The 217567-nt window shown below is 55.3% G+C and carries 194 protein-coding genes and 9 pseudogenes (1 of these 203 only partly in view); 113 read left to right on the forward strand and 90 right to left on the reverse strand.

Features of this window, described 5'->3' with window-relative positions; genetic code table 11:
• Positions 1–1109 carry the 5' portion of a DUF4158 domain-containing protein gene (locus tag MKZ35_RS20215; protein ID WP_482515036.1) on the reverse strand. It extends 22 nt beyond the left edge of the window, so only the first 1109 of its 1131 coding nucleotides appear in the window; it begins with the start codon at positions 1107–1109; its stop codon lies off the left edge, out of view.
• 150 nt (positions 1110–1259) lie between these two features.
• Between MKZ35_RS20215 and MKZ35_RS20220 the strand changes: the two are divergent.
• A pseudogene (locus MKZ35_RS20220) lies at positions 1260–2183 on the forward strand (IS5 family transposase).
• Here MKZ35_RS20220 and MKZ35_RS20225 read toward each other — a convergent pair.
• The 5 genes from MKZ35_RS20225 to MKZ35_RS20245 form a co-directional block, all read right to left on the reverse strand.
• Entirely contained in the window at positions 2096–2398 is a 303-nt protein-coding gene (locus tag MKZ35_RS20225) for a DUF4158 domain-containing protein (RefSeq protein WP_482515037.1), read from the reverse strand. The pseudogene MKZ35_RS20220 and the gene MKZ35_RS20225 sit on opposite strands and share 88 nt — an antisense overlap.
• 136 nt (positions 2399–2534) lie before the next feature.
• On the reverse strand, positions 2535–3356 hold the full coding sequence (locus MKZ35_RS20230; protein ID WP_482515038.1) for an ABC transporter permease: 822 nt from the start codon (positions 3354–3356) through the stop codon (positions 2535–2537).
• The gene (locus MKZ35_RS20235) at positions 3353–4894 is read right to left on the reverse strand and encodes an ABC transporter permease (RefSeq protein WP_482515039.1); all 1542 of its coding nucleotides are present in this window, start codon (positions 4892–4894) and stop codon (positions 3353–3355) included. Before MKZ35_RS20235 ends, MKZ35_RS20230 begins: the two co-directional genes overlap by 4 nt.
• A 21-nt stretch (positions 4895–4915) precedes the next feature.
• Positions 4916–5599, reverse strand: a complete 684-nt coding sequence (locus tag MKZ35_RS20240; protein ID WP_022821726.1) for an ABC transporter ATP-binding protein — start codon at positions 5597–5599, stop codon at positions 4916–4918.
• Between the two features lie 39 nt (positions 5600–5638).
• The gene (locus tag MKZ35_RS20245) at positions 5639–6898 is read right to left on the reverse strand and encodes an efflux RND transporter periplasmic adaptor subunit (protein WP_482515040.1); all 1260 of its coding nucleotides are present in this window, start codon (positions 6896–6898) and stop codon (positions 5639–5641) included.
• A gap of 517 nt (positions 6899–7415) precedes the next feature.
• On the opposite strand from MKZ35_RS20245, the gene MKZ35_RS20250 reads away from it, so the two are divergent.
• From MKZ35_RS20250 to MKZ35_RS20265, 4 genes and pseudogenes are all read left to right on the forward strand, one after another.
• The gene (locus MKZ35_RS20250; RefSeq protein ID WP_482515041.1) at positions 7416–8339 is read left to right on the forward strand and encodes a S41 family peptidase; all 924 of its coding nucleotides are present in this window, start codon (positions 7416–7418) and stop codon (positions 8337–8339) included.
• 74 nt (positions 8340–8413) lie between these two features.
• Positions 8414–8719: pseudogene (locus MKZ35_RS20255) on the forward strand (response regulator); the annotation flags it as partial.
• A 158-nt stretch (positions 8720–8877) separates the two neighbouring features.
• Positions 8878–9783 carry a sigma-54 interaction domain-containing protein gene (locus MKZ35_RS20260; protein WP_482515042.1) on the forward strand — a complete coding sequence of 302 codons (906 nt, stop codon included), beginning with the start codon at positions 8878–8880 and terminating at the stop codon, positions 9781–9783.
• Positions 9773–11128, forward strand: a complete 1356-nt coding sequence (locus tag MKZ35_RS20265; protein WP_482515043.1) for a sensor histidine kinase — start codon at positions 9773–9775, stop codon at positions 11126–11128. Before MKZ35_RS20260 ends, MKZ35_RS20265 begins: the two co-directional genes overlap by 11 nt.
• Positions 11129–11149: 21 nt before the next feature.
• Here MKZ35_RS20265 and MKZ35_RS20270 read toward each other — a convergent pair whose 3' ends face one another.
• Positions 11150–11764, reverse strand: coding sequence for a recombinase family protein (locus MKZ35_RS20270; RefSeq protein ID WP_482515044.1), 615 nt, complete (start codon positions 11762–11764; stop codon positions 11150–11152).
• Between the two features lie 700 nt (positions 11765–12464).
• Here MKZ35_RS20270 and MKZ35_RS20275 point away from each other — a divergent pair.
• The 10 genes and pseudogenes from MKZ35_RS20275 (at position 12465) to MKZ35_RS20320 (ending at position 22124) form a co-directional block, all read left to right on the forward strand.
• On the forward strand, positions 12465–13220 hold the full coding sequence (locus tag MKZ35_RS20275; protein WP_482515045.1) for a hypothetical protein: 756 nt from the start codon (positions 12465–12467) through the stop codon (positions 13218–13220).
• Entirely contained in the window at positions 13171–14262 is a 1092-nt protein-coding gene (locus tag MKZ35_RS20280) for a penicillin-binding transpeptidase domain-containing protein (protein WP_482515224.1), read from the forward strand. Before MKZ35_RS20275 ends, MKZ35_RS20280 begins: the two co-directional genes overlap by 50 nt.
• A gap of 234 nt (positions 14263–14496) precedes the next feature.
• Positions 14497–14667: a hypothetical protein gene (locus tag MKZ35_RS20285; protein ID WP_482515046.1), complete on the forward strand. Its 171-nt coding sequence runs from the start codon at positions 14497–14499 to the stop codon at positions 14665–14667.
• A 25-nt stretch (positions 14668–14692) separates the two neighbouring features.
• On the forward strand, positions 14693–14905 hold the full coding sequence (locus MKZ35_RS20290) for a hypothetical protein (RefSeq protein ID WP_482515047.1): 213 nt from the start codon (positions 14693–14695) through the stop codon (positions 14903–14905).
• Between the two features lie 817 nt (positions 14906–15722).
• Positions 15723–16715 carry an OmpA family protein gene (locus tag MKZ35_RS20295; RefSeq protein ID WP_482515048.1) on the forward strand — a complete coding sequence of 331 codons (993 nt, stop codon included), beginning with the start codon at positions 15723–15725 and terminating at the stop codon, positions 16713–16715.
• 311 nt (positions 16716–17026) lie between these two features.
• Complete coding sequence (locus MKZ35_RS20300; protein ID WP_457084336.1) at positions 17027–17164, forward strand: hypothetical protein; 138 nt, start codon at positions 17027–17029, stop codon at positions 17162–17164.
• Positions 17165–17443: 279 nt separating this feature from the next.
• The gene (gene bamJ / locus MKZ35_RS20305) at positions 17444–18088 is read left to right on the forward strand and encodes a BamJ family beta-barrel-assembly machinery protein (protein WP_482515049.1); all 645 of its coding nucleotides are present in this window, start codon (positions 17444–17446) and stop codon (positions 18086–18088) included.
• Positions 18089–18389: 301 nt separating this feature from the next.
• Entirely contained in the window at positions 18390–18896 is a 507-nt protein-coding gene (locus tag MKZ35_RS20310) for a hypothetical protein (protein ID WP_482515050.1), read from the forward strand.
• 61 nt (positions 18897–18957) lie between these two features.
• A pseudogene (locus MKZ35_RS20315) lies at positions 18958–20897 on the forward strand (KUP/HAK/KT family potassium transporter).
• Positions 20898–21323: 426 nt separating this feature from the next.
• Entirely contained in the window at positions 21324–22124 is an 801-nt protein-coding gene (locus MKZ35_RS20320; RefSeq protein ID WP_482515051.1) for a hypothetical protein, read from the forward strand.
• Between the two features lie 97 nt (positions 22125–22221).
• Here MKZ35_RS20320 and MKZ35_RS20325 read toward each other — a convergent pair whose 3' ends face one another.
• Both MKZ35_RS20325 and MKZ35_RS20330 read right to left on the reverse strand, forming a co-directional pair.
• Positions 22222–23214 (reverse strand): M61 family metallopeptidase, encoded by a 993-nt coding sequence (locus tag MKZ35_RS20325; RefSeq protein ID WP_482515052.1) that lies wholly within the window; start codon positions 23212–23214, stop codon positions 22222–22224.
• Positions 23157–24029, reverse strand: a complete 873-nt coding sequence (locus MKZ35_RS20330) for a M61 family metallopeptidase (RefSeq protein ID WP_482515053.1) — start codon at positions 24027–24029, stop codon at positions 23157–23159. Before MKZ35_RS20330 ends, MKZ35_RS20325 begins: the two co-directional genes overlap by 58 nt.
• A 200-nt stretch (positions 24030–24229) precedes the next feature.
• Between MKZ35_RS20330 and MKZ35_RS20335 the strand changes: the two genes are divergently transcribed.
• The 3 genes from MKZ35_RS20335 to MKZ35_RS20345 all read left to right on the forward strand — a co-directional run bounded on the left by MKZ35_RS20335 (position 24230) and on the right by MKZ35_RS20345 (position 26559).
• Positions 24230–24811 (forward strand): C40 family peptidase, encoded by a 582-nt coding sequence (locus MKZ35_RS20335; protein ID WP_482515054.1) that lies wholly within the window; start codon positions 24230–24232, stop codon positions 24809–24811.
• A 710-nt stretch (positions 24812–25521) separates the two neighbouring features.
• Entirely contained in the window at positions 25522–25965 is a 444-nt protein-coding gene (locus MKZ35_RS20340; protein ID WP_482515055.1) for a DUF2147 domain-containing protein, read from the forward strand.
• A gap of 126 nt (positions 25966–26091) precedes the next feature.
• Positions 26092–26559: a DUF2147 domain-containing protein gene (locus tag MKZ35_RS20345; RefSeq protein WP_482515056.1), complete on the forward strand. Its 468-nt coding sequence runs from the start codon at positions 26092–26094 to the stop codon at positions 26557–26559.
• A 76-nt stretch (positions 26560–26635) separates the two neighbouring features.
• Here MKZ35_RS20345 and MKZ35_RS20350 read toward each other — a convergent pair whose 3' ends face one another.
• Positions 26636–27103 (reverse strand): hypothetical protein, encoded by a 468-nt coding sequence (locus MKZ35_RS20350; RefSeq protein ID WP_482515057.1) that lies wholly within the window; start codon positions 27101–27103, stop codon positions 26636–26638.
• Between the two features lie 123 nt (positions 27104–27226).
• Between MKZ35_RS20350 and MKZ35_RS20355 the strand changes: the two genes are divergently transcribed.
• A complete protein-coding gene (locus MKZ35_RS20355) occupies positions 27227–27862 on the forward strand; it encodes a hypothetical protein (RefSeq protein WP_482515058.1) in 636 nt (211 codons plus the stop codon).
• 79 nt (positions 27863–27941) lie between these two features.
• On the opposite strand, the gene MKZ35_RS20360 is transcribed toward MKZ35_RS20355, so the two are convergent.
• Positions 27942–29984: a M1 family metallopeptidase gene (locus MKZ35_RS20360; RefSeq protein WP_482515059.1), complete on the reverse strand. Its 2043-nt coding sequence runs from the start codon at positions 29982–29984 to the stop codon at positions 27942–27944.
• Between the two features lie 2207 nt (positions 29985–32191).
• On the opposite strand from MKZ35_RS20360, the gene MKZ35_RS20365 reads away from it, so the two are divergent.
• Positions 32192–32383, forward strand: a complete 192-nt coding sequence (locus MKZ35_RS20365) for a T9SS type B sorting domain-containing protein (RefSeq protein ID WP_482515060.1) — start codon at positions 32192–32194, stop codon at positions 32381–32383.
• Positions 32384–32469: 86 nt separating this feature from the next.
• Positions 32470–32877 (forward strand): energy transducer TonB, encoded by a 408-nt coding sequence (locus MKZ35_RS20370; RefSeq protein WP_482515061.1) that lies wholly within the window; start codon positions 32470–32472, stop codon positions 32875–32877.
• 76 nt (positions 32878–32953) lie between these two features.
• Here the strand turns inward: MKZ35_RS20370 and MKZ35_RS20375 are convergent, their stop codons facing one another.
• The 4 genes from MKZ35_RS20375 to MKZ35_RS20390 form a co-directional block, all read right to left on the reverse strand.
• Positions 32954–33598, reverse strand: coding sequence for a cytochrome c oxidase subunit 3 (locus MKZ35_RS20375; RefSeq protein ID WP_482515062.1), 645 nt, complete (start codon positions 33596–33598; stop codon positions 32954–32956).
• Between the two features lie 231 nt (positions 33599–33829).
• The gene (locus tag MKZ35_RS20380) at positions 33830–34354 is read right to left on the reverse strand and encodes a GNAT family N-acetyltransferase (protein WP_482515063.1); all 525 of its coding nucleotides are present in this window, start codon (positions 34352–34354) and stop codon (positions 33830–33832) included.
• A gap of 69 nt (positions 34355–34423) precedes the next feature.
• The gene (locus MKZ35_RS20385; protein ID WP_482515064.1) at positions 34424–34741 is read right to left on the reverse strand and encodes a hypothetical protein; all 318 of its coding nucleotides are present in this window, start codon (positions 34739–34741) and stop codon (positions 34424–34426) included.
• 4 nt (positions 34742–34745) lie between these two features.
• Complete coding sequence (locus MKZ35_RS20390) at positions 34746–34997, reverse strand: hypothetical protein (protein ID WP_482515065.1); 252 nt, start codon at positions 34995–34997, stop codon at positions 34746–34748.
• 207 nt (positions 34998–35204) lie between these two features.
• On the opposite strand from MKZ35_RS20390, the gene MKZ35_RS20395 reads away from it, so the two are divergent.
• The 5 genes from MKZ35_RS20395 to MKZ35_RS20415 all read left to right on the forward strand — a co-directional run bounded on the left by MKZ35_RS20395 (position 35205) and on the right by MKZ35_RS20415 (position 39480).
• Positions 35205–35990 carry a TapB family protein gene (locus MKZ35_RS20395; RefSeq protein WP_482515066.1) on the forward strand — a complete coding sequence of 262 codons (786 nt, stop codon included), beginning with the start codon at positions 35205–35207 and terminating at the stop codon, positions 35988–35990.
• A gap of 45 nt (positions 35991–36035) precedes the next feature.
• The gene (locus MKZ35_RS20400) at positions 36036–36578 is read left to right on the forward strand and encodes a DUF4920 domain-containing protein (RefSeq protein ID WP_482515067.1); all 543 of its coding nucleotides are present in this window, start codon (positions 36036–36038) and stop codon (positions 36576–36578) included.
• Between the two features lie 150 nt (positions 36579–36728).
• The gene (locus MKZ35_RS20405) at positions 36729–37589 is read left to right on the forward strand and encodes a hypothetical protein (RefSeq protein ID WP_482515068.1); all 861 of its coding nucleotides are present in this window, start codon (positions 36729–36731) and stop codon (positions 37587–37589) included.
• Entirely contained in the window at positions 37481–38893 is a 1413-nt protein-coding gene (ligA, locus tag MKZ35_RS20410) for an NAD-dependent DNA ligase LigA (RefSeq protein WP_482515069.1), read from the forward strand. The genes MKZ35_RS20405 and ligA overlap by 109 nt, the downstream gene beginning before the upstream one ends.
• A 176-nt stretch (positions 38894–39069) precedes the next feature.
• Complete coding sequence (locus tag MKZ35_RS20415) at positions 39070–39480, forward strand: rhodanese-like domain-containing protein (protein WP_482515070.1); 411 nt, start codon at positions 39070–39072, stop codon at positions 39478–39480.
• A gap of 41 nt (positions 39481–39521) precedes the next feature.
• Here the strand turns inward: MKZ35_RS20415 and MKZ35_RS20420 are convergent, their stop codons facing one another.
• Entirely contained in the window at positions 39522–40757 is a 1236-nt protein-coding gene (locus tag MKZ35_RS20420) for a glycoside hydrolase family 2 TIM barrel-domain containing protein (protein WP_482515071.1), read from the reverse strand.
• Between the two features lie 445 nt (positions 40758–41202).
• Here MKZ35_RS20420 and MKZ35_RS20425 point away from each other — a divergent pair, with 445 nt between their 5' ends.
• The 3 genes from MKZ35_RS20425 (at position 41203) to MKZ35_RS20435 (ending at position 43745) form a co-directional block, all read left to right on the forward strand.
• Positions 41203–42411, forward strand: coding sequence for a glycosyltransferase family 2 protein (locus MKZ35_RS20425; protein ID WP_482515072.1), 1209 nt, complete (start codon positions 41203–41205; stop codon positions 42409–42411).
• Positions 42412–42515: 104 nt separating this feature from the next.
• Entirely contained in the window at positions 42516–42863 is a 348-nt protein-coding gene (locus MKZ35_RS20430) for a hypothetical protein (protein ID WP_482515073.1), read from the forward strand.
• Positions 42864–42962: 99 nt separating this feature from the next.
• Positions 42963–43745 carry a glycoside hydrolase family 26 protein gene (locus tag MKZ35_RS20435; RefSeq protein WP_482515074.1) on the forward strand — a complete coding sequence of 261 codons (783 nt, stop codon included), beginning with the start codon at positions 42963–42965 and terminating at the stop codon, positions 43743–43745.
• A gap of 105 nt (positions 43746–43850) precedes the next feature.
• On the opposite strand, the gene MKZ35_RS20440 is transcribed toward MKZ35_RS20435, so the two are convergent.
• Entirely contained in the window at positions 43851–44732 is an 882-nt protein-coding gene (locus MKZ35_RS20440) for a polysaccharide deacetylase family protein (protein ID WP_482515075.1), read from the reverse strand.
• Between the two features lie 153 nt (positions 44733–44885).
• Here MKZ35_RS20440 and dapA point away from each other — a divergent pair, with 153 nt between their 5' ends.
• A complete protein-coding gene (dapA, locus tag MKZ35_RS20445) occupies positions 44886–45776 on the forward strand; it encodes a 4-hydroxy-tetrahydrodipicolinate synthase (protein ID WP_482515076.1) in 891 nt (296 codons plus the stop codon).
• A gap of 80 nt (positions 45777–45856) precedes the next feature.
• Here dapA and MKZ35_RS20450 read toward each other — a convergent pair whose 3' ends face one another.
• The 3 genes from MKZ35_RS20450 to MKZ35_RS20460 form a co-directional block, all read right to left on the reverse strand.
• The gene (locus MKZ35_RS20450) at positions 45857–46576 is read right to left on the reverse strand and encodes a hypothetical protein (protein ID WP_482515077.1); all 720 of its coding nucleotides are present in this window, start codon (positions 46574–46576) and stop codon (positions 45857–45859) included.
• Between the two features lie 42 nt (positions 46577–46618).
• Positions 46619–47353 carry a (Fe-S)-binding protein gene (locus MKZ35_RS20455; RefSeq protein WP_482515078.1) on the reverse strand — a complete coding sequence of 245 codons (735 nt, stop codon included), beginning with the start codon at positions 47351–47353 and terminating at the stop codon, positions 46619–46621.
• Between the two features lie 110 nt (positions 47354–47463).
• A complete protein-coding gene (locus tag MKZ35_RS20460) occupies positions 47464–48321 on the reverse strand; it encodes a hydroxymethylglutaryl-CoA lyase (protein ID WP_482515079.1) in 858 nt (285 codons plus the stop codon).
• A 266-nt stretch (positions 48322–48587) separates the two neighbouring features.
• On the opposite strand from MKZ35_RS20460, the gene MKZ35_RS20465 reads away from it, so the two are divergent.
• Positions 48588–49937, forward strand: a complete 1350-nt coding sequence (locus MKZ35_RS20465) for a peptidoglycan DD-metalloendopeptidase family protein (RefSeq protein ID WP_482515080.1) — start codon at positions 48588–48590, stop codon at positions 49935–49937.
• A 148-nt stretch (positions 49938–50085) separates the two neighbouring features.
• Here the strand turns inward: MKZ35_RS20465 and MKZ35_RS20470 are convergent, their stop codons facing one another.
• The 3 genes from MKZ35_RS20470 to MKZ35_RS20480 form a co-directional block, all read right to left on the reverse strand.
• On the reverse strand, positions 50086–50685 hold the full coding sequence (locus tag MKZ35_RS20470) for a hypothetical protein (protein ID WP_482515081.1): 600 nt from the start codon (positions 50683–50685) through the stop codon (positions 50086–50088).
• A 153-nt stretch (positions 50686–50838) separates the two neighbouring features.
• On the reverse strand, positions 50839–51570 hold the full coding sequence (locus tag MKZ35_RS20475; RefSeq protein ID WP_482515082.1) for a hypothetical protein: 732 nt from the start codon (positions 51568–51570) through the stop codon (positions 50839–50841).
• A gap of 97 nt (positions 51571–51667) precedes the next feature.
• Positions 51668–53362, reverse strand: coding sequence for a S8 family serine peptidase (locus MKZ35_RS20480; RefSeq protein ID WP_482515083.1), 1695 nt, complete (start codon positions 53360–53362; stop codon positions 51668–51670).
• 234 nt (positions 53363–53596) lie between these two features.
• Here MKZ35_RS20480 and MKZ35_RS20485 point away from each other — a divergent pair, with 234 nt between their 5' ends.
• The gene (locus tag MKZ35_RS20485) at positions 53597–54403 is read left to right on the forward strand and encodes an OmpA/MotB family protein (RefSeq protein ID WP_482515084.1); all 807 of its coding nucleotides are present in this window, start codon (positions 53597–53599) and stop codon (positions 54401–54403) included.
• Positions 54404–54660: 257 nt separating this feature from the next.
• Here the strand turns inward: MKZ35_RS20485 and MKZ35_RS20490 are convergent, their stop codons facing one another.
• Together MKZ35_RS20490 and MKZ35_RS20495 are read right to left on the reverse strand one after the other, a co-directional pair.
• Positions 54661–55206 (reverse strand): 2'-5' RNA ligase family protein, encoded by a 546-nt coding sequence (locus MKZ35_RS20490; protein ID WP_482515085.1) that lies wholly within the window; start codon positions 55204–55206, stop codon positions 54661–54663.
• 154 nt (positions 55207–55360) lie between these two features.
• A complete protein-coding gene (locus tag MKZ35_RS20495) occupies positions 55361–56758 on the reverse strand; it encodes a M20/M25/M40 family metallo-hydrolase (protein WP_482515086.1) in 1398 nt (465 codons plus the stop codon).
• A gap of 670 nt (positions 56759–57428) precedes the next feature.
• Here MKZ35_RS20495 and MKZ35_RS20500 point away from each other — a divergent pair.
• On the forward strand, positions 57429–58055 hold the full coding sequence (locus MKZ35_RS20500) for a hypothetical protein (RefSeq protein WP_482515087.1): 627 nt from the start codon (positions 57429–57431) through the stop codon (positions 58053–58055).
• Positions 58056–58408: 353 nt separating this feature from the next.
• On the opposite strand, the gene MKZ35_RS20505 is transcribed toward MKZ35_RS20500, so the two are convergent.
• Together MKZ35_RS20505 and MKZ35_RS20510 are read right to left on the reverse strand one after the other, a co-directional pair.
• Positions 58409–58966 (reverse strand): histidine phosphatase family protein, encoded by a 558-nt coding sequence (locus MKZ35_RS20505; protein WP_482515088.1) that lies wholly within the window; start codon positions 58964–58966, stop codon positions 58409–58411.
• A 52-nt stretch (positions 58967–59018) separates the two neighbouring features.
• A complete protein-coding gene (locus MKZ35_RS20510) occupies positions 59019–60020 on the reverse strand; it encodes a DUF1028 domain-containing protein (RefSeq protein WP_482515089.1) in 1002 nt (333 codons plus the stop codon).
• A gap of 203 nt (positions 60021–60223) precedes the next feature.
• Between MKZ35_RS20510 and MKZ35_RS20515 the strand changes: the two genes are divergently transcribed.
• The 6 genes and pseudogenes from MKZ35_RS20515 (at position 60224) to MKZ35_RS20540 (ending at position 64628) form a co-directional block, all read left to right on the forward strand.
• Complete coding sequence (locus tag MKZ35_RS20515) at positions 60224–61309, forward strand: ABC transporter ATP-binding protein (RefSeq protein WP_482515090.1); 1086 nt, start codon at positions 60224–60226, stop codon at positions 61307–61309.
• Positions 61297–61923 (forward strand): annotated as a pseudogene (locus tag MKZ35_RS20520) (ABC transporter permease); the annotation flags it as partial. The gene MKZ35_RS20515 and the pseudogene MKZ35_RS20520, both read left to right, overlap by 13 nt.
• A 113-nt stretch (positions 61924–62036) precedes the next feature.
• Complete coding sequence (locus tag MKZ35_RS20525) at positions 62037–62312, forward strand: glycine betaine ABC transporter substrate-binding protein (RefSeq protein WP_482515225.1); 276 nt, start codon at positions 62037–62039, stop codon at positions 62310–62312.
• Entirely contained in the window at positions 62252–62752 is a 501-nt protein-coding gene (locus tag MKZ35_RS20530; protein WP_482515091.1) for a glycine betaine ABC transporter substrate-binding protein, read from the forward strand. The genes MKZ35_RS20525 and MKZ35_RS20530 overlap by 61 nt, the downstream gene beginning before the upstream one ends.
• Entirely contained in the window at positions 62710–62859 is a 150-nt protein-coding gene (locus tag MKZ35_RS20535) for a glycine betaine ABC transporter substrate-binding protein (protein ID WP_482515092.1), read from the forward strand. The genes MKZ35_RS20530 and MKZ35_RS20535 overlap by 43 nt, the downstream gene beginning before the upstream one ends.
• Before the next feature lie 188 nt (positions 62860–63047).
• On the forward strand, positions 63048–64628 hold the full coding sequence (locus MKZ35_RS20540) for a DUF4394 domain-containing protein (RefSeq protein ID WP_482515093.1): 1581 nt from the start codon (positions 63048–63050) through the stop codon (positions 64626–64628).
• Between the two features lie 94 nt (positions 64629–64722).
• Here MKZ35_RS20540 and surE read toward each other — a convergent pair whose 3' ends face one another.
• Positions 64723–65586 carry a 5'/3'-nucleotidase SurE gene (gene surE, locus MKZ35_RS20545; protein ID WP_482515094.1) on the reverse strand — a complete coding sequence of 288 codons (864 nt, stop codon included), beginning with the start codon at positions 65584–65586 and terminating at the stop codon, positions 64723–64725.
• A gap of 130 nt (positions 65587–65716) precedes the next feature.
• Between surE and MKZ35_RS20550 the strand changes: the two genes are divergently transcribed.
• From MKZ35_RS20550 to MKZ35_RS20575, 6 genes are all read left to right on the forward strand, one after another.
• Positions 65717–66418 carry a hypothetical protein gene (locus MKZ35_RS20550; protein ID WP_482515095.1) on the forward strand — a complete coding sequence of 234 codons (702 nt, stop codon included), beginning with the start codon at positions 65717–65719 and terminating at the stop codon, positions 66416–66418.
• A gap of 113 nt (positions 66419–66531) precedes the next feature.
• Positions 66532–66969, forward strand: a complete 438-nt coding sequence (locus tag MKZ35_RS20555) for a DoxX family protein (RefSeq protein ID WP_482515096.1) — start codon at positions 66532–66534, stop codon at positions 66967–66969.
• A gap of 373 nt (positions 66970–67342) precedes the next feature.
• The gene (locus MKZ35_RS20560; RefSeq protein ID WP_482515097.1) at positions 67343–68917 is read left to right on the forward strand and encodes a DUF4394 domain-containing protein; all 1575 of its coding nucleotides are present in this window, start codon (positions 67343–67345) and stop codon (positions 68915–68917) included.
• 105 nt (positions 68918–69022) lie between these two features.
• A complete protein-coding gene (locus MKZ35_RS20565) occupies positions 69023–70765 on the forward strand; it encodes a M14 family metallopeptidase (protein ID WP_482515098.1) in 1743 nt (580 codons plus the stop codon).
• Positions 70766–70981: 216 nt separating this feature from the next.
• Positions 70982–71878, forward strand: coding sequence for an ABC transporter ATP-binding protein (locus MKZ35_RS20570; protein WP_482515099.1), 897 nt, complete (start codon positions 70982–70984; stop codon positions 71876–71878).
• Between the two features lie 150 nt (positions 71879–72028).
• Positions 72029–72574, forward strand: coding sequence for an ABC transporter permease (locus MKZ35_RS20575; RefSeq protein WP_482515100.1), 546 nt, complete (start codon positions 72029–72031; stop codon positions 72572–72574).
• A gap of 387 nt (positions 72575–72961) precedes the next feature.
• Here MKZ35_RS20575 and MKZ35_RS20580 read toward each other — a convergent pair whose 3' ends face one another.
• The 8 genes from MKZ35_RS20580 to dnaG all read right to left on the reverse strand — a co-directional run bounded on the left by MKZ35_RS20580 (position 72962) and on the right by dnaG (position 82100).
• Positions 72962–73780: a hypothetical protein gene (locus MKZ35_RS20580; RefSeq protein WP_482515101.1), complete on the reverse strand. Its 819-nt coding sequence runs from the start codon at positions 73778–73780 to the stop codon at positions 72962–72964.
• A 44-nt stretch (positions 73781–73824) separates the two neighbouring features.
• Positions 73825–75069 (reverse strand): bifunctional 3,4-dihydroxy-2-butanone-4-phosphate synthase/GTP cyclohydrolase II, encoded by a 1245-nt coding sequence (locus MKZ35_RS20585; protein ID WP_482515102.1) that lies wholly within the window; start codon positions 75067–75069, stop codon positions 73825–73827.
• Between the two features lie 311 nt (positions 75070–75380).
• A complete protein-coding gene (gene proC / locus MKZ35_RS20590) occupies positions 75381–76196 on the reverse strand; it encodes a pyrroline-5-carboxylate reductase (protein ID WP_482515103.1) in 816 nt (271 codons plus the stop codon).
• A gap of 123 nt (positions 76197–76319) precedes the next feature.
• On the reverse strand, positions 76320–77492 hold the full coding sequence (locus tag MKZ35_RS20595; protein ID WP_482515104.1) for a glycosyltransferase: 1173 nt from the start codon (positions 77490–77492) through the stop codon (positions 76320–76322).
• An 11-nt stretch (positions 77493–77503) separates the two neighbouring features.
• Entirely contained in the window at positions 77504–78715 is a 1212-nt protein-coding gene (locus MKZ35_RS20600; RefSeq protein WP_482515105.1) for a glycosyltransferase family 4 protein, read from the reverse strand.
• Between the two features lie 92 nt (positions 78716–78807).
• Positions 78808–79827: a potassium channel family protein gene (locus tag MKZ35_RS20605; RefSeq protein WP_482515106.1), complete on the reverse strand. Its 1020-nt coding sequence runs from the start codon at positions 79825–79827 to the stop codon at positions 78808–78810.
• 225 nt (positions 79828–80052) lie between these two features.
• Positions 80053–80652, reverse strand: coding sequence for a hypothetical protein (locus MKZ35_RS20610; RefSeq protein ID WP_482515107.1), 600 nt, complete (start codon positions 80650–80652; stop codon positions 80053–80055).
• Complete coding sequence (dnaG, locus tag MKZ35_RS20615) at positions 80544–82100, reverse strand: DNA primase (protein WP_482515108.1); 1557 nt, start codon at positions 82098–82100, stop codon at positions 80544–80546. Before dnaG ends, MKZ35_RS20610 begins: the two co-directional genes overlap by 109 nt.
• Before the next feature lie 195 nt (positions 82101–82295).
• On the opposite strand from dnaG, the gene MKZ35_RS20620 reads away from it, so the two are divergent.
• Complete coding sequence (locus MKZ35_RS20620; RefSeq protein WP_482515109.1) at positions 82296–82919, forward strand: hypothetical protein; 624 nt, start codon at positions 82296–82298, stop codon at positions 82917–82919.
• Positions 82920–83255: 336 nt separating this feature from the next.
• Here MKZ35_RS20620 and MKZ35_RS20625 read toward each other — a convergent pair whose 3' ends face one another.
• Together MKZ35_RS20625 and MKZ35_RS20630 are read right to left on the reverse strand one after the other, a co-directional pair.
• Positions 83256–84437, reverse strand: coding sequence for a DUF5694 domain-containing protein (locus MKZ35_RS20625; RefSeq protein ID WP_482515110.1), 1182 nt, complete (start codon positions 84435–84437; stop codon positions 83256–83258).
• Positions 84438–84751: 314 nt separating this feature from the next.
• Positions 84752–86029, reverse strand: a complete 1278-nt coding sequence (locus MKZ35_RS20630; protein ID WP_482515111.1) for a hypothetical protein — start codon at positions 86027–86029, stop codon at positions 84752–84754.
• 129 nt (positions 86030–86158) lie between these two features.
• Between MKZ35_RS20630 and MKZ35_RS20635 the strand changes: the two genes are divergently transcribed.
• The 5 genes from MKZ35_RS20635 to MKZ35_RS20655 all read left to right on the forward strand — a co-directional run bounded on the left by MKZ35_RS20635 (position 86159) and on the right by MKZ35_RS20655 (position 91238).
• Entirely contained in the window at positions 86159–87247 is a 1089-nt protein-coding gene (locus tag MKZ35_RS20635; RefSeq protein ID WP_482515112.1) for a sensor histidine kinase, read from the forward strand.
• 56 nt (positions 87248–87303) lie between these two features.
• Positions 87304–88449: a sensor histidine kinase gene (locus MKZ35_RS20640; protein WP_482515113.1), complete on the forward strand. Its 1146-nt coding sequence runs from the start codon at positions 87304–87306 to the stop codon at positions 88447–88449.
• A gap of 205 nt (positions 88450–88654) precedes the next feature.
• Positions 88655–89356, forward strand: coding sequence for a LytR/AlgR family response regulator transcription factor (locus MKZ35_RS20645; protein ID WP_482515114.1), 702 nt, complete (start codon positions 88655–88657; stop codon positions 89354–89356).
• 270 nt (positions 89357–89626) lie between these two features.
• The gene (locus tag MKZ35_RS20650; protein WP_482515115.1) at positions 89627–90730 is read left to right on the forward strand and encodes an Mrp/NBP35 family ATP-binding protein; all 1104 of its coding nucleotides are present in this window, start codon (positions 89627–89629) and stop codon (positions 90728–90730) included.
• A 172-nt stretch (positions 90731–90902) separates the two neighbouring features.
• Complete coding sequence (locus tag MKZ35_RS20655; RefSeq protein ID WP_482515116.1) at positions 90903–91238, forward strand: NifU family protein; 336 nt, start codon at positions 90903–90905, stop codon at positions 91236–91238.
• 220 nt (positions 91239–91458) lie between these two features.
• On the opposite strand, the gene MKZ35_RS20660 is transcribed toward MKZ35_RS20655, so the two are convergent.
• Positions 91459–92946, reverse strand: a complete 1488-nt coding sequence (locus tag MKZ35_RS20660; protein ID WP_482515117.1) for a hypothetical protein — start codon at positions 92944–92946, stop codon at positions 91459–91461.
• A 294-nt stretch (positions 92947–93240) separates the two neighbouring features.
• Positions 93241–93825 carry an ATPase gene (locus tag MKZ35_RS20665; RefSeq protein ID WP_482515118.1) on the reverse strand — a complete coding sequence of 195 codons (585 nt, stop codon included), beginning with the start codon at positions 93823–93825 and terminating at the stop codon, positions 93241–93243.
• A gap of 264 nt (positions 93826–94089) precedes the next feature.
• Between MKZ35_RS20665 and fahA the strand changes: the two genes are divergently transcribed.
• From fahA to MKZ35_RS20680, 3 genes are all read left to right on the forward strand, one after another.
• The gene (gene fahA, locus MKZ35_RS20670) at positions 94090–95370 is read left to right on the forward strand and encodes a fumarylacetoacetase (protein ID WP_482515119.1); all 1281 of its coding nucleotides are present in this window, start codon (positions 94090–94092) and stop codon (positions 95368–95370) included.
• Positions 95371–95760: 390 nt separating this feature from the next.
• Complete coding sequence (locus tag MKZ35_RS20675) at positions 95761–96915, forward strand: zinc-dependent alcohol dehydrogenase (protein ID WP_482515226.1); 1155 nt, start codon at positions 95761–95763, stop codon at positions 96913–96915.
• A gap of 13 nt (positions 96916–96928) precedes the next feature.
• Positions 96929–97492: a hypothetical protein gene (locus MKZ35_RS20680; protein ID WP_482515120.1), complete on the forward strand. Its 564-nt coding sequence runs from the start codon at positions 96929–96931 to the stop codon at positions 97490–97492.
• A 241-nt stretch (positions 97493–97733) separates the two neighbouring features.
• Here MKZ35_RS20680 and acs read toward each other — a convergent pair whose 3' ends face one another.
• The 9 genes from acs to MKZ35_RS20725 form a co-directional block, all read right to left on the reverse strand.
• Positions 97734–99644 (reverse strand): acetate--CoA ligase, encoded by a 1911-nt coding sequence (gene acs, locus MKZ35_RS20685; protein WP_482515121.1) that lies wholly within the window; start codon positions 99642–99644, stop codon positions 97734–97736.
• A gap of 194 nt (positions 99645–99838) precedes the next feature.
• Positions 99839–101764, reverse strand: a complete 1926-nt coding sequence (locus tag MKZ35_RS20690) for a propionyl-CoA synthetase (protein ID WP_482515122.1) — start codon at positions 101762–101764, stop codon at positions 99839–99841.
• Between the two features lie 174 nt (positions 101765–101938).
• A complete protein-coding gene (locus MKZ35_RS20695) occupies positions 101939–102322 on the reverse strand; it encodes a response regulator transcription factor (RefSeq protein WP_482515123.1) in 384 nt (127 codons plus the stop codon).
• Positions 102323–102430: 108 nt separating this feature from the next.
• Positions 102431–105196, reverse strand: a complete 2766-nt coding sequence (locus MKZ35_RS20700; protein WP_482515124.1) for an ATP-binding protein — start codon at positions 105194–105196, stop codon at positions 102431–102433.
• Positions 105197–105321: 125 nt separating this feature from the next.
• The gene (locus tag MKZ35_RS20705; RefSeq protein WP_482515125.1) at positions 105322–105543 is read right to left on the reverse strand and encodes a hypothetical protein; all 222 of its coding nucleotides are present in this window, start codon (positions 105541–105543) and stop codon (positions 105322–105324) included.
• A gap of 232 nt (positions 105544–105775) precedes the next feature.
• On the reverse strand, positions 105776–107242 hold the full coding sequence (locus MKZ35_RS20710; RefSeq protein WP_482515126.1) for an MFS transporter: 1467 nt from the start codon (positions 107240–107242) through the stop codon (positions 105776–105778).
• A gap of 89 nt (positions 107243–107331) precedes the next feature.
• Positions 107332–108873 (reverse strand): hypothetical protein, encoded by a 1542-nt coding sequence (locus MKZ35_RS20715; protein ID WP_482515127.1) that lies wholly within the window; start codon positions 108871–108873, stop codon positions 107332–107334.
• Between the two features lie 213 nt (positions 108874–109086).
• The gene (locus tag MKZ35_RS20720) at positions 109087–109431 is read right to left on the reverse strand and encodes an IS1/IS1595 family N-terminal zinc-binding domain-containing protein (RefSeq protein ID WP_482515128.1); all 345 of its coding nucleotides are present in this window, start codon (positions 109429–109431) and stop codon (positions 109087–109089) included.
• 158 nt (positions 109432–109589) lie between these two features.
• Positions 109590–110516 (reverse strand): M28 family peptidase, encoded by a 927-nt coding sequence (locus MKZ35_RS20725; protein WP_482515129.1) that lies wholly within the window; start codon positions 110514–110516, stop codon positions 109590–109592.
• 275 nt (positions 110517–110791) lie between these two features.
• Between MKZ35_RS20725 and MKZ35_RS20730 the strand changes: the two genes are divergently transcribed.
• Positions 110792–111109: a hypothetical protein gene (locus MKZ35_RS20730; RefSeq protein ID WP_482515130.1), complete on the forward strand. Its 318-nt coding sequence runs from the start codon at positions 110792–110794 to the stop codon at positions 111107–111109.
• Between the two features lie 35 nt (positions 111110–111144).
• Here MKZ35_RS20730 and MKZ35_RS20735 read toward each other — a convergent pair whose 3' ends face one another.
• Complete coding sequence (locus MKZ35_RS20735) at positions 111145–111699, reverse strand: RNA 2'-phosphotransferase (protein WP_482515131.1); 555 nt, start codon at positions 111697–111699, stop codon at positions 111145–111147.
• Between the two features lie 56 nt (positions 111700–111755).
• On the opposite strand from MKZ35_RS20735, the gene MKZ35_RS20740 reads away from it, so the two are divergent.
• Entirely contained in the window at positions 111756–112682 is a 927-nt protein-coding gene (locus MKZ35_RS20740) for a flavin reductase family protein (protein ID WP_482515132.1), read from the forward strand.
• Between the two features lie 10 nt (positions 112683–112692).
• Here the strand turns inward: MKZ35_RS20740 and MKZ35_RS20745 are convergent, their stop codons facing one another.
• The 4 genes from MKZ35_RS20745 to MKZ35_RS20760 all read right to left on the reverse strand — a co-directional run bounded on the left by MKZ35_RS20745 (position 112693) and on the right by MKZ35_RS20760 (position 117109).
• Positions 112693–113541, reverse strand: a complete 849-nt coding sequence (locus tag MKZ35_RS20745) for a GNAT family N-acetyltransferase (RefSeq protein ID WP_482515133.1) — start codon at positions 113539–113541, stop codon at positions 112693–112695.
• A 172-nt stretch (positions 113542–113713) separates the two neighbouring features.
• Positions 113714–114940: an alanine dehydrogenase gene (locus MKZ35_RS20750; protein ID WP_482515134.1), complete on the reverse strand. Its 1227-nt coding sequence runs from the start codon at positions 114938–114940 to the stop codon at positions 113714–113716.
• A gap of 101 nt (positions 114941–115041) precedes the next feature.
• Complete coding sequence (tsaE, locus tag MKZ35_RS20755) at positions 115042–115482, reverse strand: tRNA (adenosine(37)-N6)-threonylcarbamoyltransferase complex ATPase subunit type 1 TsaE (protein WP_482515135.1); 441 nt, start codon at positions 115480–115482, stop codon at positions 115042–115044.
• A 19-nt stretch (positions 115483–115501) separates the two neighbouring features.
• Positions 115502–117109 carry an ArnT family glycosyltransferase gene (locus MKZ35_RS20760; RefSeq protein WP_482515136.1) on the reverse strand — a complete coding sequence of 536 codons (1608 nt, stop codon included), beginning with the start codon at positions 117107–117109 and terminating at the stop codon, positions 115502–115504.
• Positions 117110–117298: 189 nt separating this feature from the next.
• Here MKZ35_RS20760 and MKZ35_RS20765 point away from each other — a divergent pair, with 189 nt between their 5' ends.
• The 7 genes from MKZ35_RS20765 to MKZ35_RS20795 all read left to right on the forward strand — a co-directional run bounded on the left by MKZ35_RS20765 (position 117299) and on the right by MKZ35_RS20795 (position 125139).
• The gene (locus tag MKZ35_RS20765; RefSeq protein WP_482515137.1) at positions 117299–118555 is read left to right on the forward strand and encodes a pyridoxal phosphate-dependent aminotransferase; all 1257 of its coding nucleotides are present in this window, start codon (positions 117299–117301) and stop codon (positions 118553–118555) included.
• 330 nt (positions 118556–118885) lie between these two features.
• Positions 118886–119206 carry a peptidase associated/transthyretin-like domain-containing protein gene (locus MKZ35_RS20770; protein WP_482515138.1) on the forward strand — a complete coding sequence of 107 codons (321 nt, stop codon included), beginning with the start codon at positions 118886–118888 and terminating at the stop codon, positions 119204–119206.
• A 17-nt stretch (positions 119207–119223) separates the two neighbouring features.
• A complete protein-coding gene (locus tag MKZ35_RS20775; protein ID WP_482515139.1) occupies positions 119224–119460 on the forward strand; it encodes a hypothetical protein in 237 nt (78 codons plus the stop codon).
• Positions 119450–121348 (forward strand): TonB-dependent receptor domain-containing protein, encoded by a 1899-nt coding sequence (locus MKZ35_RS20780; protein WP_482515140.1) that lies wholly within the window; start codon positions 119450–119452, stop codon positions 121346–121348. Before MKZ35_RS20775 ends, MKZ35_RS20780 begins: the two co-directional genes overlap by 11 nt.
• Before the next feature lie 337 nt (positions 121349–121685).
• Positions 121686–122381, forward strand: coding sequence for an HAD family hydrolase (locus tag MKZ35_RS20785; RefSeq protein WP_482515141.1), 696 nt, complete (start codon positions 121686–121688; stop codon positions 122379–122381).
• Positions 122382–122393: 12 nt separating this feature from the next.
• Positions 122394–123434, forward strand: coding sequence for a UbiA prenyltransferase family protein (locus MKZ35_RS20790; RefSeq protein ID WP_482515142.1), 1041 nt, complete (start codon positions 122394–122396; stop codon positions 123432–123434).
• A 31-nt stretch (positions 123435–123465) separates the two neighbouring features.
• On the forward strand, positions 123466–125139 hold the full coding sequence (locus MKZ35_RS20795) for a glycosyltransferase family 39 protein (protein ID WP_482515143.1): 1674 nt from the start codon (positions 123466–123468) through the stop codon (positions 125137–125139).
• 96 nt (positions 125140–125235) lie between these two features.
• Here MKZ35_RS20795 and porX read toward each other — a convergent pair whose 3' ends face one another.
• On the reverse strand, positions 125236–126804 hold the full coding sequence (gene porX / locus MKZ35_RS20800; protein WP_482515144.1) for a T9SS response regulator signal transducer PorX: 1569 nt from the start codon (positions 126802–126804) through the stop codon (positions 125236–125238).
• Between the two features lie 381 nt (positions 126805–127185).
• On the opposite strand from porX, the gene MKZ35_RS20805 reads away from it, so the two are divergent.
• The 7 genes and pseudogenes from MKZ35_RS20805 (at position 127186) to MKZ35_RS20835 (ending at position 133818) form a co-directional block, all read left to right on the forward strand.
• On the forward strand, positions 127186–128418 hold the full coding sequence (locus MKZ35_RS20805) for an HD domain-containing protein (protein ID WP_482515145.1): 1233 nt from the start codon (positions 127186–127188) through the stop codon (positions 128416–128418).
• A 173-nt stretch (positions 128419–128591) separates the two neighbouring features.
• Positions 128592–129630, forward strand: a pseudogene (gene lpxD / locus MKZ35_RS20810) (UDP-3-O-(3-hydroxymyristoyl)glucosamine N-acyltransferase).
• Positions 129631–129743: 113 nt separating this feature from the next.
• The gene (locus tag MKZ35_RS20815; RefSeq protein WP_482515146.1) at positions 129744–131138 is read left to right on the forward strand and encodes a bifunctional UDP-3-O-[3-hydroxymyristoyl] N-acetylglucosamine deacetylase/3-hydroxyacyl-ACP dehydratase; all 1395 of its coding nucleotides are present in this window, start codon (positions 129744–129746) and stop codon (positions 131136–131138) included.
• A 96-nt stretch (positions 131139–131234) separates the two neighbouring features.
• Positions 131235–132038: an acyl-ACP--UDP-N-acetylglucosamine O-acyltransferase gene (lpxA, locus tag MKZ35_RS20820; RefSeq protein ID WP_482515147.1), complete on the forward strand. Its 804-nt coding sequence runs from the start codon at positions 131235–131237 to the stop codon at positions 132036–132038.
• A 6-nt stretch (positions 132039–132044) separates the two neighbouring features.
• Positions 132045–132677, forward strand: a complete 633-nt coding sequence (locus MKZ35_RS20825) for an ABC transporter ATP-binding protein (RefSeq protein WP_482515148.1) — start codon at positions 132045–132047, stop codon at positions 132675–132677.
• A 59-nt stretch (positions 132678–132736) separates the two neighbouring features.
• The gene (locus tag MKZ35_RS20830; protein ID WP_482515149.1) at positions 132737–133336 is read left to right on the forward strand and encodes a Uma2 family endonuclease; all 600 of its coding nucleotides are present in this window, start codon (positions 132737–132739) and stop codon (positions 133334–133336) included.
• 131 nt (positions 133337–133467) lie between these two features.
• Positions 133468–133818 (forward strand): hypothetical protein, encoded by a 351-nt coding sequence (locus MKZ35_RS20835; protein WP_482515150.1) that lies wholly within the window; start codon positions 133468–133470, stop codon positions 133816–133818.
• Between the two features lie 71 nt (positions 133819–133889).
• Here MKZ35_RS20835 and MKZ35_RS20840 read toward each other — a convergent pair whose 3' ends face one another.
• On the reverse strand, positions 133890–134651 hold the full coding sequence (locus MKZ35_RS20840; protein ID WP_482515151.1) for a DUF4197 domain-containing protein: 762 nt from the start codon (positions 134649–134651) through the stop codon (positions 133890–133892).
• Positions 134652–134752: 101 nt separating this feature from the next.
• On the opposite strand from MKZ35_RS20840, the pseudogene MKZ35_RS20845 reads away from it, so the two are divergent.
• The 3 genes and pseudogenes from MKZ35_RS20845 to MKZ35_RS20855 all read left to right on the forward strand — a co-directional run bounded on the left by MKZ35_RS20845 (position 134753) and on the right by MKZ35_RS20855 (position 137947).
• Positions 134753–136002, forward strand: a pseudogene (locus MKZ35_RS20845) (competence/damage-inducible protein A).
• A 222-nt stretch (positions 136003–136224) separates the two neighbouring features.
• A pseudogene (locus MKZ35_RS20850) lies at positions 136225–137660 on the forward strand (dihydrolipoamide acetyltransferase family protein).
• Positions 137661–137749: 89 nt separating this feature from the next.
• Positions 137750–137947 (forward strand): hypothetical protein, encoded by a 198-nt coding sequence (locus MKZ35_RS20855; RefSeq protein ID WP_482515152.1) that lies wholly within the window; start codon positions 137750–137752, stop codon positions 137945–137947.
• Positions 137948–138111: 164 nt separating this feature from the next.
• Here MKZ35_RS20855 and MKZ35_RS20860 read toward each other — a convergent pair whose 3' ends face one another.
• Positions 138112–140241 carry a S9 family peptidase gene (locus MKZ35_RS20860; protein WP_482515153.1) on the reverse strand — a complete coding sequence of 710 codons (2130 nt, stop codon included), beginning with the start codon at positions 140239–140241 and terminating at the stop codon, positions 138112–138114.
• A gap of 185 nt (positions 140242–140426) precedes the next feature.
• On the opposite strand from MKZ35_RS20860, the gene MKZ35_RS20865 reads away from it, so the two are divergent.
• The 5 genes from MKZ35_RS20865 (at position 140427) to MKZ35_RS20885 (ending at position 145265) form a co-directional block, all read left to right on the forward strand.
• Positions 140427–141086, forward strand: coding sequence for a helix-turn-helix domain-containing protein (locus tag MKZ35_RS20865; RefSeq protein ID WP_482515154.1), 660 nt, complete (start codon positions 140427–140429; stop codon positions 141084–141086).
• Between the two features lie 187 nt (positions 141087–141273).
• Positions 141274–141546 (forward strand): hypothetical protein, encoded by a 273-nt coding sequence (locus MKZ35_RS20870; protein ID WP_482515155.1) that lies wholly within the window; start codon positions 141274–141276, stop codon positions 141544–141546.
• 105 nt (positions 141547–141651) lie between these two features.
• Positions 141652–142482 carry a GLPGLI family protein gene (locus MKZ35_RS20875; protein ID WP_482515156.1) on the forward strand — a complete coding sequence of 277 codons (831 nt, stop codon included), beginning with the start codon at positions 141652–141654 and terminating at the stop codon, positions 142480–142482.
• 40 nt (positions 142483–142522) lie between these two features.
• The gene (locus MKZ35_RS20880; protein ID WP_482515157.1) at positions 142523–144409 is read left to right on the forward strand and encodes a carboxypeptidase-like regulatory domain-containing protein; all 1887 of its coding nucleotides are present in this window, start codon (positions 142523–142525) and stop codon (positions 144407–144409) included.
• Positions 144396–145265 (forward strand): hypothetical protein, encoded by an 870-nt coding sequence (locus tag MKZ35_RS20885; RefSeq protein WP_482515158.1) that lies wholly within the window; start codon positions 144396–144398, stop codon positions 145263–145265. Before MKZ35_RS20880 ends, MKZ35_RS20885 begins: the two co-directional genes overlap by 14 nt.
• A 98-nt stretch (positions 145266–145363) precedes the next feature.
• Here the strand turns inward: MKZ35_RS20885 and MKZ35_RS20890 are convergent, their stop codons facing one another.
• Positions 145364–148108 (reverse strand): valine--tRNA ligase, encoded by a 2745-nt coding sequence (locus MKZ35_RS20890; protein ID WP_482515159.1) that lies wholly within the window; start codon positions 148106–148108, stop codon positions 145364–145366.
• A gap of 232 nt (positions 148109–148340) precedes the next feature.
• Between MKZ35_RS20890 and MKZ35_RS20895 the strand changes: the two genes are divergently transcribed.
• Together MKZ35_RS20895 and MKZ35_RS20900 are read left to right on the forward strand one after the other, a co-directional pair.
• Positions 148341–149258: a carbon-nitrogen hydrolase family protein gene (locus MKZ35_RS20895; RefSeq protein ID WP_482515160.1), complete on the forward strand. Its 918-nt coding sequence runs from the start codon at positions 148341–148343 to the stop codon at positions 149256–149258.
• 195 nt (positions 149259–149453) lie between these two features.
• A complete protein-coding gene (locus tag MKZ35_RS20900; protein WP_482515161.1) occupies positions 149454–150614 on the forward strand; it encodes an adenine nucleotide alpha hydrolase family protein in 1161 nt (386 codons plus the stop codon).
• A gap of 178 nt (positions 150615–150792) precedes the next feature.
• On the opposite strand, the gene MKZ35_RS20905 is transcribed toward MKZ35_RS20900, so the two are convergent.
• Positions 150793–151143, reverse strand: coding sequence for a 4Fe-4S dicluster domain-containing protein (locus MKZ35_RS20905; protein ID WP_482515227.1), 351 nt, complete (start codon positions 151141–151143; stop codon positions 150793–150795).
• A 316-nt stretch (positions 151144–151459) separates the two neighbouring features.
• Between MKZ35_RS20905 and MKZ35_RS20910 the strand changes: the two genes are divergently transcribed.
• The gene (locus tag MKZ35_RS20910; protein ID WP_482515162.1) at positions 151460–152473 is read left to right on the forward strand and encodes an acyl-CoA reductase; all 1014 of its coding nucleotides are present in this window, start codon (positions 151460–151462) and stop codon (positions 152471–152473) included.
• Positions 152474–152986: 513 nt separating this feature from the next.
• On the opposite strand, the gene MKZ35_RS20915 is transcribed toward MKZ35_RS20910, so the two are convergent.
• Positions 152987–153859, reverse strand: a complete 873-nt coding sequence (locus MKZ35_RS20915; protein WP_482515163.1) for a nucleoside phosphorylase — start codon at positions 153857–153859, stop codon at positions 152987–152989.
• 162 nt (positions 153860–154021) lie between these two features.
• On the opposite strand from MKZ35_RS20915, the gene MKZ35_RS20920 reads away from it, so the two are divergent.
• Positions 154022–155446 (forward strand): Glu/Leu/Phe/Val family dehydrogenase, encoded by a 1425-nt coding sequence (locus MKZ35_RS20920; protein ID WP_482515164.1) that lies wholly within the window; start codon positions 154022–154024, stop codon positions 155444–155446.
• Positions 155447–155516: 70 nt separating this feature from the next.
• On the opposite strand, the gene trhO is transcribed toward MKZ35_RS20920, so the two are convergent.
• The 9 genes from trhO to xerD form a co-directional block, all read right to left on the reverse strand.
• Positions 155517–156467, reverse strand: coding sequence for an oxygen-dependent tRNA uridine(34) hydroxylase TrhO (trhO, locus tag MKZ35_RS20925; RefSeq protein WP_482515165.1), 951 nt, complete (start codon positions 156465–156467; stop codon positions 155517–155519).
• Positions 156468–156579: 112 nt separating this feature from the next.
• Positions 156580–157212, reverse strand: coding sequence for a NeuD/PglB/VioB family sugar acetyltransferase (locus tag MKZ35_RS20930; RefSeq protein ID WP_482515166.1), 633 nt, complete (start codon positions 157210–157212; stop codon positions 156580–156582).
• A 96-nt stretch (positions 157213–157308) separates the two neighbouring features.
• Positions 157309–158583 carry a hypothetical protein gene (locus tag MKZ35_RS20935; RefSeq protein WP_482515167.1) on the reverse strand — a complete coding sequence of 425 codons (1275 nt, stop codon included), beginning with the start codon at positions 158581–158583 and terminating at the stop codon, positions 157309–157311.
• Complete coding sequence (locus MKZ35_RS20940) at positions 158580–159884, reverse strand: DUF2851 family protein (protein WP_482515168.1); 1305 nt, start codon at positions 159882–159884, stop codon at positions 158580–158582. The genes MKZ35_RS20935 and MKZ35_RS20940 overlap by 4 nt, the downstream gene beginning before the upstream one ends.
• 19 nt (positions 159885–159903) lie before the next feature.
• The gene (locus MKZ35_RS20945) at positions 159904–160851 is read right to left on the reverse strand and encodes an IS630 family transposase (RefSeq protein WP_482512977.1); all 948 of its coding nucleotides are present in this window, start codon (positions 160849–160851) and stop codon (positions 159904–159906) included.
• A 28-nt stretch (positions 160852–160879) separates the two neighbouring features.
• Entirely contained in the window at positions 160880–161482 is a 603-nt protein-coding gene (locus MKZ35_RS20950; protein ID WP_482515169.1) for a hypothetical protein, read from the reverse strand.
• A gap of 96 nt (positions 161483–161578) precedes the next feature.
• The gene (gene lolA1, locus MKZ35_RS20955; protein WP_482515170.1) at positions 161579–162223 is read right to left on the reverse strand and encodes an outer membrane lipoprotein periplasmic chaperone LolA1; all 645 of its coding nucleotides are present in this window, start codon (positions 162221–162223) and stop codon (positions 161579–161581) included.
• A 96-nt stretch (positions 162224–162319) separates the two neighbouring features.
• The gene (locus MKZ35_RS20960; protein ID WP_482515171.1) at positions 162320–165253 is read right to left on the reverse strand and encodes an FtsK/SpoIIIE family DNA translocase; all 2934 of its coding nucleotides are present in this window, start codon (positions 165251–165253) and stop codon (positions 162320–162322) included.
• A 290-nt stretch (positions 165254–165543) separates the two neighbouring features.
• On the reverse strand, positions 165544–166443 hold the full coding sequence (gene xerD, locus MKZ35_RS20965; RefSeq protein WP_482515172.1) for a site-specific tyrosine recombinase XerD: 900 nt from the start codon (positions 166441–166443) through the stop codon (positions 165544–165546).
• A 199-nt stretch (positions 166444–166642) separates the two neighbouring features.
• On the opposite strand from xerD, the gene aroQ reads away from it, so the two are divergent.
• The 6 genes from aroQ (at position 166643) to MKZ35_RS20995 (ending at position 171418) form a co-directional block, all read left to right on the forward strand.
• Complete coding sequence (gene aroQ / locus MKZ35_RS20970; RefSeq protein WP_482515173.1) at positions 166643–167089, forward strand: type II 3-dehydroquinate dehydratase; 447 nt, start codon at positions 166643–166645, stop codon at positions 167087–167089.
• A 151-nt stretch (positions 167090–167240) separates the two neighbouring features.
• Positions 167241–168302, forward strand: a complete 1062-nt coding sequence (locus MKZ35_RS20975) for an aminotransferase class V-fold PLP-dependent enzyme (protein WP_482515174.1) — start codon at positions 167241–167243, stop codon at positions 168300–168302.
• A gap of 70 nt (positions 168303–168372) precedes the next feature.
• Complete coding sequence (locus MKZ35_RS20980; RefSeq protein ID WP_084447645.1) at positions 168373–168933, forward strand: MarC family protein; 561 nt, start codon at positions 168373–168375, stop codon at positions 168931–168933.
• A 104-nt stretch (positions 168934–169037) separates the two neighbouring features.
• On the forward strand, positions 169038–169502 hold the full coding sequence (rnhA, locus tag MKZ35_RS20985) for a ribonuclease HI (protein ID WP_482515175.1): 465 nt from the start codon (positions 169038–169040) through the stop codon (positions 169500–169502).
• Positions 169503–169811: 309 nt separating this feature from the next.
• Positions 169812–170759 (forward strand): acyltransferase family protein, encoded by a 948-nt coding sequence (locus MKZ35_RS20990; RefSeq protein WP_482515228.1) that lies wholly within the window; start codon positions 169812–169814, stop codon positions 170757–170759.
• Positions 170699–171418 (forward strand): tRNA1(Val) (adenine(37)-N6)-methyltransferase, encoded by a 720-nt coding sequence (locus tag MKZ35_RS20995; RefSeq protein WP_482515176.1) that lies wholly within the window; start codon positions 170699–170701, stop codon positions 171416–171418. The genes MKZ35_RS20990 and MKZ35_RS20995 overlap by 61 nt, the downstream gene beginning before the upstream one ends.
• A gap of 3 nt (positions 171419–171421) precedes the next feature.
• Here the strand turns inward: MKZ35_RS20995 and MKZ35_RS21000 are convergent.
• The 3 genes and pseudogenes from MKZ35_RS21000 to MKZ35_RS21010 all read right to left on the reverse strand — a co-directional run bounded on the left by MKZ35_RS21000 (position 171422) and on the right by MKZ35_RS21010 (position 174415).
• Positions 171422–172116, reverse strand: a pseudogene (locus MKZ35_RS21000) (ATP-binding cassette domain-containing protein).
• Positions 172109–173044: a hypothetical protein gene (locus tag MKZ35_RS21005; RefSeq protein WP_482515177.1), complete on the reverse strand. Its 936-nt coding sequence runs from the start codon at positions 173042–173044 to the stop codon at positions 172109–172111. Before MKZ35_RS21005 ends, MKZ35_RS21000 begins: the two are co-directional and overlap by 8 nt.
• A gap of 15 nt (positions 173045–173059) precedes the next feature.
• Positions 173060–174415: a saccharopine dehydrogenase family protein gene (locus tag MKZ35_RS21010; RefSeq protein WP_482515178.1), complete on the reverse strand. Its 1356-nt coding sequence runs from the start codon at positions 174413–174415 to the stop codon at positions 173060–173062.
• A 275-nt stretch (positions 174416–174690) separates the two neighbouring features.
• Here MKZ35_RS21010 and cdd point away from each other — a divergent pair, with 275 nt between their 5' ends.
• Together cdd and MKZ35_RS21020 are read left to right on the forward strand one after the other, a co-directional pair.
• On the forward strand, positions 174691–175188 hold the full coding sequence (gene cdd, locus MKZ35_RS21015; RefSeq protein ID WP_482515179.1) for a cytidine deaminase: 498 nt from the start codon (positions 174691–174693) through the stop codon (positions 175186–175188).
• 26 nt (positions 175189–175214) lie between these two features.
• Complete coding sequence (locus MKZ35_RS21020) at positions 175215–175865, forward strand: alpha/beta hydrolase (protein WP_482515180.1); 651 nt, start codon at positions 175215–175217, stop codon at positions 175863–175865.
• Between the two features lie 133 nt (positions 175866–175998).
• Here MKZ35_RS21020 and MKZ35_RS21025 read toward each other — a convergent pair whose 3' ends face one another.
• From MKZ35_RS21025 to MKZ35_RS21040, 4 genes are all read right to left on the reverse strand, one after another.
• Positions 175999–176748, reverse strand: a complete 750-nt coding sequence (locus MKZ35_RS21025; RefSeq protein ID WP_482515181.1) for an SDR family NAD(P)-dependent oxidoreductase — start codon at positions 176746–176748, stop codon at positions 175999–176001.
• An 89-nt stretch (positions 176749–176837) separates the two neighbouring features.
• The gene (gene porT / locus MKZ35_RS21030; protein WP_482515182.1) at positions 176838–177620 is read right to left on the reverse strand and encodes a type IX secretion/gliding motility protein PorT/SprT; all 783 of its coding nucleotides are present in this window, start codon (positions 177618–177620) and stop codon (positions 176838–176840) included.
• Positions 177569–178294 (reverse strand): bifunctional demethylmenaquinone methyltransferase/2-methoxy-6-polyprenyl-1,4-benzoquinol methylase UbiE, encoded by a 726-nt coding sequence (gene ubiE / locus MKZ35_RS21035; protein WP_482515183.1) that lies wholly within the window; start codon positions 178292–178294, stop codon positions 177569–177571. Before ubiE ends, porT begins: the two co-directional genes overlap by 52 nt.
• Before the next feature lie 129 nt (positions 178295–178423).
• Positions 178424–180700 (reverse strand): OmpA family protein, encoded by a 2277-nt coding sequence (locus tag MKZ35_RS21040; RefSeq protein WP_482515184.1) that lies wholly within the window; start codon positions 180698–180700, stop codon positions 178424–178426.
• 450 nt (positions 180701–181150) lie between these two features.
• Here MKZ35_RS21040 and yihA point away from each other — a divergent pair, with 450 nt between their 5' ends.
• The 3 genes from yihA to MKZ35_RS21055 all read left to right on the forward strand — a co-directional run bounded on the left by yihA (position 181151) and on the right by MKZ35_RS21055 (position 182917).
• Positions 181151–181768, forward strand: a complete 618-nt coding sequence (gene yihA, locus MKZ35_RS21045; RefSeq protein WP_482515185.1) for a ribosome biogenesis GTP-binding protein YihA/YsxC — start codon at positions 181151–181153, stop codon at positions 181766–181768.
• 61 nt (positions 181769–181829) lie between these two features.
• Positions 181830–182258 (forward strand): TonB family protein, encoded by a 429-nt coding sequence (locus MKZ35_RS21050; RefSeq protein ID WP_482515186.1) that lies wholly within the window; start codon positions 181830–181832, stop codon positions 182256–182258.
• Positions 182259–182287: 29 nt separating this feature from the next.
• Positions 182288–182917, forward strand: a complete 630-nt coding sequence (locus MKZ35_RS21055; protein ID WP_482515187.1) for a DUF5606 family protein — start codon at positions 182288–182290, stop codon at positions 182915–182917.
• Between the two features lie 92 nt (positions 182918–183009).
• On the opposite strand, the pseudogene fbp reads toward MKZ35_RS21055, so the two are convergent.
• Positions 183010–184034, reverse strand: a pseudogene (gene fbp, locus MKZ35_RS21060) (class 1 fructose-bisphosphatase).
• 135 nt (positions 184035–184169) lie between these two features.
• Here fbp and MKZ35_RS21065 point away from each other — a divergent pair.
• From MKZ35_RS21065 to MKZ35_RS21095, 7 genes are all read left to right on the forward strand, one after another.
• Positions 184170–185480, forward strand: coding sequence for an aspartate kinase (locus tag MKZ35_RS21065; RefSeq protein WP_482515188.1), 1311 nt, complete (start codon positions 184170–184172; stop codon positions 185478–185480).
• Positions 185481–185636: 156 nt separating this feature from the next.
• The gene (locus tag MKZ35_RS21070) at positions 185637–186410 is read left to right on the forward strand and encodes an enoyl-CoA hydratase-related protein (protein WP_482515189.1); all 774 of its coding nucleotides are present in this window, start codon (positions 185637–185639) and stop codon (positions 186408–186410) included.
• Positions 186411–186562: 152 nt separating this feature from the next.
• Positions 186563–187042 (forward strand): Fur family transcriptional regulator, encoded by a 480-nt coding sequence (locus MKZ35_RS21075; RefSeq protein WP_482515190.1) that lies wholly within the window; start codon positions 186563–186565, stop codon positions 187040–187042.
• Positions 187043–187171: 129 nt separating this feature from the next.
• Positions 187172–187813 (forward strand): peroxiredoxin, encoded by a 642-nt coding sequence (locus tag MKZ35_RS21080; protein WP_482515191.1) that lies wholly within the window; start codon positions 187172–187174, stop codon positions 187811–187813.
• Positions 187814–188053: 240 nt separating this feature from the next.
• Positions 188054–189316 (forward strand): 3-deoxy-D-manno-octulosonic acid transferase, encoded by a 1263-nt coding sequence (locus MKZ35_RS21085; protein ID WP_482515192.1) that lies wholly within the window; start codon positions 188054–188056, stop codon positions 189314–189316.
• A 21-nt stretch (positions 189317–189337) separates the two neighbouring features.
• On the forward strand, positions 189338–190264 hold the full coding sequence (gene rsgA, locus MKZ35_RS21090; protein WP_482515193.1) for a ribosome small subunit-dependent GTPase A: 927 nt from the start codon (positions 189338–189340) through the stop codon (positions 190262–190264).
• An 81-nt stretch (positions 190265–190345) separates the two neighbouring features.
• Entirely contained in the window at positions 190346–191047 is a 702-nt protein-coding gene (locus MKZ35_RS21095; RefSeq protein WP_482515194.1) for an SDR family oxidoreductase, read from the forward strand.
• Positions 191048–191240: 193 nt separating this feature from the next.
• On the opposite strand, the gene MKZ35_RS21100 is transcribed toward MKZ35_RS21095, so the two are convergent.
• Positions 191241–191849, reverse strand: a complete 609-nt coding sequence (locus tag MKZ35_RS21100) for a fasciclin domain-containing protein (protein ID WP_482515195.1) — start codon at positions 191847–191849, stop codon at positions 191241–191243.
• 196 nt (positions 191850–192045) lie between these two features.
• Here MKZ35_RS21100 and MKZ35_RS21105 point away from each other — a divergent pair, with 196 nt between their 5' ends.
• The 6 genes from MKZ35_RS21105 to MKZ35_RS21130 all read left to right on the forward strand — a co-directional run bounded on the left by MKZ35_RS21105 (position 192046) and on the right by MKZ35_RS21130 (position 197605).
• Entirely contained in the window at positions 192046–192504 is a 459-nt protein-coding gene (locus MKZ35_RS21105) for a peptidylprolyl isomerase (RefSeq protein ID WP_482515196.1), read from the forward strand.
• A gap of 307 nt (positions 192505–192811) precedes the next feature.
• Positions 192812–193516 carry a hypothetical protein gene (locus tag MKZ35_RS21110; RefSeq protein WP_482515197.1) on the forward strand — a complete coding sequence of 235 codons (705 nt, stop codon included), beginning with the start codon at positions 192812–192814 and terminating at the stop codon, positions 193514–193516.
• A gap of 32 nt (positions 193517–193548) precedes the next feature.
• Positions 193549–194466, forward strand: a complete 918-nt coding sequence (locus MKZ35_RS21115) for a hypothetical protein (RefSeq protein ID WP_482515198.1) — start codon at positions 193549–193551, stop codon at positions 194464–194466.
• Positions 194467–194494: 28 nt separating this feature from the next.
• A complete protein-coding gene (locus MKZ35_RS21120) occupies positions 194495–195742 on the forward strand; it encodes a radical SAM protein (protein WP_482515199.1) in 1248 nt (415 codons plus the stop codon).
• A gap of 235 nt (positions 195743–195977) precedes the next feature.
• Entirely contained in the window at positions 195978–197132 is a 1155-nt protein-coding gene (locus MKZ35_RS21125; protein WP_482515200.1) for an esterase-like activity of phytase family protein, read from the forward strand.
• Positions 197133–197413: 281 nt separating this feature from the next.
• Entirely contained in the window at positions 197414–197605 is a 192-nt protein-coding gene (locus MKZ35_RS21130) for a hypothetical protein (protein ID WP_482515201.1), read from the forward strand.
• Positions 197606–197720: 115 nt separating this feature from the next.
• Here the strand turns inward: MKZ35_RS21130 and MKZ35_RS21135 are convergent, their stop codons facing one another.
• The 6 genes from MKZ35_RS21135 to MKZ35_RS21160 form a co-directional block, all read right to left on the reverse strand.
• A complete protein-coding gene (locus tag MKZ35_RS21135) occupies positions 197721–197969 on the reverse strand; it encodes a hypothetical protein (protein WP_482515202.1) in 249 nt (82 codons plus the stop codon).
• Between the two features lie 467 nt (positions 197970–198436).
• Positions 198437–198817: a hypothetical protein gene (locus MKZ35_RS21140; RefSeq protein ID WP_482515203.1), complete on the reverse strand. Its 381-nt coding sequence runs from the start codon at positions 198815–198817 to the stop codon at positions 198437–198439.
• Positions 198818–198832: 15 nt separating this feature from the next.
• Positions 198833–199297 carry an ADP-ribosyltransferase domain-containing protein gene (locus tag MKZ35_RS21145; RefSeq protein WP_482515204.1) on the reverse strand — a complete coding sequence of 155 codons (465 nt, stop codon included), beginning with the start codon at positions 199295–199297 and terminating at the stop codon, positions 198833–198835.
• A gap of 336 nt (positions 199298–199633) precedes the next feature.
• The gene (locus MKZ35_RS21150) at positions 199634–200989 is read right to left on the reverse strand and encodes a hypothetical protein (RefSeq protein ID WP_482515205.1); all 1356 of its coding nucleotides are present in this window, start codon (positions 200987–200989) and stop codon (positions 199634–199636) included.
• Positions 200990–201136: 147 nt separating this feature from the next.
• Entirely contained in the window at positions 201137–201985 is an 849-nt protein-coding gene (locus tag MKZ35_RS21155; RefSeq protein WP_482515206.1) for a hypothetical protein, read from the reverse strand.
• A 20-nt stretch (positions 201986–202005) separates the two neighbouring features.
• Positions 202006–202719, reverse strand: a complete 714-nt coding sequence (locus MKZ35_RS21160) for an Eco57I restriction-modification methylase domain-containing protein (protein WP_482515207.1) — start codon at positions 202717–202719, stop codon at positions 202006–202008.
• A gap of 8 nt (positions 202720–202727) precedes the next feature.
• Between MKZ35_RS21160 and MKZ35_RS21165 the strand changes: the two genes are divergently transcribed.
• Positions 202728–203066 carry a PIN domain-containing protein gene (locus MKZ35_RS21165; protein WP_482515208.1) on the forward strand — a complete coding sequence of 113 codons (339 nt, stop codon included), beginning with the start codon at positions 202728–202730 and terminating at the stop codon, positions 203064–203066.
• Positions 203067–203306: 240 nt separating this feature from the next.
• On the opposite strand, the gene MKZ35_RS21170 is transcribed toward MKZ35_RS21165, so the two are convergent.
• Together MKZ35_RS21170 and MKZ35_RS21175 are read right to left on the reverse strand one after the other, a co-directional pair.
• A complete protein-coding gene (locus MKZ35_RS21170; RefSeq protein WP_482515209.1) occupies positions 203307–204854 on the reverse strand; it encodes a sigma 54-interacting transcriptional regulator in 1548 nt (515 codons plus the stop codon).
• Positions 204855–204950: 96 nt separating this feature from the next.
• Positions 204951–206054, reverse strand: a complete 1104-nt coding sequence (locus tag MKZ35_RS21175) for a vWA domain-containing protein (protein WP_482515210.1) — start codon at positions 206052–206054, stop codon at positions 204951–204953.
• Between the two features lie 183 nt (positions 206055–206237).
• Here MKZ35_RS21175 and MKZ35_RS21180 point away from each other — a divergent pair, with 183 nt between their 5' ends.
• The 4 genes from MKZ35_RS21180 (at position 206238) to MKZ35_RS21195 (ending at position 209283) form a co-directional block, all read left to right on the forward strand.
• Positions 206238–206519, forward strand: a complete 282-nt coding sequence (locus MKZ35_RS21180; protein WP_482515211.1) for a DUF427 domain-containing protein — start codon at positions 206238–206240, stop codon at positions 206517–206519.
• 105 nt (positions 206520–206624) lie between these two features.
• Positions 206625–207260: a hypothetical protein gene (locus MKZ35_RS21185; protein WP_482515212.1), complete on the forward strand. Its 636-nt coding sequence runs from the start codon at positions 206625–206627 to the stop codon at positions 207258–207260.
• A gap of 131 nt (positions 207261–207391) precedes the next feature.
• Positions 207392–208249 carry a methylated-DNA--[protein]-cysteine S-methyltransferase gene (locus tag MKZ35_RS21190; RefSeq protein WP_482515213.1) on the forward strand — a complete coding sequence of 286 codons (858 nt, stop codon included), beginning with the start codon at positions 207392–207394 and terminating at the stop codon, positions 208247–208249.
• A gap of 101 nt (positions 208250–208350) precedes the next feature.
• Complete coding sequence (locus MKZ35_RS21195) at positions 208351–209283, forward strand: hypothetical protein (protein WP_482515214.1); 933 nt, start codon at positions 208351–208353, stop codon at positions 209281–209283.
• A gap of 150 nt (positions 209284–209433) precedes the next feature.
• On the opposite strand, the gene MKZ35_RS21200 is transcribed toward MKZ35_RS21195, so the two are convergent.
• Together MKZ35_RS21200 and MKZ35_RS21205 are read right to left on the reverse strand one after the other, a co-directional pair.
• Entirely contained in the window at positions 209434–210411 is a 978-nt protein-coding gene (locus tag MKZ35_RS21200; protein ID WP_482515215.1) for an acyl-ACP desaturase, read from the reverse strand.
• Between the two features lie 105 nt (positions 210412–210516).
• Positions 210517–212160 carry a hypothetical protein gene (locus MKZ35_RS21205; RefSeq protein ID WP_482515216.1) on the reverse strand — a complete coding sequence of 548 codons (1644 nt, stop codon included), beginning with the start codon at positions 212158–212160 and terminating at the stop codon, positions 210517–210519.
• A 68-nt stretch (positions 212161–212228) separates the two neighbouring features.
• On the opposite strand from MKZ35_RS21205, the gene MKZ35_RS21210 reads away from it, so the two are divergent.
• Positions 212229–213926 (forward strand): ArnT family glycosyltransferase, encoded by a 1698-nt coding sequence (locus MKZ35_RS21210; RefSeq protein ID WP_482515217.1) that lies wholly within the window; start codon positions 212229–212231, stop codon positions 213924–213926.
• Between the two features lie 419 nt (positions 213927–214345).
• Here the strand turns inward: MKZ35_RS21210 and MKZ35_RS21215 are convergent, their stop codons facing one another.
• The gene (locus MKZ35_RS21215; protein ID WP_482515218.1) at positions 214346–215155 is read right to left on the reverse strand and encodes a phytanoyl-CoA dioxygenase family protein; all 810 of its coding nucleotides are present in this window, start codon (positions 215153–215155) and stop codon (positions 214346–214348) included.
• Between the two features lie 156 nt (positions 215156–215311).
• Between MKZ35_RS21215 and MKZ35_RS21220 the strand changes: the two genes are divergently transcribed.
• The gene (locus MKZ35_RS21220; protein ID WP_482515219.1) at positions 215312–216952 is read left to right on the forward strand and encodes an ArnT family glycosyltransferase; all 1641 of its coding nucleotides are present in this window, start codon (positions 215312–215314) and stop codon (positions 216950–216952) included.
• 49 nt (positions 216953–217001) lie between these two features.
• Here MKZ35_RS21220 and MKZ35_RS21225 read toward each other — a convergent pair.
• The coding region (locus MKZ35_RS21225) for a glycosyltransferase family protein (protein WP_482515220.1) at positions 217002–217567 on the reverse strand (566 nt) is incomplete at its 5' end.

A 217567-nucleotide genomic window follows, 5' to 3' on the forward strand; every position in this document is an offset into this window, starting at 1 on the left:
CTCGGCGGCGCAAGGCCTGGTGCAGCCGGTCCAGCACGCAGAGGGTGTACGCCGCCGGGTTCACCTCGCCTTTGCCGGGAAATACCTGCCGCGTCCAGCTCTTGGGCACGAGGGTACGGGGAGCCGCCACCCACTTCGGCCGGCCACGCCCGCCGGTTTGCTGGGCCTGTAAAAAGTGCCAGGCATCTAGCAGGGGTTTGGCCGAGGGGGAACCCTCGAAGGCAATGCCGTTCAGCAAGGCTGGCAGGAACCGACGCACCGTCGCGTAGCTGCCGCTCAGCGCTTGAAAGCTGCGGGTCATCGTCGATGCTGGCCAAGGCCTGCACTGCGTCAGCCGCCGCCCGTAACGGGGCTTCGCCGATGCGACCAAACACCTGCTGCCGAATACTCTCATCGGGTACCGTCTCGTCGAGTAGGATGCGCACGGCCTGTTGCGGAACCAGCGCGGCGTGGTCCAAGTCTTTGAGCGAACGGAGCCGCTCGCGACGGCGCTTCGTCTCGCCCCGCAGGGCCAGCGCAGTCAGTAGCCCGTCGAAGAGGTCTAGGATGTCGTCGGTGGCCGTGCGTTCGAGGGCCTGCACGAAGACAAGCAGCGTGGCCAGGCGGCGTTCCTCTCCCATACGTGCCAACGTCTGGCCCCAGGCTAACTGAGCGTGGCGAGTCAGGCGCGCCAACCGAGCTTCGGGCAGGTCATGGAGCGCAAGGTCTCCGACCCCGAGGGCGCGCACTTTGTCCAGCCGGTCCAGCGCGGCCACCAAGGCGGAGGCGGAAACGCGGGTGGGCGCGGTCCGTAGCGTTTCCAGCCGGGTGAGCCGCTGGCCGGGCTCAACGACTAGCAGCGCCTCCAACGCCGCCTGTTGCGCCGGGCTCAAGCGGGTACGGAGTTGCCGGTAGATGTAACGGCCGGTACGCTCCCGGACCCGCGCAATCAGCCGGGCCAGCACCGTGACCCCCGGCAGCACGACGCGCTGGGCCACTAGGTAGGCGGTCGCCAAATCAAAGAGCACGCTGGGCCGCACGGTGCTGGTGAGCACCTGGGCGTAGAGCCAACGGGTCAGGCGAAACGCCGACCGGCCCTCGTAGGCGCTGAAACCCAGGTATGCTACCAAATGGACCTGGTGGTCATGGAGGGTGTTCGGCCGGGTGGTACTGACCGTTCCAGGTTTCGGTGGGCAGGTGGAGCTGCTGGGCTATGGTCTGCACTACGACGGCCGGCACCTGCCTAGAGCCTGTTTTGCACTTATGGCTAATTTGGGGCTATGGCTGCTACGCGAAGTTACCCAAGTGATGTGTCGGATGATGAATGGGCTTTTGTGGCCCCTTACCTGTGCCTGATGCGGGAAGACGTACCTCAGCGAGAACACCCGTTGCGGGCTTTGTTCAATAGACTTAATGCGGAAAAAGGTGTTAAAATAACGCGCGAAGCGGGCGTTAGCCTCTCTTGTGAGATAGCGTGATTTTACTTCCATCTTGCTTTTGCATCCATAAGCATTTTTTCCGCATTAACACTAATGGCTTGCGTTATTTGGGCCACACCGGCTGTCAGTGGCGCTACCTGCCCCACGACCTGCCCCCTGGTCGGCGGTGTACCAGCAGTGGACGCGCTGGCGCGATGCCCGCGTGTTCGAGTCTATTGTGCATGATTTGAACGAGTTACAGCGGGTGCTGCTGGGCCGGGCAGCAACGCCCACGGCGGTCATCTTCGACGGGCGCACCCGGCAAAGCACCCCGAAAGTGGCCACCGGGCGGGCTATGACGGGGCGAAGAGGCGCAAGGGAAGCAAGGCGCATATTGCTGTCGATACGCTGGGGCACTTGTTGAGCGTGGTCATTACCCCGGCTAACGAACAGGAGCGGGCCCAGGTGGGCGAACTCTGCCAGCGGGTACAGGAAATAACGGGCCAAACCGTCGAGGTCGGCTTTGGCGACCAGGGCTACACAGGGGAAGACCCGGAGTATGAGGCCGCTGTACACGACATTGACTTACAGGTAATAACCAAGCCCGAAGGACAAACTGGCTTTGTGCTGCTGCCCCGCCGCTGGGGGGTCGAACGCAGCTTTGCCTGGTGCAGTCGCTTCCGGCGGCTGGCTCGCGATTACGAACGCTTGAGCACGAGTTTGCAGCAACTCCATTTTGTCGTCTTCGCCTGTATCATGCTCGCCAGACATGCGGCAAGTGCATAACAGGCTCTAGGAACCGGCAGAAACGTGCCCAAAAATCGCAGCGTACAGAGTTGCACAGCGCACCCGAGCTTGGTGTAGAAACGGCGATAATTGGCCAGGAACCGGATATCCTGTGGGCTGAGGTAGAAGAAACGGGCCAGTTGCTCCGGGCTGGGGTCGGCGTGGTAGCGCCCGTAGCGGGCGGCCTGCTCGTCACTCAGAAACTCTACCGGCATCGGAGGACTTGTGGTTGTCGTGGAAAGCCAACAGTGCGGAACGACAGGTCTTAGGGCATGCCTGCGCCTGCGTACAACGGCAGTGAGGTTGGTCGCCTACCTTTTGGCAATTCAGAGCGGCCAACCTATTTGCCTATCACTCTGCCCGCAGGCTCAGCACGGGGTTGCGGCGGGCTGCCCGCCAGGCCTGCACGCTTACCGTGAGCCAGGCGATGAGCAGGGCCCCCATTCCGGCTGCTGCGAAGTACCACCACTGCCACGCCACGCGGTAGGCAAAGCCTTCCAGCCACCGCTGCATAAGCAAGTAGCTGAGGGGCAGCGCCAGCACGATGGCCACGACAACCAGCCTGGTCAGGCTGCTGGTCAACAACCAGACGATGCCCAGTTCGCTCGCGCCCAAGGCCTTGCGGATGCCGATTTCTTTGCGCCGGCGCTCGGCGGTGAAGGCCGACAGTCCCAGCAGGCCCAGGGCGGAAATGAGAATGGCCAGTCCGGCGAAGTAGCGGGCGAGCACCGCCACCCGCCGCTCGGCTACGTACTGGGCCTGGTAGTCGGCATCCAGAAACGTGTAGTCGAGCGTAAAGCCGGGGTTGTAGGCGGCGTACAGTTGCTGAAGCCGCGCAATCGCGGCCTGCTCCGCGTTGGGCTGGAGCTTCACTAGCACCGTGTTAATCTGGGGGTCGAGCCGCAGGAGCAGGGGTTTGATTTTTTCGTGCAGGGACTCGTAATGGAAGTCGCGGACCACGCCCACGATGCGGGACCCATCGAGTTTTTGGCCCACGGGGTCCGGCATCCCCAGGCCGGCCACCAGGGTCTGGTTGACGAGGATGGCGGCGCTGTCGGCGCGGAATTGCGGCGCAAAGCTGCGGCCGGCTACTAAGTGCAGGCCCATCGTTTCCGCCAGGCCGTAGTTGACCAGCATCGTCCCGACTGGCAGTCGCTTACCCCGCCAGCTCATCTCCGCGATGTAGCGCCCCCCAGGAAGCCGCCCAAGACGCTGGACGCCTGCACGACGCCGGGCAATTTCTTCACCTCGGCCAGAAAGGCCGCCTGCTGACGCGCCGCCTTGCCGCCCGTATCAAAGCGAAGCACGTGCGCCTTGTCGTAGCCCAGCGGCAGGCGCTGCACAAACGCCAGCTGCGCGTTGACGACCACCACGGCCACGATGAACAGCACCGAGAGCGTGAACTGCAGCACGACCAGGCCCTGCCGCGTCCACACGTCGCCGGCCCTGGTCGGCAGCTTGCCTTTCAGCACAGCCGCCGGCTGGAAACCCGACAGGTAGAACGCGGGGTAACTGCCCGCCAGCAGCCCCGTGCCCAGCGCCAGGGCCAGGCCGGCCCCCACCAGCTGCGGCTCCCACCGCAAGGCCAGCGGCTTGCCCGTCAGCGCGCTGAACTGCGGCAGCACGAGCTGCACCAGCCCCACTGCCACGACCAGGGCCAGCAAGGCCATCACCACGGACTCGGTCAGGTACTGCCCCACCAGCGCGGCGCGGCTCGCCCCCAGGGCCTTGCGAATGCCCACTTCCTTTACCCGCCGCGAGGCCTTGGCGGTGAACAGGTTCATGAAATTGATGCTGGCAATCACCAGAATGAGCCCGGCAATCAGGGCGAACAGCCGCACGTAGGCAATGCGCCCCCCGGTGGCGACGCCGTTTTCGTAGGTGCCGTGCAGGTACGCCGCCGCGAACGGCCGCACGAACAGCGTGCGCCCCTGGGCCTGGGCCTGCGCGCTTTTGGTTTTCAGTAGCCCCGCCAGCTTGGCTTGAAACTGCGCGGGGTCGGCCCCCTCCTTTAGGGCCAAGTAGGTGTTGAAGGGGCCGTCGTCGTCCCACTTGATGGTCTCGCTCATCTGCATCCGGTCCTTGAACGAGGCAAAGGGTAGCACAAAGTCAAACTGCTCGGACGAGTTGCGGGGCACCCCGGCAAACACCCCGGCCACCAGGCTGGTCTGCATGCTATCGGCGGCCAGTTGCCATTTCACGGTTTTGCCCAGGCTGTACTGCACCGACCCAAAGAGCTTGGTGGCCAGGGCTTCGGAGAGGACGATGGCGTGTTTGTCCCGCAGCACCGTGGCGGGGGTACCCACCAGCAGGGGGTAGGAAAACAGCTGGAAGAAGGCCGGGTCCGCGTATTTGGGGACGGCGGTGAGGTGCTGGCCGCCCGCCGCCAGCGTGAACGCGGGGAAAAACGGGACCGGCGTGGTGGTGGCCACGAATTCAATCTCTGGCATTTCCCGCCGCAGGGCCTCGGCCAGCAGCGGCACGGTGCCGGTTTGGGTCTCGATGCCGGCGGCCGTGCGGCGATTTTCCAGCACCTGGTAGAGCCGGCCGTCCAGGGCATGGTAGCGGTCAAAGCTGCGCTCATCGCTTATCCACAGGTAGATGAGCAGCGCGCAGGCCAGGCCGGTCGAGAGGCCAATCAGGTTGATGAAGAACGTGCTTTTGAACCGCTTAAAGTTGCGGTAGATGAGCAGCAAAGGGTAGGGAAGCATGGCCGAAGGAGGAGGAATCGATTAGAATTGGCTGCGGCTATTTTCCAGCACCACCTGCCCGTCGAGCAGGCGGATGACGCGCCGGGCGTACCGGGCGTCGTGCTCGGAGTGCGTGACCATGAGCACGGTCGTGCCCGCCTCATTCAATTCGGTTAGCAGACCCAGCACGTCGTGGCCGCTGGCCGAGTCGAGGTTGCCGGTGGGCTCGTCGGCCAGCAGCAGCGGCGGGGCGTTCACCACGGCGCGGGCCACGGCCACGCGCTGCTGCTGCCCGCCCGAGAGTTGCAGCGGAAAGTGGTTGCGCCGGTGCAGCAGCTGCATTTTCTCCAGCACTTGTTCCACCCGTTGCCGCCGCTCGGCGGCCCCCACGCCGAGGTAGCGCAGGGGCAGCTCCACGTTCTCAAACACCGTCAGCTCGTCAATCAGGTTGAAGCTCTGAAACACGAAGCCCAGGCTGCGCTTGCGCAGTTCGGCCCGCTGCCGCTCCGAGTAGCGGCTGGTCTCGGTGCCCAGCAGTTGCAGGCTGCCGCCGTCGGGCTCATCGAGCAGGCCCAGCAGGTTGAGCAGCGTCGATTTGCCGCAGCCCGAGGGCCCCATGATGGCCACAAACTCCCCCTGCTCCACCGTCAGCGAGACGTGGTTCAGTGCCTTGGTTTGCACCTCCTCGGTGCGGTACACCTTTTCCAGGTTTTCGGTCTTAATCACGATTATCAGTCTTTTATGGCCAAGTATTTAGTAAAATACCTACGGCTGGTGGTTATCCAGCACTAGTTCCTGTTGGTCGGCGTACCCTTCGTAGCTGGAGGTCACGACCTGGTCGCCAGGACGCAGACCCGCCAGCACTTCGTAGTAGTCGGGGTTCTGCCGCCCCAACCGGATGGCCACCCGCTGGGCCCGGGTGCCGTCGGCCCCCAGCCTGAACGCCCAGTTGCCCACGGTTTGCTGATAAAAGCCACCTTTGGGCAGCAGCACCGCCGGGGCCTTCGCACTCAGCGCCAGCCGGATGGGCAGGGTCTGGCCCCGCCGCAGGCCCGGTGGCGGGGCGTCGGTAAAGGCCAGGTCGATTTGCAGGCCTTTGGCCACTTGGGCGAAGATTTTAGTCACGCGCAAGGCGTACGCCTGGCCATCCACCACCACTTCGCCCACCTGACCGGCCGCGATGCGAGCAATGTAAAACTCGTCCACCGCGGCGTGTAGTTTCACGCCCGTCAGCGCATCAATCTGCCCCAGACGCTGGCCCCGGGTTTTGGCCTCGCCCACTTCCGCGGCCAGCGCGCTAAGCCGTCCGCCGACTGGGGCCCGCAACAGCAGGTCGTCCATCTTGCGCCGCATCAGGGCTAAGTTGCTGGTCATGCGCCGCACCGATTCCTGCATGGTGCCCAGCTGCTGCTGCATGGCCACCGAGTCCTGGCGCAGGGTCTGCTGCGTGAGCTGCCGTCGGCGCAGCTGGTAGCGGTAGGCGTTCTGGCTCTGCAAGTAGTCCTGCCGCGCAATTACCTTCTGGTCGTACAGCACCTGGTTGGTGTCGAACACCCGCCGGGCCTCGGCCAGCTGAAAGTCGATGTCCGCCAGCTGATTCTGGCGCAGAATGCGGTTTTGCAGCAGCTGGTTGCGGGTGTTGCGCAGGTTGTTCATCAGGTCGTACACGGCCGTTTCGCGGTTCACCATTTCCAGCTGCAGGTCGGGGTTGGCCAGCCGCAGCAGGGGCTGGCCCGCCGTTAAGGTCGTGCCTTCTTCCACCAGCACTTGCTGCACCGTGCCGGCCTCCACTGCGTCCAGGTACACGGTGCGCAGCGGCTGCACCACCCCGTCGATGGCCGTAAATTCCTGAAAATTACCCCGCGTAACGGGACTGATGGTCAGCCGGCTGGCCGCTACGTGCAACCGCTGGCCCGGACGGGGCCAGTAGACGCCGGCCGCGCCCGTGCCCGCCAGCACCAGGGCCCCCAACCACCACCAGCGGGCAACGAACGACCACTTTTTCTTCGGTATCAGAACGTCCATTCGGTTCGGCGCAGGCAATAACAGTAATAAGCTATTGACTGAAGGTGCCAAGAACGATGCCTTACTCACAAGCTATTGCTAATCAGAATAATGCTTTTGAATCCTGGTCGCCAGCTGCCGCCAAGCGTCCGGTTTTGATACAGTGGACCGTTCGGTTCTGATACAGTTCAAATCGATTGACGGGCAGCAAACAGCTTGGCCGACTGAAAGCCAGTATTTTTCGAAGCCTGCACGATTTATGAGGTCCTCTCAGAAAACGGAAAATAGAGCACGTTAAGGGCTGAAAGAGGGCTGCCAGGGCTAGGTGTCGAGTCAAAACCTCCAACTCGAAGGTTTTGCCCTATCTGTTTAACAATACCCAACTCTGGGAAAAGGGGTGGATTTCGGCTACCATCGTCTCGCTGGTAAAATGCAGTGTTTTTCTAGAATGAGCTTTGCATATTGGGCATTGTTTTACTATACCACGCAAACATGAGGGTCAAGCTCTGCATTTTATTCTTCGTCTTTGCCTCTTGTAATGCAGATAGTGCAGAACGTAAGCCCCTCGCCTGCGGTGCGGGAATATTTGGAGGAGGTAGTCCGTATTATGCAAGCCAATTTCATTAATCGGGCGACCATAAACTGGGTAGTTTTCAAGCAGAACCTGCTAGCGCAAGCAAGCGGCGCCAAAACAATTGAGCAGGCCTATCCAGCGGTTGAATTTGCCATCGTGGCCCTAGGCGATAAGCACACACAGTTTTATTGTGCCCGCCCGGTGAAAGGCCTTGAAATGCCCCCTGCCAAGCAGCCCCCGCTATACCCCGACGAGCCGGTTCCTGGGGACATCGGCTATATCAGAATTCCGTGGGTTGTCGGCCGTCAGGAAAAGCTGGACGAGTATATAACCCAAGTGCAAGCCCAAATTAAGGAGCGGGATAAGCCAGAGTTAAAAGGCTGGATTGTGGATTTGAGAGGGAATATGGGAGGGAATATGTGGCCGATGCTCGTGGGGGCAGGGCCGATTTTGGGAGAAGATACGCTCGGCTATTGCATTGACGCGAATAACACCAAAACCGCGTGGCGATACGAAAAAGGCAAGGCATTGTCGGACGGCGACATACAGGCAGAAACCGACAATTATTATACGCTGAAGTCTGCCAACCCAGTAGTGGCCGTGCTGACCGATACGCTAACGGCCAGTTCGGGCGAGGCCATTGCGGTCTCCTTCAAAGCCAGAAAGCACACCAGAAGCTTTGGGACGGGCACTTGCGGGGTATCGACCAGCAGAAGCCGCTTTTATTTGTCCGATGGGTCCGTCATCTTGCTGACAACCGCAGTATTCGCTGACCGCCGCCTGGTACGGTATGGCCACTCACTAGCCCCCGACGAGTCACTCAGGCCAGTAGACGTAGTGCCGCGAGCCATTCGCTGGATTAGAGAAGAATACAAAGCGGAGAACTAGTGGCCTGGCCTGGGGCCTGGGTTGTTACGGGTGCCAGATAACCCCGACTTTTACGTTTTACCCATCCTTTTTTCATGCTTCCTAAGCACGCCCGCATCCTGGTGGTGGACGACGAGCCCGATGTGCTGTTCGCCCTCAAGCTTCTGCTCAAAACGGAGGTGCGGGAAGTCGTGACGGAGAAAAATCCGGAGCTATTGCTCTCCCTGCTCCGCCAGCAGCACTTCGACGCTGTGCTACTCGACATGAACTACCGCAGCGGCCAGGCGACGGGCAACGAGGGTTTCTACTGGTTGAGCCGTATCCTGGAGCACGACCCCACCACGGCCGTTATCCTGCTAACGGCCTATGGTGACGTGCGCACGGCGGTGCGTGCCCTCAAAGCCGGGGCCACCGACTTTTTGCTTAAGCCCTGGCACAATGAACAGCTGCTACAAACGCTGGCCGCCGCCCTCCAACCTAAAACTGGTAGCAAAAGCGGGAGCAGCCCCAAAAACAAGCCGGGCCGGCCGCTACTACGCTACTGGGAGAGTCAGCCGTCATGCAGGACGTGCGGGCTATTCTTGAAAAGGTCGCCCCGACCGAAGCCAACGTACTGCTGCTCGGCGAGAACGGTACGGGCAAGGAGCTGGTCGCGCGGGCGCTGCACGAGCAGTCGCGCCGCGCCGCCCGGCCTTTCGTGGCCGCCGACGTGGCCGCGCTCAGCGAGGGGTTGTTTGAAAGCGAGCTGTTCGGGCACACCAAGGGCGCGTTCACGGATGCCCAGGCCAGCCGCGTGGGCCGCTTTGAGGCGGCCACCGGGGGCACGTTGTTTCTGGATGAGATTGGCAACATTGGCCTGCCCCAGCAAGCCAAGCTGCTCACGGCCCTGCAAAACCGCCAGGTGGTGCCCGTAGGAAGCAACGTACCCGTCCCGGTGGACATCCGGCTGTTGTCGGCCACCAACGCCCCGTTGCACGCACTGGTAGCCCGCGGCACCTTTCGCCAGGACTTGATGTACCGCCTCAATACGGTAGAAATCACGCTACCGCCCCTGCGCGAACGCGCCGACGACGTGCACCTGTTAGCCCAGCACTTCGCGCAGGTGTACGCCGCCCGCAACCGGCAACCCGTGCCGGAATTCAGTGCCGCTGCCCTGCGCAAGCTCCGGGCGCACACCTGGCCCGGCAACGTGCGGGAGCTGCAACACGCCGTGGAGCGGGCCGTTATCCTAGGGGCCGGCCCCGTGCTGCTTCCGGCCGATTTCTCGTTTCGGAACCCCGAATCAGCGGCTACTTCCGCGGCTGCTGCGACCGTGGCTGAGCATCCGCGGCCGTTGCTGGAAGTAGAAAAAAACACCATCCAGCAGGCCATTGCGCGCCACCAGGGCAACCTCACCAAAGCGGCCAAGGAGCTGGGCCTCACCCGCACCGCCCTCTACCGCCGGCTCGACAAGCATGATATTTAATCGCCTGGACGTGCGCCTGCTGGGACGGTTAGTACTGCTGGTGGCCGCGCTGGCCGGGGGCGGGTACGCCACGCTATACCACGCCTACGGGCTAGCCCTGGGGGCCCTGGGGCTGCTGCTAATCCTGGTGCTGGACCTGGCCCGCTACCTGACGCGCGGCCAGCAGGCCCTGGCCGACTTTACCCTGGCGCTTAAGTACCGGGATTTTTCGCGGCAGTATCCGGCGCAGTCCGTCCCGGCGGCGCTGCGGCCTTTGCACGAGGCCTTCAACCAGGTCAACGCCACGTTTCGGGAGTTGCGGGCCGAGCAGGAAGGGCAGTTTCAATACCTGCAAACTATCCTGGCGCTGCTCGATACCGGCATTGTGTCCTACGACGCGGCGGGCAACGTGGCCTGGGTGAACGAGGCGTTTAAACAGACGCTGCACCTTCCTTACCTGAAAAATATCCAGGCGCTGCAATCCCGGCAGCCGGTCCTGTACGAGGCCATCTGCCGGGCCGTGCCCGGCCAGCCCGTGGTGGTAAAACTGACGGTGGGCCTCCAAACGGTGCAGCTGCTCGTGTCAGCCACCCAGTTTAAGCTACGCGGCGAAGCGTTTACCCTCCTGGCCTTCAAAAACGTGAGCCAGGCCCTGGCGGATACCGAAACGGCCGCCTGGCAGCAACTGCTACGGGTCATGACGCACGAAATCATGAACTCGGTCGCCCCCATTGCTTCACTGGCGGATTCGTTGGGCCGCCACGTGCAGCGCGCCCGTCAACTGGAAGCCTCCGCCGAATGGCTCGACGATGTGGGTACCGGCATTCGCATCATCCAGCAGCGCAGCGAAGGGCTGCTGCGCTTCGCTCAAGTGTACCGGGACTTTAGCACCCTGGCCTCGCCGCAGCGCACCACCCTTTACGTGCAGGAATTGCTGCAGGCCACCCGGCAGCTACTGGCGGAACAGCTAGCTGCACAAGGCATTGAGGTCACCCTTAGCGTCCGGCCTGCGCACCTCACCCTGCACGCCGACGGCCACCTGCTGGAGCAAGTACTCATCAATCTGGTGCTCAATGCGGCGCAGGCAGTCACCCAGATACCTAACCCTCGCATTAGCCTGCTGGCCTGGCCCGATGAGCAGGAACGGGTGGTTATTGAGGTGAAAGACAACGGGAGTGGAATTCCCGCCGACGTGCTCGACAGCATCTTTATTCCTTTTTTCACCACCCGTCCCAACGGTTCCGGGATTGGGCTGAGCTTGGCCAAGCAAATCATGCAGCTGCACCAGGGCAGCATTCAGGTCCATTCCGTAGAGGGAGCAGGCAGTGCGTTTCAGCTGTGGTTTCCTCCATCGGTTCCCTTTTAGGGGAATGGGCATAATCCTACGTTAAGTACCAGGGGCTGCTCCCATACTGCCACCGGTAGGGACAGCTAAATGCGCTAGGTAACAGTAAATGGTGCCCCGGCCGACGCCGAGTAATTGCCCGATTTCGGCCACGGTTTTGTCCTGCTGCAAGTAGAGCGTCTTGGCCGCCTGGGCTTTGGAAAGGGCCTGCTTGGAGAGGCCTTTGGGCCGCCCGCCCTGGCGCCCCCGGACCCGCGCCGCCGTCAGGCCGGCTTTGGTACGTTCGCGGATAATGTCGCGCTCAAACTCAGCCAGGGAAGCGAATAGATTGAACATGAGTCGGCCCTGAGCCGTGGTAGTATCCAAGTGGTCCTTCAAGCTAACGAAGTGCACGCCTTGCTGCTGAAAACCGCTGACGAGCGTGACTAAGTCCTTTAAGGAGCGGCCTAATCGGTCGAGTTTCCAGACTACGAGCGTATCACCTGGACGTAGGTGGGTCAAGAGGTGCTGCAGAGCTGGCCGCTCTTTCACAGACGATACTTTTTCCTGCGCTACTTCAGCACATCCATAGGCCTGCAAAGCATCGGTCTGGAGGTGCAACTGCTGGTCAGAGGTGCTGACGCGGGCGTAACCAAAAATCACAGACGGAATTCTCAAGAAGTCAATGAATGCGAAGATAACGAGCCGTTGATTAATGAGAACAGCACATGAGACAATTTCTGGTGCCTCATCATTGGGCGGGGGAGTACAGGCAAGTGGGCCGCTTAAACGTCCGTTTTTTGAGATGGCCACCCACGCAAATTTCCCCTACCGATACTTTCTGTTCCTACTCTAGTGCTACCCCCTATACTATCTGTCATCCTGACGAAGGAAGGACCTTCTCACAGTCGAATGACTGTCGTAGCAACGACTCGTACTGGCGTAATAAGGTCCTTCGCGGGCTCAGGATGACAGACGACCGGAGATGAATACGTTGTGCAATGACTCAGGTAACGACGAAGCTGTTTAGGAAGTCCTCCAAAGTAAGCTGGGACGTCATGCTGAGCTTGTCGAAGCATCTCTACCGCTTCGTTGAACTACTCTAGCGAAGCGGTAGGGATGCTTCGACAAGCTCAGCATGACGTTCTCTCGACTTCCTAAACAGCTTCGACAGCACGCCAGATGCTTCGCTGTGCTCTGCATGCCCTAAACCTAAAATTTCAAAACAGGATTAAATGTAGCGTGCCTCACAGGTGACGATGCTTCCGGTTGAGTTTGAGCGGCGACGGACTAGGTTTATCGGAGCGCGCATCTAGGCGCTGGGTAAATACGTAGATTCATCCTGATGCACAATCCTTTAAATATTTCTATTTGGGAAATGAATCTACTAATGGTGCTTTTAGCGCTGACCGCCTGTTCATCACCCGAACAGCAGACTAGCATACTAACTCAGGAACCAGATACGAGCGTGCGCTACATCCAGCGGCGCGTGGTCTTGCCAGGTGTGCCGCAGCGGGGCCGCGTACTCGACCGTAACGACTCGGTGCTGGTGGCCACGCGCACGCAATATCTGCTGAAGCTGCCGCGCCGCCCACCGCTCGATACCTTGGCGCTGGGCCAGTTACTAGGTTGGGGGCCGATAACTACCCGCAAGCGCATTGCCGATGCTCTGCCTTATGAAGATATGCCGGCCGGCTACCCGGTCGAACTCAGCCTCACGGCGGCCGAAGCCAAGCGCGTACGCCGCCAGCGCAAGGACTGGCCCCAGCTGACCCTGACGGAGCGCCCCCAGCGGACCTACACTACCAGCGTGGGCGCCCACTTTCTAGGGTATAAGAGCGATGAAGCCCAGGCTTTCTTCAAGCAAGCCAAACGATACCGACGCGGCCGCTTCTACGAGCTGCGCAACGGCGGTATCGAAACTTACTACAATGGCCTGCTCAACGGAAACCGGGGCTACCTACACCCTGGTGGATTCGCTCGGCCAGACGCACGGCAGTTGGGCACCCGACACGGCGTTTCAGCAAGGTCAGGACCTGCACCTGACCATCGATGTGAAACTGCAGGCCTACGCCGAACAGCTGATGGGGCGTCGGAAGGGCTACCTGGTGGCCCTGGACCCGCGCACGGGTGAAATACTGTGCTACGTGTCGGGGCCCGTGTATAAGCCGGCCACCATCACCGCCCCCGACCAGGCCCTGGTGCGCGCCAAATTACTGGAACATGAAAAAATGCCGCTGATCAACCGGCCAGCTATGCTGGCTAATCCGCCCGGCTCGGTATTTAAGCTGGTAAATGCCGCCGTGGCCTTGCAGCTGGGTGCCATCACCCCCGCTACCTCGTTTCGCTGCGACCAGTCGCTGCTCAGCTGCGTGCACCGCCACCCCCAGCCCAAAAGCCTGACTATGGGCCTGCAGTATAGCTGCAACCCTTATTTCTACCAGGTGATGCGGGACCTCATCAACCACGTGCCCGACAGTCTTGCCGAGGACTCTGCGGCTGCCCCGCGCGCTAATTTGGCCGTGTGGCGCCGCTACGTTCGGTCGTTTGGGCTGGACTCAGTGCTGGGCGTGGACTTACCGCGCGAAGCTCCCGGCTTTCTGCCCACCCCCGATTACTTTGATAAGGCCCGCGGCACAACCAAGTGGACTTACCGCTCCATCTATTCGCTCAGTATCGGACAGGGAGAAATCAATCTTACGGGTCTGCAAATGGCTAACATGGTGGCCATTATTGCCAACCAGGGTTGGTACTACACGCCTCACTTGGTGCGTAACGTGGGGGAAGGCGGGCCGCTGCCACGCTTCACCGAAAAGCACCGCACCCTCGTCGACAGCGTACACTTTGCCGCGCTGCTGCCGGGCATGGTGGCCGTGATGCAGCGCGGCGGCACTGCCGAAACTTCCAGTCTGGCCGATGTGGGTATTACGGTAGCCGGCAAAACTGGCACTATAGAAAATGACGGCGACGACGACCACGCCGCCTTTGTGGGCTTCGCCCCGGCCGAGAATCCTGAAGTAGTCGTAGCGGTTTACCTCGAAAATGCGGGCTTTGGAGCCACGGCCGCCGCCCCCTACGCCGCACTGGTAATGGAACAGTACCTGCGCGGCAGCATTGCCTCCAAGCGCAAAAAGTGGGAAGCACGCATCCAGCAACGCGCTCGGCGCGGATATTGAGCAGCCCGGCGCGCGCAGGTTCGCGGTCTGCTGGTCGTACCATACGTTCAGTAGCTGACCGGCAAAGAAGCTATAATAGCTCCGCAGTGCTAAATGAGGCTGAAGTTTCAGCCGTTGCGCACGTGCGCTTGGCGTTGAAAAAGCCCCCCAGAACTATACAGCTATTCCTGCGCTATTTGCAGCCTAAGCCCTCCGGAAGTCGAACGGAGGAGGTTTTCCATCTTATTTGTATTCATGATTGCTGCATTGCGCCGTGGCGACGGCAGCACTTACCTAACGGTAGAGTATAACCAGGACGAGAACTGGATTTATGCCCACTGGTTTGGCCGTCAGACCTTAGGAACCGTAATGGACAGCGGCGCGACCTATCTGGAGATGCTGCGCCGCCAACCCTGCCTGTCCTAAGCTGCTCAACGACCACCGCGACCTGGTGGGCACGTTTACGGAGGCCAACGACTGGATTCAGCAAATCTGGACGCCTCTCATCATTGCCGCCGGGCTGCCTTCCATTGGGCAGGTCGTGTCGCCGGACATATTTGGGCAATTATCCACCGAAGACCTTCAGCACCGCATCAGCGACCAGCTCGACATTTACCTGTTCAATGACCTGGACGCGGCCCAGAGATGGCTACGGGCGCAGTAGAAAATGCCCCCCCAGAGTTGCTCGTGCAGCGAGTGACGCTTGGGTTTCGGCGGTTGCGTGCTTCTGCCTGGTGCCTGGCGTTGCACAATCAAACTGATCCCTGCACTTAAGAAATAGGTTTAGCAGCGCTTCCTCTTTAACCTTTAACAACTGTAGGCGACGCACCACAATGCTCCCTCTTATCCCATCTGACATGGTATGGTGTCTTAACTATGGATACTACTATGGTGGGCAGCTATAATCCGTCGGATAGTACATGGGAGAGCTAAAAGCAGACTTTAATTTCAACATTCGCCCGACGGCCTCACCTACAATTTTAAGTCGCGCTCGGTAGCTCGGCGGGTGCGTACATTCTGCTGGCAGTAAGGGTGAATTAAGCAGCTGACTCGCAAGGAAGCTTTCAACTGCTTGAATAGCTTGTAAAACGTCGTACAAGTAAGCGCGGATGTCAGGTGGCATACGCTAGCTGCGCTGAGCAGCCTCGGGTTGCTGCCGGAATCAAGGATTTCGCACGGCAAAAACCAGTAGCGGCCAGCACTTTAGCATATTTCTAGTGCTGGAATCGGAATGGGAGACAGAGACTTCAGGCAAAAGAGCCCCCCAGATGGAAAGGCCCTACCCAAATTAGCCACCGGTGACTATCCGGAGCACGGGATACTAAAACTGGAGTAGTTGTACGTTAGAAGCACCCGGCTGCTGTTCCTCTTCTTTTATAACATCGTATCATTGTATAACAATACGCTTAACCCTAGTCATGTATTATAAATTGAAAGGCAGCTTTTGGTGTGGCCTACTAGTCCTTTTACTGGTGGGGCCCGTGCGGGCCCAATCACTGGCGGGCGAGTGGCAGGGCGTTGAAACCGACCCGCACGAGGAAGGCAACTGGCCGGCAGTGCTCCGCTTGCAGCAAAACAAAGACGCCAAGATATTTGGGGTGCTTTACCAGGAAGTGGGTAATGAGCCAACCATGACGGTTACGTTTGAAATGCAGGGTGAGCGCACGGAAAACGGGGTGAGCCTCACCCATACCCGGAAGCTAAGCGAAACGGGCAAGACGCCTTTTAACCATTGGTGCGACGGCTCCGTCACGTTCACCTACGATCCGAGCCAGGAAAAACTAACCGGTACCGCTACCTACCGCCCCATCGGCGACTGCGTCGTGGGCACGTTTATATTTTACCGCATCAAGCTAAAATCGCCCCCCACGGTGCCGGCCAATACGGAAAGCACCCTGCGCGTATCGGGCCAGGATGTGCGCTGGTACGCCGACCCTGACTTGAAGCAACGCGTGGCTACCGGCAACACCTACCGCACCAAGCTCAGCAAGAGCACTACGTTCTACCTTACCCAGGATTATTTTACTACCAGTCAAAGCCCAGTGACGCCAATTACTATCAGCGTAGGAGGCTCGGAGGCGCCGCGGCCAGCAGCTGCTCCCGCTCCGGCTGATATTGCGCGTCCGGCGGCGCCCATTCTGGCTCCCACGCCGGTAGTGCTGCCTACCGTGCTGTTCAAGCTGGGTACGCCCGAACTGCTGCCAATAGCCATTCCGGCCCTCGACCAGCTGGCCGCTGAGCTAAAAGCGCGCCCCACCCTAAAGCTGCGCGTGTCTGGCCACACCGACAAGATTGGGGAGCCCCAAAAAAACCAGGTGCTATCGGTGCAACGGGCCGAAGCGGTAAAGGCTTATTTAGTGAAATCGGGTATTGCCGCGGCGCGCATCAGCACCGCCGGCTATGGCGACTCACGTCCCATCTATCCCTCGCCCGATGCCCGCAACCGACGCGTAGAAGTCGCAGAAGTCAAGTAAGCTAGCAGAGCAGCTTGTGAGTCTGCGTTCCGGGTCCGATTGCACCAAGTTTATACCTTGGTGCTACAAGCAATGGCAGCTACTGCAAATTCAATTTCCCAGAGCATAGACCTACTTAAGTTCTCTACGCTGGCTACTATTTGTCGCCAACGAGGTAATGGCAGTGGTGGCCCAATCCAGCAGTACTTGGCACAGATGAGCTTGGGGTTGCAAAAACAACGAATTAGTTATGCTTGCATAACATTTTCTTAACCTTTACGTATTACCTTTGTACCCAACAAACTGACAGAGTACCACATACATAAATTGACATGAAAAAGAGCACTGCCACCGTTTCGTCGCTTTTATTGCTGGGGAGCCTGGGTTCCTTGAGCTATCTGGCCGCGCAGGTACGGGAATTCAACCTGTTTTTTGACCTGCGGGACGAAGAAGAGTGCTACTACTGCTAAGCCTCGGAGTCCATTATCAGGCAATATTTTTTATTAGTTGAAACAGGTCCCGCTACATAGCGGGACCTGTTTTGTTAAGTGTTATACAGAAAGCAGGTTTCAGAATCAGGGGTTTATAGGAGAAGAATAAAAAAATCACATCCATTCGAGCCGGTTTTCGGTACTTCACAGTAGCAACGGCCTCTGCCGGGCCGTTCGTCTTCCCTTCCACCGCTGCGCTGGCATTTCATTTCACGTTGGAATCTGTGAAATCTGCTCAATCAGCAACACCCGCGATTTATGAATTTAGAAAGCCTCAAAGAGCAAATCAGCTACATTATTGGGCGCGATTTGGCCCGCAACTTTGCCCAGCAGGGTCTTGACTTAGACGTTGACGTGCTGGCGGGCAGCCTGAAAGAAGGCCTGGGCGGAGAGCCCAGCCGCCTGACGCAGGACCAGATGCGTAGCGCCATGGAGCAGCTCCAGCAACAAATGCAGGACCAAGACGACCAACAAGGTGACGGCAACGACACCGTAAACGACCCTAATACCATGAATAACAAACAAGACGGCGAAGACTTTCTGGCCGAAAACAAGAACAAGCCCGGCGTAACCACTCTGCCAAGTGGTCTGCAATACGAAGTGCTGACGGAAGGCGCGGGCCCTAAGCCTTCGCTGACCAGCAACGTAACCACGCACTACCACGGCACCCTCACCAACGGCACTGTGTTCGATAGCAGCTACCAGCGCGGCCAACCCGCTTCTTTCCCCGTAAACGGGGTAATCGCGGGCTGGACAGAAGCGCTGCAGCTCATGCCCGAAGGCTCGAAGTGGCGCCTCTACATCCCCTCTGACCTAGCCTACGGCAAGCGTGGTGCCGGCCGCGACATCGGCCCCGACTCGGCGCTAATTTTCGACGTGGAGCTGCTGAAGGTGAACAAGTAAGTTTAGCTCCGAAGTAAGATTGCCCCCCAACGTGCTTGTGTAAGGCAGCTGGGGGGCAATTTTATACCTATTCGTTACGAAGCATCCGAACGAGGTAGAGACGCGTACTGGCTTCGCCGACCTTCGGTTCGCGTCTGGTTGTTGAGCCGGAGGTCAGCGCAGCTAACGACCGGCGCCACGCCATTTAACCACCGACTGCGACGATTGAGGCGCGAACCAAAGGTCAGCGAAGCTAATACGCGTCTCTACATGGTTCTGCTAGCCCAAAGCTCACCTTTCGAGTCGCCTTTCTTTAACCCACATGCTCCCTTCTGACGAACCTACGCTGCGCAGCTCCAATGGCCGCTTGGTCCTGACGGCTGATGCGCTGGAAGTAGACGGGCAGCGCTTTGCTTTGCTGGAGCTGGATGCGGTAGAGCTAAAGCCCATTCGGTGGCTGCTGTGGTTTCTGCTGGGGGGCATTATTCTGGCTGGCTTTGCCCTGGCTTTTCTCCAAAACTGGCTGCGCACGGTGCCGGCGGCCTTGGGCCTGACGGCGGGTGCGTTGCTGCTGGCTTATGGCAGCCGGGGCACCAATCGGCTGCGCTTGTACCGGGCCGGGCGCGAGGCCCTGCACTTCGCTTTGGCCGGCGACCCGCTGCCCTGGCAGAAGCTGGCGGCTGAGGCTAACCGTCGCATCCGGCGGCGCCACGAAGAAGCGGCGGCCGCGGCCGTAGCTGCCTGGGTCCTTGATTTGCCTTCCACCAAAACCGATACCGGTTCTTGGTCTGAGCCACCCGCGCCCAATACCACAGAGCCTACGGGTTGATTTACCTTACATTTGGGCGTTTTTCGCTTAGCATAAGCTGTTTCTCCTTCCTCTCATTTTCATGGACGCCAAACACTCTCATTCGCACACTGCCATTTCTACCGGCGGCTTGCTCATCGCGCTCGGTATCATTTACGGCGATATTGGCACCTCACCGCTCTATGTAATGAAGGCCATTGTGCCCGGCAACATTGACCCGCGCCTCGTGTACGGCGGCATTTCCTGCGTCTTCTGGACCCTGACCCTCCAAACTTCTATTAAGTACGTGTTGCTGACCCTCAACGCGGATAACAACGGTGAGGGGGCATTTTTTCGCTCTTTGCCCTGGTGCGACGGCGCGCGGCCTGGCTTACGGTCCCGGCTATTATTGGCGGCGCGGCTCTGCTCGCCGATGGCATTATTACACCCCCTATTTCCGTGTCGTCGGCCGTGGAAGGGCTGGAAGCGGTGTATCCGGATATTCCGACGGTGCCCATCGTCATTGCGATTCTGGCCGCTTTATTTTTACTTCAAAGCTTTGGCACTCAGATAGTAGGCAAGGCCTTTGGCCCCATCATGCTGGTTTGGTTTAGTATGCTGGCCACCTTGGGCATTGTCTGGATAACCGAGCATCCCGGAATTTTGCGCGCCGTCAACCCCGCGTATGCCTACGATTTACTGGTGCGCTTTCCGGGCGGATTCTGGCTGCTGGGGGCCGTTTTTCTGTGCACTACCGGGGCCGAAGCGCTGTACTCTGACCTCGGCCACTGCGGCAAAGGTAATATTCGCGTCAGCTGGATTTTTGTAAAGGCCTGCCTCCTACTCAATTACTTTGGGCAAGGTGCCTGGCTTATCGAGCATCAGGGACAGAAACTCAGTGGCCGCAACCCGTTTTATGAGCTGATGCCCGAGTGGTTTTTGCTCATTGGCATCGGTATAGCCACGTTGGCGGCTATCATTGCCTCGCAGGCCCTCATTACGGGTTCGTTTACGCTGGTGGCCGAGGCTATTCGCCTGAATATGTGGCCCAAAGTGAAGCTTAACTACCCAACTGATCTGAAAGGCCAACTTTACGTACCCAGCATGAACCGGCTGCTGCTGCTGGGCTGTGTCGGGGTGGTGCTATATTTCCGGCGGTCCGAGAACATGGAAGCGGCCTACGGCTTGGCCATCACACTCACTATGCTCATGACCACCACGCTGCTAGTGGTGTGGCTGCGCTCACGCCGGGTGGCCATGCCTATCGTGGTGCTGTTTGCGGTGGTATACGGTATCATTGAGGGTTCATTTCTGGTTGCCAACCTCATCAAGTTTCCGCACGGCGGCTGGGTGTCGCTGGCTATCGGACTGACGCTGATTGGGGTGATGTACGTGTGGCTGAAAGCGTTTTATATCAAGCGCCGCCTCACCGAGTTTGTCAAAATAGAGCCGTACATGCAGGCGCTGAAAGACCTCAGCGGCGACGATTCTATTCCCAAATACTCGACTCACTTGGTGTTCATGACCTCCGCCGAGCGCACCACCGAAATCGAGTCCAAGATTATTTACTCTATCTTCCAAAAGCGCCCCAAGCGCGCCGACATCTATTGGTTTGTGCACGTAGACACCACCGACGAGCCGTATACCATGGAGTTTAAAGTGGTCGAGCTGGCTCCCGATGATGCTTTCCGGATTACTTTCCGCCTGGGTTTCCGGGTAGAGCAGCGCATCAACCTCTACTTCCGCAAAGTGATTGAAGACCTGGTGCGCAACAAAGAGGTCGACATCACCTCGCGCTACGAGTCCTTGAGCAAGCAGCACGTGACCGGCGACTTCCGCTTTATCGTGCTGGAAAAATACCTTTCCGTGGAGAACGACTTCCCGCTGCTGGAGAAGCTCGTGATGCAGGCTTATTTCTACATTAAGCAGTTCATCGCCTCCGAAGACAAATATTTCGGCCTGGATACCAGCTCGGTGAAAGTGGAAAAGGTGCCGCTGGTGATTACGCCCGTGCAGGAAGTGGCCCTGACGCGCATCCGTTGATCAATGCAGGCGTGTATGGACAGTAATCCTTTTTGTAGCGCGGAAATCCGTTCCGCGCTACTCTCCACGCACTCCAACACAACTCTTATAGCAGCTTGAGTTTAAAAAATGCTCTGTATAACCTTCGGAGCCTTTTTTAGCTTTTGTTGAGCTCTTAAGATTAAAACGTTAAATAACGCTACGCATTAAGGTTATCAGCTCTTACCGTGGCGCCAACCTTTTATATGGTTAGTTAAGGCAAGTGAATTTTTTCTGTTAAAACATCAAAATCTAAGTTAACGATTGTACTAAACTAACTTATTAGGATATATTTCACATATTCCTGTTCGTGCGGTACGTAAATGGAGTAGAATGCTTCGTACTCTTAGCACTTGATGCCCGATCCTTATCGTTGCATGACGTGTACTGTCGCTTTCATTAGTCATCATGCGTAGCAATTTTTCTATTCTGGTGAACAGCACAGATTCTTACGAGGACTGCTGGCTACCTTTTTTCAAGCTTTTCAAAGCTTACTGGCCGGAGTGTTCGCAGCAGATATGGCTGAATACGGAATACAAAGACTTCGCTTTTCCTGGACTAAACATCAAAACCCTTCGGGGGGCAAAAGCGCTCGGCAAACCCCAGCCTACGTGGAGCGAATCGTTGCTTCACGCCTTTGATACTATCGAGACAGATATCATTCTTTATCTGCAGGAAGACTACTTTTTCAAAGGCCCCGTGCAGCAAGAAAAAATAAGTGAGCTGGTTGATTTGATGCGCGGGCACGACCTGACGTACGTGGGCCTTACCGACTTTGGGAACTCCGGTCCTTTTCAGTCTTCATTCCATCCCGAGCTGTGGGAGGTAAACCAGAAAGATAAGTACCGAATCAGCCTGCAAGCTTCTTTATTCAACAGACACGGCATGCGACAGTACGTGCGCAAGCATGAGAACCCGTGGCAGTTTGAGTTTTTCGCCAACAAGCGCGCCCGTCGCACTCCGGACAGCTTCTTCACGGTAAACCGCGATATTTACTCGCTTCAGAATAACGCCATTATTCCCTACGACGCCACGGGCATCGTAAATGGTCAATGGGAACAGCAGGTCGTAGAAAACCTTTTCGCTGAACACGGCATTGAGATGGATTTTAGCAGCCGCGGCTTTTATCAGCCTGAATTCTACCAGCAACCGGCTCGCAAACCAATCACCGTGGGCAATATCCTTTCACGGGTAAAATCGTTGCTCTAATACTGCCCAGCAGTTTCGCGCTAATACGATAAGGGCCTACTTCCCGCAGTACTGCGGGAAGTAGGCCCTTATCGTATGACGCCTTGAAGATAATCGGCTACTGAGCCGTGCGCAACCACTTGGCCAGCACCTTCTGCTGATCAGCGCTGGGCGTTGGCAGCTTCTCCACGCGGTAGCGGCGGGCGGTAGAGGCCAGGAGCGGGAAAGCAAGCTCCTTCATCTGCCCGTCGCGGGCCACGAGCAGCTTCACTTCCGCGCCGGCGGCGCGGCCAGTCAGGGTTTTGTTAGGGTCGTCGGAAAGACGGTTGCCATCGAGGGCCAGGATTTCGTCGTTCACGTTCAGGCCACCTTGCCAGGCGCTGCCATCGCGCAACACGCTGGTAACGGTTAATTTGCCCCCCGCGGTGCTCACATTGGCTCCCAGTGCGCCCGTAGTGGCAGCGGGCTCCGTAGCCAGCGTCAGGCCGGCATAGCCTAGCGCCGTGGCGTAGTCGAGGGTTTGGGTACCGTACACGCGGGTGCGGAAAAACTCATCATAGCGGCGGCCGGCGACTTTCTTCACGGCATCCTGAAACTCTTCGTCGGTAAAGCCGCGGCGCTGCTGCTCATAATAGCGCTGGTAGAGGAAGCGCATCACGTCGTCGAGGCTTTTCTGCCCCTTGGTTTCGTTGATGATCATCAGGTCCAGCACCGTGCAAATCAGTTCGCCTTTGTCGTAGTAGCTGATGGTGGAGTTGGCGGAGTTCTCATTGGGCCGGTAGCCTTTAATCCAGGCATCGAAGCTCGATTCGCTGGCTGACTGCAACTTATTGCCGGGCTGATTTTCTACGCGGGTGATGCCGTTGCTCAGGCTCGCCAGATAGTCAGTGGGAGTAACGAAGCCGGCCCGCTGCACAATGATGTCGCCGAAGTAGCTGGTGCCGCCTTCGCTCAACCAGAGCATGCGCGTGTAGTTTTCGCGGTCGTAGTCGAACGGACCCAGCGCCACGGGCCGGATGCGCTTCACATTCCAGAGGTGGAAATACTCATGCGCTACCAGCCCCAGAAAGCCTTTGTAGCCAGCCTCGGTGCTATACGCATTGCGCGACACGGATAAGGTGGTCGAAAAAGGTGCTCCAAGCCGCCCGTTCCGCGCTCAATGTTGTGGATGATAAATACGTAGCGGTCCAGCGGGTTCTTCCCCACCACGCGGTGCGCTTCTTCGCACACGCGCTTCATATCGGCGAGCAGCTTGGCTTCATCATAGCGCGCATTGCCAAACATGGCAATTGTGTGGGGCGTGCCGCTGGCTTCAAACGACAGTACTTTATGCGTACCTATCTCAATGGGCGAGTCGGCCAGCTCGTCGTAGTTGCCGGAGCGGAAGGTGAACGGCGCACCGCCGGCTACGGGCTTCAGGCTAGTCGTCACCTGGTTCCAGCCAGGGGCAGGCTGCACCGTGATTGTGCTGGCCAGGTCCTTGCCTTCGGCCGGATACATGAACACGCTGGTGCCGTTGAGGTAGCCGTGGGCGGCATCCAGAAAGCTGGTGCGTACGCTCAGCTCGTAGGCATACACGCGGTAGCGAACGGTAAAATCCTTGGTGCGCGGATGATACACGCGCCACGTGTTTTTATCGATCTTCTCGGCGCGCAGCTTACTTGCGCCGGCCGTGGCCTCGAAGCCCTCTACATGTTTGGCGAACTCCCGCACTAAATAAGAGCCGGGCGCCCACACGGGCATTTTGACATCGGTGAACTGCTTACCGAAGCCTTCCAGCGCCATTTCAACTTCGTAAAAATGGGTTTGGGGGGCCGGCATGGCTAGGGTATAGCGTAGGGTAGGCGCCGCCAAAACCGAGCTGAATTGGCAAAAAAACAGCAGTAGTGCGGCGACCAGCACCAAGCGAAAGCGAAAATGAGGCATGAAGTAAAAGGATGTGAGTGAACGAAGGTGTCTGGATGGCTAGACTCGGGAAAGCCTCCAGGGTTGCAAAGTAACGCTGAAATTTGCCCCCCAGCCTACCTCATTGCACCTTACACGGCACAGCCCAGCGGAACCCCCGCCCAAGCTGCGCCGTTAAGGCCCACAGACGGGCTGTTCACCCCACGGCCCGCATACCCTCAATGCGCTACGTCTGGATCACCTTTATCGGCTTAGCTGTGCTGATGCTCAGCTTGTTGGTTTGGCAGCGCCAGCCTTTGCAAGCCCTGCCTGAGTCAGCTGCTGTTACCATTCCCATTACGCCGGTTCCCCAAACTCGTGCCCGTGCCGCTGTGTGGGTCAGCAACAAGCCCGTGCCGCGCGCCGATAGTGTGGTGCGCTTCGCTATGGAGCAACTCGGCACTCCTTATGTGTATGCAGGCGCCACGCCGACTAGCGGCTTCGACTGCTCCGGCTTTGTGATGTACGTATACGGTCGTTTTGGTATCGATGTGCCGCACTCCACGGCCATGCTCATTAATACCGGCCGCCCCATTCCGCGCAGTCAGGCCCACCCCGGCGACTTGGTTATTTTTACGGGCACTGCGGTAACCGCTACCGAGCCAGGCCACGCGGGTATTATCATCTCCAAGGCCGGCGAGCCCATCCGCTTCATTCACTCTTCCTCGGCCCGCCGGGAGTCAGGAGTTAAGATAAGCGCAGTGAATGACACTGACTATGAGCGCCGCTTTATGGGTGTGCGCCGCGTGCTCGATGCTGATTAAATCGTTTCCTGCTTAGCACCAAGCAAAAAAGCCCCCCAGCACTTGCTGGGGGGCTTTTTTATAAATTTTTATCGATGCACTTCATAAAAGCGCATCCAACTGTTATCAAAAAACGATGCCCGGTCGCCTATGCAGAACCTATTAAAAGGCTGCTGGGCGAACCGGGCATCTAATCCTTCAAATCTTACCAAGCGACGAGTCTGGGGTTCAGTCCCGTCATCCTCTGTGTAAGACCTTGCCAGAATGCGGGAAAAGGCCCTGTTGGGGCATTTTTCCGCGCGAAAGCTGTTGTTAAGCGCGTCCGGCGGTGAAGCAGACTACATTCGACAGGCTTGGCAGGACTTGGTTGGGACTACTAGACATTTTGTACCTCCTTTCTTTAGATCCGACATTCCTCAATCGCGTTTCCCAGCACCTTAGGGACCCTTGAAAGAGGTCGTAGCACTCACTACTGGTCGGTAAAGTTAAAAGACCATAGGATGGTTCAAAATTAAAAATCCTTTTTTTAGCCAAACATTAGATATTAATTGGCAGATAGCTGAGGATCAGGCAGTTTTTAGCACAAAAATATTCGGGCTTTCGAGTTCAACTCCGGCAAAATGGGGCTGGCCTCAAAGTTGCAACGGGTAAAGGCAGCAGAACCTCTTGGGTGATTACTATAATTCAGGAGTTTTCTTCTATCTTTTCCCACAAATCCTACCTTTTACCTCATGAAAAAAACCTTGTTCCTCTGTCTAACCCTTCTGTTGGGTTACTCTGGATTGGCTTCGGCCCAGTCACTCTCGCCCTTGGGCACGTGGACCAACTCTGAAAAGAAGGCCACATTTGAAATTTACAAGTGCAACGGGGACAAGCTGTGCGGCAAAATCGTGTCGCTGACTACTCCCAACGATCCGGCCACGGGCAAGCCCAAAACCGACTCGATGAACCCCGATCCTAAAATGCGCTCCAAGCCCCGCCTGGGCCTGGTGTTTATGCAGGGCTTCGAGTACGATGAGGGCAATAAGTGGGATGATGGCAAAATCTATGATCCGGAGACCGGCAAAACCTACTCCTGCTACATGAAGATGCAAAACGCCAACACCATGGAGGTAAAAGGCTACATCGGCTTCTCCATGATTGGCCGCTCCCAGACCTGGACCCGCGTGAAATAAACCGCACTTGCTCCCAGCACGTACAAGCGACGCTCCCAACCGGGGGCGTCGCTCTTTTTGTACCTTACTGCTTTCTAAACGTAGGTTTGACGTGCGCGGCGGGTTCTGCTCAACAACTTCTTTTTCTTGAAACACCTCTTTCTTATCTTGTTGCTGTGCCTGGCAACCATAGGGGGCGCAACCGCCCAGACTCACTCCCCGCTGGGCGTGTGGAAAGACGATGCGGGTGAAACCCACGTCGAAATTTATCGGTGTGGCAATGCAAAGCAGCTTTGTGGGCGGTTGGTATGGCTGAGCGAGCCCCAAGAATCAACAACTAATTTGCCTAAAACCGACCGCCGTAACCCCGAGCCGGCAAAACGTAATCAGCCCCTGTTAAACCTCGTGGTGATACAAGACCTTAGCTATGACCCCGACGATGAGCGCTGGGAAAACGGCCGAATCTATGACCCGATGAATGGCCGTACGTACTCCTGCTACCTCCACATGGTGAGCAAAGACCGTATGGAGGTGAAAGGCTACATCGGGTTCTCCTTGATTGGCCGCTCTCACTACTGGTCGCGGGTGAAGCGAAGTGGTGATATTGTGAAATAGTGAGTTTGATGTTTTGGCGGCACCATTAACGCATTAACCGCCTTGAGAACGTCATACTCACCACTCACCATCTCACCTAATACACTGCCTGGACCTGGTAAGACTTGCCGCGGAAGGAGAAAGCATCGCCGGGCCGAGCGGTAGTCATGGCTTGGTAAATGGGCGAGAAAGCTGATATAACGCAATAAGGCTGACCCTCCACTTTTATCTCGCCCAGACTGAGCGCGATGAAGAAGGTTTGGATATCAGTGACTACCACGGAGCCCAGACCCGGTTTATCCGTGGAAGGGCGCACGTCGGAGACGCGCTGGAGTACCTGAAGACCGGAAAGGGCTTCGTCCAGCTGGCGAGCAAACAGGTCGCGCTGAATGTGGCAGGCCTCCCGAAACGACTCGAACTTATCTTCGATAGCGCCCTGGGTTTCGTTGGCACTTTCCTGTACCGACAGCATCGCTTCGCGGGCAGTATCCGCTTTTTGCTGCTGGGCCCGCCGACATTCGGCTAATAATTGCTGACGCAGCGCAGTACGTTGTTTGGCAGTCATTTGCATAGGGTAGCTTAGGGATAAAAAGATAAAAGATGTCGATTTTGAGCCGTGCGTTGCACATCATCGGGAAAACTATTTCAGATGGGTAATGTTGCTCCTTATAATCCCTTTCTACCCCTCTTGTTTACTTTTTTAAAAAAGCTTTTAAGCCGAAGCTCGGCTCCCAACCGAACCGACTGGCACGCGGCCGTGCGCACGCCGGCGCAGGTGAAACGGCACGAGCAATGGCTCGCTGATCAGGTTTACCTGAACTGGGCTGGCCCATACTTTAAAGCGTATCACTTTCGCAAAGCCGGGGTGGGCAGCAACCAGGGCCTACGGGTGCAGCTACTCACGGACTGCGGCCGGCAGGGGGCTATTTTCTTCTTCGACCCCAGCATCGGGCCCGGTAACTTTCGCCACTTCTTCGACTTTACCCGCGACCGGGTGCTGCAACTCGGCTACAATCTTTCTACCTCCGACCAGCGTACCCTGGAGCACCCTAGCTACACCGAAACAATTGATAAGCACTTTCTGAAGCCGCAGCCCAACGACTGCTCGGAGACAGGCCGGTGCAACCAGCGCTACGGCAGCATTACCATCGACCTGATCAGTATTAATGGGCAGCCGGGGTTCATCCGCTTCTTTGCCAACCCCTATCACGACGACATTTTCACCCCTGCCCGCTCCTTCGACGAGCTGATGGCGGCCGTCTACCAGCTGCCGCCCGCCGATGAGCAAGTACAAGCTAAGATTGCGGGGTACGCTCACGAGTGAGCCATTTAGAAAAGAAAAAAGCCCCCCATCGTATGACTGGGGGGCTTTTTTATAACTCAACGAGTACAGTTATGAGGATCTACTCCCGCACGAAGCGCAGGCGTTTCTGCTCGCCGGTAGTGCTGCCAGTGAGTAGCAGATGATATAGCCCGCTGGCTAAGAGGCGCGTGTTCAGCTGATTAGCGGCGGGGTTTAGATTTTGGCGCAGCACCTGCCGGCCCACGGCATCGATTACCAGCGCTTCTACGGGCTCCGGCAGATTAGCCAGCGCGAGAAAGTCACGGCAGGGATTGGGAAAGGCAGCTACGCCGGCCAGCGTGCGGCTTTCGCTGTCAATGTTGACCAAAGCGGTATTGCGCGCGATGGGGCCGGTGGCGTTTAGCACCCATTGGTCGGGGTCAAGCTCGATGCCGGTGACGGTGGCCGCGACCGGTACGCTAAAGGCAGAAACCAGCTTATTCTGGCGCAGCCGCACCACCTGACTACTGCCCGATTCGAAGGTGATTTTGTAATCCAGCTCGGTTTCAAAGAAAGGCGTCACATTCGGCATGGAGACCGTTTCAGTAGTTTGCAGCAGCAAATTGCCCCCCACCTGATTCCAGCGGACGCTAAAGCTGGGGTGGCCTTCGCCGGCGTACCACTGCTGAAAAAAGCCCCCCAGCGAGCGGCCAGCTTCTGCCTCGAACACCCGCTGCAAGTCGGCGGTGCGGGCAGTGCGGCCAGCGTAGGTTGTTTGAAACGTGCGTAGCGCCCGAAAGAACTTACTATCGTCGTGGAGCAGGTAGCGGAGCATGTGCACTACCGCGGCCCCTTTCTTATAGCTCAGGCGCTGATCGAAAATGCGGCCGACGCTGGTCGTGTCGGGTACGCGCACGCTGCCGCCGGGCGTATCAATGCGGTTGCCGCTGATGCGATCTGTCCGAAACTGCACCTGCTCATGCGCCTGATCCATCCATTGGCGGGCGGCCTCGGGCGAGGCCAGGGCCTGTAACGACAGGTATTCGCCATAGGAAGCAAAGCCTTCGTTCAGCCAGATATCTTCCCAGGAAGCGCAGGTTACATTATTGCCAAACCACTGGTGAAACAGCTCGTGGGCGGTGAGCGTGAAGTTGAAGCCATCCTGGGTGGTCATGGTTTGATGCTCCATGCCGCCGCCAATAGGTGCCATGCTATGGCCGTACTTTTCATTGGCAAACGGATAGGCTCCCGCCAGCGCCGAGAAATTTTCCAGAAAAGCGGGTGTCCGGTCTATTTCCGTGCGAAAATCGTTGAGCGCCGCCTGATTGTAGACATAGTTTACGATGGGCACCCGCACGCCTCCGGGCAGACTGGCAAAGTTCACATACTCCAGATACGGCGCCACGGCCACCGAAACGAGGTAGTAGGCAATGGGATGGCGCGATTTCCACTCGTAGCGGCTGCGGTTATCAGGCAAGGAAACTATGCGCGTCAGTACGCCATTGGAGCCTACTTTATTGGGGTTTTTGGTCGTAATCCAGACGTCGGTGGAGTCGGCTTTGTCGGTGAGCACCTGCTTGCAAGGCCACCATTCGTAGGCATGAAAAGGCTCGCTCAGGCTCCAGGTCACGTTCAGGTCGTAGCGGGGCACGTAGCGCGTGTCGAGGGCATTGCCGATGGCGGCTGAGCTGCCGTTGGGAGCCGTGCCGTGGTAATAAATAATGGCTTCAAACAACGCATTGGCCGCTACCGCCTGGGGCAGCGTTATGCTTACGTCGCCGGATTCGCGGCGGGGCACGGGAGTGCGGCGCCCATTCACCAGCACCGAGTCGAGCAGCAGCGCCGGGTGCAGCTCGAAGGCCAGCACGTCCAGAATTTGCCCCCCAGCGCGTGCCAGCAGCCGCACGGAGCCGCCCACGGTGCGGGCGTTATTCTCCAAGGCCAGGTCCAGCTTATAATACTTCACGTCGTAGCGGTCCATGAGGCGGCGGTGGGCCGGCGTGGTCAGCTCCTGCCAGGCGCTGGCGCGCAAATGCGTTTCGGCGCAGCTGCCAGCCGCCGAGCCATTCACATCGGCTGGCACTGGGCGGTACGTGGAGCGTTGCGCATGAGCCTTATACCCAATTGATAACAGGCAAACCCAGAAAAGCAGAAAGCGCATCATATAGCAAGGTAGGACAAAGGGCGTCTGAAGTTGAAGCCCTTCCCAAGAGCCAGGGTAGTCTCGGGTGCCCTAAAAACTATAGACGGTTGAAGCGGGTTCCAGGACCGCAAGTTGTATATTTAGAAATAACTCCGCTCTGATTACCAAGCTATTCGACCAATGCTTACACATCTACGCTTTCCCGTGGCCCATCACCGACTGCGGTTTCTGCTGCTACTTATTAGCAGCTTTTTCGCCCGCCAGGTGGCCGCCACCCATATTGTAGGCGGCGAGCTGGATTTACAGTACCAATCGGGCAGCACGTACCGCATCACGCTGAATCTGTATTTCGATGTAAAAGGCAATCCGGGCGCGCTGGACCAGGATCTGACGGTCAGTATTTTCGAAAAAGGCACTAACCGCCGCCTACAAAATGTGCTGCTGCCGCTCACCAGCAATACGTTTGTAGCCTACACCAATCCGGCCTGTACCCAGCCTGATCTGATTACGCGCCAGTTAATTTACAGCCGCACGGTAGAGCTGCCGGCCAGCATTTATAATAGCGCCGGCGGCTACTACGCGGCCGTGGAGCGCTGCTGCCGCAACAACGGCATCAACAATATTCAGCTGCCCGGCAACGCTGGCCAAACCTTCTATCTGGAGTTTCCGGCCGTGGTGCGCAATGGGCAGCCGTTCATTAACTCTACGCCCCGCATCTTTCCGCCGCTGAGCGACTACGCCTGCCGCGGCGACCTGTTCTATTATAATTTCAGCGGCCAGGATGCCGACAAGGATTCGTTGGTGTACGAGCTGGTAACGCCATTCAACGGCAGCTCTAACCCAGCTGAGCCCAAGCCCGCCGTAGCCGCCCAGGCCCCGTATTCCCTGATAAACTGGAACGCCGGCCTTGGTACCCAAAACCAGATTCCCGGCAATCCGACCCTTACTATCGGGCGCTTTACGGGCCGGTTGGAAGTGCGGCCTACCCAAATCGGGCTGTTTGTGTTTGGCATCAAGTGCTCCGAGTATCGGAAGGGCGAAAAGATTGGGGAAGTGCGGCGCGATTTTCAGCTGAAAGTGCTCAACTGCCCCAACAATACCCCGCCCGAAATGGTGGTCCTCATGCCCAATTCCCGGCGCGCCTACCAACCCGGCCGCGACACCCTGCGCCTGCAACCCAACGCCGACCGCTGCGTCCGCCTGCGCTTCACCGACCCCAACCCGACTTCCCGCCTGAGCTTATCATTGAGCCCGGTAAACTTTACCGGTCCCGTGCCCATTTTCACGAGCATTACGCAAGGCATAGTTCGTGCCCCCGGCGCGCCCGATACGCTGGTATCGCAGCTGTGCTTTCCGGCCTGCCTGGATTCGAAGGGCAAGGTGTTTTTCGTCGATGTCATTGTGGCTGATGACGGCTGTGCCCTGCCCAAGCGCGATACGGTGCGGGTGGCGTTTACTTCCGCGCCGGTGCCCAATGGCGCGCCGCGCATCACGACCACGGCTACCACCCTGCCCCTGCGTGCGCGCCCCGGCGACCTCGTGACGTTTGATGTTGCCGTTACGGACCCCGAAAACGACCCTATTACCCTTACGCTGGCCGGACGCGGCTTTCAGGCGGCGGCCGTAGGCGCCCAACTCACTCAGGGGCTGAGCGGCAATCAGGTGCAGGGCCGCTTTAGCTGGCGCGTGCCCTGCCCGACCACTTCGCAGCGGCTTTTCGAGTTCGAGCTGGCCGCGACGGGCTCGCCCTGCGCTGAGCGTCAGGCTACTACTCTGGTGATACCCGTGCAGATAGAGTACAACAACCGACCCCCGACGCTTACTTCCGATTTACCGGCGGCCCTTACTGCGGAGCCAATTGTTATTCGCCGAGTGCTGGGGGGCATTTTTGAGGCAACGTTAGAAGGATTGGATGCTGACTCCGACCAGCTTACGCTTACCGCCACAGGCAACAATTTTGATCTGGCCGCGGCGGGTATGAGCTTTGTGCCGACGAATGGTGTGGGTCGGGCTACGGGCTTATTCCGCTGGGAGCCTAACTGCGACCAAGCTGGTCAAGCAACGCCATTAGAAGTAACGTTTCAGCTGCGGGAAGCCACCTGCGCGCCCGTGGGGCAGCAACGAACCGTGCGCTTCGAGGTGGTAAGCGCGGATACGCTGACTTTTTGCCCCCCAACATCTTCACGCCTAATACCGACGGCGCCAACGACTACTTTGAGCTGCGCGATTTGCCCCCCAACTTCTGCAACGCCGAATTCGCCGACATCAGGATTTACAATCGCTGGGGCAAGCAGGTGTACACCTCTACCAGCCGCGACTTCCGCTGGGATGGCGGCGCTATGCCCGCCGGCGCTTACTATTATCTGATAGAATATACCGACAAGCGGCGCTATAAAGGCAACGTTACGCTTGCCCGTTAGCACCGGAAGGCTTGGCAGCAGGTAGGTCTGGCATTACTCTAGCATTACTTTTGCACGAAGCTATCCGTCTTCCTCTTCGCCTCTATATGATTTTTACCAAGAACTCTGGCTACCTGTTGGCCCTGCTTTTGGCCGCTACGGTTCCCACTCTGGCCCAAACCAATACGAAAGCCGCGGCCCAAGCGGCGGCACCTGCCCACAAAGCCACCCCTTTTGATGGCCTGCGGAAATACATGGCCGAGAACACCCACTACCCGGAGCAGGCGCGCGCCAAAGGCATTGCGGGCACGGTGCACGTGCGCTTTGAGCGCGACGATGCCGGCAAAATTATTAATCCCAGCATCGCAAAATCATTGGAGCCGAGCTGTGATGCGGAAGCCCTGCGCGTAATTAAAACTATGCCGCCCCACCTGCTCAATGTGTTTCCGCCCGGCATGAGCATGTTGTTGCCGGTGGTTTTCCCGGTTCCCGGCACGGAAGTCACCAAGCAGTAATTGATTCGTAAAACTTATTCACAAAAAAAGCCCCCAGAATGATTCTGGGGGGCTTTTTTTGTGATAAATCCGAGCTTTAATACAAAAACAGAAACAGCGCGAATAGTGCCAGCCACAAGCCATCCAGAAAGTGCCAGTAGATGCCCAGCATCTGAATCTGACGGCGGCGGTACGGGTTGCGGATAAAGACCAGCGTACGCACCCCGTCGCGGGCGGCGTGGGCGGAGCGCAAAAAGAGAATCATCAGGAATAAAACGCCCCCCAGCAGGTGCAGAATGTGCAGCGCCGACAGCAGGTACACGTACGTGCCGCTGGCCTCGCCATTGAAGAAGACGCCCTGCGCAATCAGCTCGCGCCAGCCCAAACCCTGCATACCCACAAAAATGGCCGCCAGCAGCAGCGTAGCCCCCAGGCAGCGGGTGAGCATAGCCACATCATCCTGCTGGTAAAGCCGGCGGGCCTGGCTGATGGTATAGCTGCTAACCAGCAACACAATCGTACTAATGGAAAAGTAGCGCGGAAACGGGTGCATGCCTTGCGGCATCGAACTATTGAAGCGCGTTTGGGCATAGGCCGCAGCCAGTATCACAAACAGCACCGTACTGGCTATTATGCTCAGGTACAGCAGCATCTGCATGGGCGGCATACGCTCCATGCGGGCGAACGTGGATGCCGGCCGGCCCGCGCCCACTTTATTTCTAGGGTCTTTGTCAGAATTCATTAGCTGGAGGTAGCAGCGTGTGCTTGGGCAAACCAATCCGACGGCCTTTAGTTCCGGGAGGGTGGGCCAGAAGCCGTAGGTTGGTCAATCCAAGATACGCAAATCCGCCTCTGCCGATCAGGCTTTTTTAGTGCGAATTTTTGCAAAGGCATACTCATCATTAGCGAGTTATGCCTTAGCCAATACCAGCACAGCTTCTGCCCTATTATTCTTACTTGCTACTGCTCTGCTTCACAGGAGTGATGGTTTGTGCCAAGCCATGGGTATATCGGCCTCAACCTGCCCCGACGTGACAGAAACGCGCCCCAGCATACGTCCCTCTTGTTGAAAGCCAATCTTTTCGTACAGCGCAATTGCCCGGCGGTTGCTTTCGCGCACCAGCAGTTCTACGCGCCGAATGTGCTGGTATTGCTGCTGAATAGTTGTTAATAAAGCAGCAAATAATTGGTGCCCGATCTTCTGGCCTTGATACTGCGGGTGCACGGCTACCGTCAGCTCACCCATGACGTGCGCAAAGATCTGCAAGCCGCTGGAGTAGGCATGAATTTCACCCGCTAAGCCGGCCCTATCCGGCCGCTCTACTACCAGGGCTACGCCCGTAGCCAGGCTGCGCGTCAGAAAAGTGTGCACATACTCAGCCGTGATTTCGCCCGGCTGCCGGGCCAGGCCGCCACCCTGCTCCGCTACCGTAATGTAGAGAGCCTGAATGGCGGCCGCATCGGCAGCAACGGCAGAACGAATCAGTAGTTCCGACATCAAAAAGCGAGAGTGACAGGCGTTTGCCAGCCATAATTTTATACAAGCGAATGCACCGACCTGGGCTAGCTACCCCCGGAAGAAAGACCCGATTTTACCCAGCACCGCGTTGAAGCTGATTTTGGGCGCGCCGCCAATGCCAAACGTGACGTGGGTTTTGCCCGCTACCCGCAGCTCCAACACCAGGCCCAAAGTGCGCGCCAGGTCGTGGAGTTGCTGCAAGGGGTCGAAGCCGGGCGGCTTAGGTTTCTTGGGACCGGGCGGACCGCTGGTGGCCGCGTCGAGTACGCGCTGATTGGGAAAGTTGACAATCAGGTAGTTGCCCGTTCCCGCCACCTGCACGTGGTCGTCATTATAAGAGATGACCAGCCGTGCGTCTATTTCCAAGCCCTTAACCAAGAGTAGAGGGGTCGCTGGGGGGCAATTGTTGGCCGCTCGCGGGGTTTTCGCCGCGGGTACGAATCCGCAAAGAGCCATTCAGGCGCCACGTAGCGGCTGGTGCCGCCGGATTTTGTGCATTAGGCACTTGCAATTCTATTTGGTCGAAGGCGCAGGAAAGCTCCACGCCACCCGAGAGCTTGGAGAGCAACGAAGCAGCCGTATCGGCCCAGTTGGGGCCATTTTGTGAGGAAGAGTCAGCCATAAGAGGAGCGTAATAAGAGTGGAAAATAAAGCCCGGCACTCGGGGCTATTGCTAAACGTGCTATCTGAGGCACGGTTTTGATTGGGTTCGAAAGCTACTACCTGCCAAGGGCAAACGCAATTTTGTGCATTCGGCTATTATCCACTATATTCCATATAGCGTATGGAAGCTCAGCTGTAGCCAATTGGCTATCCAAACCTTACTCTCATGCCCCAATCCTATTGCTCTCTGCTTAGCTCCTGCGCCCTCGTTCTGTTGAGCCTTACTGCCCAGGCGCAGGATTCGCTTCCCGGTCCGATCGCCTCCACCTCCCTCGACTGCACTCATCCGTTCGGCCTTGATACCTACATGGAGCTGGTTTACTCCCTCACCGATGAGCGGGGCAAGCCCGCGGGCACCATTCGGCAGCGCGTAGTGAGCCTGGGCAGCCAGACCAACAAAAAGAAAACCATCACGACCAACACTGCCCTCGTAAAAAGCGGCTTTTACGACGGCAAGAACCGCCTGATTCGCATGCAGGATCTTACCTACGGCTGCCGCCAGGACACCGCCTTTACCGACGGCATGAGTGAGATTGAGTATAAAAATTTGTCTTCCTTCCGCGACCGTCGCCTTGCTTATGCTCCCGTAGGGCTGGCGTGGCCCCATGAGCCCACCGTCGGCAGTATGTTGCCGGGCGGCGGGGTATCGGTGCAGGTGAGCAGCTCGGCCGTGGATATTGCGCAGGTATCCACTTCTGTGCGGCGCCGCCGTATCGTCAGTGGGCCGGCTCCCTTGGTCACGCCGGCTGGCACGTTTCAGTGCTACAAGGTGGAGTGTGAGCGCGAAGCCAGCGTGGCACCCCGCGAGGATATGGTGATGCGAACCCGATACCGCGTAATCGACTATTACTCACCAGCCGTGGGCATCGTCAAAACGGAAGTGTATAATAAGAACGGCAAGCTCGCCGAGACCCGACTTCTTACGGCCCGCAATGCCGGTAATCAGCCGTAAGTGGTACCTTCGGGAGCTGTTTTTGACCATTAACCAAACACCACCATGTTTAAGTCTTTTCTGCTGATAGCCAGCGTAGTAGTATTGGCCGCTTGCGAATCCTCGCCTACTTCCAACGACAAAAGCGCTGCTTCAACCACAGATGCTACCGAGAAAATGCCCCCCAGCGCCGCGGTGGCAGGTGGCAAGACCTACGGAGCGCCTATCACGGCCGCCAATGCCGTGCCCGTAGCTCAGCTCAACCAATTGCTTGGTGCTAAGGACTCGGCCCAGGTAAAGCTGGTAGGTAAGGCTACTGAGGTGTGTCAGGCAAAAGGCTGCTGGATGACCCTGGCTACTGCCGACGGCAAACAAATGCGCGTCCGCTTCAAGGACTACGGTTTTTTTGTACCGAAAGACATCAGCGGCAAAACAGTCGTCATCAACGGCTGGGCCCACCGCGAAACCGTTCCCGTTAGCGATTTGCGCCACTATGCCACCGACGCCGGCAAGTCGGACAAGGAAGTAGCCGCTATTACCAAGCCGGAGCAACAGCTTAATTTTGAGGCTGATGGCGTGTTGGTAATTGAAAAAGCCTTTAGATTTTAAGTTAAAGTGAAAAGCGGTACCAAGTCGTCTAGACGACCTGGCACCGCTTTTCACTTTTAACCACAGACCAATTTAACAACTTAACACTAGCACAAGAGGAAAAGGCGTCTGCTCAAATTCGTAGCTTGCAAAGCCAACGCACTACGTTCCATGACCGCCATCCAAGACCAGATAAAGGCCCTCACCGAGCGCCTCCACCACCTCAATTACCAATATTATCAGAAGGATATTTCGGAAGTTCCGGACCAAGAGTTCGACCAGCTGCTGGCCGAGTTGCAGCGTCTGGAGCAGCAGTACCCGGAGTTCGCTCTGCCCAACTCTCCCACCCAGCGCGTGGGCGGTACCATTACCAAGCAGTTCCCGACGGCTTTGCACCGCTATCCCATGCTTTCGCTGGGCAATACCTACTCCGAGGCCGACCTGCGCGAGTTCGATGAGCGGGTGCGCCGCGGCCTCGGCGGCGACGAGTTCGACTACGTCTGCGAGCTAAAATTCGACGGCGTCGCCATGAGCCTGACCTATACCGACGGCCAGCTCACGCAGGGCGTAACCCGCGGCGACGGCACCCGCGGCGACGTGGTGACCAACAATGTGCGCACCATTAAAAACCTGCCCTTGCACCTGCGTTCCGCTGACAACCTACCTGTCGAGTTTGAGGCCCGTGGCGAGGTATTTATGCCGCTGCCCGTGTTTGAGGAGTTGAATAAAGAGCGCGAGCAAAATGGGGAAGCGCTGCTGGCCAACCCGCGTAATGCTTGCGGCGGCGCGCTCAAACTGCAAGATTCGGCGCTGGTAGCGGCCCGGCGCCTGCGGTTTTTTGCCTACGGATTCCTAAGTTCTAATCGGGGGCTTTTCCGACCCACAGCGCTTCTCTCGAAGCCTTGCAAAGCTGGGGCTTGCCCGTGTCGGACAGCTGGCGGCGGTGCCATTCTATGCAAGAAGTGCTCGACTTCATTCATGAGTGGGAGAAAAAGCGCTTTACCCTGCCCGTTGCCACCGACGGTATCGTGATTAAAGTAGACAACTTTCGGCAGCAGGAAGTGCTGGGCTACACGGCCAAAAGTCCGCGCTGGGCTATTGCGTACAAGTATCCGGCTGAGGCTGCCCGCACCCGCCTGCGCGAAGTGCAGTACAATGTAGGCCGCACCGGCGCTGTGACGCCCGTTGCCCACCTGGACCCCGTTCCGCTGGCCGGCACCGTGGTAAAACGCGCCTCCGTGCACAATGCCAACCAGATTGCGGCTCTCGACTTACGCCTTGGTGACATGGTATTTGTGGAGAAAGGCGGCGAGATTATCCCTAAAATAACCGGCGTCGACTTAACTGCCCGTCCCGCCGACAGCCAGCCAATAACCTATCCTGCCAATTGCCCGGCCTGCAATACTTCTCTTATCCGCCCGGCCGGTGAAGCGCATTTCCGTTGCCCGAATGAGCGTGGCTGCCCGCCTCAGCTTAAGGCCCGCCTAGAGCATTACGTATCGCGCAAGGCCTTGAACATTGACGGGTTAGGAGCCGAAACGGTGGGTCGTTTCTTCGACATGGGCTTAGTCACTACGCCCGCCGACATCTACGACCTGCCCCAGCGCCGCGATGAACTAGTAAAGCTGGAGCGCATGGGCGAAAAGTCTATCCAGAATCTGCTGGCCGGCATCGAAGCCAGCAAACAAGTTCCTTTCGACCGGGTGCTGTTTGGGCTGGGCATTCGCTATGTAGGCGAAACCGTGGCCGATAAGCTAGCGGCCCACTACCGTACCATCGCTGCAATGGCGGCAGCATCGGCCACCGAGCTGGCGGCCGTGCCCGAAGTAGGTGGGGTCATCGCGGAGTCGGCGGCGGCATGGTTCCAGGATGATTTTAACCGTCAAATTGTGGCGCGACTGCAAACCGCAGGAGTACAAATGGCGCTTACTGGCGAAGTACCCAAGGCCGTCAGCGACCGGCTAGCAGGCTTGACTTTTGTGCTGTCAGGGGTTTTTGAGGAGCATAGCCGCGATGAGCTGCAGCAGCTAATTGAATTGCACGGGGGCAAAGTGACGGGTTCGATCAGCAAGAAGCTTAGCTACCTGGTTGCCGGCGACAAAATGGGCCCTGCCAAGCGGGAAAAGGCGATTGAGTTGAAAGTGCCTATCATCAGCGAAACCGATTTAATAGCCATGCTCCCGACTACTGAAACGATTGCGGAGCCAGACATTTTTGTATCTTTGCCCGTAACCCCGCCGGCCAATGAGCTGGTGAAGCCGCCGACTTATCCCGCCCCTGCTGCGCCTTCACCGGCGACGGGTGGCGGAGCAGGTCAACAGGGTTCGTTGTTTTAGCGCTTGCGCTGACTTACCCAGCCGGCTCCCGGGCCACCTTGTATATACTGTGGGTCGCATCGGCCTTCCACCCGGGGCCGGGACCTTCCCACCCCGACCCATAGTTATACAAGGTGGCCCGGTCGAGCCGGAGTGAGCCGCTGGTCACTTTCCTTCCCTCTTTCTGGCTTTTTGTTATGAGAATTCTCTCTCGGGCCTTTGGCTTAGTATGCGTTATTGCCTTTGCAGCTCCCGTTGCATGGGCCCAAAAAGCCCCCCAGCAGGTTTCTACACCGGTCTCAGGAGCTGTGGATGCGGCTACGGCAGCCACGCTTATTAAGCAACCCAATGTGGTAGTGCTGGACGTTCGCACACCTGCGGAGTATGCTACGGGCCATGTACGCGGCGCTCAGAATATCGATTTCCGGGCGCCTGATTTTGCTCAGCAAATAGCCCGACTCGACACCACCAAAACGTACATGCTTTACTGCGCTTCCGGCAACCGGAGTGGGCAGGCTAGCAAGCTTATGCAAGCAAAAGGCTACTCTAAAGTGGTGGATGCTGGCGCGTTTAAGACCTTGCAGGCGGGCGGCTTGAAAACCGAATAAATTTGGTCTTACAGCGGCCACTGAGGTTTTAGGAATGACCGTCAGGCTACTAGAAAGCTTACAGTGCTTGATTCGAGAAAAAATTCCCTATTGCACTCAGGGCTTTTTTCTCGAACAGTAGCCTGCGTAATCTTCTCAAGATCGGCCGCTGTAAGCACCCCCACGTAAAAAGGATAGCTGTGCGTTGCGACACTGCCTTGGCCGTCGTTTGCCGTCACCAGCAATCGGTAGGCTCCTTTCTTGGCAGGCGCTTTTACCAGCGCCCGCGGACCCTGGGCCTGTACGATAGCAGCTGGCAAAGCTTCGCGGGCCGTGCGACGCTGGGGAAGAACAAATCTTTCATCGACATCGGGCACGACTTCCCACTTTATATCCAGCGAGTCGCCTTCGGGGTCGGAAGCTACTACAGTCGCCTCATATGTGCCACCCGGCCGCAGGAAAGTGCTTCTTAGCGGCGTCTTGCCTGCCAGGCGCAATGACCTCAGGCTTGGAGCCCGGTTCGGCATCGACTTGCCCGTCCATAAGTAGTGAATCACATCCACTACAGCGGTTTTCTCGCCACTCGGCGTGAATAAGCTGAACCACATGGGCGTCTGCTCAAACCGCTGCCCCCAGTACAAAACGTAAGAGCCCAGGCAGTGGTCCTGGTCATTGGCCATCAACTTCTCATATCGGGTGCGAATGTATTCAGCTTTGACATTGCTACTCTGGTCTAATGGGGCGCGCCATTTTGTTGCGGGTGCTTCCCCTTTCCACCAGCCCCGCGCTCCAAACTCGCCGATAATATATGGTCCTGTCCAGCCACGCTCGACCAAGCGAGATCTTACCCGTTCCAGTTTGCTAAACACGTTAATCGTCAGCACGTCCAGATCAGGACAGAAACGCTGCACTCTCGACACCATATGCATACTACTGGTCATCGTAGTTGTAACGGGATGGTAAGGATCCAACTCATGGATCATCTTTACCACATCGTTCAGAACCTGAAATGCCCGTGGGTTATTAGTATAATTATCTAACTCATTACCCACATTCCACATTAATAGTGCTGGATGATTGCGAAAACGAAGAACCTGTCGACGAATCTCTTCGTTTTGCAACGCCACTGCCTGGTGGTCATAGTAATCAAACCCTTCATACTCGGGCTTCATCCACAGTCCTAGCATTATAGTCAGACCCTGTTCCTGGGCCTTATTCATAATAGTATCAGCATAATTGGTCGTGTAGAGGCGGAGAGAATTGCCCCCCAGTTCCTTTACCCGGTCTAATTGTTGCAACCCAGCTACTCCTTTAATAAAATAAGGTTTGCCACCCCGCAGAAGTTGGTAGCCTGTTTCCGTTTTTTTATCTGTACTGGTATTACCCCCGCTGGTATACCTCGTATATGATCTATTTTCTTACTATCTGATTGACAGCTTAAAAGTACAATACACAAGCAACTCAACCATAAAAAATAATGCAAGCGAGTAATAAGCGGCATGGTATTAAGAAGTAGTTCTATATACATAGTGAAAGTTTAAGAGTAGATAGGAAGTAAAGGAACAGCTGTTTAATTCAATTACTTTTGTTCAAAGTTACCAAAGCGCACTTAGATTTATACTAATAATGGCTGCGCTCGCAAGATTGCGCCTCAATCAAAGTTTATTTTTAATGCCTCCAGAAGCCACGCCCCCTATGCCTATGCCTATTATTGCACCAATGCCAAAGTCCATGCCCATTCCTGTGGAACAAAAGGTTAAGTATAGTTTCGCAGAAGGGGTGCGGCAAATGCGCATCTTAGTGCTGGTAGGCGTAGTCCTGACAGTCCATTTCCTGTGGTGGTTCGCCGACTCAGAGCATATCGGCTACCCACCGCTATTCTGGCTGCTATCTATTTCTCTAGGCTTTAAACTGCTGCGCATGCTGCACGAGTGGTACCACTACGTGCAAGTCAGCAAGCCGGTTCAGCCGGCTCACACGGGTCACCAGTACACCGTTGATGTGCTCACGACGGCCTGCCCCGGCGAGCCGCTGGACATGATTGAGCGCACGCTTCGGGCCATGCGGGCCATGCGCTACCCTCACACCAGCTACCTCTGCGACGAGGGCGACGACCCATATTTGCGCCAGCTCTGCCAGGAACTGGGCATTGTACACGTTACCCGCACGCAAAAAATTAACGCCAAAGCTGGCAACATCAACAATGCCCTGCGCCAAGCTACGGGCGAGCTATGCGTGGTGCTTGACCCCGACCACGAGCCCACGCCCGACTTTCTGGATAAGGTGGTGAGTTATTTTGCTGATCCTGAGGTGGGCTACGTGCAGGTGGTACAGGCGTATGGCAACCAGCAGGAGAGTCTGGTTGCCCGTGGCGCGGCCGAGCAGACCTACCACTTCTATGGCCCTCTGATGATGGGCATGAACTCCTACAATACGGCCCAGGCTATTGGGGCCAACTGCACGTTTCGGCGAACGGCCCTAGACAGCATCGGCGGACACGCGGCCGGGCTGACGGAGGATATGCATACGGCTATGCGCCTGCACGCGCAGGGCTGGAAGTCGGTGTACGCGCCCGTGATTGTGAGTCGCGGACTGGTACCAGCATCTTTGGCCGCTTACTACGCCCAGCAGCTAAAATGGGCCCGAGGCAGCTTTGAGTTGCTTTTCCGGGTTTATCCAACGCTTTTTTCGCGCTTCACCTGGCGACAACGGATTCATTATCTTACTCTGCCTCTGTATTTCTTCTCCGGGGTTGTTGTCCTTATTGATCTGCTGGTTCCTATCCTGGCTCTTTTGCTAGCCGAGTTTCCCTGGCATTTGTCGCTGCCACAGTTTGTGCTGCATATGATGCCCATTGTAGCCATAGCACTGCTGATCAGGTACAATGCGCAACGGTGGCTTCGGGAGCCCCACGAAGCCGGGCTACATCTGACGGGGGCTTTTTACGGATAAGCACTTGGTGGATTTATTGCCTGGGCCTCGTCTATACGCTGCTCAGGATACGCGTACCGTATATTCCTACCCCCAAGGATGGACACGCCGGCAATGAGTGGCTGTTGAGCCTCCCGAATCTGTTGCTGGCTGGTTTATGCGTAGTAGCCGCCCGCCTCGGCCACCACCTCACTCAAACGCCTTATACTCTGCTTATGATGGCGTTGGCCATGAGCAATGCCCTTATTCTGACAATTTCTGTGCTGATGGCTCAGCACAATCTGCTGAAGGGACTGTTGCGCTTTGCTACCTCATTCAGTCTGGTTCGTTGGCTTGTGAATAAAGGCGAACAGTTAGTAACTGATGTTACGCGGCAACTGCACCTCTGCCTCAGAAAGAAGCTATTGCTGCTTCAGGAAACATCCTTTCCAAGCAATCGACTAATATGCCGCGTAACATCAGTTAGTAACTAAACGAGACAGTGAGCTTTTTCCCCGGTTACGGACAGCAGCCGTTTACTTTGCCTTCTTCGTGTTTATGGCCCACACCTGTGTCAGCCTGGGAGTAAGCTTTTGGCTGAACCATACAGCGCCTTCCCCGACCTTATCTGGACCCGTACGGGAGTAGGTGAAGTGCGCGTAGGCTATACCGCTGCCGCTACTGCATCAGCAACCATGTGGTCCGCTCCGATTTCTTTAGCCTCCGGCGTAGGGGCCGATTCAGTTTCAATGATTAAGGAAATACGCCTTACCCCGGCGCTGGGGCCCCAGATTTCGGCGGCGGCACTGAAGAAAGCCGATGCTCAACGGAATATTCCGCTGCTAAGCTGGGAGGTAAAAGACGGCTCCTTTAATGACCCTGCCTGGAAGCAGGCGGTAACTGCTATTCGGGTACGTAATAAGCCTGTAATGCTTCGGCCCCTCATCAAAGCCAGTAACCCAAGGGCTTATCGACTTACCTGGCAACGTCTGGTTAGCAGCTTCAGAGCCTCCGGCGACACCAGCGTCGTATGGGTGTGGACTCCTCCCTCGCCTGATTCTATTACTGCGTATTTTCCGGGCGCCACTTACCTCGACTGGGTAACCGCAGACTGTATGACTTCGGGGCCGGATGCAAAGGCCAAGTCAATCCAGAAGTACCGCTTCTTGCGTCTGCAATTTGCTGAGCGGGCCGAATTAAATAGCATACCTGTTTTGCTGCTAACACCCTTTCACTCCGGCCAGACCTTGCAGGCACAATCCCAGCACTTTACTAGTAAGTATCCGGAAATTAAAGGGCTTCTTTTTGGCTCGTTGCTCTCCAACGACAGGTCAGATACCCTCAAGCCTAGCGCCTCCGCTTCTATTCCTAAATAAGGGATGAGGAATTCTATTTATCGCTTTTAGAAAAGCAGCGTAGAAGTCGACAGCAAGAAAGCCCCCCAGAAACTTTCTGGGGGCTTTCTTGCAAAACGTTAGCTTCTAAAAGCTATTCTTCATGCTATTATTCAGGGTCCGGGCCGACCAGTAGCCGCTGGCAATAATGCGGCGAATGGTAAACAATGGGTCTTGCTGGTCGCGCTTCTCGGCCAGCACGAACGCTCCGACGAAGCCCCGCTTCTTCAGCTCCGGGATAGCCTCGGGGTTCCACAGGCCGAAAGGATAAGCGAAATAGTTGATCTTCTTGCCCGTAATTTCCTCCAGCGTCTTGGTGGGTTTCTCAATCTGCGTTACCCAATCCTCGCCCTGATACTTCTTCACGTTGTGGTGGTCCCAGGTGTGCGAGCCAATAACGTGGCCCTGATCAGACAGCTCCTTTACCTGCGCCTTGCTCATGTAGCGCGGACGGCCCAACGAGACGGTCATGATAAAGAAAACGCCCTTGAAGCCGTACTTGTCCAGCTCGGGCTTGGCCACCGTAAACTGATCCAGGTCAGTATCGTCGAAGGTGAGCATGACGGGCTTGGAAGGCAGCGGGGCACCAGTCGTGAGGTAAGCATACAGCTGATCGGGCAGGATGGTATGATAGCCGCTATCAGCCAGCATCTTGATCTGGTCGCGAAACTGAGCCACCGGCACGATATAATCCTTGGCACCCTTGGAGTCCTTTGGCTTCCAGTCACGGACTTGGTGATAGCAAAGGATGGGCACCTGCGGGCGAGCCAGAATTTCGGCGGCAGCAGCAATTTTTGCGGCCGGAATGGTCGTTGGATCGGGAGCCGGCGCGTTCGGACTGGCTGGTGCAGCGGCCACGGGCGCAGGCGTAACGCTTTCGGCAGCAGCCTGTTCCTTCGACTCCGAAGCGGCAGCGGATTTGGTTTCGCAGCCAGACAGGGTAAGCGTGGTGGCTAAGATGCCAGCCACAAAAGAGGGGTACGGGTAAGCTTCATTCGGGATGTAGAAGGGAAAAGAGAGCCGGGATTTTGAAAGGAAAAGAAAGGCCAGAATAAGGCATTTGGCGGTAGTCACTTACCTTCACACAACCATTCCAACTACAAAACAACGGCTAATTCCCGCATGGATCAACAAGATTCTCACCTTTCTGCCCTGCGTGGCACGGGGGTCGCTTTAATTACCCCTTTTACCCCCGCCCCCAACCATGCCGTAGATGTTGAGGCCCTGCGTCGCCTGGTCGATTTTATGGTAGACGGCGGCGTTGAATACCTGGTAATCAACGGCACCACGGCCGAGTCGCCGACCGTAACGACCACGGAGCGCGCTGATATTCTGAGGGTTGTGCGTGAGCAGGTAGCCGGTCGGGTGCCGCTTGTGTACGGCATAGGCGGCAATGATACGGCGGGCGTCGAACATCTGCTGCGCACCACCGACCTTACTGGGGTTATGGCCATTCTCTCGGCCAGCCCCGCTTACAATAAGCCTTCCCAGGCCGGCATCATTGCCCATTATGAGCGCCTGGCCGATGCCTCTCCCCTGCCGATTATCCTGTACAACGTACCCGGCCGCACCAGCTCTAACATGACCGCCGCCACGACTTTGCACCTGGCGCAGCACCGCAATATTATTGGTATTAAAGAAGCCAGCGGCAACCTGGAGCAGTGCATGGCCATTGCCGCCGGCCGGCCCGCCGGCTTCCTGCTCATCAGCGGCGACGATATGCTAACCGTGCCGATGATTGCATTTGGCGCCGAGGGTGTTATCAGTGTGCTGGGCAATGCCTTCCCCGACCGCATGAGCCGCATGACGCGGGCCGCGCTGGGGGGCAATTTTGCCGAAGCCAGTAAGCTGCTGTTTGGGTTTTTGGGCCTGAACCCCTTGATGTATGAAGAAAGCAACCCGGTAGGCGTGAAAGCCGCCCTCGCAGTGTTGGGCATTTGCTCCGATGCCGTACGGCTGCCGCTCGTCGCTGCTTCGGAGAGCCTGACGGAACGGGTGCGCCAGTTGATGTAAGCTCTATAGTGAGGCGTTAAAACAGAGCAGGCCGTTTCGATTGAAACGGCCTGCTCTGTTTATTTTCATCCCTTAATAGGTTACTTCTGGTTATAAAATGCTTCACCATCAAACGTATTACTAATCCCAGCTTGCATCAGCTTTAGGGTCAGACGCCCACCATCAATGGTTATATAATTCAGCAGCACGAAGCCATAGGTAGGATGAAACAGGGTACGCAACGTGGATTTTCCTTGTGCACAGTGAGAAACGGCCGTTACTTCTTGACACATGAGCTTCCCTAGTGCCGTCGTTACTGCTTGCGATCCGGTAGCTTTGTAGTGGGTTTTAACCAACAGACTGCCTTCCCATACTGCCCAATCTGGGTTAGCCCAATGGTCGCCCACTTCCAGTTCCCAGTCCCACTCCTGCCCGACCACGAATGGCTTTCTGACCTCCGGGAAGGGACTTAGCTCCAGAATAGCATACTCATCAAACCTGGGCGGATGTATCCAGACGCGCTCTGCGTTTTCGATTACCCCAGTTAGCCCTTTTACAGTAGCATTATTTCCCCAGCCAATTTCCTTCTGGATAGAATCTGTCTTCCAAACGGTGCCCTTTGAGGTGAGCACGACCGTATCCAAAACCAAGCGCTCCCCGCTTTTGCTAAAGCGGCTTGCCAGGTAGGTAAACCTCTTGTTTTGGGTAAATATGGCTTGTTCCTCGTTGGCGACGTCTGGCAGCGTTGCTATCGGGGCGCTTTGCTCGCAGGCCATCAGCAACAGCAGGCCCACTAATCCTCGCATTTGCTTCACTCTCATATAGATGGAAATAAGTACAGAGGAAAGAGAAATGCTAGAAGTTCACCAACCACTAGCCAGCACATCCGCGACGTGCAGCGTTTTGATAGGTTTTTTCTCCCGCCGAATGTAGGCATCCAGGTGCATGAGGCAGCTCGTGTCGGTGCTCACGATGTAGCGGGCGCCGGTAGCCAGGGCGTTTTCGACCTTTTGCTCGGCCATGGCCACCGAAATAGCTTCAAACTTCACGGCAAAGGTGCCGCCGAAGCCGCAGCAGGTTTCGCTTTCGTCCATTTCCAGGCGCTCCAGTCCCTGTACTGCATCGAGCAGCAGGCGTGGCGCGGCTTTGATGCCGCATTCCCGCAGGGCCGAGCAAGAGTCGTGATAGGTGTATTGGCCGGCTAATTTTGCGCCCGGAATGGCAGTAATACCCAACACATCTACCAGAAACTCCGTCATTTCAAAAATGCGCCGCTGCACCCCGTGGTAGCGGGCCTGGTCGGCGGAGCCTTCAAACAGCTCCGCATACGCATTGCGCACCATGCCCACGCACGACGCCGACGGGCTCACGATATACCGATTTTGCCCCCCAGCCGGAAAATCATCCAGAAACTTGGTGGCTACCTCACAGCTTTCCGTTTTGTAGCCGGCATTATAAGCCGGCTGCCCGCAGCAGGTTTGATTGGTATTATACTGCACCTCGCAACCTACGGCCTCCAACACCTTCACCATGTTCATGGCGGTCTGGGGGAAAAGCTGGTCTACGAAGCAGGGAATGAATAAATCGACGATGGGCATAGCGAAGGAAGTAACGCGAAGCGGCGCTTCGCTCGTTGCACAATGACGCTGGGGGGCTTTTTCCGACACCTATGTCAACGACCTAACGCGAGGCGAAGCGCCGCTTCGCGTTACTTTTTAACAAAACCAAAGACTTCCCCGGCGGTTACCTGAGCAATCCGGAAGGCGTCCCGGTTAAGACTCAAATCTACGCCACTCTCGTCAAAGTAGGCCACCAGCTTTTCGGTAGGCATGTTGCCGGTGAGCTTATCGGTGGCCATCGGGCAGCCGCCCACGCCGCCAATGGCGCCGTCGAAGCGCCGGCAGCCCGCCCGGTAAGCAGCGTCCACTTTCTCGCGCCAGTATACCGGCGCTGTATGCAGGTGGGCGCCAAACTCAATCTGGGGGAAGGCCGGAATCAGTTCACTAAATAAGGGCGTGATAGTGGCAGGCGTAGAAGCCCCGATGGTATCAGAAAGGGCCACGATACGCACACCCATATCGGCCAGCTTCTGGGTGAATTCGGCCACTACTTCCGGGCTCCAGGGGTCGCCATACGGGTTACCAAAGCCCATCGAGAGGTACGTTACGAGCGTTTTATTGGCTTTTTCGCACACATTATGCATCTTAGCCAGCTCAGCTAGCGCTTCCGCAATGGTTTTGTTGGTGTTGCGCCGCTGAAAGGTTTCCGATACTGACAATGGGAAGCCGATATACTGAATCTGAGAATGGGTAGCGGCAGTTTCGGCACCGCGCAGGTTGGCTACAATGGCCAGGAGCTTGGTGCGGGTGTTACTCAAATTGAGGCCGGACAGCACTTCCTCCGTATCCCGGAGCTGGGGAATTGCTTTCGCCGACACAAAACTTCCAAAATCTAGGGTATCGAAACCGACGCGAAGCAGGGTATTGAGGTAAGCGATTTTGGCGGAGGTGGAAATAAATTCTGGCAAGCCCTGCATGGCATCACGCGGGCATTCAATAAGCTTCATAAACGAAAGAGCAGAAGTGGGTGGGTGACCTGGGTAGGGGAAACAAAAGTAGGAGGAAATCGGCGTGATTGACGCCAGAGCTGCATTCCTACGCTTTAGCTGATAAGGAGAGCCAAAGCGAATTAGTTGCCAACCTGAGCGGAAAAACCTGGCAGTTCCGGCCTGCTTCTTAGGCCGCGCCCCGATTTAGCTGGCTCAACACGCTACCGAACCTCTCGGCCGGCTCCGGGGTTGTGTATATAACTGGTTAAACGTAACCCAATCCGATGCCTTTACGCCCCGTGCGCGCGCCGTTTTATCTCTTCTGCTTTTTGTTATTGCTTTCTGCCTGTGGCAAGCAACAGACGTTGCAGGCTATCTTTCAGAAAACCACCCCCCACGAAACCTACGCCCGCCGTCTGCGCCAGAGTGGTCTCGACCAAACGGCCCTGGGCCGGGACTGGCTCACCGCCGCCGACCGCGCCCTGCGCGACTCGCTGGTGGTGACGCTCCCCTTTCAGGAAACCGGCTTTTTTCGCGCCGATCAGGCCCGTGCGGCGGCTTACCGCTACGCCGTGCGCGAGGGCGAAACCGTCCGTATCAGCCTGACGATGGATGCCGGCGCCGATGTGCGCGTCTTTCTCGATGCCTTTGAGCTTAGCCCCGACACTGCCCCTCCCCGTCTCATCACCTCTGCCGATACGGCTGCATCCACCTTTAGCTACGTGGCCGAAGATGACCGTCAGCATCTGCTACGGATACAGCCGGAGTTGCTGCGCACGGGGCGCTATACGCTCAGCATTCAGCGCGCGCCGTCGCTGGCTTTTCCGGTGCAGGGCAAAAACGACGTGGCCGTGGGTAGCTTCTGGGGTGTAGACCGCGACGCGGGTGCCCGTCGCCACGAAGGCATTGACATTTTTGCCAAGCGCGGCACGCCCGTGGTAGCCGTTGCGCCGGGCCTCATTACGAGGGTAAACGAAACGCCCAGAGGCGGTAAGGTGGTGTGGCTGGCCGACACCGAGCATGGACAGCACCTCTACTACGCCCACCTCGACCAGCAACTCGTGCAGGCCGGTCAGATGGTGCAAGTAGGTGATACGCTGGGGCTGGTGGGCAATACCGGCAACGCCCGCACCACGCCGCCGCATCTGCATTTCGGCATATACCGCGGGGGCCGCGGGGCCGTTGATCCTTTTCCCTTCGTGCGTCGCGCCGATGAGGTACCCGCAGCCCCGCGCACCAGTGCGGAGCGCCTCGGCCAATGGGTGCGGGTGCGGGAAAAGCGCGCCGACCTGCGTTTAAGCCCCGCCGCGAAGGGCGCCGCTAGCGTGGCAAGCCTGGTGCGCGACACTCCGTTGCTGGTAGTAGGCAGCCAGACCGATTATTATCGCGTGGAGCATCCTGGGGGGCAAATTGGCTACATTGCCGCCCGTTCGGTGGTATCGGCCGCGGCCGAGCCTCTGCGCCGGGAGTTGCTGGCCGCCGCCACCGATCTGGTGAAATTGCCCCAATCGGGCGTAGCACCCTTTGATACGCTGCCGGCCCGCACCAGTGTTGCCATCTTAGGCGAAGTAGGTGGTTTTCAATTAGTACGAAGCGCGACGGGTATAGTAGGCTGGGCAGCTAAAGCAGGTTAAACGCTTGTACGATTGTTGATGAAGCTGCTCGAAAAAAGCAGAACCCATTCCAAGGAAGACGTAATATAATCCACTCGTCACCACACAAAAAAGCCCCCCAAACAATGTCTGGGGGGCTTTTTTTGTGTTTACTGTTTTATTTGAAAGCTTACTGAGCTACGACTACCGCCCGCTGCAATTCTTTGGCATAAGCAATGCGGCGCTCCCGACCACCCGTACCGATATAGTCGAAACCTACGGCCTTGCTGTCGCCCTGAATGGCTGCCCAGACTTGCGGCTCTACGTCTTCGGGCTGGGCGGCGGTGCGCGGAATAGCGGGCTGCGTGAATCGGTCGTTGCTAAAAAAGGTGTTCATAGCCTTCAGAATAGCTATTTCCTTATCGCGCACGGTGGCCGCGCTGGGATTTTCCAGGTCACGGTCGCTGAGCAGCGCCGTGGCAGGCATTACCTCATTGCGGATGGTGTCGCCGGTGGCATCAATGATGACAAAACGAGCCTGCGCGTTCAGGATTTTAGGGCCTTGCAGCAAAAGCACGAAGCTGTCCTTTTGCTTATTACTAGTAAAATTATGGCTGGCTCGCACCGTGTTCAGGATGCTGCGCTCGGTGAGCCGGGCACGCTGACTGGGGGGCGTTGGGGTAAAGACTGTGCCGTCGCCTTTAGCGGTAGCTGTTTCGCGCTCAGTAGTAATACACGACGCTTGAAACAATAAGGTGGCCACAGCGGCAGAGAGAGAAAGTTTTTTCATATAGGCTAAACAAGTATCCAAAGTTAATTCGACGACACTACGGATTGATCATATCGTGACCAGCTTTCACAGCTAAATTTGTACCAAAGCAGAAGATGAAAGAAGATAAAAACGTAAAAAAAGCAGGATTTATCTTAGAATTTGAATATTCTATCAAAACACCCCCAGCTCCAAACCAACCATCAAGCGCGGAAACTCGGGGTAAAGGGTCGCATCAGTAAGTTCTTTGAAGCTATCGGCGAGTCGGTAGCGGGCCACCAGCGCGTAGCGTCCCGAGCCCAGCCGCGCCCCCACCCCGTACGACCACCGGTTTATATAATTGAGCTGACGTTCCGTTACATCTACCCGTCCAGCGCCATTGGGGCCCGGTTTGTCTGTATAACGATGCGCCGAACTGATAATCCAGCCACCCCAGCCGGTCAGGTCGAGGTAGCGGCCCACCACATTGCCGCGTTGCCCAATATTCAAGCGACCATACACTTCGGCCTGAGCCTGAGGCAGTACGAAGGACTCGCTTTGGTGTTGATCGGGGGTCGGCAGGATTTTTTGGTCATTCTGAACCAGATGATATACCAAACGCGCATAGCGCAGATCCAGACCAACTGCCATTGTCTGCGAAAGGCGATATTTCTGTCGCATTCCCACAAACAGCTCCCCCGACCGGCCATAGCGCAACGCAGCGCCCGGCCCGTCAAATTCACCTACCACGGCCGCATAGCCCAGGTAAAAATGACTGAAAAAAGCCCGGTTGGGACCCGTGTTAGAGCGCAGCGTATCAGCGGCCACATTGCCGCGCAATAGCACCCCTTGGGCCTGAACTGCAGGTGCACCGAGTAGGCAGACGGTCGCGCCGGCCCCGACCATCAGCAAGCGCAAAAGCTTCATTTAGCTGTGTAAGTAGAAGTGAACCCCCGATAATGGACCTGCACCGTGTCGCCGGATTGCAGGCTACGCAAGGATATTTGCAACACGGCGCGCTGTTTCACATCCAACACCTCGTAGGTGCGCAGCACTCCGCGACGGTCGGATACGTGCCAGTAGAGGTAGCTGGGCGGGTCCGGCAAAGCAGGTTCAGCATCGGCTGGGGAGCTTTTTGAGCGTTGTTGGATATGGACGGGGCTAGCTCCTCACGGCCAACGGCTGGCACTACGGCGGTTTTGTCCTTGCTCACAGGCGTCTTTACGTCCACGGAATCGGAATATAGCGGCAGAGCCCGCACGACCACCTCCCCCACGCCCGGCCGGATAATAACGGCCAGCATACTATCAGGCTGGGCTACAAAATCGAAGGTAGCAGCTTTGGGGGGCATTTTTTGGGCGCCCGCCGTAAACCAGGAAGCACGGGGCATTCCATACCCGTGGGCATAGTCGTAGTAAGGATACAAGTTGGCCGCGGCCTGGAGCAGCGCAAAGAGCTGCATGGCCGTCAGGTTGCGATTTTGCTGCCAGGCGCAGGCCGCAAAACCAGCCATTAGCGGACTGGCAAACGACGTTCCCTGGGTACGCACATAGCCGCCCGGCGCTGCCGCCAGCACCGTTCCATACGCCGTTACATTGGGCTTCAGGCGCCGATCAGCGGTGGGGCCGTAACTGCTAAAGCCGATATGCAGGAAGTTGTCAGGGTCAATGCCACCCACCGCCAGCACGGAGTCGCCGTCGGCGGGGGTGCCAATGGTGCGCCACTCCGGGTCGAGGCCGTCGTTTCCGGCCGCATTCACCACCAGTATGCCCTTGCGCACGGCCATAGCCGCAGCGCGGGCCACGAGGCTATTGCGGCCATTCATCTGTTCCGGAAAATAGCGGCGGCTGGTGTAGCCTAATGAGGAGTTGATAATATCCACGCCTTGCTGGTCGGCCCACTCGGCGGCGGCCAGCCAAGCCTCCTCTTCGGCAAAACGTTCGCGGTGCAGCTGCTCGGTGCGGGCCAGCAGAAACTCTGCTTCGGGGGCGAGTCCTAGCGCCGTGCCGTCGGGCAAAATGCCCGCTATGCACGAGAGTACCTCCGTACCGTGGCTGCCGCCAGCGTACACGTAGGGCTTCTTTTTAAGAAAATCGTAGGTCGCCAGAATGCGCTTGCCGCTGCGCAAATGCTGGAACGCCGCGTGCTGATCGGCCCCGGAAAAGCCCACATCGAAGATGGCGATGCGCAGGCCCCGGCCATCGAGCTTAGCCCGGCGGAAGTCGGCCGCTCCGAGGCTGGCCGTTTGGCCAAACGCCAGCTGGTGGTCAGCAGCGGATACTTCCAGATTGCCGCGCTCCGGCGCACCGGGTTGGGCGGCGGGCAGCATGGGAGCATCGGGACGGCTTTCTACGCTACGCACACCGGGCAAGCGGCGCAAAGCAGCAGCCTGTGCTGGCGTTGCGCGGCAGGAAACCGCATTAAACCACCGACTTACAAACGTGACCGAATCGACAACAGCCTCCACTTGGCGCAGGTAATCAGGGCGCACGGGAAAATCGGTGCTGTCGGCGAGGGGTAGTTGCTGACGCTGGCGGCGGGCCAGGGCCTGGGGGGTAAAATAGGTTGCTGGATTAAAGCGCACGCCGGCTTTATCGCGCAGCACAACCCAGTAGCGGGCCACAGGCGGCGTAGCGGCGTGCGTGGCGAGGCTTGTCCCACTCAGCCCCAGACTGAGAAACACAAAAAAAGCCCGCACGAAGGAATAACGAGTAAGCAAGTGATGCGGTAGTAAAATAGAGGGCTGAAGCAACCACGAAGATACGATAGTGACGCAAGGTGCGTGCGGTCTGGGGGGCTTTTTTACTAACTCGAACGAAACTTGTACATAGCTATGATGAAGGATAGCACGGAAGAGATTTACCGCTACCTTCAACCCCGCAAGCTCACGGGGTGCCGCATGTTGCCCATTGAAGTTTATGCCAGTCTTTGTTCTCTCCTTAATCCTTTCTTTATGAACTCTACTCTTTCTCGTACCACACTGGTAGCATTATGGAGCGCGGGCAGCGTGCTGCTTAGTGGCTGCAACGCTAAAGAAATAGCCGCCTTACAGCAACAGAACTCGGAGCTGCTCAGCGCCCGCGAACAGCTGCAAGCCCAAAAATCGGCTTTGGAGCAGGAGAAAGCCCAAACCGAGGAATCCTTGCGCTCCAACCTGTTGAGCAAAAACCAGGAGGTCAACCAGTTAAATGAGAACCTGGGCACCACCAAGGAGCAGCTTCAGGACCGCGAGCAGCGCATTGCCGAACTGCAGCGCGTGCTCGATCAGAAGGAAGCCGCCGTAAAAGCACTGCGCCAAAAGGTAGGCGATGCACTGCTGGGCTTCAATGCCAACGACCTGACGGTGAACGTGAAAAACGGCAAAGTGTACGTATCGCTCTCCGAGCAGCTCCTGTTCAAATCAGGCTCAACGGTAGTTGATCCGAAAGGCCAGGAGGCCCTGAAGAAGCTCGCCACGGCTCTCAAGACTAATCAGGATGTGAACGTGCTGGTAGAAGGCCACACCGACAATGTGCCCATCAGCCGCGGTACGGCTGGCATGAAAGACAACTGGGACCTAAGCGTGCTGCGCGCCACCGAAATTACCCGCATCCTGACCACGGCCGGCCTCACGCCTGCCCAGGTCACGCCCTCCGGCCGGGCCCAATATCTGCCCATCACGGCCAACGCTACCCCAGCTGAGAAGGCCCAAAACCGTCGCACCGAGATTATCCTGACGCCCAAACTCGACGAGCTTTTCCAGATTCTGGAGGCCAACTAACACGGCAGTTTGCTAATCATTTAGCCTGTTTGAAATACTAAATATGTCGTAGACTGAAGCTGAGTTTACTGTTCATTTCTACAATCGACTATTACCAAAAACAGCCAAAAAAGAAACGGTAGCCTCCCACACGGCTGCCGTTTCTTTTTTGGCTGTTTTTGCTTTTATATAGGTTATAAAAGCAAGCTTCAGAGGCAATCATCCACCCTTTTTATTTATCATAAATGTTTGATTATGAATGGGATTCAGTTTATAATCTAAACCTGTTGTTTCATAACAAACTCTTCTATTGGCTGCCAGTACTGACCATCATGGCGAAAGAGCTGAAGACTGGTTGCGAGGAAAGAAGCCATATAGCTTCGAGCCTGAAAAAGCTGCCGCAGCTCCGGTACCTGGCTGGGGGGCAAATCGCGGGTTGCCAGGGTCATGTGCGGCGTGAATGGCCGCGCCTCGCGGGGGATAGTGGGGAGGTAGGCGGCGCCCCAGTCGGCGAGGGCGGCGTGGCAGGCTTTGAGGGCGGCAGCAGCGGTTACGCGCACGAATAAGGTACGGTCGCCGAACCAGTCGAAGTTCTCCAAGCCAACTTCAAACGCCTTTTGGGTAGCCGCGAATTCGCGCAACGCCGTGCGTAGCGGCAGCTCCAGCGCCTCGGCCTGGCGCCAGGGTGGCAGCAGCGTGATATGCGCGGGCAAGCGCACGGCGTTGCGGCTGCCCGTGCGGGCGTGCACCTCCTGCTTCATAGCCCAGACTTCAGCCAAAACCGGCTCGGGGGGCAAAATGGCGACCAGGTAAAGCGGCTGCATACTAGATGGCTAGTGGGTGGTACTACGACTTTTTCCCGTCGTAGTACCACTATCGTTGCTGATGCCTGCTCGGTAAAGGTCGTTCAACGATAGTGGTCCTACGACTTTGGAGTCGTAGGACCACTCGTTCTGTTAGCGGCAGGCAAAACACCATTTACAAGCCGTATTTGCTCAGCAGATACACCAGCGCCGCCATGCTGGCGCCGCCCAGCTCCAGCTCGCGGCGGTTCACTTTATCGAAGGTATCAGCGGCGGTGTGGTGAATATCGAAGTAGCGCTGGGAGTCGCAGTCGTAGCCGATGAGCACTTTTGCCTGGTCTTTCAGGGGGCCGATATCGGTGCCGCCGTGGCCGGGCACGAAGTCGCTGCTGCCGTAGGGAGCAAATAGCGGGCTCCACTTCTGCATCTGGGCTACGGTTGCGGGATTTGTCGTTTCCAGGGCAAAACCACGGGGCGTGAAGCCGCCGCCGTCGGATTCCATGGCGGCCAAGTGCTTCTCGTTGGCGGCTTTGGCCAGCTCGGCGTACTTGATGCCGCCGCGGTTGCCGTTCTCTTCATTCATAAACATGACGGCGCGCACGGTGCGCTCCGGCCGCAGGCCAGTGGCTTTGAGCAGCCGCAGCACTTCCATACTTTGCACGCAGCCTGTGCCGTCGTCGTGGGCGCCCTGGCCCAGGTCCCAGGAGTCGAGGTGGCCGCCCACGGTGATAATCTCGTCGGGGTACTTGGAGCCCTTGATTTCGCCGATTACGTTGTACGATTTCACGTCGGGCAAGGTCTGGCAGGCCATTTCCAGCTCGAAGGTCAGGTTTTTGTCGGCTTTGAGAAGCTGGCTGAGGCGGTCGGCACCGTTGGTGCTGAGGGCGGCGGCGGGCACCTGGGCCACGCCGTCGTCGTAGCGCATGGTGCCCGTGTGGGGAAAGTCGTCGTGGGCGAGGCTGAGCGAGCGGACCAACGCACCCACGGCTCCGCGCTTGGCGGCGGCCGATGCGCCGGCGCGGCGCTGGTCGCCGGCTTCCCCGTAGGCTTTGCCCGTTTCAATGTAGATCGGGTTCATGGGGCGATTGAAGAATACAAACTTGCCCTTTACTTTCTCCTCCGGCATAGCCGCCAGCTCCTCCAGACTTTGCACCTCTACTACCTGCGCCCGCAGCTTGCCATTGGTACCCACCGAGCCACCCAGCGCGCAAACCGGCACCTCCACGCCTTTGCCTTTGGCGGCCCGAATCTGGCCTTTCTCCTGCGCCCCGCGCACCCAATGCGGCACCATCACTTCCTGCAAATACACGCGGTCCAGTCCCAGCTTTTCCATTGTCACTTTGGTCCAGTCTACCGCCTGCTGGGCCTGGGGCGAGCCAGCCAAGCGCCCGCCAATCTGGCCGGTGAGGTAGCGCAGGTTTTCGTAGCTCTGACCCCGCAGCAGGGCTTCATCATAGATGCGACGAATGTTCAAAGAATCGGTCTGGGGGGCATTTTGGGCCAGCGTGGGCGTGGTTAGCAACAAGGAAGCAACGCCCGCCAGCAGCGGGTAGCGAGAAACGAGAGAGGACATAAAGGCGAGGAAGTCAGACGATAAAAAAGCCACTTAACCAGCCACGGGAGCGGCTGAAGTGGCTAATGTACAAGGAAACCGGAAACGGGTTGCAGCATCTTACATCTACTTATCAGGCGTGCTGGTATGTATCCGGGCTTTCGCTACACGATGATTTGGGCCCGATAAGTCAGTCTGAGGCGGATGCTTTTACTATATGAAGAGTGGCAAGCCTCTGCTATCAGATTTTTCTGGTTATAATAATAGCAAGTCATTGTCAAGCTTTGAGTATGGTGTTAAAAATATATAGTAAATAGTTTTTTAATGTACTAAATCCCATCACATCCACCATGTTATTGATTATCAGGCAATCACTCGTAGGTCGGTGACTTGTCTTATCTGCCGCTCCCGCACCTACCCACCTGTTGCAATTTTCTGGGGTTTTATTAACTGCTTTTACTGTTGGACAGGGGTGCATTTTTTGCGCTGTTCACTGGTAGGGAGCGAAGCACTCATCTTCTGCATTCAGGTTCACTTCATGCTACGGCACATTGCCCCCTTCTTCCTGATATTATTGGTACGCCTAGGCAGAGCGTGTTCAACGTTCAAGACTTGGAATGCGCTTGCCTTTTATCATTCGTTTGATTAATTGATTGTATTTACCATCAACGCTGTTTTTATTCTCACTCTCATGAAATCGTTTTTTCCTCAACTACTATTTGCCTGCGGCTTCGGGCTGGCCCTGCTGGGCGGCTGCGCCAAATCGGAGGACGGTCCAACCCTGGTAGAAGGTCAAGTGTTTGTAGACGCCAATGGGCAGGCTCTGGCCGGGGCCCAAGTGCAGGTTTGGGAACAAGCCGGCAGCGGCCTCGCCGGGGGCTATAGTCCTGTGGGCGACCCACACGAGGCTGACGCCCAGGGTCGCTTCTCCTTTACCCTTGGGGCCGATAAAAGTACGAGCTACATTCTGCGGGCTTGGCGGGAGCCCGGCTACCTGATTAATTGGGGCTACCAGCTCTACTTGCGAAATGGGCGCAAGAATACGGGCCTGCGCCTGCCCGTGCAGGCCCCGGCCTGGGTGCGCCTGCAACTCGTCGATGAACCGCCTAAAAGCCGGGTGTCAATATTTATTTCTGGGTACAATGGAAATGGAACTCGATTAAACTATCCGCGCGATACAGTTTTCGTTGTCCCAATGCTGGCTGGCTTTGCTGCTAAAACAATTTGGGTTATAACAGAAAACGCAAGGGACAGGCAGGGCTCACAGGATATAAATATTGCCCCGTTAGATACAGTAACTGTGCGCATTCCTTTTTAGCACTTAAAGGGTCTCAGCGCATCTAATCGAGCCGAATAACTGCATAAATTGAAGATTCTAGCTACCGGCATAATATGCCTGGTAGCCACTCTATTGCCTGTCCCATCCTTTCACCTTTCTTATTTTATCTATGAACCCCCACTGGCGCGAGTTTAGCAAAGCGTAACTCGTGACTAGCCATAAGGTGGAGGTTGCACCTCTACTGCCGTACAGCGGCAAGCTGGAACCCCAACTGGTGTGAGTTTAGCAAAGCGGTTTTGTCCTAGCGGGAGAGGCCTAGCCTCCCGGCATGGTTGACACGAGCTGCAAGCTCGCGCCAGTTGTAGAGATTGTACTTAGATGTAAGCTTACGTCTAGTGCTCGGCCCCAAACCGATGAGCTACCACGGCGGCCTCGCCCGTGGGGGGCACTTTTACCTCGAACAGATAATCATACTCGCCATCCTCAACCGTAGTAATCTCCGATTTGCCCCCCAGCGCCGAGACCAAGGGCAGCAGCGTATTCGAGTGACCTACTACCAGCACGGTTTTGCCCTTCTGCTCCTGCAGGATGCGCGCGGCCAAATCGGTCGGCTTATCGTAGACCTGGGGCGTGCGTTGCAAAGCCGCAGCCAGGGGAGCGGCTGTAGCCCGGCTGCGCATGGTATTGGTCACGTACAGCGCTTCGATATTGCGGCTGCCCAGGGTGTCGCGCAGGGTGAGTGCGCGCTGCTCGCCGGCGGGTGACAGGGGTGGGTCTTTAAGCGCCGGATCAGTTTCTTTTTCGGCGTGGCGCACCAGGTAAATAGTAGTTACAGCCACAGTGGGGAGCTTTTCAGCAGTAGAGCCAGACGCGGCCGGACGCTCCGACGAGCAGCCGACAACCGCGCTCACAAGCAAAACCAAAGAGGGAATCAGGGGTAGAAAGCGCATAGAGAACGGGGAAAGTGTGAGGCAATAACGCCGGGCTAAGCGCCGGGTTGCATTATTTGAGCGCCAGTATCTGCTTTAGCTCAGCCTCGGTCACGGTGAGCAGCCCTACTTTGGGCAGGCGAGCCGTGAGCGTGCGCCAGTCGGGCTCCTGCCGGAAAATGGGCTGGAGCAGCTTCAGCGCGGCCGGCACCTGCTTATTATTGGCCAGGGTGATGGCGTGCCAGTAGCGCATCTCCAGGTTCTCCGGAAACATCTGCTCGGCGGTTTGGTACTCGCGCATAGCGCCGGGCATGTCGTTTTTTTCCACGGCTAAGTCGCCGGTATTCATGTGGTTGTAGGCCCGGTGCAGGCGCAGCAGCCGGTCGAGCTCTTTGAGCGGAGCCGGGTTGTCATCGACGCGCAAATCAATCAGCCGATCTTCCCAGGGGGTATTGGTGGCTTGGCCGCGCACCACTAACAGCGCCGCCGACTGCTTGCCGCGAATGTCGCCGCCCACGACCTGGGCCGCATTTAGCGCCGCCATAACCCGCTCGGCCAGGGGCAGCGCAGCGCTTTGCTCGAAAGCCCTGGCCATGGCCGGCCATACCTTCTCGCTGAGCATCATATTGGCCTGCACCGAAAACTCCTTGCCAGTGATATGGCCCGCGTAGTCCACGCATTTGTCACCGGTGTGGGCGGCCACATTGCCTTTGGCGTCGAGAATGGCTACCTGGCGTACCGCTTTGCCCTCATCAGTACTGAGCAGCTCATCAAGGGTTTGCTGGGCTGTTTTGCCGCTTTTCATCAGGGCCAGGCCCCGCATTCCAAATGACTTATTAGTGAATGACTGAGTAGCCACCACGCCTACGCCCGCCTCGCCCCAGCTCACCGACGTGCCCACTGAAAACCAGTGACTTTGCACGGCCACGGCCATCTCGCCCGTTTCAGGGTCGCGGGCCACGATGGAAAAAGTATGAGCCAGCGGCTCAGTAGCCGAATATACCTGAGCGGAAACTGTGGTCAGCAGGCTCACCAGTAAGGGCAAAATCAGGAAAAGGGTACGTTTGAGGAGCATGAAAAGTAGTTTTAGGTGATTGGCGGTTCAAGATACATGGATGTAGCGCGAAGCGATGCTTCGCTCGTTGAACGTCCGATGCTGGGGGGCATTTCTCGCTAGGTCTACTGTCCTAATTACCTTTGCCGCTAGACAGCCATGTGCCAAACGGCCTCAACGCGAAGCGAAGCGCCGCTTCGGGTTACATTCTTATATACTTCCCCTTGAGCATAGCCCCGCCCACCATCCGCGTCCGCGACCTGAGTAAGCGCTACCCCGGCCACGTAGCGGTGCAGAGCGTGTCGTTTGAGCTGGCGGCGGGTGAAACGCTGGTGCTGCTGGGCCCCAGCGGCTGCGGCAAAACCACTTTGCTTAAGATGCTTAACCGCCTCATCGAACCTACGACCGGCACAGTAGAAATCAATGGTGTGGCGGTGGGTCAGCAGCAGCCGGAAGTGTTGCGCCGCGGCATCGGCTATGTGATTCAGCAAGTGGGCCTGCTGCCGCACTACACCGTGGCCGAAAATGTGGGGGTGGTGCCGCGCTTGCTGGGTCACACGCCTACGGCTATTGCGGAACGCACCAGCGCCCTGCTCACCCGCCTGCATTTGCCCCCCGAGCGCTTCGCTCAGCAGTACCCGCACCAGCTCAGCGGCGGCCAACAACAACGCGTAGGTCTGGCCCGCGCCCTGGCCGCCGACCCGCCCATCATGCTTCTCGATGAGCCCTTCGGCGCCCTCGACCCCGTGACGCGGGCCGGTATTCGGCGCGAGTTCCGGGAGCTGGAAGAATTACGCACCAAAACCATGGTCCTGGTGACGCACGACGTCACCGAGGCCTTCGAGCTGGCCGACCGTATTGCCTTGCTCAATGGGGGGCAAATTCAGCAGCTGGGCACACCGCACGAACTGCTCTTTCAACCTGCCAATAACTTCGTCCGCGACTTCTTCGTCGCCGAGCGGCTGGCCCTACAGCTACGCACACTTCGCCTCCGGGACCTGCTACCATTTTTGCCCCCCAGCACAAAAACAGCTTCAGCAAATGGCTCAGAATCAGAAAAAATAAATGGCTCGTTATCCAATACTAAACCGGTGTCATATAATCATTCAGTTCAAGAATCAGTAGAGATACTAACTGAGCCAAAAGCCGCTGACGCAACAATGAATCAGGGGACAGCAGATGGCTCGGTGCGCCATCTGCTTATCATAGAATCAGACGAAAATGCCCCCCAGCATCGCGTCACGTTACCGGAGCTGATGGCCGCTTTTGCCAACGCTATTCACCAAGCCGAAACCGCATGGAAGTCCTGACTGAACTGCTGGCTTTCTGGCAGGCCCAGGCCGGGAAGCTCGGCCACCAAACCCTACAACACATCGGCCTGACGGCTGCTTCCCTCCTACTGGCGGTGCTGGTGGGCGTACCGCTGGGGCTGCTGCTTACGCGTCGGCCGCGGCTGGCACCTGCCGTGCTGGGTTTCACAGGTGTGCTCCAAACCATCCCCAGCATCGCCCTGCTCGGCTTCCTGATTCCGGTGTTGGGAATCGGGCCAGAGCCGGCCATTTTCGCGCTGTTTCTATATTCCTTGCTGCCCATCGTGCGCAATACGCTAGCGGGTGTGCAGGGCGTGAGTCCGGCCGTGGTAGAGGCGGCCCGCGGCCTGGGTCTTACCGATGGGCAGGTGCTGCGCCGGGTGGAGCTGCCGCTGGCTTTGCCGGTGTTGTTTGCGGGCATTCGGACGGCCACAGTTATCAATGTGGGGGTGGCTACGCTGGCGGCTTACATCGCGGCGGGTGGCTTGGGCGAGTTTATTTTTGGCGGCATTGCCTTAAATAATCCGGCCATGATTCTGGCCGGCGCCATCCCGGCCGCCGCGCTGGCGCTGGCTTTCGATGCGGCGCTGGCCCGCTTGCAACGCCTCAGCGCCCGCCGCCTCACCCGCGTGGGGGCTTTTTGCTGGTGCTGCTGCCTTTGCTGGCGGGTTTGTATTTGCTGCCCCGCGCCACGGGCAAGCTGCTGGCTGGTTTCAGTCCTGAGTTTGTGGGGCGGGCCGATGGCCTACCCGGTTTGCAAACCAAATACGGGCTCAGCCCACTACCTAGCGTCATTCTGGCGCCGGCCCTGGTGTATGAGGCCGCCCGTCACCGCGACGTCGATGTTATCGATGGCTACTCTACCGATGGCCGTATCAAGGCGTATGACTTGCGCGTGCTGCGCGACGACCGGGGGCTTTTCCGCCCTACTTCGCCGCGCCCGTGGTGCGCCAAGCAGTGCTGGCGGCTCACCCGGAGCTGCGCCCGGTGCTGGAAAAGCTAGCCGGCCGCATCGATGACTCGGTGATGACGGAGCTGAACTACCGCGTCGACTACCGCCACGAAACGCCCCGCGCCGTGGCCCACGACTTTCTACGTCGCCGCGGCTTGTGGCGCGACCCTCAGCCTGTCAATGGCGCCACCATTACGCTAGGCTCCAAGATTTTTGCTGAGCAATACATTCTGGCTGAGCTCTACGCGGCCCTGATCCAGGGCTATACCAACCTGGATGTCGCAACCAAGACTGGCCTGGGCGGCACCAGTATTTGCTTCGAGGCGCTTCGTACGGGCCAAATTGACTTGTATCCGGAGTACACTGGTACGGGCCTACTAGTGTTATTGCAGCCCCCGCCTGCCACCATCGATTCGCTGGGGGCAATCCGCAGGCAGTATTCGACTACGTGCAAACGCGTTTTCGGCAGCGCTATGGTCTGGAGTGGCTGAGCCCGCTAGGTTTCAACAATACCTACGCCCTACTTATGCGTCAGCAGCAAGCAGAGCAGCTACAAATCGCCTCTGTATCAGAGCTCGGAGCTTACCTGCGTCAATGATGCGTTGCCAAGTCACGAGGTAACCAGGTGTACGACTTAAGGTCGATGCAGCAGCTAAGCTGTGTGCTTTTGTTAAGCTAATATTAATATAGTTAATTATTAAAATAGGCAAATCTCAAGAGGTCATCAGCACGTAGAACAACTCATATTACTACATTTTCTTTCTTCAATCCTATAATAAAGTTAGAATGCTAAAAACCTCGTCCCTCGCCAAATGGGGCGCGGCTGTTTTGCTGTTGTCCTCGCTCAGTAGCTGCGAGGACATTCTGGAGCAGTACTTCCCCAAGCCTACCCCCAACCCGCCCACCATATCTACCTTTCCGCCCTTAGGCCAAGACATTGCCTTCTACGCCTTGTCGGGTGGTACCCGGCTCGATGCTTATAGTACAGGCAACGCGGCCACCCGCACTAGCTCGGTGGCCCTCACGGGCTTAGGCAGCGGCGAGACCCTGCTGGCCATTGATTTTCGCCCGGCCACCGGGCAGCTCTATGGTGTGAGCAGTGCCAACCGGCTGTATGTGATTAATCAGAACACGGGCGTAGCTCGCGCTATCGGCGCGGGGGCCTTCACGCCCGCTGTGCAGGGCAACCTGGTAGGCTTTGACTTCAACCCCACCGTGGACCGCATTCGCTTAGTGACCTCGACTGGGCAGAACCTACGCCTGAACCCGGAGACGGGGACGGTGGCCGCTACCGATGGCGCCATCAATGGGGCCGCGGGCGCTACCCTGACGGGGGCAGCCTACACCAACAATACGAACGGGGTGACGAGCACGGCGCTTTATGCTATCAACACTCAGAACCAACAGCTGTATTTAGTGAACCCGCCTAATGACGGCTCACTTGTGCCCGTAGGCAGCCTGAACCTGAACGTAACAGGGAACGGAGGCTTTGACATTGATGCCAAGACGGGTACGGCCTTAGGCTTGTATCCGGTTAATGGCAAGCCTACGCTTTTCGCCGTGGATTTAACCACGGGGGCCGCCCGTCCGTTGGCGGAATACGCGGCTACTCTGAACTATAGTGGTATTGCTATTCCCACACGGCCCGTCGCGTATGCGTTGGATTCTCAACAAGATATAAAACAGCCTATCGTATTTAAGGGCTTATATACCTTCGACCCAACGGCTAGTTCTGGCTCTTCGCGAAGACCAATTACTGGGCTAGGCGATCTGGAATACACTATAGGAATAGACTTTCGCCCAGCCACCGGCCAACTTTACCTACTGAGTTCAGCCAACCGCCTCTATACCCTTAACCCGGCCACAGCCGAAGCCACGTTCGTCGCTACCCTCAGCATTCCTTTAGAAAGCGGTGGTATTGCGTTTGACTTCAATCCTGTTGCTGATCGTATCCGTATTGTAACTTCAACTGGTCAGAATCTGCGCGTGAATCCAGCGGACGGTGTGGCCATTGCCGATGGGCGCATTAATCCCAGTGGTAGAAATATCCGTGCAGCAGCTTACTCCAACAACTTCGCGGGCGCCACGACAACCAACTTGTATGTCGCGGGTAGCAACGGCTCGTCTGGCACCTCATTGTACTTGCAGAATCCGCCTAATGAGGGCACTTTGACAGAAATTGGTCCTTTAAGCTCCCCAATCGAGCACTTTGATATTGGGGGAACGACGAATACCGGCTACGGCTTCTTGCTCGCAGGAGGAAACTCTATGATCTACACAATCAACTTAACGACCGGAGCTACGACGCCTCTGCGCCCATTTTCCGGCCCTCTCATCTATGGCTTTGCCGTGGGCTTAGGGTTCTAGTTTCGAGCTTTGGTAGTTTAGATTCCTTCCATCACACGCAAAAAAGCCCCCCAGACCAAGTCTGGGGGCTTTTTTGCGTGTAGTTTCTTCAACCCTATGGATTGGCCACGCCATAATCCTCCGGCTCCACGGGCTGAGCGGCCGGGATGCTGGTGGGCTCAGGCTGGCCGGGCAACTGCAACGCCCATCCCTGCTGCATCTGTGTGAGGCCGGCGCGGGCGGTGAGGTCGAACTGGCAGGGCACGATGGATATGAAGTTGTGGGCCAGCGCCCACTCGTCGGTGTCGGTGCCTTCATCGAGGTTCACGAAGCTGCCGATCAGCCAGTAGTAGGGGCGCTTGTGCGGATCGTGGCGCAGGTCGAACTCCTCCTGCCACTTGGCGCGGGCCTGGCGGCACAATCTGGCCCCCAGAATCGGCGTATCCGACTTTTTGGGAATGTTCACGTTCAGGGCCGTACCTGCCGGAATACCGTGCTCCAGGGCTTGGCGGGTAACATGCTCCACCCATTCTTCGGTGTGTGAAAAGTCGGCCTCGTGCCCATAATCGCACAAAGAGAAGCCAATGGCGGGCAGCCCTTCAATAGCCGCCTCAATGGCCGCCGACATCGTGCCCGAATACAGCACGTTTACCGACGAGTTGGAGCCGTGATTAATGCCCGACACCACCAGATCAGGCTGGCGGTCTTTAAGCACATGATGCTTGGCCAGCTTCACGCAGTCGGCGGGCGTACCGGAGCACTCATAGGCTTCGATGCCCTCGAAAATAGTGCTGGAGTCGAGCCGCAGCGGGTGGCCGATGGTAATAGCATGGCCCATGCCCGACTGGGGCGAGTTGGGCGCTACCACCACTACTTCGCCAATGCGGCGCATCACGCGCACGAGCGTCGCAATGCCGGGGGCCGTGATGCCGTCGTCATTGGAAATCAGAATCAGGGGTTTGGAAGGTGTAGAGGCCACAGGTTCGGGATGTTGAAGTGAGTAAGCGAGCCGCAAAGGTAGGCAAGCCCGGCGGCTTCCTCCCTCGCAGGTGAGTAAAGCATGTGTTAAGTCAACGACCTGCGCACCACTACCGTAAGGCTTCGGTACTATGTTCTACTTTCCTGCTTCCGCTCGCGCCGCAGCATTCCTGCTGGCCCTGGTTGCCATCAGCGCCTGCGACTCATCTACCACCCAAACCCCCGTGGCCTCGAGCGGCGAACAGCCGTTTCAGTCTTCGGCCCCACCTTCGGCATCAGCACCATCGGCCACGTCGCCCCCACCGCCGGGCACGCCCGAGAAGCCCGTATCGGCGGCCAACCCCACCACCCCCGACTCCCTGCACCTGCTCAGCTCCGACCGGGTAGGCCGCCTGCGCCTGAATACCAGCGAGCAGGCCGTTCTGCGCCTGATTCCGGCCAGCCGCCGCCGCAAATCGACGCGTACCAGTGCGGGCATCACCTACCCGGTGTACGAAGTAATCGATGCGCAGCAGCCCACCGCTCCGCCTATCTTATTGGAAATGGCGGGCGATGAGCAGGAAGGCTTCCGCATCTGGCGCATCCGCGTCATGGACCCGCAGTACCGCACCGCCGATGGTATTGGGGTAGGCTCGCCCTACGGCGCGGCCCGGCAGCAATACGGCATCACGACCATTGAGAAAACCGAAGCCGGCCTGGTAGCCGTGTCCGATGCTGTGAATATGTCGTGGCTCCTGGATGAGCAATCTTTGCCCCCCAAGCGCCCCAGCCAGCTACGGCCCACCGACGTACCCACGGCCACGCGCATTATTGGGGTATTAGTGTCACGGTAGCGCAAAAAGCCAGTAAGTGCATTATGCTATATTTCCTGTATTTTGGCAATGTCGGGCTGCTTACTACTTTGGCTACCTTCTCCCTCAACAATCTTATTGTCTGACACTTGCCTATGCTACTGTTTGAAAACACCTACCGTACGCGTGATTTAGGGTTGTTGATTTTGCGCGTTGGCTTAGGCATGATGTTCACCATACATGGCTACCCCAAGCTCATGGGTGGCCAAGCCGCCTGGACCGAAGTAGGAGGTGTGATGAAGCTCGTAGGGCTTGACTTTGCGCCTACCGCCTGGGGCTTGCTGGCGGCGGTGGCGGAGGCCATTGGGGGGCAATTATTGGCAGTAGGATTGTTCTTTCGCATCACCTGCGCCGCCCTACTCATTACCATGATTATGGCCACCATTATGCACATAAGCAAAGGCGACAATTTCGGCGGCTACTCCCATGCCGTTGAGTCAGCCTTTGTGTTTTTAGGCCTGCTATTTATCGGACCCGGCCGGTATAGCCTGGATAAACTACTGTTTCCGGGCCCGCGCCGGTTATATCAGTAATTCGCCCAAGAACAACTTTGCCTCAATAAGCCCTGGCCTAGCGGCAACTCCATCAGGAGTTATGTCGCTAGGTCAGGGCTTTGCTATTTGAAGTCAAGATGCAGAGCGCTGAACCAGCGCGAGAAGACTAGCATGAAGTTCCCCTCCGCAACTTGAGCTACTTAAGCGAACGAGTAAGCATTTATTCACTCAGCAGAATTCAGTTTGACGCATAAACTACTGCTTCACAGACCATTACGTAGTGAAACCTATTATATCAAAATATATTTCAATAATAATAATACAATCTCTAAAATCCAAAACAATAAGCTGAACGTAAGTACGATTAGTCCAGTCCTATTCTTTCTTTCTTCAATCCTATGCTCTTGTAAACATGCTAAAACTCTCTTCCCTCGCCAAATGGGGCGCGGCTGCTCTGTTAGTATCCTCGCTGAGTAGCTGCGAGGACATCCTGGAACAGTACTTCCCCAACAAATCCAAGACCCCCACGTTTCCCGGCTTAGGCCAAGATATTCCCTTCTATGCCTTATCGGGCGGCAACAGGCTGGACTCTTATAATACGGGCAATACGGCTTCCCGTACGGGTACCGTCGCCATTACGGGCCTAGCCAGCGGCGAAACCCTGCTAGCCATTGATTTCCGGCCCGCCACCGGCCAGCTCTACGGGGTGAGCAGTGCCAGCCGCTTGTATGTGATTAACCAAAACACTGGCGTGGCCCGCGCTATTGGAGCCGGGGCCTTTACCCCCGCCGTGACCGGCAACTTAGTGGGCTTCGACTTCAACCCCACCGTGGACCGCATTCGCTTAGTGACCTCGACTGGGCAGAACCTACGCCTGAACCCGGAGACGGGGACGGTGGCCGCCACCGATGGCGCCATCAATGGGGCCGCGGGTGCTACGCTTACCGGGGCAGCCTACACCAACAATACGAACGGGGTGACGAGCACGGCGCTTTATGCTATCAACACTCAGAACCAACAGCTGTATTTAGTGAACCCGCCCAACGACGGCGCGCTCGTGCCCGTAGGCAGCCTGAACCTGAACGTAACAGGGAACGGAGGCTTTGACATTGATGCCAAGACGGGTACGGCATTAGGCTTGTATACAGTCAAGGGCAAGCCGACCTTATTTACGGTCGACCTGAGCACCGGCGCGGCCCGGCCCCTGGCCGAGTACGCGGCTAACCTGAACTATAGCGGTATTGCCATCCCTACCCGGCCCATTGTGTATGTGACGGAAGCTTTTGATGATCCAAAAAGTGATTTGATATTTCTTCAGTTACTGTCCTTTGACCCCAATGATGTTTCCAATCCTAGGTCTTACCAATCCAGAGGAATTAGTGGCATCGACCCCAAGGATCTTATCGTCGGCTTGGACTTCCGGCCAGCGACGGGCCAACTCTATGCGCTGACTTCTTCCAGTCGCCTCTATACTCTTAACCCAAGCACTAGCCAAGCCACCTTCGTGGCTACCCTTAGCATCCTCTTAGAGAGTGGTAGCTATGGCTTTGACTTCAACCCAGTAGCTGATCGCATTCGCATTGTGAGCAGTACGGGCCAAAATCTGCGGGTGAATCCGGTAGACGGCGTAGCTATTGCCGATGGGCGTATTAACCCCAGTGGACCAAGAATTTATGGGGCAGCCTACGATAATAACTTCGCTGGCGCCACGACGACCAACTTATACACCACTGGTGATAACTCCTCCAACATTAGTACCCTGTACCTACAAAATCCGCCTAATGCAGGCACTTTAGTGGCAATCAATCCTTTGAGAACTAACATCAACCATCTTGATATTGGGGGAACGACCAATATGGCTTACGGACTTGAGGGTTCATTTAATTCGATGATTTACTCGATTAATTTGACTACTGGAGTTCAAACGCCACTGCGGCAACTTCAGGGCCAGCAGTTTACTGGCTTTGCCGTGGGCTTAGGCTTTTAAGCGTATCCTCTTTACCTTCTCACACAACATATTAGCAGAAAGCCCTGACGTGCGCGTCAGGGCTTTCTGTTTTTTTAGCGTTGATTGCAGAAAATTCCCCGCTGCATGCTCGCACTTCTTTTTTCCGCCTCCCTTCTTTTCACCGCGCCCCCCGATTGGCGCACGCCCTTCGAGAAAGGCAACGGCAACACCACCGCCACCTACGCCGAGTGCATAGAATACTATAAAAGGCTCGACGCGGCCTACCCCGAAATCACCCTGCGCGAGGCCGGCACCACCGACATTGGTCAGCCCCTGCACGAGGTAATTGTGTCGCTGGATGGGGACGCGGACCCAGCTTCGGTGCGGGCCAAAAACCGGCGCGTCGTCTTTATTCAAAATGGCATTCACCCCGGCGAGCCCGAAGGCATCGACGCCAGCATGATGCTCGTGCGCGACTATGTGCAGAAAAAAGAGCTGCGGCGCCAACTGGAAAATGTTACATTGGTGCTCATTCCGATATACAACGTAGACGGCGCTCTGAACCGCAACAGCACCACCCGCACCAACCAAAATGGCCCCCAGGAATACGGCTTCCGCGGCAACGCCCGCAACCTCGATTTGAACCGCGACTACATCAAGCAGGACTCGCGCAATGCCCGCAGCTTCGCCCAGCTTTTCCAGCGCTGGCAGCCGGAAGTCTTTGTTGATACGCACACGTCTAACGGCGCTGATTATCAGTACACCATGACCCTGATTGACACCCAGCGCGACAAGCTGCATCCGGCCATGAGTCAGTACATGCAGCAGCAGTTGCTGCCGGCTTTGCACGCGGGTATGGAAAAGAAGAAATGGCCGCTGACGCCCTATGTCGACTTCGAGGGCCGGACGCCCGAGAGTGGCTTGCGCGGCTTCCTAGAGACGCCGCGCTACTCCACCGGCTACACGGCATTGTTCAATACCCTGGGCTTCGTGACCGAGACCCACATGCTCAAGGAATTTGCCCCCCGCGTGCGCGTCACCTACGATTTTCTGGATCTGCTCATTCATACCGTGCACCAGGATGCAGCCCAAATTAAGCAGGCCCGCACCACGGCCGACCAGCAAACCCGCGCCCAAACCGACTTCCCCCTGACCTGGCAGCTCGACACGACGCAGATTGACAAGTTCAGCTTCCAGGGCTACGAAGGCCGTACCAAAACCAGCGAAGTGAGTGGTCAGCCGCGCCTGTATTACGACCGCAAAGCGCCCTTCACGCGGCCCGTCAGCTACTACCACACCTACCGCCCTATTACCACCGTGCGTCGCCCCATGGCTTACCTTGTTCCCCAGGCCTGGGGTGAAGTGCTGGAGCGCCTGCGCCTGAGTGGCGTGCAGATGCAACGCCTCCGCCGCGATACCACCCTCACGACGGAGGTGTATTATGTGGAGGACTACAAAACGTCTCCTCGGCCTTACGAAGGCCACTATCTGCACTCACAGGTGAAGCTGCGGCCCGAGCAGCAAGCCGTAGCGTTCCGAAAAGGGGATTATGTGGCCGTAGTTGATCAGGCGGCCGTCCGCTACTTAGTCGAAACCCTGGAGCCGCAGGCCACGGACTCGTTCTTCAACTGGGGCTTTTTCGACAGCATCTTACAGCAGAAAGAGCACTTCTCCGACTACGTATTTGAGGACCTGGCCGCTGAGCTACTCCGCCGCGACCCGCAGCTTCGCCAGCAGCTAGAAGCCCGCAAAAAGGAAGATCCGGCGTTTGCAAAAAGCGCCAGCGCTCAACTGGACTTCATTTACCGCCGTTCCCCGCACTACGAGAAATCCTACCTGCGCTACCCCGTAGCCCGCTGGCTGGGGGGCAAATTGCCGGTGGAATAATAATCTACGCTTAGCATGTCGATCTATTTTTCCTGTCATGCTGAATCTGGCGTCCGGTCACGAAGCATCTCGCGTGCTGATGTTGCAGTGCTAATCCAACGAAGCGGTAGAGATGCTTCGACAGGCGGACGCCAGATGGAGCATAACAAACGCAGGTGGTCAACAAAGCTTTCAGTAAGATTTTAAGCCTATTACCTCCAATTCTAAGTCTATCACATGCCCATTCTTGAAATCGAGAACCTCTCCAAAAATTATGGAAGCACACAGGCGCTAAAGGGCCTGAATCTGACGGTGGAGGCAGGCAGCGTGTATGGCTTGTTGGGGCCGAATGGCAGCGGCAAAACCACCACGCTCGGTATTGCGCTGGGGGTGTTGCAGGCATCGGGTGGCACCGTGCGCTGGTTTGGGGGGCAAATTTCGAGTGCTAGCAAGCGCCGGGTTGGTGCTTTGCTGGAAACCCCCAACTTTTTTCCTTACCTCTCCGCTCGCCAAAACCTTCAGATTGCCGCCGATGTGAAAGGTGCTGACCCCAGCACCATCACGGAAGCACTGGAAATAACTGGTCTGGCCGCCCGCCAGCACGATGCTTTCCGGGGTTACTCGCTGGGTATGAAACAACGCTTGGCTCTGGCTTCTGCCTTGTTAGGCCGCCCGGAGGTATTGGTGCTCGATGAGCCCACCAATGGCCTTGACCCGCAGGGAATTGCAGAGGTCCGAAGCCTGGTTTTGCGCTTGGCTGCCGAGGGAAAAACGATTATCCTGGCCAGTCATCTGCTCGATGAGATTGAGAAGGTTTGTACCCACGTGGCTGTGCTCCAGCGCGGGGAGCTGCGCGCCGCCGGCCCCGTCCGCGACATACTGGCCGTGGCCGACCGTGTAGTGCTGCGTCTGGTGCCCAATGCCGCGCCGGCGGCGCTGCTGGAGGCCCTTGGGGGCTTTTCCTGGGTTACCGATGTGCGGCCCGAGCCGGCCGGAGGCGCTAGCGCCGTGCTGGCGCCGGACCGTCAGCCCGCCGAGCTGAATCAGGCTCTCTTTCTCCAAGGCTTAGTGCTTAATAGCCTCGAAGTTCGGCACCGCAGCCTGGAAACGCAGTTTTTGGAGCTAACCAAGTAACGCGTCCTGAGTGGTACTAGGACTCAAAGTCGTAGTACCACTATCGTTCAACGACCTAAGCGCAAACAATTATCAGCAATGATAGGGGTACTGCAACTTTGAGTCGTAGTACCACCCCAGATTATCTACTTACTCTCAACCTCTTGCCTTATGCTCGTACGTGCTGAACTCCGTAAGCTCCTGCCCTACCGCACGGTCTGGATTGTGCTGGTACTCTTTGCGGGGCTGCTGGCTTTCTTCGTTTCAGTAGGTGGCAGCGTGACTATCAATGGTCAGACTATGGGCAGCAGCCTGTATGCGTTTCCGGGCTTGTGGACCAAACTGGCGTACGTAGCCAGCTACTTTCATCTGCTGCTTGGCATTCTGCTCATCATTCTTATTACCGACGAATTTCAGTTTCGCACCTTCCGGCAGCAGCTCATCGACGGCCTCTCCCCGGCCGGCCTGATACAGGGCAAACTCGCCGTAGCGGGCCTGCTAACGCTGTTTGGGATGCTAGTGGTGGTGCTGGTCGGACTCTACTTTGGCCTTACTCACACCGCCGGTTCCGGCGCTTCTGCCACGGAAGGGCTGTTCGACGCGCTGCTTCGCTACGGCGTGCAGGCCTTGGGCTACCTTAGTCTAGCCGGTCTTTTTGGCTTCCTGATTCGCAAAGCGGACCAGCCATCCTGCTTTTCCTGCTGTATTCCTGGGTAATCGAGCCCCTGCTGCGCCTTCCCGTCGAGGACCAGATTGACCGCTATTTCCCCACCAAAGTATTCAGCAGCCTTACGCCCAACCCTTCGCAGGCCATCCTCGAAACCATGACCGGTCCCACCAGCGCCCTCACCGCCGCCCAAGCCGTACCAATCACGCTGGTTTATGCCGGAATCTTCTGGCTCTGCAGCTACCTGCTGCTCCGCTACCGGGATCTGTAGATTTTATTTAGACTCCTAACGATTGCCTCACCCCCCCGGCCCCCTCTCCAAGGATTCCGCGTATTAAGCGGCGAAGGGGGTGAGGCCCTCGTTGCACAACAAAAAAGCCCCCCAGGATTCTTCTGGGGGGCTTTTTTCATCTCAGTGAGCAATTGAAACTACATAATTAAGGCTGCTTTTCTTCTGTTAGCGAATTGGCATAATTCACGATAAAGGCCAGTTCACGGGCGATGGTGAAGTTCAGGTTATTCTGCTTCGCGTACTTCTCAATCTGACGGGCCTGCTTTGGGTAAGCCGCCAACAAGTCCTTTTTCGGATTACGCAGCGGAATAATGGAGCCCGTTGGCGTACCCAAATAGAAATTGTCTTTTATCTCCGAATATGAGCCCGCATAGCGCGAAGGCCCATACGGCGCACCGCCATAGCCGCCCCCATACCCATAAGGGCCGGCGGCGTACACGGGCCGTTCTATAAGGGCTTCGCGGCGCAGCAACACCGTAGGGCCGCTGCTCAGCTGCTCAAAAAACGCCGGCGACTTATAGTCGCTGTAGTCATTGTCGCGATTCCAGCGGTAGGTACGGAATACGCGTACCAAGCTCGTGTCGGGCCGCTCCCGCCGCTTGGGCAGCGGGCCGTTGAAGAATGCCGGGCTGCCGTAGTAGTAGCCCCGGCGCGCATCATAAAAGTCGTCGTAGTAGTACGCGTCGCGGCGGCGGTCAAACTGCTCGCCTTTTACGGCAAAGCTCTGTACTGCTACCGCCGAGAGTGTGCTAATGGTATTATCGGGCATGGTCATGCGCACCACGTCCTCGTTGCGGTGCAGCACCAGCGGTCCTTCCAGCGTGTCGCCGTTGGCCAGTAGAATGGTGCTGCCCGCAAACTCCTGCACAAAATTGCTGCGCTGCGCCAGGGCAGCCGAAGCCGGGAACAAGCTAAGCACCAGGGCGGCCGCACCGGCACTCAAAACGGAACGCAGGATTTTCATAGCCAGAGTAAGATAGCCAAAAAACGCGTTTTCCGGTCTTTAGGCTACAATTCTTTTTCGGCTTCTACCGTCGTTTTACCGGGGTGCAGCTTACTCAGAATCATGTGGCCGAGCTTATCGCGCTTGGTAGTTAAATAACTCTGGTTGTGTTGGTTGGGTTCAATTTCGATGGCTACGGTTTCCACAATTTCCAGTCCGTAGCCCATCAGGCCGGTACGCTTGCGCGGGTTGTTGGTCAGCAAGCGCATCTGGCTGATTCCCAAGTCGCGCAGAATGGAAGCGCCCACGCCATAGTCGCGCTCATCCATGCCAAAGCCCAGCTCCACGTTGGCCTCTACCGTATCGCGGCCCTGCTCCTGCAGCTTGTAGGCCTTCAGCTTATTGAGCAAGCCGATTCCCCGGCCCTCCTGATTCATGTACACGACCACACCCCGCCCGGCCTTATCGATCTGCTCCATGGCGCGGTGCAATTGAGGGCCACAATCGCAGCGGCACGAGCCGAAGATATCACCGGTTACGCAGGACGAGTGCACTCGCACCAGCGGTGGCTCCGAGCCCGTCAGGTCGCCTTTTACCAATGCTAAGTGCTGAGCCCCATTGGAGCGCTGGGTGAAGGCATAAAGGTCGAAATCACCCCACTGAGTGGGTAATTTGACGGTGATATCACGGGTGATCAGACTTTCTTTGGCCAGGCGATACTTGATCAGGTCCTGCACCGAAATCAGCTTCAGATCCCACCGCCGGGCCACTTCCTCCAGGTCGGGCAGACGGGCCATTTCGCCATCTTCCTTCAGAATCTCAACCAGTACTCCAGCCGGCTCAAACCCCGCCAGACGCGCTAAGTCAACTGCCGCCTCCGTGTGGCCGGCGCGGCGCAACACGCCTTCTTTGCGCGCTTTAAGCGGGAAAATATGCCCCGGCTTGCCTAGCTCTTCGGGCTTTGTCGCAGGGTCAATGAGCGCCAGAATGGTCTTGGAGCGGTCAGAAGCGGAAATACCCGTCGTGACGCCGTGGGTGAGCAAGTCAACCGATACCGTGAAGGGCGTAGCGTGCAGGGCCGTATTGCGGCCTACCATCAGCTCCAAACCCAGCTCCTCACAGCGGTCTTCGGTCAGCGGCGCGCACACCAGCCCGCGGCCGTGAGTAGCCATAAAATTCACGATTTCGGGCGTGGCACAGCGGGCAGCACAGATAAAGTCGCCTTCGTTTTCGCGGTCTTCGTCGTCGACCACGATAACTACTTTGCCGGCGCGGATATCGGCAATGGCGTCTTCTATTGAATTAAGCATGAACGTAGGTGATGCAGATTAAAGGATGTTGTGGCGGTAGGGTTTTGAAAAACCTAGTCGCAAGGCTGGCAGAACAACCACCAACAGCGCCACGAAGTTACGACAGGTGAAATTCTCGAATGGCAAACGGCTATAGTAGCATCATCATCAAGTTTCCTCTGACCAGAAAAGCCAGAACAATGTAGAGACGCGACACTTCGCGTCTGGGCGTTGAACGGTGACATCTTTATCATTCAGGTTAAACAACATCAACACCCGGAGGCCAGCGGCGCTAACGAGGAGACGCGAAGTGTCGCGTCTCTACCTTGTTCTTACTCCTTCGCCAGCTCCGTCGCGCGCTGCTGAGCCGCTTTGATACCATCTACCAGCGTTTCGGCCAGGTTGCCCGCCCGGAAGGTGCGCAAGGCCGCCTCCGTAGTGCCGCCTTTGGAGGCCACGTTGGCAATAAGCTGGTCGATGCTTTGGTCGGAGTTGTTGAGCAGATGAAAGGCCCCCAGCATCGTCTGCTTTACCAGCAGCCCCGCTACTGATTCCGAGAAACCCATCTCCTGCCCGGCCCGCATCATGGCCTGCACGATATAGTAGAAATACGCCGGCCCACTGCCACTCACAGCTGTAACAGCATCGAGCAAGCTCTCATCTTCCATAAAAATAGAGCGGCCCGTGGCGTTCAGCAGGTTCTCGACCTGATGCAACCGACTGCGGCTTACTTCCGGAGAGGCCGAAAAACCCGTGATTCCCATACCCAGCAACGCCGGCGTATTGGGCATGGCCCGCAGCACTTGTCGGTGGCTCAGCTCCCGCTGCAGACGCGAAATCGGGATGCCGGCCATGATGGACACCACTACCTGCTCGGGTTGCAATACCTGCCGGAGCCCATCGGCCACCCGGCCAAAATCCTGGGGCTTCACCGCTACCAGCACCACATCGTAGCTGCCCACGTCGGCGGACAGCAAGGCCGTTGGCATACCCAGCTGGCTGGCATTCAGGCGCGCACAATGCGCGTCGTCGCGGCCCAGCAGCAGCATATCGGTGCGCGCCACGAGGTTGTATTGCAGAAATGCTTTCGCAAAAGCCTGCCCCATGTTGCCGCAGCCCAGAATAGCAATGCGTAGGTTCTTATTCATGAGGATGAAGTAGTTAATGATAAGCAGAGAAGCTCATTGGAGCACCAGGCTGGTCCACAACTTTTTAATCAAGTCTGCCTTGGTCGCCTCTAAGCCTAAATTCACTAATGCGCCGTGCTTATCCTAGCGCTTTTCGAACAAGCGCTCCAATCGGCGGGTAGCCGTGGCCCAGTTGTAGTTTTCGCGCACAAACTCAAGGCCCCGCTGCCCCAACGCTTTGGCCTGTTCCGCCTTAGCGAGCAGGTTGCTGATGTGTGTTGCCAGCTCCGCAGCTGATTGTCCAACAAGCAAGTGCTCTTCTACCGTCCCGCGTAAAGCATTGTTGGCCAACGGAGTAGTGACACACGGCAGGCGCATGGCCATGGCTTCGAGCAGTTTATTTTGCAGGCCTGTTCCCACGCGCATGGGCGCCACAAATACGCCCGCCGCCGCATACGCCTCCCGGATATCGGACAGCCAGCCGCTGACCGTGACGGTGGGTGATGCTAAGGCCTGCACCCGCGGCGCCGGCGTGGTACCGGCAATCAGCAGACGGGCCTCCGGATGTTGCTGCCGCACCAAAGGCAGAATTTCCTCGGCCAGAAACACAGCGGCATCCACATTCGGATGGTAGTTCATGTTGCCGCAAAAAAGAATCTCATATTCCTTTTTGCTTTGCACGGGCCGAAAATAGCTGGTATCGATTCCGTTTAGCACCACCTCAATCTCGGCCCGACGCGGGTGGTCGATAAGCTGGCGGTCCTGGTCGGAGATGATGGCGTGGTGACGAAACCACTCAAATGCCGCTGCCTCATATGTGCGCAAACGCTGTGCTTCGAATTGAAACACCGGCCGCTGCCACTGGGGGGCTTTTTCGGCCCGGCGCAGCATGCCGGCCGAAAACACATCCATATAATCCAGGGTGCAGGGCAAATGCTTAGCGTGTGGCCGCAGGTATTCGGCCATACGGATGAGCTGGCAGTAGGCGTGGTCGGGCTGAAATTGGGTAATTATCTGATCGAGGCAGCGCTGGGCCGTAGCGTTATGAAAGTAGCCCACCTGCAACGGCCGCCCATTGGCCAAGGCGCGGGTCATGTTCAGGACAATGCCAGGGCGACGCAGGTGATGAATATGCAGGCCACCCGCGCACAGGGGCGTCACGGCCGCCAGCGCCGACGCCGTCACGGGCTCATCGGCGAGGGCAAACAGGCAAATCTCGTGGCGCTGGGCCAGGTAGCGAAGCTGATGGAAGGCACGCAGCTTATCGCCCTTGTCAAGCGGGTAGGGAAACCGGGACAGCAGGACGAGCAGCTTCATGGGGGGCAAAGTTAGACGCCGGGAGCAGTCAGGCTGCGGTAAAGGTCTATAAAGTGGCTTACTACCTGACGATTATCGTACGTGCCCAAGATGGTTTGGCGGGCTGCCTGCCCTATTCGGGCTTGGTCTAGCTCGCCGTTGTAATAGCTTTCAATACGATGTATCCACTCGCTGGGCTCATCGCAAAGCACAATATCGTGGCCGTTGCGCACGCTGATACCTTCGGAGCCCAGACCAGTGCTGATAATGCACTTGCCCAGTGCCATGCCCTCAATAATCTTGATGCGCATGCCGCCCCCGCTCAGCAAGGGCACTAGCATGACTTCGTAGCGCTGCATAAACTCCGGCGCCGATTCCACGAAGCCGTGCACGAAGACATTGCCCCCCCGTAGCCGCAGGATACGCTCAGGCGTTTCCTTTCCGGCAATATGCAGCTCCAGCTCCGGCATTCGCTCGTGTATATAGTGCCACACATTGGTCAAAAACCAATCAAGCCCTTCCAGATTGGGCAGCCAGTTCAGCGAGCCAATCATAAACAGCGTCTTTGGCTTAGGCTTAATGGCGGGGTCAAGCTGGAAGCGGCACAAATCCACGCCGGCCGGAATAAACACCACCGGCTCGGGGCAGCCTAAAGCCCGCAGGCGGCGCTGGTCAGGAGCAGTAATAGCGGCCACGGCATCGAAACGGGACAGATATTTTTCCTCAAACCGCTTCAGCCCATTTGCCAAATGATGCAAATACATAGCTTTCATGGGATTACGCTCCCGCTCCGCCAGCATTTTCCAGATGGTATGCTCCACGTTATGGGCACGCAGCACCACCGGCAGATTGGGGACTTCGGCCCGGATAACATCCACGTACCAAGTCACAAATGTACCTTCTAGCTGTACCACGTCGAAGTGCTCCGTGCGCAGCAGCTGTTTCAGCTCCGCCACCATCTGCTGGCTTACAAAGCGCTCCACATTGTAGGGCATCTTGCCCAAAAGCAGGTTTTTGAGGGCCTTTACAGGGTTCAGACGTGTATCGACGGGCACCGTGATGAGGCGCACTCCGGGCAGATGAGCCAGCACATCGACGGGTTGCTGGTGCTTGGGCGTGTTGGCCGCCAGCACCGTTACGCTGTGCCCGGCACGGGACAAGCCGGCAGCAACGTCGTACATGGCAATGGCACCCCCATCATGGGGCGGAAAAGGCACGCGCGGACAAAGCTGCAGAATATGCACAGGATACAAAAACAAGTTAGGTCAAAGCTAGTCAGGTAGCCCTAATATCGGATGCCGACCTGCTGACTTAGCAAAAATTCGCGGTCCGAAACTCAGGCTCTAAACTGCCGAATCAGGGTGCTTACTTGCTCCTCAGTCCCCAAAAACAGAAACACATCGCCGGGTTGCGGAATGGTGTCGGCGGAAGGGCTTACAAGCAGCTCGCCGTCCTGCAGTTTCAAGGCAATGACCGTAGCCCCGGTGCGGGAGCGAATGTCCAGGTCGCGGATGCTGCGCCCGCGCCATTCGGGGCGCAGCTCGTCGGAGCGCATTTCGTCCAGGCGCAGCTTGCGGGGGCCAAGCCCGCTGATCATGTCCAGAAAGCGGATTACCTCGGGCCGCATGATCAGATTAGCCATGTGTGAGCCCCCAATTTCGTCGGGCATCACTACCGAGTCGGCACCGGCGCGGAGCAGCTTGTGCTCGCTGCTTTTGAGACTGGCGCGGGCAATAATCTTAATATTGGGATTCAGCTCGCGGACCGTGAGGGCCACGAATACATTGTCGGCATCTTTGGGCAGGGCCGTAATGAGAGCCAGGGCCCGGCTCACCCCAGCGGCGACTAGGGTCTCATCGTCGGTGGCATTGCCAAAGACGGCCAGAATATTTGCCCCGTTGGTCTCATTGGCAACTTTGAGAAGGGACTCGTCTTGCTCGACTACTACTACCTGGGCCCCGTTAGCCTTCAGCTCATAATAGGCTTTGCTGCCATTGCGCCCAAAGCCGCATACAATGACGTGGCCCTCAAACCCACGGATTTCCTGGTCAATACGAATCATAGTAAACATAGCGCGAAGCTCGCCACTGAAAATGTAGGAAGTCAGCACCGACAACAGGTAGGCAACGACGAGCAGATTGAAGAAAATATAGAGCGAAACGAACAGCCGGCCGGGCGGTGACAAAGGGTGCAATTCTCCGAAGCCCACCGTCGAGACGGTAATCATGGTCATGTACAAGGCATCAATCAAACTGAAATCCTCAATCAGCATGAAACCGATGATGCCGCCGCCAAAGCTGGTGGTGGTCAGCAGCATGGCCAGTAAGAACCGTTTCAGGTTAAGACGCTTCCACATTTTCAGGTAAACAAGATAAAATTCAGGGGCTCTGAGCTGGCGTGGCGTCAGATGGGCGAAGCTACAGCCAGAATACTTAACTGGAAGCCCGCAGCAGTGCCCGCAGAGTTAGTCGGAGACAGTGAAGCTGCTCAGCAATTCGCTTTCCGATCATGCCAGATGATTTTTCCGAATTGCTAAACAGCTTCAGCGAGTAGTTCTCCTCTGTCAAAGGCAAACAAAGCCCTAGCCGCTTCGCGGAATGACCGTGCCCAGCATGCCGCCCAGCTGATTATCCATTTGTTTGAGCAGCTTAATGGCGTTCAGGGTTTCCATCAGGTCGGCCTCGTTCATGGGCTGGCGCAGGGCGTCGAGGCGGGTGGCTAGCTCGCGCTGCACGGTACACTTGTTGAGGCGCAGCACGGCGTTGTCGCAGGCTTGCTGAAGCAAATCAATCTCGCGGGGCACGTAGATCTGGTGAGTGGTCCAGTTGGGGCTTAGCTCGTATTTTTCGGTGGCTAAGTCGCTTACCAGCTGTCGAATATCGCCGCGCCCGTGCTGAATAAGCGTCCGCACATCGGGCCAGCGGCCCTGCTCCATTTCGGTGCGACAGACGTGCAGCAGATCAGCGTAAATAGGAGTCAGGAAAACGTTTTCTTCCAGCTGCCCGAACAGATACTGAGCCACGCTCATCTCCGGGGCCAGTTGCTGGGACGCGTACAGCAGAATCAGGCGCACTATTTCCCGCTCGCAGGCCTGCAATACATCGGGCACGGGCTCCAGCTCCTCAGTAGTGCCGCCATCCAGCGTCTGGGGGGCAAAAGCGTCGGATGGGGCGCCGTACATGGCCGCCTCGGCTTCCTCCTCCAGCGAGAGCGGCCGGGACTGGGTTGATGCCTGCTGGTTGCGGGGAGCGGGTTGAGCGGCAACTGATGAACCAGCGCTTTGGGGGCATTTTTGCCCCCCGCATTCTTCACCAGCTTGTTGTATTCGGTGATAAGTACCTGCTCATCAATGCCAAACGTGCCCGAAGTCTGCTGCAAAAACACCTGCCGCTTGATCGGGTCGGGCACTTTGGCGATGCTCTGGAGCACGTCGCGGATGGCTTCGGCTTTTTTTACCGGGTCCTGGGCGGCTTCGCGGGCTACGAGGTCGGTTTTGAAGCTGATGAAGTCCTTGCTGTGGTTTTCGAGGTGCTCGCGGAAGCGCTGGTCGCCTACTTTGCGGATGTAGCTGTCGGGGTCGTCGCCGTCGGGGAAGAGCACCACACGCACGTTCAGACCGCCTTCCAGAATCAGGTCGATGCCGCGCAACGAGGCCCGGATGCCGGCCGCGTCGCCGTCGTAGAGTACCGTTACATTGTCGGTGTAGCGGGCAATAAGCCGGATCTGGCTCTCCGTAAGCGAAGTACCCGACGAGGCCACCACGTTCTTGATGCCGCCCTGGTGCAAACTGAGCACATCGAGGTAGCCTTCCACCAAATAGCACGTTTCCTCCGCCCGAATAGCCTGCCGCGCCTGATACATCCCATACAGCACATCCGACTTATGGTAAATATCCGACTCCGGCGAGTTCAGGTACTTGGCCGTCTTGTCGTTGGCCTTTAGCGTGCGCGCCCCGAAGCCGATGGTGCGGCCGGCTACGTTGTGAATCGGAAACATGACCCGGCCCCGAAACCGGTCGTAGCGCCGGCCGGTGTCCTGGCCCTGGTCGTCGTCCTTTTTAACGACCAGACCCGTTTTTTCCAGGTATTTGCGCTCGTAGCCGGCTTTCTCAGCCGTTTTCAGCAAATCGTCCCACAGGTCGAGGGAGTAGCCCAACTCAAAGGTTTGAATCGTCTGCTGATTCAGGCCGCGCTGGCGCAGGTAGCTCAGGCCGATGCTCTGGCCTTCATCGGACTCCAGCAAAAGCTTATGGTAATGATCTTTGGCCCAGTTCGAGACGATGTACTGAGAGTCTTTCTCGTTCTGGACGAGCTGCTGCTCAGGCGTCTTCTCCTCCTCCTGAATCTCAATGCCGTACTTTTTCGCCAGGTACTTGAGCGCCTCCACGTAGCTGCTGCCCTCAATATCCATGATGAACTGCACCACCCCGCCCGCCTTGCCGCAGCCGAAGCACTTGTACAAACCCTTGGCCGGCGCCACCGAAAACGAGGGCGACTTTTCGTTGTGAAACGGGCAGCAGGCCCACATATTCTGGCCCTTGCGCTTGAGGCTCACAAAGTCGCCGACCACCTCTACGATGTCGGCTATATGAAGGATTTGATCAATGGTTTCTTTGGGGATACGCGCCATACAGGCAAAGGTACTACTGCGCCGTCCGGAAGTACTACCCAGCGCCGGCCGGGGGCAATCGTCCCGGAAACTAGGCCGCCGTCGCCCGCCGTCTGGGCCAACAGCCAGCCCCTCATGTTGCCGTATTTGCCCCCCAGAAAGTTTGCTTATCTTTCAAATGTGCCTCGGCGGTCGGGGCACCTTTGCTATATCTATATGTTGCGAAAGTTATTTATTGGCTTGCTGCTGCTGGTGTTCACGGGTTTGGTGCCAACCAGCTGCTTTTTCAAGTGCGCAACACCTGGTGAATACGCCATCTTGCGGGAGTTTAGCTTTGATTTATCAGAGCCCAATCCGAACATGCCACCCTTTAATGTACCAGCACTTACGAGTGGGGCGCGCACATCCGCGCCGGAGCTGTTTGCCAGCATGTGGCTACGATACGATTACGTAGCTGCCGCGCCCATGAGGCCGCTATTTACGCAGCAGGCACTAGCCTTCTCATGCGTGGAAGATTACGGCAGCAAAGGCGTAAAAGATCCGATAACAGCTGTTACGCTCACGAGTGCTGGCCTTTTCAACGGCATAGCCGCCGGGCAGTCGCTCAACCAATTCGTGCGCTGCCGCAACCACCGCAACGTGCGTGACACGCTTGAATTCTCAGTGGCACAACTCCCTGATTCAATCAACAGATGGAAAGGCGATGATTTGAGTGGCCCCGTTAGCCTGCGCATCAGCCCCAAGCCCCGCGACAATGCCCAGCAGCAATTTGAGCTGCGCATCCGCCTGCAAAGCGGAAAGGAAGTAGTGCAAACCACGCCGGCAATAATCTGGGAGTAAGTGGCTGGGGGGCTTTTTTAGGCCGCGGAGGCATAATTTCGTAAATCACATGCCAAGCGGCGCTTCCCGTCGGCGTTGTTGAGCTGAGATTTAACACGTAAGATTACACCTCTAAGTGGCGGAAGTAGCTCTTATCAGGAGCTAACATTCCAGTATCTTTAAACATAGGACTTGTTCCTAAAATAGAAACAGCGTAAAAGAGGCGGTCATGCTGAGCCTGTCGAAGCATCTCTCCCGCTTCGTTGCAATAATAACTTCGACAAAGCGGGAGAGATGCTTCGACAGGCTCAGCATGACAGACGTTTTCTGTATGTAGGAACTAGGTTTCTGTTACTGCTAGTCGGGGCAGCCGACTGGCTTGACGTCCAACAGAGCTGGCACCGAGACCAATTCAATGTCAGTGAAGGTGCGTAGATAGGCCTCTAAAAATGGCTTGTGCCCCGCGCCAACAATCAAGAGGGCCCTGCCTCCGGCAATTGGGGCGGTTGCCTCGCGAATGGCTGCGGCCATGTGCAGGTTCTGGGCTTCCCAGGCTGCCACCCGCTGACGACCTACGCGGCCCATCCTGTCGCTGCGGAGCATCGACAGCCACTGAGCATCAGCGTCCAATGCAGCGAAGCGCGGCGAATTCTTCCACTTCAGCACCGGCATAACTTCCGAGGCGGCAGCGAGCCGCATGGTCTCTTCGGGCACAGCGCGGAAGGCCGGCGTATTATGATTAAACAAGTCCTTGAAACGCGGCTCGGCTGCGACGGCCGCCTCCATATCGGCATTGCTGGGCAAGGCAACATCGCTCGCATGATCACCGGCTCCATACACCCGTTCTAAGCCCAAGTCAGCCGCCAGGCGGGCAGCCATGGAGGATAGCTCGCTTCGCATACCAACGAAGCGGCCGAGCAGCTTGGCCAGCGCCGGGGAGACACCATCCGCGGCAACCCGATCTGCCGGAGCTAGCCGCATCCACTGGACGGTAGCTGAAAAGGGCTCCGCCGCCGCCACAAACAAGCCGGCCAGCTGCCGTCGTTGCGCGGCAGACAAGTTGCCCTTTTCGGCCAGTGCATTCGCCTGCACCAACGCCTGGGCGGCGGTGAGGTGGAGCTCGGCCTGGGCGGCTTTCGCCATCTCCAGGGTCGGGCCCGCGTACCGGCCGGCCGTGCCGTGATAAGCCGAATAAGCGTCCAGGCCCATGACTTGTTCACCGGATATAGCTTCCGTCAGGATGATATCTGGCTTATAAGCCCGCAGGCGACACAGAACCGGCTCCAGCCACGCGACCTGAAAACTATCCGACACGCCATCGAGGTGCTCAAGGCCGAGAATCAACACCTTGGTGGGCGCCAGCGCTAGTTGCGGCTTGGCACTGGCCGGGTCGAAGGGCGCCTCCTGCTTCATTGCCGACACCTGTCCGGAGGGTGCAGTGCCCGCTGGCTTCACTACGCAGGCAGAAAGGGCCAACAGCAGCACGACCAAACAGCGGGCCGAGGTAAGACGATATTTTGACGGAGAAAGGACAGGCATTTCTTGGGTTCTTTTGGAGTAGTGGATAAATCTGGCCCGAAGAAACCATGCACTTGTAATGACCTAAATTTTATTCGACCAAGTGCCCGACTGGCACCACCAAAGCACGGGTTGCCACGCGATTTTTACGCCTTTATGCATTCCCCTCGCGGCGCCATTTTGCTAAAAAAGCCCCCCACGCGGAAATGTACGATAGCACCACTGTCGCTGCTGCAACGCCTGAGTAGCACTGCGGCCGCGACTGTGGTGACTAAGGGAGCAATTAGAAAGGCGGGCGTTTTCTGTCTTACGCTTCCTGAGTTAATGCGCAGCTTTTAGTAATTGTGGCTGGCGGTGGTTTCGGGGATGATAACGATGTAGTCGTAGCCGAGGATAATGGCTTCGAGCTTTTGGTTGGTTATCTGGAGCTTATCCGCAAGGATGGCGCGGCGCATGGGGCGGAGGTCTACCACGTTCCAAGCCGCGTTGGTGATGGGCAGAAATGGTTTCAGGTAAACTTCTTCGGCGTAAGAATAAGAGGCTGTGTTCTTGCTGAAGTCGTCCGGATTGGCCCCACCAACCTGCGTACCCTGCTTGCCCATTATCATGATATGCAGCGACTTCTGATCCTGCACATCGGCTAAGTTCACTACCAGGTTGCCCACATCGAAGATACCAGCCCAGGGACTCAAACCACGCGCCACATGGCTGGCGCCGAACTTGAACAACATCTTGGGTAGCGGCTGACTGGGGTCTGACTGGTACGGGCGCACGCCTTGCAGCAGATTGCGCCGCATCAGGTTGATACGGTCCTGATGACTGCTGAATTTACCAGCAAAAGCCCCCTGATAAATCTGGTAGCTGTCCACGAAATCCTGCACCATGCGTTGAACTTCCGGGCTTTCCTTCTGCGTGAAGGCCCGCAGGCTATCGATGCCGGATTGGCGCAGGGCCTTCATCGTGCTGTTATCGTAGCTGCCGCTTACCATGCCGGCCCGGTCGCGGGCCTGATAAGCCACCGCGCGCTGGCTCAGGTAAGCCTTCACGGGCTTGCTTTTTACTTTCCCGGCCAGCACTTCAAAAAAGCGTCCCGGCGAGGCTGCACCCACCTGCTCAATACCCAGCAGCGTTACATTCTGGGAACGGAGATAACGAGCCAGCTCAAATTCTTCGGCCCAGCTGAAAAACGACAAGGCTCCCGGATGTTGCCGCTCGAACGCAGTGGGCAGGCCGGGCTGTGCGGCTAACCGGCTTACCTCCTGGGCTTGGTATTTATCGACTTCGCTCACGTATACAGCCGGCCTGAATTCGCGGGCCAATGCTGTAGTGAACACCGGAATCTGCGCCATACCGTGGTCTTCGCCCACCAGCACGAACTGGCTTTGCTGAACATCCTGCCGCAACTTCTCCCAGCCGGGACCGGCGAATTGCGCACCGTTCTGCGTGAGGGCATACTGATTCTTTTGCACCAGGCGGGTGAGGGTGCTGTCTTGGGCGTGCGCGTAGCTGCTGAGCAAGCCGGCTACTACAGTAAAGGCTAACGGCCGAAAGCGGCAGCCATCTGGGGGGCAAAGAGGGGCGGCAGCAGCCAGGCGGCGGAAGAAGGAGGTCATGGGGGGCAATTTATTTGCGTTGGGGAAGAATCTGACCCAAAGAAATTGTGGAGCTTTAGGGACAGAAAGTTTATTCGACCAAACAGCCGCCCCACCCCACCAAAGCGCGAGTTGGTCCGCCTTTTTTCTATGCTCGAACCTACCTCCAGCCCGGCGCTTCGCTGGTACACGCTGAGCGCCCGCACCACGGCCGTACTGCTGCAACTGCTGCTATGGGGGCTGCTGTGCGGGTTCTATATTGCCTGGAACAACCGGCCCAACTATAACTTCGAGGGGCCTATCTGGCCGCTGGTGCTGATGGAAATGGGCTTTGCCATCCTGCTTTTCAACTGCCTGGTTTACCTCGTTATTCCGCGCTGGCTGCTGCGCGGGCACCGGTGGCGGGCGCTGGCGGGGGGCATTTTGTTGATCTTCGCTTACCAGCTCTGGATGTTTGCCGGCTCCTGGCTCGCGGAAACCTACGTGCCTATAGACTCAGTGCTGCGCCGGACGCTACATGAGTTTTACGTGAAAGATTTCTGGAGAAGACTGATCAGCGTGCAGGGAATAATGACCGGCTTTTTTGGCGTGCTGGCCACTATGCAGTTCCCGGTGGTTATCAGTTTTATAGCCTATACCCTGATCGTGGACCGGCGGCGGCTGGCCCTGGAGCGCAACCATCTGCACCTGGAGCGGAGCTACCTCAAGGCCCAGATCAATCCCCAGTTTTTGTTTAACACGCTCGGCAGCTTGCACACGATGACGCGCACCCGCGACGCCCGCGCCGGCGACGTAGTGCTGCACTTGGCCGACCTAATGCGCTACACGCTCTACGAAACCGATACCGAGCGGGTGCTGCTCAGCCGGGAGCTGGAGTTTCTGGAAGACTACCTGGCCTTGGAGCGCCTACGCCACCCCGAAACCACCATTGAGCATCAGGTAATCGGCTCGGCTACCACCCAGCAACTCACACCCCTGCTGCTGCATCCGTTTCTGGAGCGGCTGTTCGCGGCTCCCGCAGGGCTGGTTCAACTTAGCAGTATCGTTCGGGTGGAACCTGAGGAGATGACTCTGACGCTGGTCCGCCGCGCGGCGGGGCCTTCCGCTCCGTTCTATCGCACGGATGCCGTCGTGGTCGCCGCACTTCGCCGCTTACAGCTTCAGTATCCCGCTCAACACACGGTGCAGCTGACGGAGGACCAAGGGGAGATTCGGATTTCCCTCAATATTCGCTCCTAATATCTACGATGGAAGCTCACCCCTCCGGTTCGCTTAGCCCACGCTCGTATTCTACTTTGCGCAGCCGAATTATGGTGCCCATCGCCTTATGGACCTTGTTCGTGGGCTTCGAGTACTTCGTGTTCAGCGGGTGGAAAGAAGCGCCCATTGTCACTTGGGGCTTCGTCGTAAAGGACACGCTGGCGGCCTTGGCTGGCTATTATTTTTTCTCGGAGGTAGTCCTACCCCATTGTCTGCTCCGCCGACGCTGGCTGCTTACGGCCCTGGGCCTGGGGGCCATTTATTACTGCTGGGCCCTGCTCTCCTATGCTTTTTACCTGGGACTGGACAGGGCTGGGCTGGTTTCCCAGAATACTTACGACTACGTGCATCGCATTATTGACAAGGGACTCTGGATTGGGGTTTTCACGTGGCACGGCGTCAGTATCGGGCTTCACGATTTTTCCGTTACCGTGTTGCCGCCCATTCTGCTACGCTTCATCCGGTTTCTGCTCACCAGCAGCAACCAAAGCCTGCGCCTGGAGCGCGAAAACCTGAATTTGGAAGTTAATTTTCTCAAAGCCCAGATTAACCCGCACTTTCTATTTAATACGCTAAACAACATCTACACTATGGTGGTGAAGCAGGACAACCGCGCCCCCGATATGGTAGCCCACCTCTCCCACCTCATGCACTACACTGTGTATGAATCGGATGCCGCCCTGGTGCCGCTGGACAAGGAAATCGGGTTTCTGGAGGCCTACCTGGAGCTGGAGCGGCTGCGCTACGGGCAGAAAGTAAGTATCAACTATCAGAGCACGGTAACGGCTGCTGCCAGCTATTCTATCACGCCGCTGCTGTTCTTTCCCTTCGTCGAAAACGCCTTCAAGCACGGCGTGGATAGCAGCCTGGACGCTTCGTGGGTCACTATTTCGCTGGCCACGCAGGACGGGCACTTGCTGTTCGAAGTGGAGAACAGCTTCAGCCAAAATGCCCCCCAGCGCGAAGTTGGGGGCGTGGGCATTGTGAATGTAAAGAAGCGCCTGGCTCTGCATTATGCTCCTAAGGACTACCAGCTCACCATCACCTCCAACCCCGAGGCTCTCACCTACCGCGTGGCCTTGTCTATTCACCTCACGCCCGCAAAAATGCCCCCCAGCCTCGTTCTGGACGAACAACAACGTAGCGTCAAGCAGACAGCAGAGGTCACAAATCAAGTCTAGCTCCGATTTACTTTCTAAAGCTGTATAGAAAGTCACCCGAAGCCATAAAAAGGCGGTCATGCTGAGCGAAGTCGAAGCATCTCTACCGCTTCGTTGCAATGGTAATTCAACGAAGCAGTAGAGATGCTTCGATTCCTCAGCATGACGTGTAAACGACTTGCTACATAGCTCCCACTTTATCAGCCTCATCTGTTTACATTTTACAATGATTAATTGCCTGATAATCGACGACGAGCCCTTTGCCCGCGAGCTACTGCAAGGCTACGTGGCCCACATGCCCCAGCTGAACCTGGTAGCCAGCTGCGAGCATGTGTTTGAGGCCCTGGAGGTACTGCAGCAACAGCGCATCGATCTGTTGTTTTCGGATATCAACATGCCGCAGGTCAACGGGATTGAATTTATTCGCTCTCTGCACAATCCGCCGTACGTGGTATTCGTCACTGCTTCCCCGCATCATGCCATCGAAGGTTTTGAGCTGGATGCCCTGGACTACATTGTGAAGCCGGTGTCGTTTCCGCGCTTTATGAAGGCGGTGAATAAGGCGCTGGCGGTGCTCAACAGCCGACCGGCCGCCGCAGTAGCTCCGGAGCCGCAGTTTCTGTTTGTGAAGGAAGGCCACTCCCTGCGGCGGGTGCTGTTCGATGAAATCTACTACATCGAAGGCATGAAGGACTACATCCGTATCGTGCTCAAAAATCAGATGATCATCACCTATCTGCGCATGAGCCGGGTAGAAGACCAGTTGCCGGCCAGCCGCTTCACCCGCATCCAGAAATCCTACATCGTGCGCACCGACGCCATTAAGGCCATCAGCGGCAACGAGGCGGAGCTGTACGACTTGCCCGAAAAGCTGCCCATCGGCAAGCAGCACAAGGAAGCCTTGCTGGCCCAGTTCGGCCTCAGCTGAGTAACTAGAGTATGTGGACAGTAGACAAATAAGGCGGTCATGCAGAGCGCCGCGAAGCATCTCGCGTGCTGACGAGAGGTTAGTAATCAGACGGACAGCACGCGAGATGCTTCGCGGCGCTCTGCATGACCGCCTTATTTAGGTCAGAAGTTCTCACTGTCTACATAGCTTAGTAGCCGGTGCAAGCTCAGCGGTTCCCCAACCAATATCCGCTTGCTTAAACTCAAGCCAGCTTTTCCGGGTTATCTTTGCATCCTGATTCCTGAACTTATGGCTATTACCCAAGAAGACGTACTGCGGGCCCTCAGCTACGTGGAAGAGCCCGATCTAGGCAAAGACCTGGTGACGCTCAACATGATTGAGGACGTGCGCATCGACGGCCTGAACGTTTCGTTCTCCGTCATTCTCACTACCCCCGCCTGCCCGCTCAAAGAGCTAATTCACAACGCCTGCGTGCGCGCCATTCATACCATGGTCGACAAAGACGCGGTGGTGAATGTGAACCTTACTTCCCGCGTAACCACTGCTCGGGCCGCCAATTCGGCCGTGCTCAGCGGGGTCAAAAACATCATTGCCATTGCCTCTGGCAAAGGCGGCGTGGGTAAAAGCACCGTGACGGCCAACCTAGCCATTGCCCTGGCCCGCACCGGCGCCAAAGTAGGCCTTATCGACGCCGATATCTCCGGCCCAAGCATGCCCACCATGTTTGGTCTGGAAGACGCCCGCCCCCACGTATTCCAGACGCCCGAAGGCAAAAACCTCATTCTGCCCATCGAGAAGTTTGGCGTAAAGCTGATGAGCATCGGCTTTTTGGCCCCCAGCGACAATGCTATTGTGTGGCGCGGCCCCATGGCCTCGTCGGCGCTGAAGCAGTTTATTTCGGAGGTCGATTGGGGTGAACTGGATTACCTGCTCATCGATATGCCCCCCGGAACCTCCGATATTCACCTGACGCTGGTGCAAACGGTGCCCGTCACCGGCGCCCTCATCGTGACCACGCCCCAGAAAGTGGCCCTGGCCGATGCGCAGAAAGGCTTGCAGATGTTCCGTCAGCCCCAGATCAATGTGCCAGTGCTGGGCGTGGTGGAAAATATGGCCTGGTTTACGCCCGCCGAGCTGCCCGAAAGCAAGTACTTCATCTTTGGCGAAGGCGGCGGCAAAGCCCTCGCCGACAAGCACGAAGTGCCCCTACTGGGTCAGATTCCGCTGGTGCAGAGCATCCGCGAAACCGGCGACCAGGGCGCGCCCGCTATTACCCAGGAAGGCACGCCCGCCGCGGCCATTTTTGAACAGGTAGCCGAGGAAGTCGCCCGCCAGATTTCCATTCGCAACGCCGTGGCACCGCGTACGCAAGTAGTAGAAATGAACCGCTAATATGGCTATTCAGCTGTTTTTCCTCGCAACTGAGGATACGGCCGAACTTCCAAACCTGCTCTTTGGTTGGTTCTTAACCAGCTAAAAACCTTACTTTTGTCTTGCTTATTTTTTGTTTGCCTGGTAGCCCTAAATCAGTGGAATCAACAAAATCGGCGCTAACCTGCGATTCATGACACATTCTGCTGCCGTCGAAGAACATCCGCTCTTGTCCCGCATCGAGCAGGCCCTGGACGCGATTCGCCCCTACCTGGCCGCCGACGGAGGCAACGTGCGCGTGCTAAACATCACGGACGATATGGTGCTACAACTGGAGTTGCTGGGTGCCTGCGGTACCTGCCCTATGTCACCGATGACGCTGAAGGCCGGGGTAGAAGAATCGGTGAGAAAGGCGGTGCCTGAGATTCGCACCGTGGAGGCCATCAACCTCACGCCCATGTCGGCGCAGCCCGCCGGCCAAACCGGTCACCCTTTGCCCCCCACGCCCGTGCCGACGCCTCAGTTTTAGGTTTACCCGCTTTCAACATACCGCGCCCCGCTCCTGCTGGTTTCAGTGGAAGCGGGGTGCGGTGGTTTTGGGGAATTTGAGAGGCTAACGGTCTAATGCTTGCCGAAGGGGCGGATTTTTAGCACTAAAGTTCATTAGAATTCCTAATACTGAATTTAGCACAAATGTTTCGCAAAAGCACGTCAGCCGCCATGTAGCCAAACCGATATTGGCTATAGGTTTATTTTCGTCCTATTAGTTTTTTAATTTTTGTAAATTCGTCTGGTTGCTCAAGTTCTTTCCAATATTTTTTAATGTATTTAGTTCTATCAAAACTTTCATTATATTTTTCGTAAATCCAAATTGCGTCTTTGTCCGCTATAACTAAAGTTTTTGCAGAAAGTCGCAAACCATAAGAATAAACCTGCTTAAATGTTTCTTCTAATTCCTTGTTGCTCTTTATCCAAAATTTAGCTTCAATAAGCATAGAAGCAATTTCATAATTTTTTTCTTTGTTTGTCAAAAACGCATAGTCAGGGAAATTTCTTTCGCCACGCCCCATTCTTACTGAAAGTTGTCTTTCCCAATTTTGCTCTGTATAACCTAATTCTTTTAAAAATGGCTCAATAAGAGAAAGTTCAACCCCTCGTTCATCTTTCAAAGTTTGGTTTAATGAAAATGTTGGACTGTAGAGCTGTGGTAAATTTATTGTATCACCGCCATTTTTTGTAATGAGTTCTTGAATTCTTTTATAATCCTCACCATTGAATAAATAACCGCTTACACCTTGCAGATTTCTTCTAACTAATGGATGCTTGCTAAAATATTCGTCAATTTTTAATTCTTTTAAAGGTATTGGTGCAACTTTAATTCCTTCGCTAATATAAATATTACTATAATAATGAAAAAATGGGTCAGCAATTCCGTCTTTAGTTGCTCTCCAAATTGAATGTATGCAACTTCGTGGTGAAAGACAATACATAATAATTATGTCACCACGTTTTGTGTCAATATTTCCTTGCCAAAATGAAGTATCGCCTTTTTTATAATTATCAAGAAATTCAAAATCTCCACCACCTTGGTCGCCACCTACTAACCAAACCTGTGTAGGTTGTGGTAATTCAGTTTGTATAGTTTGAGTTTGCTCTAAATACTTTGGTGCAAAGTCGTATAAGAATGCACAAAACTCATACGCTGACATTTCATTATCTTCCTGAAATTTTAAAAATGCTTCGCTGAGTTTCCAATAATATTTTATTCTTTGCTCTTTATATCTTTTAAGTGGAACTTCGGGCAATTCAATTCCAAATGTATCAGCAATCTCTGTTAATAACTGAAACTTATTTGTTAAAAAATATGGCTTAAAGAAGTCTGGTAATTTATAGAAAAGCCAAGTTGAAATTACTGGAATTAAATGTATAAAATCAAACTCTTCAGGTTTGTAATTTTCAAGTTCTTCTCCTTCACACTTTAATATAAAACCGTCTCTGATAATTTCATTAAATAGTTTTTCTGCACTGTCTTTGTCTATTTTATTTGAAATTATCGGACTTATTAAAAAACTATTTATGTCGTCAATGAAATTTGCATTATCAGTTTCATCAAGTTGATACTTTCCAGAATATTTGTTTAGTATTTCAATTGTTTTACCGTTTGTAAAAATTTCAATTGCTTGCTTACCTTGTTCGGTTTCTTTATAATTGTTCCAAAGAAATTTATTTAGTTTCATATGATTTTAGGGGGTTCGGAGAACTTACAGCTAACATTTGTATTGCCGAAACTCGCAGCGGCAGAGTTGCGGCAAGCGTACCAACGGTGGCTGGATTGCCGCAATGCTGCCGCCCGCTACCGTAGCAACAAGCTTTAGGGGGCAATTGTGCTTCTTTATTCGGGTTTTATTTTCACGATTTTGTTATTTTTCATCACAACGAGTTCCGTATTCTTTTGCTTCTTGAACTCGATTAGCTTTTCGTAAACTTTTTCAAGTCCCAAGATAATTTTATTCCTAAGTTCTATTTGTTTTTCAACTGTGGTCATAATATTTTTTTAGTTGGTTAAACTTGGTGTCATTAATAATCGTGACTCGACCGTCAACCATCTTTTGTGCTAATAGTTCGTGTTTCCCGATTGAGTTATCGAATATAAATGCTCCGTCGACGATTGATAGATAGATATCAAATAAGTTTTTAATACCTCTGATGTACCGTCTTTCGATTACATCAGGCTCGATGTTGTGTCCACCCTCCGAAACTCTAATTTTTACTCGCTCTTTTGCCAATTCCACATTTTGTAGCCAGAAGAAAAGCAAGGTGGTCGTGTATCCTCTTTGTTTGGCTTCTTCAATTTTATTTTTGTAGCTTCTTGTTGACAAGGTCGTTTCAAAAGCAAAGCTTTCACTGTTATTCAACAGTCCGTTAATTCTGTTTAGCATTATTCGCCCAGCCTCAAAATATACCTTTTCAGGCTGAAATGGAGAAAGTCCTCTTGCAATTTCATCAGCATTCACAAACTCTTTACAAGCAATAGTTTCAGGAAGAATTGTAAACGAAACAGTTGTTTTTCCTGCTCCATTGCAACCTGCAATTATGTAAAGGTTTTTGTCTATCATAGTTGCAAACCAACAAATTATTATCTTCTATTCTTCGGTCAAAGTTTTCAAATGCCAGCGGAATGTCGGTTTCGGATATCGCACAACATTTGGATTGCCGCCACGCTGCCACCCGCTACCGTAGCGGCAATAGTAGTAAGAGCTTCGGCTCAAGATAACAGCTTCGGAGGAGTTTGCCTAGCCGGTGGGGCGGCAGAGGGCCGCGTTGCGCCCCATTTCCCCCACAGTTCTACCTTTGCCGCGTCACAATATACCCTACCTCCGATGGCCAACCCCAACGACCCTACGCTCCGCTCCTGGATTGATATTCCGCCCACCAGTGATTTTCCCATTCAGAACCTGCCGTTTGGCGTGTTTGAAACGCCGGAGCGCGGTACTCGCGTGGGCGTGGCCATCGGCGACTATGTGCTGGACTTGTACGCCGTAAGTCAGTATGGCTTTTTTGAAGATCTGGACTTAGGGCCGGCTCAGCCGAAGGTGTTTCGGCGGCGGTCGTTGAACGCGTTTATTGCCATGGGGCGCCCCGTATGGCGGGCCGTGCGCCAGCGGGTGAGCGAGCTGCTGCGCCACGACAATCCGGCGCTGCGGGAGGAAGAAGTGATGCGAGCCTGCCTGCATCGGCAGAGCGAGGTGGAAATGCTGCGCCCCGTGAAGCCCAACAACTACACCGATTTCTACAGCAGCATTGAGCACGCGACCAACGTGGGCACCATGTTTCGCGACCCGAATAATGCCTTGCTGCCCAACTGGCGACACATTCCGATTGGCTACCACGGCCGGGCCAGCAGCATTGTGGTGTCGGGCACGCCGATTCGTCGGCCCAACGGGCAGCGCAAGGCGCCCGATGCTGATGCCCCCACGTTTGGCCCGTCGCAGCAGCTGGATTTTGAGCTGGAAGTAGCTTTTGTGGGCGGACGCACGACGGAGCTGGGCTCGCCGGTGCCGTTGCAGCATGCCGAGGAGCATATTTTTGGGCTGGTGCTGTTCAATGACTGGAGCGCCCGCGACATTCAAAGCTGGGAATACGTGCCGCTGGGGCCGTTTTTAGGTAAGAGCTTTGGCAGCAGCATCTCGCCCTGGGTCGTGACGCTGGATGCGCTGGAGCCGTTCCGCACGGCCGGGCCAGTGCAGGAGCCGGAGCCGCTGCTGTATCTGCGGCAGGTGGATGCGCACAACTTTGATATTAATCTGGAGGTCGCCATTCAGCCCGAAAATGCCCCCCAGACCGTGGTGAGCCGCGCCAACTTTGGCCTTATGTACTGGAGCATGGCCCAGCAGCTCACCCACCAAACCAGCAACGGCTGCAACCTGCAAGTCGGGGACCTCTACGCCAGCGGCACCATCAGCGGGGCCACGCCCGATTCGCTGGGCTCCATGCTGGAGCTGGCCTGGAAGGGCACGCGTCCGGTACCGTTGGCCGACGGCTCGGAGCGCAAGTTCTTGCTCGATGGCGACACGGTGACGATGCGCGGCTTCGCGGAAAAAGATGGCGTACGCATCGGGTTTGGCGAGGTAAGCGGGATGATTCTGCCGGCGGTAGAGTAACACTGTCTTCTAAGCTATTTGAAACAGCATATTTCTACAAAGTACTCTGGGACGTCATGCTTGATCTGGCGTCCGCCTGTCGAAGCATGACGTTCTCTCGACTTTCCAAACAGTTTCATAATATAGTTATACAGAGTGCGGTGCTAAAGGTAGAACAGACTAGCACTAATCCGTATAAACACGCGTGCAGTCCAGAGAAAACACGTGTTTATCTCCGATTTAACACTGATTTAGTACCGATTTACTCGGCATAGGCAACTTTAGGAATAGAGGTAAGTACCATTTACCACCGCTGTAAGGCAGTTGTTTAGCGTAGTGTTGATCCCAACACTGCTTGGCAATGCTTTGCAGCAGACCGAACTTCCTACCAAAACCAAAACGCCGGAAACTATGCTAGCTATGGAATACCGGGGCCCGAAAAGGGTCCGTGCCGTTCAAAAACCCATGCCCGAAATCAAGCACCCGCAGGATGCGATTGTGCGGGTAACCCGTACCTGTATCTGTGGGTCGGACCTGCACTTATACAACGGCAACGTGCCCGACACCCGCGTGGGCTCCACCTTCGGGCACGAGTTTGTAGGCGTAGTGGAGGAAATTGGCCCCGACGTAACCAAGATTAAGGTGGGCGACCAGGTATTGGTGCCCTTCAACGTTGCTTGCGGCGAGTGCCACTTCTGCAAGCAAAACATGTTTGGCAACTGCCACGAGTCGAACTCAATGGCCACGGCCGTGGGGGGCATTTTTGGCTACTCCCATACGGCTGGCGGCTTCGACGGCGGCCAGGCTGAGTACGCACGCGTACCCTACGCCAACGTCGGCCCGACGGTGATTCCGGCGGGCATGGACCCCGACGACGCTGTATTGCTTACGGACGTGGTGCCCACGGGCTATCAGGCGGCCGAAATGGCGGGCATTCAGCCCGGCGACACGGTGCTTGTGTTTGGTGCAGGACCAATTGGTATCATGGCGGCCCGTTGTGCGTGGCTGTTTGGGGCGGGCCGCGTTATCGTGCTCGACAATGTGGAGTATCGCCTGGAATTCGTGCGTGATTATGCCCCTTGTGAGGTGTATAATTTTGACGAAATCGGCGACCCGGTACTGTTTATCAAGAAAATAACCGACTGGATGGGTGCCGACTGCGTGATTGACGCCGTAGGAGCCGAGGCATCCGGTGACCCAATGCAGACCATTACGGGCAGAAAACTGCTGCTGCAAGCCGGCTCGGCTACGGCGCTGCACTGGGCCATCAACTCCGCGAAGAAAGGTGGCGTTGTTTCGATTGTGGGCGTGTACGGCCCGACCGATAATTTGGTGCCCATCGGGAATATGATGAACAAAGGCCTGACCATGCGGGGCAATCAGACGTCGGTGAAGCGCCTGCTGCCGCGCCTGATTGAGCACGTGATGAACGGTACGCTTAATCCGAAGGCGATGATTACCCACCGCCTGCCGCTGGAGGAAGTGGCCGATGGCTACCGCATGTTCTCCGCCAAGCTGGATAATTGCATCAAGACCGTTCTGATTCCCCCATCCGCCAACAAATAAAAGCCGACTGAACATGGAAAATACAATAAAAGACTACAAGCAGATAAAGGGCTGGGGTGTGGACGCGGACCCCAAGAACGACCCGACATACCCCATGCGCGACCGGATGAATGTGTCGCAGGACCCCGACAGCAAGTCGCACCCTACGCCGATGCAGCACGATGATACGGAGGTATTGAAGTCAAATGAGCGGCCCCGCTTATCAACTATTTACGGTACTACCGTGCCGCCAAGCGGACTAAGCGGCATGATTCGGCGCTTTGCCTTCCGCTACAGCGAAAACGAATACCGCCACTGGCTGCCGCTGATCGTAGCTGACCGTGTGAATGTGGTAGAAGGCGTTCTGAAAGACTTCGCCCACGGCAAAATCCCGAATATTTTTGCCGAAAAAGGGTATCCTATGGAGTGGAAATATAACCGGACGGCTTTCGTAACCAAGATGGCCACTATTGCGGCGGTTACGGCCGGCGTGGTGGTTTGGCTCAACTCGGGTTCCGACAAGAAGGACAAAGGCTCGCGCAAGCTTAAGGGGTATAAAAAGGGATATCGCGGATATTCTGATACGCACGCCTTATAGCAATCCAGTCATAAAAAAGCCCCCCAGAGCAGCACTGGGGGGCTTTTTTATGCATCATTTATTCTGGCCGTAGAGACGCGACACTTCACGTCTCCTCGTTGAACAATAATCGGCTGTCACCCTTCATCTGGCGTACCGAAGGAAGGATGACAGACGTGGGAAAGATAGGGCAAACGACCTCATCACTCAACGACCGCGACGATTGAGACGCGAAGTGTCGCGTCTCTACAGTTCTATCAGATTACTTTTTACCGGCAATAATTTCCTCTACCACGTTGGGGTCGAGCAGGGTGGTCACGTCGCCGAGGTTGCTGATTTCGCCTTCGGCCACTTTGCGCAGAATGCGGCGCATGATTTTGCCGGAGCGGGTTTTGGGCAGGCCCGAGACAAATTGAATCTTGTCGGGCTTGGCGATTTTGCCGATTTCAGCCACTACCGTTTCGATAATGCTGGCTTCCACGTGCACGGCCTGTCCGTCGCTGACGGGCTCGTGGCAGATGACGAAAGCGTAGATGCCCTGTCCTTTCACGTCGTGCGGGTAACCCACTACGGCCGACTCGACCACGTTGGCGTTTTCGTTGATGGCATTCTCAATTTCGGCCGTGCCGAAGCGGTGGCCCGATACGTTGATCACATCATCGACGCGGCCGATGATGCGGTACAGGCCGTCCTTGTCGCGGCGGGCGCCGTCGCCGGTGAAGTAGTAGCCGGGGTATGGGCCGAAGTAGGTCTGGCGGCAGCGCTCATGGTCGCCGTAGGTGGTGCGGATGATGCCCGGCCACGGAAACTTGATGGCCAGGTAGCCTTCCTCCTCGTTGCCTTCTATTTCCTGGCCTTCCTGGGTGAGCAACACGGGCTGCACGCCGGGCAGGGGCTGGCCGGCGTGGGCTGGTTTGAGCGGAGAAATGCCCCCCAGCGCCGAAATCATGATGCCGCCGGTTTCGGTTTGCCACCACGTATCCACCACGGGGCAGCGCTCCTTGCCTATGTGGGTGTGGTACCAGTCCCAGGCTTCCACGTTGATGGGCTCGCCCACGGTGCCCAAGACGCGCAGGGAGTCGAGGGAGTAGCTGAGCACGTTGTCGAGGGGCGTGGCCATGAGGGAGCGAATGGCCGTGGGCGCGGTATAAAACACATTAACTCCATGCTTGTCAATAACTTCCCAAAAACGGCCGGCACTCGGATACGTCGGTACGCCCTCGAACATGAGCGTGCTGGTGCCGCTCAGCAGCGGGCCGTAGAGCAGGTAGCTGTGGCCCGTAACCCAGCCAATGTCAGCGGTGCACCAATAGATGTCGTTTTCATTGACCTGGAAGACGTTGCGGAACGTGTAATCGGCCCACACCATATAGCCGGCCTGACTGTGCACTACGCCTTTGGGCTTGCCGGTGCTGCCGCTGGTATAGAGGATAAAGAGCGGATCTTCGGCGTCCATTTCCTCGGCGGGGCAGGATTTTTCGGCTTCTTCTGCTTCCTCGTGGTACCACACGTCGCGGCCGTCTTCCATGTGCACGGGCCAGCCCAAATGCTCCACTACTATGACGCGGCGCACACTGGGGCAGGTTTCCAGGGCTTCATCTACCACGCGCTTCACCGGAATCTGCTTGGCGCCCCGGTTCAGGCCATCGGAGGTAAGCACAGTAGTCGCCTGGGCGTCGTTTACGCGGTCGGCAATGGCGGTGGCGGAGAAGCCGGCAAATACCACCGAATGCACGGCCCCAATGCGGGCACAAGCCAGCACGGCAATAGCCAGCTGCGGAATCATGGGCATGTAAATACACACCCGGTCGCCCTTCTCGACGCCGTTGTTGTGCAGCACATTAGCGAATTTGCACACCTCCTGGTGCAGTTCACGGTAGGTGTAGCGAATCTGGCGAGTCTTAGGGTCGTTGGGTTCCCAGATGAGGGCCAGCTTGTTGCCGCGGGTGGCGAGGTGACGGTCGAGGCAGTTCTCGGTGATGTTGAGCTTGGCGCCGCTGTACCACTTGTTATGGCCATTCACCATATCGGCTTCCAGAACGGTGTCCCACTTGCGGCGCCAGGTGAAAGGCTCAGCCACTTCGGCCCAGAACTGCTCGGGGTTCTCGACGCTTCGTTTGTAAGCATCGGTATATTCTTCGAACGTGCGAATGCGGGGATGTTGAGTGGGCATGGTTGGGAGAGGGTTATGTGGTTGGAAGGATTGTTCTGGTGGGGCCTCAACCCCTAACCCCTTCTCCTAGGGGAGAAGGGGAACTAGCCTTTAGTTTTCTCTAGACAGCTAGTAATAACTAGAATACTAGTTTTCAGAACTAGTCCCCCTTCTCTCCTAGGAGAAGGGGTTAGGGGTTGAGGCCAATCGTTGCTTCATATTTTCTCAAAAGCTACCCCTATTCCCCGCCGCTCCAGCCCCGCCCGGATTTCATCCAGAATCTGGGGGTCGTCGATGGTGGAGGGGATGACAAACTCGTCGCCGTCGGCTAGCTGGCGCATGGTTTTGCGCAGGATTTTTCCCGAGCGGGTTTTCGGCAGGCGCTTTACCACCAGCACCTGTCGGAAGCAGGCCACTGCGCCTATCTGGGATCGAATCAGGTGTACCAGATCCTGCTCTAAGGCTTCTTCAGCAATGGTCTGCCCATCTTTTAGCACCACCAAACCGATGGGGCGCTGCCCGCGTAGCTCGTCGGCTATGCCGAGCACGGCGCACTCGGCTACGGTATTGTGGGAGGCAAGCAGCTCTTCCATTTCGCCGGTGCTGAGGCGGTGGCCGGCTATGTTCATCACGTCATCTACCCGACCCATGATAAAGAGGTAGCCGTCGGGGTCGCGGAAGCCGCCATCGCCGCTGAGGTAGTAGCCGGGGAAAGTGGTCAGGTAGGATTTGCGGAACCGCTCATCATCTTGCCAAAGCGTGGGCAGGCAGCCGGGCGGCAGCGGCAGACGCACTGCTACCAGGCCCGTAGTACCCAGCGGCACCTCCTGCCCGGCTTCATCCAGAATCTGTACATCGTAGCCCGGCACCGGGTGGCCGGCGCTGCCGGCGCGCGGCGGGGGCATATCGGCCAGGCCCACCAGCGTCGCCAGCATCGGCCACCCCGACTCGGTTTGCCACCAGTGGTCTACTACGGGCACACCCAGGGTGTGGGCCGCCCACTCGTAGGTAGCAGGGTCGCAACGCTCGCCGGCCAGGAAAAGGTAGCGCAGGCGGCTCAGGTCGTACAGCTTGGCAAATTTGCCCCCTGGGTCTTCCTTTTTAATGGCTCGAATGGCCGTGGGCGCCGTGAATATTACGCTTGCCTGGTGCTCTGCGGCCACGCGCCAGAAAGTACCCGCATCGGGTGTGCGTACGGGCTTGCCTTCGAATAAAATCGTGGTGCAGCCGTGCAGTAGCGGGCCGTACACGATGTAGCTGTGGCCCACGGCCCACCCAATATCGGAGCCGGTAAACATGGTTTCGCCGGGCGCCAAGCCATAAATGGCGCTCATGCTGTACTTGAGAGCCACGGCATGGCCGCCATTGTCGCGCACTACGCCCTTGGGTTTGCCGGTGGTGCCGGAGGTATAGAGGATATAGAGCGGATCGGTGGCGGCTACGGGCACGCACTCTTGCGGTTCGGCTTCCAGCAGCTCCGTGTAGTCTAGGTCGCGGCCGGGCTGGAGCTTGGCGTGCACGCAGGCGCGCTGGAGCACCACGGTATAATCGGGCTGGTGGGTGGCCAGGGAAATGGCCTCGTCGAGCAAGGGCTTGTAAGGAATGATCCGGTCAATCTCTATTCCGCCCGACGCCGATACGATGACTTTGGGCCGGGCATCATCAATGCGCACGGCCAGCTCGTGGGGGGCAAATCCGCCGAATACCACCGAGTGCACGGCTCCCAGCCGGGCACAAGCCAGCATGGCCACCACCGCCTCGGGCACATTGGGCATGTATATAATCACCCGGTCGCCTTTTTCGACGCCTAAGTTGCGCAAGCCGCCGGCGAAGCGCGCCGTCAGATTAAGCAACTCCTGATAGGTGTAGCTACGCTTGGTGTTCGTGACGGGCGAATCGTAGATGAGCGCCACTTGCTCGGCGCGACCGGTGGCTACGTGGTGGTCGAGGGCGAGGTAGCAGGTATTGAGCTCCCCGCCCTTAAACCAGCGGAAAAAGCCGTTTTCATCGGTGCTCAGCGTTCCTTCCGGGTCTTCAAACCAAGTCAGCTGCTGCGCTTGCGCAGCCCAGAACGCTGCCGGATCGGTGAGGCTGGCAGCGTGGGCGGCGGCGTACGTAGCGGGTTGGGGGGCATTTTTCATGGGACTGACAAGTAAGTTCTGTCCGAGTGGAGCGTCATGTTACTAGAACGTCATGCTGAGCTTGTCGAAGCATCTCTATCGCTTTGTTGCAATGCTAACCTCAACGGAAGCGGGAGAGATGCTTCAACAAGCGGACGCCAGATGAAGCATGACCGTCTTTTTACGCCTATAGCCCTACCCAGTAGCGGGAGCGATTACCAATTCCTGCACTTTGCTTACCAGCTGGCGGGTGCTGAATGGCTTGGGGATATAGAGGTCGGCGCCTACGTCGTAGCCTTTCTGCACGTCGGCTTCCTTACTTTTGGCGCTGAGGAAAATGACCTTGGTTTTTTGGCGGTCAGGACGGGTTTTGACGTGGCGGCACACCTGATAGCCATCCACGTCAGGCATCATAACATCGAGCAAAATGACGTCGAAAGCCGTCTGGTTGATGGCTTCCAGGGCCTCGGTGCCGTTGCGGGCGATGCTGACTTGGTAGCCATTTTTGCGCATCAGGAATTCCAATGACATGACGATGTTAGGTTCATCATCGACAATTAAAATATGGGGGTGCTTCATAGCGGGTTGGAGGCTTGAACTGCGCTAACGTCGGGTTCCCGCGGAGGAGCGCAAAGGCAAAACGCAGAGGTTCGCAGAGGTCAATTGTTAATTGCTCACTGTTAATTGTTAATTGTTAATTGACAAAACGGGTAATTCCACGGAGAAGCGGGCGCCCTGGTCGAGGGCGCTTTCTACCCAGATGCGGCCCGCGTGCAGCTCCACAATTTTTTTGGTGATGGCCAGGCCCAGGCCGGAGCCTTCGGGCTTGCGGGTCGTTTGGTTTTTGGCTTGGAAAAACTTGTCGAAAATCAGCTCATGATAAGCAGGGTCGATGCCTTTGCCGTTGTCGAGCACGCTGATGCGCAGGGCGTCGCCGACGGCTTCGGTCACGACCCCAATTTGCCCCCCACCATCGGCCCGGCACGACTTAACGGCGTTGGAGAGCAGATTGACGAGTACCTGCATCAGCCGGTCGCGGTCGCCGGAGAGCAGCGGCAGGCTGGGCGGCACCACCAGATCGAGTTGAATGTGCTTGTCGCGCATGAGTTGGCCCACCGATTCGATGGCGTCGTTGATGATTTCGGCCACGTCCAGCGGCGCGCAATCCAGCGTCGCCTTCCCCGATTCGTACTTTTCCAGATCCAAAACGAGCGTTATCAGCCGGCTGAGGCGCTCCGACTCGCGGGTGATGGTGTGCAGAAAGCGCAGGCGCTCCTCCTCCTCTATCTCCGGGTTGTCGGTCAGGATTTCGGATAAAGCCCGAATGCTGGTCAGCGGCGTGCGCAGCTCGTGGGTGACGGTGTACAGGAACTCATCCTTGCGCATATCCAACTCCTGCAATTGGGTGTAAGCATCACGCAAATCCTCGGTGAGGCGCTGGAGCTGGCGCGACTGTTTCTGGAGCTGGCGGTTGGCTTCCAGCACTTGTTGGGATTCTTTCAAAATGCCCACCACATTATCGAAGCTGATTTCCTCCACTCCTACCGCCGACGAAAGTAATAGCCGCGCGGAGGCCGGCCCAATGCTACCAGCCAGCAGCTTTTCGGCGTAAGCCACCAGGCGCGGGTCGGCCTGGGGGGCAATTGTGTCGGCTAATTGGTTGTCGGCGTCGGGAAAGCGCTCGGCGAAGGCGTGCAGGGCCTGTGCCGTGCGTTTTTTGCCCAAAAAACCAGTGAGCAAGGCCCGCAAATCGGGTAAGGGCGCGGCGGCGCTGGGCCAGCCGCTGGGCCCTTCAAACACAGTGCGGTAGCGGAATACATCCACGAATACATCGGCCTGCCGCTCTTCCAGGGCCGTGGGCTGGCCGGCAAGGGAGACGCCGACATAAAGGCCGATATTGAAAAACCAGCTCCAAAACAAGCCGTGCGACAGGTAATCCAGCTCATTGAGCCCAAAAAGGGCAAAGGGCCGCAGCCAGCTTTGGCCAAATAAGCCTTCGGTAAGGATGGTGTCCGGCAATAAGTCCGGCCCCACCATCGTGGGCAGTACCAGCGTAAAAAACCACAGAAAAAAGCCCCCCAGGATGCCCGCCGTCGCGCCCTGATGGGTGCCGCCTTTCCAGTACAGGCTGCCCAGCACCACGGGCAGAAACTGCGCCACCGCCGCAAACGACACCAGCCCAATATTGACCAACGGCAGCAGATGCCCCACAAAGGTATAGTAGCCGTAGGCCAGCAGCAGTACCAGCACCACGGCCAGGCGGCGGCTTTGCAGGGCCACTTTACTTAGGTAAGCAAACCAATGGGTGCGGATTTCGGAGCGGGCGGCGGGTATGCGCACGAGCAAGGGCATGAGCAGGTTGTTGCTCATCATCACGCTCAGGGCAATGGTTTCGACGATAATCATGCTGCTGGCCGCCGATAAGCCCCCCAGGTACGTGAGCATGGCCAGCCAGCGCTGCCCCGCGTTGAGCGGCAAGGCCAGCACAAAGGTGTCGGCGTCGAGGCCGCGGCCACCGTAGAGCAGCACGCCGCCGAAGGCAATGGGCAGCACAAACAGGTTGATGACGATAAGGTAGAGCGGAAACAGCCACATGGCTTTGCGCAAGTGGTCCTCGTTCACGTTTTCCACCACCGATACCTGAAACTGCCGGGGCAGCAGTAGAATAGCCGATACGCTCAGCACGAGCAGCGTAAGCCACTGCGTAGCACTGGTGCCGGCCCCGCCCAGTGTAAACAGTCGGCTCAGCGCGGGCTCGGCGGCGGCTTTTTCAAACACGTCGCCGAAGCCATCGAAGAGGCTGAACGTAACGAACAGGCCCACGCAGAGAAACGCAATCAGCTTTACCAGGCTTTCCACGGCCACGGCCAGCACCATGCCCTCGTGGCGCTCGGTGGCCTCCACGGAGCGCACCCCGAAGATGATGGTGAAGAAGGCCAAGGCTACCGTGGTATACAGCGCCGAGCTGGCCGCCGCCCCACCTTCGGCCACTATCGAAGCCGCCGTAGCGCCCCGCGTCATGATATCAAATGAGGCCGCTATAGCTTTGATTTGCAGAGATATGTAGGGAATAATGCCGAGCACGCACACCACCGTAACCAAGGCGCCGAGCGAGGCGCTTTTGCCGTATCTGGCCGAGATAAAATCGGCAATGGAGGTGAGGCGCTGCAAGCGGCAGATGCGAATTATTTTGCGCAGCACCAGCCACCAGGCCGGAGCCAACAGCGTGGGTCCGAGGTAAATGACCACAAACTCCAGCCCGTGGCTGGCGGCATGGCCTACGCTGCCGTAGTACGTCCAGGCGGTGCAGTACACGGCCATGCTCAGGGCGTACACGTACGGGTTGCTCACCAACGACCGGCGCGCGGCCGAGCGTCGCTCCGCCGCGTAGGCCACGCCAAAGAGCAAAGCCAGGTAGCCGAACGAGAAGCCGATAATGAGCAGGGTGTTCATTTATCAATTAACATTTATCAATTAACATTTAACAGGTCGTGCTTGAGGGAAAAATTAGTTGAGGTGAAACGAGTGATGGCGGTGCTTTTCTAAATCTGCCCCTGTTAAATGTTAATTGATAATTGTTAGTTGTCAATTGTCCGCACCAGCCAACCGGTAAGTACTACCACCGTTATCCAGGCAAGCAGCACGTAGAGGTAGAGCACCGGAATGCCCCCCAGCCGACCAGCGCGGTCGAAGACGGCCAGCAGGGGAAAGTTGAGCAACACGGCAAACAGGAAGCTCACGAAGAGCAGGCGCTGCCCGCGGCGGTGCTCGGCTTGCTCGTGGGGTGACATGGGAGGCATGGGGAGGCTGAAAATGGGTAGCGTTTGGCGCCGAAGAACGAGAGAAGGTAGCGGGAAAGCAGCTACGCAAGCTAGGCTAAAGGACGCGGGCAGAAATTACGCATTCGGCGCCAAAAAAGCCCCCAGCAGCTTCCTGATCCGCGTGTTGCTTTCGCTATCCGTCTCAACTTAAAAAGTCCGCCGTGCCACCGGCCCGACGGACTTTTCTAGAAGCCGCTCGCGGTCAGGGCGATTAATCCATGATCTTGACGTTGCGAATATCTTTCATGTAAATCGTGCCGATGATGAAGGTAATCAGCGCAATAGCTACCGGATACACCAAGCCAAAGTAGATGCTGTACTCTTGCAGGAAGCCGCTGGGCTGCGTGGCGGCCCAGGCCACCATGGCCGTAGCAATCAGCGGCACCAATCCTCCAAAGATGCCGTTGCCGATGTGGTAGGGCAGGGAAAGCGAAGTGTAGCGAACGTTAGTAGGGAACAGCTCCACCAGGTAAGCGGCAATCGGGCCGTAGGCCATAGTCACGAATATTACTAGGCAGAATACCAGGGCAATAAGAGCCGGTACATTGGGCGTAAGGGCTTTCATCACGGCGGGCACAGCTACCCCAGCGGCATCCACGGTGGCCGGCGTTACTTCGGTTATCGGCCCGGCGAAGGCCTTCATCCCATAGAAAATCGGGATGGTGAACAAAGCGCCGCAGAGTAGACCCATCATGATAATTTTCTTGCGGCCGATGCGGTCCGAGAGGCTACCGAAATAGATGAAGAAAGGAGTAGCCAGCAGCAAGGCCACGCACAGAATAATACTGGCTTGCACCAAATCTACCTTCAGCACAGTTTGCAGGAAGAAGTAGGCGTAGAACTGACCCGTGTACCACACCACGCCCTGGCCCATGGTAGCGCCAAACAAGGCCAGAATAACCAGGCGGCGGTTCTCTGGCTTAACGAAAGAGTCGCGCAGAGGGCTTTTGCTGGTGGTGCCTTCGGCTTTGGCCTTGGCAAACAACGGCGACTCATGCAGCTTACGACGGATATAGTAAGAAGCAATTACCAGGAAAAAGGAAATTAGGAAAGGAATGCGCCAGCCCCACTCTTTGAAGTCGGCCTCGCCTACCCCAAAGCGGGTGCCCACAATCACGGCAATACTCACAAACAAGCCGATGGTGGCCGTAGTTTGAATGAAGCTGGTGTAGTAGCCGCGCCGGCTGTCGGGCGAGTGCTCGGCCACGTAAGTCGTCGCGCCGCCATATTCGCCCCCCAGCGCCAGGCCCTGCACCAAGCGCAGAATCAACAGGATGAGTGGAGCCAGCAAACCGATACTGGCGTAAGTAGGCACCAGACCAATGGCGAATGTGGAGCCGCCCATGAGCAGCAGAGTAAGCAGAAAGGTATACTTGCGGCCCACCATATCACCGAGGCGGCCAAAAACGATGGCGCCAAACGGCCGAACCACGAAGCCCGTGGCGAACAGCGCCAAGGTGCTCAGCAAGGCAGCTACCGGGTTTTCCTTCGGAAAAAACAAGGTAGAGATGATGGGCGTGAGCGAGCCGAAAATGTAGAAGTCGTACCACTCGATGACGGTGCCTACGGAGGAAGCAGTTATCACCTGCCAGATTTTACTTTCCGACACCGTGTTGTTGTCGTGCTCCACGGGCGCGTCCGCGACTGCGCCGTAGCCGGGTTTTACAGTATTTTCCATTTTGGTTGGGAGTTTTTGGTGTAGAGTTGCTGCTTGTCGATGCCTGGGGGCAATTCTTCCATGTCGGGGAGCTTTTCAGACTGCCCGGCTTACAAAAAAACCATCGTTTGCAGAGTGATTTCCGGCTTGTAGTCCAGGTTGTTCGGATCGGTGAAATCGGGGCGGGCGCGGTAGTTCAGAGTAATCTTGGCGTTGTGCCCATCGAGAAACAGGTTGGCCCCGGCATCAATTACGTTCACCCCTTTGCGCTCGCCGTCAGTGGTGCGTAAGCCTTCAAAGCTGCCGTGCAGATACGAGGCATAGGGTTGGAGGCGGGCCTTGGCCCCAAACAGTTTTTTGGGCAGCAGGTAGCCGGCTTCCACAAACTGCACGTTGCCGGTGCCCACGGTAGGGAAAGTGTTGCCCCGGATAGGGCCGGCGCCCGGAATGGGCGTAGAGCCGCCCGCCGAGCTCGGGTTCAGCAGGCCGATGTTGCGCACGTAATTGGGCCCAAAATCGTAGTTGTAGTATACCGCGTAGGCCGTAAAGGCCGTGCCCGCATCCTTATTAATGGGCGTATCGAAGAACACGTCGGCCGAGAGCACGGTCAGGTCGTGGGTACGGAAAGGAACAGTGGCGAACGGATCAGCGGGCGCGGGTGTAGGGAGTGCGTTTGGCCGGGAAAACATCGCGTTTTCGTTGTGCAAGAAGCCAGCACCAATGTTAAATACACGTTTGGTTCCTAAGTAAGAACCTACGGCATAAGGTATCAAATTAGCTTCTAAATCGAGGAACTCGTAGCTGAAATAGCCCTGGTATACTTTGTCTGTTCCCCGCGGATTATACTGCGCTACGTTGGTGGGAATAGTAGCCGGCGTGGCGGCTTGGTTGGTAGCGAATGGGTCATTTATTGATACCGCATAGTCGAACCGACCCACCCGACCTTTGGCATACACCCCAATGAAGCGGGCGAACTGGTCGAGAGCGTCAATAGTAGGCCAGTTAGCGATGGGCGCGTCAAGGGTTAGAAAATTTAGCGTACTGGCCCGTGTCATACGGGATATACCATTCTGGTAGTGCATACCGGCGCCCAGATCCAGGTACTTATTTACCTTGTACTCCACCGTGGCTTCGTGTAGGAATAGTCCTGGCTTTTTACCAGGGCCGGTAGGCTCATTGGGCGCCCCGCCACTCACGGCGTTCTGATTATTAATACCAAAGTGAGTAAGCACCAGAAAGCGCGGATTCAGCTGAGACAGAATTAGAAAGCGGGAGCGGCGCAGACCAAAATCAACCTGATTGTCCTGGGGCTTCCCTGGCAGGCGTTGCGACCCTTCATTATTCTCCGTGTAGCGCGTCCAGACCTGGTGCCAGCTGATAAAGCGCATATACTTAGAGCCGTCGGGTGAGATATTCACCTTCATACCCGCCCCGTAGGGCACCCCGTTGGCCGGCGGCGTACCAGCCGGAGCCGGCGACTGCGACACGGCCGGGGCCTGCGGATTGGCGGCCGGCACGGTGGTAGGCGCTGGCGTGGTGGGGGCCGGCGGGGTACTTCGCGTGGTGTCCTGGGCGGGCGGCGTTACTTGGGCCGTCGCCGCGAGGCTAACCAGCAAGCCACTAAGGGCCAGTGCGTAGCGGGAGTTTCGCATAAGGGGTTGGGTTGGGTGAGCAGTGGAGAGCAACTACCCGAAGCCGGGGGGCAATTTTCCGGCTCGGCCCAACCAAATAGGAAAATCTCGGCGGCGAAAGCACACGCTTGCTATACTTCCGCTAACTGCTATAGCTCCGTCAGCCCTTAAACCGCTCCCAGCGAATCATCATGTACTTATCGCCCAGCTCCGTGACCACCAGCCCCGCGCCTTTCAGTTGCTGCGGGTCCTGAAAAAATCTGCCAGCTCCTTCTGATTCAGTATTTTATAGGTGGGGTGATAGTCGGTCTGGCGGGGGGCTTTTACGCCGTATTTCTTCACCCAGTTCATTACGCTTACATGGCTTACGCCCAACAGGCGCTCAATCTCACGGTAGCTGACGCCCTCCACATAGAGTTGAAGCGCCTTTATTACATAATACGAATTGATTTCCCGGCCTACCTTCGCCACTGAAAAGTGATAGCCGCAATTTTTGCACTTATAGCGCTGCCTACCGCCTACTACCCCACTTTTGGTTGCTTCCGTGGTATCACACTTGGGGCAGGATGGCTTGGTCATGGGGGGCAATTTCTAGGTAGAAATAGCAGAAGCTATACTTATTTAGTAAAGATATATCAGATTAGCTAATTATATAGCAAACTGACTTATTCGCCACCCATGCACAGGATCTTGCAACCTTCTCATAACCAGCATGGCAGCGCAAATCAGGTCAGTATTTACGCCTTGAGCAGCGCCCCCAGTACGGCCTCTACCGCCAATCCTAAGCGGCGCAGATCGAGGCGGTCAAGAGTATCGGTGGTTTGGTGGTAGTGCTTGTTGCGGTAAAAAGCGGTGTCGGTGACCAGCACGGCGGAGTAGCCAAACTGCCAGTAGTTGAGATGATCGGAAAAGTCGAGGCCAGGCAGCCAGGCGGGCGCTTTAAACCGCTTGACGGGCAGCCTAGCTTCCTGACGACAGCGCCGCGCAAACTCCCGCCCGAAGCTTCCATTACCGAACTTTTGAGCTACGGTAAGGTAGGTGCCGCGGGTTCCGTACACCAGGCTCAGCAGGCTTACCGGGTAATCCTGCGTGTTTTTACGGTCGTCATAGTAGCCAAGAGTTTCCAGCGCTACCATGCCGCGCACGGGTACGCCCTGGTCGTGCAGAGATTTGGCGTGTACATAGCTACCCATATTTTTGGTGCGGAAAAATGGTGGCTCTTCCAAGGTATAAGCCACCATATCAACGCGATACAAAAGCCGTTGCTGCTGACCCAGCAGGCGCGCCAACTCCAGTAGCGCGGCTACGCCGGAGCCATTATCGTCGGCGCCGGGCTGGTCGCCGCACACATCGTAATGAGCACCCACGATGAGGCGCGGCCCATCGGCGGGGCCGAAGGAGCCGATGACGTTGCGGTAAATTTGCCCCCCAACCTCGTAGGGCTGGTCGCTGAGGCTGGCCCCGGCGGCGGCTAGCTCCCGCTCGATGTAGCTGGCCGCCTGATTCAGAGAAGCAAGGTGCAGGTAATTGCGCGGCTGGGGCGTATTAACCAAAGCCAGCAAATGCCGCCGCAGGCGAGTGGTATCGGCTGTGGCCGGTGCAGCCGTAGCGCCAACCGGCAGATAGCTTAGCAGGGCTACTAGAAAGAATAAACGTAAATGCATAAACTGCGCAGGTATTAGCTAAACATTATAAATACGTGAAGTTATCAGTTAGCCGCGCTTCGCTACAGCGCACAGGGATAATGCTAGCAATTATGTTGTGCCTGCACCCGCAAACCAGCGAACCCCTGCTACTAGGAATTCAATGGTTTCTCTCGCTGTTTGCTTTAGTACTATACGTCCTTCTGTGGGGGTTTGGGTCCTCAGAAATAGCTGTAGTGCTGCGCAGATTCCTGGGTGCAGCCGTAGTAGCTACCTTTCTTAGTGTCCCCTTGATGATGGCCATATATAGATGGCAAAACGCACTAACCAAACGCCGGGCCGACACTGTTATTCAGCAGGTCTACGACTACCAAAAGCAACACGGACACTACCCCGAGTCGCTGGAGCAGCTGGTGCCGCGGCAGCTGACGAAGGTTCCGGCCACGGCGAGGGGATTGTGGCGGCCGGCTCCCTTTCAGTATAAAACCTTCTACTTTCAGCCTGATTCAACTAACGCGTTGCGGGGTCAGAACTTTTCACTCCAGTACTATGCGGGTACAATGGTAGGAGCTAGTTATGACAGTAAAAGTCGCGAATGGCACTATGATGATTAGCTCATTTAGTGCATGAGGCACCAGTAGGGCTAAGATCAGGCTTCCGCTTGCAGATACTCCGGCGGAACCATCATCGTCAGCCAAACGCCATTGGCCGACAGGTAAAATTGCCCCCCAGTCCGATGCAACTGGCCCGCTTGCACCGTCAGCACCACTGGCTTACCATGCCGACTCCCCACCGCCACGGCCGTGGCCGGATCGGCGGACAAATGCACATGCTGCCGGCTGCCGCTGCGCAGACCACTAGTGCGAATGGACGCCAGAAAGCGCGTAGCCGTGCCGTGATAAAGCAGCTCGGGCGGGGTCGTCGGGGCTAAGCCCAGCTCCACGGCTACCGAATGGCCTTGGTTGGCGCGTATCTTTGCGCCGTCGGTTGATAAGCTGAACCGTTTTTTGTCGTTTGTGGCCACTACCTCGTAGAGTTGCGCCTGGGTAACCCGATGCTGACGGGCCTGCAAAGCGCCGAGCAAGTCGGCTACGCTCACCCAGCCTCCGGCGTCCAGTGTTAGTCCAAACTCTTCGGGCTTGTGGCGGAGCACGTAACTCAGGGTTTTACTTAATGCCTGGTTCTGCATCGGGTAGAGAAGCATATGTTTACTGCCTCGAAGCTACAATTGCCATTTTAGTCGTCCTCAAGTATTCTTTCATGTCCGCGCTTCCCTCCTTTCGCACCATCGATCCTGCCACCATCAAACCCAGCGAGCTGCACCCGTTTCTGGTAGGTGCCGTGGCTCCGCGCCCCGTAGCCTTTGCCAGCACCGTGGATGCGGCAGGAAACGTGAATCTGAGCCCCTACAGCTTCTTCAACTGCTTCGGCTCCAACCCGCCGATTCTGGTGTTCTCGCCCGCCAACCGCGTGCGGGACAACTCGCAGAAACACACCCTGCAAAACGTGCGCGAAGTGCCCGAAGTCGTGATTCATATCTGCGACTACGCCATGGTGGAGCAGATGTCATTGGCCAGCACGGAGTATGAGAAGGGCGTGAATGAGTTTGTAAAAGCCGGTTTTACGCAGGTGCCGAGCCAGAAAGTGAAGCCGCCGCGCGTGGCCGAAGCGCCGGCCGCTTTCGAGTGCGTGGTGGAGCAGGTGATAGAGCTAGGGCAGAACAACGGCGCCGGCAACCTCGTCATTTGCCGGGTGGTGCTGGCTCATTTTCGGGAGGATATCGTGCTGCCCAGCGGCACCGGCATCGACCCGTATAAGCTCGACGCCATAGCCCGCCTCGGCGGCGACTGGTATTGCCGTGCCTCGGGCAGCAGCTTGTTTGAAGTGCCCAAGCCCAACCGCAACATGGGCATCGGCATTGATCAAATGCCAGAGCATATACGCAACTCCAATGTACTGACGGGCAATAATCTTGGCCGCCTGGGCAACATCGAAGCTACTGGGCTACCTACTGCGGCAGAAATAGAAGCCTTTCGCCATGACCCGCTGATAGCCTACACGCTCAGCAAGTACGAAAAAGCCCCCCAGGAGCAACGCAAGCAACTGGAGCTGCTGGGGAAGAAACTGCTGGAAGAAGGCCGGTTGGTGGAAGCGTGGAAAGCGTTGCTTATCGCTCAGCCAAAATAGAAACGGGCACCTACAACGGTCGGACCATCTCGGATAAGGGCAAAGGCATCAGCTCCCACTGCATAGCCTCCAAAAACGAGTAAAGCTGCCCGCTAGCCAGCATCGAAATTACTAGTGGTTTGTCTGGAAAAGCTGCTTCTACGGCGCGTAGCAACTCCCGGCCTCGCCCCTGCCGCCGATGCTCGGGCCGCACCAGCACTGTCAGCAGCAACGTGCGCTTCGCTTCCTGGCGCAGCATGACGTAAGCTTTCTGGTCGAGGTGAAATGCCTGGGTTGGCGAAGCAGCCGCCATCAACGACTCGGGGGCGTACATCCACGAAATGGTAGGTTCGCCTTCCAGCAGCACAAGCCGGGCTACTTCCGCTGGGTCCAACTCTTGTAGTTCTCGGCTATCCGCTGGGGGGCTTTTTGGGTCAGGTACATGCCTGAAGCTAAACAGCTCGCGCTCATTGCGAAAGCCCAGCCGTTCGTAGAGTAGGCGCGCCCGCTCACTGGCCGCAAATACTTCCAGGATCATCGATCGGTCGCCGCGGGCAGTGGCCTCGTCAATTGTCGCTTGCAGCATCTGCCGGCCATACTGTTTGCCACGCGCTTTTCGCACTAAGCCCATAGCGGCTACGCGGCTCGTCCAGCCTCGCCGGGCAATGAATACCACTCCAATTAGCTCGTCCCGCAGAAACCATAGTTTGCTGGCTTCGGCGTCGAGATGTTCACCCCGGAAACGCTGCTCAAAGCTGACTGGTGTAAATACCATCGGCACCATGTACTCCTCAAAAGAGCGGTTCATGGCCTCAGTTACCTGAGCGGAAGCAAATTCGAGCGCCGGTCGGGCAATGAGTTCTGCGTCAATAGATGCCATAAGACAGGCTTGTTAAGCGATGTTAAATCTGATTGCGAACCTCAGCTAGTGTACGCGAGCTGCAACCCATTTCAACCATTCTAATATCTGCCAGACAGTTAAGCTCACTTGGATAAACAAAAAAGCCATTTCTATGATGAAATGGCTTTTTTTAGCAAGCAATGTCAGCGTACTAGTTGCGCACTGCAATCATCAGCCCTAGCTCTTTGTAACGCATGTTGAATTTCTTGGCAATGGCGGCATTAGTCAGCGAGCCTTTATAGATGTATACGCCAGCGCGGAAATGCTCATTAGCAAACAGTACTTCATTCACGCCCCCATGCTGGCTGATTTCCTGGAGGATAGGCGTGAAAATGTTGCTTAAAGCACCCGTAGCAGTACGCGGCACGCGGGAGGCCACATTAGGCACGCAATAGTGCACCACGTCGTACTTGCGAAAAACCGGCTTGCTGTGGCTGGTCATTTCGGAGGTTTCGAAGCAGCCGCCCTGGTCGATGCTGACATCGATAATGACGGAGCCGGGCGCCATCGTGGCCACCACGCTTTCGGACACCATGAAGGGCATCCGGCCTTCTTCCACGTTTAGGGCGCCAATCACCACGTCGGCGCGGCGGATTTGCTGATTCAGCACGTAGGTATCCAACGTGCTGGTATAGAGCTGCGTACCCAGGTTTTGCTTGAGGCGGCGCAGCTTGTAGATATGGTTGTCGAATACCTTTACTTCCGCCCCCAGGCCGGTGGCGGCACGCGCGGCGTACTCAGCCACGGTACCGGCGCCCAGAATAACCACCTGGGACGGCGGCACGCCCGTAATGCCCCCCAGAATAATTCCTTTGCCCTCGTTGGAGCGGGCCAGGTACTCAGCCGCGATAAGCATAACCGTTGAGCCCGCGATTTCACTCATAGCGCGCACCACGGGCCGGGCGCCGGAAGGGTCTTTGATCAGCTCAAACGCAATAGCATTAATTTTTTTGCGGGTGAGCGAAGAGATATAATCGCCGGTGAGCGAGCCGAACTGCAGGGCCGAAATCAGGGTTTGGCCGGCCCGCATCAGGTTGATTTCGTCGGTGGTGGGCGGGGCTACTTTCAGGATAATGTCGGCCTCGTACACCTCCTTCTGCGAGTAGGCGATAGTGGCGCCGGCCTCCGAAAACTCGTGGTCGGAGTACTTGCTGGGCTCACCGGCCCCGCTTTCCAGCACGATTTGGTGGCCTTCGTTGATGAGGTGCTTCACGGCCTCGGGAGTCAGGCCCAGGCGATTTTCCTGTAAAGACGACTCACGCGGCAAGCCGATAAACAGCTTACGACGCCGCGTCTCCACCGCCAGCATCGATTCCTGCGTGAAATAAGCACGGCTCGTAGCCAGCGACTCGAATCCCGGGGGTACTGCTTCCTGCATTATGGCAAGTAAAAATGTTGACCTAAAGACGATGAATTAAAATGTGATGACAATGAAGAATTGACTGAAAAACAGGCCTGTTTCTACTTCAATTCTGCTTTTTAACTCATCGTTTTCAATTGAAGAACGCGTGCTTCTTCGCCGGTGACCGTGAGCGTGACGAGTAGATGGCGGGGGGGCAAAAGGTCGGCAACCCGGCTTGGCCATTCTACCAAGCAAAGATAGCCAGAATCGAAGTACTCAAGCGCACCCATTCCTAAAGCTTCGGCCGAATTGTTGAGGCGGTAGAAGTCGAAGTGATAGATAGGCTGGTTGTGGGCGTCGCGGTATTCGTTTACCAGGGCGAAGGTGGGACTGCTTACCTCCGCGGCGGGCACGCCCAGGCTTTCGCATAGTGCCTTAATCAGCGTGGTTTTGCCCGCCCCCATTTCGCCCTCAAACAAGATAATGGTGTGGTCGCTGAGGGCTGCTCGAAGCTGCGCGGCAGCGGCAGGCAAGTCGGCGAGGGAAGAAACAGCTATTTTGGTTTCGGGTAGTGCCATTGTACAGGGCGTAGGTATTCTACTTCAAAATCTGATAAATCTGGACGTGCTCGTCTTTGTGTACGCGGGGGTTAAGGGTATGCAGCACCTGGTCGTAGGGCGATGGATTGATGGTGTGCTCCAGCTTCAAGCGCGGAAACAACAAGCGCAGGCGGTCGAGGCGTCGGTCAATGTCTTTCTCGCCCACTAGCAGCAGGTACGTGGGCCGGCGCTGGGTGTAGTTCATCTCGCTGATCAGCCGACGTAGCGGCCTCTGGTCGTTGAGGGCATAGGTGATGACAAAGTCGGCCGGCAGGGGGCGCTGCTGCCGGTAGCGCCGCCACACGCCGCTGGAATCGGGAATAAAGGCGCTGGCTTCAGCCCCCATGCGCCCTAAGTAGAACATGGGGGGCATTTTGGTGCCGTGGGGGCCAAAATCGAGCACTATGCCGCGTAAATCGGTTTTCTGCGACAGATAAACCATGGGTTCGACACGGCTTTTTTTGGAATAGGTTAGCGCCAAAGCCAACGCCACAATCCCATTCAGCACCCAAAAAAATCGCCAGCTATTTGCTAATAAACGCTGATGACGGTGCCAGAAAGCAGCGTCGGCCACGTACCGCTCCCACCCGATCACACCCAGAATAATGAGCAACGGAAACAGCGGGAGAATAAACCGCTCCTGCTTATTGGGAAACAGGGAATGAGCGACAAAAAACACAACGCCACCCCAGAAAAGCAGCGGCGCCAAGCGCCGGGTACGGGCGTAGCCAAACACTAAGAAGGCGCTAATTGGCGGCACCAGAAAACCCAATATCGTGAGGGCAAAACGGTAGACCGGCCCTGTGCTGTACTGGTAGGCTCCTTTGGAATTAAATAGAAAATACGACACCAAGGACTGCATGGGATAATCGTACAGCACGGCGTCGATGGTGCCTTGCACCAGCACGGCTACACCGATAAAGCCCAGAGTCAGCCAACCCAGCGCTTTCCACTGTTGCCGAGCCAGCAGCACCAGGCCGGCCCCCATTAGGAACAAAGCCGTGTGGTAGCGAAACAGAAAAGCGACCCCAAACAAGGCTCCAGCCAACACAAAGTGACGCCATTGTAGTCGGTCGCGGTAGCGCACCAGCACATAAAAGCCCCCCAGATAAGGCGGAATGCACACCATCTCGACCAGGTTGCGCACGCTCATAAACGGCATAAACCACAGCATAGCCAGCATGAGACCCGCCCGGCGCGCATAGGTTTCGCCGGCCAGCTCCTTCGTGATTTTGTAGCCCAGATACACCGTGAGCAAGGAATACAGGCCGTGCAGCAGGCGCACGAGCGTCATTTTTGCGTCGGGATTGGTGAAGCCGACCGCGTCGAGGAGCCAAAACAGACCGTAATGCAGCCCCGTGTAGGTCATGCTGTGGCGCGGCGGTATGGGCTGGTGCAGCCAGGTAGTGAGACCGTACACCCAATCTTGGGCGATGCTGATTACGTCGAAGTGGTCATCGTGAAATGCGTAGCCTTTGGAGAAAAAAGCCGCCAGCACCCGCAAGATCAAGGCTAGCAGCAGAATGGTGCGCAACGATGGCAGGTAGCCACGGCGGGCTGGTGCTTGCTCGGCGGATAACGGCAAAACAGGTAGCAGTTCAGGCATTAAGCGGACAAGTAAAGGCCAAAGGTCTGACTCGGACCAGCATTATTAAACGGGCGCAAGTTCAACATTTCCGCGGGGCCAACGGTTGACTCTCGTTGGTTTTTACGGCCCAGCTTATTGATTTGCGAGTGAGTAGCTCCTCTTTCGGGCTACCAACTCCCTGCTATATTTAAGCAAAATTTGCCCCCCATGACTGTATCCAAGATGGCCGGTAGCCTTATGGGCTCTGAAATTATAAAAATCGGCAATGAGGTAAGCGAGATGATCAAGAAGGGGGCAGCCATCTGCAACCTTACCATCGGCGACTTCGACCCCGCTATTTTCCCGATTCCCGAAGAGCTGCGCGATGCCATAACCCAAGCCTATGCGGCCGGTCAAACAAACTATCCGCCCGCCAATGGCGTAGCCGATCTGCGCATGGCCGCCGCCGATTTCGTGCACCAGCGCCTGGGGCTGACGTATTCACCGGCCGATGTGCTGGTGGCCGGTGGTTCCCGGCCTCTCATCTACGCCACTTACCTGGCGCTGCTCGACCCCGGCGACAAAGTGGTATTTCCGGTGCCATCGTGGAATAATAATCACTACTGCCACTTGGCCGGCGCGGAAGCGGTGATGGTGGAAACCAGCCCGGCCCATGACTTTATGCCTACGGCCGCCGAAATTGCCCCCCACCTGCCCGGTGCTACGCTGCTGGCGCTCTGCTCGCCGCTAAACCCAACCGGAACCGTTTTTGCCCGCGCCGATCTGGAGGCTATTTGCGACCTGGTAATAGCTGAAAACCAGCGCCGCGGCCCCGACGAAAAGCCCCTGTATATTCTGTACGACCAGATCTATTGGATGCTCACCTTCGGCAGCGCTCAGCACTTCGACCCCGTGAATCTGCGGCCGGAGCTGCGCGACTATGTGATTTATATTGATGGTATTTCCAAGTGTCTTGCTGCCACCGGCGTGCGAGTGGGCTATGCTTTTGGGCCAACTGGGGTTATTGACAAGATGAAGTCGATTCTGGGCCATGTGGGCGCCTGGGCTCCTAAAGCTGAGCAGGTTGCCACCGCACATTATTTGCCCAACACCACAGCCGTCGACACCTACACGGCCGCATTCAAGCACAGCATTCAGCGTAGCCTCGACACTCTCTATAAGGGACTGCAAGAACTGAAAGAAGCCGGCTACCCGGTCGATGCCATTGCGCCGGCAGGAGCTATTTACCTCACTGCACGGCTCGATGTGCTCGGCAAAACCACGCCGGCAGGGCAGTTGCTGGCCACCACCCGCGACCTTACCTCTTACCTGATTGCGGAGGCTGGCTTAGCCTTGGTGCCCTTCAGCGCCTTTGGCACCGCCGATACTTCGCCGTGGTTCCGACTCTCAGTAGGGGGCGCTTCGCTGGAGTCGATTGAGGCTGCCTTGCCACGGCTGCGGGCGGCACTTACTGGATTAAAATAGCCGCCACAGGAGCGGTTTAGGAGCGTTATTCTCGGTTTTCAGTGCTCAAAATATTCCTCTGATTCCTTAATCATCCTGTAAATCCTTAGATTGACAAAATTTTTGGCTGCTTGTTGTACTTGCGAAAGCGCAGCAGGCAGTCGATTATTGTTCTGCTTACCCGACTCCCCCCTCTGTGTTACCTGCCTTTCAGGTTCGTTAACAAAGACTGGTCATCCCCTCTACCGCGGCGCCGCAACTGCGCCGGCTTATACTGTTCTTTCGTACTACGCTTCTGCTCACATCTATATCAACCTACAATTTAACTCTGCTCCCCCTTATATAGTCTTTATGCAAAGTGCTTTACCTACTTCGGCCGCGGGCCGACTAGGTTATCTGCTGATAATGTTTCTGCTGACCTCGCAACCAGTGCAGGCGCAAACCGGGCCTGGCCTGAGTAGCGTTACGGGCCGGGTGCAAACGGCGGTCGGAGGTGCCCCCATACAATTTGCCAACGTAACGCTACACCGAGCCGCCGATTCATTGGCGGTAAAAACTGAGTTTAGTGATGCTCAGGGAGCTTTCCGGCTGGAGCAATCAGCCGGGGGGGCTTTTTGGTTTCCGTTATTCAGCTTGGTTTCACCCGTTATTGGAGTCCAGTCTTTGAATTAACTGCTGGGGGGCAAAATTTGGCCGACATTGTCCTGCAAGCGAGTGAAGCTACTCAGCTCAAGGAAGTGACAGTAGTAAAGCAAAAGCCTCTGTATGAGCGCTTAGCCGACCGCACCATAGTGAATGTGGAGGGCTCAGCGCTGGCGCCTGGCAATACTTCGCTGGATGTGCTAGCACGCGCACCGGGCGTAACGGTAGGCAACAATGACAACCTAGCTTTACGCGGCCCGACAAGGCCTGCTGGTGCTGATTGATGGCAAGCGCCAGCCCATGACCGGCTCGGAGCTAGCCGACTATCTGCGTGCGTTGCCGGCCGAACAGCTGAAAAGCATTGAGCTGATTACCAATCCGTCCGCCAAGTACGATGCCCAGGGCGGCGCGGGCATTATTGCTATCAACCTCAAAAAAGACCAGCGCCAGGGTACCAACGGCACCGTGAATGCTGCTTACGGCCGTGGGCAATACGGCAAATTCACTACGGGCTTAACTCTGAACCATCGGCAAAAGAAGATCAATGCTTTCGGATCTTACGCGTATGCCGACCGGGAAAACTTTCAAAAACTCACGTTCGACCGCTTCTTTTACGTCGATAGGGTTCTGCAAAGCAGCAGCCTCCAACGAAACAACGGCCGCAGCCACCTTCAGTCGCACACCTGGAGGGGCGGCCTCGACTATACGCTCTCAAAGCGGACGGTTGTGGGCGTTGTTATTGGTGGCCTGGACAGCCGCTTTCTGGGTTTTGCTACCAACAGAACGTTATTATTTGATGCCGAGAATCAACCACTGCCGACCTATCGCTCTACCATTAATCGGCGACCCTATAACCCCAGCATTACGAGTAATCTTAATTTCAGGCATTCGTTTGCCGACTCCAGCGGAGCCCCCACGCTCTCGGTGGATATTGACTACGACCGCTTTAACCGCTACGCTGACCAGGAGTTAACCACGTTCTTCAGTGAGCCCGGCCGACCGGCTGTCATACTGGACGGCGACCAGGAGGGTAACCTGACCATTCAGTCAGTAAAGGCCGATTACACGCGCAATTTGCGCCGGGCTACGCGGCTGGAAGCTGGCCTCAAAGCAACCCATATTGACTCCGACAACGACTTGGTATTTGAGGATATTATAGATGGAGTACGGACGCTCAATCTGAATTTTAGCAACCGTTTTCGTTACAACGAAAATATCAATGCGGCCTATGTGACCCTAACGCGCACCCTACCTAAGCTTACTATATCGGCTGGACTACGCGGGGAGCAAACCAATGTGGAAGGCCAGCAGGCAATAGGCAACGAGGGCTTCGACCGCAACTATTTTCAGCTCTTCCCCAGTGCCAGCGTACAGCGCAAGCTTTCGGATAAGCACGAGCTAGGTCTCTCGCTCAGCCGCCGCATCAATCGGCCCACATACAACCAACTCAATCCCTTCCGGTCCTACATAGATGCTACCTCCTACCGCACCGGAAACCCTTACTTACGGCCCGAAACCAGTTACAATGTGGAGCTTACCCATACTTTCAAAGAAAAGTATAGCGCGGCGTTGAGCTATAGCATCACCGATTTGCCTATAGTCAGTGTAGTTCAGCCAGCAGCCGAAGGCGGGTTCTTCGTCGTGAATCGTGATATAAATCTCCGTTCGCTACAGTATTACGCGCTCACCTTAACGGCCCCGCTGGAACCAACTAAATGGTGGAGTGTATACAACAACGTAGTAGTTTACTACAACCATTTTGAAGGCAAAGTAGCGGAGACAATGCCCCCCAGCACTTGGGTAACGGTTAATGCCAGCAGCAATAGCACCTTCACCCTTAGTCATGGCTGGACAGCCGATCTGAGTGGCACATATCTAGCGCCGGAGCGCTACGGCTATGAGCGCCTGCGGGCCCGCGGGCAGGTAGCAATCGGCATCCAAAAGCAGTTATGGGCTAACAAAGCGTCGGTGAAGCTGAATGCAACCGACATTCTATACACAAGTCCTGTTCGCTCTACGTATGCATACGCCAACTTTGAAGATACTTTCTTTAACCGGCTGGATACACGGGTCGCTACGCTATCCTTTGCGTACCGTTTTGGCAACGATAAGCTAGCGCCTATACGCAAGCGCCAGAGTGGGGCTGAAGATGAAAAACGCAGAGCGCAATAGAGTTTAATTAAAATAGTTGCGGGATAAATACAACCCGCGCGGGAGCAGTATCGTTAAGGGTCAGGGTTTCCTTGATTCCATACGACACTGCTCTTTTTCCATACTATTGCCATCTACTGATAATTATAATTTTACTTATAACTCCTGGATGCTATCAGTTAGTGAGGCATCTATTAGGCTTGTTGTGCTCTTCCTAAAAGAGTTTATAATACAAGTAGTATAACAAGGCAACGATTAAGCTTAGTATTAATGCAATAGTTATAAATTTTTATCAGTAATTTGTATTATTATCTATATTTACTGTATGTTTGAAGGATAAAATTGAAGTATTTACTACATGCATCAAGAGAATAGTGTAGATTGGAGCGCCATTAAAGTGGTGATATTCGACGTTGACGGCACCCTTTACACGCAGTCGCGGCTACGAAAAAAGATGTTATTTGCCCTTCTTGCTTACTATATGGTAAGACCTTGGAAAGCGGATGAACTAATGATTCTTCAAAGGTTTAGGGCTGAGCGAGAGAAGCGAGCCGGCTACGCTGGCGGCAACTTGGAGAATGCACAATATGATTGGTGTACTGAGAAAGGAGGCTATTCTCCTTCCAAAGTCAGGAAAGTGATAGAGCAATGGATATTTACCTTTCCTAATCCTTATTTACAAAAATGCGTTTATCCTGGTACCCAAAGCTTCTTCAGCAAGCTTAAAAGCAAGGGTATTAAGATTGCTATATACTCTGATTATAAGGCACATGACAAGCTGCAGGCTATGGGTCTGGAAGCGGACTTTATCATCAGCTCTACAGATCCTGAAATAGACCGCCTTAAACCTGATCCCAAGGGGCTCCTCTACATCGCAGACAAGTTTCAGGTACTTCCCCAACAATGCCTGTTCATCGGCGATAGGCAAGAAATGGACGGTGAGTGCGCTTTAAGAGCCGGCATGCCTTATCTCATACTAGATAAAAAGCCATTCAATTCATTTGACTTCTATCATCAACTCGAACAGACCCTCACCTCTACTACTCACTCCTAAGCAACAGTAATTATGAACGACACATTATCCCTTCCAACTGACGGAGATATCAAGGAAAAGCAGACCTCTATTCCTGCAGGCCTCAAAGATTACATAGCCATAGCTCGTCCTGATAACTGGGCGAAAAATGTTTTCATGGTGCCGGGGATGCTTTTTGCTTTAATAGTTTTTGGGGGGGACTTTTCTACAGAGCTATTATTTAAAGTAATAATTGGAATAGCAAGCACATGTCTTATTGCTTCGGCTAATTATGTAATCAATGAATACCTCGATGCCGAATTTGATAAGTTTCATCCGTTAAAGAAAGAAAGAACGTCGGTAGTTAAAGTAGTCAACCCAGCAATAGTATACTCAGAATGGTTTCTGCTAGCCGTTGTGGGATTAAGCTTGGGATACCTTATTTCTATTCCATTTCTGGTAGTTTCCGCGTTCTTGCTCTTCATGGGCATTATGTACAACGTTCGCCCCATACGCACTAAAGAACGAGTTTATTTGGATGTGTTGTCAGAATCCGTAAACAACCCAATTCGTTTTGTGCTGGGCTGGTTTATTGTCGCTCCCGCACTTTCCTTGCAGGACCTTAACCCTTCGTCGTTTTTTAATGCCCTTCCCGCCACCAGTATTATTGTCGCATACTGGATGGGTGGCGCTTACCTGATGGCTACTAAGCGCTTTGCGGAGTATCGCCTTATTAACAACCCTGAGCTAGCTGGGCTTTATCGCAAGTCGTTCAAATACTACACTGAACACAGCTTACTTATCTCTATGTTTTTTTATGCCCTCACATCGGCATTCTTTTTGGGTATTTTTCTCGTAAAAAACAGAGTAGAATTACTTGTTAGCTTTCCCTTCTTTGCGCTTTTATTTTCCTGGTATTTACGTATCGGCCTTTTAAAAGACTCTCCCGTTCAGGGCTCCGAAAAGCTTTATACCCGCAAGTGGTTTATGCTGTATGTTGTATTGTTTTGTATTTTATTAACGGGATTGATGTTCTTAGATATTCCTTGGTTACACCAGCTTCTACGGGATCAGTATAATCTAAACAACCGGTAGAGTCCACTCTCTGGTTTATTAGCCCCACCTGATGTCACTTACTGGATTGGTAACACCTGCTTCTGTGTTGCGCTCGCCCGCGTCCGACAGCTCTACTACGTCCGCTCACTACCAGCGCTATGCCCTTTATGTAGTAGTGGCCCTCGGAATTGGCTTCCGCCTCTTTCATTTCTTTTATAATCGGTCGTTATTCATTGATGAGCTCTATCTGAACATCAGTTTGGTCAAGCTCAACTTCTGGGAATTAGCTACCCAGACCTTGGCCTATGAGCAAAAGGCCCCTATCGGCTATCTCTGGACCGTTAAACTTTGTGTTCTGCTTTTTGGCAAAGGCGAAAAGGCTCTCCGGCTTTTTTCTCTGGTCTGTGGTATTAGTGCACTATTTGCCTTTATTCGCGTCGCTCGCTTTTATCTGAAAGGGTGGGGCGTTGTACTCGCCGTTGGTGTGCTGTCCTTATCCTGGGCGACTATTTACCATTCTGTAGAGGCAAAGCAGTACAGTGCTGAGCTCCTAGCGACGGTTTTGAGTCTCTGGCTCTACACGAAGTATCATCGCGCTACCCGCCCGCAGGAGTTGGTGCTATGGGGACTCGCTGGGGGGCTTTTATTGTGGTTTTCCTTCTCGCTCATCTTTGTGCTGGCCGGCATTGGTTCAGTTCTTAGCCTCAAAGTAATTTTTGAGCGTAACTGGAAACGCTTCTTCACTTATCTTATTCCCTTCTCACTTTGGCTGTTCAGCTTTAGCCTGCTGTACATACTTTTTCTTAGCAAATACCATCAGTCTGGCTGGCTCATCGACTTCTTCGATAAAGCATACGATGCCTTTATGCCTCTGCGACTGACCTCTTTTGAACAGGTCCTTTGGTTTATAAAGAAGCCCTATAACGTACTTTACCACCCACTTGGTTTGTTATTGCACCTTGATGAGAATATAGCTGGCTCCAGCGTTAAATTCATTCTAAAAATGGGATGGTTTGGAGGCTTATTTATTGTCTTTGGAATGATTATGTTATTTAGATCACATAAATTAAATTTCTTTATCCTCTTCCTGCCTATACTTATTACCTTCCTGGCATCAGCGTTTAAATTATACCCTATTTTCGATAGATTTATTCTGTTTCTAGCTCCGCCGGTTATACTTTTTCTCGCTTTTGGGATGGAAAAAGTAATTGAGCTTTTCTCGTTAAAGCGCAATACAGCATTATTCTTAACTGTTTTATTAGTAAGCCCTGCCTTAGCAAATTCAACTCATCAACTTATTTATCCCAGTGCACTTATTAAACTCTCAAACTCTACTGAACGTGAAGGAATTTTTTATATCAATGAAAATTTCAAGGAAGGTGACGCCGTCTATGTATTCTGGAATATGCGTCATGCCTATGATTACTATAAAGAAGCCTATGGATTAAAATACACTGCCACTAGAGGAAGCTATGTGAAACGTATTTCTACTAGCCCGGAAGATTATCTTCAGAAGCTCTCACCTGATTTTGAAAACTTTAAAGGCAAGAAAAGGCTTTGGTATATATATAATATCAATAACGACTCAGATATAGGGGAGTATTTGGGCCAACCTGCTTGGTATAGCAAAGAAGGATACGTTGCTCCCATAGCTGTAGAACAAGAGCTAGGCAAGATCGGAAATAAGATTTCCCGCCATAAAATACATTATCAGCGCATCACTCTGTATGAGCTAAAAAAGTAGATTATAATACTGCAACTAAATTCCTTGTGTCTCATTTATTTAAGTCATAAAAAAAGGCAGACTAGTGTAGTCTGCCTTTTTTATGACTTAAATAAATTAAGACCCTTTTGGACTTAGAGTTACAAAAGGAATAATGACTTCCTCCAGTGAGATGCCACCGTGCTGAAACGTGTCTTTATAATAGTTCACGTAGTAGTTATAATTGTTAGGATACGCGAAGAAGTAGTCGCCAAGAGTGAACACGTAGGCGGTGCTCACGTTTTCGCGGGGCAGGAAAATGCGCTCCGGCTTGCGCACGACATATACATCTTTCTCCGTGAAACCCAGGTTTTTGCCGTGCTTGTAGCGCAGGTTGGTGTTGGTATTACGATCACCTACAATCTTGAAAGGGCGTTTCACGCGGATGGTGCCGTGGTCGGTGGTGATAATGAGTTTGCCTTTCTTGTCCGCAATCTGCTGGAGCATCTCGTACAGAGGCGAGTGCAGGAACCAGGAGCGCGTGAGCGAGCGATAGGCCGACTCATCACCGGCCAGCTCGCGAATCATGGCCATGTCGGTGCGGGCGTGGGAGAGCATATCTACGAAGTTGTAGACGATGACATTGAGCTTATGATTGTTGTGCAGGTTGCTCATCTTGCTCAGCAAGTCTTTGCCGGCCTGCAGGTTCGTCACCTTGTTGTAGCTGAACTTCTGCTTCTGATTGGCCTTCTGGAACATGATTTCCAGAAACTCGGCCTCATTCAGGTTCTTGCCTTCGTCATCGTCATCCGTCACCCATAGGTTGGGATACTTCTTCTGAATATCACCCGGCATCATGCCCGAGAAGATGGCGTTGCGGGCGTAGGCCGTGGTGGTAGGCAGAATGCTGTAATACATCTCCTCCGTGTCCACGGTGAACATTTCGGCAATGATGGGCTCCAGAATCTTCCACTGATCGTAGCGCAGGTTATCGATGAGCACGAAGTAAACGGGCGTGTCGCCGGTGTCTTTGAGCAGCGGAAACACCCGCTTCTGAAACAGCTCATGCGACATGAGCGGGGCATCGTCCACTTCCTGATTTACCCATTCCTCGTAGTTCTCCATGATGAACTTGGAGAAGTAGGTATTGGCCTCGTCCTTTTGCATGTTGAACACGTCGGCCATGCTCTTGCCTTCGGTTTCGTCAATCTCCAACTCCCAGTACACCAGCTTCTTGTATACATCGGCCCACTCTTGAGGCGAGAGACGGTCGCCGAGCTGCATTCCCAGCTGGCGGAAATCGCGCTGGTAGCCGGTGTTGGTGCGCTCACTCACCAAGCGCTTGTTGTCGAGCACCTTCTTGACGGAAAGCAGAATCTGGTTGGGATTAACCGGCTTGATAAGGTAATCGGCGATTTTGGAGCCGATGGCCTCTTCCATAATGTGCTCTTCCTCACTCTTGGTAATCATAATGACGGGCACCGTAGGCTTGGCTGCCTTAATTTCCGACAGAGTTTCGAGGCCGGTGAGGCCGGGCATATTTTCGTCGAGAAATACAATGTCGAAGTTCTGCTCAGCTACTTGCTCGATGGCATCGGCACCGCTGTTGACGGGCGTGACGTCGTAGCCGCGTTCTTTGAGAAAGAGAATATGGGGCTTGAGCAGGTCAATTTCGTCGTCGGCCCAAAGGATGTTGTATCGTTGCATAAGGGTGCTTAGAAGTACGTTGCTTGAATGATAGTGGCAGGGCAGCGAAGGCGAGTTTGCCCGGAGTATAAAGCTCCGCAGTCACTAACGCCCTGCAACTGAAGTTTCGTCAGTAGCTTTACTGCCAATCGGTCGATTTTGATCCAAAAAATTCGGGTTTCTCTATTTTCTGTTACTAACTCCTCCGTTAAGTAAGGCCTAATAAGATCGTTCTGGTTCCCTGGCTGGTTGCACGAGCCGCAGTGCGAACTTTCGGTTCGCCGATTATTGCACCGTATTCTGGGGGCTTTTTTTACCACTTACTCCGACGCGCGTTCCTCGGATAGTGCTTCTTCAAACGACTGCTCCCACCCATTAAGCCTCAGCTTAATGTAACTGCCAATGAACAAGAAAAAGATATTCAACGACCCGGTATATGGCTTTGTAACAGTGCCCACCGAGCTCCTGTTTGATCTAATAGAGCACCCTTATTTCCAACGGCTGCGGCGCATTCAGCAATTAGGACTCACGGGATTTGTGTATCCGGGGGCATTGCATACGCGCTTTCATCACGCGCTGGGGGCTATGCACTTAATGAGCATGGCGCTGCGCACGTTGAAAGATAAGGGAGTGCAGATTTCGGCGGCCGAAGGGCAGGCAGCATTGGCGGCAATCCTATTGCACGATGTGGGCCACGGTCCTCTCTCCCACGCTCTGGAAACGGCAATTTTTGATGAGGTGCCGCACGAGCAGCTGTCGCTTTATCTGATGCAGCGCCTCAATGCTGAGCACAATGGCGCCCTGGATCGAGCCATTGCCATTTTTCAGGGGAGCTACGCGCGGCCGTTTTTTCATCAGCTGGTGAGCAGTCAGCTGGATATGGACCGGCTCGATTACCTCAACCGCGACTCGTTTTATACCGGCGTGCAGGAAGGCCGGCCGGGGGCCGACCGCCTCATCAAAATGCTGACCGTGGTAGATGAGCGCCTGGCTTTGGAAGAAAAGGCGATTTACTCCGTCGAGAATTTTCTGGTAAGTCGGCGGCTGATGTACTGGCAGGTGTATCTGCACAAAACGGTGACCAGCGCCGAGCAGATGATTATCCGGATTGTGCAGCGGGCCCGCGACTTAGTGCGCTCGGGCCATGAGGTGCCAGCCAGCCCCGACCTGCATTTCTTTCTGGCCAGAGCCGTTACGATACTAGATTTTGAGAAAGACGACACAATCCTGCAACGCTTTGTGCAGCTCGATGACCATGACATTTGGGGAGCCGTGAAAATGTGGGCCTCCCATCCCGACCGCGTCCTCAGCTACCTCTCGCGCAGTCTGCTCGATCGGCGCCTGTTTAAAATAATCTTGCAGACTGAGCCGTTTGAAGACGAGATGAAAGCTGGTGTAGTCGAGTTGATTGGTGAGCACTTCAGTTTGCCCCCCAGCGAGGCCAGCCAGCTGATGCTTACTGGCCGCATCAGCAACAACGCCTACGACGCCGATGGTAAGGATACAATTGATGTTTTAACCAAGTCGGGCCGCGTGGTGAATGTGGCGGAAGCTTCAGATTTACCCAATATTCGTGCCCTGGGCCAACGCGTGGAGAAGCATTATATCTGTTATCCGAAGGAAATAGCGCAGTGATTTTAGGACATCATGCAGAGCAGAGCGAAGTATCTCGCCCACTTTGTTGAGCTAGTTTGGTAACGTCCGCAAGCGAGATGCTTCGCTCTGCTCTGCATGACGTTCTCTATATCAAGTGACAACTGAATACCACTCTCTAAAACTCACCAATTGATTTTATTTACTTTTGCCCGATGGAATTTACTGTAGGCCAAATAGCCGAAGTACTGAGTGGCACCGTCGAGGGCGACGCATCCCTGCGCATCGACCAGCTGGCAAAAATCGAGGAAGCACAAGCTGGCTCTTTGGCTTTTCTGGCGAATGCCAAATACGAGCCCCACTTATATACAACGGGGGCTTCCGCCATTATCGTTAGTCAGACACAGGCCTTGAAGCAGCCTGTCGCGGCCGCCCTAATCCGCGTTGATGATCCATATTTATGCTTTAGCCGCTTGCTGGAATTTTATCAGCAGACCACGCGCACCGGCCGGCGCGGAGTGGAGGAGCCAGCTTTTCTGGGAGCTAACTCCAGTATTGGCGAACACCACTTTCGGGGGCTTTTTCCTATATCGGTGAGAATTGCACGATCGGGCGCGACGTGCTCATTTTCCCCCACGCTACCATCGGCGACCGGTGCCGCATCGGCGACGGTACCATTATTTATGCGGGCGCCAGGATTTATGCCGATACTGTTATCGGGGCGCGCTGCACCGTGCATGCGGGCGCCGTGCTGGGCTCCGATGGCTTCGGATTTGCCCCCAGCCCGACGGATCTTACCGCGCCATTCCGCAGATCGGCAATGTAGTCCTGGAAGATAACGTCAGCATTGGCGCCAATACCACCATCGACTGCGCCACCATGGGTTCGACTATTATCCGCGAAGGCAGCAAGATTGATAACCTGGTGCAGATTGCGCACAATGTAGAGATTGGACGCCACACGGTGGTAGCCGCTCAGACGGGCATTTCGGGCTCAACCAAGATTGGGGACTACTGCGTGCTGGCGGGCCAGGCCGGCTTGGCGGGCCACCTGACCCTGGCGAACCGCACGACCGTAACAGCGCAGTCGGGCGTCGGCAAATCGATAAAGCAGGAAGGCCAGTTTCTACAAGGTTCCCCGGCGTTCAACCTGCGTGACAGTTTGCGCGCCAACGCTGTTTTCCGGCATCTGCCCGAGCTGGCGCGCCGCCTCGATGTATTAGAGGGCAACGCAAGCGCCAAAGAAAAGCCCTAGATTTGCTCCTCCTTAGAAGTGAGAAGTGAGAAGCGAGAAATGAGACAAAACCGTCCGACAGCCGGCGCTTTGTCTTATCTCACTTCTCACCTCTCACTTCTCACTTCTCAAAAATGAACGATAAGCAACATACAATCAAGTCGCCGGTTACTGTGAGCGGCATTGGGCTGCACACGGGCGTGCAGGCCACCATGACCTTTTGCCCAGCCCCAGTCAACCACGGCTACAAGTTTCAGCGCATCGATTTGCCCGGCAAGCCCATTGTGGATGCCGACGTAGATAACGTAGTGGACCTTTCCCGCGGCACTACTATTGAGCAGAATGGCGCCCGCGTGAATACCGTGGAGCACACGCTGGCCGCGCTGGTAGGCTTGCAGATTGATAATGTGCTGATTCAGCTTGATGGCCCCGAGCCCCCCATCATGGATGGCTCCTCGTATGAGTTCATAAAGCCCTTGCAGGAGGCGGGCCTGGAGGAGCAAAACGCGCTACGCAACTATTTTGAGATTCCAGAGAGCATTCGTTACGTAGACCACGCCCGTCATGTAGAGTTGGCTGTGCTGCCCCTGCATGACTACCGCGTGACGGTGATGGTGGATTATAATTCCCCTGTGCTGGGTTCCCAACACGCTACGCTTACTGATATCACCCATTTCGCCACCGAAATAGCCTCTTCGCGTACCTTCTGCTTTTTGCATGAGTTGGAAGCTCTCTACAAGCAAAACCTTATTAAAGGTGGCGACCTCAGCAACGCTATCGTAGTAGTAGACCGCGTGGTGAGCGAAGAGGAGCTGCACGATCTGGCCGAAATGCTGGGCAAGCCCAAAGTAGCCGTTAAGAAGGAAGGTATTCTGAATAATGTGGACCTGCGCTACAAAAATGAGCCCGCCCGCCACAAACTTCTGGACCTGGTAGGTGATTTGGCCCTGGTAGGGCGTCCGCTGAAAGGTCAGATTTTGGCCGCCCGGCCCGGCCATGCGGCCAACGTGGCGTTTGCCAAGAAGATCAAAAAGAAAATGATGGAGGCGGATTCCTCCCCGGTGCCCACCTACGACCCCGGCCGCGAGCCGGTGATGGATATCAACCAGATATCGGCCACCCTGCCGCACCGCTATCCTTTCCTGCTCATCGACAAGATTATTCACCTGGACACAACTACCGTGACGAGCGTGAAGAACGTGACGATGAACGAGCAGTTTTTTCAGGGCCACTTCCCCGGCAACCCCGTTATGCCCGGCGTCATTCAGATTGAGGCCATGGCCCAAACCGGTGGCATTCTGGTGTTGAACACGGTGAAAGACCCGGAGAACTACTGGACGTACTTCCTCGGAATCGAGAACTGCCGCTTCCGAAAAAAGGTAATTCCCGGTGACACCATCATCTTCAAATGCCAGCTGCTCGCGCCCGTTAAGCGAGGCATCGCCAAGATGAGCGGCAAGGCTTTTGTGAATGGTAAAGTGGTCATGGAGGCCGAAATGAGCGCCGCCATCGTCCGCAAAGACGCCTAGAATACAATTATCAGTTATCAATTAACATTTAACAGACCCAAAGGACGCGGTTAGATGCATTGATAATTGTTAAATGTTAATTGTTAATTGATCAGAATGAACCAACCCCTCGCCTACATTCATCCGGAGGCTAAAATTGCGCAAAACGTAGTAGTAGAGCCTTTTACCACTATTGATAAGGACGTAGAAATTGGCGAGGGCACATGGATTGGGCCCAATGTGACGATCATGCAGGGAGCCCGAATTGGCAAGAACTGCAAGATTTTCCCAGGTGCCGTTATTGCCGCTATGCCCCAGGACTTGAAGTTTGCGGGCGAAAAAACGACGGCTCATATCGGCGACAATACCGTGGTTCGGGAGTGCGTGACCGTAAATCGTGGCACCGTGGACCGGATGCGGACTATAGTGGGCGCTAATTGTCTGCTGATGGCATACGTACACGTAGCCCACGACTGTATCGTTGGTGACAACTGTGTATTAGCCAACTCTGTGCAGCTTGCCGGCCATGTGGAAATTGGTGATTACGCCATTGTGGGGGGCATGTCAGCCGTGCATCAGTTTGTGAAAGTAGGGCCGCACACGATGATTTCGGGCGGCTCGCTGGTTCGTAAGGATGTCCCGCCGTTCGTAAAGGCCGGCCGGGAGCCCCTGACTTACAGCGGTATAAACTCAATAGGACTGCGTCGGCGCGGTTACTCCGATATTAAGATTGGCGAGATTCAGCAGATCTACCGGCTGCTATTTTTGAGCAAGCTCAACAACGCTGACGCGCTGGATAAAGTAGAATTGGAATTGCTGCCTTCGCCTGAGCGTGATGAAGTCGTGAACTTCGTGCGCAACTCTGGCCGCGGCGTGATAAAAGGCTATTCGCGCAGCGGCAACGGCAGTTCCGACTACTAGCAGTTTATGCAGATTCAGGCTACCGGACTGGGCAAGCGCTTTAACCGCGACTGGATTTTCCGGCACTTGACCCACACCTTTCATGCTGGCACGGCTACGGCTATTCTGGGGCCGAATGGCGCGGGCAAAAGTACCTTACTAAATACTCTTTCCGGCCAGCTCTTGCCTACTGATGGCACCCTTACCTACACCTTGCAGGGTAAGCCGGTGTCGGTGGAGGATGTGCCGGCCCAACTGGCTTACTGCGCGCCTTATCTGGAGCTGATTGAGGAGTTGACGCTTAGTGAGCTGCTGTCCTTTCATACCCGCTTTAAGCCCCTTCGGCCGGGCCTGAGCAGTCAGGGCCTGATAGAGCTGCTTTATCTGGAGAAATCCCGGCATAAGCTTGTGCGCGATTTCTCCTCGGGCATGAAGCAGCGCCTCAAGCTAGGTTTGGCCTTGTATAGCGCTGCTCCTCTCCTACTTCTCGACGAGCCTACTACCAACCTGGACCGGGCAGGTGTGGCCTGGTATCAGGAGCATGTGCGTGCTACGGTTCCTGGCCGCCTGGTACTGGTAAGCTCCAACGTGCCAGAGGAATACGAGTTCTGTGAGCAGCAACTGGATGTGACCAGCTTTGGAGCCACTGGAGCGCGTTAGAGAGGAAAATACTCCCTGCTTACGGTAGTTCTGCGTATTTTTGAGAAAACCTGTGCGCTATGTCTGCCCAGCCTCAGCTTACCCCCATCATTTCCCCAGAAGAATATCTGGTGGCCGACCGTGCGGCCGAGTTTAAGAGCGAATACTACCAGGGCGAGGTGGTGGCCATGGCCGGGGCCAGCAAAGAGCACAATCAGATTGTTGCCAACATTATTACAGAATTGGGCAACCAAACCCGCGACCGGGACTACACGGTTTATGCTAGCGATTTTCGGCTCAATAATGCGGCTATTAGCTCCTATACTTACCCTGACGTGGCAATGGTATGCGGCCCGGCGGATTTGTTGGCCGACACCTACCTCGATACCCTACTTAATCCCACGCTGTTGGTGGAAGTACTTTCGCCCTCCACCGCCGATAATGACAGGGGCCGAAAGTTCTTGTTCTACCGCTCAATTCCTTCTTTGCAGTATTACATATTGGTAGAAGCCTTGAAGCCACAGGTTGAGGTGTTTTCACGGGTTGACATCGATAACTGGAATTTTCGCGAATTCAAAGGGCTGGATGCATTAGTGCCGCTACCCGCGCTTGATCTGTTTTTACCACTTGCTGAGGTATATCGTAAGGTTCGTTTTAAGCCTTCTCAAGCAGAACACTAAGTAGTGATTCGCTAAAAAACGGCTTTATTTCCAACGCAAAAACCATTCAGACCGTATCTTCGCAACTGCCCCACGGCAGTAAAGCTGCCTACAATCTTCTTCCTTCAACCATCACCTGCCCTCACACGGCCATGAGACAATACGACGACCTCGACGACGATTCGCTCGATGATGACGAGCTTGATAACTTCGCTAAAAGCGGCGGCCGCGCTGGTGTCGGCAGCCCGGAAGATCGCCTTAGCGCCAAGTACGCCGACTATCTGATGTGGCGCGACACGGGCTCATCGCACGACGAGGCGCTGGACCTGGCTAGCATGACGGAGGAAGAATACACCGCCGCCGAAGCCGCCGAAGACCCGGATAGCAGCGGCTTTGCCTCCCTCGATGACGATGACGACTTTGACATTGCCGACGACGATGACGACCTGGGTAGCAGTCGCTCCGGCCGCGGTGGCCGCAGCAACGACGATGATGACTATTAGACTTAACCGCTAACATGAAAAAGCCCCCCAGTCAGATGCTGGGGGGCTTTTTTAGTAACTCAAATAACAGACTACGACTTTTTGCCAAATACCCGCTTTAGCAACTCACTACCGCGAGCCACTGGATTCTCGCGAATGTTGGCTTCCTCTTGCGCGATGAGGGTAAAAAGCCCCCCAATGGCTTTGTCGGTAGCGTACTGGTTCAGGTCAGTATTGACGGGCTGCACCAGCGGAATGCGGTTGTAGCGCGTCGTCAGGTCGGTGTAGTAGCGGGTGGCATTCACTTTATCCAACGACTGCTGGATAATTGGCTTGAAGGCGGTGGTAAGCTGCGTAGTAGTGGTACGGCGCAGATAACTGGTAGCCGCGTCTTTCTCACCCGTCAAAATACCCCACACATCCTTAAAAGTCAGGCTCTTGATGGCCGCCAGAAAAATAGGCTTCGCACTCTTGGCCGCATCCTCAGCGCCGCGGTTCAAGGACAGCTCGAACTTATCGACCTGTGCACCTAACCCAATGCTACGCAGCGTGTTGGCTACGCGCTGGGCATCGGGTGGAAACGGAATGCGGATAAGCTTGTTGAGGTAAAAGCCATCTTGCTGAGATGCTTGGTCAGCACCCTTGCTGATGCCCTGCGTTAAGGCCTCCTTCAGGCCGCGGGCAGCCTCATCCTGGGTGATGCTACCCGTAGAGCCCTGCGTAGTGGTTTTGGTAGTCGTGGGTGGGGTAGTCAAAATGCCCCCCAGCTTGGGCAGACGAAAAACCTGCGCTGAAGCGGCGACATGCAAACCAAGCAGAGCAGTGAGAACAAGAGAATAGCGAATCTTTTTCATAACTCGAGGCAACTAAAGTGTAACAGCCTAACGGGCCGGGCGTACTGGCTAAGGCACAAACCGGACCAAACCATCCTACTTTTTCTTTCCTTATTCCCTCTATGCGGCAGGTACCTAACGCAGAAATCATTACCATCGGCGACGAGCTACTTTACGGCCAGGTCGTGGACACTAACTCGGCTTTTATGGGCCAGGAGTTGGGCAAGCTCGGCATTCGGGTACGCCAGATAACCAGCGTCTCCGACCGAGCCGCCGAAATCGTGCTGGCGCTGGATGCCGCCCGCGAGCGGGCCGATGTAGTGCTGATTACCGGTGGCCTTGGGCCGACCAAAGACGATCTGACCAAGCATATTCTCACCGAGTACTTCCGTACTGAGCTGGTATTACATGAGCCGTCCCTACGCGATGTGGAGGGAATCTTTGCCCGCTTCAACCGGCCCATGCTGGAAGTAAACCGCCACCAGGCTTTTCTGCCCGCCGCCTGCACCCCCATTCGCAATGCCGTGGGCACAGCGCCGGGTATGTGGTTCGAAGACCGGGACGTGGTGTTTGTATCGATGCCGGGCGTGCCGTTTGAGATGAAGCGTATGATGACGGACATCGTATTGCCTAAGCTGAAAGAACATTTCCATACGGCGCCCATCGAGCACCTGGTCATCCAGACGGTGGGCATTGGCGAGTCATTTCTGGCGGAGAAAATTGCGGACTGGGAAGACAGTTTGCCCCCCAACTTCAAGCTGGCTTACCTGCCCCATTTAGGCTCCGTACGCCTCCGCCTCACGGCCACCGACGACGGACTACCCGACCTGCGCGGCCGCCTGGAAGCGCATCTGCCCATACTTCAAGAGCGACTTGGCGAGTATATTTTTGCCGTTGGCGAAGTGTCGTTGGAGGCTGCGGTTGGTCAATTATTAGTTGAGCGCAACCTCACCATTGGCACGGCCGAGAGCTGCACGGGCGGCTACCTAGCTCACCGGCTGACGAGTGTTGCGGGCAGCTCGCGCTACTTTCTGGGGGGCATTTTGGCTTACCATAATAATATCAAAATCAAACAGCTAGGCGTAAGCAGCGAAACCTTAACTACACATGGAGCAGTGAGCGAGGCCACCGTGCGCGAGATGGCCGAAGGGGCGCGTAAGCACCTTGGCGTGGATGTGGCTTTGGCAACGAGTGGTATAGCTGGCCCCGGTGGCGGAACCCCGAAAAGCCGGTGGGTACCATTTGTATTGCCTATGCCGATGCGCATCAAACAATCAGCAAGCAGTTCTCTTTCGACCGGGGGCGCCAGCTCAACATTGAGTACACGACTACCACCATACTAAACCTGCTCCGGCAGAGCTTGCCGAAGTAATGTAAGCAGCCGTTAGTGAGTGTTAGGATTGAGTGGAAAAGTTGAATATCATTTTCCACTCAACCTAACCTCCGCCATTGCTATTGCTTACAAAGCTTCCGCTACTCGCTAAAACACCTACCTTTGATGCGGCTTGGCGGGCGTCCACCCCGCATACTATGGCGCGCGCCGAGCTAGTTTTCTGACCTTCAACACCCAACAAACCCAACCCCCAATAACCGCATGGCACGAGTGGAAATGGTGATGCCCAAAATGGGCGAAAGCATTATGGAAGGCACCGTCCTGAAATGGCTCAAACAAGTAGGCGACGCAATTGAGCAGGACGAATCAGTACTGGAAGTGGCTACCGATAAAGTAGATACCGAAGTACCTGCCATTCATGCCGGCGTTTTGCAGGAAATACTGGTGCAGGAAGGCGAAGTGGTAGCTGTTGGCGCTCCTATCGCCATCGTCGAAACGGACGTGAACAGTACCAGCGCTTCGGCTCCAGCTGCTGCGCCCGCTGCACCACAAGCAGCCTCTACCTCAAGCAGTGCTAATGGGGAAGATATATCGGCTGACATTCCTCACCTGCCTCAGCCTCAGGAGGCACAAGCCAACCAGTCTTCAGCCCAGCCCCAACCAGGTCGCTTCTACTCGCCTTTAGTGCTGAGTATTGCGCGTCAGGAAGGCATTTCGATGACTGATCTGGAATACTTGCCCGGCACCGGCAAAGAGAACCGCGTTACGAAGAAGGATATTCTGGATTATGTGGAAGGCGGCAAGAAGTCGTTGAGCCAGACGTCTGGCACGGCGGCTCCGGCCCGCAAAATGCCCCCCAGGCTACTCCAACGCCCGCTGCCCAGGCAGCTCAAGCGCAGCCTGGCGCTCAGCCCCAAGCGGCGCTGGCCGAAGCGGCTGCTAAGCCCGCCGCTACTCCGGCCGGCAAGCCAGCCCCGTCGGTAAGCGGTAATCAGGAGCTGATCGAGATGGACCGGATGCGCAAGATGATTGCGCAGCGCATGGTGGACAGCAAGCGCATTGCTCCCCACGTTACGTCCTTTGTGGAGGCCGACGTGACCGAGCTGGTGAACTGGCGCAACAAGCATAAAGACGCCTACAAGAAACGCGAGGGCGAAAACCTGACCTTCACGCCTATCCTGATTCAGGCTATTGCCCGCGCTATTCAGGACTTCCCGAACATCAACGTGTCGGTGGATGGCGACTACATCATCAAGAAGCGAGACATCAACATTGGTTTGGCCGTGGCGCTGCCTTCCGGCAACCTGATTGTGCCTGTTATTCATAATGCCGATCAGCTGAACCTGAATGGGTTGAGCAAGAAAGTGAATGATCTGGCGAATCGGGCCCGCATTAATAAGCTAACGCCTGGTGATCTGGAAGGCGGCACTTACACCGTTTCCAACGTGGGCTCTTTCGGCAACGTGATGGGCACTCCAATCATCATGCAGCCGCAGGTAGCCATCATGGCGTTGGGTGCCATCAAGAAAAAGCCAGCAGTTATTGAAACGCCGCAGGGCGATTTGATCGGTATTCGGCACTTCATGTTCCTCTCGCACTCCTACGATCACCGCGTCGTTGATGGCTCGCTAGGGGGCATGTTCGTACGCAAAGTAGCTGATTATCTGGAGCAATTTGATCCAAATACGCTTATCTAATGCTGCGCTCAGATCGTAAATAGCGGCGCGGCTGCACTTGAACAAGCCCGTCTGTTAGACGGGCTTTTCTTTTTCTAAATCAGATGGTTATGAAGAATATTTTGTCGCTTATTGCCCTGGTCATTTCTTTGGGGCTAATCATTTTTCTGTACCTACAATTAACTTCCACTCAGGAGTCGCTACGCCAGGCCGAGCAGCGCTACGCCGATTGCGAAAAGGTAACCTTTCAGCTCCAAAATCAGCTCACCGCCCAGCAGCGTGGAGCTACGCCGGACAGCTTGCGTTAGGGTTCTGCGACCTCTGCGCCCTGCTTCTGCGGCCACTGCGGGCTAAAAATCGTTGCAATGGATTTAGCCCGCAGAAGGCGCAGATGCAGGGCGCAGAGGTCGCTGAATTCAAGCATAAAAAAGCCCCCCAGAAAATATCTGGAGGGCTTTTTTAGTGAAACGAACTACGACTTGATTCCCAGGAGCATCAGCATGAATGCCTGCTGCCGGGCTACGTCGCGGATGGACTTGAAGCGGCCGGAGGCGCCGCCGTGGCCGGCCGCCATATCGGTGTGCAGCAGCAGCAGGTTGTTGTCGGTCTTCATGGTACGAAGCTTGGCAACCCACTTGGCAGGCTCGAAATACTGCACCTGCGAGTCGTGCAAGCCGGTGGTAACAAGCATATTAGGATATGGCTGCTTTTTCACGTTGTCGTAGGGCGAGTACGAGAGCATGTAGTCGTAGTACTCTTTCTTGTTGGGGTTGCCCCACTCGTCGTACTCGCCGGTGGTGAGCGGAATGCTTTCATCAAGCATGGTGGTGACCACATCCACGAACGGCACTCCAGCCAGCACACCTTTATACAGGTCCGGGCTCATGTTCACGACGGCACCCATGAGCAGGCCACCGGCGCTGCCGCCCTGGGCAAACAGCTTGGCTGGCGAGGTAAATTTCTGCTGAATCAGGAATTCGGAGCAGTCGATGAAGTCGGTGAAGGTGTTTTTCTTCTTGAGCAACTTTCCATCCTCGTACCACTGCCGGCCCATTTCCTGGCCTCCCCGAATGTGGCAAAGCGCGTAAGCAAAGCCCCGGTTGAGCAAGCTCAGGCGAGCGGCGCTGAAGGTAGCGTTGGAGATGATGCCGTAGGAACCGTAGGCGTACTGGAGCACGGGCGCCGTGCCGTCTTTCTTGAAGCCCTTCTTATAAACAATAGAAATGGGAATCTTGGTGCCGTCTTTGGCCGTGGCGTACACGCGCTCCGTCACGTAATCTTCCTTGGAAAAGCCCCCCAGCACGGCCTGCTCCTTGAGCAGCGTTTTCTGGCGAGTGTTCATGTTATAATCGTACGTGGAGTTGGGCGTGGTAAGCGAGGTGTACGAATAGCGCAGCACCGGCGTATCAAACTCCGGGTTTATGCTGATGCTAGCCGAGTATGTAGGCTCGCCAAAGTTGAGGTAGTGCTCCTCACCTTTCCAGGGCCGCACGCGCAGTCCCAGCAAGCCTTCCTTACGCTCACCCAGCACCAGGAAGTTTTTGAACAGCTCCATGTTCTCCAGAAATACGTCCTTGCGGTGCGGGATAATCTCTTTCCAGGCCGTTTTGGCGGTGTTGCTGATGGGCGTTTCGAGCAGCCGATAGTTGGGCGCCCCGGCGTTGGAGCGGATATAAAACTTGTCGCCGAGGTGCTCGACGTCGTAGAGGTGGTCCTTTTCGCGGGCCAGAAACACCTTGGGCGCGGCCGTCGGGTTGCTGGCGTCGATGTAGCGCAACTCCGAGGACATGGTGCTGCCCATGCCGATAAAGATGTACTTCTTCGACTTCGTGCGCCCCACGCCCAGGTTGAAGGTGTTGTCCTTTTCTTCGTACACCAGCACGTCCTGCTTGGGATCGGTGCCTAGCGTGTGTCGGTACACCTGGTAAGGCAGCAGTGTGGTAGGGTCTTTTTTGGCGTAGAAAAGCGTCTTGTTGTCGGCGGCCCAGGCGGCATTGCCGCTGGTATTCACGATTTTCTCGGGATAGAGCTTGCCGGTTTTCAAGTCCTTAAAGCGCAACGTGTACAGGCGGCGACTCACCGTGTCGGCACCGTAGGCCATCACCAGATTGTTGTCGCTGACCTCGTAGCCGCCAATCTGGAAATAGGTTTTATCCTTGCCCAGCTCGTTGGCATTGAGCAGGATTTCCTCCGGCGCCTTCATGTCGCCCTTCTTGCGGCAGTAGATGGGGTACTCGCTGCCCGCCTCATAGCGGGTGTAATAAAAGTAGCCATTGTCGCGGTAGGGCACCGATTCGTCCTGCTCTTTTATCCGGCCTTTGATTTCGTTGAATAGCTTGTCTTCCAGCTCTTTGACAGGCGCCATTTGCTTGTCAAAGTAAGCGTTTTCGGCGTTGAGGTAGCTGAGTACCTCCGGGTTTTCGCGCTCATTCAGCCAGTAGTAGTTATCGGTGCGGGTGCCGAAAGGTGAAGTAAGCTGCTTGGCTTTGATGGGCGCGAGGGGTGGCGTGGTCATGGAGTAGGTAGTAGGCTGCGTCTGGGCCTGCGCTACGCCGAGCGACAGGACGCAGGCACCGGCCAGCCACAGTAAGGAATGATTCATAGAGCGTTAGGCTGAGGTTTGAAGTTGGGATAAGGTAAGCAAAACTCACCCGCGCTTCGGTCTTGTTGTCAACAAATTATTGAGGCTAATCCAACTGGCTCGTATAGTTATATTGTTTACTTCTATATTGCTCCTGGTTATTCATTATTTACGTCTATCCTAGTCTTATTATATCATCCTTTGTTATGCAACTGGACACCAATTCCCAGCCTACTACTATACTGTTTCTTTGCTCCAAGTATACTACTCGCTTACTGCTGATGGCAGCGATTACCGATACGGTTTCGCTAAGCGTGCAATTTCAAGCCAATGAGATTGACCTTACAAAGGCAGCAGCTGACGAACCGGACCTAGTAGGACTAACCAGCGACGATCTGGTGTCGAATCCCAAACTTTTTTCTCACATCCGGGAGCAGTGCCCCGGTAGCCGTGTCATACTTTGTATTCTACCCGACGCCCCCACGACCGACACGCTTTGGCCTCTTATCGAGTTGGCGGAAGCCGATGTGCTTTGCACAATGCAGGAGCTTCAGGCTTGCCTGGTCGTCACGGCGGCCGGGCGTCATTTCTTCTCCTCACTGCTGGCCACTCATCCTTTTACAGTCATCCACCATTCAATTCCGGGCTGGCAGCAGCTCAGTACCGCAGAGCGCCGGGTGTTGCGGGAGTTGGCACGGGGCCACGCTGCTCCCATAATAGCGGATACTTTATGCTTGAGTTCTAAAACCGTCAATAATCATAAGGCTAACATTGCTGCAAAGCTTGATGTGGATGGCGGGCCGTACAGTCTGGTTCGGTTCGTTTTATTGAATAAGAAAAAACTGATACGGCTACTGGATGCTTAGAGAGAATGATGCTTTTAGGTAATGTTACCTAGTGATGAGTGGGTAAGTGTAAAGCTAAAAAGTGAGGAAGTCAGTCTATAAATCCGTTATTCCAACCCGCTACCTTCATGCCGTTCTAGAACGACAAGGCGGTTGCTGAAAAGCCTGTGATAGAGTAAGCACTTTAGTAAATCTTTTTCAATGCATCATGAAAACTAACTGGAAATCTATTGTCGCAGGCTTAGTATTGGCGTTTGCCAGCACACCGCTACTAGCCGCAACATCGGCATCCGCTGAACAAGTGAAAGTTGAAGTACAAAAGGCGGTGATAGTGGGAGAGATTGAGGTGGATGATACTTTAAACGAATCGTGTACCGTTAGCTGGTCGGGTAATGTTAACGGCCGGTACATGACTATAACGGCGACAGCTGGAACTTGCGCTCGGGCCATTGCAATGATTGAGGAAATGCTTTCAGAATAAAAATAAGGGGCTTATTATATTATTCTTGGGGATAATATAATAAGCCCCTTATTTTTATAGATTTAAATCGTGACAATGTAAAACTGTTTTTCTAAAACATTTGAAATGAAGACTGATTCATTCTTATCACTCGCTAGTCGAAAAGCAACTATCCTTTTGATTGGGTTTTTATACTTGGCGCTTAATGCCTGCGCACAATCAACAGTATCGACAAATAGAATAGTAGGAACCAATATAAAATTTGACTCTATGTTGCCTCAGGGGAGCATTCTATATAAATCAAAAATTGGAGTCGGCACAAGTGGACAAACAACTGGCACTTTAGTTTTCACCAATGAACAATCCTTATTTTATTATGGACGCAAGGATATCGACCGGCCATCGCGTAAAATCATTAAGACTAGTGAAACCGAATTTACTCAAGACGTGGACGACCGAGAAGGTACCAGCGTTTTCTTAGACAAACGAGAAAATAAATTAATCGATCGGCAGTACATTTCGTTCGTAAAAGATTATGTGCTAGTGGAGGAAGAAGCCCCCGTCTTCAACTGGAACATCACCAGCGAAACAAAAACCCTCAGTAACCACCAAGTGCAGAAGGCTACTACTGCCTTTCGCGGCCGGCAGTACGTGGCGTGGTTCGCGCCCGATATTCCGCTGAGCCTGGGCCCGTGGAAGTTCTCCGGGTTGCCCGGCCTTATTCTGGAAGTTCACGATACGGAAAACCTATTCTTGTTTGAAGCCATTTCCATTGACGTGCCCGCGAAGATTTTGACGCCGGTGGTGCCGCCCACGCAAGGACAGAAAGTACAGGGTTGGGAGGGCTACCGCAACCTGGTACGAACCAGTGCGGCGAACTACGTGAAATCTATTAAGGCCCGCCCCGGAATGTCAGTTGATGTTCACCTTGAACAGTGGATGGAGATCGTGGAATAAAACTGCTTTATTATTTATACAATTAGTTAGGCTAAAGCTGATGAGGAGTAAGAAAGTGCGTTCAATCAGCAGCCCGCGTAAGCTCACCCAAACGGCCCTAGCCTGGCTACTGTTTATTGGTCTGCTACTGCCCTCGTCCCGCCTGCTGGCCCAAAATCAGCTCACTATTACCGGCCACGTAACGGACAGCCTGCAAGCGCCACTGCCCGGCGTTTCCATCTACATCGCGACGCGGACTAACCCAGCCGGTCTGGCCTACGCGGTTTCGGACGTGCGGGGGGCATTTCAACTCACCTTTACCCCTACCGCCGACACGCTGAGCATTAACCTGCGGATGCTCGGCTCCCGGCCCATCACCCGGTTTTTTGCGGTGGCGGGCCGCACCCGTATCGAGCTAAATTTCGTGCTCCAGCCTCAAACTACGCTCATCAAGGAAGTAGTAGTGCAAGGCCGGCCGGGTATCGGCTACAACGATACCACGACGTACGCGGCCCAGCAATTCACCGATGGCACCCAAACCACGCTGGAAGACGTGCTCCGCAATATTCCCGGCTTCTCGGTTTCCCCCGAGGGTACTATTGCCTATCGGGGCAAGGAGATTTCGGGGATTTACGTTGAGGGTGAAAACCTTACGGGCGCGGACTATCAGCGCATCGCCCGCAATCTGGATGCTTCGCTGGTGGAGAAAATTCAACCTATTGAGCGGTTCGTGGAGAATAAGCTGCTCGGCGGGCTGGTGCGCTCCGAGACGACCGCCCTGAACATTACGATTCCGGAGGACCGCAAGAAACTTCTATTCGGCAACGCGTCCGTCGAAGCCGGTCCCCCGATTTACCGGAGCGTGTCCGCCAATGTGTTTTCTTATCGAAAAATAAACAAGCTTTACTTCATTGGGGCGCATAATAATATTGGCCTGAACCAGGACCCGGTGGCGGGGGCGCTCACCAATCCGGGCGGCGTGAGCCTCAAAACCGCCATCCGGCCCGTACGGTCGCTGCTGCCGGAGCCGCAGCTGGCGTCGTCCGATTTTCGCCCCGACCTTTCCAACCTCAACAACGAAACCACGGGCGGCTTAATCAACGTTTTCAAGCCTTCGGAGCGCTGGAAGCTGCTCACCGATATTTCGATTTATACTAATCGGCAGCGGCAAACGCTGGGCAACTATACCCGGTTTCTTTTATCCGCCGATGACACGCTTTTTCTGACGCTGCGGGAAGTAAATAATGCCCGAAAGCAAATGACTTCCGCGCGCCTGCGCAATAATTTGTATGCCGTTTTGGGGGAGAAATCAAATCTTACGTACGAAAACCGATTAAGCGTTGTCAACTCCGCGACAGAGAATAGTTTAAACCTGGAAACGCAATCCTCGGGCGCTGATTTCACGGAAAATATCCGTCAGTTGGTGCGCAACCGTCCAGTGCAGTTTGGGCAGAATATGCTGCTGACTAACCGCCTCAACGAAACTGCCGCCCTGCAAACGCAAGTGACGCATACCTACGATTATGTACCACAATTCCTGGAAGTAAGGTCCGATTCGCCGCGGCGCATGACAGCTTATTCGCGCGGCCCAGAAGCTGATCAGCTGCGCCAGTCGGCTCGAAGTAGTCAGACTGCCGTGAGCGCGGAAACAGAATATTTTAAAACTGCCCCAATAACTAACTACTCCGCTGTTTTGGGGGCCGATTATTCCGCCACTACTATTCGTACGGGTCTTATGCCCAAGACGACCGATACCATGCAGAGTGAGGTAATTTATTCAAATAGATTGAATTTGCGACAAACCAGATTCTACGGTAATCTTAAGTTTGACAAAACAATTAAGAAGATAAATTTTTCAGGCATTGCAGGTATTAATAGCCTGATCTATTCCCTGCGTGATTCTACCCAATCGACGCGAAATTTTTTATCCTACCGTGAATATCACTAGTCTATATTATTTAAACAAAAAGTCATCAGCAACTTTATTTTATTCTTTCGGAAGGAATTTTTCAGCCCCCGAAGAGCTGCTTCGTTTTCCTATTTTGGTTGATTATCGCTCATTCATACGGGGCAACGAACGGCTAATACTTCAACCGGAACACACGCTAGGATTACGGTTTGCTTATACTGATAACGCGGCTTTAACTGAGTTTCACGCATCGGCCCGCGTCAGCCGGCGAAGCGCTGATTTTGGCCAGCGTATTTTGTTAAATGAATTTTTAACTAACGCTACTGCCTTCATAGGTCCGGCTACGCAAAATGCCTCAATTCAGCTCAAGGCCTCTAAATTTATAGTGCCCTTATCCATGCGGATTGATTTGCAAAGCACCAATACCTACTTTGAGACATTCAACATCATCAATGATGCTGAATTACGCAATAACAATCTTTTCTTATTCAGACATAGTATTCGGTTGGGTACCGCGTTTGACTTACCTTTTAATGTATTTGTAGGCGGCACTTTTATTAATAATACTTTTAAAAACCAAGCGAAAGGAGCAGAAGATATTTCCAGCACTAACAGCCGGGTACAAGCAGATTATCAAGTCGTATTTCGACGCAAAAACCTGGTAGCTACCTTTAAAATGGATCAGCTCTTTGTTAATAATAGTTCTTATGCTTTCATGGATGCTGATGCTCGTTACACCCCGACTAAAGGAAAATTTGCGTATTTTATAATTATAAAAAACCTACTAGACACTGATACGTTTGAGCAAGTAGCATTTACTGATCTGGTCACGCTCGAAACCAGCTATAACTTGCTGCCCCGGCTGATAATGCCCGGCATCAGCTGCCGATTTTGAGTGATTACTTTAAATATGCCAATATAAAGCGCTACGGCGCGTTCCTATATAAAAAAGCCCCCGGAATGACTCTGGGGGGCTTTTTTATGAAACTCAACTTAAAGCGCTGCTAAGCTTTGCTCCAGCGCCGTGATTTTGCCCTCGGCGTCGGCTTGCTTTTGCCGCTCGCGCTCCAGCACGTCGGGCTTAGCATTCTGCACGAATTTTTCGTTGCTTAGCTTCTTCATCACTGACTCCAGGAAGCCGCGAGCGTACTCAATTTCCTTGGTCAGTCGCTCCCGCTCGGCGCCTAAGTCGATGTGGCCTTCCAGGGGAATAAAGAACTCTCCCGTGCCCAGCACGAAGCTTACGGCCCCGGCCGGGCCATCGTCCACTAAGCTGATGTCGCTGAGGGCAGCCAGCTTGCGAATCACGCCGTCGTAGTCGCGCAGCAAAGCGGTTTCGTCGGTTTTAGCCGCCAGCGTCAACGGCTTGTTGGGGCCGATTCCTTTCTGGTTGCGCACGTTACGGATACCAGCTACTACTTCCAGCACCTTATCCATGCGGCTGAGAATGTCGGCGGCATTAGCCAAGGGCTGAGGCTTGGGCCAGGCGGCTACGCACACGTAATCCTTCTCGCCCCGTTCGCCCAACTCGTGCCATATTTCTTCGGTGATGAAGGGCATGAAGGGGTGCAGAAGCTTGAGTAGGGTTTCGAGGTAGCCCGTGGTAAGGCGCAGCGTCTCTGGGTCGATGGGCGCCTGATAAGCTGGCTTGATCATCTCCAGATAAACCGAGCAGAAATCATCCCATACGAGCTTGTACACCGTCATCAGCGCATCCGACATGCGGAACTTGGCGAAGTGCTCATCCAGCTCGATCTGCGCGCTTTGCAGCTTTGCTCCAAACCATTCAACTGCCTTCTCATTCGCAAACGGCAGCTCCTGATTCACTTCCCAGCCCTGGGTAAGGCGGAAGGCGTTCCAGAGCTTGTTGGTGAAGTTGCGGCCCTGCTCCACGAGGCGAATATCGAAGAGCAAATCATTGCCGGCCGGCGACGAAAACAGCATACCTGTGCGCACGCCATCGGCGCCGTACTGGGCAATGAGGTCCAGCGGGTCGGGCGAGTTGCCGAGCTGCTTGCTCATCTTGCGGCCCTGGTCGTCGCGCACGATGCCGGTGAGGTACACGTTGCGGAACGGTACCTCCTTGCGGTATTCCAGCCCAGCCATAATCATGCGGGCCACCCAGAAAAACAGAATCTCAGGCGCCGTTACGAGGTCGTCGGTGGGGTAGAAATAGCTGACGTCTGCGTTATCGGGATCTTTAAAGCCATCGAACACCGAAATGGGCCATAACCATGAGGAGAACCATGTATCCAGCACGTCCTCATCCTGTCGTAAGTCACTGATTTGCAGTTCAGCGTTGCCACTCTGCTCACGTGCCACTTCAATTGCTTCATCCTCGGTAAGAGCAACTACAAAGGAGCCATCGGGCAGGTAATAAGCCGGAATGCGCTGCCCCCACCACAACTGCCGCGAGATGCACCAGTCGCGCACGTTCTCCATCCACACCCGGTACATGTTCTTGAACTTGGGCGGGTGCAGCTTGATTTCGTCGTTCTCCACTACGGCCAGCGCCTTTTCGGCCATCTGGTCCATTTTGCAGAACCACTGCATGCTCAGGCGCGGCTCAATTACGGCCCCGGTACGCTCCGAGGTTTGCAGCACGCTGGCGTACTCCTCTATTTTGTCGAGCAAACCCGCAGCCTGCAAATCCTTGGCTATCTGCTTGCGGGCGGCAAAGCGGTCCTGTCCCACGTAGAGCACGGCTTTTTCGTTCAGCGAGCCGTCGTCGTTGAGAATATCAATAACCGGCAGCTTGTGCTTTACCCCCAGCTCATAGTCATTCAAATCATGGGCTGGCGTTACCTTAAGGGCACCTGTTCCGAAGTCAATGGCTACGTATTCGTCCAGAATAATCGGAACCGCGCGGCCCAGCAGTGGAATGCTTACGTGCTGGCCGTGCAGGTGTTTATAGCGCTCATCATTCGGGTTTACGGCTACGGCTACGTCGGCCATAATCGTCTCGGGGCGCGAGGTAGCTACAGTTAAGAAGTGAGAAGTGTCTTCGGAGAAGTGAGAGGTGAGAGGTGAGAGGTGAGATTCGGCAGAAACAGAGTCGTCTGTATTCTCACTTCTCACTTCTAACTTCTCGCCTCTCACTTCTAAGCTCTCACTTCTACCAACTATCTCATACCGCAGGTAATACATTTTGGCCTGCGTATCCTTGGCAATTACCTCTTCATCCGATATAGCAGTGCGGCCTTGCGGGTCCCAGTTTACCATGCGGATACCGCGATAAATCTGGCCCTTGCGGTACAAGTCCACGAACACGCGCAGTACGGCCTCCGTCATTTCCGGCTCCATCGTGAAACGGGTGCGGTCCCAGTCGCAGGAAGCACCCAGCTTTTTGAGCTGCTCCAGGATGATGCCGCCATACTTCTCCTTCCATTCCCAGGCGTGGGCCAGAAACTCCTCGCGGGTCAGGTCGCGCTTGTCGATGCCTTTTTCCTTCAGCAGAGCCACTACTTTGGCTTCGGTGGCTATAGAAGCGTGGTCGGTGCCGGGCACCCAGCAGGCTTCCTTGCCCTGCATGCGGGCGCGCCGTACCAACACATCCTGAATGGTGTTATTGAGCATGTGGCCCATGTGCAGCACGCCCGTCACGTTGGGCGGCGGAATCACCACGGAGTAGGCAGGCTTGCGGGGGTTGGGCTTGGCTTTAAAAAAGCCCTGCTCCTGCCAACGCTCGTACCATTTGGCTTCTACGTCGGCGGGAGTATAGGTTTTGGCGATGGACATCGTCAAGGGAAAATCAGTTCAGAATGAGGGCAAAAGTAGGCAATTCAAGGTCGGCTGAGGAACTATCTCCCTAGTGAATTATCTTTGCTTAAATTTTATCCAATTTAATCTATTTTTAATGATGAGAATTCAAGAATCAATTTATCTTTGGTTGCGACAAAAAACTCACAGAAAGGTTTAATCAGAATCCGCTAACTTTTGAAAAAATTTCTCCACTGCCTCCTACGCCTCCATGGCTACCTTATTTTCTCTTTTCAAGACTTCTGCCCCTTTACCTGACGCACCCGCGCCTGTTATTTTGTCCCCTACTACCTCCGTGCGAATCGGGATGGGCCAACTGCTGGTGGAGGGCGGTGAGCCAGTGCGCAACCTGGAGCGGGCCGCCCGCATGATCGGCGAAGCGGCTCAGCAGGGCTGTGAGCTAATTCTGCTGCCCGAAACGCTGGACTTTGCCTGGACTCATCCCAGCGCCCTGACCGAGGCCCAGCCTATTCCGGGACCGTTCAGCGACCTGCTCTGCCAGCAGGCAATCGAGCACAAGATCTACGTGTGTGCCGGCCTGACGGAGCGCTTGAATGGCCGCAACTACAACGCTGCCATTCTGATAAATCCCGAAGGTGAAATCCTTGTTAAATATCACAAGATCAACTTACTCGCAGTTGAGCTCCCTTTCTATGCGGTGGGCCAGACTCTGAATGTAGTGGATACGCCTTTAGGTAAAATCGGGGTAAATATCTGCGCCGACAACTACCTCGATGGCTTGCCCATCGGCCACACGCTGGCTCGCATGGGTGCCGAATTCATCATCTCGCCTTCCTCCTGGACCGTCGATTATTCGCTTACGGAAGAGGATGATCCGTACCGCGAAAAGTGGGTAAATCCCTTTTCCATTCTGGCGCGCCTCTATAATGTGGTGGTGGTAGGCACCACGTCGGTGGGCTATATTGTGGGCGGGCCGTATGAGGGCAAGAAAAGCGTGGGCTGCTCTTTGGCCGTTGATGCGAGCGGCGTGCGTGCCCAGGGCACTTTTAATGAGTTTGCGGGTGACTTGGTGGTGGCCGATTTACCCCGCCCTATCCGTCCGGAGCAGGGAACAGCCATTGGCGAAATGCTCCAACGCAAAGGCTATCAGTTTGATAAGTTGCTTTGAGATAATACTTTCGTAATAACACTTTCGTGCTGCCCTGCGTTAAATCCACCTTTGTTACTGCCTGCTCCTAAAAGCCCCTGCAGCTGATTTGCTTAGCTTACCCGCCCTGCCTCTCTTCGCCCTATTACAACCACACCTATGACATCAGTTGTACCATTGGCTGAGCCAGCAGCTGAAGCAAATTTGGCTTCTCATATGAGTAGCTCCACGCAGCGCTGTACCCGCTGCATTATGGATACCACCGTGCCTGGTATTCAGTTCGACAGTCGCGGCGAGTGCAGCTTCTGCGCCCTGCATGATAAGCTGGATCGAGCCTTTCCCCTGGGTGAAGCGGGCCTCCTACAAGTGCAAAAGCTGGCCGATGACATCAAGCGAGTGGGCCAGGGCAAAAAATACGACTGCGTGCTGGGCGTAAGCGGGGGCCGCGACAGCTCCTTTACGCTCTGGTACTGCGTCACCAAGCTCAAGCTACGCCCTTTGGCGGTGCACTTCAATGACGGTTTCGGCAACCCCGTGGCGGGCGAAAACATGGTAAAGGCTTGCCGCAAGCTGGGTGTGGAGCTGCGCACTATCACTTCCGACTGGCGCGAATCCAAAGACCTCAAAATCGCCTTCCTCAAAGCCTCTACTCCCGATATGGAGGAAGGCACGGACCTCGGCATTGCTACCGCTTTGTATGGAGTGGCCGCCAAAGAAGGCATTCAGCGCATTGTTATTGGCCAGAGCTTCCGCACGGAGGGCATCTGTCCTTTGTCGTGGAATTACCTGGATGGCCGCTACCTGAAAGCCGTGCATAAGCGCTTCGGTACGGTGCCGCTGCGGCCCTGGTCGCCCGCCGATCCGGGTTTCAACCTGGATTTGAAGGAGATGTTCTATTATGCCTTCGTGCGCCGCATCAAGACCGTCACGCTGCTCTACCACGTAGACTACGTGCGGGCCGACGTAGACGAGCTGATAGCGCGTGAGCTGGATTGGGTAAATCCCGGTGCTCACTACTTCGACGACCTTTACCAGAGCGTGATTTATCACCTCAACCGCACCAAATTCAACATCGACCGGCGCCTGTTCAACTACTCGGCCTTGGTACGTTCCGGTCAGATGACGCGTGAAGAAGCCTTGAAGCGAACCGAAAGCATCAACTCCATCGAAGACCCGCGCGTAATTGACCTTTGCATTAAGCGTCTCGGCCTGACCCGCGCGGAATTCGACCAGATTGTAGCCGCGCCGCCCAAAACCTTCCGCGACTACCCGAATAACTACTCGCTTATCCGTCGTTTGCGCTGGCCTATCAAGGTGCTAAGCCAGCTGAATCTCATTCCCGAGTCAGCTTACGACAAGTACTTCAATTGCGGCTAAATCGCGGATTATGCAGATTGGTCGGATTACCCGGATTTCGTGGTCGACTCATAAAATCCTAAAAAAGCCCCCCAGAATCATTCTGGGGGGCTTTTTTATCAAGCAATGAAATCAGGATTATGACCGTTTCATCATCCACGAAATCCGGGTAATCCGACCAATCTGCATAGTCCGCGATTCAGGCAGTGAGGTGCAGCCACTCTTTCTTTTTGAGCAGCTCGTCCTGGGTTTCGCGCAGGTCAGGGTCATCGACGCAGCAGTCGACGGGGCACACGGCGGCACACTGCGGCTCTTCGTGGAAGCCCACGCACTCAGTGCACTTGTCGGATACTATGTAGTAATACTCGTCCGAGACCGGTGTTTGGGGTGCGGTGGCCGATACAACGGCACCTCCGTCAACTTCTACTTGTTTCAAAGCAGTGCCATCGGCCCAGCGCCACTGAGCACCACCTTCATAAATCGCATTGTTGGGGCATTCAGGTTCGCAGGCACCACAGTTGATGCACTCGTCGGTTATCATTATGGCCATAGCCGCAGTCGTCTTGGTTTGGGTACTAGTAATTAAACATACTTGCTTACGCAAAGATGCCCTCCAAAAGTTAATCTGGGTCCGCAAAAGTAGAAACTAACCTTGTTTTAATTTTGAATGTTCAGCTTTAAGGTCTGAATTGATGAAGATACTCAATTATTAAGATGTGGTAGTACGGCTTTGGAGGCGTACTACCACTATCGTTGAATAACATCATGTAAGCCAACATCAGCGACGATAGTGGTACTACGAAGCCCTGCGGGCGATTCGTAGTACCACGTCCTCAGCCATTTGCCAAAATAGAAACCCATATAAAATGAATCATTCCGAACGCCTGGCCGCTTTTATTGCCCTGGGCCAGCGCCTGCAAACCCTCACCGACGACGAAAAAGCAGATCTTTTTAGTCGGGCCCGCAATAACAACTCGTGGTTTGATGCCCCCAACGTAGCGGCGGCATTAGCCGGCATTGCCCACCTGCTGGAAGAAAACAGCCTGCGTGCCTGGGCAAGTCGCTACCCCGCCGAGCCGCCTACTTCCCGCTCCGTAGGCGTGGTAATGGCGGGTAATATTCCGCTGGTGGGCTTCCATGATTTGCTGTGCGTGGTGCTCAGCGGGCACTATCTGCTAGCCAAGCCCAGCTCCGACGACAAGTTTCTGATGCATTGGATTGCCAGTGAGCTCACGCGTCTGGAACCGCGCTTTGCGGAGCGCATCACCTTCGTGGAGCGCCTGAACGCGGCCGACGCTTTCATTGCCACTGGCTCCGACAACACCGGCCGCTATTTCGAATATTATTTCCGCGACAAGCCTCACCTCATCCGTCGCAACCGCACCAGCCTAGGTATTCTAACGGGCCAGGAAACGCCGGAGGAGTTGGCCGCTCTGGGCGCCGACATCTTTCAGTACTACGGCCTGGGCTGCCGCAATATATCCAAGCTACTAGTACCCAATGACTACCGCTTCGACAAGCTCCTGGATAACCTCCAGCCCTGGGAGCGCGTGCTGGAGCAGAACCGCTACCAAAACAACTACGACTACAACAAAAGCATTCTGCTGGTAAACCGCGTGCCCCACTTCGACAACGGCTTCGTGCTGCTCACCGAAAGCGCCCAGCTCGTATCGCCCATATCGGTGGTCCACTACGGCACCTACACCGACGAGGCCGACCTTCAGCAGCAGCTAGCGCAGGTAGCGGATCAAACGCAGTGCTTGGTATCGGCTGGGGGGCAATTTCCGGGCAGTTTCGCCTTCGGCCAAGCTCAATGTCCCGGCGTAAGCGACTACGCCGACGGCGTGGATACGATGGCTTTTTTGGGGGAACTAACGTGACTAGATGGTTAGAGTAAGACATGATTATTGGTTTAAATTGCCTTTACTCCAACCTACTGTTGCTTCTTTTGGGCCCATCACCAAGCACGTGTTGGATGTTACTTAACGGGTAACTTAACTCTACAAATTCTCTTATGCTAACTGCATTACTACTTGATGAAGGTTCTGCTATAACTTTTGCGGTACAGTTGCTGAAGATACCAGCGGTATTCGGCTATATCGGCTTGCTAGCGCTGCTCTTAAACCGGAGGTATCTTCTGCTGCGGGCGATTGGACTAGTCCTGGCTTTACTGCTTGCCTTCATTGCTCGTTTTTTACTCGTACAATACCAGGATTATATAGCCTCTAATCCCTACGGACGGGATGACCTGGAGTTATATACTTACTATGCCTTATTTATCCCTCTTATAATTGGGCTTTATACAGTCTTATTTTTCCCTCCAAAACCGTACCGCACTTAGCAAAAAAGCCCCCCAGACGTTCTCTAGGGGGCTTTTTAGTATTTAGTTACACCTACACCCGATCCAGCGTCTTCGCAATCAAGTCATTCATGGTTTGCTCGGCATTCGTGGCAAATTCGCCGGTGGCGCGGTTGGCCACAATCGCATTCAGCGACACTATTTCGTGACCCAGCATGCGGCCTAAAGCGTAATAGCCGGCGGTTTCCATCTCAAAGTTAGTCAGGCGGAACTCGCCTTCGGCGCTTTCGTAGCGGAAGTTTTGAAACTGCTTAATCAGGTCGGGCTGGCGCAGATCGAGGCGGAGCACGCGGCCCTGCGGACCGTAGAAGCCGGGGCAGGTAAGTGTGTTGCCAGTCAGCATGCCGGCCCCGATTTGCTCCCGAATAAGGTCGTGGCCGCGCACGCAATAGGGGCGGTAATCCAGCTGCAACGCCTTTTGAATGCCCGCACCCACTTCCACTTCCAGGCCGGTTTCCACCAGCGGGTAAAACTGCATCAAGGCATCGAGGCCCACGGCGTGCTCGGTTACTAAGTGCGCGCCCAAGGGAATGTCAGGCTGTAAAGCACCACTGGTTCCCACTCGAATAATACGTAGCGTGATGCGCTCTTCTAAGGGTCGGGGCTCGCGGGTTATGAAGTCAATATTAACCAGCGCATCCAGCTCATTGAGCACAATATCAATGTTATCGGTGCCAATTCCGGTAGAAATCACCGCCAGACGCTTGCCCTTATAGTAGCCCACATGGGTCACAAACTCGCGCTTATTTATCTGGGTTTCAATGGAGTCGAAGTGCTGGCTAACAAGCGCCACCCGATCCGGGTCGCCGACGGTAAGGATAGTTTCGGAAATATGATCGGGCAGCAGATTGAGGTGATACACGCTGCCATCACGGTTCAGGATGAGCTCGGAGTCGGGAATAGGCATTGGGGGGCAAATTAGATGGTGGGGCGAAGGCGGCAAATTAGTCATAACCTGTTACGCAATGGCTCAGCCATAGTTTGCGGGCTCCTACGCTACTGGTCGCGATACAACTGATTCCGGGCTTCACTCGTTGAAATTAAGATACATCCACCAATGCCTCGCCCCATGAGCAACACCCAGATTCAGGGAAAAGACTTTTATGATAGTGTCCTGCAGTTCTATGATCAGGCCGCGCAGTTCTCCAAGCTTGACCCTGGCATTCTTGCCCAGATCAAGGCCTGCAATAGCATCTACAAGGTCAATTTTCCGGTTGAGGTCGATGGGCATGTGCAGGTTTTTGAGGGAATTCGGGTGCAGCACAGCCACCACAAGCTGCCCAGTAAAGGCGGTATTCGCTACAGCATGTATGTGGATGAGGAGGAAGTAATGGCCCTGGCCACCCTCATGACCTTCAAATGCGCGCTGGTCGATGTGCCGTTTGGTGGGGCTAAGGGCGGCGTCAAAATCAACCCCCGCACGAGTTCCGTCGAAACATTGGAGCGGGTAACGCGGCGCTACGCCAGCGAGTTGATCAAGAAGAATCTCATCGGGCCCGGCATGGACGTGCCCGCCCCCGACTACGGCACCGGCAGCCGCGAAATGGCCTGGATTGCCGACACGTACCTGGCTTTCAAATTTGGTGACACCAACGCGTTGGGCTGCGTAACCGGTAAGCCCGTGGGCCAGGGAGGTATCCGGGGCCGCACCGAAGCTACTGGTTTGGGCGTATTCTTCGGCTTGCGGGAATTGCTGGCCGATGCTGAGCTACTAAAAAAACTCGGCATTACCAGCGGCATGGCTGGCAAACGGATCATTGTGCAAGGTTTGGGTAATGTGGGCTACTACGCCGCTCACTTCTGCGAACAGGAAGGCGCCATTATCACCGGCATTGCGGAGCGTGAGGGGGGCATTTTTAACCCTGATGGCCTTGATGTATCCGACGTGTTCAAGTACCGCTCCGAAGGCGGAACACTACTTAACTATCCGGGGGCGCAAAACGTGGCTGACGGCAGTGAATTGCTGGAATATGAATGCGACGTGCTGCTCCCCGCCGCGCTGGAAAACCAAATTCACGAAGGCAATGCGGCCCGAATTAAGGCTAAAATTGTTGCCGAAGGTGCCAACGGGCCTACCACTAAAGCCGCCGAAAAGATATTGCTGGAACGGGGCATTATCATCCTGCCCGACCTTTACCTCAATGCCGGGGGCGTTACGGTCTCTTACTTTGAATGGTTGAAGAACCTCTCCAATGTCCGTTTTGGCCGCATGGGCAAACGGGCGGAAGAAGCTTCTCTTGGCCGTTTGGTAACTACCATTGAGCAAACTACCGGCAAAAGCATCAGCGCCCAAGAGCGCAAGCTAATTATTCAGGGTGCCGATGAAACCAGCTTGGTCCGTTCTGGCCTCGAGGACACGATGATCGTGGCGTATCACGAAATCAGGGAGGTAATGCACCAGATCAATGGCATTCAGAACCTGCGTACCGCAGCTTTCTACAGCGCTATTGAGAAAGTAGGCGTAAGCTATCAGGCACTGGGGATTTTCCCGTAAGCGTTGACTTAAGCAAAAGAACGTTATGCTTCGTTGCCTCAGCATAACGTTCTTTTTTATTCCAATCTTTCTACCCTGGAGCGCGATATGAAAGCAAACCCTGCTCAGGGCGATAGTTATTGCTCAGCTTCGGATAAGTGCCAGTACCATCATAAGCGCGCTTATCGGGGTGAGCTTGGCAAGTAGTGGAGCAGGCACCTTCGAGCTGCTGGCCACAATTTTCGCAAAGAGCTAAGTGGGCGTTGCAGTGCGGATTGGCGCAGTTTACGAGCCTGTCGGAAGGCGCGTGGCAATGGTGGCAGTAAGAAATAATGGTAGGATTGACGGTATTCACATCCACGGCCACGCGGTTGTCGAAGACGTAGCATTTGCCTTCAAAATCTTCGCCGCCTTCTTCGATACCATACTTGATAATGCCCCCGTGCAGCTGGTACACATTCTCAAACCCCTGCTCCAGAAGATAAGCACTGGCTTTTTCGCATTTCACGCCGCCAGTGCAGTAAGTAAGGATTTTCTTATCCTTAAACTCCTTTAACCGCTCCACGCGCTCGGGGAAGTCGCGGAAGTTTTCCATATCCAGGGTAACAGCGTTTTTGAAGCGGCCCACGTTGTACTCGTAGTCGGAGCGCACATCTACCACCACCACATCGTCGCAGTCTTTGAGTGCCTTAAATTCCTGGGGTGAGAGGTGTTGGCCGGTGCGCTCGTGGGGCCGCACGTGGCGCAGACTGCTGTGCACGATTTCGGACTTCACACGGACGTGCAGCTTTTGGAAGGTGTGCGTGGGCGCTTCATCTATCTTAAACTCCAGGGCCGCGAAGCGTGGATCAGCCTTTACTAAACGCATGTACTCCTCACAATCAGCAGTCAGCCCCGACACCGTACCATTGAGGCCTTCAGCTGCCACAATAATGCGACCTAACAGCTTCAAACGCAGACACAGCCGATGGTGCTCCTCGCGGAACACCTCCGGATGCTCAATCGGTGCGTAGCAATAGTAAAGCAGAACGCGGTAATCCATCTTTTTGATAGAAGTAAGAGATTAGAAGTGAGAGGCGAAACTCTTTTTGGTGACTATTCACAGCGGAACCAAGTCTCACCTCTCACCTCTATATCCTCATGTCTGATAAAAATTAAACTTTAGCGGCTGGGTTCCCAAATACGGTTTGGTTGGCAGGCACATCCGCTACTACAACAGAGCCAGCGCCGATGCGGGCTTTGGTTCCAATTTTAACGCCTGCCACCACGATAGCGCCCGGTCCAATAAAGGCTTGTTCGGCTACCACAGCCCCAGCATTAACGATGGCGCCCGCGCCCACCTGCACGAAATCGGCTAGCTCCACTTGCACGTCGATTACGGCATTAGCCCCAATCAGGCAGTTATTACCCATTTTACTGTTGCTCGCCACCACGGCTCCGGCCCCAACGAGGTTTCCGTGCCCCAGCCACGCCTGCTCCGAGACGCTGGCGCGAGCATGAATAGCATTCACCGGCACTACTTCATACTCATCGCGGAGCATATTAGTGAGGCTGCGGCGGCTGGCCGTGTCCTCGGTAGCCACGAATACCTCGCACTTTTTACCGAGTAGCTTCAGCAGTTCGCGGTCATCGGTATTGCCCATCACGGGTACGTTGTTCAGCTCGGTATTCTGCAGCTTGGCGTCGTCGTCAAGCAGGCAGTACACGACTACATCGTTGCTTTGAAAGGCATCAAGCGCCGTGGCACCCAGGCTTTGGGCACCTAATATGATTACAGGATTTTCCATGCGAAGCGAAAATGCCCCCCAGGGGCGATTTTTTCTAAACTGCAAAGATACATCCTACCGCGGGCGGGGCCAAGGCACGATAGTCGGTAAATAGGCTTACTGCTCAGCCCTGAAGCGGGGAAGCCAGCGCGCCACATAGTCGTTTTGCAGTAGCAGAAATACCAGATACGGTAGCAAAACTGCCCGGTAGCGGTTTAAGGTGCCGAGGTTAGGCGTGCTTAATCCCAGCAGAGCGGCTAAAGCCAGGCAGTACAGCACCAAAACAACGACCAGTGCGAATGGCAGATAACCGGGATGCCGTCGCGCCAGCGCCACCAAGGCCACTGCTAGCAGCAGCAGCAAAGCCAGATTTTCGAGGCCAGCTACCACGTATAAAAGCTGCTTATTTTCCCCAAGCCAGGGGCGAGTAATCGTATTTAGGATGGCTTTGGGAGCGTAGCTGAGCATGCTCTCCAAGGTTGGCTTTAAGTCGGCGTACTCAATGTGCGGTCGCTTTTGGGAGGCCCTTAGTAGCTGATAGTAATTATTGCTAAGCTGATTGGTGAATTTGTTGACCCGAAGCACCGGGATTACTTCCGCCGCCAACCTAATCCCGCCGACCAGCACTACAAGAATAATAATCAGCTGTACGAATCGATGCCGGGCGCGGGCAAAGAGCTGTTGCAGCAGATGCACTATCACAAGACTGGCCAAGCCTCCCAATAGCAGGCCGGCGAAGAAAAAACGCATTTTGAAGTGCAGCCACGCCAGCAGCAAGGCGCCAGCTATTCCGGCAATTCGTACCGGCTGACCACCATACAGCCAACCCACAACCAAAGCTGTAAGCCAGGCTCCACTCCCTATCAACAGGCTTTCTTTGGTAATTCCCGATGACCAATAAACGACCGACGGCCATGCCAGCCACGCTACTGCCGCCGCCGCCGCCGGTACCCGTGGCAAAGACTTTTCAACTGCCCGTACCAGCTGCCAGCTGCCAACAAAACTAAATAAGCTCAGATAAGCTCCATTGATTATCGTGCTTCCCAACGACGCCAGATTCAGCACTGACAGGAGTTTGATAAGGAAGAAGGTGTTTGAAAAGCCATGAAATAGAAGGTGATGCTTGCCCCTACGAAATTCTTCACCCAACAGGGTGTGCAGCCAGGCGCCGGGGCTTTCCCATAGCTGAGCGGTAAGCAGCTTACTCCAATACTGAAAAAAAGCGGCGTCGCTGGTGAGCAATATACAGGCTACGGTACCCGCCAAAAGCCTCAGCGCTAATGCAGGTAGCAGTACCTTGCTCAGGGCTGAAACGCGGGTTTGCCGCCGCAGCCAGTAGAACAGCGCTAGCACTGCTACCACATTTAGCCCAATGGCGACTAAAATTCTCACCTGGGGGACAAATTATGCTGCAGAATCCGGCTCCCCACGGCACATTGCAGGCAGCGTCGGGGCTGGCAATAGCCGTGGTGCATAGCCAGGAGTCCTTGCGAATCGGCAGCGGTGCGGTGCTCAAAGTGAAGGGCCTCGTAGGGAGCCGTAAGATGATTATGCTCGGCAGGCAACTGCTCCAATAAAGCCACGGCTTGCTCCACCAGCTCAGGCTGGCCCACATGGCGAGCATAAGCCACACGCAAGGGCACTACTACATTGATTATCAGCAAGTGAATACTGCTTCTTCCTAGCGCGGCTACTTTGCCAGGGCTGCCCGGCCGGTAATGCGTTTGCCAATAATCCGAAACTGGTACCCGAAAAAACTGCTCCAACGCTCCCACGCTGGCGGCCGTGAGCAAGGCATCGAACAGGGCCGGACGGGCATGAAGCAGGGCCGCCAACTGAGCAATGCGCACGGTCGGAAAGTTAGCGGGCCGCAGGCGCAGGAAGTTCCAGGCATGAGCGGGCAAGGCCAAGGCATCTAACTTATATTTATGACGCAGAAACTCGTACTCCCGACGCAAGTCGGCCAGGTAAGCATCGTTAGGGGGCAAATCTGAGGCGGTAGGCAAGAGTCCGGCCTGGCCGAAAAGCAACGCTTCCATCTGAAGCGAATCGTGGCGATGACGACGCAGTATGGACAGCGGCAAGGCTTTGGCCAAACGAGCTAAGGGCTCACTGTTTTTCTTAAACCCAAAGGCGGCAGCCAGCGCATGATAAGCCGTGGCCTCCCAATCACCCCCCAGGTGCTTATTCTGAATTTCTAAAACAGTGGCTTTTTGCTCCACTCTTTCCATTAATGCTCGTCCCAGCATCATCATGCGTGTGATGGTGGGCACCAGAGGTAAAAACGGCGCACACGGCACCGATACCGCGTCCAAATTGCCCCCCAAGGCTGCATACGTAGTCAGCAATGCGGGCGTGAGGCGTGGGGCAAGGGTCAGGGAAGGAATAGAGGTGCCGTTAGTACGCTGCACGGCTTGGTCGGCGGCGTACACTACGTGCAAAACCACCTGATCGTATTTGGGGTCCGTTTGGTGCTGGTGGCGCTGCCAGTCGGAAGCCCGCAGATGGATTTCCACGGCCCCATTCCACTCTACTTCACCAATTTGCAAACGAGCATTCAAGAAGTCAGGGCCGGCATCCGTGTTATGTTGGCCCGGACGCAACACGGTCAGCTTTTCGCCCTGATCCGTTAGCAAATCGACCTTATCAAAGTACTGGTGCTGCCACACATAATGGAGTAATTCTTCTTTCATAATTAGAGCAATTTTCAGGTTAGTGTACGTGGTAGCCACAATGGTCAAACCAGTTTTTCGCGTCGGCTTCGGTCACCCATTCGATGGCCGTTTGGATGACCGTCTCCAAGGCGTCGCGGGTGCGGGCCTGGGCCGTGCGGAGCCAGGTTTTGAGCTTGCTGAAGGCGAGCTCAATGGGGTTGAAATCGGGTGAGTACGGCGGCAAATACAACAGGCGGGCCCCGCGGGCTTCGACGCGTTCGGCCAGGCCAGCCACTTTGTGGGCCGGCAGGTTGTCGAGCACGACCACGTCGCCGGGCACGAGCGTGGGGCCGAGCACCTGGTCGAGATAGGCGGCAAACACGTCGCCGTTGAGGGCCCCGCTCACGGTCATGGCCGCTTGCAACCCGTTCGGAGTCAGCGCCGCCACGAGCGTCACGTTCGGTCCGCCGTGCAGGGGCGTGGCTTGCGGGGCGCGCTGCCCGCCTTCGGCGCGGGCGTAGCGGCGGCAGTAGGTCAGGTTGGTGCTGGTTTCGTCCACAAATTTGAAACAGGCAAACTCTTCGGCTTGCACGTCTTCGAGAAAGGCCGCCCGCAAGGCCCTCACGCGCTCGGTATCACGCTCGGCGGCGTGGACGCTCTTTTTTCGCCGCCAGTCCAGCGCCTGCACGGCGCGGCCCATCGTGGCTGGGCTCACACTCGGGCCGCCCAGCGCGGCCACCCACACGCGCAACTCGTCCAGGGTCGCGTCGGGCTGCTGGCGCAAGCAGGCCGCCAACTCGGCGCGGGCTGCCGCGTCCAGCAACGGCGCGGGGCCGCTGCGGTGGGGCAGCGCGGCCACCGACCCACTCGCCCGCTGGCGCTGGCGCAGCTTTTCGACAAACGAGACCGAAACGCAGAACCGGGCGGCGACGGCGGTTTGCGTGGCACCGGGCGCGGCGCACGCCGCCGCCACCCGCTCCCGTAAATCATTCGAATACGCTTTCATATCCAAAAGATACGCCCAAACCCATACATCAACCTAAGAATCGCTCTAAGTAGCAAGTAGAATAGTCTGTAATTAATAGACGAATTTGTTTCTCTATCAACACGCTCTTTTGCTGGGGCGATAACCCTAAATCAACGAACGGTTGGCTAACACTTTTGAGACCAGGAAGATTATAGATAGGTGAGCCAAATACTTTTATAACTGCAGCTTCGCGTAGTGTCGGCGTTATTAAGTCACGATAGAAAGCTGAATTTGGCAGAAACCATTCGCTACGACCATCTACAAACTGAATCTCATAAAAGCCGAATGAATAAATAGCAGGAGCCTTGACACTAACAAAATCCTGTAATACCCGATGTACATGACTTTGGAACAGTCTCTTAGTCATAAAGCCTAACGAGGAAATATTTAGAGTTCCGACTGATTGCAAGCTCAAATAGGATAGAGTGATACCCATTGATAAGAGAATAAGATCCCCTACCGGCGGACTATCTTCCATCCCTAACCATGATAAAATTCTGAGTCCGATTGCTAGGGCGGCTGAGCATACACCCATTATAAAGGCAGTGTATTGGCCTATTGGTATTTGACTAATTGATTCTTTGTTGATAGTTGCAAAATTCTTATTCATTTCTGATAGGTAATAATTCTAGCATGAAGTACAAACCAAACCGGCCCACTTCCACAATATGCAGAAGTGGGCCGGATGTAATAATAGATAAATTACCTAGCGCAGGTCAATCACCTTTACGCCTTTATACTTGTTTTTGTCAAAGTTGAAGGTAGTAGCATCCACCGGCGGGTTAGGTTGGAATTTGCGGATGGTAATGGTCGTGCGGCTGCCATTCTTCTTGAACATCTTCCAGCTTTTCAACGACTTATCGGCCTTGCTCACCGATAGGCGAACTTTGAAAACAGGGTTATTACGGTCATCGGGGGCCAATTCGATGATGTCGACGGCCTCGCCAGCTTCTTTGGCTTCCTGCACATAGGAGTACTTGTAACCTTTTTTATACAACGTATAAATCTGAGCGGGCGAAATCTCGCCTTCTTCAGGCTCATAGTCGGAGATGTTCACCTCGTTCTCGTCCTTCATGTAGGTCCACATGGTCTGGCCGTTATTGATGATCTCCTGACCACTCACCTTCAGCCGAAACTTCTGGCCACTCACGGTAATGTCGCCGGTCATGTTCTCCTTTACCTTGGCCGCGTCATTTTCGAGGGTTTGGGTAAAAGTAGCCTTGAATGCCTTCATTGCCTGATACTTGGCACTCATCTGGTCGAGAATCTTACCAGCTTTGGGGTCCTGCTGCGCGGGAGCGGCGGCAACCAGCGTAACCGATAACGTCAGCAGAGCGAGGAATTTTTTCATTTGAGGGAAGAAGGAATTGCGGTTGCAAAGTGAAGGCTCAGAATCAGAAACTACTTAGACTTTTATGACTCTGTTTCCAGTCTTAAGTGCCTAATTCTAAGTTTTGTTCAGGTTATTCAATAATTGCTCCAAACTGTACTCATCTGGAATTAATACCTCACGGGCTTTGCTGCCCTCAAAAGGTCCTACGACGCCGGCGTGTTCGAGTTGGTCAATGAGGCGGCCGGCGCGGTTATACCCTAGTTTCAGGCGGCGCTGGAGCAGCGATGTGCTGCCCTGCTGGTGCGTTACGATCACGCGGGCAGCTTCCTCAAACATGCTATCGCGGGTGGCGGAGTCAAAGTCTTCGCTGTTACCACCAGTATCACCCTCGGCACCAGCTACTTCGGGCAGCGCGTACGCTTCGGGATAGCCTTGCTGCTCGCCCACAAAGTCGCAGAGGCGGTCTACTTCGGGCGTATCAATGAAGGCGCACTGCACCCGGATCAGGTCGGAGCCCGCCGAAAACAGCATGTCACCTTGTCCTACCAGCTGATCGGCGCCGCCGGTGTCCAGAATGGTGCGGGAGTCGATCTTGGAGGTTACTTTAAAAGAGATGCGGCACGGAAAGTTGGCCTTAATGATACCCGTAATTACGTTCACGGAAGGCCGCTGCGTAGCCACAATGAGGTGAATACCAATGGCACGCGCCAACTGCGCCAGGCGCGCAATGGGCGTTTCTACCTCCTTGCCCGCCGTCATCATCAGGTCGGCCAGCTCATCGATTACGAGCACGATGAAGGGCATGAAGCGGTGGCCTTTCTTAGGGCTGAGTCGGCGCTCCACAAACTTGCGGTTGTACTCCTTCAGGTTGCGGCAGCCAGCATCCTTCAGCAAGTCGTAACGCCGATCCATTTCCATACAGAGGGAGTTGAGCGTGTTCACCACCTTCTTGGTGTCGGTAATAATAGCTTCTTCCGTATCGGGTAGTTTGGCCAGGAAGTGGCGCTCAATTTTGTTGAAGATGCTCAATTCCACCTTTTTAGGATCGACGAGCACAAACTTCAGCTGCGAAGGATGACGCTTATATATTAACGAGGCAAGTATCACGTTCAGGCCCACCGATTTACCCTGACCTGTAGCACCAGCCATGAGCAAGTGAGGCATTTTGGCCAAATCCGCTACAAATACCTCGTTGGTAATCGTGCGGCCAAAGGCAATGGGAAGGTCCATTTCGCTGGTGCGAAACTTCTCGTGGCTCAGCACCGAACGGATGCTCACCATTTCCTTCTTGGTATTCGGCACCTCAATACCGATAGTGCCCTTGCCCGGAATAGGCGCGATGATTCGAATACCTAATGCCGCCAGGCTCAGCGCAATATCATCCTCCAGGCTCTTGATCTTGGAGATACGCACACCCGCATCAGGCACAATCTCATACAGCGTAACCGTAGGCCCAATGGTAGCTTTAATACTGGCGATGTTGATACCGTAATGACCCAGCGTTTCTACAATGCGGTCTTTATTATCCTCCAGTTCCTCCTTGCTCACCTGGGCTTTGGCGGTGCCGTAGTCGTTGAGTAGCTCCAGCGTGGGGTATTGGTAGCGCGAAAGGTCTAGCGTGGGGTCATAATTCTCGGTGCCTTCGGCAAAGAAATCATCGTCGTCGGCCACGGTGATGGCCATGGGGGGCGTTTCGGCGGGAGTAGCCGGAGCTAAGGTTAAAGCTGGGGAGGTAGGTGCAGCCGTGGTACCATCAGCCAGATCAGCCAGAGAGAGCGGAGTAAGCACGCGGCTTGTCACGGGAGCTACTTCGGCATCAACAGGCATTTCAACGGAGAAGCTGGGCCCACTGATGCTCGCAGCCGAAGCGGCCAATGCTGCCGCCCCCGCAGTGCCTAAGCTGGGTGCTACCGATAATGGAAGTGCCGCACCAGCGGGAGGCGTAATGCTGAAAGTTGGGGTAGCTACTGAGCCCGTGGGCGCAGGGCCTTCCTCTTCAAATGCTTCATCTTCGTCCTCCCCTATCATTGAGGTGAACTGGGGGGCAAATTCCTCTTCTATCTCTCCCTTAATGGCTGGCTTTGTGCTGCGCAGCGTCATCTGGGGGACACTTTCTTCCTCTTCCCCATCCAGCGAGGCAGTAGGGTCGGCGCCATGATTGACGCCCAGCCCCCTGCGACCGTACAGATCCTGGCCATCAGCGGCGGAAGCGCGGCCGGCATCAGCTTCGTTTTCAGCGACCGTACCTAAGCTCAGGCTGGTGATGTTGAAGAAGAAAACCACGAAAGAAATCAACAGAAAAGCTAGCAGCAGCACCGTGCCCCAGCCAATGAGGCTATCGAGCCAGGAGGCCACTTCATACCCAATGCCGCCGCTCAGGAAATCGAGGGTGTGGGCCAGGGTTGGGTCGGCATCCGGGGTTTGGAGGGTCAGCACTACATAGCCGAGCAAAGCACTCAGCCACAGCATCGAAAACAGACACAAGGCTATTACGTAGCTCAAAGACACGCCTACCCCAGCCCGTCGAAACACGATTTTATAGCCTAAAAAGAAGACGATAGGAATGACGGCAAACGCAGCCACGCCAAAGCCTTTATAAATGAGCACCTGCGCAGCCATTGCGCCCAGCAGCCCCAGCCAGTTGCCCGACTCCTGCCCTGCTTCCTTGGCGGGTGTAGTTGCCAGGCTGCCTACTACGCTCTGGTCAGCGTGGCCCGTGAACAGGAACGACACGAAGGCAATAGTGAGGTATATAGAGCCCAGCAAAAAGAAAAACCCAAGAAACAACTGGAAGCGACGGTCCCGCAGGAAGCCAAAAATGCCCCCCAGAGAGGGAAGCTTCGGCCATTGGCGCGGTGGCTTCGGTGCCTTGGGCGCCGCCTTGGCCGGCGCAGGTTTGGAGCCGGACTCGGCGCGGCGACTGTTTTCGCGGGGAACCGGAGTGGGCTCAGGCGCGGGCGCCGGGCGCGTGGCGGGCCGGGCGGCCGGACGGGGCTCATTGCCGCGGGCCGGCGGAGTGATGGGTTGTTTATAGGTATTCTTTGCCATGCTTACGCACCGAAAGGCCAGATTTAGAAGTCAGAAAGTGGCAGTGTGGCGTTTCTTGGGAACAATTTATCCCGGCAGTCAACACCTCACGCTTCGTAAAGATACACTTGCCCGCCCGCAGTCCTAACCGAAAATTTGCCCCCCAGGCCGCTCTATCGCTTAAATAACCTGGTTCCAAAACCATTACAGGCCGAAAAAGTCTGCTGTGAATAACAGGAGCGTCCCCTGGGTGAAGCCATAAGAAGCCTTTACCCAGGGGGACGATGCGAAAACCACCTCAGAATCAGTGGCTAGCTGCGTGGGTGAAATTCGGTGATGACCTGCTTTAGATAATCCCGGTCGAGGTGGGTGTAGATTTCGGTGGTGGTGATGCTTTCGTGGCCCAGCATTTCCTGCACGGCGCGCAGGTCGGCACCGCCTTCAATGAGGTGGGTAGCAAAGCTATGCCGGAACGTGTGCGGACTCACGGTTTTGCGAATACCCGCTTTATCGGCGAGGGCTTTGATGATGTTAAAAATCATCACCCGCGACAATTTTGCCCCCCGGCGATTCAAAAACACGATATCCTCGTGGCCGCGCTCAACGTCGAGGTGGCAGCGCACGCTGGTGAGGTAGATGTTGAGGTGCTTAAGGGCGTCGCGACCAATGGGTACGAGGCGTTCCTTGTTGCCTTTGCCCGTCACGCGCACAAAGCCCTGATCAGCGTACAAGTTGGAGAGGCGCAGCTCCGTCAGCTCCGACACGCGCAAGCCGGAGGAATATAGCACTTCCAGGATGGCGCGGTTGCGCGGGCCTTCGTTGGTGCTCATATCCACAGCATCTAGCAATTGTGTTATTTCCTCATAGGCCAGCGTGTCAGGCAGCTTGCGGCCAATCTTGGGGGCTTCCAGCGTATCGGTGGGGTCCAGAAGAATTAAATCTTCCATAATCAGGAAGCTATAGAAGGCCTTAATACCGGATAATGTACGGGCCTGGGAAGTAGCGCCTAAGCCCAATTCGCCCAACCAAGCCAGAAAATCGCGCAGAATACGAGTTGTTACTTGCTCCGGGTTGGCCGACAGGCGCGATATCTCAAGGTACTGCCGCAACTTGCCTACATCCCGCACATATGCCTCCACACTATTGCCAGATAACGATTTTTCGAGTTGTAAATAGCCCTCAAATTGCTTGAGGCTGACGGACCAGTTCAATAGTATAAAAGTTAGAAGCGTGAGGTGTGAGGAAGAATCCAAGAGTCGTGCCGACAAGTGCACTTTTTCAGGGAAACTTTAGGGATGCTGAAGGTCGGGGTACATTCGTAGAAGCAAGTAGTACTTTTTGGCGCGATCTAGAAAACGTTAGTTTTAGCAACGTTCCCCGACCTTTACCTTTTCGCTTCACTCCTACTTCATGAAAATTATCATTATTAACGGCCCCAACCTCAACTTATTGGGTCGGCGCGAACCGGGCATCTACGGCAACCGCTCTTTTGAAGACTTTCTGCCCGATTTGCACGAAGCGTTTCCCGCCATTAAGCTGGAATACTTTCAGTCGAGCCACGAAGGCGAGCTAATTGATAAGCTGCATGAAGTAGGCTTCACATTTCATGGTATTGTGCTTAATGCCGGCGGCTACACGCACACTAGCGTAGCTCTTGCCGATGCCGTGGCCGCCATCAACACGCCCGTAGTGGAAGTACACCTCTCCAACCTGGCGGCCCGCGAAGAATTTCGGCAGAAAAGTTTGCTGGGTAAACATTGCATCGGCACCATCACCGGCTTCAAGCTCGATAGCTACCGGCTGGCGCTGCATTATTTTGAAGGCTTGCGTCCGAAGCGCGTGGGGTTTAAAGTGTAAAGCAAAGCTGGTTGCTGGGGGGCTTTTTTGCGCCTGTAATTAAGCAATAAGGATGAATCAGGCGGTGGCGAACGTTAGTCACCCCAAGAAAGGTGTCGGCCAAACCCTGCTCCTACTACCTTTGTCTTCTCCACCAGCAACCACCAACTGAATGTATACTTTCAATCCTGGACCATCGGCTGTGTATCCGGCCGTGCGCCAATACCTTACCGATGCGTTCGATGAAGGCTGGCTCTCGGCTCCGCACCGCGGCGAACGTTTTACGGGGCTGGTGCGCCAAACCGTCGCCGACTTGCGTGCCAAGCTCAATATTCCGCAGGATTACACTGTTTTCTTTCTCAGCTCGGCCACCGAGTGCTGGGAAGTATTGACGCAAAGCCTGACGCCCACCAAGAGCTTTCACTTGTACAGCGGTGCCTTCGGGGAAAAGTGGCTCGATTATGCCCGCGCCCTCCGCCCTGCCTCTACTGGCCAGGCTTTTGGGCTCGATGAGCTACCGAATGTGCACACGCTTCCCTTCACCGACGACACCGACCTGATTTGCCTTACGCAGAATGAAACCTCCAACGCGACCCAGCTCCGCGATGGTTTTATTCTGAATGTGTTCAACCGCCTCGGCAATGCCTTGCTGGCTATCGATGCTACCTCGTCGCTGGGGGGCATTCAGCTGAAGTATATCAAGGCCGATATCTGGTTTGCTTCGGTGCAGAAGGCGTTCGGTTTGCCCGCTGGTCTGGCTCTTATGGTGCTGTCGCCCCGCGCTGTGGCCCGCTTCCGCCACCTCAATGAGCGTTCCCACTACAACAGCCTGACGGCCCAGTACGAGAAAATGCTCAACTGGCAAACTAACTATACGCCCAATGTACTGGGTATTTACCTGCTTAGCCGCGTGCTTCAGGACCGTGCACCCATCAAGGCCGTACATCAGCACCTCCAGGACCGCGCCACTAAGCTCTACGACTTTTTCGAGAGCGCTACCCAACTCAGCCCGCTGGTTCAAAACCCCGAAACCCGCTCCACCACCGTCATCGGCTTGCAAGGTCCCCCAGCTCTGATTGACGAGGTGAAGCGCAGCGCCCTCGCCCAAGGTATGCAGCTAGGCAATGGCTACGGCACCTGGAAAGCCAGTAGCTTACGTATTGCCAACTTCCCAGCCATCCCTGATGCGGCCTATGAGAAGCTGGTGCAGTTTTTCGCCAAAGACTTCGCTTGAATCAATGGCTGAATGATTGGCTGAATACTAGTTGCCCCCATTCAGCCATTCAGCCCTTCACCCATTGCCCATGTTCTCCTTAAAAGAAATCTTCTCTGTTACGCTTACCCTATTTGCCGTAATCGATATTCTGGGCTCCATCCCCATTATTATCCAGATTCGGCAGCGCGAGGGCAAAGTACACTCTGAAAAAGCCACGCTGGTGGCAGGGGCGCTGATGGTGGTTTTTCTGTTTCTGGGTCAGAGCATTCTGTCTCTGTTTGGCGTTGATTTTCAGTCGTTTGCTTTAGCTGGCGCCATCATTATCTTCCTTATTGGCATGGAGATGATACTGGGCATTGAGTTATTCCGAAACGATCCGCTGGCCGCTTCGGGCTCCATCGTGCCACTGGCCTTCCCGCTCATCGTGGGAGCCGGCACTATGACCACCTTGCTGTCTTTACGGGCGGCTTACTCTTTACCCAACGTACTGGTAGGCATTGTCTTAAATCTGGTATTTGTGTACGCAGTACTCAAAAGCAGCGCCTGGATTGAGCGAAAACTTGGCAAGGCTGGTGAGGATATTTTGCGCCGCGTCTTCGGCGTAATCCTGCTGGCCATTGCCATTAAGCTGTTTAAAGCTAACTTTTAAGTAAGTGGCTATTTATCCAGTTGCTGGCAGCCTACTTGTTCATCATACTTATGAGCGGTTAGGCAGGCTGTAAATTTGGATAGTAAGCTACTCAACCAGTCATAATGATATACCTTTTCACCGACGGGTCCTCCCGCGGAAATCCCGGACCTGGCGGCTACGGAGCCATTCTACGCTTCGGCCCCCACGAGAAGGAACTTACTCAAGGCTTTCGACTCACGACCAACAACCGCATGGAGCTGCTGGCGGTCATTGTTGGCCTGGAAGCCGTTACGCGCCCCGAAATGCCCATTACCGTCGTCACCGACTCCAAATATGTGGTTGATGCCGTAGAAAAGCGCTGGGTATTTGGTTGGGCTATGAAGCCTGATTTTGGCAAAAAAGCCAACGAAGACCTCTGGCGCCGCTTCCTCAAAGTGCACAAGCAACGCACCGTGCAGTTTCGCTGGGTACGCGGCCACAACGGCCACCCTGAAAACGAGCGTTGCGACCGCCTGGCCGTGCATAGCGCTACGCAAGGCAAGCTACTCGTGGATGAAGGCTACGAGCTTATTGAAGCTAAACGGTGAATTCACCTTTGATTGTCTGCTTAGCAATTAAATTATATCATAGAAATATAATCAAGTCAACATTACTGCCATTAGCTACTAGATGCGACTCCCCTACTATTCGTCATTAACCGGTGTAAGAGCTGTTGCGGCGTTTATGGTCTATATCCACCATTATAACCCCGGACAACTCCTATTTGGTAGTCAATTCATGAAAAGCATTTTTCACGAATTTCATGTAGGTGTCACCATTTTTTTCACCCTCAGTGGATTTCTTATCACAGAAAGATATTTCACCGTAAATAGCTTATCATATAAAAACATAAAAACATAAAAACATATATTATTAACCGGTTTGCCAGAATATATCCACTTTACATTATTTTAACACTTCCTGTTTTCATTATCGCTTTTTATAATGCAGGATTTAGCAAGTATTACTTATATGCGCTTACTCTAAATATAATGCTTCTTAAAAGCCTGTCTTCAGAGTACGCATTGACTGGTATTCCGCAGGCTTGGTCGCTGACCGTTGAGGAGTGCTTCTACTTTTTCGCTATATTCTTCTTTACAGCTCTCAACAGCAGAAAGTTAAGCAAACCCCTAGTTTGGACAGCGGCTATCATTCTACTACCTGCTACGGGTTTTTTGCTGGTTAAACTCTTCAATTTTCTTCGCTTCCCTTTATTTGAAGACCTGACCTTTGTAGCGTTCAATACCTTTTTTGGCCGATTTTCTGAATTCTTTATTGGAGCTGCTTTAGCATTATTTCTAAAGAATATTAAAATCAAACACAAGCCACCATTTTTAACATATGGTGGTATTGCACTATTTGCATTTGGCTTACTTATACTGGCAAAAATAAAAGCGGTATATGGAGTTAACTATAGCACAGATCATCCGATTGGCATTGCAGTAAACAATCTGTATCTTCCTTGGTGCATAGTCATTATATTTTGGGGTTTAATGAGAGAGCAAAGTATTATTGCCGATTTTTTATCAACTAAAATATTATCTGTATTAGGTAAAAGTTCCTATGCGTTTTATCTGATTCATATGGGCCTTATTCATGAATTACTGGCTCCTTATTTTAATGAGGAGTCAAAGCTAGGTGCCGTAGCTATTTATTTAGTTTTAGTAGCGCTGTCTATAGTAGTGCATCTCTTCTTTGAGGAGCCTGTAAATAGAAAAATTAAATCAATTACTTCTCGTCACGATTGGCTAACTCCTACTTCCAGTTCAAGCGCTTCCGCATCGACCAAGGTCAGTGCGCAATGAAGGTGTGCACCGATGCCTGTGTGCTCGGGGCGGCTGCCAACCTTTCCGATGCGGCTCGTCTTTTGGATATCGGTACGGGCACCGGACTATTAGCGTTAATGGCTGCCCAACGCAACCCTGATGCCCAGATAGAGGCGGTTGAGATAGACGAAACTGCCGCTGCGCAAGCCGTTGAAAATGTGACGGCTAGTCCCTGGGCGAACCGCATCAAGGTTCACGGAATGAGTTTAAAGCAATTTGCGCAGACCCAACCCGAGCCATTCGATCACATTATTTGCAATCCGCCTTTTTTTCGCCACTCCCTGCGCTCCCCAGATGCGGCGCGCACAACAGCCCGCCATACCGCCGCCGATACGTTATCCTTTGAGGAAATTATAATCTTCGCGGCCCGCTACCTTACCTCTGGCGGACAGCTTACCGTGCTGTTGCCGCCGCCAGAAATGCACCATTTTGAGCAGACTGCGGCCCTGGGGGGCTTTTTTCCAAGTACTCGCCTTACGTTGCACCATCGTTCGGGCAGCCGCGCCACCCGGCATATTACCCGCTTTGGCCGGCAGCAGCAAGCAATGAAGCAGGATAGCTTATATATTTATGGAGCTGCGTCGGAGTATTCGCCGCAGTTTCAGGCGTTGCTGCGCGATTTTTACCTGGCTTTCTAAGCTTCAGGGCAGCAGACGGGCCACTTGAGTCAGCTTATCCCGATAAAAATTATCCAGCAGATCATTTGCTAAGTCCCCAAATTCGGCAACGACGTAGTGACGCTGCACGGTGCCGGCGGCCAGTACGGTTATCTCGTCACAGGTGTCAGTGAGGGTGCCTAACAGATGGGAAGTAAGCAGAATGCCGGTGCCGCGCTGCCGCAGGCGCAGCAGTATCTCCTTGAGCAGCAGATTAGTGCCTAAGTCGAGACCGTTGAATGGTTCGTCGAGGATGAGGTAGCGCAGGTCTTGTACCAATAAAGCCAGCAGCGCCAGCTTCTTCTTCATGCCAGCCGAATATTCTTCGGCGTACTGATCAAGGGGTAATTCCAGGATTTGATTCCAGCCCGCCAAATCCACTAGCGGATGAGCGCGGGCTTGCAGACAAAACTGCACGTACTCGCGGCCGGTGAGCCTGGGATAAAAAACGGCTCGTAGGGCAGCAGTCCGGTGTGCTGGCGCAGAGACAGGCCCGTAGTTTCGCGCACCTGGCCGGTGTAGCTGGTATCCAGGCCGTAGAGGCAGTGCAGCAAAGTCGTTTTGCCGGCCCCGTTGGCCCCCACCAGGCCATGGATGGTGCCGGGGGCCAAATTCAGGTTTATGCCGTTCAACACGACGTGCGAACCGAAAGTGCGGCGCAAGTTCTGTATGTTAATCATGCCACCGATACTGAAGCAGCTGCCGCCGACTTTTCCAGATCAGGCCACCACAAGCGGCAGCCAGCAGCGCTACGTATACCGAATTAACGGCCACCAGCAGGGCCAGATCTATTACGCCGGCCTGCACGGGCTTGGCGTGCGGATAGAAAGCGTATTTGGCCAGCACCACCATTGTCAGCACTACGGTGCCCCAGAGCAGTATCGCCAGCGCCCCGCCCCAGGTAACGGGGCCAGTGCCCAGCAATACGATGAAAGGCAGGCTGGTGAGCAGGTAAAAGCCGAGCGCGAAACCGATTTTACGACGCAGAAACGCGCCGGCCCGCCGCGGATATTGCAGCAGCAGCACGGCATCTTCGGCGGTAAAATAGAAGGAGGAAACCACCAACGTCCACAGCAGCGGCACCAGCGCCGCTACTGTACTGTGCCGCTGCCAAACCGCTACGCCCAGGCCCAGTGACCAGACAAGCCAGGCACCGGTTTTGCGGTAGCCGCTTACCCACTCAAAGGTTTCACTGCGCCAAAGGCTAACTCTTTCCCGCCTCGGTAAAGCCAGTGCTCTATTCGGCGTGTGCGTGATGAGCGGCAACAAGGCCAGCGCCAGGCTCGCTGCCAACCACGCCCCGCGCGCCAGCAGTACGCCAACTATTGGCAGTTGCAGCAGCGCGTACTCGGCCAGCAGCCAGCGCCGAAAATCAGGCGCGGCACCTTGCAAAAACGCCAGATCAGGGCGTTGCCGGTGCAGCGACCAGCACACACCAAAGCTCAAGCCCGCCAGCAGCCACGCCCCGGCCGGCGTTTTTTCGGGTAATCGGAGCGCTTGCCCCAGAACCGCCAGCAGCATAGGTCCCAGCACGAGCAGGCGCAGCCAGCCCAGCTCAGCCACCTGTCGGCCCAGAATTACGAGCCGCAGCCTGAGGTAATTTTTCATTGCCATAACACCGGGTCAGGCCTGGTAAGTAGTCTCTTCTTCCTGGAATACAATTCCATAATCAGCCTCTAATTCAGCTAAAATAGGCTCGTATAAATCAGGGTGCGTGGGAATAACCACGCCACGGTGAGGCACCAAACCACGAGCCAGACGGCGAACTGCCATACCCAGGGGCAAGCCTACCGTCTTGGCCATTGCCGTGTGGGTAGCGTCGTCGCCGGGCACGACCAGCGAGGAAGTACGCCGATACCGCTCACCATTCAGCGTAAACTCGAAAAGGTGCTGCATCACAATCAGATCGTGGTCGCCGGGCTGAAGACGCCATTTTTCGGTTAGCAGGTGCTCAAGCAGTTGGGCCGGGGTAGCATTGGGTAGGCCAACGGCCTTGTGCTTGAACAGCCCGAGCCAGCTGAGCAGGCGCATCTCTTCCCCATCAGGGTTTAAACTCAGATAATCGGCAAACTGAGCGGCCAAATTGCCCCCCACGGCAGCGGAGGGAGGCAGGTAGGCAGCAATAAGCTGCGGCCACGTCCAGTCAGCCGTATTGCCCAGCTGCACGGTGTCGTCGGTGAGGCCGAGGCGCACCAGAGCGTGCCAGGCGGCGCAATAGCCCGGCCGGCGCAAGGTGCCCCGCAAAATAGTTGGAATATCTTCGAGGCCGTAGGGTGCGCGGTAGCTAAGTGAGTCGCGGTTGGCGTAGCCCTCAAACTGGCCGTAGCCGGGCACTTCCAACACCTCTAAGCGACGAAAAAGCTGTTGATACGGAATAAAATGCGGCTGGCCGTTTTCGAGGTATTTGGCAGTGCTTTGCCCAGCCAACACGACGTTGCGCGGGTTCCAGGTAAACTTGTAGCGCCACGGATTGTCACCCTCTGACTTGGGGGTGAGCAGCCCGCCGCAGTATGATTTGAAGGACACTAATTGCCCCCCACGCGCCCGAATGCCCGCTATTGCCTGCATAGCCGACATATGATCGAGGCCGGGGTCGAGGCCACATTCCATCAGCAGTGTCACGCCAACAGCTTGGGCTTCAGCATTAAGAGCGCGGATTTCGTCGGTGACGTAACTGGCGGCGGCCAGGTGGCGGCGGTGGCGCACGCACGCACGGGCAACCACCGGATGAAACGCCGCAGGTAACATGGAAATGACCACATCAGCGCCGGCTATCAGCTCTTCCAGCAGCGCATCATTTTGAATATCAAAGGGTACGGCGCGGGCATACTCGGTGTGTGCCACGAGGATGGACACCAGATGCGCGGGCTGCACATCGGCCACGGTGAGGTGCCAGCCTTCGGTAGGCGCATGGCGCAATAGGTAATTGATCAGAGAAGATGCCGAACGCCCGGCTCCGAGCAGCAGAATATTTTTCAAGAGAAAGGTGCGTAGTGATGCGCAAGTCTACGAACTCTGGCTCGAATCTGTCGTCTGGCAACGGAAGCTTCGTTAGCAGCCAATGACCAACTGTGCCAACGAAGGTACTGACCACCAGGGCGTCAGAACGGATGAAAGGAAGTCCGGGGGGCAAATTTCTTAATGTTTCGATGTAGATACACTTGTAAAAGGATAAATGTCTTACATTCACCGCCCCTTCTCCTACCGGGGCCGCTTGGTTGGTGATGGAACGCTGCCTTTCCTTAGACCTGCCAATGGCTCACCCATTACAACTGACTATTACCGTGGATGTACTGGCTTCCGAAGCGGAGCTCACTCCATCCGAAGCCACCACCTGGCAAGCGGCCCGCGCTGCCACCGACCACGCCTACGCTCCTTATTCCCACTTTCACGTCGGCGCCGCGCTGCTCCTCGACGATGGCTCTGTTTTTCGGGGTTCAAATCAGGAAAACGCGGCCTATCCATCGGGCTTGTGCGCTGAGCGAACAGCCTTATTTGGCCTGGCGGTAAGCCAGCCTGAGCGTCGCATCGTAGGCATGGCGGTGGCTGCCCGGCCGGCCCAGGGCGACTTTATGATGGCCATGCCGTGCGGGGCCTGCCGGCAGGTAATGACCGAGTACGAAAACCGCCAGAACCAGCTGATTCCATTGCTTTTGCCGGGTCCCAATGGTACTATCTACCGCTTCCGCACCCTTTCCGATTTGCTACCGTTTCAGTTTTCGGCCGACAATCTGCCGGGGCAGCCTGCTTAGAAGTTGCAGCATTCTAACTATCAGAGGTGGCTTTAGCTCAGGAGCATCGGCTTACGGTGGCGCGCACGGCGCGGTATTATCAACTGGGTGAGCTAACGGAGCACACCCGGCACATTTGGTTTGTGTGCCACGGCTACGGACAGTTGGCGGCCTATTTTATCCGACATTTTGCCGTGCTTACCGAAGCCGACGATACCGTAATAATAGCGCCTGAAGGTCTCTCCCGCTTTTATTTGCAGGGCAATGGAGGCCGCGTCGGGGCGAGCTGGATGACGCGCGAAGACCGCCTAGCTGAGATTGACGACTATGTGGCGTATTTAAATCAGCTAGCCGAAACGCTGCTGGAAAAATACCCCCCAGACGTATCCATTACCGTGTTGGGCTTCTCGCAGGGCGCAGCTACCGTTAGCCGGTGGCTGGCTCGTGCCATTTTTCGGCCGGATCGGCTCATTTTGTGGGCCGGCGCCTTCCCCGAGGATATAGATTTTGCGGTGGCAACCCACTTATTGCAACGCCTGCCCGTAGTGCTGGTTTGTGGCGACCAGGACGAGTTTATCAAAGAAGCTCACCTACAAAAGCAGCGCGACTTTCTACTTCGATTGGGCGTGGAGCCCACCGTACTGCGCTTTGCGGGCAAGCATGAGCTAAACGCCACCCTACTGCGGCAACTCAAGTAACTGGTTTAGGCAAAACCAAGCTTCATCGGAGCAGCTTGCCAGCAACCACGATCTTAAAAACCAAAAAAGCCCTCAGCGCCTGTTTTCGTCCGCTGGGGGCTTTTTTAGACTTTCTTTGTTAGCAGCCCAAAGCTTATAGGTTTTTCAGCATTGTTGTGGCTGCCCCTTGAGCCGCCGGTAGAAGAAGGACCTCCGCAATGTTTACGTGGGCTGGGCGCGTGACCATAAACTGAATAACGTCGGCTACGTCTTCGGCCCGTAGCGGCTCATAGCCTTTATATACGCTGCTGGCACGGTCTGCGTCTCCTTTAAAGCGAACCGTCGAAAACTCAGTTTCTACTGCCCCCGGATTGACTTCAGCTACGCGAATGTGGTAGGGCAGCAGGTCAAGTCGCATGCCTTTGGAAAGCGCTGCCACGGCCGCCTTGGAGGCACAGTATACATTGCCATTGGCATAGGTTTCGTGGCCCGCAATCGAGCCGATATTGATAATGTGGCCTTGCTTACGCCCTACCATGCTGGGCAAAATAGCCTGACTCACGTTGAGCAGCCCCTTCACGTTGCTGTCCAGCATCTGGTCCCAATCTTCGGGGTCGCCATCCTGAATGGGCGCCAAGCCATGAGCGCCACCAGCATTATTGATGAGCACATCAATCTGCTGAAAATCAGGAGGCAAACTAGCCACGGCAGCATCGGTGGCTGCCCGGTCGCGCACATCAAAGAGCAGCATGTGCACGGGCGTGGGCGCCAACTGCTGGGCCAGTTGTTCCAGTCGCTCCCGCCGACGTCCCGTCACGACGAGCTGGAACCCCACTTGCGCCAGCGCTACGGCCGTCGCCCGACCAATCCCTGAAGAAGCACCCGTGATAAAAGCAGTTTTCATGTTAGGCTGTACAATTATGAAAATTCTAGACAAGAAAAAAGCCCCCCAGGGCACGAAAACACGCGCTGGGGGGCTTTTTAGCTATTTCTCTATTCGAAGGTAAGGTAAAGAGTAACGGTATGGGCGCGCATGCTTTGCAGGCTGCGGCTGTACACGTTTGAGCCAGGTTGCAAAAGATTAGTCAGCCCGTGGGAGAAACGCAGCTCGGGGGCAAACTTGAATAACGGATAAAACAGGTCGAGGCCGACACCATACTCAATGGCAATGTCGCTGTCGTTAGTGCGCAGTAGATTGCGCTCCGGGTCTTTGCGGCGGTTGCCGACGTTAAAGCTAGGCTTTACGCCCCCCACCACATACACCCGCGTATTGCGCCGCCGATCCGATCTAAACTTCAACAGAAGCGGAAAGTCAAGCTGCGTAGTCCCTATTTCCTGGGTCTGGATAGAGTCACTGGTGAGCAAGGGCTTAAACTCCACGCGACGCGTGATAAAGCTCACTCCCGGCGTGAAGCGCAGGTTGAAATGATTGGCCAGGCGCACATCACCAACGAAGCCAACAGAAAAGCCAGGGCTAATGATGGAGTTAGCAGTTACCGCCTGGCTACCTACATACGCCTGCGACTGCTCAATGCTGTAGCTCGAGAAATTGGGGGCAACATAGAAGCCGGGGTGAAACCACCGGCTGTCATAATCGGCCAGGTTATCGATGGTGATAGACTTAACATTACCTCTTTTACCAATTTTAGCGCGGGGTTTACGCTTTTGCTGCGCCTGAGAACTAAATGAGAGCAGCAGAAAAAATCCGACCAGAGCCAGACAAATTACTTTTGAGCCGTGTAAATGGAGCTTATGCCGAACGTGAGGGGTTGCCATGCGGGATTTTTGAAGCCAACCTGCTGTAAGATAGACAGGAAGTCAGGACCATCGGGGAAAGCCTGCACCGATTCGGGCAGGTAGGTGTAGGCAGCCCGGTCTTTGGAAATGAGCTTACCAAAAACGGGCAATACGCGCCGAAAATAGAAATTATACGCTTGCTTAAGGGGAAAAGCGGTGGGTTTGGAGAACTCCAGAATCACCAGTTTGCCTCCCGGCCGCAATACCCGCTGCATTTCAGCGAGTCCTTGCTTAAGGTTTTCAAAATTACGCACTCCAAACGAAGCCGTCACCGCGTCGAAGTGATTATCTGGAAAAGGCAGGCTTTCCGAATCGCCCAGCTCCAGTTGAATACGGTGCGAAAGGCCTTTCTCATTCAGTTTGCGCCTCCCTACCTCCAGCATTCCCTCCGAAATATCTACCCCAGTCACCTGCGTTTCCGGCGACAGGCGCAGGCTCTCGATGGCAAAGTCGGCCGTGCCGGTCGCTATATCAAGAATGCGCGCCGGGCGCAGATCCTTCAGCTGATTCACGGCCTTACGCCGCCAGTAAATATCGGTGCCAGCGCTCAGAAAGTGATTCAGGAAGTCATACTTGCCAGCGATGCTATTAAACATCTGGGCTACCTGCGACTTCTTGCCGGCAGCATCATCTTTATAGGGTACAACGGTCATAATGCTCTGGGGCAAACAACGAAGGAAGGAGGGCAAAATTGCTCAAACATAACGCGCTGGGGGGCATTATGTTGAAAAAACGGGTCGGGCATAGAGCCCGACCCGTTTTCTGGGGTGTTGGAAAGCTGATTAGTCGTTGTCGGTCTTCACTTTCGTTTTGCCGTCAGCGTCTTTCACCTTGGAGTCAATCTCGCCGTTTTTGGCTTTGGTTTTCGACGCCTCGCCGTTGGGTGACTCCGTCTTGATTTTCACCTTCTCGTCATCCACTTTCGTTTTGATCATGGTGCCGTCGGCCGTTTTAACCTTGACCTTTCCATCGGGCAACGCGGTTCCCATGGGAGCAGCAGAGGTAGCTGAGTCAGTGGAGGTAGCTGGAGCTACCGCTTGAGAAGAAGAAGTTGGCGTGGTGCCAGCACCTGTCGTAGTAGTGCTGTTACCCGTGTTCAAAGCCGGAGCAGGCTCGCCTTCACGCTGAATCACGCGGAACTCAACCCGACGGTTAAGCTGCATGTTTTCAGGTGAATCGTTCGGAGCAGCCGGACGACGCTCACCGTAGCTTGCGGTTACGAGGCGAGCATCTGAGATGCCCTTACGCAGCAAGTACTTGTAAGCAGCCGTTGAGCGGTTGTCGCCGAGGGTCATGTTGTACTCATCCGTATTGCGCGCGTCGCAGTGACCTTCCACCGAAATATTTACGCCGGGGTTTGACTTCAGGATGCTAGCGATTCTATCCAGCTCCGTGATAGACTCAGGGCGCAGTGCATACTTGTCGGTCTCGAAGTAGATCTTCTTGAAGGCGTACACGTTGGAGCTATCCACATAGGGCACGTAGAAGTTCTTCTCAACTATCGTCGAGTCGTTGGTAGCCACTGGCACCTGGAACTCCTCGGTAATAATGTTCTTACCATCTACCGATACAGCTACCTGATAGGGACGACCCGACAGGACGCTGACTTGATAATCACCGGTTCCGGGCTTAGTTACGTCGCGGTAGCTAAGAGCTGTCTGGTCAGCCTGAGTACCACTGAATACTAGTTCTGCCCCTGGAATTACCGTGCTGTCGCGCAAGCTGAACACCTTACCCCGAATAGTGGCATTCTTGATGTAGTTGATGGTATAGATGTCTTTCTCCCCGTAACCACCAATGCGGTAGCTGGATAGATAAGCATAGGTACCATCTGGGCTTAAACGATAGTAAGTATCATCATCGGGCGTATTGATAGGGTAGCCCATGTTCTCGGGTCGACCCCACTTCCGACCAATCGAGTCATAAGTAGACTTGAAGATGTCGTAGCCGCCCATGGTATTCAGACCGCGTGAGCTGAAGTACATGGTTTTGCCATCCTTGCTCAGGTACGGGCTATCATCATCGTACTTGGTGTTGATGCCAGTTACTGGCTTAGGCTTACCCCAATCTCCATTGCCAGAGCGGGTAGATACGTAGATGTCCAGCGTGTTATCCTCGGAGTATTTTCCGGTAGAAAAATACATCGTCTGACCGTCTGGCGTGATATAAGCGTCCGACTCGAAAGCGTTTGTATTTACATTGCCATTCAGCTTTTTGGGTGGAGTCCAATCACCTCCGGTTTTTTCGGAGTAGAACAGGTCACCATTCTCGTCTTGGCGGTACATCAGCATTTTGGTGTCGTTGTCGAACACCTGAATGGATGCGTCGTGGCCTTTACCGTTGAGCACGCCGCTTAGCGAGCGAGGCTTTTCCCATTCGTCGTCGCCAATGCGCTTAGCCTCGAAAATGTCCTCGAAGTACTCACCATCAGAAGCCAGGTTACCGCCTTTTTTGCTATCGGCGTTACCAGCACCAGTTACATTCTCGCCCCGTGAAGTGAAGAGTAAAATCTTGTCATCGGCCGAAATAACGGGGCTGTGCTCGGAGTGAATCGTGTTGATTGTAGGCCCAAGGTTCTTAACAAAGATATCCTTAGGAGTACTGAACTGAACTTTAGCGTTTTTGCTGTGCTGAATCAGCTGAGCCAGCTCTGATTTGCGCGTGTCCTTCTGCTTAAGAGTAGCGTTGTAGGTCTGATAATGCGTGATTGCCTCGTCGAAGTTATAGTTGAGGTGATCTACGCGGCCCAACCAGTACTCAACGTCCTTCGAAACCTTCGGCTTCAAGCGTTGCGCTTTATAGATATAGTCGCTGGCCTTTTCCTTATCAAACGACATGTATGAAACACCGGCCCGAAATAGAGCAAGCGCATTGTTTGGCTCCGCGGCTAATACCTGCTCGTAAAAAGGAATAGAAGCGCGGTAGTTCTCTTGGGAAAAGAACTTATTCGCAGTCTTGAGCTGCTTGCGGCTGCCCTGAGCCATTGTGGGCTGGGCAACAGCAGCGGCAAGAGCGAAGGCGCAAGAAGCTTTCAATAAACTTCTGACTAAGTTATCCATTGTTGGAGGGTTAAATACTAAAGGGTGCAGGGAGTAAGAAGTAGCAAGAGGCGCTTAGCGTAATAGAAGTAATTTCCGGGCAAATTGGCCCCTTATACTTAGATGTAGTGCCAAGGTTAGTAAGTCATCTTATACCATTTAAGAAACTGTGCTCAAAAAGTACAAACAACAGTTCAATAAGACTGGCATATTTCTATCCAAAAAGCAGGTACTTGGCGGCAAAGATAGAAATTTTATAATACGACCTTCATCCTATCCAATTTAATTAAAAAGAATCGTGTAATGAATTTTACACCTCGTAAATCAATGGTCTAAATATATAAGGACAAACAATAAATCAAGCCTATAATAAATTCTAAAACAAGGTTCTGACAGCTATCCAAAAATCAACTGCACGGTACGGCCAAGGCTTTCACTTACCTTTGTATCCTCACCCGTGCAGAGAAGACCATGCTGATTCGCGAAGCTAAATTCGTCACAAGTAACTCACGCGCAGACCAATGCCCTCCGCCTAACCTGCCCGAATACGCTTTTATCGGGCGCTCCAACGTGGGCAAATCCTCGCTGATTAATATGCTTACCAATCAGAAAGGACTAGCTAAAACCTCCTCCTCCCCCGGCAAGACGCAACTTATAAATCACTTTCTGATCAATGATGAGTGGTATTTAGTCGATTTGCCGGGCTATGGCTATGCTAAGGTGAGCAAGACGGCGCGGGCAGCCTGGAGCAAAATGATTGGGTTCTACATGCGCCAACGCGAGAACCTAACCTGCGTATTCGTACTTATCGACTCGCGCCACCCTCCCCTGGCCCCTGATCTGGAGTTTATTGAGATGCTAGGAAAGGAAGAGGTTCCCTTCGTACTCGTGTTCACCAAAGCCGACAAGCAGTCGGGCTCGCGTACTCAGCAGAATGTGGTGGACTACACTCGTAAGATGAGTGAAACCTGGGACGAACTTCCGCGCTATTTTATCACGTCGGCGGAGGATATGACGGGCCGCGATGAAGTGCTTGGTTTTATTAATGAGATAAATAAGCAGTTGGCCCAAGCCCCTGATAATTCTTAAATTGGCCTTGTAATTGCCGATATGAGAATATTATTTTTCGACTTATTTATCTGTTTTTTTCATGAAAAAAATCTCTTTTGTTTTTTTACTGGGCTTATTACTTAGTTCAGCACCAGCCTTTGCTCAGACGCCGGCAGCTAAGCCAGCGACGACCACCGCGGCAGGTGGCGTAGGCAAAGCTATTCCGGTGGCCGAGTACTACGAAGGTGGGCAAGAGGCCATGTATGCCTTCATCGATAAGCAAATCAACTACCCTGTCTTGGCTCGGCGCAACCGTATTCAAGGCACTTGTATTGTGAGCTTTACGTTGAACACAGACGGTACCATGACGGGCATTAAGCTCGTGAAGGGCGTGGGCGGCGGCCTCGGCGAAGAAGCCCTGCGAGTGGTGCGCCTGCTCAAGTTTAACAAACCTGATTACGCGATTCTGACTAGCTTGCCCATCGTTTTCCGCTTGTCGGCTAATAAGCCGGCTGGCAATACTGAATAACTTTTCTTTTTCATCCCAACTGTTTTTTTATGCCCTACGACCTGAAGGAAATTGCCGCCATAAGCGGAATGCCGGGTCTTTACCGCTTGGTGCGTCCAACCCGAAACGGCGTTATCGTGGAGTCGCTCGACGAGAAGGCGGCCCGCTCGGTAGCCTCAGCCCGCAACAAGGTTTCACTCCTGCAGGAGATTTCCATTTATACCCAGGATTACGACCAGACAGTGCCCCTGGCGGAAGTATTCGACCGGATTTATCAGCAGCACGGCAACAGCTTACCTGTCAACAACAAAGCTGATGACCGCGACCTGACGGCCTTCATGGAAGCCATTATTCCAGACTATGACCGTCAGCGCGTGTACATGTCTGATATTAAGAAGCTGGTATCGTGGTATCACGCCGTAAGCAGCCGCCTTGACTACCAGGCTCCAGCTACGGAGGAGGAAACCACTAGCACTGAGGAAACAGATAAGCCGGCGGCTAAAAACGCCCCCCAGGCCAAATCGGCAGACAGGGCAGGCACTCAGCAGGAAGAGCCAGCAGCTGACGAGGCGCTGAGCACCGCGGGTATTATCCCCGCTGAAGGCGAATCGGACGAGCCCACCAACCCTGAAGCGGGTGATGAAAGCAAGGCAGCCAAAAAAGGCAAGAAAAAAGCCTAGCCGCCACCTGACGGATTCGGCGCATAAAAAAGCCCCCTAGATTTCATCTGGGGGGCTTTTTTATGCGCTGAACGGTATCCGATTAGCAAACGCTAACTAATCGCAACATTCGCCGGCGCCTGCTCCTTAGCCAACAACGCCTCGGCTTGCTCAACCAGCTCCGTGGACCCGATAAACAAGGGGCAACGCTCGTGCAGGTTGCTGGGCTCAATCTCCATTGTCCGCTGACGGCCATTACTGGCTTTGCCCCCGGCTTGCTCCACAATGAAAGCCAGCGTGTTGCACTCGTATAACAAGCGCAGTTTGCCTTGGGGGGCTTTTTTGGTGGCCGGGTAAATGTAAATACCGCCCTTGAGCAGATTGCGGTGAAAGTCGGCCACCAGTGAGCCGATGTAGCGGGCCGAGAAATTGCTCTCTTTGCAGTGCGCCACGAAGGCCGCTACTCCCGGTGAGAAGGAGTCGGAGCTACCTTCATTTATCGAGTAAACCGTGCCCGTTTTAGGCGACACAATGTTTGGGTGCGAGAGAAAAACTCGCCCAGTGATGGCTCGTAAGTGAAGCCATTTACCCCGTTGCCGGTCGTGTACACCAGCATGGTGCTGGAGCCATAAATAACGTAGCCGGCCGCTACCTGGTGGGTGCCAGGCTGCAGGCAATCCTGCTCCGTACCATCGGTGCCGGTGGGCGACATACGCCGGTAGATGCTGAAAATAGTGCCAATAGAGACGTTTACGTCAATGTTAGAAGAGCCATCCAGCGGGTCGATGGCCACGATGTACTTACCCTGGGTATTCCCGGTTTGGATCATCTCATCGTCTTCTTCCGACACGATGGTGCACACCTCACCGCCGTTGCGCAGGGCCCGGATGAAGCGAATATTAGCAATCACGTCGAGCTTCTGCTGGTCTTCGCCCTGCACGTTGCGGTTGCCGTAAGCGCCGGCAATATCGATGAGGCCCGAACGATTGATTTCGCGGTTCACGATTTTGGCCGCTAAAGCAATGTCGCGCAGCAGCTGAGAAAGCTCCCCGGTAGCGTAGGGAAAGTCCTCCTGCTTGCGCATAATGAAACGGTCGAGGGTGGCGCCGACCGGAAGAGCGAGTTTATTATGATCCATGTGGGTGGGATAGTGAGCGGTGGGTCTGGTGTACAAAACTAAGGGATTTGAGTTGTTTACGAAGCTTGAGCAGTAGCTACCACACCTTTTCCAGTTCAATTCGCAACACTAAAGCCGAGTACGTACTTTTGGCCCATGCAGGAAAAGCATCGTTTGCAGGTCTACAAGTTTGGGGGCGCATCAGTGCGCGATGCCGAGGCTATTCGCAATCTGGCACGTATCGTGGGCAAAAATGCCTCCCACGACCACTTGCTCATTGTGGTGTCGGCGATGGGCAAGACCACGAACGCGCTGGAGGAAATATTCCATCTGGCGCATTCGGGCCAAGAATATGCCGCTCCACTATCTGTATTACGTTGCTATCATCAGAAAGTGGCTACCGAGCTAATGGAGAATACTGGGGGGCAAATTGGCTCTGATGATGCTACCGAAAGCCACCTGAAAACACTGCTGACCCAACTCAGTGACCAGCTCACCGCCCTCACGCCCGGCGACTACGATCGGCAGTACGACCAGATTGTGAGCTACGGCGAATTACTGGCGACCAGCATCGTCGCCCAAGCCCTGGGCGCGCACTGCCTTGATTGTCGGCCCCTCATTCGCACCGACCATACCTGGCGCGAAGGCCGCCTCGACTGGTCCACCACCGAGTACAATATTCGTGATGAAGTGCCCCGGCTTCTGCTCACGGGGCCAGTAGTGACGCAGGGCTTTCTGGGTGGTACGGCCAGCGGCGCTACCACCACGCTCGGCCGCGAGGGCTCCGACTACACCGCCGCCATTTTTGCGTATTGCCTGCACGCGGAGTCTGTTACCATTTGGAAAGACGTGGCCGGCCTGCTCAATGCCGACCCCAAAATCTTCGCTGATACGGTGCGCTACCCGGAAATCAGCTACCAGGAAACCATTGAAATGGCGTATTATGGGGCCTCCGTTATTCACCCCAAAACCATCAAGCCCTTGGCCGTGCAGCATATTCCGCTGTATGTGAAGTCGTTTCTGGACCCCACGGCCGAGGGAACCCGCATTGGTGACTGCCGACACGCGGCCCTGGCGCCGGCCTTTATTCGCAAAACCAATCAATGCCTGATCTCCTTTGAATCGAAAGACCTCACCTTTATTTCGGAGGAAAACCTGGAAGTCATTTTTGGAGCCCTAGCTCAGGTACGACTCAAGATTAATCTGATGCAGAACTCGGCCATTTCTTTTTCCGTCTGCACCGACTTCTCTCCCTACCGCCTCGAAAAGCTATTGGCGCACCTGCGTGACCAGTTCACCATTTATTACAACACAGAGCTGGAACTGTACACTATTAAAAATTACGACGCGGCCAGCATCAAGCGCCTCACTACGGGCCGCGAGCTGCTGCTGGAACAGCGCACCCGCCTTACTTTTCAATTTGTCTCGCGAATCGCAGATGCTGCTGGTTCTTCGCTGATTAGCTGATTTAGCCAACTTCACTTCACCTGACTAATGAAGGCTGCTTTTCTGCCAACTTCACGTTTTCGAGTACTTATCGTACCCCTACACCTTGCTTCTGCGCAACGGCAAAAAGTTGTCTGCATCAGCGAAATCAGCGTTTAATCTGTAACACCTGTGATCATGGAATTTATAACCGTTACGCCCGCCGCGCGGCCCCAAGTCGCGCTTATTCAGCTTAATCGGCCTAAAGAGCTGAACGCGTTGAATTTACAGCTAATGCAGGAAGTAGCCGCGGCCCTGAAAGAATTGTGCGCCGACGATACCGTGCGCGTTATCGTGCTCACCGGCAGTGAGCGAGCCTTCGCCGCGGGCGCCGATATTAAGCAGATGGCGGGGCGTACGGCCATCGATATGCTAACCATTGACCAGTTCAGCACCTGGGACCAGATTCGGAAAACGCATAAGCCGCTGATTGCCGCCGTTTCGGGCTTTGCGCTGGGCGGCGGCTGCGAGCTGGCCATGATCTGCGACATGATTGTGGCTTCGGAGACGGCGCAGTTTGGCCAGCCCGAAATTCGCATTGGTACGATGCCGGGCGCGGGTGGTACTCAGCGACTTACGCGCGCTTTGGGCAAGGCACGCGCCATGGAGATGGTGCTTACCGGCCAGCCGATTTCAGCGCAGGAAGCCGAGCGCCACGGCTTGGTAAATCGGGTGGTGCCGGTGGGGCAATACCTGGAGGAAGCGTTTCGGTTAGCGGCCAGTATTGCCCAGATGTCGCCGGTAGCGGCGCGCCTGGCCAAAGAATCGGTGAATCGGGCGTTTGAAACGCATCTGGATGAAGGCCTGCACTTTGAGCGTAAAAACTTCTATATGACTTTCGCTTCCGAAGACCAGAAAGAAGGAATGGCCGCTTTCGTGGAAAAGCGTCCGGCCGATTTTAAGGGGCGCTAGTATAGAAAGTGAAGGGACGTATACTACTGCGTTACCTCACTTTCTGCCTTTTTACGCAACCTCCAGGGAGTATCGGTTTTTTGCCCCCCAACGAACAATATTTTCCTTTTATACCTTATTAAGGCAAGCTTTAAAGAGAATCCCTTCTTTCCATGAGCACTTCAGCTGAACAATCTGACGCCTCGTTGCCAGCGGCTCCCACCCGCCAATGGCTGCGCGACCGGCTGACCCAGGCGGGCCTGCGGGCCACGCGCCAGCGTCTGCTTATTCTGGAGAGCCTGGTGGTGGCAAAGGGCCACCCAACAGCCGAGCAAGTACACCGTCAGGTGCTGGCGCACGATGCTATGGTGTCGCTGGGCACGGTGTACAAGGCGCTGGACACCTTTGTGGCCACTGGACTTACCAAGCGTGTTTCTACGGCTGAGGGCGACAGCCGTCGCTACGACGCCGATTGCTCGCCTCATCATCATTTATATTGCTCAAACACGCAGGAAATAATCGACTACTGCGACCCTGAGCTGGATGCGCTGATTCGGGAATTCCTGGAAGCTCGTGGCTTTCCCAACTTCCGACCCTGCTCCTTCTCTCTGCACATCACCGGCGAGCGAGCGGATTTGGCAAACGAGTCCTAATAAATGCCCCCCAGTGTCATCTTAGCGTATAGCAAAGCTGCCGAAGCTGCACGTGATGATAAAATGCGACTTTAGGCAACGTACAACCCTTCTACGTTCACCTTATTTCTTACATCTAACACCATTTCCATGGCAGTTCTAGTTGGCAAGCGTGCCCCCTCTTTTAAGGCTACGGCCGTCGTTGATAGCGAATTCGAGCAAGAGTTTTCCCTCGATCGGTATCTGGGCAAAAAGCATGTCGTCTTTTTCTTCTATCCCGCCGATTTCACCTTCGTTTGCCCTACCGAGCTCCTGGCCTTTCAGGATAAGTTAGCCGATTTTGAAGCCAAAGGCGTAGCTGTGGTAGGCTGTTCTACGGATACGCACTTTTCGCATTTTGCCTGGCTCAAAACACCGCGCGTGAGTGGCGGAATCGAGGGCGTTACGTATCCGCTGGTAGCTGATACCACCAAAACCATTGCTGCCAACTACGACGTGCTCGGCGGCCACTACGATTATAATGCAGCGGGTGAGATGACCTTTATAGGCTCGCCTCTCGCTTATCGGGCTCTTTTCCTGATAGATAAAGATGGAATTGTGCGCCATCAACTCGTGAACGACGGCCCGCTGGGGCGCAATATTGATGAAGCCTTGCGCATGGTAAGCGCCCTTCAGTACTATGAAGTGAAGGGCGAACAATGCCCGGCCAACTGGGTAGAAGGCAACGAGGCCGAATTTGCCACCCGCATCGGCGTACTCGACCACCTCGCCAAACAAGGCATAACACAATAGCTTCTGGTGTATTCTCGACCACAAGCATAAGCTCCGGCCACTTGGTCGGAGCTTTTTTGCAAATGGCTAACCAGAAGGCTGTAATTTTGTGCTCTGTTAGCTGTCGGCATATCATGCCAAGCCATGAAGCGCCTCGCTCGCGCATGAGTTAGTAAGCTCACCAAACACGCGAGATACTTCCTATCGGGACGCCAGATTAAGCGTGACAGACGCATTTCTTACCCACTGAAAACCGATTCATTGCTTTTCCTTTATAATCTTGCTCTCCAATCCTATGCCTTGCTGCTGCGCCTGGTCGCGTCGTTTGTGCCCAAGGCGGAGCAGTGGCTGAGTGGTCGACGCGCATTGCTGCCTCACATTCAGCAAACTCTAAAGGGAGAAACGGCGCCGCTGGTGTGGTTTCACTGCGCTTCGCTGGGCGAATTTGAGCAGGGCCGGCCGCTTATGGAGGCCTTTATGCAAGAGCATCCGCACTTTAAGCTCGTGCTCACATTTTTCTCGCCTTCCGGGTACAACGTGCGCAAAGCCTGGCCCGGCGCGCACTACATATTTTACTTGCCTCTCGACACCGCTGCCAACGCCCGCACCTTTCTCGATGCCGTACGCCCACAGTTGGCGGTATTCGTGAAATACGAGTTCTGGTATCATTTTCTGACCGAGCTTCAGCGGCGGCGCGTGCCGGTGGTATGCGTATCGGCTATTTTTCGGCCTCAGCAGGTGTTTTTCAAACCCTGGGGGGCTTTTTTCCGCAAAATAATCAGCCGCTTCACGCACATCTTCACCCAAAATGAGGCATCAGTTGAGCTGTTGCGCACCATCGGCATTCGGCAGGTCAGTGTGGCGGGCGACACGCGCTTCGATACGGTAGTGCGCACGGCCCTGGCTTCGCCTAAGCCACTGCCTTTGGTAGAAGCTTTTGTAGCCGATGGCGCGCCGGTGTTCGTTGTGGGCAGCAGCTGGCCCGAAGATTTGCCGGCCCTCACTCCCCTGCTGCGCCAGTATCAGGAGGAGATGCGCTTTATAGTTGCCCCCCACGAAATCACCGAGACCAATCTGGCTTTGGTGGAAGCAGCTTTGCCCGGCCGCGTGGTGCGTTACTCAACCGCCACTCCGGCTACCGTAGCCAACGCGCGCGTGCTGCTCATGGACAATATAGGTTTGCTGAGTCAGCTCTACCGCTTCGGCACCTATGCCTACATCGGTGGGGCCTTTGGCAAAGGACTGCACAACACACTGGAAGCGGCGGCCTTTGGCTTACCGCTGTTTTTTGGCCCGACGTACACCAAGTTTCAGGAAGCGGTCGATCTGGTGGAGGCCGGATGTGCATTTCCGGTGCACACGGCGGCCGAGTTGAAAACGGCCTTTGGGCTGCTGTGGCACCAGAATGAAGTTCGGCTGCGGGTGCAGGATATGAGTCTGGAATACGTGCACCAGCAGGCCGGAGCCACCGCCACAATCATGGCGGCGCTGGCGAAAATGCACGTAGTACCCGTCGTTAATTAACTTATACTCTAGCACTCCTCCATGACTGGCATTGTCATCAAATCAACCGGCTCATGGTACCTGGTGCGCGAACACGGCACGGGCGTGTTGCACCGGTGCCGGCTGCGCGGCAAATTCAAGCACAAAGGCCTGAAAGTGAGTAACCCCTTGGCCGTAGGCGACCAAGTGGAGTTTACGGTAGAGGAACAAACCGAAGGTGCCGGTGTGATTCATCACATCGAGCCGCGCCGCAACTACATCATCCGCCGCTCGGTGCACAAAACCGAGCACGCCCACATTGTGGCCGCTAATCTTGACCAAGCCCTATTGGTCGTTACGCTGGTGTCGCCGGCTACCTCGTTCGGGTTTATTGATCGGTTTTTGGTAACGGCAGAGGCTTATAGCATTCCAGTAACGCTCATTTTCAACAAAACCGACCTCTACGATGAAGATCTGTCGGGCTATCAGGATCAGATTTCGGCTATGTACCAGCGCACGGGCTACCCCAGTTTGCGCTGCTCCGCTCAGTCGGGCGAAGGTATGGAGGCAGTTGATGCCTTGCTGGATGGGAAAGTGACGCTGCTGTCGGGCCATTCGGGCGTGGGCAAAAGCACGCTGATCAATGCGCTGGTGCCTGATTTGGACCTCAAAACCGCAGAAATCAGCGAGTTTTCGGATAAAGGCGTGCATACTACTACGTTTGCCGAGATGCTGGAAGTGCGCGCCGGCACCTATCTGATTGATACGCCGGGCATTAAAGAGCTGGGCTTAGTGGATATTCCGCCAGCCCAGCTGGCGCACTTCTTTCCCGAAATGCGGGCTTTACTAAATCAGTGCCGCTACCACAACTGCCAGCACGTGCACGAGCCCGGCTGCGTCGTGCGCGAATCTGTTGATAAAGGCCGAATTGCTCTGCCCCGCTATGACAGCTACCTGAGTATGCTCGCCGGGCAGGATAACCGGCATTAGACTACTCTTCCTCATTGGGTTCGGGCAACGGAGCACAGAACAATCCAGCAGCGGGGCCGTTTTGTTTAGAAAACCAACTCCATGCAGCTCCAAAACTCCACTTTCCTCATTACCGGCGGTACGCTCGGTATCGGCTATGCCACCGCCAAGTTATTGATTCAGCACGGCGCCAAGGTGGCCATCACGGGGCGTACGGCGGCCACGGTGAAGCGCGCCGCCACCGAGTTAGGCGCTCTTGGCATCACAGCCGATGTCAGTAAGCCCGCCGATGTGCAGCGCACCTACCAGGAGTTTCTGGCTGAGTTCGGCCACCTGGATTGTTTGATCAACAATGCGGGCATTGGGACCAGCAAGAAACTAGTGGACATCACGCCCGAAGACTTCCAGCGCGTACACGACACCAATATTGTAGGGGCGGCGCTGATGGCCCAGCAAGCCGCTAAGCTGTTTATGGAGCAGAAGTCGGGCAACATCATCAACATCGGCTCCTCCGCCGCGACCAAGGGCTACGAAGGCGGCTCTATCTATGTGGCCTCCAAGTTTGCTCTGCGCGGCATGACCCAATGCTGGCAAAGCGAGCTGCGCAAGTACAATGTGCGCGTCATCCTAGTAAATCCCAGCGAGGTAACAACCGCCTTCGGCAGCAAAGAGCGCCAGGAGCGGCCAGAGCAACCCAATAAGCTGCGCGGCGAAGAAATTGCTTCCGCTATCAAAGGCGCTCTGGAAATGGATGACCGTGGCTTTATCACGGAGTTAAATGTGTGGGCCACCAATCCTTTCTAATAAGGTAACAGAACGTCATGTTGAGGTCACAAAGCATCTCGCGTGCAATGGTAAATCATTTAATACCACAATGAAGCGGGCGAGATGCTTCGTGACCTCAGCATGACGTTCTGTTATCGGTTGTTCGTTTCATAGAAAAAGCCCCCCAGACTAGGTCCGGAGGGCTTTTTTATAATACTAGTAGAAACCCAAATTATTTCGTGGGCATCAATACTTTGTCAATTACGTGGGCTACCCCATTGTTAGACAGCACGTCGGCTTGTACTACGTTGGCGCCATTCACGGTTACTTTGCCGCCAGCCGTGCTAACGGTTAGCTTTTCTCCCTGAATGGTGGTCAGCTGCTGGCCATCCTTCAAATCAGCGGCCATTAGGCGACCTTTTACGACGTGGTAGGTTAGTACACCTGACAGCTTCTCTTTGCTTTCGGGCTTCAAGAGGCCATCAAGCGCACCTTTGGGCAGCGCCTCAAAAGCAGCGTTGGTAGGAGCAAATACGGTGAACGGACCTGCGCTGGCAGCTTCGTCATCCAGGCCAGCGGCTTTGAGAGCCGTGGTAAGCGTGCTTATCTGCGACACAGCCATGGCGTTTTCTGCCAGGTTTTTACCCGAGGTATCCATGCGCGACGAGTCGTTCATTGCCATCGCGGGGTCCATAGCCGTGGTATCGGTCATGGCCATGTCGGTGGTTTCGGTGGTAGTGGTCGTCTCGGCGGTTTTGTTGTCACCACAGCTCGTCATGCCAAAAGCAAAGGCGGTGGCGGTAAACAACGTAAACGAGGTGTTTCTCAGGGTCTTTTTCATAAGACGCAGATCAGGGTTTTGGTTGAAGAAAAAAGAAAGGTAAGGTGGTAAGACAAGCGGATTTAGTAGCTAGGCATACGCAGTAAGCTAAACAGTGGACACGTGCGCCCTAGGTTTTGGCTACCTTTGCGCCGCTTAGTTGAGCTTAATAAGCGCCAGCTTGCACTTTGTGTTTAAAAATTTATTTTCTACCCGCATGAAAACTGCTGAGATTCACACCAATAGAGGTGTAATGAAGGTCGAGTTCTTTGAGAAAGACGCGCCAAGCACTGTCAAGAACTTCACCGACCTGGCCCAGAAAGGCTTCTACGACGGCCTGAAATTTCACCGTGTCATCCCTAATTTCGTGGTGCAGGGCGGCGACCCCAATACCCGCGCTGGCGCGAAAGGCGCGCCCGGCACGGGCGGACCCGGCTACAAAATCAAGTGCGAGACGTCGGGTGAAAACCAATACCACGACCGGGGCATCCTGAGCATGGCCCACGCGGGCAAAGACACCGGTGGCTCGCAATTTTTCATCGTGCACTCTCGCCAGAATACGGCCCACCTCGACCGGGTACATACCGTATTTGGCAAAGTGGTAGAAGGCCTGGACGTGATTGACCAGATCAAGGCCGACGACGAGATTCAGAAGATTGTCGTAACAGAAGCTTAGGCAACTGTCAAATTACAACGTACCAAAAAAGCCCCCCAGACTCGGTCTGGGGGGCTTTTTTAATATTCAGTCATCATTGACTCAACTAACCAAACAGCATTGGAAAATATCACAAAGTCTGATTCTTTGCGCCTTAACCGTATGATTCATAACTTGTTAAATTATTTTGCATATACTATACAAAGTCGAATAAGCGCCACAATTGGTTTGGCCTAGCCGATTACTATACCCTACTTGAAGGTGAGCACTAGCGTTTTCCATTTCATTGACACGCGAGCCGGCAGATTCTCCGCTATAATCTCCTTGTATGGCCTTTCCTTCTACTCCCGCGTTTGCTGCTGTGCGGCTTTTTCGCCAACGGCTGGTAGCCACTACGCTTAGCTGGCTGGCGCTGGCCGCCCATCTCATCCTGATTTCGGGGTGCAATTACTACCGCACAAAGCCCCAGGAAGTTACTCCGGCATCAGTCACTAGGCTGGCCGAATCCAAGATATTCCTGATTCATCAGGGTAGCACAATTTGGCAGCTCAACAATCCGAAGCTCAACGGCGAAGTACTTACCGGGCAGAAAGCAGGTCTAACTCCCGCTTTGGCTTCCTACCCTGCGCCATCGCCCGGTGGTGGCTCACCGCGTTATAAATCGAGGAATAAAGAGCTGGCCTTGAACCTGGTGCATTTGTATATCACCGACTTCCAGGCGGGCGAAGGCGAGCAGGTCACCATACCGCTAACGGCGATGAATCGCTTGGACGTAGTGGAAGCGAATACCGGTAAAACTGTTCTCTCCCACGTGCTGGGTGCACTGGGTATCGGGGCGGGTATTTTCACCCTCATCGGGATTATCGCCATACTCACCAAAAGCTCCTGCCCGTTTGTGTATGCGCATAATGGCGAGCAGTATCAATTTGTGGGCGAAGCGTACGGCGGGGCCATTTTTGCGCCAGCCGAGCGCGACGACTACATGCCTCTACCCCACATCCAAGCCACCGGGGGCAATTTCAAGTCAAAATAACGAATGAGCTGCGCGAACGGCAGTATACTAATGTGGCCGAACTGTGGGTGGCGCACCACGCCGAGGATGTGCAGGTGCTGCTGGACAAAACTGGCAATGTGCACACCATTTCCCGGCCGCAAGCGCCGACCAAAGCCGTGTCCATGCGGGGCGTCGACTATGCTACCCAGCTCGCCGCCACCGACCATAAGGTGTTTCTCTTTAATGAAAAAGCGCCGGGCGCAACCCAAAACAGTGTGGTGCTCAGCTTCGATAACCCTACCCAAGCCAGAACGGGCAAGCTGGTACTCCACGCCCAGAACTCGCTGTGGCTGGATTATCTCTACGGCGAGTTCACCAAGAAATTTGGGAGTGCATTTAACAAATGGGCCAGCACCCAGAAGGATGTTCCGGCTGAGGAGCTGAATCAGTGGTCGTTAGACCAAGGGATTCCATTGAAGATCTCCCTCAAAACGGCCAGCGGCTGGCAGCTGATCGATAATATTCCCACGGTTGGCCCCCTCGCCTCCCGCGACCTGGTTATTCCCCTTACCCTGCCCGCTGGGTTGGCTTCTCAGCCGCTGCAAGTGAAAGTAGAAACGGGCTTCATGTTCTGGGAGCTGGACTATGCCGCCGTTGATTTCACGCCAAATCAGGCGGTGCGCCTGGAAAAAAGCCCCCAGAAACGGCCCGCGACGAAATCGGCCGCGACCAGCGCCAGGCGCTTTCCAAAGTGGATAAGAACTACTTGCAGCAGCTTCAACCCGGCACGGCGGTTACGCTCACGTACCACGCCACGCCGCCGCCGGCCGGCCAGCGCAGCACTGCTTTTTTACGCACCCGCGGCTATTACGAGCACATTCGGCAGTACGAGGGAATGCCCAATCTGCCCCAACTCTACGCTTTCCGCCGGCCGGGCCGCTTTATTGAGTTCTCGAAAGAAAAGTATCAAGAGTCGCAGCAGGAAATGAATCTGGCCCTAGTCAACCCCTAACGATAATGGAATCAACCCTTATTCCTGAGCTGAACTACCTGGACGCCGCCCCCGCGCCGGCCGCCGTCACGCCGGTTTCCATTGCCTTACCAACTTTGCCCCCCACGGTGATTGCGTCGCCGCTCAAGCGGGCTTTGCTGAATGGCGTGATAAGTCTGGTGGGGAAAAAATTAGTGTTCCAGTATCTGCGGACGCCAGCCAGAATACGACGGGCGGCCGAGCAGGTGCAGCTACTGCGCGAAACGTACTACGGTGAGCTTCGGGTGCAGAAAATAGCCTGCGTGGCCGGGCGCTACTACCAGGAATTTCAGAAGCCCGGCTGGCCAGCGGTCGCCTTCACCAGCTACATAGCAACTACCCTCAACCGCTTAGTGCCTTTCCGCGCCGAGCAGAATACCGTGCAGATGGTGTTTCTGGCCATCACCAAAAAATGCCCCCTGGCCTGTGAGCATTGCTTCGAGTGGGATGCGCTGAATCAGCGGGAGAAGCTTTCCCTGACCGATTTGCGCACGATGGTGGCCAACTTTCAGAATCGGGACGTCACCCAGATTCTTTTCAGCGGCGGCGAGCCGATGGTGCGTATCAACGACATGCTGGAGGTGTTACGCACGGCCAGCTCCGGCACCGACTTCTGGGTATTTACCTCCGGCTTCAACTTTACGCCGGCCAATGCGCAGCGACTCAAGCAGGCCGGCCTGACGGGCGTTTCCATTAGCCTCGATCATCATGAGCCCGCGCGGCACAATGCGTTCCGGGGCTCGGCGGAGGCGTACCAGCTAGCTATTCAGGCCGTAGTTAATGCCAAGGAAGCCGGATTGGTAGTTGCCCTGACGCTGTGCGCCACGCAGTCGTTTACTACTGCCGCCAACCTGATGGCGTACGCAGCGATGGCCAAGCAGCTGGGGGTCACGTTTATTCATGTGCTGGAGCCGCGGGCCGTGGGTCATTATGCCCAGCAGGAAGTTGACTTAGGCCCGACCCAAACAGCGCTGTTGGATGAATTCTACCTGAAGCTCAACTACAGCGGCGACTACCACGACTGGCCCATTGTGCACTACTACGGCTACCATCAGCGGCGCATGGGCTGTAGCGGCGGCGCCGACCGTTTCCTCTACGTAGACACCGACGGCGACATGCACGCTTGCCCTTTTTGCCAGAAGAAGTCGGGCAGCGCGCTTTCTACCGCTTTTGGTGACGCGCTGCAGGGAGTCAGAAAAAGCGGATGTCATCAGTTTCCAGCATCTACGATGTGAGCTGCAGTCTTTTTGTGCGGAAGCGGGCCTGTTTTGTTACAGGCCCGCTTTTTCTATTTCCATAGGATAAGGCTCATTGAAGTTACCAATGCGGTAAGTGTCCCAATAAAATTGCTAAATCCGCCGATTTAAGCAACTGAAGCAAACCAAGAAAAAATGTAAAGTTTCCATAACCGACCTAAGCCGAGTAATGCCGTTCTTTACTTCTCATCCACTAAACCAAACGCCTCTCCCTATGAAACACTTTCTCCGCATAGCAGCCTGCTGCTCCGTTGCCCTCCTGGGAGCCTGCAACGACGATCATAACCCATTCATTATCAAAGCCCCGCAAGTGTCGGCGCTGCGGTTTATTGGCGAACAGATTGTTCCTTTTGGCCAAACCTATACTGGCACTACGCTGGGGGGCTTTTCGAGCATTGATTATCGCGCTGATAACAACTCGTACTACATCATGTGCGACGATGCCTCGGCGCTGCAGCCGGTGCGCTATTACACCGCTACTCTCAGCTTCGACCAAAATCGCTTTACGGGTGTCAACTTTACGAGCGTTACTACGCTGAAGCGCCCCGATGGCAGCAACTTCCCCAGCTTCGCCACCGACCGTAACAACGCCATCGACCCCGAAGGCATTCGCTACGACCCGAGCACCAACCGCATTATCTGGTCGAGCGAAGGCATTCGCAACGTGGCCGTTACGCCCCCCGTGCTCAATCAGCCTTTCCTGCGCGAGGCCAATACGGATGGTACGTACGTTGCCGATTTCGGCTTGCCCCAGCTGTTCCGCATTCAAGCAACCGAAAATGGTACCCGCTCCAACGGCTCTTTCGAGGGTTTATCGCTCACGCCCGATAGCCGCTACTTGTTTGCTTCCCAGGAAGAGCCGCTGTACGAAGATGGCCCCCGCGCCGATGTGGGCGTAGCCAACTCACCCGCCCGCATTGTGCAGTACAACCGCGCCACGCGCCAGCCCATTGCGCAGTATGCCTACCTGCTCGACGCCGTGCATCAGGCACCCAACCCCGCCAATCAGTTTCGCCTCAACGGCATTGTAGAGGTGCTGGCTCTGTCGGATAAGAAGCTGCTGGTGATGGAGCGCTCCTTTGCCGTGGGCGCCACCCCCGATTACTCCGTAAAGATCTACGAAGTTAACCTGGCCAGTGCCACCGATATCTCCGGCCTGAATTCCCTCCAAGCTGCCATCTACAAACCCGTCCAAAAGCGCCTCATCCTCGACCTGGCTTCTACGGGCATCCGCCGGGTAGATAACCTGGAGGGCATGACCTTCGGCCCGAAATTGCCGAATGGCAACCGTTCGTTGATCTTAGTAGCAGATGACAATTTCAGCAGCGGGCAGATTTCGCAGTTTCTGGCTTTCGAGGTTATTCCCTAAGGGCTAACAGATACGCCGTCTAGGAAGTCGCCGTAAAGCTGTATCCGAAGAGGCAACGTATGTTCTACATAGGTTGCCTCTTTAGTATTGCGGCTACTACGGTAGAGGCATTTGCGCCACCTAAGCTAGATGACCAGACAATTCGCTGCCTGATGCAACAAGCATATTATGAACAATTTGTATGATAATTCCGTAAGAAAAACAACACACAAAATACCTATATCATGATATTACGAACCAACATACAGCGGGTTATTCTACTTCTTTCCCTACCGCTAGCCATGAGCTGCGCCCTCGTCGGCGGCGGCACCTCCTCCGATCCGCAGGTGCAGGAAATGGAGCGCCGCGTAGAGGAGCAAAAGCGTATTGTGGATGAGATTGAGCTACGCGCCAAAAGTGAAAACCAAGAGCTTAAGGCTCGGGAGCTGCGCCTGAAGGCAGCTAAAAACGACGCTAAATCCCGGAATATATAATCCGTTTTTCCTTGTGTTTATCCACCCAAAAAAGCCCCCCAGACATGGTCTGGGGGGCTTTTTTGTTTTACTATGTAAAACCAATCTATTTGTATTTCCGAGTGCGGAGCTTGCGCTAGATCGGGGCGGCCTCCGCTTCCGCTCGTGAGCGGATGGGTGCGGTACGGGTGAGTTCTTCGTACTCGGCTCGATTAGCGTAATATCCGGTTTCAAACAAGTACGGGTCCACGTAAGCGGCTACAGGCGGATTAGCGTGGTGAGTTAAGCGGGTTGGCTGCGGCTGCCCGGCCACCGAATCGGCCGGTACGAAAGCCGCTGGCTGGGGCACGCTAGGCACTGACGACGGAAGAGAAGGCTTTTTCATGGGCGGGGCTGCGCGGCAGCGTAGGCTAACTACTGTTGCTTGTTAGAGCGGTACCCGGTAAGAACGACGCACTGCCCCGGCCGGTTCCGGCTAGTATTTCTTTACGATATCTTACATTCACTGGTCTATCTTCTTCTCTCTTTCACTCTTTACTACATGGTACCTTCTTCTACCCTATTTGATGCTCACGGCTAGACGCTACGTCTTTTTCAGCGCAAAAACAACGGTGCCAAGGCCGTAGATCAGCTTATTGGCATTTGCACCGGCATTCTAGCCGATGGCGAGGTCAACGAAAATGAAGCAATCTTCTTTGCTGAGTGGCTGCGTACGCACACGCCCGCCGAACCTATCTGGCCCTTCACTGAAGTGCTGAAGCGCGTGGAGCGCATTTTTACTGATGGCGTGTGCGATGCCGAGGAAAAAGACAAACCCCGGCTGTTCACGCAGCCGGGGTTTTTTAATAGCTCTTAAGCAGGTTTGACCTTGCGAGCGAGTTCCGGGAGCGGGGCGCTGGAAAAGCCCGATTGGGCCTTGCGAACGAAACGGGTAGCCGCGATAGTAAGATGCTGACGAGCCTCCGGGTCGGCGGCCAGCTCTTCGGCTTCCTGCCGCATTTTCAACACGTAAAGCAGGTTGATAACGTGCAGCCGATCAGTGCGGGAAGCTGCCTCACTCGTGCGCAAAAAGCCGTTCAACAGTTGAATATAGGACTCTAGCAGCGGCCCTTTGGCGTGCGTCAGGCCGGCATCGAAGAGCAGACCCGCTACTTGCGGGGCATGTGCCTCAACTGGCGCGACGGCTAACTCTTGCTGTAAGGCGGGAATATCGAGAAGGGCGACAGTAGTCATAGCAGCAAGTTACGGTTACAATTCATCTAACACGATGCGCGTATAGTCAGTTTCTTCTATTACGGCCAAGACATCAAACTCGGTTTGCGGCGCAAACAACACTTCGCGCTCATTCTGCCTGGGCACCTGCCCATATAGTCCGTGTTTGGCTATGGCCTCAATCAAGCGGCCGCTTTTAGACCTGATGTTAAACAAACAATTTTTGTGGGAAGTACGCAAAAACTTCATGGCTATGCTTACTTCCATACTAGCCGACAAAAAAGCCGGCCACCGAACGGGATGTCCGGTGCGGGCGCAGGCCCGGTAAAATTGTAGTTCGCTGGTCCGCAGCCATACCCCGCTAAATGCCTGACCTTCGTAGGGGGGCAACTTGCCCAGGGCCGTTATCAGCCCCCGCCCCAACTCTGAAGCGTTGGCACCGTCGGCGTACAAGTTAGCGTTCAGAGTTTCGTAGCCGTCTTCGGTGTACTGATACAGCAAGGCTTTTTCAGCAAGCGTTAATTCGGGCAGGGCGGTAGCATAGCCGCCGGTTTGGATGATGCGTAGGGTATCGGGCAGGTTTTTTGGCGTAAGCCAGGATTTCGCGTTGGCGCATAGAATAAATAGTCCTACCCTTACATACGCTGACCAGCGCCCTTACTCAGAATTGGCCGCAAAGTTATTTTTCCAGCAGTTCCCGCTGTTCCCGCTGTTCCAAGCCAAAATACCTGCGGACCTGGGCTAACAGCGAGATATAAGAAACCGATGTGCGTGGCACGACTTTTTGTAGGTTATTCTTCAAAAATAAAATCATAATCTACAAAAAGTCGTGCGCGATTAGTAGTCAGCCGGAAAGTAGCGGCGGCGCACGGCGTTCAACTCATTGAGGAGGGAAACCAGGGCGGGGGTAAAGCCAGGCGCACGAGCATCTACCACGCTCAGATGCCAGGCCCGCAGCACCAACTGGTGGTTGGTTTCCAGGAAGGGATAGTGAGTCAGCAGCTCCGCCAGAAAGGAGTGGGCATCCTGGGCCAGCACCAGTAGCAGATAAGACTGCACCAGCGCGGCGTGGCGCTGGCACCAAGCCGGACGGGCCAGAAAGTGGTGGTGTACGCGGGCCGCGCCGGCCAGGTCCTGGTTCCAGAGGTACACCGAAGCCAGAATGTGGTAGCCCGCGCTGCGCTCATCGGGGTCGGCTACGTGGGCCAGGGGATCGGCGGAGTCGGGCGGGCGGGCCAGCACCCCCTCGGCGGTGGCGGCCAGCAGGTAAGCCTCGGGGCGGGTGTCGGGACGGGCCTGGTGCAAACACAGGTAAGCTAATTGGAGCACGGCACGCTCACTACCGTAAGCCAGGGCTTGGCGCAGGGTGCTCTCGGCTAGCTCGGGCTGGTGCAGCTGGCTGAACTCGATGCGGCCGGTGTATTCCAGCACCCAAGGGGCCAGCCGCGCCGGCAATTTTGGGGCGGCGTCGGCGGCGCGGCGCAGATACGGGTAAGCCCGGTAGGGGTGGCCCAGGTAGGCGTAGTGCGTGAGGCCGAGGAGCATATCAACGGTAGGGTCTTTGCCGGCCAGGGGTTCCAGGCGAGCCAGCAAAGCGGCGTGGTCGAGGCCAAACAGATGGTGGGCGGCGGCCAGATGTTCGCTGATAGTGGCCGCGACCAGCGCGGCCGGTACGCGCAGGGGCGGCGGGGCGGGCGTTTCGCGGGCCGCGTCGGTATCGTGGGCGGCTTCTTTGGCGTCAAGGGTGGCAAAGCTGCGGTAGGCGTGCAGCTCGGCGTGGCCGCCGCGCTGGTTGGCGGGCGTATAGGTCAGGGTCAGGGCCTCACCGGAAGCCAGCAGCAGCGGCAGGTAGCGCACCACCTCCCGCCGCCACTCGGTGCGGCCGGGGTCGGGCACGGGCCGCTGCTGGCGCAGGGCCGCCAACGCCGCCAACAGGTAGTCGGCTTTGAGGCGCGTGAGCGGCCAGCGGACGCGCAATTCGTAGCCCCCGGCGGCGATTTCCGCTATATCGTATTCTATGATGTCGCTTCGCACAGTGTAGTTCATCAGGCCCAGGCCTTCGTGCAAAAAGCCCCCCACCCAACCCCGGCGCGCTTCGGTTGCGCCCAGGTGGCGGGCAACGGTGACGTTGTTCACGTCAGCGAACACGCGCCAGCTTACGTCGCGGTAAGAAAAATGGGGCAGCTTGCTCATCGTACCCTCCCTACCCGACTACTGAATAACCGCTGGCTGGCGCGCGGGGGGCAATGAGGCCGGAGGAAGGGGTTTTTCATGGGCATTGCCGAACTACGCTTTTTGTGGTTTATCGGTGGCTGGTGACGAAGCCCCCGGCCGGGGATACTAAAGCCCGAAGAGGCGGGCCACTTCTTGGTCTATGCGCTGCTCCAGGACCTGGGTATTGGCGGCGGGGTCGGCGGCTTTGGCGGTGAGGATGTCCCGCACCCATCCGGCTACGGTGGCCTGTTCGGCGGGCGTAGCGGCGGGAATGGGCAGTTGCTTCCAGTCGTCGGGGTAGAGATGAATTTTGCTGCGCCGAATACTGGTCAGAAAATCTTTTGCCGTGCTGGAATTCATCACCCCCAGCAGATATTTCACCTCAAAATCCTGACTTATTCTTTCTAACTCTTCGCGCTTAGGTAGATCAACTCGGGGCTTCTCGTCTTTATATCGAGTTGCTTTCTGCAAAGAACGGTTTCTGACTCCGGCCAGTGCGTGCCACGGTACAAATGACCACGCTGAATGATTATGAAAAAGCTGGTTATTATCATAGCAAACCTTTAACGCGTTACCCGACGCGGAAATATCTGACGCAATTAGTTTCTCAGGCACTTCATATAACTGTGGGAAAGTTGGGCGACTAAATAAATGTGGCGCTCTTTCGGTTCCCCATTCTAACCAGCGGTGTTCTCTGGGCAGCCATCTTTCAAGATTCTTTCCTTCTGAAAATGGAACAGGATGCGTTTCGTCTTTTACATTAACAACCAGATCATCAAGTTCAAAAGCAATGGACGCCTTTTCCTCGTGGGCGTGTACTACCATACCTTTGCTTACATAACATATTGCGTCCAGCAGGATACCGGTCAACGTATGTTTGTTTTCGTTTTTTTCAGGAAAAAATAATCGATGCGTCGCCCCTACTTGTAAAATAGCAGGCAGATTTTCGATGATATTAAAGTTTTCAACGTGCATTCGACGCTCAGGAATATCACTTACAACAGGCGCCCTTTTTTCAAAAAAGGAATGATGCTTCCGACGTTAGCTTCCTTGAAAATCTCAAACCCGCTGAAGAAATCAACTCGCTCTAGAACCGCGTTTTTTATAAACCATTCCTGCGACTTGGTGGCGTATTTAGCATGGCTGTATGCGTCGCTGACAATCATAGAGAGTATTCCGCCAGGGGCCAACAGTTGGTAGCCTAGTTCCAGAAAAGCTACATACAAGTCCCATTTCTCATTGAGCGTTACGTAACGTCCACTGCTCATAATGGCCCCACGCTGAGCGGGATTCTGTTCGTCGGCGCGGATATACGGCGGATTCCCAATCACCACATCAAACCCCCGAAACGAGCCGTCGGGGTTTAGAATCTCCGGAAACTCGAAGCGCCACTCGAAGGCATCGCGGAAAAGGGTGCCCTGCTCCTGCTCGCGGCGCTCTGCTTCCAGGGGTTCGAGGCGCTTGCGCAGCACGGTGGTCTTGGCCCAGGCGTCTTCGTCGGAGAGCTTCACCTTGCCGAAGAGGTCGGGCTTGGCGTCCAGCTCCACGCGGCGCATATCGTCCTTGAGGTCGGCAATACGCTTGGCCAAGGGGTCGCGGCGCGTGATGGTGGCGCGAAAGTGCTGCTTGAGGCCCGCGATAAACTGGTGCAATTCCGTTTTGGCGGGCAACGGGAACAGCGTAGTGGGCGCAACCTGCCTTTCGAACAATGAGCTAGTTGTTCGATAGCAACATCCTGATTCATTCGGCCACACCCGCGCTGGCACTTCAGCCGCTGCTTCGCACGCCGGGGGCTGCCGTGTCGGCCATCAGCCAGGTAGAGGTACTCGGCTTTCACGGTCTGACGCCGGCCGCCGAACTTTACTTTGTCTCGGCCTTTGCCTTTCTGAACGTAGTGGCCGTTACGCCAGACATTATTGCTCTCGCCATTACGCTAGGCCGTACTTGCCGCCTGCGGGCCGCTGATGCCATTATCGCTGCCACGGCCGTAGCGGGCGGGTACACCCTTTTAACTCAGGATGGCCATTTCCGCCGGGTCCCGAACTTACAAGTATAGGACTTACGCATTGGCGATGTAGCGCGAAGCTTCCGCTTCGCGTATCGTTGCTGACTGCCAGCGGATTTCGTTCAACGATACGCGAAGCGGAAGCTTCGCGCTATAAGCCTACGGCACCTTTTGCGTAAGTTCCAAAGTACTAAATTCACTGGGGAAGCTTTTGTAGCCCGCACAAGCAAGTAACATCTAACAAAAAAGCCCCCCAACCGACGTTGGGAGGCTTTTTTGCAACAAATTCTCCTACCGACGACGGCGGGGCTTCTCTTCTTCCTCGTCTTCGTCTTCATCCCCGCCGAAGCTGGGCATGGTGAACATGGAGCTGAGCAGGTCCTTAAATTGCGTGCCGGCCGTTACGCGGTTGCGCGAAATCAGGCTGTGCTCGGCCAGGCCGTGCAGGCAGAACTCCATCAGGAAGTAGGTCGTGTCCTTGTCCTCATTGGGGTGCAAAAACGTCACGATGTCGCGCAGGCCGGGCACCTCATCCAAGGACTTGCGGTACTCTTTGTCGGTCGAGTCGTTGAGTACGTCTACGGTGTTGCCGCTGCCAAACCAGTCCTGCACCGTTTTGTAGGGGTTCGGAATGGTCTTCTTTTTCTTCTGCTTGTCCGGGTCGGGAAAGTAGTTCAGGAAGTAGGTGCGGATGGCTTTGCCCATAAGCTTCTCGGCTACGAGGCCCGCTCCCTCCTGCTCACCTTCGTACACCAGCTCTACCTTGCCGGTAAGAGCCGGCACAGCGGCCATAAAGTCGGCGATGCGCACGTAGGTTTTCTTCTCGCCGTTAATCAGCGCCCGGCGCTCGGCTGCGCTTATCAGGCTTTCGTAGGCGGCAATGGTCAGACGGGCCGATACGCCGCTTTTGGCGTCCACAAACTCGGAGGCGCGGGCTTCTACCGCCACCTGCTCCACCAGGTCGCGCACCAGCTCGTTGGTTGTTACCATGCCTTCCTGGGCGGGCTTGATGCGGGCTTCCTGGCGGGTAATGCGCTTACCAATTTCAATCGACTTCGGATAGTGCGTAATAATCTGGGAGTCGATGCGGTCCTTGAGCGGCGTCACGATGGAGCCGCGGTTGGTGTAGTCCTCGGGATTAGCCGTGAACACAAATTGAATATCCAATGGCAGGCGCACTTTGAAGCCCCGAATCTGAATGTCGCCTTCCTGCAAAATATTGAAGAGCGATACCTGAATACGGGCCTGCAAATCGGGCAATTCGTTGATAACAAAAATGCCGCGGTGCGAGCGCGGAATCAGACCAAAGTGAATCACGCGCTCATCGGAATACGGCAGCTTCAGGGTGGCGGCTTTGATAGGGTCGGCATCGCCAATAAGGTCGGCCACTGATACGTCGGGCGTCGCCAGCTTCTCGGTGTAGCGGTCGGAGCGGTGCATCCACGCTACGGGCGTGTCGTCGCCTTTTTCGGCAATCAGGTTTTTGGCAAAAATAGACAAGGGCTGCAACGGGTCGTCGTTTAGCTCCGAGCCTTCCACCACCGGCACGTACTCGTCGAGCAGGTCCACCATGAGGCGGGCAATGCGGGTTTTGGCCTGCCCGCGCAACCCCAGCAGGTTGATGTGGTGCATGCTTAGAATTGCGCGCTGCAAGTCTGGAATCACGGTCTCCTCGTAGCCGTAGATGCCGGGAAATACTTCTTCCTTGCTTTGCAGTTTGTCAATCAAATTATCGCGTAGCTCCTGCTTCACGGAGCGGGGCTTATAGCCAGATTTTTTTAGGGCGCTGAGAGTGGTAATCTGTTGGAGTTCTTGAGAAGAAAGCTGGGCGTAAGCCATATAAGGGGGAAGAGAGTGCGAGAATAAAAAATACTACGGGAGAACAAAGGATAACTCCCTCCTCAACTCAGTAAAGGAGGGAGTTGTTCGGATGATCTACAGCGACTTACGACGGTTCTTCTTGTAGTCTTCGAAAATCAAGTGACCTAAGCCTTTCAAGCCGCTGAAGTACGCTTTGCCCTGATTGACCTCCGTAAACTCATTCACGAATTGCTGCAAATACGGATCTGAGGCAATCATGAAAGTAGTAATCGGGATTTTGAGGCGGCGGGCGGCGGCGGCCAAATTCAGGGTTTTGTTGACCACTTTGCGGTCGAGGCCGAAGCTGTTTTTGTAGTAGCCGTTGCCTTCTTTCAGACAAGTGGGCTTGCCATCGGTAATCATAAATATCTGCTTGTTGGCGGTTTTGCGCTTGCGCAGCAGATCCATAGCCAACTCCAGGCCAGCCACCGTGTTGGTGTGGTAGGGGCCAACTTCGAGATAGGGCAAATCCTTCACCTTGATTTCCCAGGCATCATTGCCGAACACAATAACGTCGAGGAAGTCTTTGGGATATTTCTGCTTTACCAGCTCGGCCAGGGCCATGGCTACCTTCTTGGCGGGCGTGATGCGATCCTCGCCGTAGAGAATCATGGAGTGCGAAATATCGATCATCAGCACGGTGCTGGTCTGCGACTTATGCTCGTTTTCGCGCACTTCCAGGTCGCCTTCGGTCAACATGAAATCATCGTTGACGCCGTGGTTAAGTTGGGCGTTGCGGATGCTCTCGGTCATCGAAATCTGGTCGAGGGAGTCGCCGAACCGAAACTCACGCATGTCGGTGCTCTGCTCGTCGCCCTGGCCGGTGTGGGGCGTGCGGTGGTTGCCGGTGTTGCTCTTTTTGAGCTTGCCGAAAATCTCCTCCAGCGCCGACTTGCGAATGCCCTGCTCGGTTTTGGGCGTGATCTTGAAGGCGCCCCGCTCCTGTTCATTCTCATCGATATAGCCCTTAGTTTTCAGGTCTTCGATGAAGTTGCCGATGCCGTACTCACCCTCGGTCAGGCCGTACTGCTTGTCGAGCTGGGAAAGCCAGGAAAGGGCCTCCGCCACGTCGCCGGACGTGATGGTGACCAGTTGCATGAATATTTTAAATAAAGAGTCGAAGCCTTTTTCAGGCGATTCATCGGGCACAAAGTCCCGGAAGCGAAAACCAGCAGCCATAGGAAGGGGATTGAAGCATGAGAACAACAGGCAGGGTGAGTTAGTTTGCTAAATGTTGCTGCTCGTTTGTCGTTGTAAAGATTTCGGAGTCCAGTTTAAAGTGAAAGCCCGTAAACTACGTCTCCCTAGTATAAGCAAACCCGAAACATCACTCACCACCCACAATTAACGAAAAACGAACCTATGAAAGCTATTTGGAATGATACCGTGCTAGCGGAAAGCAACGACACGGTTGTGGTGGAAAACAACCACTATTTTCCCGCCGATTCGCTGAAGCGCGAATTTTTCGAGGATAGCATTGCCCAAACCACCTGCCCCTGGAAAGGGCGCGCCAGCTATTATTCCGTGCGGGTAAATGGGGAATTGAACAAAGATGCCGCCTGGTATTACCCCGAGCCCAAGGACGCTGCCAAGGAGATAGAGGGCCACGTAGCGTTCTGGAAAGGCGTGAAAGTGCAGCCCTAACTTCTTGAAAAAGCCCCCCAGCGCAACCCGAACTGCTACCGACCGTTTGCCATAAGAGGCTGCGCCGAGGTAGGCCGGCAGTGTACGTCAGCAACGGATTTCGTTATGAAGCAGTATTCTTTCCGGGGTCTTCTGGGGGGCACTTTGTTGGGCCTGAGTATCGTGGGCAGCGGGTGCGACAGTCAGCGCACGGTTACGGAAGGCGCAAACCCGGCCGCGCCCAGCGCGGAGGCGACGGTGCCCATTAGCTTTCAGAAAGACGTAGCCCAGGACGATTACCGCTTTAGCGTGCAGACAACCGGCACCGGCACCAGCCGCACGCTTTCCCTGACTGCCGTCAAGGACAACCGCGAATTATTCAAGACCTCCATCCCAATTGAGGGCCAAGTAAGCGACGCGGTAGCCACCAACCTTAACGACGACAAGTACCCCGAGCTGTTCGTTTTCGTAGCCGGCGCAGGCAGCGGATCTTACGGCCGCTTGGTGGGCTATGAGTTTATGAATCAAGGGCATCGGCCCCTGACCTTGCCGGAGCTAAGCGGCCCTGCCGCCGCTGGCTACATGGGCCAGGATGAGTTTCGGGTGGACGGCAGCCAGCTGCTACGCTCCTTCCCTGTGTATCGCCCCGACGACCCAAACAGCACGCCTTCCGGTGGCATTCGCACGGTGACCTACATGATGGAGCCCGGCATGGCGCTGTCGGTGACTGGTTTCAGCGATGCGCCCGCGCGGGCTCAGTAAGCTTCAATTATAGAAAGCCCCCCAGCGGTCGAGTGGCCGCTGGGGGGCTTTTTGTTGTAAAGACCGCAAGTTTCGGGTGGCAGCGAGGCACGCATGGTAGTACATTTGACTATCACCCCAGCTTATTTCCAATGACGGATTACGAACGTATCGCGGCGGCCATTGCGTACGCCCGCGCCCACTTTCAGAACCAGCCCGACCTGGACGAAATGGCCCGGCAGGCGCACTGGAGCCCGTTTCATTTTCAGCGTAAGTTTCAGGAATGGGCGGGCGTGTCGCCGAAGAAGTTTCTGCAATACCTCAGCCTCGACCACGCCAAAACGCTGTTGCGGCAGCAGCTTTCCGTAGCCGATACTGCTCACGAAACCGGCTTGTCCGGTACTGGCCGCCTCCACGACCTATTCGTGAACCTGGAAGCCATGACGCCCGGCGAATATCGCCAGGGTGGCGCCGATCTGCATATTGCTTATAGCTTCGGTGACAGCCCTTTTGGCCGTTATTTGGTGGCCACGACTGCCAAAGGCATCTGCAAGCTGGTATTCCCCGAAACCGATGAGGCGGCCGTAGCCGAGCTGCGCCAGGAGTGGCCCATCGCTACGCTTATTGCGCAGGAAACCATTGTTCACGAGCAGGTGGCGCGGTTTTTCAACGGTCACTTCTCTCCTACTGACCGCTTCACAATGCACTTGAAGGGCACACCCTTTCAACTGAAAGTGTGGGCCGCGCTGCTGCATATTCCCGAAGGTCAGCTTACTACCTATTCTCAGCTTGCCCGCGTAGCCGGCCACGAGCGAGCCGTACGAGCGGTAGGCACCGCCGTGGGCGACAACCCTATCAGCTACCTCATCCCCTGCCACCGCGTGATTCGTCAGACCGGGGAGCTAGGTCAATACCGCTGGGGCGCGACTCGCAAAGTAGCTCTGGTTGGTTGGGAAGCAGCACGGGTACATCCGCAGGCATTGGTGGCAGCACCGGGGTTATTTGATTAAAGAGTAGATGCCTTGGCTGGAAATACGCACGGGCTACCGCTTGCTAACCCAACCACAAGATGTTGCGTTAGTTCTTATCAGGTTGTCAACGTTGCACGCTTATGCCTCTTTTCGTCCATCTCCGCCGTCGTTCCCAACTCTGCGGGCTGGTGATTGTCAGCTTTGTGCTGCTGAGCAGCTGTAACACGGCTACTCGCTCTTTGGCCCCAGAAAATGTGCCCGACGAAAGTGAATGCGCCCCGCTGACACCCGTAATGGCTCCCCGCGGCTACGTGGTGCTGCCAGAGTCGGAAATAGCTGCCGATTCGCGGCTGACCAGCACTTTTTCAGCGGCTGCCCTGCGCACGGCCAATATATGCGGACTCGTACCCAGCCTGCGCAAGCTGGTGGCTACGCCGGCAAGCTCGCTGTCGCGCGTCATGGCCCGGCAGCGCGTGGGCGACCGGCTAACAGACGTCGCGCTAGAAATTTCCAGTATGGCCGGCGAGCTGGATTGCGAGGAAGAGCGCGCCGACCAGATTGCCGACTACCTACTCGACGAAGCCGGCTCTCGCGTCAAGCGCCTCACTATTATGGCTATTTTGCTGGGAGCGCTGGGTACGGTGGCTACTGGCTTGATGTCTTTGTTTAACGTGCGCAAAACTATTTACCGGCCCGTCGGTATTGCCATTGGCCTCGCGGGAGCAGCACTAGGCTACTCCAGCCTGCGCACTTCGGCCGCGGCCGACATTCCGTTTACTCACCGGCGCAATGCCCTGAGCGACATCTGGCACGGCCCCGCCGAGTCGCGGGTGTTTCCGGCTGCGGTTTGGAATTTTCTGTCCCGGCCCGGCATCCGGGGGGCTAATACGCCTCCGCTACGCCAGCGCCTGCTGAATCGCTGGCTGACAGCTGGGGAGCTGGGGGCCAAAGACGAAGACCAAAAAAGCAATTGGAGGACCTGCTGTTTGGAACCGGTGGCACGTATCGGGCCGATGCGCTTCGCATCCGGGCCAATCTCTTCGACCAACTCGAATCAAATGTTAACCTCATGAAAAGCGACGTGCAGCACCTCGCTCGCGAAGTAGCCGAGGTAGAATAGCCTTCTGATAGCGAAACTACACTCATCATTAGCTTGGTAAGCTATTTATATAAAAAAAGCCCCCCAGAAACGTTTCTGGGGGCTTTTTTATGCGTTAAGCGAATTACTCAATCCACTTAAACTTGTATTCCAGCTTAGGTACGGGCATACGGTCGGCTACGCGGCGCAGGCGGTTGGGCAGCGCCATGATATACTCGCGGGCTTTTTCTGCCTGACCATTGAGGCCGGTAATCTGGTCGATTTTCCAAGTGTTGATGAGACCTTCCAGAATGTCGGTGTAATCCTGGCTGGTGTACACGCCGAGGCGCTGGGCGGCGTCGGTGAAGTGACCGAAGGTTTTGCCCATGTCAACGCCCATTTCGCGCATGTAGTGAGCGGGCATCACGATCTTCTTGCGCATCATATCTTCGAAGGCCAGCATCATTTCAGATGCATCCACTTCAAAGATCTTATCAACAAACGTCTGATACACGCGGGCGTGGCGCGACTCGTCGCCGGCAATCATGCCGCAGAGCTTGGAAAGCTGATCATCACCGGCTTTACGGGCCAGAGTACCTACGCGGCGATGCGAGAGGTTGGTGGCAGCTTCCTGGTAGCTCGTGTAGATGAAAGCACGGTAAGGATCGTGGGCGGTGCCGAGGTCGAAACCATCGGCAATAAGGTATTGTGTGCTCACCTCAAACTCACGCATATTCACGCGGCCTGAGAGGTAGAGGTAGCGGTTGAGTAGGTCGCCGTGTCGGTTTTCCTCAGCAGTCCAGCCCCGAATCCACTGGGCCCAGCCGTTGTCAGGGTCGCGGTTGAGGTCGTCGAGCTGGTGAAACCAGGCTTCGTAGTTGGGGAGTGCTTCTTCGGTAATGGTGTCGCCAATGAGTACGGCCAGCAGGTCGTAGCTGAGCTCTTTGGCGCGCTCACGCATGAGCTTTACTTCGTCAAAAAACGTATCGAGGCGGGAGTCGGGCAGGAAATCGGAGGGCTGCCAGCTGTCTTCCACTTTTTTGAGGAAGGTGCCCATATTTTCCCGTAAAAAGGATTCCAGATGCTGAAGCACCTCCCCGCGGGAGGTTACGGTTGCGAGCATGACGTTGGGTAGAAAAGTAGAAGGGAACGGAAGGCCAAATGTAGGCATTCACATTTCCCAAATACGATATATAGCCTTCCAGGGGCTATTACAAAATTTTGGCTTTTAGGGCTTTTCTATAATTATTGGCCGCACTTGATAAAGCTGCGGCAAGGTAGAGTCCGGCGTTATCCTATTAAGGAGGGTAAACGTAAGTCCGAGCTTATTAGTTGGCCGGTAATACTGAGCGTATCGTTGCAGAAACGGTATGACTTCGGGGGCTAAAACCCACTGCACGCCCGGCTGTTGGGCCAGGCGATACAAGCTGGTACTAAGGTCGCGCGTGCCGGTGAGCTGCTGCCGGAGCGTAGGCAGCGAAGGATGAAGCGTGGCCCAACCCGTAAGCGGCAGCTGCGGCTCTGGCAGCGCATACACCCGGAAGGGCGACAAGGACTTATACGCCACTTCCAGGTTAGCCGTAACCAAAATTTGCCCCCCAGCCGTGGTACGAGCTAACTGAGCGAGGTAGGCTTCGTGGTGCAGGCGCTCAGCCGCCAGCAACTGCCTACGGTGCAGTGTTTTGTAGCCGTAAACTGCTGTTGTCAGCGCTAACAAGACCAATGCTAAGCGCGGAAATGGCACGCGCATCACAGGCGTTAGTCGCAGCCAATAAATAACATTACCGAGGGTGAAAAGCGTGAAAAGCGGTAGCCCCAGACGCGGCGGCAGCTTCAGCCCTACTCCTATACTCAGGATCAGCAAGCCAAAGCCAAGCTGGGTCAGCCAGAAGAAAAGCCGGTCGGGAGTCCGAGGACTACGAACCAAACTCACAAAAATGAGTGCGTTAAGCAGCAATAGTGGGAAGTAATCGCGCAAGACTAATCGCCCTAATGCGGCCAGCTTAGCAGGTGCTGATTCGCGCAGGAAGTAGCCAGCGTTCTTTGGCACGGTTCGCTGAAAAAAAGCTTCGTTTACTAACACTGAGTCGCTTAGAATCCAGTGGCTAACGGCCTCCACGCCAAGACTATCGGCGGCGGTATGGGGCTGCGGTTGGTAAAGCTGAAAGTCGTTGAGATTGGACTTAAGGACGTCCAAAATTCGGAAGTGCGTAGCCGCGGGCGAGCGGGTGAGCGTGAGTAAAATGCCCCCCAGCCCGGCCAGTAGCAACGCCGCTGCCAGCATGTAGGCCCCGCGGCGTTGGCCTAGCCACAAGCCACCCGGCACCACCACCAGCAGCCCCAGCACGGCCGCGCTGGGCCGAATCAGCCAAGCCAGCCCGAAGGCTACCAGCCCCAATATAACTGCCCAGCGTCGCTCGGTGCGTTGGATTGCAAAAAGCCCCCCAGCTCCGGCAAGCAGCAAGGGCACCCGCATATAATTGAACCACAGGCTGTTTTCGACAAAGGCCAAGCCGAAGAAGATGATCAGCGCCAGAGTTATTTGCCACGTTTTTAAACGGGCAGTCAGCAGGCGATTAAGCACGGCGAAAAGCAAAACCAAGGCTGCGTAGAGCAACGCATAAAGTAATAAGCCGTGCCAGGGCACCGTCGGAAAGTGCGCGTAAAAGGCAGCCAGCGCGGGCGCGAAGCCGTGGAAATACAGATGCAGATCGGTGATTGGCGCAACAGCCGTAGTGCCCCGGAGCAGCTGCGTGATAATCAGGTCGTCGTTGGTTTCGTAGTAGGCGCCCAGCCCGCCGATGGCCAGCAGCAGCAAGAGCAGCGGCAGCAGCAACACCCGAAAAATGCCCCCCAGCGTAGTGGTATTCATGCCTGCAAGGTAGGGAGCGACGGGAGTTAAGTTATCAGGTCCTGCGCCGTGCTGCCTACCTTGCGACCGTGAATACTCGTCCGTTCGTTCGTCTGGCTTTCCTCACGCTGCTGTTTGTGGGGCTTTTTACCGTTGCGTACTTTTCTCTGACGCATGAGGGCTTGTACGCTCTCGACGATTATTACTATTCGCGCTATGCCCAACAACTGGCCACGGGCACCTTCCAACTGGCTCCCGACCCCGATGGATTACTTGTTGACCCATTGCGCGAAAGGCCACTGATTTTTGGCCCTGTAGCCCTACTCTACAGCCTTTTTGGCATCAACATTATTACGACCACTTTATGGCCCCTGCTGGCTACGCTAGGCTGCGCGGTGGTGCTTTGGCTGCTCTATGGGCGGCGCGAACCGATAGTGGCGGCAGGGACTATGCTGCTGCTTGGGCTGCATTATTTTAATCTTAATCTCACAAATTACCTTTACCCAGATAATATACTGATGTTCTGGTGCTTGTGCTGTGCTACGTTCCTGCTGTTAGGACGGCGCAACGGGCAGTTTTCAGGAGGTTGGTGGGGTGTAGGGTTTGCCTTGCTCAACTTCGCGGCCCTGCTCAGCAAAGAGACTATTGTCTACTATCTACCCTTCTATTTAGGTGTGCTGTCAGTCGACTTATGGCAGCGACGCAACAGCCGTTTTTGGCTAGCCGCCTTCGCAACGGGCACGGTGCTATTGCTGGGTTATCTCGCCATTTATCAAGTCTATACTAATGACGCGCTGTACCGAATTCACTTGATTGAGCGCACCAATGAGTTCTTGAAAGAAGGCAATTATATTCTGGGTAAGCGCGGGGCTTTGCTACATCGGCTCACCAGGGCACCACTCGACTTTTTCATTGGCACAGGTCTGGGCGGAGCCTTGATTTTAGCCTTAGCCGCTTTGTTGAATCAGCGGCGCCGGCCCGACTCAGACGCTACGTACTGGCTGGCGTTGGCTGGCTCAACGCTGGCCTTTTACTGGTTCGGCAGCACTTCGCTTACCCAATACAACCCCATTACCCTGCTGCCGCGCATGGCTACTCCCCTGTTGCCACCGCTGTGCGTGGCAGCAGGCTTCGGACTTCGTGATTTCAGCCGCTCCGGGCGTGGCGCAGGCTGGCTAGCCTTGGCTCTATTGGCTTGCGCAGTCTGGGCACGCAGCTCTGTTTCCGTGATTTACGGCGGTATGGGTCTGTATTTTGGCTTAATGGCGCTACTGGCCCGTCCTACCGCTCGATTTAGCTGGCTGCGGCCAGATACAGCTGCTTTCGCCGCTTTGCTGCTATTGGTGGTGGGCGGCATGACAGCGGTCAGGCCGGCCTATTTTATGACCAAGCCAAGCGTATCATCACACTTCGACCAAAATCAACTCATCCGAGGCCACTTGGGGGCGTCAGCGCGTGGCGTGGTCTTCGTCGACGACTACCTCGTGGGCAACTACGATTACTATTACGACCATAAAAAGCCCCCCAGCATCAGTTTCCGGCGCTACTCGGCCCGCGACTCTGTGCACCTAGTGCCCGGCCAGCGGGCCTGGCTGCTCCTGAACCGCAGCACCCTTACCAATGATGAATTGACGAGGAAGCTCATCCGCTATTCGGAGGCGGAAGTATTGGCTTGTTATCCGCAGCGACGGCTGGTGGCCGAGGCAGGTAAGGTGAGCTTATACGAGCTTGACCTACGCGGAATGAAAGATGCTTTGCCCGCTGCTACACTGCGCAGTGGTGAATAAATAAGGCTTTATACTACTTCCTATGGCTGCGTTTAACGCGACTTACCAGCTTCTAAGTAGTGATTAGCATCAGCAGGCAGCTCACGGCCAATAGCAAAGTAACCATGTAAGTTTGGCGACGGTAGTAGACAGAGGTTTTCATGAGTGTCACTATCATTTAATTTATATCCAAATTTCACCATAAAGCATCTGTCCAACAAGGAAGAAAAGCTGCCATTTGTGACATATCGCACAACTGAATAATAGGCAATTACAAATAAATAATACAAGTATTTCAAGCGATGAAAAGCATCATGGTATCTATTTCTCCCTTAGCCCAACTATAAGACTAAAAGAAGAATATCCCGGTGTTTTAAAACAGCTATTCGGCGTAATTCTCAGGCAGGCAAATACTTTAGCAGCTCAAGTAGTATACCCGGCTATACCGCCCAAAAGCGCATTTCCAACGATAAGCGGGTAGCATCTGCGTTGAGGTTCACTGCGCCACCGTGGAGTAAATACGGGGAAAACAGCAGCACTTCTGAAGCCGCGGGGTTGGGTCGGATAAGCTGTAAGGGCTCGACGGTATGCTTGACGGCCGGTACCGTATAGGTAACTCCGTTGTACACAGCTCCGTGCTGGGTGCGTTCTACCCGGTTTTCGGGCCACCAATGACTGCCCGGCACTAAGCTCAGGGAGGAATCGGCGGTGCTGCCGGTCACCGGAACGTAGATGTTGATGCAATCATCATAATCAGGTAGCCACACGTCCCGGTGCAGCGGATTGTTATCGGAGCGGCCGGGCCGCACGAGCCGTAGATGAAACAGCCGCATCTGATCAAATGGGTTATAGGCTTGTACTGGCCGGCCGCATAGCTCCGAAACCCGCGCCTCCAGCCGAGTCGCCGGCAAGGGCAACTGCTCAATGGAGTATTCCTTGGTCAGGTTCACAACCGCCAGATGCCGCTGCTGGTCATCCCCAATCAACTTATGATAGCCTGCAACAGGAAAATCAGCCGCGACGGGCAGCCCGGCTGCGGCCAGCGCCTCGCGTACCAATGCTTCGAGGCCAGCCTGTAGTTGATGTTGCTCGGGGGCCGGCAGAAACTCCGCTACCGTATAGCCTGCGGCGGCCCAGGGAGTACCGTGGGTAAGGTCGATGCTGTCAGCCAGCAGTACCCGGTCCTCGCCCTGACCACTTTCACCCTCAATCTGGTAGGTTACCTCCCGTGCGTTAATGCTGGCTTTCATTGAAATAGTAGCAGGTTTACGAAGTGAATTGAAAGAAATATCACAATGGCTCAGGGTAACCGAAGCATAATAGTCGCGCAAATTAGGGCATTGAGGTAGTTACTCAAAACAACTCTATCCTATTACTGACGCAACAACAATGGGTAACTTGCCGCCGTGTCAGCGCCTACCTTCCGTCTCCTGCCCCACTTTACGCTTGTGTTCGTTGGGCTCTTCACTATTGCTTTCTTCTTTTTTGCGCATGAAGGCCTTTATGATTACGATGACTACTATTATGCCCGCTATGCCCACCAGCTAGCCACGGGCACTTTTGATCTGGCCCCCGAACCGGGTACTGATGACTACAACCCGCTTCATCAACGCTTTATGGTGTTTGGACCGGTGGCCCTACTCTATAAGCTGCTGGGCGTCGGGATATTCACAACCACCTTCTGGCCGTTGCTCTGTACGCTCGGTACCAGCCTGATTTTCTATCTGCTTTACCGACGGCAAGCGCCGGTAGTTGCCAGCGCGGCTATGCTGCTGTTGGGCCTGCACTATTTCACGCTCAACCTCAGCATCTATCTCTACCCTGACAATATACTGATGTTTTTTGCGGCGGCCAGTGCGGCGGCGCTCCTGCACGGACGCCACGCCGGGCAGAAGCACCCAGTCTGGTGGGGGCTAGGTTTCGTCTTGCTAAACTTCGCGGCCCTGCTTACTAAGGAGACCATCGTGTACTACCTTCCCTTCTACCTGGGCATCTTGATGCTCGATGCATGGCACCGCCGCAATGGGCGCTTTTGGCTGGCAGCTATAAGTATTGGAGGAGCATTTATAGCCGCGTATTTGGTTTTTTATCAAACAGTTGCGCATGATGCGCTGTACCGCTTCCAAGCCATTGAATCTGTAAACGAGGTGCGAAAAGGTAGTAACACCTCCACTAACTATAGCCATCTGTTGGCTCGTATGACCTACCGGCCGCTGGAGTTGCTGGTAGGTACAGGACTTGGGGGCGTGCTGCTACTGGTGATAGTAGCTTTAACTAAGCATAAACCGTTGAGCGCCGACGGGCGCTTTTGGCTAGCGCTGGCTGGCAGCTCATTGGCATTTTACTGGCTGGGCAGCACTTCACTCAACTACTACAATCCTAATTCTCTACTGCCTCGCATGCTAACGCCCCTACTGCCGCCGCTGTGTTTGTCGGCAGGCGTGGGCTTGGCGTTCTTTGCGCAAACGGGTCGGGGCGGGTGGTTGCTGGCTTTGGGGTTGATAAGCTGCACAGCCTGGCTTCGCAGTAGCATTAGTGCCGTGTATGGCCTGCTGGGGGGCTTTTTCGCTTTGGCTGCGGGGCTGCTGGCAAGTTGCAGGGTTGGTCGCTACGGGCCGGGCACTGTATATTTTGCTGGTTTTACGCTGGCGGCTTTAGGGTTGATTACGGCTATTCGTCCAGCTTATTTTATGGGTAAGCCGAGCAACTCGGGATATTTTGCTCAGCAGCGGGTGCTACAGCGCGAGCTGCGAGGGCCGGCCGGTGGCGTCGTGCTGATGGATAACTTTTCACTGCATAAGTGCGAGATTCTATATGAATTCCGGGTGCCAACCGGGCTACGTTTCCATCCTTATGCCGCTTATGACACGCTCCGTATAGTGCCTGGCCGCCCAACCTGGCTGCTCATTAACCGGCCCATACTCAGCAACGACGAACTGATTCCGCAGGTCATTTCCTCCTCTGCTGAACAAGTATTAGCGCGTTTTCCGAATCGAAAGCTTGAAGCTCAGGATAGCGGCGTGGAGCTGTATTTATTGTTGAATTGAGCAGATTCTATTCTAAAATAACAAGGTTAACTATCTCACTTATAGCAAACTACCAGCGCAAACGGCTCCAGTGCGCTAGTAGCCAATCGATGAGGGAAGAGTTATTAGTTTGGCGCAATATGGAGTAAAAGGCCAGTGCGTGCGTCTGATTACCCCAGCGTATTGCCTGTCGCATTTCCCAGCGCAGACGCACGGCAAGAGCAGCTTTCTCCCCTTCATCTCGGCATAGAGCCAAGGCTTTATGACACGTTTGGATGGTAGAGTCCAGATGGGGGTCGGAGGGCAAATAAGCCGTGCGCGACATGGCTTGAGGATGCTTGCGCTTGCGGGTGGTTACCTCGTCCAGAAAATAGAAATGCCAGTTGCGTGCCGCCCGGACCCAGAAATCAAAATCTTCATAATACAGTGTTTCATCATAGCCACCCAGCTCGTCGAGGGTGGCGCGACGCATCATCATGGTAGGCGTACTGATAAAGTAGAGAGCCAATACAGTGGCAAACACATCACCCGAGGCCGGGCGCGGCTGCAGCCCTTTTGCAGTGCGCCGAAAATGATGACGCAGAAAGCGCGACTGCTCATCAATCAGCTCCGCATCGGAGTACACGACGCCATAGG

This window comes from Hymenobacter sp. R533113 (genome assembly GCF_056835965.1).

Coding starts and splice junctions, on each gene's coding strand:
- MKZ35_RS20835 (WP_482515150.1), top strand. CDS start 133,468: ATGAGACAATACGACGACCTCGACGACGATTCGCTCGATGATGACGAG.
- MKZ35_RS20625 (WP_482515110.1), bottom strand. CDS start 84,437: ATGCCTGTCCTTTCTCCGTCAAAATATCGTCTTACCTCGGCCCGCTGT.
- MKZ35_RS21040 (WP_482515184.1), bottom strand. CDS start 180,700: ATGGATAACTTAGTCAGAAGTTTATTGAAAGCTTCTTGCGCCTTCGCT.
- MKZ35_RS20565 (WP_482515098.1), top strand. CDS start 69,023: ATGCTCGCACTTCTTTTTTCCGCCTCCCTTCTTTTCACCGCGCCCCCC.
- MKZ35_RS20665 (WP_482515118.1), bottom strand. CDS start 93,825: ATGATAGACAAAAACCTTTACATAATTGCAGGTTGCAATGGAGCAGGA.
- MKZ35_RS20225 (WP_482515037.1), bottom strand. CDS start 2,398: ATGCCGGTAGAGTTTCTGAGTGACGAGCAGGCCGCCCGCTACGGGCGC.
- MKZ35_RS20715 (WP_482515127.1), bottom strand. CDS start 108,873: ATGCGAAACTCCCGCTACGCACTGGCCCTTAGTGGCTTGCTGGTTAGC.
- MKZ35_RS21105 (WP_482515196.1), top strand. CDS start 192,046: ATGAAAACTGCTGAGATTCACACCAATAGAGGTGTAATGAAGGTCGAG.
- MKZ35_RS20945 (WP_482512977.1), bottom strand. CDS start 160,851: ATGAAAGCGTATTCGAATGATTTACGGGAGCGGGTGGCGGCGGCGTGC.
- MKZ35_RS20745 (WP_482515133.1), bottom strand. CDS start 113,541: ATGGCATCTATTGACGCAGAACTCATTGCCCGACCGGCGCTCGAATTT.
- MKZ35_RS20300 (WP_457084336.1), top strand. CDS start 17,027: ATGAAAAAGAGCACTGCCACCGTTTCGTCGCTTTTATTGCTGGGGAGC.
- MKZ35_RS21180 (WP_482515211.1), top strand. CDS start 206,238: ATGAAAGCTATTTGGAATGATACCGTGCTAGCGGAAAGCAACGACACG.
- MKZ35_RS20870 (WP_482515155.1), top strand. CDS start 141,274: ATGAAAACTAACTGGAAATCTATTGTCGCAGGCTTAGTATTGGCGTTT.
- MKZ35_RS20795 (WP_482515143.1), top strand. CDS start 123,466: ATGTCACTTACTGGATTGGTAACACCTGCTTCTGTGTTGCGCTCGCCC.
- MKZ35_RS20770 (WP_482515138.1), top strand. CDS start 118,886: ATGCAAAGTGCTTTACCTACTTCGGCCGCGGGCCGACTAGGTTATCTG.
- cdd (WP_482515179.1), top strand. CDS start 174,691: ATGGCTCACCCATTACAACTGACTATTACCGTGGATGTACTGGCTTCC.
- MKZ35_RS20460 (WP_482515079.1), bottom strand. CDS start 48,321: ATGAAGCTTATTGAATGCCCGCGTGATGCCATGCAGGGCTTGCCAGAA.
- MKZ35_RS20650 (WP_482515115.1), top strand. CDS start 89,627: ATGGCTATTACCCAAGAAGACGTACTGCGGGCCCTCAGCTACGTGGAA.
- MKZ35_RS20865 (WP_482515154.1), top strand. CDS start 140,427: ATGCAACTGGACACCAATTCCCAGCCTACTACTATACTGTTTCTTTGC.
- MKZ35_RS20890 (WP_482515159.1), bottom strand. CDS start 148,108: ATGTCCATCGCCAAAACCTATACTCCCGCCGACGTAGAAGCCAAATGG.
- MKZ35_RS20725 (WP_482515129.1), bottom strand. CDS start 110,516: ATGCATTTACGTTTATTCTTTCTAGTAGCCCTGCTAAGCTATCTGCCG.
- MKZ35_RS20510 (WP_482515089.1), bottom strand. CDS start 60,020: ATGCTCCTCAAACGTACCCTTTTCCTGATTTTGCCCTTACTGGTGAGC.
- rsgA (WP_482515193.1), top strand. CDS start 189,338: ATGACTGGCATTGTCATCAAATCAACCGGCTCATGGTACCTGGTGCGC.
- MKZ35_RS20235 (WP_482515039.1), bottom strand. CDS start 4,894: ATGCTTCCCTACCCTTTGCTGCTCATCTACCGCAACTTTAAGCGGTTC.
- MKZ35_RS20595 (WP_482515104.1), bottom strand. CDS start 77,492: ATGAAGCTGCTCGTCCTGCTGTCCCGGTTTCCCTACCCGCTTGACAAG.
- MKZ35_RS21050 (WP_482515186.1), top strand. CDS start 181,830: ATGAAAAAAATCTCTTTTGTTTTTTTACTGGGCTTATTACTTAGTTCA.
- MKZ35_RS21005 (WP_482515177.1), bottom strand. CDS start 173,044: ATGAAAAATTACCTCAGGCTGCGGCTCGTAATTCTGGGCCGACAGGTG.
- MKZ35_RS21125 (WP_482515200.1), top strand. CDS start 195,978: ATGAAACACTTTCTCCGCATAGCAGCCTGCTGCTCCGTTGCCCTCCTG.
- MKZ35_RS20610 (WP_482515107.1), bottom strand. CDS start 80,652: ATGTACGGCGCCCCATCCGACGCTTTTGCCCCCCAGACGCTGGATGGC.
- MKZ35_RS20275 (WP_482515045.1), top strand. CDS start 12,465: ATGAATCTACTAATGGTGCTTTTAGCGCTGACCGCCTGTTCATCACCC.
- ubiE (WP_482515183.1), bottom strand. CDS start 178,294: ATGACCGTTGTACCCTATAAAGATGATGCTGCCGGCAAGAAGTCGCAG.
- MKZ35_RS20395 (WP_482515066.1), top strand. CDS start 35,205: ATGCCCCAATCCTATTGCTCTCTGCTTAGCTCCTGCGCCCTCGTTCTG.
- MKZ35_RS21110 (WP_482515197.1), top strand. CDS start 192,812: ATGGCCTTTCCTTCTACTCCCGCGTTTGCTGCTGTGCGGCTTTTTCGC.
- MKZ35_RS20790 (WP_482515142.1), top strand. CDS start 122,394: ATGAACGACACATTATCCCTTCCAACTGACGGAGATATCAAGGAAAAG.
- MKZ35_RS20655 (WP_482515116.1), top strand. CDS start 90,903: ATGACACATTCTGCTGCCGTCGAAGAACATCCGCTCTTGTCCCGCATC.
- proC (WP_482515103.1), bottom strand. CDS start 76,196: ATGAATAAGAACCTACGCATTGCTATTCTGGGCTGCGGCAACATGGGG.
- MKZ35_RS21200 (WP_482515215.1), bottom strand. CDS start 210,411: ATGCTCGCAACCGTAACCTCCCGCGGGGAGGTGCTTCAGCATCTGGAA.
- MKZ35_RS20620 (WP_482515109.1), top strand. CDS start 82,296: ATGTTGCGAAAGTTATTTATTGGCTTGCTGCTGCTGGTGTTCACGGGT.
- MKZ35_RS21185 (WP_482515212.1), top strand. CDS start 206,625: ATGAAGCAGTATTCTTTCCGGGGTCTTCTGGGGGGCACTTTGTTGGGC.
- MKZ35_RS21130 (WP_482515201.1), top strand. CDS start 197,414: ATGAGCTGCGCCCTCGTCGGCGGCGGCACCTCCTCCGATCCGCAGGTG.
- MKZ35_RS21170 (WP_482515209.1), bottom strand. CDS start 204,854: ATGGCTTACGCCCAGCTTTCTTCTCAAGAACTCCAACAGATTACCACT.
- MKZ35_RS20980 (WP_084447645.1), top strand. CDS start 168,373: ATGTTCTCCTTAAAAGAAATCTTCTCTGTTACGCTTACCCTATTTGCC.
- MKZ35_RS20485 (WP_482515084.1), top strand. CDS start 53,597: ATGAACTCTACTCTTTCTCGTACCACACTGGTAGCATTATGGAGCGCG.
- MKZ35_RS20335 (WP_482515054.1), top strand. CDS start 24,230: ATGCGCTACGTCTGGATCACCTTTATCGGCTTAGCTGTGCTGATGCTC.
- MKZ35_RS21080 (WP_482515191.1), top strand. CDS start 187,172: ATGGCAGTTCTAGTTGGCAAGCGTGCCCCCTCTTTTAAGGCTACGGCC.
- MKZ35_RS20280 (WP_482515224.1), top strand. CDS start 13,171: ATGGGGCGTCGGAAGGGCTACCTGGTGGCCCTGGACCCGCGCACGGGT.
- MKZ35_RS20940 (WP_482515168.1), bottom strand. CDS start 159,884: ATGAAAGAAGAATTACTCCATTATGTGTGGCAGCACCAGTACTTTGAT.
- MKZ35_RS20570 (WP_482515099.1), top strand. CDS start 70,982: ATGCCCATTCTTGAAATCGAGAACCTCTCCAAAAATTATGGAAGCACA.
- MKZ35_RS20900 (WP_482515161.1), top strand. CDS start 149,454: ATGAGTAGCTCCACGCAGCGCTGTACCCGCTGCATTATGGATACCACC.
- MKZ35_RS20505 (WP_482515088.1), bottom strand. CDS start 58,966: ATGCGCTTTCTACCCCTGATTCCCTCTTTGGTTTTGCTTGTGAGCGCG.
- MKZ35_RS20855 (WP_482515152.1), top strand. CDS start 137,750: ATGAAGAATATTTTGTCGCTTATTGCCCTGGTCATTTCTTTGGGGCTA.
- acs (WP_482515121.1), bottom strand. CDS start 99,644: ATGCCCACTCAACATCCCCGCATTCGCACGTTCGAAGAATATACCGAT.
- MKZ35_RS20710 (WP_482515126.1), bottom strand. CDS start 107,242: ATGGAAAATACTGTAAAACCCGGCTACGGCGCAGTCGCGGACGCGCCC.
- MKZ35_RS21065 (WP_482515188.1), top strand. CDS start 184,170: ATGCAGGAAAAGCATCGTTTGCAGGTCTACAAGTTTGGGGGCGCATCA.
- MKZ35_RS20380 (WP_482515063.1), bottom strand. CDS start 34,354: ATGTCGGAACTACTGATTCGTTCTGCCGTTGCTGCCGATGCGGCCGCC.
- yihA (WP_482515185.1), top strand. CDS start 181,151: ATGCTGATTCGCGAAGCTAAATTCGTCACAAGTAACTCACGCGCAGAC.
- MKZ35_RS20880 (WP_482515157.1), top strand. CDS start 142,523: ATGAGGAGTAAGAAAGTGCGTTCAATCAGCAGCCCGCGTAAGCTCACC.
- MKZ35_RS21120 (WP_482515199.1), top strand. CDS start 194,495: ATGGAATCAACCCTTATTCCTGAGCTGAACTACCTGGACGCCGCCCCC.
- MKZ35_RS20320 (WP_482515051.1), top strand. CDS start 21,324: ATGCGTAGCAATTTTTCTATTCTGGTGAACAGCACAGATTCTTACGAG.
- MKZ35_RS20540 (WP_482515093.1), top strand. CDS start 63,048: ATGCTAAAAACCTCGTCCCTCGCCAAATGGGGCGCGGCTGTTTTGCTG.
- MKZ35_RS20500 (WP_482515087.1), top strand. CDS start 57,429: ATGAAATCGTTTTTTCCTCAACTACTATTTGCCTGCGGCTTCGGGCTG.
- MKZ35_RS21140 (WP_482515203.1), bottom strand. CDS start 198,817: ATGACTACTGTCGCCCTTCTCGATATTCCCGCCTTACAGCAAGAGTTA.
- lpxA (WP_482515147.1), top strand. CDS start 131,235: ATGAACCAACCCCTCGCCTACATTCATCCGGAGGCTAAAATTGCGCAA.
- MKZ35_RS21070 (WP_482515189.1), top strand. CDS start 185,637: ATGGAATTTATAACCGTTACGCCCGCCGCGCGGCCCCAAGTCGCGCTT.
- MKZ35_RS20285 (WP_482515046.1), top strand. CDS start 14,497: ATGATTGCTGCATTGCGCCGTGGCGACGGCAGCACTTACCTAACGGTA.
- MKZ35_RS20910 (WP_482515162.1), top strand. CDS start 151,460: ATGAATCATTCCGAACGCCTGGCCGCTTTTATTGCCCTGGGCCAGCGC.
- MKZ35_RS20700 (WP_482515124.1), bottom strand. CDS start 105,196: ATGAACACCCTGCTCATTATCGGCTTCTCGTTCGGCTACCTGGCTTTG.
- MKZ35_RS20805 (WP_482515145.1), top strand. CDS start 127,186: ATGAACAAGAAAAAGATATTCAACGACCCGGTATATGGCTTTGTAACA.
- MKZ35_RS21135 (WP_482515202.1), bottom strand. CDS start 197,969: ATGAAAAAGCCTTCTCTTCCGTCGTCAGTGCCTAGCGTGCCCCAGCCA.
- fahA (WP_482515119.1), top strand. CDS start 94,090: ATGGCCAACCCCAACGACCCTACGCTCCGCTCCTGGATTGATATTCCG.
- MKZ35_RS20475 (WP_482515082.1), bottom strand. CDS start 51,570: ATGAAGCTTTTGCGCTTGCTGATGGTCGGGGCCGGCGCGACCGTCTGC.
- MKZ35_RS20765 (WP_482515137.1), top strand. CDS start 117,299: ATGACTGTATCCAAGATGGCCGGTAGCCTTATGGGCTCTGAAATTATA.
- trhO (WP_482515165.1), bottom strand. CDS start 156,467: ATGGATTACCGCGTTCTGCTTTACTATTGCTACGCACCGATTGAGCAT.
- MKZ35_RS20920 (WP_482515164.1), top strand. CDS start 154,022: ATGAGCAACACCCAGATTCAGGGAAAAGACTTTTATGATAGTGTCCTG.
- MKZ35_RS20730 (WP_482515130.1), top strand. CDS start 110,792: ATGGCCATATATAGATGGCAAAACGCACTAACCAAACGCCGGGCCGAC.
- MKZ35_RS20375 (WP_482515062.1), bottom strand. CDS start 33,598: ATGAATTCTGACAAAGACCCTAGAAATAAAGTGGGCGCGGGCCGGCCG.
- MKZ35_RS20840 (WP_482515151.1), bottom strand. CDS start 134,651: ATGAAAAAGATTCGCTATTCTCTTGTTCTCACTGCTCTGCTTGGTTTG.
- MKZ35_RS20690 (WP_482515122.1), bottom strand. CDS start 101,764: ATGAAAAATGCCCCCCAACCCGCTACGTACGCCGCCGCCCACGCTGCC.
- MKZ35_RS20310 (WP_482515050.1), top strand. CDS start 18,390: ATGCTCCCTTCTGACGAACCTACGCTGCGCAGCTCCAATGGCCGCTTG.
- MKZ35_RS21055 (WP_482515187.1), top strand. CDS start 182,288: ATGCCCTACGACCTGAAGGAAATTGCCGCCATAAGCGGAATGCCGGGT.
- porT (WP_482515182.1), bottom strand. CDS start 177,620: ATGGCAACCCCTCACGTTCGGCATAAGCTCCATTTACACGGCTCAAAA.
- MKZ35_RS20705 (WP_482515125.1), bottom strand. CDS start 105,543: ATGCCTCCCATGTCACCCCACGAGCAAGCCGAGCACCGCCGCGGGCAG.
- MKZ35_RS21095 (WP_482515194.1), top strand. CDS start 190,346: ATGCAGCTCCAAAACTCCACTTTCCTCATTACCGGCGGTACGCTCGGT.
- MKZ35_RS20465 (WP_482515080.1), top strand. CDS start 48,588: ATGCCTTTACGCCCCGTGCGCGCGCCGTTTTATCTCTTCTGCTTTTTG.
- MKZ35_RS20830 (WP_482515149.1), top strand. CDS start 132,737: ATGTCTGCCCAGCCTCAGCTTACCCCCATCATTTCCCCAGAAGAATAT.
- MKZ35_RS20455 (WP_482515078.1), bottom strand. CDS start 47,353: ATGCCCATCGTCGATTTATTCATTCCCTGCTTCGTAGACCAGCTTTTC.
- MKZ35_RS21075 (WP_482515190.1), top strand. CDS start 186,563: ATGAGCACTTCAGCTGAACAATCTGACGCCTCGTTGCCAGCGGCTCCC.
- dapA (WP_482515076.1), top strand. CDS start 44,886: ATGGATCAACAAGATTCTCACCTTTCTGCCCTGCGTGGCACGGGGGTC.
- MKZ35_RS20750 (WP_482515134.1), bottom strand. CDS start 114,940: ATGCAGGAAGCAGTACCCCCGGGATTCGAGTCGCTGGCTACGAGCCGT.
- MKZ35_RS20250 (WP_482515041.1), top strand. CDS start 7,416: ATGCAGATAGTGCAGAACGTAAGCCCCTCGCCTGCGGTGCGGGAATAT.
- MKZ35_RS20260 (WP_482515042.1), top strand. CDS start 8,878: ATGCAGGACGTGCGGGCTATTCTTGAAAAGGTCGCCCCGACCGAAGCC.
- MKZ35_RS20390 (WP_482515065.1), bottom strand. CDS start 34,997: ATGGCTGACTCTTCCTCACAAAATGGCCCCAACTGGGCCGATACGGCT.
- dnaG (WP_482515108.1), bottom strand. CDS start 82,100: ATGGCGCGTATCCCCAAAGAAACCATTGATCAAATCCTTCATATAGCC.
- MKZ35_RS21100 (WP_482515195.1), bottom strand. CDS start 191,849: ATGAAAAAGACCCTGAGAAACACCTCGTTTACGTTGTTTACCGCCACC.
- MKZ35_RS20635 (WP_482515112.1), top strand. CDS start 86,159: ATGCTCGAACCTACCTCCAGCCCGGCGCTTCGCTGGTACACGCTGAGC.
- MKZ35_RS20370 (WP_482515061.1), top strand. CDS start 32,470: ATGATTTTTACCAAGAACTCTGGCTACCTGTTGGCCCTGCTTTTGGCC.
- MKZ35_RS21205 (WP_482515216.1), bottom strand. CDS start 212,160: ATGAATACCACTACGCTGGGGGGCATTTTTCGGGTGTTGCTGCTGCCG.
- MKZ35_RS20245 (WP_482515040.1), bottom strand. CDS start 6,898: ATGGACGTTCTGATACCGAAGAAAAAGTGGTCGTTCGTTGCCCGCTGG.
- MKZ35_RS20825 (WP_482515148.1), top strand. CDS start 132,045: ATGCAGATTCAGGCTACCGGACTGGGCAAGCGCTTTAACCGCGACTGG.
- MKZ35_RS20720 (WP_482515128.1), bottom strand. CDS start 109,431: ATGACCAAGCCATCCTGCCCCAAGTGTGATACCACGGAAGCAACCAAA.
- MKZ35_RS20405 (WP_482515068.1), top strand. CDS start 36,729: ATGACCGCCATCCAAGACCAGATAAAGGCCCTCACCGAGCGCCTCCAC.
- MKZ35_RS20400 (WP_482515067.1), top strand. CDS start 36,036: ATGTTTAAGTCTTTTCTGCTGATAGCCAGCGTAGTAGTATTGGCCGCT.
- MKZ35_RS21215 (WP_482515218.1), bottom strand. CDS start 215,155: ATGAAAGCCAGCATTAACGCACGGGAGGTAACCTACCAGATTGAGGGT.
- MKZ35_RS20560 (WP_482515097.1), top strand. CDS start 67,343: ATGCTAAAACTCTCTTCCCTCGCCAAATGGGGCGCGGCTGCTCTGTTA.
- MKZ35_RS20645 (WP_482515114.1), top strand. CDS start 88,655: ATGATTAATTGCCTGATAATCGACGACGAGCCCTTTGCCCGCGAGCTA.
- tsaE (WP_482515135.1), bottom strand. CDS start 115,482: ATGGCACTACCCGAAACCAAAATAGCTGTTTCTTCCCTCGCCGACTTG.
- MKZ35_RS20360 (WP_482515059.1), bottom strand. CDS start 29,984: ATGATGCGCTTTCTGCTTTTCTGGGTTTGCCTGTTATCAATTGGGTAT.
- MKZ35_RS21025 (WP_482515181.1), bottom strand. CDS start 176,748: ATGAAAACTGCTTTTATCACGGGTGCTTCTTCAGGGATTGGTCGGGCG.
- MKZ35_RS21195 (WP_482515214.1), top strand. CDS start 208,351: ATGCCTCTTTTCGTCCATCTCCGCCGTCGTTCCCAACTCTGCGGGCTG.
- MKZ35_RS20340 (WP_482515055.1), top strand. CDS start 25,522: ATGAAAAAAACCTTGTTCCTCTGTCTAACCCTTCTGTTGGGTTACTCT.
- MKZ35_RS20875 (WP_482515156.1), top strand. CDS start 141,652: ATGAAGACTGATTCATTCTTATCACTCGCTAGTCGAAAAGCAACTATC.
- MKZ35_RS20950 (WP_482515169.1), bottom strand. CDS start 161,482: ATGAATAAGAATTTTGCAACTATCAACAAAGAATCAATTAGTCAAATA.
- MKZ35_RS20975 (WP_482515174.1), top strand. CDS start 167,241: ATGTATACTTTCAATCCTGGACCATCGGCTGTGTATCCGGCCGTGCGC.
- aroQ (WP_482515173.1), top strand. CDS start 166,643: ATGAAAATTATCATTATTAACGGCCCCAACCTCAACTTATTGGGTCGG.
- MKZ35_RS20630 (WP_482515111.1), bottom strand. CDS start 86,029: ATGACCTCCTTCTTCCGCCGCCTGGCTGCTGCCGCCCCTCTTTGCCCC.
- MKZ35_RS20815 (WP_482515146.1), top strand. CDS start 129,744: ATGAACGATAAGCAACATACAATCAAGTCGCCGGTTACTGTGAGCGGC.
- MKZ35_RS20450 (WP_482515077.1), bottom strand. CDS start 46,576: ATGAGAGTGAAGCAAATGCGAGGATTAGTGGGCCTGCTGTTGCTGATG.
- MKZ35_RS20490 (WP_482515085.1), bottom strand. CDS start 55,206: ATGCAGCCGCTTTACCTGGTCGCCATTTTGCCCCCCGAGCCGGTTTTG.
- bamJ (WP_482515049.1), top strand. CDS start 17,444: ATGAATTTAGAAAGCCTCAAAGAGCAAATCAGCTACATTATTGGGCGC.
- MKZ35_RS20550 (WP_482515095.1), top strand. CDS start 65,717: ATGTTCTACTTTCCTGCTTCCGCTCGCGCCGCAGCATTCCTGCTGGCC.
- MKZ35_RS21150 (WP_482515205.1), bottom strand. CDS start 200,989: ATGAGCAAGCTGCCCCATTTTTCTTACCGCGACGTAAGCTGGCGCGTG.
- MKZ35_RS20960 (WP_482515171.1), bottom strand. CDS start 165,253: ATGGCAAAGAATACCTATAAACAACCCATCACTCCGCCGGCCCGCGGC.
- MKZ35_RS20415 (WP_482515070.1), top strand. CDS start 39,070: ATGAGAATTCTCTCTCGGGCCTTTGGCTTAGTATGCGTTATTGCCTTT.
- MKZ35_RS20735 (WP_482515131.1), bottom strand. CDS start 111,699: ATGCTTCTCTACCCGATGCAGAACCAGGCATTAAGTAAAACCCTGAGT.
- MKZ35_RS20230 (WP_482515038.1), bottom strand. CDS start 3,356: ATGAGCTGGCGGGGTAAGCGACTGCCAGTCGGGACGATGCTGGTCAAC.
- MKZ35_RS20760 (WP_482515136.1), bottom strand. CDS start 117,109: ATGCCTGAACTGCTACCTGTTTTGCCGTTATCCGCCGAGCAAGCACCA.
- MKZ35_RS20740 (WP_482515132.1), top strand. CDS start 111,756: ATGTCCGCGCTTCCCTCCTTTCGCACCATCGATCCTGCCACCATCAAA.
- MKZ35_RS20675 (WP_482515226.1), top strand. CDS start 95,761: ATGCTAGCTATGGAATACCGGGGCCCGAAAAGGGTCCGTGCCGTTCAA.
- MKZ35_RS20580 (WP_482515101.1), bottom strand. CDS start 73,780: ATGAAAATCCTGCGTTCCGTTTTGAGTGCCGGTGCGGCCGCCCTGGTG.
- MKZ35_RS20695 (WP_482515123.1), bottom strand. CDS start 102,322: ATGAAGCACCCCCATATTTTAATTGTCGATGATGAACCTAACATCGTC.
- MKZ35_RS20555 (WP_482515096.1), top strand. CDS start 66,532: ATGCTACTGTTTGAAAACACCTACCGTACGCGTGATTTAGGGTTGTTG.
- MKZ35_RS20605 (WP_482515106.1), bottom strand. CDS start 79,827: ATGTGGAAGCGTCTTAACCTGAAACGGTTCTTACTGGCCATGCTGCTG.
- MKZ35_RS20895 (WP_482515160.1), top strand. CDS start 148,341: ATGGCTACCTTATTTTCTCTTTTCAAGACTTCTGCCCCTTTACCTGAC.
- MKZ35_RS20860 (WP_482515153.1), bottom strand. CDS start 140,241: ATGAATCATTCCTTACTGTGGCTGGCCGGTGCCTGCGTCCTGTCGCTC.
- MKZ35_RS21190 (WP_482515213.1), top strand. CDS start 207,392: ATGACGGATTACGAACGTATCGCGGCGGCCATTGCGTACGCCCGCGCC.
- MKZ35_RS21175 (WP_482515210.1), bottom strand. CDS start 206,054: ATGGCTGCTGGTTTTCGCTTCCGGGACTTTGTGCCCGATGAATCGCCT.
- MKZ35_RS20495 (WP_482515086.1), bottom strand. CDS start 56,758: ATGTCCTCTCTCGTTTCTCGCTACCCGCTGCTGGCGGGCGTTGCTTCC.
- MKZ35_RS20930 (WP_482515166.1), bottom strand. CDS start 157,212: ATGGAAAATCCTGTAATCATATTAGGTGCCCAAAGCCTGGGTGCCACG.
- MKZ35_RS20575 (WP_482515100.1), top strand. CDS start 72,029: ATGCTCGTACGTGCTGAACTCCGTAAGCTCCTGCCCTACCGCACGGTC.
- MKZ35_RS20330 (WP_482515053.1), bottom strand. CDS start 24,029: ATGCCTCATTTTCGCTTTCGCTTGGTGCTGGTCGCCGCACTACTGCTG.
- MKZ35_RS20265 (WP_482515043.1), top strand. CDS start 9,773: ATGATATTTAATCGCCTGGACGTGCGCCTGCTGGGACGGTTAGTACTG.
- porX (WP_482515144.1), bottom strand. CDS start 126,804: ATGCAACGATACAACATCCTTTGGGCCGACGACGAAATTGACCTGCTC.
- MKZ35_RS20680 (WP_482515120.1), top strand. CDS start 96,929: ATGGAAAATACAATAAAAGACTACAAGCAGATAAAGGGCTGGGGTGTG.
- MKZ35_RS20350 (WP_482515057.1), bottom strand. CDS start 27,103: ATGACTGCCAAACAACGTACTGCGCTGCGTCAGCAATTATTAGCCGAA.
- MKZ35_RS20905 (WP_482515227.1), bottom strand. CDS start 151,143: ATGGCCATAATGATAACCGACGAGTGCATCAACTGTGGTGCCTGCGAA.
- MKZ35_RS20915 (WP_482515163.1), bottom strand. CDS start 153,859: ATGCCTATTCCCGACTCCGAGCTCATCCTGAACCGTGATGGCAGCGTG.
- MKZ35_RS20660 (WP_482515117.1), bottom strand. CDS start 92,946: ATGAAACTAAATAAATTTCTTTGGAACAATTATAAAGAAACCGAACAA.
- MKZ35_RS20470 (WP_482515081.1), bottom strand. CDS start 50,685: ATGAAAAAACTTTCTCTCTCTGCCGCTGTGGCCACCTTATTGTTTCAA.
- MKZ35_RS21155 (WP_482515206.1), bottom strand. CDS start 201,985: ATGCACGTTGAAAACTTTAATATCATCGAAAATCTGCCTGCTATTTTA.
- MKZ35_RS20585 (WP_482515102.1), bottom strand. CDS start 75,069: ATGCTTAATTCAATAGAAGACGCCATTGCCGATATCCGCGCCGGCAAA.
- lolA1 (WP_482515170.1), bottom strand. CDS start 162,223: ATGAAAAAATTCCTCGCTCTGCTGACGTTATCGGTTACGCTGGTTGCC.
- rnhA (WP_482515175.1), top strand. CDS start 169,038: ATGATATACCTTTTCACCGACGGGTCCTCCCGCGGAAATCCCGGACCT.
- MKZ35_RS20785 (WP_482515141.1), top strand. CDS start 121,686: ATGCATCAAGAGAATAGTGTAGATTGGAGCGCCATTAAAGTGGTGATA.